Source organism: Streptomyces sp. NPDC037273, assembly GCF_055603625.1.
In genome coordinates this window covers 55,478-282,111 of sequence record NZ_JBVJVO010000002.1, presented here as the reverse complement: position 1 = coordinate 282,111, position 226,634 = coordinate 55,478, and the positions used below count along the sequence as shown (strand labels likewise).

At 72.0% G+C, this 226,634-nt stretch carries 199 protein-coding genes, 1 tRNA gene, 3 pseudogenes and 2 riboswitches (1 of these 205 cut by a window edge); of the genes and pseudogenes, 96 read left to right on the top strand and 107 right to left on the bottom strand.

What is annotated here, in order from left to right; translation table 11 throughout:
• From mraY to ACZ7G1_RS06410, 11 genes are all read left to right on the top strand, one after another.
• Positions 1-948 carry the 3' portion of a phospho-N-acetylmuramoyl-pentapeptide-transferase gene (gene mraY, locus ACZ7G1_RS06460; protein ID WP_470874509.1) on the top strand. Its footprint begins 123 nt before the window's first position, so only the last 948 of its 1,071 coding nucleotides appear in the window; the start codon falls outside the window, past its left edge; it ends in the stop codon at positions 946-948.
• Positions 930-2,369 carry a UDP-N-acetylmuramoyl-L-alanine--D-glutamate ligase gene (gene murD, locus ACZ7G1_RS06455; protein WP_470874511.1) on the top strand — a complete coding sequence of 480 codons (1,440 nt, stop codon included), beginning with the start codon at positions 930-932 and terminating at the stop codon, positions 2,367-2,369. Before mraY ends, murD begins: the two co-directional genes overlap by 19 nt.
• A 55-nt stretch (positions 2,370-2,424) precedes the next feature.
• A complete protein-coding gene (gene ftsW / locus ACZ7G1_RS06450; RefSeq protein ID WP_470874512.1) occupies positions 2,425-3,765 on the top strand; it encodes a putative lipid II flippase FtsW in 1,341 nt (446 codons plus the stop codon).
• A 6-nt stretch (positions 3,766-3,771) separates the two neighbouring features.
• Positions 3,772-4,866, top strand: a complete 1,095-nt coding sequence (gene murG, locus ACZ7G1_RS06445; RefSeq protein ID WP_470874514.1) for an undecaprenyldiphospho-muramoylpentapeptide beta-N-acetylglucosaminyltransferase — start codon at positions 3,772-3,774, stop codon at positions 4,864-4,866.
• Positions 4,867-4,893: 27 nt separating this feature from the next.
• Positions 4,894-5,697, top strand: a complete 804-nt coding sequence (locus ACZ7G1_RS06440; RefSeq protein WP_470874515.1) for a cell division protein FtsQ/DivIB — start codon at positions 4,894-4,896, stop codon at positions 5,695-5,697.
• A gap of 277 nt (positions 5,698-5,974) precedes the next feature.
• Positions 5,975-7,189: a cell division protein FtsZ gene (gene ftsZ / locus ACZ7G1_RS06435; protein ID WP_470874517.1), complete on the top strand. Its 1,215-nt coding sequence runs from the start codon at positions 5,975-5,977 to the stop codon at positions 7,187-7,189.
• A complete protein-coding gene (pgeF, locus tag ACZ7G1_RS06430; protein WP_470874518.1) occupies positions 7,186-7,920 on the top strand; it encodes a peptidoglycan editing factor PgeF in 735 nt (244 codons plus the stop codon). Before ftsZ ends, pgeF begins: the two co-directional genes overlap by 4 nt.
• Entirely contained in the window at positions 7,920-8,639 is a 720-nt protein-coding gene (locus tag ACZ7G1_RS06425) for a YggS family pyridoxal phosphate-dependent enzyme (RefSeq protein ID WP_470874520.1), read from the top strand. Before pgeF ends, ACZ7G1_RS06425 begins: the two co-directional genes overlap by 1 nt.
• 122 nt (positions 8,640-8,761) lie before the next feature.
• Positions 8,762-9,382, top strand: a complete 621-nt coding sequence (locus ACZ7G1_RS06420) for a cell division protein SepF (RefSeq protein ID WP_017238791.1) — start codon at positions 8,762-8,764, stop codon at positions 9,380-9,382.
• Positions 9,383-9,462: 80 nt separating this feature from the next.
• On the top strand, positions 9,463-9,753 hold the full coding sequence (locus ACZ7G1_RS06415) for a YggT family protein (RefSeq protein ID WP_017238790.1): 291 nt from the start codon (positions 9,463-9,465) through the stop codon (positions 9,751-9,753).
• 55 nt (positions 9,754-9,808) lie between these two features.
• Entirely contained in the window at positions 9,809-10,909 is a 1,101-nt protein-coding gene (locus tag ACZ7G1_RS06410; RefSeq protein WP_470874522.1) for a DivIVA domain-containing protein, read from the top strand.
• Positions 10,910-11,081: 172 nt separating this feature from the next.
• On the opposite strand, the gene ileS is transcribed toward ACZ7G1_RS06410, so the two are convergent.
• On the bottom strand, positions 11,082-14,219 hold the full coding sequence (gene ileS, locus ACZ7G1_RS06405) for an isoleucine--tRNA ligase (protein WP_470874524.1): 3,138 nt from the start codon (positions 14,217-14,219) through the stop codon (positions 11,082-11,084).
• A gap of 540 nt (positions 14,220-14,759) precedes the next feature.
• On the opposite strand from ileS, the gene ACZ7G1_RS06400 reads away from it, so the two are divergent.
• From ACZ7G1_RS06400 to ACZ7G1_RS06375, 6 genes are all read left to right on the top strand, one after another.
• Complete coding sequence (locus tag ACZ7G1_RS06400; protein ID WP_470874526.1) at positions 14,760-15,563, top strand: TraR/DksA family transcriptional regulator; 804 nt, start codon at positions 14,760-14,762, stop codon at positions 15,561-15,563.
• A gap of 80 nt (positions 15,564-15,643) precedes the next feature.
• Positions 15,644-16,264 carry a signal peptidase II gene (lspA, locus tag ACZ7G1_RS06395; protein WP_470874528.1) on the top strand — a complete coding sequence of 207 codons (621 nt, stop codon included), beginning with the start codon at positions 15,644-15,646 and terminating at the stop codon, positions 16,262-16,264.
• A gap of 52 nt (positions 16,265-16,316) precedes the next feature.
• Positions 16,317-17,258 (top strand): RluA family pseudouridine synthase, encoded by a 942-nt coding sequence (locus ACZ7G1_RS06390; protein ID WP_470874530.1) that lies wholly within the window; start codon positions 16,317-16,319, stop codon positions 17,256-17,258.
• Positions 17,255-17,722, top strand: a complete 468-nt coding sequence (locus ACZ7G1_RS06385) for a GNAT family N-acetyltransferase (protein WP_470874532.1) — start codon at positions 17,255-17,257, stop codon at positions 17,720-17,722. The genes ACZ7G1_RS06390 and ACZ7G1_RS06385 overlap by 4 nt, the downstream gene beginning before the upstream one ends.
• A gap of 113 nt (positions 17,723-17,835) precedes the next feature.
• Positions 17,836-19,422 carry a Na+/H+ antiporter gene (locus tag ACZ7G1_RS06380; RefSeq protein ID WP_470874533.1) on the top strand — a complete coding sequence of 529 codons (1,587 nt, stop codon included), beginning with the start codon at positions 17,836-17,838 and terminating at the stop codon, positions 19,420-19,422.
• Between the two features lie 36 nt (positions 19,423-19,458).
• Positions 19,459-20,028: a dienelactone hydrolase family protein gene (locus ACZ7G1_RS06375; protein ID WP_470874535.1), complete on the top strand. Its 570-nt coding sequence runs from the start codon at positions 19,459-19,461 to the stop codon at positions 20,026-20,028.
• A gap of 70 nt (positions 20,029-20,098) precedes the next feature.
• Here ACZ7G1_RS06375 and ACZ7G1_RS06370 read toward each other — a convergent pair whose 3' ends face one another.
• The 5 genes from ACZ7G1_RS06370 to ACZ7G1_RS06350 all read right to left on the bottom strand — a co-directional run bounded on the left by ACZ7G1_RS06370 (position 20,099) and on the right by ACZ7G1_RS06350 (position 26,172).
• Entirely contained in the window at positions 20,099-21,058 is a 960-nt protein-coding gene (locus ACZ7G1_RS06370; RefSeq protein ID WP_470874912.1) for a zinc metalloprotease, read from the bottom strand.
• A gap of 339 nt (positions 21,059-21,397) precedes the next feature.
• Positions 21,398-23,047: an alkaline phosphatase D family protein gene (locus tag ACZ7G1_RS06365; RefSeq protein ID WP_470874537.1), complete on the bottom strand. Its 1,650-nt coding sequence runs from the start codon at positions 23,045-23,047 to the stop codon at positions 21,398-21,400.
• Positions 23,048-23,183: 136 nt separating this feature from the next.
• Positions 23,184-23,999 carry a DsbA family protein gene (locus ACZ7G1_RS06360; RefSeq protein WP_470874539.1) on the bottom strand — a complete coding sequence of 272 codons (816 nt, stop codon included), beginning with the start codon at positions 23,997-23,999 and terminating at the stop codon, positions 23,184-23,186.
• A gap of 50 nt (positions 24,000-24,049) precedes the next feature.
• Positions 24,050-24,736: a hypothetical protein gene (locus tag ACZ7G1_RS06355; protein ID WP_470874540.1), complete on the bottom strand. Its 687-nt coding sequence runs from the start codon at positions 24,734-24,736 to the stop codon at positions 24,050-24,052.
• A gap of 110 nt (positions 24,737-24,846) precedes the next feature.
• A complete protein-coding gene (locus ACZ7G1_RS06350) occupies positions 24,847-26,172 on the bottom strand; it encodes a DUF2252 domain-containing protein (protein WP_470874541.1) in 1,326 nt (441 codons plus the stop codon).
• Between the two features lie 170 nt (positions 26,173-26,342).
• On the opposite strand from ACZ7G1_RS06350, the gene dnaE reads away from it, so the two are divergent.
• On the top strand, positions 26,343-29,882 hold the full coding sequence (gene dnaE / locus ACZ7G1_RS06345) for a DNA polymerase III subunit alpha (RefSeq protein WP_470874543.1): 3,540 nt from the start codon (positions 26,343-26,345) through the stop codon (positions 29,880-29,882).
• A gap of 72 nt (positions 29,883-29,954) precedes the next feature.
• Here the strand turns inward: dnaE and ACZ7G1_RS06340 are convergent, their stop codons facing one another.
• Positions 29,955-30,125 carry a hypothetical protein gene (locus ACZ7G1_RS06340; protein WP_470874545.1) on the bottom strand — a complete coding sequence of 57 codons (171 nt, stop codon included), beginning with the start codon at positions 30,123-30,125 and terminating at the stop codon, positions 29,955-29,957.
• Positions 30,126-30,342: 217 nt separating this feature from the next.
• Between ACZ7G1_RS06340 and ACZ7G1_RS06335 the strand changes: the two genes are divergently transcribed.
• The 4 genes from ACZ7G1_RS06335 to ACZ7G1_RS06320 all read left to right on the top strand — a co-directional run bounded on the left by ACZ7G1_RS06335 (position 30,343) and on the right by ACZ7G1_RS06320 (position 34,339).
• Positions 30,343-31,779, top strand: a complete 1,437-nt coding sequence (locus ACZ7G1_RS06335) for an NYN domain-containing protein (RefSeq protein ID WP_470874547.1) — start codon at positions 30,343-30,345, stop codon at positions 31,777-31,779.
• A 20-nt stretch (positions 31,780-31,799) separates the two neighbouring features.
• A complete protein-coding gene (locus tag ACZ7G1_RS06330; RefSeq protein ID WP_470874914.1) occupies positions 31,800-32,771 on the top strand; it encodes an ABC transporter ATP-binding protein in 972 nt (323 codons plus the stop codon).
• A 67-nt stretch (positions 32,772-32,838) separates the two neighbouring features.
• On the top strand, positions 32,839-33,666 hold the full coding sequence (locus ACZ7G1_RS06325; RefSeq protein ID WP_470874549.1) for an ABC transporter permease: 828 nt from the start codon (positions 32,839-32,841) through the stop codon (positions 33,664-33,666).
• 34 nt (positions 33,667-33,700) lie between these two features.
• A complete protein-coding gene (locus tag ACZ7G1_RS06320; RefSeq protein WP_470874551.1) occupies positions 33,701-34,339 on the top strand; it encodes a DUF2567 domain-containing protein in 639 nt (212 codons plus the stop codon).
• A 63-nt stretch (positions 34,340-34,402) separates the two neighbouring features.
• Here the strand turns inward: ACZ7G1_RS06320 and ybaK are convergent, their stop codons facing one another.
• The 4 genes from ybaK to ACZ7G1_RS06300 all read right to left on the bottom strand — a co-directional run bounded on the left by ybaK (position 34,403) and on the right by ACZ7G1_RS06300 (position 38,431).
• Entirely contained in the window at positions 34,403-34,900 is a 498-nt protein-coding gene (ybaK, locus tag ACZ7G1_RS06315) for a Cys-tRNA(Pro) deacylase (protein WP_470874552.1), read from the bottom strand.
• Between the two features lie 39 nt (positions 34,901-34,939).
• Complete coding sequence (locus ACZ7G1_RS06310) at positions 34,940-35,677, bottom strand: LON peptidase substrate-binding domain-containing protein (protein WP_470874553.1); 738 nt, start codon at positions 35,675-35,677, stop codon at positions 34,940-34,942.
• Between the two features lie 11 nt (positions 35,678-35,688).
• Positions 35,689-36,729: a hypothetical protein gene (locus tag ACZ7G1_RS06305; protein ID WP_470874554.1), complete on the bottom strand. Its 1,041-nt coding sequence runs from the start codon at positions 36,727-36,729 to the stop codon at positions 35,689-35,691.
• Between the two features lie 85 nt (positions 36,730-36,814).
• Positions 36,815-38,431, bottom strand: a complete 1,617-nt coding sequence (locus ACZ7G1_RS06300; RefSeq protein WP_470874556.1) for an oxidoreductase — start codon at positions 38,429-38,431, stop codon at positions 36,815-36,817.
• Between the two features lie 225 nt (positions 38,432-38,656).
• On the opposite strand from ACZ7G1_RS06300, the gene hisD reads away from it, so the two are divergent.
• The 10 genes from hisD (at position 38,657) to ACZ7G1_RS06250 (ending at position 46,346) form a co-directional block, all read left to right on the top strand.
• On the top strand, positions 38,657-40,000 hold the full coding sequence (gene hisD / locus ACZ7G1_RS06295; RefSeq protein ID WP_470874558.1) for a histidinol dehydrogenase: 1,344 nt from the start codon (positions 38,657-38,659) through the stop codon (positions 39,998-40,000).
• Positions 39,997-41,118 (top strand): histidinol-phosphate transaminase, encoded by a 1,122-nt coding sequence (locus tag ACZ7G1_RS06290; protein WP_470874560.1) that lies wholly within the window; start codon positions 39,997-39,999, stop codon positions 41,116-41,118. Before hisD ends, ACZ7G1_RS06290 begins: the two co-directional genes overlap by 4 nt.
• Entirely contained in the window at positions 41,115-41,708 is a 594-nt protein-coding gene (gene hisB / locus ACZ7G1_RS06285; protein WP_017238764.1) for an imidazoleglycerol-phosphate dehydratase HisB, read from the top strand. The genes ACZ7G1_RS06290 and hisB overlap by 4 nt, the downstream gene beginning before the upstream one ends.
• Positions 41,709-41,710: 2 nt before the next feature.
• Complete coding sequence (locus ACZ7G1_RS06280; protein ID WP_470874562.1) at positions 41,711-41,875, top strand: hypothetical protein; 165 nt, start codon at positions 41,711-41,713, stop codon at positions 41,873-41,875.
• Positions 41,872-42,519, top strand: a complete 648-nt coding sequence (hisH, locus tag ACZ7G1_RS06275; RefSeq protein WP_470874564.1) for an imidazole glycerol phosphate synthase subunit HisH — start codon at positions 41,872-41,874, stop codon at positions 42,517-42,519. The genes ACZ7G1_RS06280 and hisH overlap by 4 nt, the downstream gene beginning before the upstream one ends.
• On the top strand, positions 42,516-43,244 hold the full coding sequence (gene priA / locus ACZ7G1_RS06270; RefSeq protein ID WP_470874566.1) for a bifunctional 1-(5-phosphoribosyl)-5-((5-phosphoribosylamino)methylideneamino)imidazole-4-carboxamide isomerase/phosphoribosylanthranilate isomerase PriA: 729 nt from the start codon (positions 42,516-42,518) through the stop codon (positions 43,242-43,244). The genes hisH and priA overlap by 4 nt, the downstream gene beginning before the upstream one ends.
• Positions 43,241-43,642, top strand: a complete 402-nt coding sequence (locus ACZ7G1_RS06265; protein ID WP_470874568.1) for a RidA family protein — start codon at positions 43,241-43,243, stop codon at positions 43,640-43,642. Before priA ends, ACZ7G1_RS06265 begins: the two co-directional genes overlap by 4 nt.
• Positions 43,639-44,394: an imidazole glycerol phosphate synthase subunit HisF gene (gene hisF / locus ACZ7G1_RS06260; protein WP_470874569.1), complete on the top strand. Its 756-nt coding sequence runs from the start codon at positions 43,639-43,641 to the stop codon at positions 44,392-44,394. The genes ACZ7G1_RS06265 and hisF overlap by 4 nt, the downstream gene beginning before the upstream one ends.
• A gap of 129 nt (positions 44,395-44,523) precedes the next feature.
• Positions 44,524-45,117 (top strand): ArsR/SmtB family transcription factor, encoded by a 594-nt coding sequence (locus tag ACZ7G1_RS06255; RefSeq protein WP_470874571.1) that lies wholly within the window; start codon positions 44,524-44,526, stop codon positions 45,115-45,117.
• Complete coding sequence (locus tag ACZ7G1_RS06250; protein ID WP_470874572.1) at positions 45,114-46,346, top strand: MFS transporter; 1,233 nt, start codon at positions 45,114-45,116, stop codon at positions 46,344-46,346. Before ACZ7G1_RS06255 ends, ACZ7G1_RS06250 begins: the two co-directional genes overlap by 4 nt.
• A 6-nt stretch (positions 46,347-46,352) precedes the next feature.
• Here the strand turns inward: ACZ7G1_RS06250 and ACZ7G1_RS06245 are convergent, their stop codons facing one another.
• Complete coding sequence (locus tag ACZ7G1_RS06245; RefSeq protein ID WP_470874574.1) at positions 46,353-46,988, bottom strand: TIGR03085 family metal-binding protein; 636 nt, start codon at positions 46,986-46,988, stop codon at positions 46,353-46,355.
• Positions 46,989-47,072: 84 nt separating this feature from the next.
• On the opposite strand from ACZ7G1_RS06245, the gene hisI reads away from it, so the two are divergent.
• From hisI to trpM, 7 genes are all read left to right on the top strand, one after another.
• Positions 47,073-47,441, top strand: coding sequence for a phosphoribosyl-AMP cyclohydrolase (hisI, locus tag ACZ7G1_RS06240; RefSeq protein WP_351180773.1), 369 nt, complete (start codon positions 47,073-47,075; stop codon positions 47,439-47,441).
• 11 nt (positions 47,442-47,452) lie between these two features.
• Positions 47,453-48,943 carry an anthranilate synthase component I gene (locus tag ACZ7G1_RS06235; protein ID WP_470874575.1) on the top strand — a complete coding sequence of 497 codons (1,491 nt, stop codon included), beginning with the start codon at positions 47,453-47,455 and terminating at the stop codon, positions 48,941-48,943.
• A gap of 14 nt (positions 48,944-48,957) precedes the next feature.
• Complete coding sequence (locus ACZ7G1_RS06230) at positions 48,958-49,605, top strand: TIGR02234 family membrane protein (protein ID WP_470874576.1); 648 nt, start codon at positions 48,958-48,960, stop codon at positions 49,603-49,605.
• Positions 49,606-49,741: 136 nt separating this feature from the next.
• On the top strand, positions 49,742-49,996 hold the full coding sequence (locus ACZ7G1_RS06225) for an HGxxPAAW family protein (RefSeq protein ID WP_470874577.1): 255 nt from the start codon (positions 49,742-49,744) through the stop codon (positions 49,994-49,996).
• A gap of 77 nt (positions 49,997-50,073) precedes the next feature.
• Positions 50,074-50,592 carry a DUF2752 domain-containing protein gene (locus tag ACZ7G1_RS06220; RefSeq protein WP_470874578.1) on the top strand — a complete coding sequence of 173 codons (519 nt, stop codon included), beginning with the start codon at positions 50,074-50,076 and terminating at the stop codon, positions 50,590-50,592.
• A 148-nt stretch (positions 50,593-50,740) separates the two neighbouring features.
• Positions 50,741-51,550 (top strand): indole-3-glycerol phosphate synthase TrpC, encoded by an 810-nt coding sequence (trpC, locus tag ACZ7G1_RS06215; RefSeq protein WP_470874580.1) that lies wholly within the window; start codon positions 50,741-50,743, stop codon positions 51,548-51,550.
• A 64-nt stretch (positions 51,551-51,614) separates the two neighbouring features.
• Complete coding sequence (gene trpM, locus ACZ7G1_RS06210; protein ID WP_470874916.1) at positions 51,615-51,839, top strand: tryptophan biosynthesis modulator TrpM; 225 nt, start codon at positions 51,615-51,617, stop codon at positions 51,837-51,839.
• Here trpM and ACZ7G1_RS06205 read toward each other — a convergent pair.
• Entirely contained in the window at positions 51,836-52,000 is a 165-nt protein-coding gene (locus tag ACZ7G1_RS06205; RefSeq protein WP_470874581.1) for a hypothetical protein, read from the bottom strand. The genes trpM and ACZ7G1_RS06205 overlap by 4 nt on opposite strands.
• On the opposite strand from ACZ7G1_RS06205, the gene trpB reads away from it, so the two are divergent.
• From trpB to lgt, 4 genes are all read left to right on the top strand, one after another.
• Positions 51,981-53,219 carry a tryptophan synthase subunit beta gene (gene trpB, locus ACZ7G1_RS06200; RefSeq protein ID WP_470874583.1) on the top strand — a complete coding sequence of 413 codons (1,239 nt, stop codon included), beginning with the start codon at positions 51,981-51,983 and terminating at the stop codon, positions 53,217-53,219. The two genes, ACZ7G1_RS06205 and trpB, sit on opposite strands and share 20 nt — an antisense overlap.
• Positions 53,216-54,040 carry a tryptophan synthase subunit alpha gene (gene trpA, locus ACZ7G1_RS06195; RefSeq protein ID WP_470874584.1) on the top strand — a complete coding sequence of 275 codons (825 nt, stop codon included), beginning with the start codon at positions 53,216-53,218 and terminating at the stop codon, positions 54,038-54,040. The genes trpB and trpA overlap by 4 nt, the downstream gene beginning before the upstream one ends.
• A gap of 64 nt (positions 54,041-54,104) precedes the next feature.
• Positions 54,105-54,935: a DsbA family protein gene (locus ACZ7G1_RS06190; RefSeq protein ID WP_470874586.1), complete on the top strand. Its 831-nt coding sequence runs from the start codon at positions 54,105-54,107 to the stop codon at positions 54,933-54,935.
• 64 nt (positions 54,936-54,999) lie between these two features.
• Positions 55,000-55,989 (top strand): prolipoprotein diacylglyceryl transferase, encoded by a 990-nt coding sequence (gene lgt / locus ACZ7G1_RS06185; RefSeq protein WP_470874588.1) that lies wholly within the window; start codon positions 55,000-55,002, stop codon positions 55,987-55,989.
• A 66-nt stretch (positions 55,990-56,055) separates the two neighbouring features.
• Here lgt and ACZ7G1_RS06180 read toward each other — a convergent pair whose 3' ends face one another.
• Genes ACZ7G1_RS06180 through ACZ7G1_RS06150 form a run of 7 tightly spaced genes read right to left on the bottom strand, consistent with a single transcriptional unit; the run spans position 56,056 to position 63,863 of the window.
• Positions 56,056-56,907 (bottom strand): HpcH/HpaI aldolase/citrate lyase family protein, encoded by an 852-nt coding sequence (locus ACZ7G1_RS06180; RefSeq protein ID WP_470874589.1) that lies wholly within the window; start codon positions 56,905-56,907, stop codon positions 56,056-56,058.
• Positions 56,904-58,127, bottom strand: coding sequence for a CaiB/BaiF CoA transferase family protein (locus ACZ7G1_RS06175; RefSeq protein ID WP_470874591.1), 1,224 nt, complete (start codon positions 58,125-58,127; stop codon positions 56,904-56,906). Before ACZ7G1_RS06175 ends, ACZ7G1_RS06180 begins: the two co-directional genes overlap by 4 nt.
• Entirely contained in the window at positions 58,124-59,044 is a 921-nt protein-coding gene (gene rbsK / locus ACZ7G1_RS06170; RefSeq protein WP_470874592.1) for a ribokinase, read from the bottom strand. The genes ACZ7G1_RS06175 and rbsK overlap by 4 nt, the downstream gene beginning before the upstream one ends.
• Positions 59,041-60,426, bottom strand: a complete 1,386-nt coding sequence (locus ACZ7G1_RS06165) for an ADP-ribosylglycohydrolase family protein (RefSeq protein ID WP_470874594.1) — start codon at positions 60,424-60,426, stop codon at positions 59,041-59,043. Before ACZ7G1_RS06165 ends, rbsK begins: the two co-directional genes overlap by 4 nt.
• Positions 60,423-61,634 carry an ADP-ribosylglycohydrolase family protein gene (locus tag ACZ7G1_RS06160; protein WP_470874596.1) on the bottom strand — a complete coding sequence of 404 codons (1,212 nt, stop codon included), beginning with the start codon at positions 61,632-61,634 and terminating at the stop codon, positions 60,423-60,425. The genes ACZ7G1_RS06165 and ACZ7G1_RS06160 overlap by 4 nt, the downstream gene beginning before the upstream one ends.
• On the bottom strand, positions 61,555-62,871 hold the full coding sequence (locus tag ACZ7G1_RS06155) for an ADP-ribosylglycohydrolase family protein (protein WP_470874598.1): 1,317 nt from the start codon (positions 62,869-62,871) through the stop codon (positions 61,555-61,557). The genes ACZ7G1_RS06160 and ACZ7G1_RS06155 overlap by 80 nt, the downstream gene beginning before the upstream one ends.
• On the bottom strand, positions 62,868-63,863 hold the full coding sequence (locus ACZ7G1_RS06150; protein WP_470874600.1) for an ADP-ribosylglycohydrolase family protein: 996 nt from the start codon (positions 63,861-63,863) through the stop codon (positions 62,868-62,870). The genes ACZ7G1_RS06155 and ACZ7G1_RS06150 overlap by 4 nt, the downstream gene beginning before the upstream one ends.
• Positions 63,864-64,115: 252 nt before the next feature.
• Between ACZ7G1_RS06150 and ACZ7G1_RS06145 the strand changes: the two genes are divergently transcribed.
• From ACZ7G1_RS06145 to ACZ7G1_RS06135, 3 genes are all read left to right on the top strand, one after another.
• The gene (locus tag ACZ7G1_RS06145; protein ID WP_470874602.1) at positions 64,116-64,844 is read left to right on the top strand and encodes a VIT1/CCC1 transporter family protein; all 729 of its coding nucleotides are present in this window, start codon (positions 64,116-64,118) and stop codon (positions 64,842-64,844) included.
• A 683-nt stretch (positions 64,845-65,527) separates the two neighbouring features.
• Positions 65,528-70,096 carry a glutamate synthase large subunit gene (gene gltB, locus ACZ7G1_RS06140; protein WP_470874604.1) on the top strand — a complete coding sequence of 1,523 codons (4,569 nt, stop codon included), beginning with the start codon at positions 65,528-65,530 and terminating at the stop codon, positions 70,094-70,096.
• The gene (locus ACZ7G1_RS06135) at positions 70,089-71,549 is read left to right on the top strand and encodes a glutamate synthase subunit beta (protein ID WP_470874605.1); all 1,461 of its coding nucleotides are present in this window, start codon (positions 70,089-70,091) and stop codon (positions 71,547-71,549) included. Before gltB ends, ACZ7G1_RS06135 begins: the two co-directional genes overlap by 8 nt.
• 121 nt (positions 71,550-71,670) lie before the next feature.
• Here the strand turns inward: ACZ7G1_RS06135 and ACZ7G1_RS06130 are convergent, their stop codons facing one another.
• From ACZ7G1_RS06130 to ACZ7G1_RS06120, 3 genes are all read right to left on the bottom strand, one after another.
• Positions 71,671-72,123 carry a hypothetical protein gene (locus ACZ7G1_RS06130; RefSeq protein WP_470874606.1) on the bottom strand — a complete coding sequence of 151 codons (453 nt, stop codon included), beginning with the start codon at positions 72,121-72,123 and terminating at the stop codon, positions 71,671-71,673.
• A 319-nt stretch (positions 72,124-72,442) separates the two neighbouring features.
• Positions 72,443-77,620, bottom strand: coding sequence for an HD domain-containing protein (locus ACZ7G1_RS06125; protein ID WP_470874607.1), 5,178 nt, complete (start codon positions 77,618-77,620; stop codon positions 72,443-72,445).
• A gap of 96 nt (positions 77,621-77,716) precedes the next feature.
• Positions 77,717-78,844 (bottom strand): LLM class flavin-dependent oxidoreductase, encoded by a 1,128-nt coding sequence (locus ACZ7G1_RS06120; RefSeq protein ID WP_470874609.1) that lies wholly within the window; start codon positions 78,842-78,844, stop codon positions 77,717-77,719.
• A 96-nt stretch (positions 78,845-78,940) separates the two neighbouring features.
• Here ACZ7G1_RS06120 and ACZ7G1_RS06115 point away from each other — a divergent pair, with 96 nt between their 5' ends.
• A complete protein-coding gene (locus ACZ7G1_RS06115) occupies positions 78,941-79,525 on the top strand; it encodes a PadR family transcriptional regulator (protein ID WP_470874611.1) in 585 nt (194 codons plus the stop codon).
• Positions 79,516-80,235, top strand: coding sequence for a vWA domain-containing protein (locus ACZ7G1_RS06110; protein ID WP_470874612.1), 720 nt, complete (start codon positions 79,516-79,518; stop codon positions 80,233-80,235). Before ACZ7G1_RS06115 ends, ACZ7G1_RS06110 begins: the two co-directional genes overlap by 10 nt.
• A gap of 19 nt (positions 80,236-80,254) precedes the next feature.
• Here the strand turns inward: ACZ7G1_RS06110 and ACZ7G1_RS06105 are convergent, their stop codons facing one another.
• A complete protein-coding gene (locus ACZ7G1_RS06105) occupies positions 80,255-81,157 on the bottom strand; it encodes an aldo/keto reductase (RefSeq protein ID WP_470874613.1) in 903 nt (300 codons plus the stop codon).
• 70 nt (positions 81,158-81,227) lie between these two features.
• On the opposite strand from ACZ7G1_RS06105, the gene ACZ7G1_RS06100 reads away from it, so the two are divergent.
• The 5 genes from ACZ7G1_RS06100 to ACZ7G1_RS06080 all read left to right on the top strand — a co-directional run bounded on the left by ACZ7G1_RS06100 (position 81,228) and on the right by ACZ7G1_RS06080 (position 85,359).
• Positions 81,228-81,593 carry a MerR family transcriptional regulator gene (locus tag ACZ7G1_RS06100; RefSeq protein WP_470874615.1) on the top strand — a complete coding sequence of 122 codons (366 nt, stop codon included), beginning with the start codon at positions 81,228-81,230 and terminating at the stop codon, positions 81,591-81,593.
• A 64-nt stretch (positions 81,594-81,657) separates the two neighbouring features.
• A complete protein-coding gene (locus ACZ7G1_RS06095; protein WP_470874616.1) occupies positions 81,658-82,038 on the top strand; it encodes a VOC family protein in 381 nt (126 codons plus the stop codon).
• Between the two features lie 135 nt (positions 82,039-82,173).
• The gene (locus ACZ7G1_RS06090) at positions 82,174-82,683 is read left to right on the top strand and encodes a pyridoxamine 5'-phosphate oxidase family protein (protein ID WP_470874618.1); all 510 of its coding nucleotides are present in this window, start codon (positions 82,174-82,176) and stop codon (positions 82,681-82,683) included.
• 55 nt (positions 82,684-82,738) lie between these two features.
• Positions 82,739-83,362 carry a TetR/AcrR family transcriptional regulator gene (locus ACZ7G1_RS06085; RefSeq protein ID WP_470874620.1) on the top strand — a complete coding sequence of 208 codons (624 nt, stop codon included), beginning with the start codon at positions 82,739-82,741 and terminating at the stop codon, positions 83,360-83,362.
• Between the two features lie 263 nt (positions 83,363-83,625).
• Complete coding sequence (locus ACZ7G1_RS06080; RefSeq protein ID WP_470874621.1) at positions 83,626-85,359, top strand: DEAD/DEAH box helicase; 1,734 nt, start codon at positions 83,626-83,628, stop codon at positions 85,357-85,359.
• On the opposite strand, the gene ACZ7G1_RS06075 is transcribed toward ACZ7G1_RS06080, so the two are convergent.
• Together ACZ7G1_RS06075 and ACZ7G1_RS06070 are read right to left on the bottom strand one after the other, a co-directional pair.
• Positions 85,284-86,198 carry a tyrosine-protein phosphatase gene (locus ACZ7G1_RS06075; protein WP_470874622.1) on the bottom strand — a complete coding sequence of 305 codons (915 nt, stop codon included), beginning with the start codon at positions 86,196-86,198 and terminating at the stop codon, positions 85,284-85,286. The two genes, ACZ7G1_RS06080 and ACZ7G1_RS06075, sit on opposite strands and share 76 nt — an antisense overlap.
• Before the next feature lie 126 nt (positions 86,199-86,324).
• A complete protein-coding gene (locus tag ACZ7G1_RS06070) occupies positions 86,325-86,819 on the bottom strand; it encodes a MarR family winged helix-turn-helix transcriptional regulator (RefSeq protein WP_470874623.1) in 495 nt (164 codons plus the stop codon).
• A 116-nt stretch (positions 86,820-86,935) separates the two neighbouring features.
• Between ACZ7G1_RS06070 and ACZ7G1_RS06065 the strand changes: the two genes are divergently transcribed.
• Positions 86,936-88,333 (top strand): MFS transporter, encoded by a 1,398-nt coding sequence (locus tag ACZ7G1_RS06065; RefSeq protein WP_470874625.1) that lies wholly within the window; start codon positions 86,936-86,938, stop codon positions 88,331-88,333.
• 58 nt (positions 88,334-88,391) lie between these two features.
• Here ACZ7G1_RS06065 and ACZ7G1_RS06060 read toward each other — a convergent pair whose 3' ends face one another.
• The 3 genes from ACZ7G1_RS06060 to ACZ7G1_RS06050 all read right to left on the bottom strand — a co-directional run bounded on the left by ACZ7G1_RS06060 (position 88,392) and on the right by ACZ7G1_RS06050 (position 91,486).
• Positions 88,392-88,952, bottom strand: a complete 561-nt coding sequence (locus tag ACZ7G1_RS06060) for a nitroreductase family protein (RefSeq protein WP_470874627.1) — start codon at positions 88,950-88,952, stop codon at positions 88,392-88,394.
• A 61-nt stretch (positions 88,953-89,013) separates the two neighbouring features.
• Complete coding sequence (locus tag ACZ7G1_RS06055) at positions 89,014-90,525, bottom strand: ankyrin repeat domain-containing protein (RefSeq protein ID WP_470874629.1); 1,512 nt, start codon at positions 90,523-90,525, stop codon at positions 89,014-89,016.
• A gap of 73 nt (positions 90,526-90,598) precedes the next feature.
• Positions 90,599-91,486 (bottom strand): hypothetical protein, encoded by an 888-nt coding sequence (locus tag ACZ7G1_RS06050; RefSeq protein ID WP_470874630.1) that lies wholly within the window; start codon positions 91,484-91,486, stop codon positions 90,599-90,601.
• 165 nt (positions 91,487-91,651) lie between these two features.
• Here ACZ7G1_RS06050 and ACZ7G1_RS06045 point away from each other — a divergent pair, with 165 nt between their 5' ends.
• On the top strand, positions 91,652-92,437 hold the full coding sequence (locus ACZ7G1_RS06045; RefSeq protein ID WP_470874631.1) for a S1 family peptidase: 786 nt from the start codon (positions 91,652-91,654) through the stop codon (positions 92,435-92,437).
• Between the two features lie 71 nt (positions 92,438-92,508).
• Here ACZ7G1_RS06045 and ACZ7G1_RS06040 read toward each other — a convergent pair whose 3' ends face one another.
• Positions 92,509-94,263, bottom strand: coding sequence for a glycoside hydrolase family 35 protein (locus ACZ7G1_RS06040; RefSeq protein WP_470874632.1), 1,755 nt, complete (start codon positions 94,261-94,263; stop codon positions 92,509-92,511).
• Positions 94,264-94,347: 84 nt separating this feature from the next.
• Between ACZ7G1_RS06040 and ACZ7G1_RS06035 the strand changes: the two genes are divergently transcribed.
• The 6 genes from ACZ7G1_RS06035 to ACZ7G1_RS06010 all read left to right on the top strand — a co-directional run bounded on the left by ACZ7G1_RS06035 (position 94,348) and on the right by ACZ7G1_RS06010 (position 102,014).
• Complete coding sequence (locus ACZ7G1_RS06035; RefSeq protein ID WP_470874634.1) at positions 94,348-95,235, top strand: helix-turn-helix transcriptional regulator; 888 nt, start codon at positions 94,348-94,350, stop codon at positions 95,233-95,235.
• Positions 95,236-95,246: 11 nt separating this feature from the next.
• Positions 95,247-95,561 carry a chorismate mutase gene (locus tag ACZ7G1_RS06030; protein WP_470874635.1) on the top strand — a complete coding sequence of 105 codons (315 nt, stop codon included), beginning with the start codon at positions 95,247-95,249 and terminating at the stop codon, positions 95,559-95,561.
• Entirely contained in the window at positions 95,561-96,547 is a 987-nt protein-coding gene (locus tag ACZ7G1_RS06025) for an asparaginase (RefSeq protein ID WP_470874637.1), read from the top strand. Before ACZ7G1_RS06030 ends, ACZ7G1_RS06025 begins: the two co-directional genes overlap by 1 nt.
• 84 nt (positions 96,548-96,631) lie before the next feature.
• Positions 96,632-99,118 carry an aminopeptidase N gene (pepN, locus tag ACZ7G1_RS06020; RefSeq protein WP_470874639.1) on the top strand — a complete coding sequence of 829 codons (2,487 nt, stop codon included), beginning with the start codon at positions 96,632-96,634 and terminating at the stop codon, positions 99,116-99,118.
• Between the two features lie 101 nt (positions 99,119-99,219).
• Positions 99,220-100,602 carry a pyridoxal phosphate-dependent decarboxylase family protein gene (locus ACZ7G1_RS06015; RefSeq protein ID WP_470874640.1) on the top strand — a complete coding sequence of 461 codons (1,383 nt, stop codon included), beginning with the start codon at positions 99,220-99,222 and terminating at the stop codon, positions 100,600-100,602.
• A complete protein-coding gene (locus tag ACZ7G1_RS06010; protein WP_470874642.1) occupies positions 100,599-102,014 on the top strand; it encodes a lysine N(6)-hydroxylase/L-ornithine N(5)-oxygenase family protein in 1,416 nt (471 codons plus the stop codon). Before ACZ7G1_RS06015 ends, ACZ7G1_RS06010 begins: the two co-directional genes overlap by 4 nt.
• Before the next feature lie 3 nt (positions 102,015-102,017).
• Here ACZ7G1_RS06010 and ACZ7G1_RS06005 read toward each other — a convergent pair whose 3' ends face one another.
• Positions 102,018-103,817 carry a 5'-nucleotidase C-terminal domain-containing protein gene (locus tag ACZ7G1_RS06005; protein ID WP_470874644.1) on the bottom strand — a complete coding sequence of 600 codons (1,800 nt, stop codon included), beginning with the start codon at positions 103,815-103,817 and terminating at the stop codon, positions 102,018-102,020.
• Between the two features lie 114 nt (positions 103,818-103,931).
• On the opposite strand from ACZ7G1_RS06005, the gene ACZ7G1_RS06000 reads away from it, so the two are divergent.
• Together ACZ7G1_RS06000 and pyk are read left to right on the top strand one after the other, a co-directional pair.
• On the top strand, positions 103,932-104,615 hold the full coding sequence (locus ACZ7G1_RS06000) for an SIMPL domain-containing protein (protein WP_470874645.1): 684 nt from the start codon (positions 103,932-103,934) through the stop codon (positions 104,613-104,615).
• A 146-nt stretch (positions 104,616-104,761) separates the two neighbouring features.
• On the top strand, positions 104,762-106,189 hold the full coding sequence (pyk, locus tag ACZ7G1_RS05995) for a pyruvate kinase (RefSeq protein WP_470874647.1): 1,428 nt from the start codon (positions 104,762-104,764) through the stop codon (positions 106,187-106,189).
• Positions 106,190-106,255: 66 nt separating this feature from the next.
• On the opposite strand, the gene ACZ7G1_RS05990 is transcribed toward pyk, so the two are convergent.
• Positions 106,256-106,328, bottom strand: a tRNA-Leu gene (locus tag ACZ7G1_RS05990).
• A gap of 115 nt (positions 106,329-106,443) precedes the next feature.
• Here ACZ7G1_RS05990 and ACZ7G1_RS05985 point away from each other — a divergent pair.
• Positions 106,444-107,100, top strand: a complete 657-nt coding sequence (locus ACZ7G1_RS05985) for an ANTAR domain-containing response regulator (protein WP_470874649.1) — start codon at positions 106,444-106,446, stop codon at positions 107,098-107,100.
• A 76-nt stretch (positions 107,101-107,176) separates the two neighbouring features.
• Here the strand turns inward: ACZ7G1_RS05985 and ACZ7G1_RS05980 are convergent, their stop codons facing one another.
• The 11 genes from ACZ7G1_RS05980 to ACZ7G1_RS05930 form a co-directional block, all read right to left on the bottom strand.
• The gene (locus ACZ7G1_RS05980; protein WP_470874651.1) at positions 107,177-107,893 is read right to left on the bottom strand and encodes an ABC transporter ATP-binding protein; all 717 of its coding nucleotides are present in this window, start codon (positions 107,891-107,893) and stop codon (positions 107,177-107,179) included.
• Positions 107,890-108,891, bottom strand: coding sequence for an ABC transporter ATP-binding protein (locus tag ACZ7G1_RS05975; RefSeq protein ID WP_470874653.1), 1,002 nt, complete (start codon positions 108,889-108,891; stop codon positions 107,890-107,892). Before ACZ7G1_RS05975 ends, ACZ7G1_RS05980 begins: the two co-directional genes overlap by 4 nt.
• A gap of 5 nt (positions 108,892-108,896) precedes the next feature.
• Positions 108,897-110,747 (bottom strand): branched-chain amino acid ABC transporter permease, encoded by a 1,851-nt coding sequence (locus tag ACZ7G1_RS05970; RefSeq protein ID WP_470874918.1) that lies wholly within the window; start codon positions 110,745-110,747, stop codon positions 108,897-108,899.
• Between the two features lie 5 nt (positions 110,748-110,752).
• Entirely contained in the window at positions 110,753-111,685 is a 933-nt protein-coding gene (locus ACZ7G1_RS05965) for a branched-chain amino acid ABC transporter permease (RefSeq protein WP_470874655.1), read from the bottom strand.
• Positions 111,686-111,798: 113 nt separating this feature from the next.
• Positions 111,799-113,034, bottom strand: coding sequence for a branched-chain amino acid ABC transporter substrate-binding protein (locus ACZ7G1_RS05960; protein ID WP_470874657.1), 1,236 nt, complete (start codon positions 113,032-113,034; stop codon positions 111,799-111,801).
• A gap of 470 nt (positions 113,035-113,504) precedes the next feature.
• Entirely contained in the window at positions 113,505-113,930 is a 426-nt protein-coding gene (locus ACZ7G1_RS05955) for a hypothetical protein (protein WP_470874659.1), read from the bottom strand.
• The gene (locus ACZ7G1_RS05950) at positions 113,927-114,490 is read right to left on the bottom strand and encodes a hypothetical protein (protein ID WP_470874660.1); all 564 of its coding nucleotides are present in this window, start codon (positions 114,488-114,490) and stop codon (positions 113,927-113,929) included. Before ACZ7G1_RS05950 ends, ACZ7G1_RS05955 begins: the two co-directional genes overlap by 4 nt.
• Positions 114,491-114,834: 344 nt before the next feature.
• The gene (gene fxsA, locus ACZ7G1_RS05945; RefSeq protein WP_470879326.1) at positions 114,835-115,428 is read right to left on the bottom strand and encodes an FxsA family membrane protein; all 594 of its coding nucleotides are present in this window, start codon (positions 115,426-115,428) and stop codon (positions 114,835-114,837) included.
• A gap of 61 nt (positions 115,429-115,489) precedes the next feature.
• The gene (locus ACZ7G1_RS05940; protein ID WP_470879324.1) at positions 115,490-116,266 is read right to left on the bottom strand and encodes a polyprenol monophosphomannose synthase; all 777 of its coding nucleotides are present in this window, start codon (positions 116,264-116,266) and stop codon (positions 115,490-115,492) included.
• A gap of 437 nt (positions 116,267-116,703) precedes the next feature.
• The gene (locus tag ACZ7G1_RS05935; protein WP_470879322.1) at positions 116,704-118,347 is read right to left on the bottom strand and encodes an amidohydrolase; all 1,644 of its coding nucleotides are present in this window, start codon (positions 118,345-118,347) and stop codon (positions 116,704-116,706) included.
• A 111-nt stretch (positions 118,348-118,458) separates the two neighbouring features.
• A complete protein-coding gene (locus ACZ7G1_RS05930) occupies positions 118,459-118,899 on the bottom strand; it encodes an Lrp/AsnC family transcriptional regulator (RefSeq protein ID WP_017242178.1) in 441 nt (146 codons plus the stop codon).
• 225 nt (positions 118,900-119,124) lie between these two features.
• On the opposite strand from ACZ7G1_RS05930, the gene ACZ7G1_RS05925 reads away from it, so the two are divergent.
• Positions 119,125-119,493 (top strand): hypothetical protein, encoded by a 369-nt coding sequence (locus tag ACZ7G1_RS05925; RefSeq protein ID WP_470879320.1) that lies wholly within the window; start codon positions 119,125-119,127, stop codon positions 119,491-119,493.
• A 67-nt stretch (positions 119,494-119,560) separates the two neighbouring features.
• Here ACZ7G1_RS05925 and ACZ7G1_RS05920 read toward each other — a convergent pair whose 3' ends face one another.
• Both ACZ7G1_RS05920 and ACZ7G1_RS05915 read right to left on the bottom strand, forming a co-directional pair.
• The gene (locus ACZ7G1_RS05920; protein ID WP_470879318.1) at positions 119,561-120,649 is read right to left on the bottom strand and encodes a phosphotransferase family protein; all 1,089 of its coding nucleotides are present in this window, start codon (positions 120,647-120,649) and stop codon (positions 119,561-119,563) included.
• A 10-nt stretch (positions 120,650-120,659) separates the two neighbouring features.
• On the bottom strand, positions 120,660-121,796 hold the full coding sequence (locus ACZ7G1_RS05915) for an Rv3169 family protein (protein WP_470879316.1): 1,137 nt from the start codon (positions 121,794-121,796) through the stop codon (positions 120,660-120,662).
• Between the two features lie 158 nt (positions 121,797-121,954).
• Between ACZ7G1_RS05915 and ACZ7G1_RS05910 the strand changes: the two genes are divergently transcribed.
• Positions 121,955-122,353: a hypothetical protein gene (locus ACZ7G1_RS05910; protein WP_470879314.1), complete on the top strand. Its 399-nt coding sequence runs from the start codon at positions 121,955-121,957 to the stop codon at positions 122,351-122,353.
• Here ACZ7G1_RS05910 and ACZ7G1_RS05905 read toward each other — a convergent pair.
• From ACZ7G1_RS05905 to ACZ7G1_RS05895, 3 genes are all read right to left on the bottom strand, one after another.
• Positions 122,316-123,464 (bottom strand): acyl-CoA dehydrogenase family protein, encoded by a 1,149-nt coding sequence (locus ACZ7G1_RS05905; RefSeq protein WP_470879312.1) that lies wholly within the window; start codon positions 123,462-123,464, stop codon positions 122,316-122,318. The genes ACZ7G1_RS05910 and ACZ7G1_RS05905 overlap by 38 nt on opposite strands.
• A 92-nt stretch (positions 123,465-123,556) precedes the next feature.
• Positions 123,557-123,706 carry an SCO1431 family membrane protein gene (locus tag ACZ7G1_RS05900; protein ID WP_470879311.1) on the bottom strand — a complete coding sequence of 50 codons (150 nt, stop codon included), beginning with the start codon at positions 123,704-123,706 and terminating at the stop codon, positions 123,557-123,559.
• Between the two features lie 438 nt (positions 123,707-124,144).
• Positions 124,145-132,907, bottom strand: a complete 8,763-nt coding sequence (locus ACZ7G1_RS05895; RefSeq protein WP_470879309.1) for a SpvB/TcaC N-terminal domain-containing protein — start codon at positions 132,905-132,907, stop codon at positions 124,145-124,147.
• Between the two features lie 373 nt (positions 132,908-133,280).
• Here ACZ7G1_RS05895 and ACZ7G1_RS05890 point away from each other — a divergent pair, with 373 nt between their 5' ends.
• Positions 133,281-133,724, top strand: coding sequence for a DUF6228 family protein (locus tag ACZ7G1_RS05890; RefSeq protein ID WP_470879307.1), 444 nt, complete (start codon positions 133,281-133,283; stop codon positions 133,722-133,724).
• Between the two features lie 3 nt (positions 133,725-133,727).
• Here the strand turns inward: ACZ7G1_RS05890 and ACZ7G1_RS05885 are convergent, their stop codons facing one another.
• Positions 133,728-135,122, bottom strand: a complete 1,395-nt coding sequence (locus tag ACZ7G1_RS05885; protein ID WP_470879305.1) for a peptidase C39 family protein — start codon at positions 135,120-135,122, stop codon at positions 133,728-133,730.
• A gap of 288 nt (positions 135,123-135,410) precedes the next feature.
• On the opposite strand from ACZ7G1_RS05885, the gene ACZ7G1_RS05880 reads away from it, so the two are divergent.
• Both ACZ7G1_RS05880 and ACZ7G1_RS05875 read left to right on the top strand, forming a co-directional pair.
• Positions 135,411-136,040 (top strand): uridine kinase family protein, encoded by a 630-nt coding sequence (locus tag ACZ7G1_RS05880; RefSeq protein ID WP_470879303.1) that lies wholly within the window; start codon positions 135,411-135,413, stop codon positions 136,038-136,040.
• 331 nt (positions 136,041-136,371) lie between these two features.
• Positions 136,372-138,285 carry an AAA family ATPase gene (locus ACZ7G1_RS05875; RefSeq protein ID WP_470879336.1) on the top strand — a complete coding sequence of 638 codons (1,914 nt, stop codon included), beginning with the start codon at positions 136,372-136,374 and terminating at the stop codon, positions 138,283-138,285.
• A gap of 32 nt (positions 138,286-138,317) precedes the next feature.
• Here ACZ7G1_RS05875 and ACZ7G1_RS05870 read toward each other — a convergent pair whose 3' ends face one another.
• From ACZ7G1_RS05870 to ribD, 10 genes are all read right to left on the bottom strand, one after another.
• Complete coding sequence (locus tag ACZ7G1_RS05870) at positions 138,318-139,358, bottom strand: hemolysin family protein (RefSeq protein WP_470879301.1); 1,041 nt, start codon at positions 139,356-139,358, stop codon at positions 138,318-138,320.
• Positions 139,355-140,731, bottom strand: a complete 1,377-nt coding sequence (locus ACZ7G1_RS05865; RefSeq protein WP_470879299.1) for a hemolysin family protein — start codon at positions 140,729-140,731, stop codon at positions 139,355-139,357. The genes ACZ7G1_RS05870 and ACZ7G1_RS05865 overlap by 4 nt, the downstream gene beginning before the upstream one ends.
• Before the next feature lie 241 nt (positions 140,732-140,972).
• Positions 140,973-141,425, bottom strand: coding sequence for a PH domain-containing protein (locus ACZ7G1_RS05860; RefSeq protein WP_470879297.1), 453 nt, complete (start codon positions 141,423-141,425; stop codon positions 140,973-140,975).
• Between the two features lie 41 nt (positions 141,426-141,466).
• Positions 141,467-142,315 carry an ATP phosphoribosyltransferase gene (gene hisG, locus ACZ7G1_RS05855; protein ID WP_024760817.1) on the bottom strand — a complete coding sequence of 283 codons (849 nt, stop codon included), beginning with the start codon at positions 142,313-142,315 and terminating at the stop codon, positions 141,467-141,469.
• A gap of 51 nt (positions 142,316-142,366) precedes the next feature.
• Positions 142,367-142,648, bottom strand: a complete 282-nt coding sequence (locus tag ACZ7G1_RS05850; RefSeq protein WP_470879295.1) for a phosphoribosyl-ATP diphosphatase — start codon at positions 142,646-142,648, stop codon at positions 142,367-142,369.
• Between the two features lie 35 nt (positions 142,649-142,683).
• Positions 142,684-143,169 (bottom strand): 6,7-dimethyl-8-ribityllumazine synthase, encoded by a 486-nt coding sequence (ribH, locus tag ACZ7G1_RS05845; RefSeq protein WP_024760819.1) that lies wholly within the window; start codon positions 143,167-143,169, stop codon positions 142,684-142,686.
• A 29-nt stretch (positions 143,170-143,198) separates the two neighbouring features.
• Positions 143,199-144,473, bottom strand: coding sequence for a bifunctional 3,4-dihydroxy-2-butanone-4-phosphate synthase/GTP cyclohydrolase II (locus ACZ7G1_RS05840; protein WP_470879294.1), 1,275 nt, complete (start codon positions 144,471-144,473; stop codon positions 143,199-143,201).
• Entirely contained in the window at positions 144,470-145,108 is a 639-nt protein-coding gene (locus ACZ7G1_RS05835; protein WP_470879293.1) for a nicotinamide mononucleotide transporter family protein, read from the bottom strand. The genes ACZ7G1_RS05840 and ACZ7G1_RS05835 overlap by 4 nt, the downstream gene beginning before the upstream one ends.
• Entirely contained in the window at positions 145,105-145,713 is a 609-nt protein-coding gene (locus ACZ7G1_RS05830; protein WP_470879292.1) for a riboflavin synthase, read from the bottom strand. The genes ACZ7G1_RS05835 and ACZ7G1_RS05830 overlap by 4 nt, the downstream gene beginning before the upstream one ends.
• Positions 145,714-145,715: 2 nt before the next feature.
• Positions 145,716-146,789: a bifunctional diaminohydroxyphosphoribosylaminopyrimidine deaminase/5-amino-6-(5-phosphoribosylamino)uracil reductase RibD gene (gene ribD / locus ACZ7G1_RS05825; RefSeq protein WP_470879291.1), complete on the bottom strand. Its 1,074-nt coding sequence runs from the start codon at positions 146,787-146,789 to the stop codon at positions 145,716-145,718.
• Between the two features lie 176 nt (positions 146,790-146,965).
• Positions 146,966-147,095, bottom strand: a riboswitch (FMN riboswitch).
• Positions 147,096-147,337: 242 nt separating this feature from the next.
• Between ribD and ACZ7G1_RS05820 the strand changes: the two genes are divergently transcribed.
• Positions 147,338-149,707 (top strand): chitinase C-terminal domain-containing protein, encoded by a 2,370-nt coding sequence (locus ACZ7G1_RS05820; RefSeq protein ID WP_470879290.1) that lies wholly within the window; start codon positions 147,338-147,340, stop codon positions 149,705-149,707.
• 114 nt (positions 149,708-149,821) lie between these two features.
• On the opposite strand, the gene ACZ7G1_RS05815 is transcribed toward ACZ7G1_RS05820, so the two are convergent.
• Complete coding sequence (locus ACZ7G1_RS05815) at positions 149,822-150,949, bottom strand: ROK family transcriptional regulator (RefSeq protein WP_470879289.1); 1,128 nt, start codon at positions 150,947-150,949, stop codon at positions 149,822-149,824.
• 143 nt (positions 150,950-151,092) lie between these two features.
• Here ACZ7G1_RS05815 and ACZ7G1_RS05810 point away from each other — a divergent pair, with 143 nt between their 5' ends.
• The 3 genes from ACZ7G1_RS05810 to ACZ7G1_RS05800 all read left to right on the top strand — a co-directional run bounded on the left by ACZ7G1_RS05810 (position 151,093) and on the right by ACZ7G1_RS05800 (position 154,598).
• Positions 151,093-152,289, top strand: coding sequence for an MFS transporter (locus ACZ7G1_RS05810; RefSeq protein ID WP_470879287.1), 1,197 nt, complete (start codon positions 151,093-151,095; stop codon positions 152,287-152,289).
• A gap of 124 nt (positions 152,290-152,413) precedes the next feature.
• The gene (locus tag ACZ7G1_RS05805; protein WP_470879285.1) at positions 152,414-153,808 is read left to right on the top strand and encodes a uracil-xanthine permease family protein; all 1,395 of its coding nucleotides are present in this window, start codon (positions 152,414-152,416) and stop codon (positions 153,806-153,808) included.
• 73 nt (positions 153,809-153,881) lie between these two features.
• A complete protein-coding gene (locus ACZ7G1_RS05800) occupies positions 153,882-154,598 on the top strand; it encodes a DUF5995 family protein (protein WP_470879283.1) in 717 nt (238 codons plus the stop codon).
• A gap of 22 nt (positions 154,599-154,620) precedes the next feature.
• Here ACZ7G1_RS05800 and ACZ7G1_RS05795 read toward each other — a convergent pair whose 3' ends face one another.
• Both ACZ7G1_RS05795 and ACZ7G1_RS05790 read right to left on the bottom strand, forming a co-directional pair.
• On the bottom strand, positions 154,621-156,318 hold the full coding sequence (locus ACZ7G1_RS05795; RefSeq protein ID WP_470879281.1) for a flavin monoamine oxidase family protein: 1,698 nt from the start codon (positions 156,316-156,318) through the stop codon (positions 154,621-154,623).
• Between the two features lie 61 nt (positions 156,319-156,379).
• Positions 156,380-157,186 (bottom strand): carbon-nitrogen hydrolase family protein, encoded by an 807-nt coding sequence (locus ACZ7G1_RS05790; RefSeq protein WP_470879279.1) that lies wholly within the window; start codon positions 157,184-157,186, stop codon positions 156,380-156,382.
• Between the two features lie 276 nt (positions 157,187-157,462).
• Between ACZ7G1_RS05790 and ACZ7G1_RS05785 the strand changes: the two genes are divergently transcribed.
• Positions 157,463-158,032: a Repetin gene (locus ACZ7G1_RS05785; RefSeq protein WP_470879277.1), complete on the top strand. Its 570-nt coding sequence runs from the start codon at positions 157,463-157,465 to the stop codon at positions 158,030-158,032.
• A gap of 4 nt (positions 158,033-158,036) precedes the next feature.
• On the opposite strand, the gene ACZ7G1_RS05780 is transcribed toward ACZ7G1_RS05785, so the two are convergent.
• Together ACZ7G1_RS05780 and ACZ7G1_RS05775 are read right to left on the bottom strand one after the other, a co-directional pair.
• A complete protein-coding gene (locus ACZ7G1_RS05780) occupies positions 158,037-158,492 on the bottom strand; it encodes an Lrp/AsnC family transcriptional regulator (RefSeq protein ID WP_015032260.1) in 456 nt (151 codons plus the stop codon).
• Between the two features lie 10 nt (positions 158,493-158,502).
• Positions 158,503-159,984 (bottom strand): amino acid permease, encoded by a 1,482-nt coding sequence (locus ACZ7G1_RS05775; protein ID WP_470879275.1) that lies wholly within the window; start codon positions 159,982-159,984, stop codon positions 158,503-158,505.
• Positions 159,985-160,362: 378 nt separating this feature from the next.
• Between ACZ7G1_RS05775 and ACZ7G1_RS05770 the strand changes: the two genes are divergently transcribed.
• On the top strand, positions 160,363-161,406 hold the full coding sequence (locus ACZ7G1_RS05770) for a GDSL-type esterase/lipase family protein (protein ID WP_470879273.1): 1,044 nt from the start codon (positions 160,363-160,365) through the stop codon (positions 161,404-161,406).
• A 5-nt stretch (positions 161,407-161,411) separates the two neighbouring features.
• On the opposite strand, the gene ACZ7G1_RS05765 is transcribed toward ACZ7G1_RS05770, so the two are convergent.
• From ACZ7G1_RS05765 to fmt, 7 genes are all read right to left on the bottom strand, one after another.
• Complete coding sequence (locus tag ACZ7G1_RS05765; RefSeq protein WP_470879272.1) at positions 161,412-162,854, bottom strand: GuaB1 family IMP dehydrogenase-related protein; 1,443 nt, start codon at positions 162,852-162,854, stop codon at positions 161,412-161,414.
• Positions 162,855-162,959: 105 nt separating this feature from the next.
• On the bottom strand, positions 162,960-163,292 hold the full coding sequence (locus ACZ7G1_RS05760; RefSeq protein WP_470879270.1) for a barstar family protein: 333 nt from the start codon (positions 163,290-163,292) through the stop codon (positions 162,960-162,962).
• Positions 163,282-163,725 carry a guanyl-specific ribonuclease gene (locus ACZ7G1_RS05755; RefSeq protein ID WP_470879268.1) on the bottom strand — a complete coding sequence of 148 codons (444 nt, stop codon included), beginning with the start codon at positions 163,723-163,725 and terminating at the stop codon, positions 163,282-163,284. Before ACZ7G1_RS05755 ends, ACZ7G1_RS05760 begins: the two co-directional genes overlap by 11 nt.
• A gap of 72 nt (positions 163,726-163,797) precedes the next feature.
• Entirely contained in the window at positions 163,798-164,814 is a 1,017-nt protein-coding gene (locus tag ACZ7G1_RS05750) for a sugar-binding transcriptional regulator (RefSeq protein WP_470879334.1), read from the bottom strand.
• Positions 164,815-164,981: 167 nt separating this feature from the next.
• A complete protein-coding gene (rpe, locus tag ACZ7G1_RS05745) occupies positions 164,982-165,665 on the bottom strand; it encodes a ribulose-phosphate 3-epimerase (RefSeq protein WP_033203260.1) in 684 nt (227 codons plus the stop codon).
• A gap of 119 nt (positions 165,666-165,784) precedes the next feature.
• Positions 165,785-167,197, bottom strand: a complete 1,413-nt coding sequence (locus tag ACZ7G1_RS05740) for an RsmB/NOP family class I SAM-dependent RNA methyltransferase (RefSeq protein ID WP_470879266.1) — start codon at positions 167,195-167,197, stop codon at positions 165,785-165,787.
• Positions 167,198-167,320: 123 nt separating this feature from the next.
• Complete coding sequence (gene fmt / locus ACZ7G1_RS05735) at positions 167,321-168,253, bottom strand: methionyl-tRNA formyltransferase (protein WP_470879264.1); 933 nt, start codon at positions 168,251-168,253, stop codon at positions 167,321-167,323.
• A gap of 230 nt (positions 168,254-168,483) precedes the next feature.
• Between fmt and ACZ7G1_RS05730 the strand changes: the two genes are divergently transcribed.
• Positions 168,484-169,002 carry a hypothetical protein gene (locus ACZ7G1_RS05730; RefSeq protein ID WP_470879262.1) on the top strand — a complete coding sequence of 173 codons (519 nt, stop codon included), beginning with the start codon at positions 168,484-168,486 and terminating at the stop codon, positions 169,000-169,002.
• 184 nt (positions 169,003-169,186) lie between these two features.
• Here the strand turns inward: ACZ7G1_RS05730 and ACZ7G1_RS05725 are convergent, their stop codons facing one another.
• From ACZ7G1_RS05725 to pyrR, 14 genes are all read right to left on the bottom strand, one after another.
• Positions 169,187-171,316 (bottom strand): primosomal protein N', encoded by a 2,130-nt coding sequence (locus ACZ7G1_RS05725; RefSeq protein ID WP_470879261.1) that lies wholly within the window; start codon positions 171,314-171,316, stop codon positions 169,187-169,189.
• Between the two features lie 94 nt (positions 171,317-171,410).
• The gene (gene metK / locus ACZ7G1_RS05720) at positions 171,411-172,619 is read right to left on the bottom strand and encodes a methionine adenosyltransferase (protein ID WP_470879259.1); all 1,209 of its coding nucleotides are present in this window, start codon (positions 172,617-172,619) and stop codon (positions 171,411-171,413) included.
• A 312-nt stretch (positions 172,620-172,931) separates the two neighbouring features.
• Positions 172,932-174,143: a bifunctional phosphopantothenoylcysteine decarboxylase/phosphopantothenate--cysteine ligase CoaBC gene (gene coaBC, locus ACZ7G1_RS05715; RefSeq protein WP_470879257.1), complete on the bottom strand. Its 1,212-nt coding sequence runs from the start codon at positions 174,141-174,143 to the stop codon at positions 172,932-172,934.
• 105 nt (positions 174,144-174,248) lie between these two features.
• Entirely contained in the window at positions 174,249-174,521 is a 273-nt protein-coding gene (gene rpoZ, locus ACZ7G1_RS05710) for a DNA-directed RNA polymerase subunit omega (RefSeq protein ID WP_017242218.1), read from the bottom strand.
• 28 nt (positions 174,522-174,549) lie between these two features.
• Entirely contained in the window at positions 174,550-175,113 is a 564-nt protein-coding gene (gene gmk, locus ACZ7G1_RS05705) for a guanylate kinase (RefSeq protein ID WP_470879255.1), read from the bottom strand.
• 49 nt (positions 175,114-175,162) lie between these two features.
• Positions 175,163-175,486, bottom strand: coding sequence for an integration host factor (locus ACZ7G1_RS05700; RefSeq protein WP_017242220.1), 324 nt, complete (start codon positions 175,484-175,486; stop codon positions 175,163-175,165).
• A 352-nt stretch (positions 175,487-175,838) separates the two neighbouring features.
• Complete coding sequence (pyrF, locus tag ACZ7G1_RS05695) at positions 175,839-176,675, bottom strand: orotidine-5'-phosphate decarboxylase (RefSeq protein WP_470879253.1); 837 nt, start codon at positions 176,673-176,675, stop codon at positions 175,839-175,841.
• Entirely contained in the window at positions 176,672-177,781 is a 1,110-nt protein-coding gene (locus ACZ7G1_RS05690; protein WP_470879251.1) for a quinone-dependent dihydroorotate dehydrogenase, read from the bottom strand. The genes pyrF and ACZ7G1_RS05690 overlap by 4 nt, the downstream gene beginning before the upstream one ends.
• A gap of 77 nt (positions 177,782-177,858) precedes the next feature.
• Positions 177,859-181,167, bottom strand: coding sequence for a carbamoyl-phosphate synthase large subunit (carB, locus tag ACZ7G1_RS05685; RefSeq protein ID WP_470879249.1), 3,309 nt, complete (start codon positions 181,165-181,167; stop codon positions 177,859-177,861).
• Complete coding sequence (gene carA, locus ACZ7G1_RS05680) at positions 181,160-182,302, bottom strand: glutamine-hydrolyzing carbamoyl-phosphate synthase small subunit (protein WP_470879247.1); 1,143 nt, start codon at positions 182,300-182,302, stop codon at positions 181,160-181,162. The genes carB and carA overlap by 8 nt, the downstream gene beginning before the upstream one ends.
• Positions 182,299-182,877 (bottom strand): PH-like domain-containing protein, encoded by a 579-nt coding sequence (locus tag ACZ7G1_RS05675; RefSeq protein WP_470879246.1) that lies wholly within the window; start codon positions 182,875-182,877, stop codon positions 182,299-182,301. The genes carA and ACZ7G1_RS05675 overlap by 4 nt, the downstream gene beginning before the upstream one ends.
• The gene (locus ACZ7G1_RS05670; RefSeq protein WP_470879245.1) at positions 182,874-184,160 is read right to left on the bottom strand and encodes a dihydroorotase; all 1,287 of its coding nucleotides are present in this window, start codon (positions 184,158-184,160) and stop codon (positions 182,874-182,876) included. Before ACZ7G1_RS05670 ends, ACZ7G1_RS05675 begins: the two co-directional genes overlap by 4 nt.
• A 2-nt stretch (positions 184,161-184,162) precedes the next feature.
• Complete coding sequence (locus ACZ7G1_RS05665) at positions 184,163-185,143, bottom strand: aspartate carbamoyltransferase catalytic subunit (protein ID WP_470879243.1); 981 nt, start codon at positions 185,141-185,143, stop codon at positions 184,163-184,165.
• Positions 185,144-185,229: 86 nt separating this feature from the next.
• Positions 185,230-185,796: a bifunctional pyr operon transcriptional regulator/uracil phosphoribosyltransferase PyrR gene (gene pyrR / locus ACZ7G1_RS05660; protein ID WP_470879241.1), complete on the bottom strand. Its 567-nt coding sequence runs from the start codon at positions 185,794-185,796 to the stop codon at positions 185,230-185,232.
• A 245-nt stretch (positions 185,797-186,041) separates the two neighbouring features.
• Here pyrR and bldD point away from each other — a divergent pair, with 245 nt between their 5' ends.
• Complete coding sequence (gene bldD / locus ACZ7G1_RS05655) at positions 186,042-186,542, top strand: transcriptional regulator BldD (RefSeq protein WP_017242229.1); 501 nt, start codon at positions 186,042-186,044, stop codon at positions 186,540-186,542.
• A 272-nt stretch (positions 186,543-186,814) separates the two neighbouring features.
• On the opposite strand, the gene ACZ7G1_RS05650 is transcribed toward bldD, so the two are convergent.
• Entirely contained in the window at positions 186,815-187,588 is a 774-nt protein-coding gene (locus tag ACZ7G1_RS05650) for an isocitrate lyase/PEP mutase family protein (RefSeq protein ID WP_470879951.1), read from the bottom strand.
• 53 nt (positions 187,589-187,641) lie between these two features.
• The gene (locus ACZ7G1_RS05645; RefSeq protein WP_470879916.1) at positions 187,642-188,184 is read right to left on the bottom strand and encodes a carboxymuconolactone decarboxylase family protein; all 543 of its coding nucleotides are present in this window, start codon (positions 188,182-188,184) and stop codon (positions 187,642-187,644) included.
• A 47-nt stretch (positions 188,185-188,231) separates the two neighbouring features.
• On the opposite strand from ACZ7G1_RS05645, the gene pdxR reads away from it, so the two are divergent.
• Positions 188,232-189,749 carry a MocR-like pyridoxine biosynthesis transcription factor PdxR gene (gene pdxR, locus ACZ7G1_RS05640; RefSeq protein WP_470879918.1) on the top strand — a complete coding sequence of 506 codons (1,518 nt, stop codon included), beginning with the start codon at positions 188,232-188,234 and terminating at the stop codon, positions 189,747-189,749.
• A 408-nt stretch (positions 189,750-190,157) separates the two neighbouring features.
• Here pdxR and ACZ7G1_RS05635 read toward each other — a convergent pair.
• Positions 190,158-190,979, bottom strand: a pseudogene (locus tag ACZ7G1_RS05635) (hypothetical protein); the annotation flags it as partial.
• Between the two features lie 115 nt (positions 190,980-191,094).
• On the opposite strand from ACZ7G1_RS05635, the gene ACZ7G1_RS05630 reads away from it, so the two are divergent.
• Both ACZ7G1_RS05630 and ACZ7G1_RS05625 read left to right on the top strand, forming a co-directional pair.
• Positions 191,095-191,394: a hypothetical protein gene (locus ACZ7G1_RS05630; protein ID WP_470879920.1), complete on the top strand. Its 300-nt coding sequence runs from the start codon at positions 191,095-191,097 to the stop codon at positions 191,392-191,394.
• Between the two features lie 18 nt (positions 191,395-191,412).
• Entirely contained in the window at positions 191,413-192,597 is a 1,185-nt protein-coding gene (locus ACZ7G1_RS05625) for a glutathionylspermidine synthase family protein (RefSeq protein ID WP_470879922.1), read from the top strand.
• Positions 192,598-192,600: 3 nt separating this feature from the next.
• On the opposite strand, the gene ACZ7G1_RS05620 is transcribed toward ACZ7G1_RS05625, so the two are convergent.
• Positions 192,601-193,296, bottom strand: coding sequence for a polysaccharide deacetylase family protein (locus tag ACZ7G1_RS05620; RefSeq protein ID WP_470879924.1), 696 nt, complete (start codon positions 193,294-193,296; stop codon positions 192,601-192,603).
• 124 nt (positions 193,297-193,420) lie between these two features.
• Positions 193,421-194,626, bottom strand: a complete 1,206-nt coding sequence (rocD, locus tag ACZ7G1_RS05615; RefSeq protein ID WP_470879926.1) for an ornithine--oxo-acid transaminase — start codon at positions 194,624-194,626, stop codon at positions 193,421-193,423.
• Between the two features lie 108 nt (positions 194,627-194,734).
• Positions 194,735-194,825, top strand: a riboswitch (ZMP/ZTP riboswitch).
• A 63-nt stretch (positions 194,826-194,888) separates the two neighbouring features.
• On the opposite strand from rocD, the gene ACZ7G1_RS05610 reads away from it, so the two are divergent.
• A complete protein-coding gene (locus ACZ7G1_RS05610; RefSeq protein ID WP_470879928.1) occupies positions 194,889-196,157 on the top strand; it encodes a serine hydroxymethyltransferase in 1,269 nt (422 codons plus the stop codon).
• Between the two features lie 22 nt (positions 196,158-196,179).
• Here the strand turns inward: ACZ7G1_RS05610 and ACZ7G1_RS05605 are convergent, their stop codons facing one another.
• Positions 196,180-196,974, bottom strand: a complete 795-nt coding sequence (locus ACZ7G1_RS05605) for a hypothetical protein (RefSeq protein ID WP_470879930.1) — start codon at positions 196,972-196,974, stop codon at positions 196,180-196,182.
• On the bottom strand, positions 196,967-197,563 hold the full coding sequence (locus ACZ7G1_RS05600; RefSeq protein ID WP_470879932.1) for an RNA polymerase sigma factor: 597 nt from the start codon (positions 197,561-197,563) through the stop codon (positions 196,967-196,969). Before ACZ7G1_RS05600 ends, ACZ7G1_RS05605 begins: the two co-directional genes overlap by 8 nt.
• A gap of 56 nt (positions 197,564-197,619) precedes the next feature.
• Here ACZ7G1_RS05600 and trpS point away from each other — a divergent pair, with 56 nt between their 5' ends.
• Both trpS and ACZ7G1_RS05590 read left to right on the top strand, forming a co-directional pair.
• Positions 197,620-198,633, top strand: a complete 1,014-nt coding sequence (gene trpS, locus ACZ7G1_RS05595; protein ID WP_470879933.1) for a tryptophan--tRNA ligase — start codon at positions 197,620-197,622, stop codon at positions 198,631-198,633.
• Between the two features lie 91 nt (positions 198,634-198,724).
• Complete coding sequence (locus tag ACZ7G1_RS05590; protein WP_470879935.1) at positions 198,725-199,321, top strand: 2'-5' RNA ligase family protein; 597 nt, start codon at positions 198,725-198,727, stop codon at positions 199,319-199,321.
• Between the two features lie 147 nt (positions 199,322-199,468).
• Here ACZ7G1_RS05590 and ACZ7G1_RS05585 read toward each other — a convergent pair whose 3' ends face one another.
• Entirely contained in the window at positions 199,469-200,224 is a 756-nt protein-coding gene (locus ACZ7G1_RS05585; protein WP_470879937.1) for a decaprenylphospho-beta-D-erythro-pentofuranosid-2-ulose 2-reductase, read from the bottom strand.
• A gap of 217 nt (positions 200,225-200,441) precedes the next feature.
• Between ACZ7G1_RS05585 and ACZ7G1_RS05580 the strand changes: the two genes are divergently transcribed.
• A complete protein-coding gene (locus tag ACZ7G1_RS05580; protein ID WP_470879953.1) occupies positions 200,442-201,404 on the top strand; it encodes a YihY/virulence factor BrkB family protein in 963 nt (320 codons plus the stop codon).
• On the opposite strand, the pseudogene ACZ7G1_RS05575 reads toward ACZ7G1_RS05580, so the two are convergent.
• Positions 201,295-202,584, bottom strand: a pseudogene (locus tag ACZ7G1_RS05575) (D-alanyl-D-alanine carboxypeptidase family protein); the annotation flags it as partial. The gene ACZ7G1_RS05580 and the pseudogene ACZ7G1_RS05575 overlap by 110 nt on opposite strands.
• 109 nt (positions 202,585-202,693) lie before the next feature.
• On the opposite strand from ACZ7G1_RS05575, the gene ACZ7G1_RS05570 reads away from it, so the two are divergent.
• The 3 genes from ACZ7G1_RS05570 to ACZ7G1_RS05560 all read left to right on the top strand — a co-directional run bounded on the left by ACZ7G1_RS05570 (position 202,694) and on the right by ACZ7G1_RS05560 (position 205,988).
• Positions 202,694-202,948 carry an SCO4848 family membrane protein gene (locus ACZ7G1_RS05570; protein ID WP_470879939.1) on the top strand — a complete coding sequence of 85 codons (255 nt, stop codon included), beginning with the start codon at positions 202,694-202,696 and terminating at the stop codon, positions 202,946-202,948.
• A gap of 24 nt (positions 202,949-202,972) precedes the next feature.
• A complete protein-coding gene (locus tag ACZ7G1_RS05565) occupies positions 202,973-204,238 on the top strand; it encodes a metallophosphoesterase (RefSeq protein ID WP_470879941.1) in 1,266 nt (421 codons plus the stop codon).
• A gap of 196 nt (positions 204,239-204,434) precedes the next feature.
• Positions 204,435-205,988, top strand: coding sequence for an ABC transporter substrate-binding protein (locus ACZ7G1_RS05560; RefSeq protein WP_470879943.1), 1,554 nt, complete (start codon positions 204,435-204,437; stop codon positions 205,986-205,988).
• 12 nt (positions 205,989-206,000) lie between these two features.
• Here ACZ7G1_RS05560 and ACZ7G1_RS05555 read toward each other — a convergent pair whose 3' ends face one another.
• The 3 genes from ACZ7G1_RS05555 to ACZ7G1_RS05545 all read right to left on the bottom strand — a co-directional run bounded on the left by ACZ7G1_RS05555 (position 206,001) and on the right by ACZ7G1_RS05545 (position 207,694).
• Positions 206,001-206,762 (bottom strand): TetR/AcrR family transcriptional regulator, encoded by a 762-nt coding sequence (locus ACZ7G1_RS05555; protein ID WP_470879945.1) that lies wholly within the window; start codon positions 206,760-206,762, stop codon positions 206,001-206,003.
• A gap of 10 nt (positions 206,763-206,772) precedes the next feature.
• Complete coding sequence (locus ACZ7G1_RS05550) at positions 206,773-207,165, bottom strand: thiol-disulfide oxidoreductase DCC family protein (protein WP_470879947.1); 393 nt, start codon at positions 207,163-207,165, stop codon at positions 206,773-206,775.
• A 94-nt stretch (positions 207,166-207,259) separates the two neighbouring features.
• Positions 207,260-207,694 (bottom strand): hypothetical protein, encoded by a 435-nt coding sequence (locus ACZ7G1_RS05545; protein WP_470877716.1) that lies wholly within the window; start codon positions 207,692-207,694, stop codon positions 207,260-207,262.
• A 138-nt stretch (positions 207,695-207,832) separates the two neighbouring features.
• On the opposite strand from ACZ7G1_RS05545, the gene ACZ7G1_RS05540 reads away from it, so the two are divergent.
• Complete coding sequence (locus ACZ7G1_RS05540; RefSeq protein WP_470877717.1) at positions 207,833-208,609, top strand: alpha/beta fold hydrolase; 777 nt, start codon at positions 207,833-207,835, stop codon at positions 208,607-208,609.
• Positions 208,610-208,646: 37 nt separating this feature from the next.
• Here the strand turns inward: ACZ7G1_RS05540 and ACZ7G1_RS05535 are convergent, their stop codons facing one another.
• Both ACZ7G1_RS05535 and ACZ7G1_RS05530 read right to left on the bottom strand, forming a co-directional pair.
• The gene (locus ACZ7G1_RS05535) at positions 208,647-210,119 is read right to left on the bottom strand and encodes a DUF4132 domain-containing protein (protein ID WP_470877718.1); all 1,473 of its coding nucleotides are present in this window, start codon (positions 210,117-210,119) and stop codon (positions 208,647-208,649) included.
• 67 nt (positions 210,120-210,186) lie between these two features.
• On the bottom strand, positions 210,187-211,410 hold the full coding sequence (locus tag ACZ7G1_RS05530) for an MFS transporter (RefSeq protein WP_470877719.1): 1,224 nt from the start codon (positions 211,408-211,410) through the stop codon (positions 210,187-210,189).
• 86 nt (positions 211,411-211,496) lie between these two features.
• On the opposite strand from ACZ7G1_RS05530, the gene ACZ7G1_RS05525 reads away from it, so the two are divergent.
• On the top strand, positions 211,497-212,045 hold the full coding sequence (locus ACZ7G1_RS05525) for a MarR family winged helix-turn-helix transcriptional regulator (protein ID WP_470877720.1): 549 nt from the start codon (positions 211,497-211,499) through the stop codon (positions 212,043-212,045).
• 7 nt (positions 212,046-212,052) lie between these two features.
• Here the strand turns inward: ACZ7G1_RS05525 and ACZ7G1_RS05520 are convergent, their stop codons facing one another.
• From ACZ7G1_RS05520 to ACZ7G1_RS05495, 6 genes are all read right to left on the bottom strand, one after another.
• On the bottom strand, positions 212,053-212,625 hold the full coding sequence (locus tag ACZ7G1_RS05520; RefSeq protein WP_470877721.1) for a hypothetical protein: 573 nt from the start codon (positions 212,623-212,625) through the stop codon (positions 212,053-212,055).
• A gap of 82 nt (positions 212,626-212,707) precedes the next feature.
• Complete coding sequence (locus ACZ7G1_RS05515) at positions 212,708-213,466, bottom strand: succinate dehydrogenase iron-sulfur subunit (RefSeq protein ID WP_030318427.1); 759 nt, start codon at positions 213,464-213,466, stop codon at positions 212,708-212,710.
• A complete protein-coding gene (gene sdhA, locus ACZ7G1_RS05510) occupies positions 213,466-215,220 on the bottom strand; it encodes a succinate dehydrogenase flavoprotein subunit (protein ID WP_470877722.1) in 1,755 nt (584 codons plus the stop codon). The genes ACZ7G1_RS05515 and sdhA overlap by 1 nt, the downstream gene beginning before the upstream one ends.
• A gap of 25 nt (positions 215,221-215,245) precedes the next feature.
• A complete protein-coding gene (locus tag ACZ7G1_RS05505; protein WP_470877723.1) occupies positions 215,246-215,722 on the bottom strand; it encodes a succinate dehydrogenase hydrophobic membrane anchor subunit in 477 nt (158 codons plus the stop codon).
• A gap of 8 nt (positions 215,723-215,730) precedes the next feature.
• On the bottom strand, positions 215,731-216,111 hold the full coding sequence (gene sdhC, locus ACZ7G1_RS05500; RefSeq protein ID WP_015035721.1) for a succinate dehydrogenase, cytochrome b556 subunit: 381 nt from the start codon (positions 216,109-216,111) through the stop codon (positions 215,731-215,733).
• Between the two features lie 192 nt (positions 216,112-216,303).
• Positions 216,304-216,921: a 2-oxo-4-hydroxy-4-carboxy-5-ureidoimidazoline decarboxylase gene (locus tag ACZ7G1_RS05495; RefSeq protein WP_470877724.1), complete on the bottom strand. Its 618-nt coding sequence runs from the start codon at positions 216,919-216,921 to the stop codon at positions 216,304-216,306.
• Positions 216,922-217,117: 196 nt separating this feature from the next.
• Between ACZ7G1_RS05495 and ACZ7G1_RS05490 the strand changes: the two genes are divergently transcribed.
• The 3 genes and pseudogenes from ACZ7G1_RS05490 (at position 217,118) to ACZ7G1_RS05480 (ending at position 220,100) form a co-directional block, all read left to right on the top strand.
• Positions 217,118-218,740 (top strand): beta-N-acetylhexosaminidase, encoded by a 1,623-nt coding sequence (locus tag ACZ7G1_RS05490; protein WP_470877725.1) that lies wholly within the window; start codon positions 217,118-217,120, stop codon positions 218,738-218,740.
• A gap of 88 nt (positions 218,741-218,828) precedes the next feature.
• Positions 218,829-219,473: pseudogene (locus tag ACZ7G1_RS05485) on the top strand (DUF4328 domain-containing protein).
• A gap of 66 nt (positions 219,474-219,539) precedes the next feature.
• Positions 219,540-220,100, top strand: coding sequence for a hypothetical protein (locus ACZ7G1_RS05480; RefSeq protein ID WP_470877726.1), 561 nt, complete (start codon positions 219,540-219,542; stop codon positions 220,098-220,100).
• 3 nt (positions 220,101-220,103) lie between these two features.
• Here the strand turns inward: ACZ7G1_RS05480 and ACZ7G1_RS05475 are convergent, their stop codons facing one another.
• On the bottom strand, positions 220,104-220,853 hold the full coding sequence (locus ACZ7G1_RS05475; RefSeq protein WP_470877727.1) for a Clp protease N-terminal domain-containing protein: 750 nt from the start codon (positions 220,851-220,853) through the stop codon (positions 220,104-220,106).
• A gap of 399 nt (positions 220,854-221,252) precedes the next feature.
• Here ACZ7G1_RS05475 and ACZ7G1_RS05470 point away from each other — a divergent pair, with 399 nt between their 5' ends.
• Entirely contained in the window at positions 221,253-221,942 is a 690-nt protein-coding gene (locus ACZ7G1_RS05470; RefSeq protein WP_470877728.1) for an RNA polymerase sigma factor, read from the top strand.
• Positions 221,942-223,078, top strand: coding sequence for a hypothetical protein (locus ACZ7G1_RS05465; protein WP_470877729.1), 1,137 nt, complete (start codon positions 221,942-221,944; stop codon positions 223,076-223,078). The genes ACZ7G1_RS05470 and ACZ7G1_RS05465 overlap by 1 nt, the downstream gene beginning before the upstream one ends.
• Positions 223,079-223,242: 164 nt before the next feature.
• Here ACZ7G1_RS05465 and ACZ7G1_RS05460 read toward each other — a convergent pair whose 3' ends face one another.
• Positions 223,243-224,082, bottom strand: coding sequence for a L,D-transpeptidase family protein (locus ACZ7G1_RS05460; RefSeq protein ID WP_470877730.1), 840 nt, complete (start codon positions 224,080-224,082; stop codon positions 223,243-223,245).
• Positions 224,083-224,262: 180 nt separating this feature from the next.
• Here ACZ7G1_RS05460 and ACZ7G1_RS05455 point away from each other — a divergent pair, with 180 nt between their 5' ends.
• The gene (locus tag ACZ7G1_RS05455) at positions 224,263-225,843 is read left to right on the top strand and encodes an acyl-CoA mutase large subunit family protein (protein WP_470877731.1); all 1,581 of its coding nucleotides are present in this window, start codon (positions 224,263-224,265) and stop codon (positions 225,841-225,843) included.
• Positions 225,844-225,933: 90 nt separating this feature from the next.
• Positions 225,934-226,590, top strand: a complete 657-nt coding sequence (gene leuE, locus ACZ7G1_RS05450) for a leucine efflux protein LeuE (protein ID WP_470877732.1) — start codon at positions 225,934-225,936, stop codon at positions 226,588-226,590.
• Positions 226,591-226,634 lie beyond the last annotated feature (44 nt).

Here is a 226,634-nt window from a genome sequence, read left to right as displayed (position 1 = left end):
GGCCACGCCGGGAAGAAGGGCACGCCCACCATGGGCGGCATCTCCTTCATCCTGGCGACGCTCATCGCGTACGCGCTGGCCAAGGTCATCACCGGCGAGGACCCGACGTACTCGGGCGTCCTGGTGCTGTTCCTCATGGCAGGCATGGGCCTGGTCGGCTTCCTCGACGACTACATCAAGATCGTCAAGCAGCGTTCGCTCGGCCTGCGGGCCAAGGCGAAGATGGCCGGCCAGCTGATCGTCGGCATCGCCTTCGCGGTGCTCTCGCTCCAGTTCGCGGACCAGCGCGGGAACACCCCGGCCTCCACGAAGCTCTCCTTCATCACGGACTTCGGCTGGTACATCGGCCCGGTGCTCTTCGTGGTCTGGGCGCTCTTCATGATCCTGGCCATGTCCAACGGCGTGAACCTGACGGACGGTCTGGACGGTCTGGCCACCGGCGCCTCGGTGATGGTCTTCGGCGCGTACACCTTCATCGGGCTCTGGCAGTTCCAGGAGTCCTGTGCCAACGCGGTGACGCTGACCAACCCCAACGCCTGCTTCGAGGTGCGCGACCCGCTCGACCTCGCGGTCGTCGCCTCCGCCCTCATGGGCGCCTGCTTCGGCTTCCTGTGGTGGAACACCTCGCCCGCCAAGATCTTCATGGGCGACACCGGCTCGCTGGCCCTCGGCGGCGCGCTCGCCGGTCTCGCCATCTGCTCCCGTACGGAGCTTCTGCTCGCGCTGCTCGGCGGCCTGTTCGTCCTGATCACGATGTCCGTGGTCATCCAGGTCGGCTCGTTCAAGATGACCGGCAAGCGCGTCTTCCGGATGGCCCCCCTCCAGCACCACTTCGAACTCAAGGGGTGGTCCGAGGTCCTGGTCGTCGTCCGGTTCTGGATCATCCAGGGCATGTGCGTGATCGTGGGCCTGGGCCTCTTCTACGCGGGATGGGCAGCGGAAAAGTGACGGAACAGCTCGACTGGAACGGCAAGAAGGTCACCGTCGCGGGCCTCGGGATCTCCGGCATCCCGGCCGCCCGTGTCCTGCGCGGCCTCGGGGCGGTCGTCACCGTCGTCAACGACGGCGACGACGAGCGCTCCCGGGCCCAGGCGGCCGAGCTGGAGGCGGAGGGCATCACCGTCCGCCTCGGCGACGGGGCGACCCTGCCGGCCGGCACCGAGCTGATCGTCACCACCCCCGGCTGGAAGCCCGACAAGCCGCTCTTCACGGCCGCCGCCGAGGCGGGCGTGGAGGTCTGGGGCGACGTCGAGCTGGCCTGGCGGCTCAGGGGGCCCGACGCGGCCCCCTGGCTCGCGGTCACCGGCACCAACGGCAAGACCACGACGGTCCGGATGCTCGCCTCGATCCTGGAGGCGGCCGGACTGAAGACCGCCGCCGTCGGCAACATCGGGGTCTCGCTCCTCGACGCCGTCCTCGGCGAGGAGACGTACGACGTGCTCGCCGTCGAGCTCTCCAGCTACCAGCTCCACTGGTCGCCCTCGCTGCGCGTCCACTCGGCCGCCGTGCTCAACCTGGCGCCCGACCACCTCGACTGGCACGGCTCCATGGAGGCGTACGCCGCCGACAAGGGCCGCGTCTACGAGGGCAACCAGGTCGCCTGCGTGTACAACGTGGCCGACCAGGTCACCGAGGACCTGGTCCGCGAGGCCGACGTCGAGGAGGGCTGCCGGGCCATCGGCTTCACCCTCGGCACCCCCGGCCCGTCCCAACTGGGCGTCGTCGAGGGCCTCCTCGTGGACCGCGCCTTCGTCGAGAACCGGCAGAAGAACGCCCAGGAACTCGCCGAGGTCGCCGACGTCCAGCCGCCGGCCCCGCACAACATCGCCAACGCGCTCGCCGCCGCGGCCCTCGCCCGCGCCTTCGGCGTCGACGCCAAGGCCGTACGGGACGGGCTCAAGGCCTTCCGGCCCGACCCGCACCGCATCGAACTGGTCGAGGAGGTCCAGGGAGTCGCGTACGTCGACGACTCCAAGGCCACCAACACCCATGCCGCGGAAGCCTCGTTGGCGGCCTACGACCCGATCGTCTGGATCGCCGGCGGCCTCGCCAAGGGCGCGACCTTCGACGAGCTCGTCCAGCGGTCGGCGAAGCGCTTGCGCGGTGCCGTCCTGATCGGCGCCGACCGCGCGCTGATCCGTGAAGCCCTGGCGCGACACGCCCCGGAGGTCCCGGTCGTGGACCTCGACCGGACCGACACTGGGGCGATGTCCGAGGCGGTCCGCGAGGCGGCCCGGCTCGCCCGCCCGGGTGACACGGTCCTCCTCGCCCCGGCCTGTGCCTCGATGGACATGTTCACCAACTACAACAAGCGGGGCGAGGCCTTCGCGGACGCCGTCCGCGCCCTCGCCGCCACCGGGGACGCCTGACCTGACCAGTGGGAGGGTCCGGCCGGACCGGGCACGACTGGAGGGGGCAGCGACCATGCCGAGCAAGATCGCCGGGACACGCCGGCCGTCCGCCGTACGCGGCGGGGGGCGGGCGCCGGCGACCCCGCGGCGACCCGGCGGCGGAGGCGTACGACGGCTCTACCGGCGGGCGCAGAAAGCCTGGGACCGGCCGCTCACGGCGTACTACGTGATCATCGGCGCGGCGCTGCTCATCACCCTGCTCGGCCTCGTGATGGTCTACTCCGCCTCGATGATCACGGCGCTCCGCTACGAACTGGTGCCCTCCTACTTCTTCCGGAAGCAGTTCATCGCCGCGCTCCTCGGCACCGGGCTGCTGCTCGCCGCCTCCCGGATGCCGGTCAAGCTGCACCGGGCGCTCGCCTACCCGATCCTGGTCGGCGCGGTCTTCCTGATGGTCCTCGTGCAGATCCCCGGGATAGGGCACGCGGTCAACGGCAACCAGAACTGGATCTCGCTCGGCGGCCCCTTCCAGCTCCAGCCCAGCGAGTTCGGCAAGCTGGCGCTGATCCTCTGGGGCGCCGACCTGCTCGCCCGCAAGCACGACATGCGGCTGCTGACCCAGTGGAAGCACATGCTGGTGCCGCTCGTCCCGGGCGCCTTCATGCTGCTCGGGCTGATCATGCTCGGCGGCGACATGGGCACCTCGATCATCCTGGCCGCGATCCTCTTCGGACTGCTGTGGACGGCCGGCGCGCCCACCCGCCTCTTCGTCGGGGTGCTCACGGTGGCCGGCGCGATCGGCGTGCTCCTGATCAAGACCTCCTCGAACCGGATGAAGCGCTTCGACTGCATCGGAGCGACCGACCCCGGTGGCGAGGGAGCCCCCTGCCTCCAGGCCGCGCACGGAATCTATGCTCTGGCCTCGGGCGGCTGGTTCGGATCCGGGCTCGGTGCGAGTGTGGAGAAATGGGGCCAACTGCCAGAGGCGCACACCGACTTCATCTTCGCGGTCACCGGTGAGGAACTGGGCCTCGCGGGGACGCTGTCGGTACTCGCCCTGTTCGCGGCTCTAGGCTATGCGGGTATCCGCGTGGCCGGAGGCACGGAGGACCCCTTCGTGAGGTTCGCCGCGGGAGGCGTGACCACCTGGATCACGGCGCAGGCCGTGATCAACATCGGTGCGGTGCTCGGTCTGCTGCCGATCGCCGGTGTCCCGCTCCCGTTGTTCTCCTACGGAGGGTCGGCCCTGCTGCCGACCATGTTCGCCGTCGGGCTCCTGATCGCCTTCGCGCGACAGGAACCCGCCGCGAAAGCGGCCCTGGCCATGCGCCGCCCCGGCTGGGGCAAGCGGGCCGGGGTGAGATGGAAGTCGATGCGACGGCGCGTCAAGAAGCGCCCGTCCGGAGAGCGGTGAATTTCGGTGCATGTCGTACTCGCCGGTGGGGGGACCGCCGGCCACATCGAGCCCGCGCTCGCCCTCGCGGACGCCCTGCGCAGGCAGGACCCCAGCGTGGGGATCACGGCGCTCGGCACGGAGAAGGGTCTGGAGACCCGGCTCGTGCCCGAGCGGGGCTACGAGTTGGCGCTCATTCCCGCCGTGCCGCTGCCGCGTAAGCCCACGCCCGAGCTGATCACCGTCCCCGGGCGGCTGCGCGGCACGATCAAGGCCGCCGAGCAGGTCCTGGAGCGCACCAAGGCGGACTGCGTGGTCGGCTTCGGCGGCTACGTGGCGCTGCCCGGCTACCTCGCGGCCAAGCGGCTCGGGGTGCCGATCGTGGTCCACGAGGCCAACGCCCGGCCGGGCCTGGCCAACAAGATCGGTTCGCGGTACGCGGCCGGGGTCGCCGTCGCCACCCCGGACAGCAAGCTCCGCAACGCCCGTTACATCGGCATCCCGCTGCGGTACAGCATCGCGACCCTCGACCGGGCGCGGGTGCGTCCGGAGGCGCGCGCCGCCTTCGGGCTCGACCCCAACCTGCCGACGCTCCTCGTCTCCGGCGGCTCGCAGGGCGCCCGGCGGCTCAACGAGGTCGTCCAGCAGATCGCCCCGGTGCTCCAGCGCTCCGGCATCCAGATCCTGCACGCGGTCGGCCCGAAGAACGAACTGCCGCGCGTCGACAACATGCCCGGTATGCCGCCCTACGTGCCGGTACCGTACGTGGACCGGATGGATCTCGCGTACGCCGCGGCGGACATGATGCTCTGCCGCGCGGGCGCGATGACCGTCGCCGAGCTCTCCGCCGTCGGGCTGCCCGCCGCCTACGTCCCGCTGCCGATCGGCAACGGCGAACAGCGGCTCAACGCCCAGCCGGTGGTCAAGGCGGGCGGCGGACTCCTCGTCGACGACGCGGAGCTGACGCCGCAGTGGGTGCAGGGCAACGTCCTGCCCGTACTGGCCGATCCGCACCGGTTGTACGAGATGTCCCGCGCCGCCGCCGAGTTCGGCCGCCGGGACGCCGACGACCTGCTCGTCGGCATGGTGTACGAGGCGATCGCCGCCCGCCGACAGGCGTAGCGCGGCGGCGAGAGGCGGGAGTGCCAGGTGGCAGCCGGACCGACGACCGCGGAGAAGAGCGGTACGAGCAAGTCGAAGGGGCCGTCGGAGCGGTCGTCCGGCACGGGCACCCGGAACCGTCGGTTCCGGATGCCCGCCCCGCGGCTGCTGCTCATCGCCTTCGCCGTACTCGCCCTCGTGGCCGGCGGGATCTGGGCGCTCTACGGATCCAGCTGGTTCCGTGTGGAACGTGTGAAGACTTCCGGCACCGGGGTCCTGACCACCCGTGAGGTCGAGGCGGCCGCCGCCGTCCCGCTCGGAGCCCCGCTCGTCACCGTCGACACCGAGGCCATCGAGGCCCGGCTCAGGGCCGCCTTCCCGCGGATCGAGTCGATCGAGGTCGTACGGTCCTGGCCGCACGGAATCGGGCTGAAAGTGACGGAACGACAGCCCGTCCTGCTCGTCGAAAAGGGCGGAAAGTTCACCGAAGTGGACGGAACGGGGCTGCGGTTCGCCACCGTCGACACCGCGCCCCGAGGTGTCCCCCGGCTGGTCCTCGACACCGCCGCCTCCCCGAGCCTGCGCCGCTTCGGCGCGGACCGGCTGCTCCGCGAGGCGGTGCGCGTCCGGAGTGAACTCCCGCCCGAAATCGTCCGGGACACTCGTGTCGTGCGCGTCACTTCGTACGATTCCGTCACGCTGGAGCTGACGAAGGGGCGCACGGTCTTCTGGGGCAGCGCCGAGCACGGCCCGGTGAAGGCGAGGGTGCTGACCGCCCTCGTGAAGGCGGCGCCCAAAGCGGGGCACTTCGACGTAAGTGCCCCCACGGCGCCCGCCACGTCGGGGAGTTGACGGGTATCACCGCTGGCCAGCACCCTGGTTGGCCAGCGCTACGGGTGATCACATAGGGTGAAAAGAAAAACGGGAGGTTCGGCGTGTTCGTTGAACGTGCGCCACTTGTCGACTTAGTGTCCTGTTCGGAAGAGTCCAGCGAACAGAGACACTGGTAACCCTAAACTTCAACGTTAGGGTTTGGGTCGGCGTTTCGGACCGTCCCAATCGGCATCCGTCGGAGCGGCGCGAGCAACGCGCGGCGACGACACGTAACTCGAGGCGAGAGGCCTTCGACGTGGCAGCACCGCAGAACTACCTCGCAGTCATCAAGGTCATCGGTGTCGGCGGCGGTGGTGTCAATGCCATCAACCGAATGATCGAGGTGGGCCTCAAGGGCGTCGAGTTCATCGCGATCAACACCGACGCGCAAGCGCTGTTGATGAGCGACGCCGACGTCAAGCTCGACGTCGGCCGCGAACTCACCCGCGGCCTGGGCGCCGGGGCCAACCCGGCCGTCGGTCGCAAGGCGGCAGAGGACCACCGTGAGGAGATCGAGGAGGTCCTCAAGGGGGCCGACATGGTCTTCGTCACCGCCGGCGAAGGCGGCGGCACCGGCACCGGCGGCGCGCCCGTCGTCGCCAACATCGCGCGCTCGCTCGGCGCCCTGACGATCGGTGTGGTCACCCGGCCGTTCACCTTCGAGGGCCGCCGTCGCGCCAACCAGGCGGAGGACGGCATCGCCGAGCTCCGCGAAGAGGTCGACACCCTCATCGTCATCCCGAACGACCGACTGCTCTCGATCTCGGACCGTCAGGTCTCCGTGCTCGACGCGTTCAAGTCGGCCGACCAGGTGCTGCTGAGCGGTGTCCAGGGCATCACCGACCTCATCACCACCCCCGGCCTCATCAACCTCGACTTCGCCGACGTCAAGTCGGTCATGTCCGAGGCCGGTTCGGCCCTGATGGGCATCGGCTCCGCCCGCGGCGACGACCGCGCGGTGGCGGCGGCCGAGATGGCGATCTCCTCGCCGCTCCTCGAGGCCTCCATCGACGGCGCCCGTGGCGTGCTGCTCTCCATCTCCGGCGGCAGCGACCTCGGTCTCTTCGAGATCAACGAGGCCGCGCAGCTGGTCAGCGAGGCGGCGCACCCCGAGGCCAACATCATCTTCGGTGCCGTCATCGACGACGCCCTGGGCGACGAGGTCCGCGTCACCGTCATCGCCGCCGGCTTCGACGGCGGCCAGCCGCCGGCCCGCCGGGACAACATCATCGGCTCGGTCTCGGCCAAGCGCGAGGAGCCGGCTCCGGCCCCCCGTCACATCGAGACCTCCCGCCCGCTCGGTGGCATCGGCACAGTGGCTCCCCGCGAGGAGCCGGCCGCCGCCCCGGTCGAGCCGGCCCCGGTCGTCAACGAGGTCCCGCTGACGCCCGCTCAGCCGGTCGTCCCCCCGGCCCGTCCGTACGCGGACAGCCAGGCCGAGGAGCTGGACGTCCCGGATTTCCTGAAGTGATAGGACATCGCTCCGACGCGAACGGCGCGCACTTCGCCTTCACCGACCGGTGGGGCGGGGTGAGCGCCGTTCCGTACGAGGAGCTCAACCTCGGCGGAGCGGTGGGGGACGACCCCGAAGCGGTACGGACCAACCGGGCGCTGGCCGCCGGCGCCCTCGGGCTCGACCCGGCCCGGGTGGTCTGGATGAACCAGGTGCACGGCGCGGACGTCGCCGAGGTCGAAGGACCGTGGGGCGACGCGGCGGTCCCGTCGGTGGACGCGCTCGTCACCTCCACCCCCGGCCTCGCCCTCGCGGTCCTCACCGCGGACTGCGTGCCCGTCCTCCTCGCCGACCCGGTCGCCGGAGTGGCGGCCGCCGCCCACGCGGGGCGTCCCGGGATGGTGGCGGGAGTCGTCCCGGCCACCGTCGCGGCCATGATCGAACGCGGCGCCGACCCGGCCCGTATCGTCGCCCGCACCGGCCCCGCCGTCTGCGGGCGCTGCTACGAGGTGCCGGAGGCCATGCGGGCCGAGGTCGCCGAGACCGAACCCGCGGCCTGGGCCGAGACGAGCTGGGGAACCCCGGCCGTCGACGTCGCCGCGGGCGTCCACGCCCAGCTCGAACGCCTCGGCGTCACCGACCGGCTGGCCGACGCGGTCTGCACCCGGGAATCCGGTGACCACTACTCGTACCGCCGCGACCGCACCACGGGGCGACTCGCGGGATATGTCTGGTTGGGAAAGAACTGATGACGGACCGCACGTCGGAACTCGCCGAGAACCTGGCCCGGGTGGAGGCGCGCATCGCCGCCGCCTGCGCCGCCGCCGGGCGCGCGCGCGAGGAGGTGACCCTCGTCGTGGTCACCAAGACCTATCCCGCGAGCGATGTGAGGATCCTCCACGGACTCGGCGTGCGGAACGTCGCCGAGAACCGGGACCAGGACGCCGCCCCCAAGGCGGCCGCCTGTGCCGACCTCGACCTGACCTGGCACTTCGTGGGCCAGTTGCAGACGAACAAGGTCAGATCCGTGGTGGGTTATGCCGATGTGGTGCAGTCCGTCGACCGGTTGAAGCTCGTTTCCGCCCTCTCCGCGGCCGCGGAGAAGGAGGGACGCGAACTCGGCTGTCTGCTCCAGGTCGCCCTCGACGCCGAGTCGGGCGAGCGGGGCGACCGCGGTGGCGTCGCACCGGACGGCATCGGGGAACTGGCGGCCGCGGTGGACGCGGCTCCGGGGCTGCGGCTCGACGGACTGATGACCGTCGCACCGCTCTCCGGCCCGTACGCGGGCAGGCAACGCGCCGCGTTCGACCGCCTCATGGATTTGTCGACTGCCCTGCGCGCGACCCGTCCGGCTGCGAACATGGTGTCCGCAGGGATGAGTGCGGACCTCGAGGAGGCCGTCGCGGCCGGGGCGACACACGTACGCGTCGGTACGGCGGTACTCGGCGTCCGCCCGAAGCTCGGGTAACGTCGCGAAGCAAGTCGGACCACAGCAGAAAATATGGTCATTCCGCAGAACGGCGGGGTGTCCCGTGGATCGCCGGCACTTGGTGACAAGGCCGATCCACCACAGAGCGGAGGACTCAGAGAATGGCCGGCGCGATGCGCAAGATGGCGGTCTACCTCGGCCTCGTGGAGGACGATGGGTACGACGGCCGGGGCTTCGACCCCGACGACGACTTCGAACCCGAGCTGGAGCCGGAGCCCGAGCGCGACCGGCGTCACACCCCTCCGCGTCAGGTGGAGCGCGAGGAGCCGGTGCGTGTGGTGGCACCCCCCGCGCAGCGGGAACCGGTCGCCCATTCCGTCCCGGTACTCGCCGAAAGTGGACGTCCGGCCCGAATTGCCCCCGTGGCATCCATCACACCCGAACGTCCGAGCCTGGAGAAGAACGCACCGGTGATCATGCCCAAGGTCGTGTCCGAGCGGGAGCCCTACCGCATCACCACGCTGCACCCGCGGACGTACAACGAGGCCCGTACCATCGGGGAACACTTCCGTGAGGGCACCCCGGTGATCATGAACCTCACCGAGATGGACGACACCGACGCGAAGCGACTTGTCGACTTTGCCGCCGGACTCGTCTTCGGGCTCCATGGCAGCATTGAGCGCGTGACGCAGAAGGTGTTCCTGTTGTCGCCTGCTAACGTCGATGTCACGGCGGAGGACAAGGCCCGGATCGCAGAGGGCGGATTCTTCAACCAGAGCTGAGAACAACAGAACCGGACGGACCGGTCGCGACGCGGCCGGCCAAGCGAGAGCACGCAAGCCAGGGGAGAGGGAAACGCGGGATGGGCGTCGCACTACAGGTGGTCTACATCGTGCTGATGTGCTTCCTCGTCCTCCTGATCGTCCGGCTGGTCATGGACTACGTCTTCCAGTTCGCCCGTTCATGGCAACCCGGTAAGGCGATGGTGGTCGTTCTCGAGGCCACCTACACTGTCACCGATCCACCGCTCAAGCTTCTGCGGCGACTCATCCCGCCGCTGCGTCTCGGGGGCGTGGCACTCGACCTGTCCTTCTTCGTTCTGATGATCATCGTCTACATCCTGATCTCCATCGTGAGCAGCTTCGCGAGGTGAGTGTGGACGATACGGTCTTGCCGACTGCCGACGACTACGTAGAGGTGAAGAAGAGATGCCGCTGACCCCCGAGGACGTGCGGAACAAGCAGTTCACGACCGTCCGCCTTCGAGAAGGCTATGACGAGGACGAGGTCGATGCCTTCCTCGACGAGGTCGAAGCCGAACTGACCCGCCTGCTCCGCGAGAACGAGGACCTGCGCGCCAAGCTGGCCGCCGCGACGCGTGCCGCCGCGCAGAACCAGCAGCAGGGCATGCGCAAGCCCCCGGAGCCGCAGGATCGTCCCGGCGCGCCCGTGCCCGCGGCCATATCCGGACCGCCGGTCCAGCAGCAGCCGCCCCAGATGGGCCCGCCGCAGCTGCCCTCCGGTGCCCCGGCGCTCCCCGCCGGCCCCATGCAGGGCGGCCCGATGCAGGGCGGACCCATGCAGGGCGGCCCGATGGGCCCCGGCCCGATGCAGGGCGGCCCCATGGGTCCCGGCCCGATGCAGGGCGGCCCGATGGGTCACCCGCAGCAGCAGATGCAGCCGCAGATGCAGCAGCAGCCGCAGCAGGGCCCCGGTGGCGACAGCGCCGCGCGTGTCCTCTCGCTGGCCCAGCAGACCGCCGACCAGGCGATCGCCGAGGCCCGCTCCGAGGCCAACAAGATCGTCGGCGAGGCGCGCTCGCGCGCCGAGGGCCTGGAGCGGGACGCCCGCGCCAAGGCCGACGCCCTCGAGCGGGACGCGCAGGAGAAGCACCGCGTGGCCATGGGCTCCCTGGAGTCCGCGCGCGCCACGCTGGAGCGCAAGGTCGAGGACCTGCGCGGCTTCGAGCGCGAGTACCGCACGCGCCTGAAGTCCTACCTGGAGTCGCAGCTGCGCCAGCTGGAGACCCAGGCGGACGACTCGCTCGCCCCGCCGCGGACCCCGGCGACGGCCTCCCTGCCGCCGGCCCCGTCCATGGCCTCGGCCGGTGCCGGTGCCCCGTCCTACGGTGGCAACGGCGGGATGGGCGGTGCTCCCTCCATGGGCGGCGCTCCCTCCTACGGCGGCCAGCAGCAGATGTCCCCGGCCATGACCCAGCCGATGGCTCCGGTCCGGCCGCAGGCTCCGCAGCCGATGCAGCAGGCGCCGGCGCCGATGCGCGGCTTCCTCATCGACGAGGACGACAACTGACGGCGCGAGGCCGCGCGATGAGCGCGTAGCCGTCGGCAGGCTGCAAGGGCCGGGTCCCGGGTTTCCCCCGGGGCCCGGCCCTTCGCCGTACCCCGTGACGTGGGCTCCGGTTCCCCCCGGTACGCCGAAGGGCCCGGCCTCAGGAGAGGTCGGGCCCTTCGGGCTGTGCGGGTCAGGCCTTGCGGAGGCGGAAGGCGAGGGCGAGCGAGTCGTCCTCGAAGGGGGCGCCGTACGCGTCGTCGGCCTCGCCCTGGGCGAGGTCCGTCGCGAGCACCTCGTCCGCGATGAGCTCCGCGTGGGCCGTGAGGGCCTCGACGGTCTCGGCGGAGGCCGAGGTCCAGCGCAGGGCGATCCGGTCCGCGACGTCCAGGCCGCTGTTCTTGCGGGCCTCCTGGATCAGCCGGATGGCGTCGCGGGCGAGACCCGCCTTGCGCAGCTCCGGGGTGATCTCCAGGTCGAGGGCGACCGTCGCGCCCGCGTCGGAGGCGACCGACCAGCCCTCGCGCGGGGTCTCGGTGATGATGATCTCCTCGGGGGTGACGGTGATGTCCTCGCCGTTCACCGAGAGGGTCGCCTCACCGGAGCGGAGGGCGAGGGACAGCGCCGCCGCGTCCGCCGCGGCGACCGCCTTCGCCACGTCCTGGACGCCCTTGCCGAACCGCTTGCCGAGGGCACGGAAGTTCGCCTTCGCGGTGGTGTCGACCAGGGAGCCGCCGACCTCGGAGAGGGAGGCGAGCGAGGAGACGTTCAGCTCCTCCGTGATCTGGGCCTGGAGCGCCGGCGACAGGGCGGAGAAGCCCGTCGCCGCCACCAGCGCGCGGGAGAGCGGCTGGCGGGTCTTGACGCCCGACTCGGCGCGCGTCGCCCGGCCGAGCTCGACCAGCCGGCGGACCAGGAGCATCTGCTCGGAGAGGGTCGGGTCGATCAGGGAGGCGTCGGCCTCCGGCCAGGTGGCCAGGTGGACGGACTCGGGCGCGTCGGCCGTCACCGGGACCACCAGGTCCTGCCAGACCCGCTCCGTGATGAAGGGGGTCAGCGGGGCCATCAGGCGGGTGACCGTCTCGATCACGTCGTGGAGGGTGCGGAGCGCGGCCGCGTCGCCCTGCCAGAAGCGGCGGCGGGACCGGCGCACGTACCAGTTCGAGAGGTCGTCGACGAAGGCGGAGAGGAGCTTGCCGGTCCGCTGGGTGTCGTACGACTCCATCGCCTCGGTGGCCTCGGCGACCAGGGTGTGGAGCTCGGAGAGGAGCCACTTGTCGAGGACGGAGCGGTCGGCCGGGGCCGGGTCCGCCGCGCTCGGCGCCCAGCCGGACGTGCGGGCGTACAGCGCCTGGAAGGCGACCGTGTTCCAGTAGGTCAGGAGGGTCTTGCGGACGACTTCCTGGATGGTGCCGTGGCCCACCCGGCGGGCCGCCCACGGGGAGCCGCCGGCCGCCATGAACCAGCGGACCGCGTCGGCGCCGTGCTGGTCCATCAGCGGGATGGGCTGGAGGATGTTGCCCAGGTGCTTGGACATCTTGCGGCCGTCCTCGGCGAGGATGTGGCCGAGGCAGACCACGTTCTCGTACGAGGACTTGTCGAAGACCAGGGTGCCGACCGCCATCAGCGTGTAGAACCAGCCGCGGGTCTGGTCGATGGCCTCGGAGATGAACTGCGCCGGGTAGCGGCTCTCGAACAGCTCCTTGTTCTGGTACGGGTAGCCGTACTGCGCGAACGGCATGGAGCCCGAGTCGTACCAGGCGTCGATGACCTCGGGCACGCGCGTGGCCGTCTTCGAGCAGCTCGGGCACGGGAAGGTGACCGCGTCGATGTACGGACGGTGCGGGTCGAGCTCGGACTGGTCGGTGCCGGTCAGCTCGGACAGCTCCGCGCGCGAACCGACGCAGGTCAGGTGGTCGTCCTCGCAGCGCCAGATCGGCAGCGGGGTGCCCCAGTAGCGGTTGCGGGAGAGGGCCCAGTCGACGTTGTTGGTCAGCCAGTCGCCGAAGCGGCCGTGCTTGACGGAGTCCGGGAACCAGTTGGTCTTCTCGTTCTCCTGGAGCATGCGCTCCTTGACCGCGGTCGTACGGATGTACCAGGACGGCTGCGCGTAGTAGAGCAGGGCCGTGTGGCAGCGCCAGCAGTGCGGGTAGCTGTGCTCGTACGCGATGTGGCGGAAGAGCAGGCCGCGGGCGTCCAGGTCGGCGGTGAGGGCCTCGTCGGCCTTCTTGAAGAAGACGCCGCCGACCAGCGGGACGTCCTCCTCGAAGGTGCCGTCGGGGCGGACCGGGTTCACCACCGGCAGGCCGTACGCCTTGCAGACCTTGAGGTCGTCCTCACCGAAGGCGGGGGACTGGTGGACCAGACCCGTGCCGTCCTCGGTCGTCACGTACTCGGCGTTGACGACGTAGTGGGCCGGCTCGGGGAACTCGATCAGCTCGAAGGGGCGCTGGTAGGTCCAGCGCTCCATCTCCGCGCCCGTGAAGGACTCGCCCGTGGTGACCCAGCCCTCGCCGAGGGCCTTCTCCAGGAGCGGCTCGGCGACGACGACGCGCTCGTCGCCGTCGGTCGCGACCACGTAGGTGACCTCGGGGTGGGCGGCGACGGCCGTGTTGGACACCAGGGTCCACGGGGTCGTCGTCCAGACCAGGAGCGCCGCCTTGCCGGCCAGCGGGCCGGAGGTGAGCGGGAAGCGGACGTAGACCGAGGGGTCGACGACCGTCTCGTAGCCCTGGGCCAGCTCGTGGTCGGAGAGGCCGGTGCCGCAGCGCGGGCACCAGGGGGCGACCCGGTGGTCCTGGACCAGGAGGTCCTTGTCGAAGATCTGCTTGAGCGACCACCAGACCGACTCGATGTACGAGGGGTCCATGGTCCGGTACGCGTCGTCCAGGTCGACCCAGTAGCCCATCCGGGTCGTGAGCTCGGCGAAGGCGTCGGTGTGGCGGGTCACCGACTCGCGGCACTTGTCGTTGAACTCGGCGATGCCGTACGCCTCGATGTCCTTCTTGCCGGAGAAGCCGAGCTCCTTCTCGACGGCGAGCTCGACCGGGAGGCCGTGGCAGTCCCAGCCGGCCTTGCGGGCCACGTGGTAGCCGCGCATGGTGCGGAAGCGGGGGAAGACGTCCTTGAAGACGCGGGCCTCGATGTGGTGCGCGCCGGGCATGCCGTTCGCGGTGGGCGGGCCCTCGTAGAACACCCACTCGGGGCGTCCCTCGGACTGCTCCAGGGTCTTCGCGAAGACCTTGTTGTCCTGCCAGAAGTCGAGCACGGCGTGCTCGAGGGCGGGCAGGTCGACCTGGGCGGGCACCTGACGGTACTGCGGCGGTGTCATCGAGTTCCTCCGGCGGAAAGTCGTCGTTCCGTCGGAGGGACGAGAGCCCGGCTCCCGCGGTACCACCCTCCTTGGCCCCGGGCGCGCACGCCCTGAGCCCCCTCATTGGGGCGCGACGCCGGTTCTAGTCACCGCGGTCTCCCGCGGCTTTCTTCCGACGGCTCCGGGGTGATGCTTCACATCGGGCTCGCCCCCGGGCTCTCACCGTCCCCGGGTCGCTCATGGCTGCTTGCGACGCTACTCGTCCCCATCCAAGCCTTTCGCTCCGCCCAGTGTACGGGCCCCGGGGGAGGGCGGCAGACCGGTTTTCGCGTGACCCGAATGGCCACACGGGGCGGGCCGGAGTTCGGGTGCCGCCATGTGGGGGAGGCCCGGGACGGATAACCCGGCGGGGAGCTGGGCACAACGGAGGCAGGCCCGCCCCGCGGGGAGCGGGGGCGGGTGGGAACGGCGGCGTGCCCCGTTGCCGCGGGCCTTGGGCCGATTTATCGTCCCAGCACGATTCGCGAGCAAGATCACAAAATGTGAAGGGGCCGCGACATGGTGGCGAAGAAGACCGCCGCGAAGAGGGCCTCGACCGCCGGTTCCACCGGTACGGCCGAGGCCGCCAAGGACGTGACCGGCAAGAAGTCGACGGTCGCGACGAAGACGGCCGCCGCGAAGACGGTCGCCAAGAAGGCGGTCACCAGGAAGCCGGTCACGAAGAAGGCGGTCGCGAAGAAGACGGCCGTCGACGGGACGGCCGCGGCGGCCCCCGAGACCGCGGCCCCGGCCGACGCGGCCCCCGCCGGGAAGACGCAGGCCGGGAAGACCGTGGCGAAGAAGGCGGCGGCCAGGAAGGCGCCCGCCGCGAAGAAGCAGACAGGAGCCAGGACGGTGGCAGCGAAGAAGACCGCGGGTGGCGTCACGACGGCCGAGGACGAGGCCGCGGTGCCCCAGGCCCGTACCGGCGCGCTCGCGGTGCGTCCCGGCGAGGACCCCTGGACGCCGGAGGAGGTCGAAGAGGCCCGCAGCTCGCTCCAGGCGGAGGTGCTGCGGCTGCGCAGCGAGCTCGTGCACTCCCAGGAGGAGCTCACCGGCCTCATGCGCGACTCGGGCGACGGCGCCGGGGACGACCAGGCCGACACCGGCACCAAGAACATCACCCGGGAGCACGAGCTGGCCCTGGCGGCGAACGCCCGGGAGATGCTGGAGCAGACCGAGCACGCCCTGGAGCGGCTCGACGCGGGCACGTACGGCCTCTGCGAGGTGTGCGGGAAGCCCATCGGCAAGGCGCGGATGCAGGCCTTCCCGCGGGCCACGCTCTGCGTCGAGGACAAGCAGCGGCAGGAGCGGCGTGGCTGACGATCTCGGCTGACGGTCTCGTACGCCTGTGCCGTACCCTCGGTGCACGGTCAGGCATCGAGGTCGAGGGACTCACTCACGTGGCAGAGGCGGAGCGCATCATCGGTACGCCGGATTCAGCAGGGGCCGACGAGACGGCCGCCTCCGACGAGACGGCCGCTCCCGGCGGGACGGCGGCCGCCGACGGGACGGCCGCCCCCGAGGAGCGCCCGCGGGGCAGGCGCCGGATCGTCGCGCTGTTCGTGGTGGCCGTGCTGGCCTACCTCCTGGACCTCGGCAGCAAGATGCTGGTGGTCGCCAAGCTGGAGGGCCACGAGCCGATCGACCTCATCGGGGACCTGCTGCGGCTCGACGCCATCCGGAACCCGGGTGCCGCGTTCGGCATGGGCGAGGCCTTCACGATCATCTTCACCTGCATCGCGGCCGCGGTGATCGTCGTGATCATCCGGCTGGCGCGCAAGCTCTACAGCCTGCCCTGGGCGATCGCCCTCGGCCTGCTGCTAGGCGGTGCGCTCGGCAACCTCACGGACCGGATCTTCCGCTCGCCGGGCGTCTTCGAGGGCGCGGTCGTCGACTTCATCGCCCCCGCGCACTTCGCCGTCTTCAACCTCGCCGACTCGGCGATCGTCTGCGGCGGCATCCTGATCGTCCTGCTGTCCTTCCGGGGTCTGGACCCCGACGGGACCGTCCACAAGGACTGAGCCTGTCCACTGCGGAAGACAGAGTGTCTTCCGCACAAGGCATACTCGACGGGTGAGTACGAGTCCCGAGATCCGCACGCTGCCCGTTCCCGATGGCCTGGAGGGCGAGCGCGTCGACGCCGCCATCGCCCGTATGTTCGGGTTCTCCCGTACGAAGGCGGCCGAGCTGGCCGCCGCAGGGAAGGTCCAGGTCGACGGATCCGTCGTCGGCAAGTCCGAGCGGGTCAGCGGTGGCGCGTGGCTCGAGGTCGAGATGCCGGGCGCGGCCGCGCCCGTGCAGATCGTCGCCGAGCCCGTCGAGGGCATGGAGATCGTCCACGACGACGACGACATCGTCGTGATCATGAAGCCGGTCGGCGTCGCCGCGCACCCCAGCCCCGGCTGGACCGGCACCACGGTCATCGGCGGCCTCGCCGCCGCGGGCTACCGCATCTCCACCTCCGGCGCCGCCGAGCGCCAGGGCATCGTGCACCGCCTCGACGTCGGCACCTCCGGCCTCATGGTGGTCGCCAAGTCGGAGTACGCGTACACCTCGCTCAAGCGCCAGTTCAAGGAGCGCGTGGTCGACAAGCGCTACAACGCGCTGGTCCAGGGCCACCCCGACCCGATGAGCGGCACCATCGACGCCCCCATCGGCCGGCACCCGAACCACGACTACAAGTGGGCCGTCACCGCCGAGGGCAAGCCCTCCGTCACGCACTACGACCTCATCGAGGCGTACCGGTCGGCCTCGCTGCTCGACATCAAGCTGGAGACGGGCCGCACCCACCAGATCCGGGTGCACATGTCCGCCCACCGCCACCCCTGCGTCGGCGACCTCACCTACGGCGCCGACCCGACGCTCGCCAAGCGCCTCGGCCTGACCCGGCAGTGGCTGCACGCCGTCCGGCTCGGCTTCGAGCACCCGGGCGACGGCTCGTGGGTCGAGTTCTCCAGCACGTACCCCGAGGACCTCCAGCGGGCCCTCGACCGGATCGCGGCGGAGAGCCAGTGACGGCCGCCTACGCCGTCCGCGAGGCGACGGAGCCGGCCGACCGGGACGCGTGCTTCGCGGTCCGCCGCGAGGTGTTCGTCGAGGAGCAGGGCGTACCGCAGGAGATCGAGTACGACACGTACGACGCGACCTCGGTGCACGTCCTCGCCGTGCGCGCGGACGGTCTGCCGCTCGGCACCGGGCGGCTGCTCCACGGGGCCGACGCGCTCGGCAAGACGGGCGGCGACGCCTCGGTGGGTTCGCTCGGGCGGCTCGCGGTCGCCAAGGCGGCCCGCGGTCTCGGGGTCGGCGCGGCGCTCGTGACGGCCATCGAGGACGCCGCCCGCGCGCGCGGCCTCGCCGCCGTCGACCTGCACGCGCAGACCCACGCGCTCGGCTTCTACGAGCGCCTCGGCTACCAGGTGTACGGCCCCGAGTTCCCGGACGCGGGCATCCCGCACCGGGCGATGCGCAAGGCGCTCTAGGGCCTGTCCCAGCCGACGACCCCCTGCGGCACCCCCCCTGCGGCATCCGGCGCAATCGGAGGTACGCAGGGGGCAATCGCCACCCAAACGGACATACGTGGCAGGGTGGGGCCGTGGATCAATTGGCCCTGCTGTTCTTGCTGCTGCTCGGCGCCCTGCTGACCGTGCCCCTCGGAGACCGGCTCGGGCTGCCCGCGCCGGTCCTGATGACGCTCGTCGGGATCGTGCTGGCCTTCCTGCCCTTCGTGCCGAACGTCGAGATCCCGCCGGAGTTCATCCTCCCGCTGGTGCTGCCGCCGCTCCTGTACGCCTCCGTGCAGCGGACCTCCTGGCGGCAGTTCGCGGCCAACAAGCGGCCCATCTTCCTGCTCGCGGTCGCCCTGGTCTTCGTCACCACGGCGGCCGTCGGCGCGGTCGCGCACGCGCTCGTGCCCGGCCTGCCGCTGGCCGCCGCGATCGCGCTCGGCGCCCTCGTCGCCCCGCCCGACCCGGTCGCCGCGACCGCCGTGGCCGGCTCGCTCGGGCTGCCGCGCCGGCTGGTGTCGATCCTGGAGGGCGAGGGGCTCTTCAACGACGTCACCGCGATCGTGCTCTACCACGTGGCCATCGCCGCCGCCGTCAGCGGCTCCTTCTCCTGGCCCGCCGCGCTCGGCGAGTTCGTGCTGTCCGCCGTGGTCGCCGTGGGGGTGGGCCTGGCGCTCGGCTGGCTCTGCAACAAGCTGATCGGCCTCCTCGGCGACGTCACGCTGCAGACCGGCCTCACCCTCCTCGTCCCCTTCGTGAGCTACGTGCTCGCCGAGGAGCTCAAGGGCTCGGGCGTGCTCGCCGTCCTGGTCACCGCGCTCTTCCTGGCCGAGCACGCGGTCGACGCCGACGACGTCATGGGCCGGCTCGCCGGGCAGACCTTCTGGCAGATCGTCGACACCCTCGTCACCGGCATCGCCTTCGGGCTCATCGGCCTCGAACTCATCCATGTCTTCGGCGTGGCCGAGGGCCGCGGCTGGGAGATGCTCGGCTGGGGCGCGGCCGTGGTCGGCGTGGTCGTCGGGGTCCGGCTCCTGTGGCTGCTGCCCGCCACCTGGCTCGCGAAGCGGCTGCACACGCTCAGGGACGTCGACGAGGAGATCCCGATGAGCTGGCGGGAGACCGTCGTCATGTGGTGGGCGGGGATGCGCGGGGTGGCCTCGGTGGCCCTGGCCCTCGCCATCCCGCTCACCACCGACGACGGCGCGCCCTTCCCCGGCCGCGACGAGATCGTCTTCATCGCCTTCTGCGTGATCATCGCCACCCTCGTCTTCCAGGGCCTGACCCTGCCCGCGCTGGTCAAGCGGCTCGGCGTACGGGCCGACACGGACGCCGAGCGCGCCCTCGAACGCGACCTCGCGATCCGCGCCGCGAAGGCCGCCAAGCGCAGGCTCAAGGAGATCGAGGAGGTCGAGGAGCTGCCCGAGGAGGTCCAGGAGCGGCTGCTGCGCGGTGCGTACGACATCGGCGCCCGGATCAGTCCCGACATGGTCGACGAGGAGCGGCGGGCGGCTTACGCGGCGCGGGTGGACCGGCTCAAGGCGGTGCAGCGGATCCAGCGGGAGCTGATGTCGGCCGCCCGGCACGAGGTCCTCGCGGCGCGCAGCGAACCGGGCGCCGATCCCGAGGTGGTGGACCGGGTGCTGCGCCAGCTCGACGTGCGCAGCATGCGCTGAGGGGTGGCCCGGCGGCCGGGTGGCAGGATGGGACGCATGGACATCATGCTCTTCCACTCGGCCTACGGGCTGACCCCTTCCGTCGAGGCGGCCGCCGAGCGGCTCCGGGCCGCCGGCCACCAGGTGTGGACGCCGGACCTCTACGGCGGGAAGACGGTCGGCACCGTCGAGGAGGGCGTGGCGCTGCGGGACGAGATCGGCAAGGACGAGCTGCTGAAGCGGGCGGTCCTGGCCGCCGCTCCCTACTCCGAGCGGGGCCTGGTCTACATGGGTCTCTCCCTCGGGGCCTCGATCGCCCAGACGCTGGCGCTCGGCGACGAGAAGGCGCGCGGGCTGCTGCTGTTCCACGGCACCTCGGACCTCGCCGAGTCCGCGTCGGTGGACGAGCTGCCCGTGCAGCTGCACGTGGCCGAGCCCGACCCGTTCGAGACGGACGACTGGCTGTCCTCCTGGTACCTCCAGATGCGCAAGGCCGGGGCGGACGTGGAGATCTACCGCTACCGGGGCGCCGGGCACATCTACACGGACCCGGAGCTGCCCGACTGGGACGAGGAGGCGGCCGAGCGCACCTGGTCGGTGGCGCTGGCCTTCCTGGACAGCCTGTAGGACGGTACGGAAAAGGGGTGCGGCCCCCGGGGGATTCCCCGGGGGCCGCACTCGTGTCGCGGACGGGCCGTCAGGCGCGGTACGCGGTCCAGTAGTCGTTCATCCGGGTCACCTGACCGGCGGTGAACTGGTACATGCACGCGTCGTACGTGTAGTCCATGAAGTTGTGGATCGGGTCCACACCCGCCTTCGAGGTGCAGGTGTCACGGCCGGTCGGGCACTCGTAGGCCGCGCTCTTCTCGGCCGGGGTGTCGGCGACGCCGTCGCCCGAGCCCGTGCAGCCGCCCTGGAAGGTGTGGTAGAGGCCCATCCAGTGGCCGACCTCGTGGGTCGCGGTGTCACCCTCGTTGTAGTTGGCCGCCGAGCCGCCCGGGAGGGAGGCGTCGAGGACGACGACACCGTCCATGGACGGGTTCGAGGCGTACGAGGACGGGAAGGTCGCCCAGCCGAGCAGGCCGCCGCCGAGGTTGGCGGTGTAGAAGTTCAGCGCGCCGGCGCCGCCCTTGCGGAGGGTCTGCTTCATCTGCTTCTCGGCGGTGGAGCCGGAGGACAGGTTGTACCAGGTGGCGTTGTCCGTGTAGTCGGTTCCGGCCAGCGTGAACTGGAAGTTGGAGTTCACGTTGCCCGTCCCCTGGCCGGCGTAGGCCGCGTTGAGGACGTTCATCTGGTTGTTGATCTGGGTGGCGGAGAGCTTGCCCGTCGTGCCCGAGTGGATGACGTGGAAGTAGACGGGGATGTTCACCACGGCGGCGGCAGCGGCGGTGCCGGTGAGGCGCTGCTCGGCGCGGGCGGAGGCGAGCTTCTTCTTGAAGTCGTCGTCCATGGTCTTGGCCTGGGCGGCGGAGACCTCGTTGGGCTCGGCCTTGTGGGTGTCCGCGCCGCGCGCCTTGCGGGCGCCGGAGAGGGCGGTGGTGCCGTCCGTGGCGCACTCCTCGTGGCCGGCGCCGGCCAGGGTGGCGGCGCCGGTGGCGACCGGAGCGGACAGCGGGGCCAGGGCCAGGGTTCCGGCCATGACGGCGGTGCCGAGCATCCGGCGCGTCATACGCGGGGATATGCGGACAAGAGCACGCACGGTGACTCCTCGTGGGGGGTGGTGGGGGAGGAACTTCCTCGCCACGCCGGGGAGATTACGCGTCCATGTCAGCCATCGAAGAGGAGTGATCAAGCCCAATCATTCGTGGGGCAATTCGGGTCATCGGGAAGAAAAACTTGCGTCACTTCCAGGGTTTGAGACACGCACGTAACGAACGAAGTGACAGAGGCGGGTGGTGTGTCCGGATTCGAACTCCGGAACCCACCACCCGCCGTAGCGATGTGATCTCCCGTTAATACGAGCGATCATGGCTGAAAATCGCCCTTGAGATGAGGCCTAGCGCACCGGCTGGTACACCCGCTCGACACGCTGCGTTCCGCTCAGCGTCCGGTACGAGCGCGCCCAGGACGTCGTCGCGGCCGGATCCGTCTTGTCGGAGACCGTGTAGTAGTCCATCTGCGAGCGCTCGGCGGTCACGTCGAGCACCCCGTAGCCGTGGTGGTCCATGTCCACCCACTTCACATGGCGGTTGGCGGCCTTCACCGCGCCCGCGGCCACCACCGAGAGCGTCCCCGGGGCCACGTGCAGGAGGTCGTCCAGGTTGTCCGAGGTGACCGAGGTGACCACGAACTCGGTCGCCGCCGAGGCCGACAGCGGGTACGTCGCCGCCTTCACCGGCACGTCGTTGGCCCACGCCATGTGGATGTCGCCGGTCAGGAAGACGGTGTTCCTGATCGCCCGCGTGGTCAGGTGGGCGAGCAGCTCCTTGCGGTCGTCCGTGTAGCCGTCCCACTGGTCGACGTTGACCGCGAGCCCCTCCTTCGGGAGGCCCATCAACTCGGCCAGCGGCTCCAGGAGGTACGCCGGCAGGGAGCCGAAGGCGACCGGCGAGATCATCACCGAGGTGCCGACCAGCTGCCAGGTCGCGTCCGAGCCCGCGAGGCCGGCCTTCAGCCAGTCCAGCTGGGCGCGGCCGGTGATGCTCCGCTCCGGGTCGTCGACCGCGCCGCTGCCCGTCTTCGCCGGCGCGGAGCGGAAGGACCGCAGGTCCAGCAGGTGCAGATCGGCCAGCTTGCCGAAGCGCAGCCGGCGGAAGACGGTGCCCTCGGTGGAGGTGCGGACCGGCATCCACTCGAAGTACGCCTGCTTGGCGGCGGCCACCCGGGCCGCCCAGTCGCCCTCGGTGCCGGGCGTGTGGTTCTCGGCCCCGCCCGCCCAGGCGTCGTTGGCGAACTCGTGGTCGTCCCAGATCGCGACCACCGGGTGGGCCGCGTGCAGCGCCTGGAGGTCCGGGTCCGTCTTGTACTTCCCGTGCCGGGTCCGGTAGTCGGCGAGCGAGACGATCTCGTGGCGCGGCTCGTGCTGCCGGACGACGTACTTCGCCTCGGGGTAGGCGCCGCTCGCGTACTCGTAGACGTAGTCGCCGAGATGGAGGATCGCGTCCAGGTCGGCGCGGCCGGCGAGGTGGCGGTACGCGGAGAAGTGGCCGGCCTCCCAGTTGGCGCAGGACACCACGCCGAAGCGGACGCCGGGCGTGGCGGCGTCGGCGGCCGGGGCCGTACGGGTGCGGGCGGCGGGGGAGACGGCGGCGCCCGCGGTGAAGCGGAACCAGTAGGAGGTGGCGGGGCGCAGACCGCGGACGTCCGCCTTGACCGTGTGGTCGGAGGAGGCGCTCGCGGTGCTCGTACCGGAGGCGACGACCCGGGCGAAGCCGCGGTCCTCGGCGAGTTCCCAGCCGACGTGGACGTCCGGGCCGAGGCCCGAGCCGGGCACGGCATCGGGGGTGGGGGTGACGCGGGTCCAGAGCAGGACGCCGTCGGGCAGCGGATCGCCGGAGGCGACGCCGTGGAGGAAGACGGGGGCCTCGGAGTCCGCGAGGGCGGGGGAGGCGGCGCCGAGCAGGGCGGGTGCCGCGACGGCGGTGACGGCCGCGGCCTTGACGACCGTACGGCGTGTGGGGGCAGGTGATATGAAACGACTGGTCACGGCCAGTCAGATTACTGACGAGTACGGCTCTTGGGCAGGGGAAAGCCGGAAGTTAGCCGATTCGTCGCCCTGAGGACGCCGGAGCCCCCGGCCGGTGGTGCGAGGCCGGGGGCTCGGGCGAGAGCGGAGGGGGGCGTCAGGCCTTGAGGGCCGCCGCGATCGCGGTGTCGAACTCGGCCGGCGTCATGGGCACGTTCTTGGTGCCCGCCACCGTCACCGGCTTGCCGTCCATCTTCAGGGTCGGCGTGCCCTGCACCCCGCTCGCGTCGAAGGCCGCGGACATCTTCATCGCCCAGGCGTCGAAGGTGCCGTCCTCCACGTGCTTCTTGAACGCGGCGTTGCCCTTGAGCGCCGGCACCGAGTCCGCCACCTTCAGGAGGTAGTCGTCCTTGGCGAACTTGTCGTCGTTCTCCTCCGGGTGGAAGTCCTCCGAGTAGAGCGCGGCCTTGTACGTGAGGAAGGCCTCGGGGCTGACGTCCAGGGCCGCGCCGAGCGCCGAGAGGGCGTTCTTCGAGCCCTCGCCCGGAGCGCCGTTGTCGATGAAGGTGGCGCCGATGTACTTGATCTTGTACTTGCCGGCCTCGACGTCCTTCTCGACCGTGGCGCCCACGGACTGCTCGAAGGTCGCGCACACCGGGCAGCGCGAGTCCTCGTACACCTCCAGGGTCTTCTTCGCGGACGGCTTGCCGATGACGACCGTCGTGCCGTTCGCGCCCGAGGTGTTCTTGGGGGCCGTGACCGTCTTCGCGTCGGCGGCGGCCTCCCACTGCGAGGGCTTGTTGGACTGCACCACCGCGTAGCCGATGCCGCCGGCCGCGGCGAGGACGGCCACCGCCGAGACGCCGACGACCAGCTGCCGGCGGGCGCGGTCCTTCTTCGCCTGACGCTCGCGCTCGACGCGCAGCCGCTCGCGGGCCGCGGCCTTGTTGGACTGGCTGTTGCGTGCACTCATGATCGTGATCTCCGTGGAAGAGGGAAGGCAGGGGGAAGCGCGGGACTCGCTCAGACGAGAACGAGACCCGGGCGCGGCGGCCCCCGCCGCCCCACGGAGTGCACGAGGAGCCGCTGCCGGGAAGACCGCGGCCGGCCGGCGGGCCGCCCGGCGCGCCGGGGCGCCTGACCGGCCGAACGGAAGAAGGCCGCCACCAGGAGCAGCGGACGGAACGCGAAGGCCGCCACCGCACCGGCCAGCCGGGCGAGCGCCCGCTCCCCGCCGCGCAGCCAGCACGCCGCCGAGAACCCGACGCCCACATGGGCCAGGAGCAGCAGCCACGGCAGCGCCGGGTCGGGGGAGGAGAGCAGCGCGGCCGCGCCGCCGCCCTCGGGGTTCACCACGCCGGGCAGCGGGGTCCCCACGGCGCCGCCGCAGAAGACCTCCACCCCGACCGCGCGCAGCGAACCGGCGACCGGGCCGCCGGCGGGGCCGTAACAGACCGCCTGACCGCTGGTGAAGAGCGTGTCCGCCGCCAGTTCCAGCGGGACGAGGAGCCCGGCGATGGGCCCGAGGCCGCGCTCGCGGCCGGCCAGCGCGTACGCCACGGCGAAGACCGCGACCGCCACCGGGACGACCGTCCCCAGCGGCAGCGGGACGCCCGAGAGCAGCACGTGGGACGCCACGGACAGCGTCACGACCAGTGCCGTGAAGAACGCCGCCCGCAGCGTCCTCAGCTGCGTCCCTGCCATGTCCATCGCCGGAAAGTGTGTCACGCGGGGCCGTAAGGGGTCCCTAAGGAGAAGCTGTGGACCGCTCGCGACGGCCCCAGCAGCCCCAGCGGCCCCACCGGCCCCGCCGTGACCCCTCAGAGGCCCGGGATCCGGCCGTTGCGGAAGAGGTCCACGAAGATCTGGTGGTCGGCCCGCGCCCGCGCCCCGTAGGTGTGCGCGAAGTCCACCAGGAGGCCGGCGAAGCCCTCCTCGTCGGCCGCGATCGCCGCGTCGATGGCCCGCTCCGTCGAGAACGGCACGAGCGACTGACCGCTCGACTCGTCCGCCGCCGCGTGCATCGTCGCCGTCGCCCGGCCCAGGTCGGCCACGGTGGCCGCGATCTCGTCCAGGTCGTCGATGTCCGACCAGTCCAGGTCCACCGCGTACGGCGAGACCTCGGCGACCAGCTGCCCGGCCCCGTCCAGCTCCGTCCAGCCCAGCCACGGGTCCGCGTGCGCCTGGAGCGCCCGCTGCGAGATCACCGTGCGGTGCCCCTCGTGCCGGAAGTACTCCCGCACCGCCGGGTCCGTGACGTGCCGGGAGACCGCCGGGGTCTGGGCCTGCTTGAGGTAGATCACGACGTCGTTCTCCAGGGCGTCGCTGTGCCCCTCCAGGAGGATGTTGTACGAGGGGAGGCCGGCCGAGCCGATGCCTATCCCGCGCCGCCCGACCACGTCCTTGACCCGGTACGAGTCCGGGCGGACCAGGCTGGACTCCGGCAGCGTCTCCAGATAGCCGTCGAAGGCGGCGAGCACCTTGTACCGGGTGGCCGCGTCCAGCTCGATCGCCCCGCCGCCGGCCGCGAAACGGCGCTCGAAGTCCCGGATCTCCGTCATCGAGTCCAGCAGACCGAAACGGGTCTGCGCGCGGGCGTCGCGCAGGGCGCCCAGCAGTGCTCCGTCGGCCGTCTCAAGCGTGAAGCCGGGGACCTCGTCTCCCTTCGCGCCGGTCGCGAGCGCGTGGATGCGCTCCCGGTAGGCGGCGGCGTAGATCCGGACCAGGTCGGTGATCTGGTCGTCGCCGAGCGCCTTGGTGTAGCCGATGAGGGCGAGGGAGGCGGCGAGGCGCTTCAGGTCCCAGGTGAAGGGGCCGACGTAGGCCTCGTCGAAGTCGTTGACGTTGAAGATCAGCCGGCCGTTGGCGTCCATGTACGTGCCGAAGTTCTCCGCGTGCAGATCGCCGTGGATCCAGACCCGGCCGGTGCGCTCGTCCAGGTACGGGCCGCCGCGGGCCTCCCGCTCCAGGTCGCTGTAGAACAGGCAGGCCGTGCCCCGGTAGAAGGCGAAGGCGGAGCCGGCCATCTTCCGGAACTTCACGCGGAAAGCCGCCGGGTCGGCGGCGAGGAGCTCGCCGAAGGCGGTGTCGAAGACGGCGAGGATGTGCTCACCGCGCTCCGCGACGGTGGGCTGGGGGACCGACATTCGAGGTGCCTCCTGGTACCGGACGTGCTGCGAGACTGGTCATGACATATGGGGACAGGTGTTCCCGGTCACCCAACGCTCGACGGTACCGGCGAGTGCCCGCGGTCTGTCAGTCGGCCGACGTAGACTTCCACGCTGTCCCCCCAGGAATTCAGCCGGAGGCCTCCCCCGTGACCAAGCCGCCCTTCACGCACCTCCACGTCCACACCCAGTACTCGCTGCTGGACGGTGCCGCGCGGCTGAAGGACATGTTCAACGCGTGCAACGAGATGGGCATGACCCATATCGCGATGTCCGACCACGGCAACCTGCACGGCGCGTACGACTTCTTCCACACCGCGAAGAAGGCCGGGGTGACGCCGATCATCGGCATCGAGGCGTACGTGGCCCCCGAGTCCCGCCGCAACAAGCGCAAGATCCAGTGGGGCCAGCCGCACCAGAAGCGGGACGACGTCTCCGGTTCCGGTGGTTACACCCACAAGACGATCTGGGCGGCGAACAAGACCGGCCTGCACAACCTCTTCAAGCTCTCCTCCGACGCCTACGCCGAGGGCTGGCTGCAGAAGTGGCCCCGGATGGACAAGGAGACGATCTCCCAGTGGTCGGAGGGGCTCATCGCCTCCACCGGCTGCCCCTCCGGAGAGCTCCAGACGCGCCTGCGCCTCGGCCAGTTCGACGAGGCCCTGAAGGCCGCGTCCGAATACCAGGACATCTTCGGCAAGGACCGCTACTTCCTGGAGCTGATGGACCACGGCATCGAGATCGAGCGCCGGGTCCGCGACGGGCTCCTGGAGATCGGCAAGAAGCTCGGCATCCCGCCGCTGGTCACCAACGACTCGCACTACACGTACGCGCACGAGGCCGGCGCGCACGACGCCCTGCTCTGCATCCAGACCGGCAAGAACCTCTCCGACCCGGACCGCTTCCGGTTCGACGGCACCGGCTACTACCTGAAGTCCACCGACGAGATGTACGCGGTGGACTCCTCGGACGCCTGGCAGGAGGGCTGCCGCAACACGCTGCTCGTCGCCGAGCAGATCGACACCACCGGCATGTTCGAGCCGCGTGACCTCATGCCGAAGTTCGACATCCCCGAGGGCTACACCGACACGACCTGGTTCCGCGAGGAGACCATGCGGGGCATGCACCGCCGGTTCCCGAACGGCATCCCCGAGGACCGCCTCAAGCAGGTCGAGTACGAGATGGACACCATCATCTCGATGGGCTTCCCCGGCTACTTCCTCGTCGTCGCCGACTTCATCATGTGGGCGAAGAAGCAGGGCATCGCCGTGGGCCCCGGCCGAGGCTCCGCGGCCGGCTCGATCGTCGCGTACGCCATGGGCATCACCGACCTCGACCCCATCCCGCACGGTCTGATCTTCGAGCGCTTCCTCAACCCCGAGCGCATCTCGATGCCCGACGTCGACATCGACTTCGACGAACGCCGGCGCGTCGAGGTGATCCGGTACGTCACCGAGAAGTACGGCTCCGACAAGGTCGCCATGATCGGCACGTACGGCAAGATCAAGGCGAAGAACGCCATCAAGGACTCCGCGCGCGTCCTCGGCTACCCCTACGCCATGGGCGACCGCCTCACCAAGGCCATGCCCGCCGACGTCCTCGGCAAGGGCATCGACCTCAACGGCATCACCGACCCCTCGCACCCGCGCTACAGCGAGGCCGGCGAGATCCGGGCGATGTACGAGAACGAGCCGGACGTCAAGAAGGTCATCGACACCGCCCGCGGCGTCGAGGGCCTGGTCCGGCAGATGGGCGTGCACGCGGCCGGCGTGATCATGTCCAGCGAGCCGATCGTCGAACACGCCCCGATCTGGGTGCGGCACACCGACGGCGTGACCATCACGCAGTGGGACTACCCCCAGTGCGAGTCGCTCGGCCTGATCAAGATGGACTTCCTGGGCCTCAGGAACCTCACGATCATGGACGACGCCGTCAAGATGGTGAAGGCCAACAAGGGCATCGAGCTCGACCTGCTGGCCCTGCCGCTGGACGACCCCAAGACGTACGAACTGCTCTGCCGCGGTGACACCCTCGGCGTCTTCCAGTTCGACGGCGGCCCCATGCGGTCGCTCCTGCGGCTGATGAAGCCCGACAACTTCGAAGACATCTCCGCCGTGTCCGCCCTGTACCGGCCGGGCCCGATGGGCATGAACTCGCACACGAACTACGCCCTGCGTAAGAACAAGCAGCAGGAGATCACCCCGATCCACCCCGAGCTGGAGAAGCCGCTCGAAGAGGTGCTCGCGGTCACCTACGGCCTGATCGTGTACCAGGAGCAGGTGCAGAAGGCCGCCCAGATCATCGCCGGGTACTCGCTCGGCGAGGCCGACATCCTGCGCCGCGTGATGGGCAAGAAGAAGCCCGAGGAGCTGGCGAAGAACTTCGTCATCTTCCAGGAGGGCGCGAAGAAGAACGGCTACAGCGACGAAGCCATCCAGGCGCTCTGGGACGTCCTGGTCCCCTTCGCCGGCTACGCCTTCAACAAGGCGCACTCCGCCGCGTACGGCCTGGTCTCCTACTGGACCGCCTACCTCAAGGCGAACTACCCGGCCGAGTACATGGCCGGTCTGCTCACCTCGGTCAAGGACGACAAGGACAAGTCCGCCGTCTACCTCAACGAGTGCCGCCGCATGGGCATCAAGGTGCTCCCGCCGAACGTGAACGAGTCCGAGTCGAACTTCGCCGCCCAGGGCGACGACGTGATCCTCTTCGGCCTCTCCGCCGTCCGCAACGTCGGCACCAACGTCGTCGAGTCGATCATCAAGACGCGCAAGGCGAAGGGGAAGTACTCCACCTTCCCCGACTTCCTCGACAAGGTCGAGGCCGTCGTCTGCAACAAGCGGACCATCGAATCGCTGATCAAGGCCGGCGCCTTCGACGAGATGGGCCACACCCGCAAGGGCATGGTCGCCCACCACGAGCCGATGATCGACAACGTGGTCGCGGTCAAGCGCAAGGAGGCCGAGGGACAGTTCGACCTCTTCGGCGGCATGGGCGACGAGACGACCGACGAGCCCGGCTTCGGCCTGGACGTCGAGTTCTCCGACGTCGAGTGGGAGAAGTCCTACCTGCTCGCCCAGGAGCGCGAGATGCTCGGCCTGTACGTCTCCGACCACCCGCTCTTCGGCATCGAGCACGTCCTGTCCGACAAGACGGACGCGGCGATCGCCCAGCTCACCGGCGGCGAGCACAGCGACGGCGCGGTCGTCACCATCGGCGGCATCATCTCGGGCCTCCAGCGCAAGATGACCAAGCAGGGCAACGCCTGGGCGATCGCCACCGTCGAGGACCTCGCCGGCTCCATCGAGTGCATGTTCTTCCCGGCCACCTACCAGCTGGTCTCCACCCAGCTCGTCGAGGACACCGTCGTCTTCGTCAAGGGACGCCTCGACAAGCGCGAGGACGTGCCCCGGCTCGTCGCCATGGAGCTGATGGTCCCCGACCTGTCGAACGCCGGGACCAACGCGCCGGTGATCCTCACCATCCCGACGGTCAAGGTGACCCCGCCGATGGTCAGCAGGCTCGGCGAGATCCTCAAGCACCACAAGGGCAACACCGAGGTGCGGATCAAGCTCCAGGGCCCCCGGACCACCACCGTGCTCCGGCTCGACCGGCACCGGGTGACGGCCGACCCGGCGCTCTTCGGCGACCTCAAGGTGCTGCTCGGCCCGTCCTGCCTGGCCGGCTGACCTCCGAGCCTTCCCGCACGCGCAAGGGGCGCGCCCGTCTTCACGGGCGCGCCCCTTTGCCGTCTGCGGGCGTCAGTTGTGGCCGAAGCGCTTCTGACGGCCCTTGCGTGCCATGTCACCCGGAGTGACCTGGGTGGCACGCTGCTCGGCCTGGGATTCGAGCGCGGACTGCTGTGCCTGCTGGGCGCCGCGCTCGGCAGGGGACTGCTTCTGACCGCGGTTCTGGTTGCGGTTCTTGGCCATGGGGATGCCTCCTCAAAGGGACCTAGGGGCCAGGGCCGCTGTCAGACTCACATACGGTACGCAGCGCCGCATTTTGGATCATTACGGAGCGTAGGGGGCGAGCTGACGTGATATTCGCCACGCCGATGATCCAGTTCCGGACGTCAAGCCCCCCACGGTCGGGCAGACTCGAAGGAAACCCGAAGCACCCTTTCGACTCCGAGGCTCCCGAAAGAGGGTGGAACACGTGGACCGCTGCGTCGTCCTGGTGGACGCCGGCTACCTCCTGGGCGCCGCCGCCAGTCTTCTCGCCGGGGAACCGGCCCGCTCCAGGATCACCGTCGACCACGCAGCGCTGATCCGGCAGCTGCGGGAGCGCGCCGAGACCGAGACCGCCCTGCCCCTGCTGCGGATCTACTGGTTCGACGGCGCCCCCGACCGGGTACCCCAGCCCGAGCACCGCAGACTCCGCGTGATGCCCCGGGTCACCGTCCGGCTCGGCGCCCTGACCAGGAGCGAGGGACGCTGGGCGCAGAAGGGCGTCGACGCGGCCATGCACACCGAGCTCACCGAGCTCGCCAGGAACCGGGCCTGCTCCGACATCGTGCTCGTCACCGGCGACGGCGACCTGCTGCCCGGCCTCATGTCGGCCAAGGAGCACGGCGTCGCCGTCCACCTCTGGGCCGTCCAGGCGGCCGACGGGGACTACAACCAGTCCGAGGACCTCGTCGCCGAGGCCGACGAACGCCGGGTCCTCGACCGCGCCTGGATCACCCGCGCCGTCCGCGCCAAGGACCTCAGCGGCCTCTGCGCGCCCCCGCCCGCCCCGCGCCCCGAGATCGCGGCCATCCTCTCCGCGCCGCTGCCCGAAGCCGCCCTCGCCGCCTCCGCCGAACGGGCGGCGGAGGCGGCGGCCGCGCGCAACGGCGCCCCCGCCCCGGTCGGCGGGCCGGGCGTGACCGCCGACCGCGCCGGCGGCGGGCACGTCCACGACGACGAGCGCGTCCACGCCAACGGCCACCCGGGCGGCAACGGCCACCTCCACGGCAACGGCCACCTCCGCGAGGACCTGCGGGAGGACGGCCATCTGCGGGGCGGCGGTCACCTCAACGGCACCGGACTCCCCGCCCCGGCCCCCGGCAAGGGCGTGCCCACCCCCAAGGACCTGGCCGGACTGCGCGGCCCCGCCGCCCCCGTGGGACCCGGCCCCTCCACCGCCGTGCCGCAGGGCGCGAGCGCGCTCCGCTGGTCCTCCGACCGCGGCTGGATCGAGCGCCCCGCGCCCTCCCTCGGCGAGCCGGCCGAGACCGCCTCCCTGCCCACCCTCGCCGCGCTCACCAGCGCCGAGCAGCGCTGGGCCGACCGCGAGGAGGACATCACCACCGTCGGCGGCGACCCCTTCGAAGTCGGACAGGTCTTCGCCCGCCGGTGGATGGAGCGGCTTCCCGAGCAGAGCCACGTACAGAAACTGTCCACCCTCTACCCCCGCATCCCGCACCGCATCGACGGCGAACTCCTCCGCTACGCCGCCCGATTCGGACTTCTCGCCCACAAGGACGACCAGATCGACGAGCACGACCGGTACGCGATCCGGGCCGGCTTCTGGCGCGAGATCGACGTCCGGGCCGCCGCCGAACACGCCCCCGCGCCCGGAGCGGGCCCGGCGACCCCGTAGGCTCTTCCCCCGTGAGTACGGTGTGCGTGGTGCGGGATCTGGTCAAGACGTACCCCGCCACGCGCGGCAGGCGCGGTGCGCCCGCGACACCCGAGGTGCGGGCCACCGACGGAGTCAGCCTCGACGTGCGCGGCGGCGAGATCTTCGGGCTGCTCGGACCCAACGGGGCCGGCAAGTCCACCCTCGTCCGCCAGCTCACCGGGCTCATGCGCCCCGACTCCGGCACCGTCGAGCTCCTCGGCCACGACCTCGTCCGCCACCCCGAGCGGGCGGCCAGGCTCCTCGCCTACCTCGGCCAGGAGTCCACCGCCCTCGACGAGCTGACCGTCGCCCTCGCCGCCGAGACCACCGGACGCCTCCGCGGCCTCACCGCCCACGACGCCCGCGCCGAGCGCGACGCCGTCCTGGAGGAACTGGGCCTCACCGCGCTCGCCTCCCGCCCCCTCAAGAAGCTCTCCGGCGGACAGCGGCGGCTCGCCTGCGTCGCCGCCGCCCTCGTCGGCGGGCGGACCGTCCTCGTCCTCGACGAACCCACCACCGGCATGGACCCCGTCGCCCGGCGGGCCGTCTGGTCGGCCGTCGACCGGCGCCGCGCCGAGCACGGCACCACCGTGCTGCTCGTCACCCACAACGTCATCGAGGCCGAGACCGTCCTCGACCGGGTCGCCGTCCTCGACCACGGCCGGGTCATCGCCTGCGACACCCCCACCGGACTCAAGGAACGCGTCGCCGGAGAGGTCCGCGTCGAGCTCGTCTGGCGGGACACCGCCCCGCTCCACCTGCCCGAGGTCGCCGCCCTCCGGGAGAACGCCCAGGAGACCGGACGACGCTGGCACCTCCGGCTCGCCCCCGACGCCGCCCGCGCCGCCGTCGCCACCGTCACCGGCGGCGCCGCCTTCGCCGCGCTCGACGACTTCACCCTGGCCACGCCCAGCCTGGAGGACGTGTACCTCGCGCTGGGCGGGGCGACCGAGGGACTGGTGAAGGCGTGACCCGACGCGCCACCCGCGCCCCGCGCGGCCCCCACGCACCGCACGTCACCGTCAGGAGCTGCCCGCAGTGAGCACCGTGCCCGCGGAGGTCCTGCCGACCGCCGCGCCGACCACCCGGTCCCGCGGCGACGAGGACGGCGCCGCGCCCCTCGCCCCGCGCGCCAAGCTGCTGCCCGCCCTGGCCGCCGTCTACGGCGCCCAGCTCTCCCGGGCCCGGGTCGCCCGCATCCCGCTGCTCTTCGTGGCCACCTTCCAGTCCATCGGGATCATGATCCTGATGCGCGGGGTCGTCGACGGCGGCAGCGAGGCACGCGCCGTCGTGGCCGGCTCCACCGTCCTGGTCGTCGCCTTCGTCGCGCTCAACCTGCTCGCCCAGTACTTCGGGCAGCTGCGGGCCGGCGGCGGCCTCGACCACTACGCCACCCTGCCCGTGCCGCCCGCCGCCGTCGTGCTCGGCGCGGCCGGCGCGTACGCCTCCTTCACCGTGCCAGGGACGGTCTTCACCGCCGTCGCCGGCTCCGTGCTCTTCGGCCTCCCGCTCGGCCACCTGTGGATCCTCGCCGCCGTCGTCCCGCTCTCCGGCGCCGCGCTCGCCGGACTCGGCGCCGCCCTCGGACTCCTCGCGCCCCGGCCCGAGCTGGCCACCCTCCTCGGCCAGCTCGGCATGTCGGCGGCGCTGCTCCTCGGCGTGCTCCCGGCCGAGCGGCTGCCCGGACCCATCGGGTGGGCCCGGGACCTGCTGCCGTCGACGTACGGAGTGGAGGCCCTGGCCCGCACCTTCGACACCCACCCGGACTGGGCGGCCGTCGCCCTCGACCTCGCCGTCTGCGGGGCGGTCGGCGTCCTCTCCCTGGCACTCGCCACCTGGGCGTACCGGCGGGCCGCCGTCCGCTGAGGCGGGCCACAGGGACACCTGGCACGATGGCGGGGTGACCGCACCCCTGACTCCGCCTCACCAGCCGCCGCACGACCCCGACTGGCCCCCGCCGCCCCCGCCGCACGCGGGACACGACGGCGACCCGATCACGGGCGCCGAAGTGGTGCAGGGCGCCGTGGTCGCCCTCGTCTCGGCGGTCGCCGGCGCGGTGCTCGGAGTGCTGTGGCTGACCCTGGCCCCGCGCGTCCAGCTCATCTCGGACGGCAAGGGCGTCTACCTCCGCGACTCCGAGGGGGAGGCCGCGATCGGCGCGGACGGCACCTTCGTGCTCCTCGCGCTGGCCTTCGGCGCGGTCGCCGCGCTCGTCGTCTTCCTGCTGCGCCGCAAGGGCGGGGTGCCGCTGGTCCTCGGCCTGGCGCTCGGCGGCGTCCTCGGCTCGCTGCTCGCCTGGGGCCTCGGCAGCTACCTCGGCCCCACCGACGACGTCGTCGGCCACGCGAAGGCGGTCGGCCCCAACGTCACCTTCGAGGCGCCGCTCGAACTCAACATGGCCGCCGCGGCGATGCTGGCCTGGCCGCTCGCCGCGATGATCGTCCACCTCGCCCTCACCGCCGCCTTCGGCCCCCGCGACCCGGAACCGCAGCCGTGGGACCAGCCGAAGCCGTACGTCCAGGGCCCGGGCACGAGCTGACACACCGGGGCCGCGCACCGGCCGCGCGGGCTCCGCGGGCCTCTCCTCAGGCCGCGCCGACCGTCAGGCACGGCCGATCGGGGCGAGGACGGCGGAGGTGAGGGCCGCCAGGTCCGCGGGGGCGAGCTCTACCTCAAGGCCGCGGCGGCCCGCCGAGATGCAGACCGTCTCGTGGTCGGAGGCCGAGGAGTCGAGGACGGTACGCAGCCGCTTCCGCTGGCCCAGCGGGGAGATCCCGCCCCGGACGTACCCCGTCGTGCGCTCCGCCGCCGCGGGGTCGGCCATCGCCGCGCGCTTGCCGCCGACCGCCGAGGCCAGCGCCTTCAGGTCCAGCTGCCCGGCGACCGGGACGACCGCCACGGTCAGCTCGCCGTCGACGTCCGCCACCAGCGTCTTGAAGACCCGGTCGGGGGAGACCCCGAGCGCCTCCGCCGCCTCCTCGCCGTACGAGGGGGAGGCCGGGTCGTGCTCGTACGCGTGCAGGGTGAACGGGGTCCCGGCCGCCGTCAGGGCCACCGTCGCCGGGGTGCCCCCGCTGTTCTTCTTCGCCTTCTTCGCCACGCGCTCTTCCTCGGCTCGGTCCGTCCCGCTGGGGCCGGCTCAGTTCGGGTACGTCGGGCCCTGCGTCAGGTCCACCGCGGGCAGCGACGGCAGATGGCGCAGCACCGCGGTCTCCGCGCGCAGCAGCGACAGCTCCTCGCGCAGCCGCGTCGCCGTGTCGGGGGCCTGGAGCAGCCGCTGCTTCGACGGGATGTCCAGCACCGCCGTCGCCGCGACCAGATACGACACCACCGACGGGTCGTCGGGCAGCTCACTGGTCGTCAGCGAACGCTCCCGCGCCCCGGCGAGCCGCTTCTGATAGCTGCGGAAGGCCCGCAGCACGCCCTCCGCGAGCGTGCCGGCCTCCTCGCCGCGCTCCTCGGGGATCTCCTCGACCTCGCCGACCAGGAACGGGCCGCTCGCGTCGACCGAGAGCAGCTTCACCCGGGTCGTACCGGTGGCCATCACCTCGAAGCTGCCGTTGCCGCGCTCCCGGATCGAGGCCGCGTCGGCGACGCAGCCGACCCGGTGGAAGGCCTGGATGGGATCGGAGCCGAAGCCCGCCGCCGGGCCCTTCTCCGGCAGCGCCGTCTGGTCCGGCATGCCCGGGGCGGTCGGCGCGACCTCGCGGCCGTCGCGGATCGCGACGACGGCGAAGCGGCGCGGCTCCGTGTCCCCGATCGTGAGCAGCTCGCGCATCATGGCGCGATAACGCTCCTCGAAGACGTTCAGCGGCAGCACGAGGCCCGGGAACAGCACCGTGTTGAGCGGGAACAGGGGCAGGCGAGCGGTGGTCACAGCGGCAAAGCCTAATGGCCGCCGGGCCCGCCCCGTCCGGCCCGTCCGCCTCCGGCTCCCCACAGGGGTGTCCGGCGGGCCACCTCGGCCCTGGCGCGGTCCCGCGCGGCCAGGAATCCGAGGAGGGGGTCCTCCCGCGCACCGCTCCGAGCGACCCCCCAGGGGAACGAGGTCGCGTACGGCCCGATCCGGCCGAACTCCTCCAGGGCCTCCTCCCACCGCGCCCGCTCGACCAGCACGTACGCGAGCAGATTGCGGACTTCGGCCGGCCACGGGTCGCCCGCGGCGAAGGCGGCCGACAGGGCCAGGGCGCGGTCCACCGCCCGGTCGGTCCGCGCCTCGGGCACGGACCGGTCCGCGACCGGCTCCACCCGCAGCCGGTCGTAGGCCGCGCGGACCGGCAGCGCCCGCACCAGGGAACCTTCGGCGGCGTCGTCCGCGGCCTGCTCGGCGAAGTCGAAGGCGGCACGGTGCGAGCCGTACCACTGCGCGGAGAGGTACTTGAGCGCCGCGACGTGGCAGCCGTAGTGGTGGGGCGCGCGGCGGACGGCCTGCGCCCAGTGCGACTCGAAGACGGTGTGCCCGGCGTGTGCTCCGCGCGCGTGGTCCAGGGCGAGGCGCCACGGCACGGGGTCGCGCGGCGCCTGCTCGGCGACAGCGGCGATCAACGGGCCGAGCTCGCGCAGCCGCTCGGCCCGCGCCGGTGAGTCCCAGGCCCTGCGGACGGCGAGCTGCGCCGTGACGAGCAGGGCGTCGGGGTCCCCGGGCGCGGCGGCGAGCCAGTGCGTCAGCCACTCGTCCCTGCGGTAGGCGAAGGTGGCGAGCCGGGTGACGTACCGGTCGCGGTCCTCCCACTCGCCGGCGTCCCGGGTGGTGGCGAGCAGTTTCGCCGCGGGTTCCGGATCGGCGAGGGCGGCGGCGACCAGGGCGGGCGCGAGCCGCTCGTCCGGGGTGTCGAGCAGCACGTCGTCGCCCGGCACGAAACCCGCGGCGAGCCGCGGCGCGTGCCGGGCCGAGCGGACGGCGCCGACCAGGGCGCGGAGCAAGGACATCGTGCGACGTATTTTCCCACCGCGCCACGATCCCGCGCGCCGCTCTGCCCAGCCCTTTCACCCTCATTCCACCGGGCCCACACCGTCAGCCGCGGCTCAGCAGCCGGGTGGCGCCGGCCGCCACCGTGGTCGCGAGGATCCAGCCGAGGAGGATGAGCACGGCCGCCGCCCACTGCCAGAGGCCCTCAAGGCGCCAGTAGCCGTCCTGGCCGAGATTGATCACCGGGAGCAGGAGGTCGAGGGCGTACAGCGGACCGTTCCACTCGGGCGCCTCGTCGCCCTTCAGGGCTATCGGGCGGTAGTGGGAGAAGGCCACCGTGCCCGCCGCCCAGAGCACCGCCATCCACAGCGCCGCCCGGCCGGGGCGGTAGCCGTACGCCACCGTCCAGTCCTGGAGGTACCCCCAGAGCTTGCCGGCCAGCGGGAGCGTCTCCCGTCTGCGCCGCTGCTTGGCGAGCAGCACCTCGCGGGCGTCGGCGTCCTCCCCGCTGTTGCGCAGGACCGTGGCGAGCCGCTCGTACGGCTCGGGGGCGTACTCCGGGGTCGCCGCCGCCACCCACTCCAGGCGGCGGGCCAGCGGGAACGGGCCGTACGGCACGAGGTTCTCGTAGGCGAAGCCGCCCATGGCGAGTCCGCCGGGGCCCGGCCAGCTGGTCGAGAGGTCGATCAGGGTGACGACCTTGGCGCCGTTCAGGACGACCCGGCCCTCCTCGGGACGCTCGCCGTTGAACCGCAGCTCCGGGGTGACGATCCGGCGCAGCGACACCTCCTCCCGGCGCGCGCCGCTCAGCAGGAACCGGGCGTGGTGCAGATCCACCGCGTCACCGAAGCGGCCGTCGTCGAGCCGCACCCCGCCGTGGCACTCCACCGGCTTGCGACGGGCGCCCTGGCCGGGCGTCAGACCGTACGGCGGGGTGGCCGTGGGGCTGCCGTAGGAGTAGTTCCTCGCGTCGTCGTACACCCACGCCGTGTTCAGATAGAGCGAGCGCTCGACCGTCAGCTGCGGGGCGTTCAGCGCGCGGCGGCCCTGCGCGCCGCGCAGCACGCTGCCCCGCAGGCTGAGCGAGACCCCGACCTTCGCCCCGCGCAGGCTCAGCTCGCCGTGCGTCTCGATCAGCTCGGCCTGGAGGTCCTGGGCCACCACCATCCCGTCCGCGGTGATCGCCCGGCCCCGCCGGTCGGGCCACACCTGTATCTGGTTGACCAGCAGGTCCGTGCCGATCTGCGCGTCCGTGAGCCGGATGCCGTGCCGGACCCGGCAGCGCGGCAGATGCAGATCCCCCTCGGTGTGCAGCCGGGCCGCCTCCAGGCGCGGCAGCGCGCACTCCACCATCCGCAGCGTCCCGAAGCGCGCCTCCGGCAGCACCACCTCGCCGTCGAACCGGCAGCCGTGCAGCTCCACGTACGGCCCTATCGTCCCGCCGGCCAGGTTGAGCACACCGGTGATCCGCACCCCGCGCAGCTTCAGCGCCGCCACCCGCCCGGAGCGGGCCGGCGGACCGGCGAGCAGCAGCAGCGCCACCACGTCGGCGCGGACGCTCCGCTCCTCGCCCCACTCCCACTCCCGCTCCCGGAACGGGTCGTCCCGCTCCGCGATCCCCTCCCTGAGATCGCACGTCGCCCCAATGCGGAACGCCCGCCACACGGCCCGCTCCGGGCTCGTGAGGCCGTCCGGCACCCCGTCCTCGTGCGGCTCGGTCACTGCCGCCCCCTCGCTTTCCACGATCCGCTCCCACGACTCCGCCGATTCCGCACAGCGGGATTCGTGGATTCGTACAGCCGTTCTTCCCGCTGTGTGACGGGCTGAACGCTAACGGTCAGGTGTGGCGACAAGACGCCACTGTGGCGGGTATCGGTCAGTGATTGGCATGTATCAGCTGTTGATACGGACGACCGTCGTCGATGGGCCGTCTGCGAGAATTGACCCGTGATCTCTCGAATCGATCTGCGCGGTGAGAACCTCCCCGAGGGTTCCGCCCTGCGCGACCTGCTGCCCCGTGCCGAGTTCGACGTGGAAGCCGCCCTGGAGAAGGTGCGGCCGATCTGCGAGGACGTCCGGCATCATGGCGCGGCAGCGGTGATCGACTACGGGGAGAAATTCGACGGCGTCCGCGTCCCGAGCCTGCGCGTCCCCGCCGAGGCGATCACCCGGGCCCTCGACGAGCTCGACCCGGCCGTCCGCGCCGCCCTCGAGGAGTCCATCCGGCGCGCCCGCCTCGTCCACCGCGAGCAGCGCCGCACCACCCACACCACCCAGGTCGTCCCCGGCGGCACGGTCACCGAGAAGTGGATCCCCGTCGAGCGCGTCGGTCTGTACGTGCCGGGCGGCCGCTCCGTCTACCCGTCCTCCGTCGTGATGAACGTCGTCCCGGCCCAGGAGGCCGGCGTCGGGGGCGTGGCCGTCGCCTCGCCCCCGCAGAAGGACTTCGGGGGCCTGCCGCACCCGACGATCCTCGCCGCCTGCGCCCTCCTCGGCGTCGACGAGGTCTACGCCGCCGGCGGCGCCCAGGCCATCGCCATGTTCGCCTACGGCACTGAAGGCACCGCCGACGAGCCCGGCTGCGCCCCCGTCAACCTGGTCACCGGCCCCGGCAACATCTACGTGGCCGCCGCCAAGCGCCTCCTCAAGGGCCGCATCGGCATCGACGCCGAGGCCGGCCCGACGGAGATCGCGATCCTCGCGGACTCCACGGCCGACCCGGTGCACGTCGCCGCCGACCTCATCAGCCAGGCCGAGCACGACCCGATGGCCGCCTCCGTCCTCGTCACCGACTCGGACGAGCTGGCCGCCGCCACCGAGGCCGAGCTGAAGACCCAGGTCGCCGCCTCCAAGCACGTCGACGACCGGATCGTCCCGGCCCTCGCGGGCCGCCAGTCCGCGATCGTCCTCGTCAACGACCTCGCCGACGGTCTCAAGGTCGTCGACGCGTACGGCGCCGAGCACCTGGAGATCCAGACCGCCGACGCCGCCGCCGTCGCCGACCGGGTCCGCAACGCGGGCGCGATCTTCGTCGGCCCCTGGGCGCCGGTCTCCCTCGGCGACTACTGCGCCGGCTCCAACCACGTCCTGCCCACCGGCGGCTGCGCCTGCCACTCCTCGGGTCTCTCCGTGCAGTCCTTCCTGCGCGGCGTGCACATCGTGGACTACACGCGCGACGCGCTCGCCGACGTCGCCCACCACGTGGTGACCCTCGCCGAGGCCGAGGACCTCCCGGCTCACGGCGCCGCGATCAAGGCCAGGTTCGGATGGAAGGTTCCCGAGAACAAGTGACCTCGTACGACACCGTCCGCATCGACGATCTCCCCGTCCGGGACGAGCTGCGCGGCAAGTCCCCCTACGGCGCGCCCCAGCTCGACGTCCCCGTCCAGCTGAACACCAACGAGAACCCGTACCCGCTGCCCGAGCCCCTGGTGGCCCGGATCGCGGAGCGGGTCGCCGAGGCCGCCCGCGGCCTCAACCGCTACCCCGACCGGGACGCGGTGGAGCTGCGCACCGAGCTCGCCCGCTACCTCAGCAGGACCGGGAAGCACCCGGTCGCCGTGGAGAACGTGTGGGCCGCCAACGGCTCCAACGAGGTCCTCCAGCAGCTGCTCCAGACCTTCGGCGGCCCGGGCCGCACCGCGATCGGCTTCGAGCCCTCGTACTCGATGCACGCCCTGATCGCCCGCGGCACCGGCACCGGCTGGATCTCCGGCCCGCGCAACGACGACTTCACCATCGACGTGGCGGCGGCCGAGAAGGCGATCGCCGAGCACCGGCCCGACGTCGTCTTCATCACCTCGCCCAACAACCCCACCGGCACCGCGGTCGACGCCGCCACCGTCCTCGCCCTGTACGAGGCGGCCCAGGCGGCCAAGCCCTCGATGGTCGTGGTGGACGAGGCGTACGTGGAGTTCAGCCACCGGGACTCGCTGCTGCCGCTCCTGGAGGGCCGCCCCCACCTGGTGGTCTCCCGGACCATGTCCAAGGCGTTCGGCGCCGCCGGGCTGCGCCTCGGCTACCTCGCCGCGCACCCGGCCGTGGTCGACGCCGTCCAGCTGGTCCGCCTCCCGTACCACCTCTCGGCCGTCACCCAGGCCACCGCGCTCGCCGCCCTCGAGCACACCGACACCCTCCTCGGGTACGTCGAGCAGCTCAAGGCCGAGCGCGACCGGCTGGTCGCCGAGCTGCGGGCGATCGGCTACGAGGTCACCGACTCCGACGCCAACTTCGTGCAGTTCGGCAAGTTCGCCGACACGCACGCGGCCTGGCAGTCGATCCTCGACCGGGGCGTCCTGGTCCGGGACAACGGCGTACCGGGATGGCTGCGGGTCACCGCCGGCACCCCCGAAGAGAACGACGCGTTCCTCGACGCGGTCCGTGAATTGATGAAGGAGCAGGAACGATGAGCCGCGTAGGCCGCGTTGAGCGCACCACCAAGGAGACCTCCGTCGTCGTCGAGATCGACCTCGACGGCACCGGAAAGGTCGACGTGTCGACCGGGGTCGGCTTCTACGACCACATGCTCGACCAGCTCGGCCGGCACGGTCTGTTCGACCTGACCGTCAAGACCGACGGCGACCTGCACATCGACTCGCACCACACCATCGAGGACACCGCCCTCGCCCTCGGCGCCGCCTTCAAGCAGGCCCTCGGCGACAAGGTCGGCATCTACCGCTTCGGCAACTGCACCGTCCCGCTGGACGAGTCGCTCGCCCAGGTGACCGTCGACCTCTCCGGCCGCCCGTACCTCGTGCACACCGAGCCCGAGAACATGGCGCCGATGATCGGCTCCTACGACACGACGATGACCCGGCACATCTTCGAGTCCTTCGTCGCCCAGGCGCAGATCGCGCTGCACATCCACGTGCCCTACGGCCGCAACGCCCACCACATCGTGGAGTGCCAGTTCAAGGCCCTGGCCCGCGCGCTCCGCTACGCCGCCGAGCGCGACCCGCGCGCCGCCGGAATCCTCCCCTCCACGAAGGGCGCGCTCTAGTCGTGAACGGCCTCTCCACCATCCTGATCGTCGTCGGGCTCTTCCTGCTCGGCGGCATCTACTCCTTCGTCAAGCAGCAGATGCCGAAGGGCCTGATCGTGCTCGTCTCCATCGGCGCCGCGATGTGCCTCGCCGCCGGTGTGCTGCGACTGGACGTGTGGGCATGACCGCGGCCTCCCCGAAGAAGGTCGTCGTCTTCGACTACGGCTTCGGCAACGTCCGCTCGGCCGAGCGCGCGCTCGCCCGGGTCGGCGCGGACGTCGAGATCACCCGCGACTACGACAAGGCGATGAACGCCGACGGACTCCTCGTCCCCGGCGTCGGCGCCTTCTCCGCCTGCATGAAGGGCCTCAAGGAGGCCCGCGGCGAGTGGATCATCGGCCGCCGCCTCGCCGGCGGCCGCCCCGTCATGGGCATCTGCGTCGGCATGCAGATCCTCTTCGCCCAGGGCATCGAGCACGGCGTGGAGAGCGAGGGCCTCGACGAGTGGCCCGGTACGGTCGAGCCGTTGAACGCCCCCGTCGTGCCCCACATGGGCTGGAACACGGTCGACGCCCCCGCCGGCACCGAGCTGTTCGCCGGCCTCGACGCCGACACCCGGTACTACTTCGTGCACTCCTACGCGGTGCGCGAGTGGACCCTGGAGGTCGGCAACAAGAACATCCGCGCCCCCAAGGTCAGCTGGGCCACCCACGGCGAGCCCTTCGTCGCGGCGGTGGAGAACGGCGCCCTGTGGGCGACCCAGTTCCACCCCGAGAAGTCCGGCGACGCCGGAGCCCAGCTCCTCACCAACTGGATCGGAACCCTGTGAGCACTCTCGAACTCCTCCCCGCCGTCGACGTCCGCGACGGCCAGGCCGTCCGGCTCGTCCACGGCGAGTCCGGCAGCGAGACCTCCTACGGCTCTCCGCTGGAGGCCGCCCTGGCCTGGCAGCGGGCCGGCGCCGAGTGGCTCCACCTGGTCGACCTGGACGCCGCCTTCGGCACCGGCGACAACCGTGACCTGGTCCGCCAGGTCACCGAGGCCATGGACATCAAGGTCGAGCTGTCCGGCGGCATCCGCGACGACGCCTCGCTCGCCGCGGCCCTCGCCACCGGCTGCACCCGCGTCAACCTCGGCACCGCCGCCCTGGAGACCCCCGAGTGGGTCGCCAAGGTCATCGCCGAGTTCGGCGACAAGATCGCCGTCGGCCTCGACGTGCGCGGCACCACGCTGCGCGGCCGCGGCTGGACCCGCGACGGCGGCGACCTGTACGAGACGCTGGCCCGCCTCGACTCCGAGGGCTGCGCGCGGTACGTCGTCACCGACATCGCCAAGGACGGCACGCTCCAGGGCCCCAACCTGGAGCTCCTGAAGAACGTCTGCGCGGCCACCGACAAGCCCGTCGTCGCCTCCGGCGGCGTGTCCTCCCTGGACGACCTGCGGGCCCTGTCCGGCCTCGTGCCGCTCGGCGTCGAGGGCGCGATCATCGGCAAGGCGCTGTACGCCAAGGCCTTCACCCTCGAAGAGGCGATCGCGGCGGTGGCTGCCGTATGACCGATTCCCTGCGCAAGGTCGTCACGGGCGCTCCCTGGGAGGAGCAGTTCGGCTACTCCCGCGCGGTGGAGCTCCCGAACGGCACGGTCCTCGTCTCCGGCTGTACGTCGGTGGTGGACGGCCAGATCGCCGACGGCGGCCCGTACGACCAGGCCGTCAACTCCTTCAACGTCGCCTTCGGCGCGCTGAAGCAGCTGGGCCTGGGCGCCGAGCACGTCGTCCGTACCCGCATGTACATCACGCACGCGCGGGACGTGGACGAGGTCGGCCGCGCCCACAAGGAGCTGTTCGACGCGGTCCGCCCGGCCGCCTCGATGATCATCGTCTCCGGCTTCGTCGACCCGCGTCTGGTCGTCGAGGTCGAGGTCGAGGCGTACCGGGGCGGTGATTCCGCATGACTCTCGCCGTACGGGTGATCCCCTGCCTGGACGTGGACAACGGCCGGGTCGTCAAGGGCGTCAACTTCCAGAACCTGCGGGACGCGGGCGATCCCGTCGAGATGGCCAAGCTGTACGACGCCGAGGGCGCCGACGAGCTGACCTTCCTCGACATCACCGCCTCCTCGGGCAACCGGGAGACCACCTACGACGTGGTGCGCCGCACCGCCGAGCAGGTCTTCATCCCGCTCACGGTCGGCGGCGGCGTCCGCGCGGCCGGGGACGTCGACAAGCTGCTGCGGGCCGGCGCCGACAAGGTGGGCGTCAACACCGCGGCCATCGAGCGGCCCGAGCTGATCCAGGAGATCGCGGAGCGCTTCGGCCGTCAGGTGCTCGTCCTGTCCGTGGACGCGCGCCGCACCGAGTCCGGCTCCTTCGAGGTGACGACGCACGGCGGACGCCGGGGCACCGGCATCGACGCCGTCGAGTGGGCGCACCGCGCGGCCGAGCTGGGCGCGGGGGAGATCCTGCTCAACTCGATGGACGCGGACGGCACCAAGGACGGCTACGACACCGAGATGATCGCGGCGGTGCGCAAGCACGTCACGGTGCCGGTGATCGCCTCCGGCGGCGCCGGCAAGCTCGCCGACTTCGCGCCGGCCGTCGCGGCGGGTGCGGACGCGGTGCTCGCCGCCTCCGTCTTCCACTTCGGTGATCTGCGGATCAGTGAGGTCAAGCAGGCGCTGAGGGAGTCGGGCCACCCGGTCCGCTGATCCGTCGTTCCGCTTGCGGGCGGTCTTCAGGAAGGGCCCCTTCGGGGGCCCTTCTTCTTCGCCCAACGCGCAGGATTATTTGCGCAGTATTCATTGCGCAAGTTTTCTTTCGCATCTACCGTCTGTGGCATGACCTCGTCGGAGAACCGCCGCATCACCGATCTCGGAACCCTCAAAGCCATCTCGCACCCGCTGCGGATGCGCCTCTACCGGGCCCTCTTCGTGGCCCGTACCGCCACCGCGTCCCAGCTCGCCGAGCAGGTCGACGAGGCCGTCTCGCTGGTCAGCTACCACCTGCGCAAGCTGGCCGAGCACGGGCTCATCGAGGAGGCGGACGCCCAGTCGGCGGACGGCCGCGAGCGCTGGTGGCAGCCGAGTTCGTACGGGGTGAGCATCCACGACGAGGACGTCAAGGACACCCCGGAGCTGGCCGCCGCGAGCGACGCCCTCGGCCGCACCCTCAACGAGCAGCGCACCGAGCTCCACCGCCGCTTCCTCGACGAGCGCCTGACCTGGTCCGACGAGTGGCGCTCCGCCGCGGTCAGCTCCGAATGGCTGCCGCGCCTCACCGCCCCCGAACTCGCCGCCCTCGGCAAGGAGCTCGACGCGCTGCTCCAGAAGTACGACCGGCGGGCCCGCGCCGCCGAGGCCGCCGGCGACACCGAGGGCCGCGAGAACGTGGCCGTCCACCTCCACGGCTTCCCGTACCGGGGGACCGCGTGACCACGACCGTCGCGGCTCCCTCGACACCCGCCCACAAGAGCCCCCAGGTCCTGCGCTGGCTCGGCGCCTACACGGCCTCCACCCTCGGCGACAGCGTCTACCACCTCGCCCTCTCCTGGACCGCCGTCAGCAGCGGCACCCCCGCCCAGGCCGGACTCGTCATGGCCGTCTCCGCCGTGCCCCGCGCCCTGCTCCTGCTCGTCGGGGGAGCGGTCGCCGACCGCCTCGGCCCCCGCCGGGTCGTCATCGCCTCCGACACCGTCCGCGCCCTGGTCGTCCTCGGCCTCGCCGCGACGCTGTTCGTCGCCACGCCCGGCCTGTGGGCGCTCGCCGCCGTCGCCCTCGTCTTCGGCGTCGTCGACGCCCTCTTCCTGCCCGCCGTCGGCGCCCTGCCGCCCCGCGTCGCCGACCACGACCAGCTCGCCCGCGTCCAGGGCATGCGCGGCCTCGCCTACCGCCTCGGCGCCGTCCTCGGCGCCCCGCTCGGCGGCCTCGCCGTCGCCCTCGGCGGCACCGCCACCGCCTTCGGCATCGCCGGAATCCTCTTCGCCCTGTCCCTGCCCCTGCTCGGCGCCCTCAGGCTCCGCCCGCTGCCGCAGGACGACCAGGCGTCCGAGGGCACCGCCCTGCGCGACCTCGCCGCCGGCCTGCGCTACCTCCGCGGCCACCGGACGCTCGGCCCGCTGATGGTCGTCGTCCTCCTCGCCGACCTCGGCTTCGCCGGCCCCCTCAACGTCGGCCTCGCGGTCCTGGCCGACCAGCGCGGCTGGGGCGCCGCCGGCATCGGCTGGGTCCTCGCCGGCTTCGGCGTCGGCGCCGGCGGCGCCTCCCTGCTGCTGACCGTCAAGGGCCACATCCCCCGGGCCGGCGCCGTCATGGGCTGGACGATGGTCATCGGAGCCGTATCCATCGGCGCCCTCGCGTACGTCCCCCAGCAGGCCCTCGCCGCCCTCGTCGCGGTCTCCATCGGCCTGCTCGCCGGACTCTCCGGAGCCCTGTGCAACGCCCTCGTGCAGACCGAGTGCGACCCCGCCTACCTCGGCCGGGTGAGCGCCGTCTCCAGCCTCGGCAGCCTCGGCATCGCCCCGCTGAGCTTCCCGGTCACCGGCGCGGCCGTCGGCCTCTGGGGCCCCGGCCCGGTCTTCGTGGTCAGCGCGGCGGTCTGCGCCCTCTCCGGCGCGTACGCCCTCGTGGTCCCGGCCCTCCGCCGCGCCGAACTGCCCGCCTAGGGGCCCTCAGATCCCCAGCTGCTTCGTCTCCCGCAGCCGCTCGATCGCGTCCGGCTCCCCGTCCAGCGCCACCTTCGCCGAGTCCTGGCGGCCGTACAGGTACATCAGCAGCTCGCCCGGCTCCCCGGAGGCCGTCACCACCGGGGTGCCGCGGTGGGCCACCGCCGTCTGGCCGTTCGGGCGGCGCAGGACCAGGCCCACCGGGGCCTTGCGGCCCATCAGCCGGGCCGTCTTCTCCAGGCGCGACCAGAGCGCGTCCGCGAAGACCGGGTCGAGCTCGCGCGACGACCAGTCCGGCTGGGCCCGCCGCACGTCCTCCGCGTGGACGTAGAACTCGACGACGTTCGCCCCCTCGTCCACCTGCTTGATGGTGAACGGCGAGAACTTCGGCGGGCCCGTACGGATGAGCTGGATCAGCTCCTCGTACGGCTTCTCGGCGAACTCCGCCGTCACCCGGTCCATCCGCTCCTTCAGCGCGGGGACCAGGGCGCCCGCCGCCGCGTCCGGCCGCCGCTCCCGCACCACCACATGGGCGGCCAGGTCCCGGGTCCGCCACCCCTCGCAGAGCGTCGGCGCGTCCGGGCCCGCCGCCTCCAACAGATCGGCGAGCAGGAGACGTTCACGTTTCGCATGGGTCGACATGCCCGCCAGCGTACGACCGGCCCCACCGGTCCGCCCAGTGGACGCCCCGCCGGACACCGTCCCGGATCGCGGCACAATGGCGCCATGACCAGCACGCCCCGGACCCCCAGCGACCTCGACCCGGCCATCGCCGCACGCCTCAAGCGCAGCGCCGACGGGCTCGTCCCCGCCATCGCCCAGCAGTACGACACCGGCGAGGTGCTGATGCTCGGCTGGATGGACGACGAGGCCCTCCACCGCACCCTCACCACCGGCCGCTGCACCTACTGGTCCCGCAGCCGGAACGAGTACTGGGTCAAGGGCGACACCTCCGGGCACGTGCAGCACGTCAAGTCCGTCGCCCTCGACTGCGACGCCGACACCCTCCTCGTCAAGGTCGACCAGGTCGGCGCCGCCTGCCACACCGGCGCCCGCACCTGCTTCGACGCCGACGTGCTCCCCGTATCCCAGTAAGGTCTGGCGCCATGGATCTCGAGACCTTCCGCAAGCTGGCGGCCGACCGCCGCGTCATCCCCGTCAGCCGCAGGCTCCTCGCGGACGGCGACACCCCGGTCGGGCTCTACCGCAAGCTCGCCGCCGAACGCCCCGGCACCTTCCTCCTCGAATCCGCGGAGAACGGCCGCAGCTGGTCCCGCTACTCCTTCATCGGCGTCCGCAGCGACGCCACCCTGACGGTGAGGGACGGCGAGGCCCACTGGCTCGGCACCCCGCCCGTCGGCGTCCCCGTCGACGGCGACCCGCTGGCCGCCCTGCGCGCCACCGTCGAAACCCTCCACACCCCCCGCGACCTGGCGGGCGGGATGCCGCCCTTCACCGGCGGCATGGTCGGCTACCTCGGCTACGACATCGTCCGGCGCCTGGAGAAGATCGGCGACTCCACCCGCGACGACCTGGAGCTCCCCGAGCTCACCATGCTCCTCACCAGCGACCTCGCGGTCCTCGACCACTGGGACGGCACGGTCCTGCTGATCGCCAACGCGATCAACCACAACGACCTGGAGACCGGCGTCGACGAGGCCCACGCGCACGCCGTCGCCCGCCTCGACGCCATGGAGGCCGACCTGGCCCGCCCGGTCGCCACCGTCCCCGCCGCCCTCCCCGCCTCCGAGCTGCCGGAGTTCTCGGCCCTGTGGGGCGGCCCCGCCTACCAGGACGCCGTCGAGGACATCAAGGAGCGCATCCGCGCCGGCGAGGCCTTCCAGGTCGTCCCCTCGCAGCGCTTCGAGACCTCCTGCACCGCCTCCGCCCTCGACGTCTACCGGGTCCTGCGGGCCACCAACCCGTCCCCGTACATGTACCTCTTCCGCTTCGAGAACGGCTTCGACGTCGTCGGCTCCAGCCCCGAGGCCCTCGTCAAGGTCGAGGACGGACAGGCGATGGTCCACCCCATCGCCGGCACCCGGCACCGCGGCGCCACCCCGCAGGAGGACCACGACCTCGCCGAGGAACTCCTCGCCGACCCCAAGGAACGCGCCGAGCACCTCATGCTCGTCGACCTCGGCCGCAACGACCTCGGACGCGTCTGCGCACCCGGCTCGGTGGAGGTCGTCGACTTCATGTCGATCGAGCGCTACTCGCACGTCATGCACATCGTCTCCACCGTGACCGGCAAGGTCGCCGAAGGCCGTACCGCCTTCGACGTCCTCACCGCCTGCTTCCCCGCCGGCACCCTCTCCGGCGCCCCCAAGCCCCGGGCCATGCAGATCATCGAGGAGCTCGAACCCTCCCGGCGCGGCCTCTACGGCGGGTGTGTCGGTTATCTCGATTTCGCCGGCGACGCGGACACCGCCATCGCCATCCGTACCGCCCTGCTCCGCGACGGAACGGCATACGTGCAGGCCGGAGCCGGTGTCGTCGCCGACTCCGACCCCGTCGCCGAGGACAACGAGTGCCGCAACAAGGCCGCGGCCGTCCTCCGCGCCGTCCACACCGCCAACCGGATGAACGACAACTGAGGACGTAGGGGATAGTGGGGTACGTGAGTGCCGTACCCGTACCCCAGCCCCGGGCCGCCCGCGTGGCCGTCCCCACCGGCGGCCGCCGCAGCCTGGCCGCGGCCCTCCTCCTCGGCGCCCTCGGCGCCACCGTCGTCCTGCTCTCCGCCGGCCAGATCTGGGCCGAGGGCACCGCGTCCGTCGGCGGCGGCAGCGTCCCCGTCGAAGCCGACGGCGGCGCCGTCACCGGCGTGCCGACCGCCCTCGCGATCGTCGGCCTCGCCGCCCTCTTCGCCGTCTTCGCCGTCCGCCGCACCGGCCGCACCCTCGTCGCCGCGCTCCTCGCGCTCAGCGGCGCCGGTGCCGCGCTCGCCGCGGTCCTCGGCGCCTCCGACAGCGCCGCCCTCGACGCCGAGGCCGCCCGCATCAGCGGCGACACCGCGGCCGCCGTGGCCGGCCTCAGCCACACCGTCTGGCCGTACGTGACCGCCGCCGGAGCCGTCCTCATCCTGCTCGCCGGCCTCTTCGCCCTCCGCTTCGGCAAGAGCTGGCCCGCGATGGGAGGCCGCTACGAGCGCTCCGGCACCCCGCGCGCCCGCAGGACGGCCACCACCGACCCCGACCGGCCCGAGGACCTGTGGAAGGCCCTCGACCGCGGCGAGGACCCCACGCACGGCGGCTGACCGGAGGACCGGCCGCGACGCGTGATCGTCCCGGCACCCCCGATTCATCCTCGCGCGCCCGCGTGCGGGACAATGAGCGCCGAGTGTCCGCGCACGCGAGACCTCACCATCGAGCAACTGCAACGAGGAGCAACTCATGGCGGGCAGCGCCCACGGACACACCCCGGCCGCCTGGACCGGTGTCATCATCTCCTTCATCGGCTTCTGCATCGCCGGCGTCTTCATGGTGGCCGCCAACCTGCCCGGCTTCTGGGCCGGCGTGGGCGTCATCGTCCTCGGCGGCATCATCGGCGGCGCGATGAAGGTCGCCGGCCTCGGCATGCCGAAGGAGTCGGCGGCCGTCATCGCCGCTCGCGAGGCCGCCACCGCGACGGCGAAGGCCCGCGCCTGACGCGGTACGACGCATCCGAGGGCGCAGTCCGGCCGTGCCGGGCTGCGCCCTCGCGCGTCACGGGCGAGAATCACCGGGTGGACACGCACCCGACGGCCGAAGCCGCGCCCGACGCTTCTCCCACCCGCCCGGGTGAATCCACCCCACCGGGACCCGCGGCGTGGCCGGCGGGACCGGTCCCCGCGCCGCCGCCGGCGCGGCCGCTCGCACGACGGCTCGCCGCACCGCTCGGCACGCTCCTCGGGGTGGGCGCCGCCTTCGCGTACGTCGGGGCCGTCGACCCCAACGAACCCGGCCACTACCCGGTCTGCCCGCTGCTCCGGTTCACCGGCCTGTACTGCCCCGGCTGCGGCGGACTGCGCAGCGCGCACGCTTTCGTCACCGGCGACCTGCCGGCCGCGCTCGGCGCCAACGCCCTGGCCGTCGCCGGCTACGGGATCTTCGCCGTCGTGATGGCCGTCTGGCTGGTTCGCGCCATCCGCGGGGTGCCGATGCGCCTCGCGATCCCCCCGGTCTTGTGGTGGGGGATCGGGGCCGTCCTCGCCCTCTTCACCCTGGTCCGGAACCTTCCCTTCGGCTCCGCGCTGGCCCCCTGAGGCCGTTCACCTGCCCCCGGGGACCCCGGCGGCAGTCCCAGCAGGTGGGACACCCCTCCGGCCGATGCGAGTCCGGAGCCGTCCTGCGGATAGGATCGAAGTGGCTGAACCTGTTTCCTCATCACCGTCCCGGAAGGGGGCCCCTCGCGTGAGTGTGCTCGACGAGATCATCGAAGGCGTACGCGCCGACCTCGCAGAGCGACAGGCGCGGGTCACCCTCGACGAGCTCAAGGAGCGCGCCGCCAAGGCGCCGCAGGCCAAGGACGGCGTCGCCGCACTGCGCGGGGACGGCGTCAAGGTGATCTGCGAGGTCAAGCGCTCCAGCCCGTCCAAGGGCGCACTCGCCGCGATCGCCGACCCGGCCGGTCTCGCCGCGGACTACGAGGCGGGCGGCGCCGCCGTCATCTCCGTCCTCACCGAGCAGCGCCGCTTCGGCGGCTCGCTCGCCGACCTGGAGGCCGTCCGCGCCCGGGTCGACATCCCGGTCCTGCGCAAGGACTTCATCGTCACCGCGTACCAGCTCTGGGAAGCGCGGGCGTACGGAGCCGACCTCGCGCTCCTCATCGTCGCGGCCCTGGAGCAGGAGGCGCTGGTCTCCCTCATCGAGCGGGCCGAGTCCATCGGGCTCACCCCGCTGGTCGAGGTCCACGACGAGGAGGAGGTCGAGCGCGCCGTCGAGGCGGGCGCCCGGATCATCGGCGTCAACGCGCGCAACCTCAAGACCCTCAAGGTCGACCGCGGCACGTTCGAGCGCGTCGCCCCCGAGATCCCGGCGCACATCGTCAAGGTCGCCGAGTCCGGTGTCCGCGGCCCGCACGACCTCATCGCGTACGCCAACGCCGGCGCCGACGCGGTCCTGGTCGGCGAGTCCCTCGTCACCGGCCGCGACCCGAAGGCCGCCGTCGCCGACCTCGTCGCCGCCGGTGCCCACCCCGCCCTGCGGCACGGCCGGAGCTGACCCCGCCGTGACCCCCGTCCGCGCCACGCCGACCGCCCTGGGCACCGCCCCGGGCGGCCCGGTCGTGCCCGCGGACGCCTCGGGCCGCCGCGGCCGGCTCCGTACCGCCGCCGCGCCCGTCTCCAAGCACGCCCCGCTGGCCAGGGGCTGCCGACCGCGCGGTTGCCGCGCGCCCGCCCGCCGTGTCCACGGCCGCCGGGTCCGCTACGTCATCGGCTCCGAGCCGGGCCAGGTCAACGGCATGCGATGGCGCCCGCGCCTCGCGCGCACCTCCCCCCTCTCCGCCTAGCCGCCACCCGTGGAAGCCCAGGCCCGGCAGAGGGCGCCGTTCGTCGTGCCCACGACGGAGCGGGCGGTGAGGTCGTTGCGCAGGACGTGACCATCGACCACACGTGACGGGGCGGGAGCCGCCCCGTGGAGGAGCATCCGCATGTCGAGCGAGTTCTTCATTCCGGACCTGGAGGGCCAGGTCCCGTCCGCCGAGGGGTACTTCGGCGAGTACGGCGGCAAGTTCATCCCGGAGGCGCTGGTCGCCGCCGTGGACGAGGTGGCCGTCGAGTACGAGAAGGCCAAGGCCGATCCCGAGTTCGCGCGCGAGCTCAACGACCTGATGGTGAACTACACGGGCCGGCCGAGCGCCCTGACCGAGGTGCCGCGGTTCGCCGAGCACGCCGGCGGCGCCCGGATCTTCCTGAAGCGCGAGGACCTGAACCACACCGGTTCGCACAAGATCAACAACGTGCTCGGTCAGGCACTGCTGACCAAGCGCATGGGCAAGACGCGGGTCATCGCCGAGACCGGCGCCGGCCAGCACGGCGTGGCCACGGCCACCGCCTGCGCCCTGTTCGGCCTCGACTGCACCATCTACATGGGCGAGGTCGACACCCAGCGCCAGGCCCTGAACGTGGCCCGGATGCGGATGCTCGGCGCCGAGGTCGTCGCCGTGAAGTCCGGCAGCCGCACCCTCAAGGACGCCATCAACGAGGCCTTCCGCGACTGGGTCGCCAACGTCGACCGGACGCACTACCTGTTCGGCACGGTCGCGGGCCCGCACCCCTTCCCCGCCATGGTCCGCGACTTCCACCGGGTCATCGGCGTCGAGGCCCGCCGCCAGATCCTGGAGCGCGCCGGCCGCCTCCCCGACGCGGCGATCGCCTGCGTCGGCGGCGGCTCCAACGCCATCGGCCTCTTCCACGCCTTCGTCCCCGACGCCGACGTGCGCCTGATCGGCTGCGAGCCGGCCGGCCACGGCGTCGAGACCGGCGAGCACGCGGCCACCCTCACCGCCGGCGAGCCCGGCATCCTGCACGGCTCGCGCTCGTACGTCCTCCAGGACGAGGAGGGCCAGATCACCGAGCCGTACTCGATCTCGGCCGGACTCGACTACCCGGGCATCGGCCCCGAGCACGCCTACCTCAAGGACAGCGGGCGCGGCGAGTACCGGGCCGTCACCGACGACGCGGCCATGCAGGCACTGCGGCTGCTCTCCCGCACCGAGGGCATCATCCCGGCCATCGAATCGGCGCACGCGCTCGCGGGGGCCCTGGAGGTCGGCAAGGAGCTCGGCAAGGACGCCCTGCTCCTGGTGAACCTCTCGGGGCGCGGCGACAAGGACATGGACACGGCCGCCCGCTACTTCGGGCTGTACGACGGGGAGGGCTCGAAGTGACGACCGGGAACATCCAGCTGCTGAGCGACACCCTCGCCAAGGCGAAGGCCGAGGACCGTGCCGCGCTGATCGCCTACCTGCCGGCCGGGTTCCCGACCGTCGACGGCGGCATCGCGGCGATCAAGGCCGCCTTCGACGGCGGCGCCGACGTCGTCGAGGTCGGCCTTCCGCACAGCGACCCGGTCCTCGACGGACCGGTCATCCAGACCGCCGACGACATCGCCCTGCGCGGCGGCGTCAAGATCGCCGACGTCATGCGGACGGTCCGCGAGGCCCACGAGGCCACCGGGAAGCCGGTCCTCGTCATGACGTACTGGAACCCGATCGACCGCTACGGCATCGAGCGCTTCACCGAGGAGCTCGCCGCGGCCGGCGGCGCGGGCTGCATCCTGCCCGACCTGCCGGTCCAGGAGTCCGCGGTCTGGCGCGAGCACGCCGACAAGCGCGGTCTCGCCACCGTGTTCGTCGTCGCGCCCAGCAGCAAGGACGAGCGCCTCGCCACCATCACCGCGGCCGGCTCCGGCTTCGTCTACGCCGCCTCGCTCATGGGGGTCACCGGCACCCGCGAGTCGGTCGGCGAGCAGGCCGCCGACCTGGTCCGCCGCACCCGCGCCGCGTCCGCCGCGCTCCCCGTCTGCGTCGGCCTCGGCGTCTCCAACGCCGTCCAGGCCAAGGAGGTCGCCGGCTTCGCCGACGGCGTCATCGTCGGCTCCGCCTTCGTGCAGCGCCTCCTCGACGCCGAAGGCGACGAGGCCGCCGGGCTCGCCGCCGTGCGGGAACTGGCGGCCGAACTCGCGGAGGGCGTCCGCCGCGTTTCGTAGCCCATTCGGGTGGAACTGGGACCGGGGAGGCGCGGATGTGCCTCCCCGGTTCGTTGCCAGGGGCGTGAGCGAGAAGAACAGCGGTGACGGTAACCGGAGCGCGCGGGAGCGCCTCCAGCAGCAGCGTGAGCGCGAGAAGGCCCGCGAGAAGCAGCGGCGCGTCCTGATCGTGTCGGCGGCGGTGGTCGGGGTCCTCGGCCTCGCCGCGGTCGTCGGGGTGATCGCCGCGGGCGGCGACAAGGACGGCGGATCCGACAAGGCCGGCCCGGTGGTCGCGCCGACCGGATCGATCGAGGGCGACAAGCCCGCCATCCCCACCGGCAAGACGGACGCCCCCTCCACGCTCGCGATCTGGGAGGACTTCCGCTGCCCGGCGTGCGCCCAGTTCGAGACCGTCATGCGGGACACCATCCACGAGCTGGAGGCCTCCGGCGCCCTCAAGGCCGAGTACCACCTGGCCACCCTCATCGACGGGAACATGGGCGGCAGCGGCTCGCTGCGCGCGGCGAACGCGGCCGGCTGCGCCCAGGACGCGGGCAAGTTCACCGCCTACCACGACACGCTCTACTCCAACCAGCCGCCGGAGACGGACGACGCCTTCGGGAAGAACGACAAGCTGATCGAGCTGGCCGCGAAGGTCCCGGGGCTCGACACGCCCGCCTTCCGCAGCTGTGTGAACGACGGCACGCACGACGGCTGGGTCAAGAAGTCGAACGAGGCCTTCCAGAACGGCGGCTTCCGCGGCACCCCCTCCGTCCTCCTCAACGGCGAATCGATCTTCCCGACCAAGGGGAACGAGCAGATCTCCCCGGAGAACCTGAAGAAGTGGGTGGCCGAGGCCAACAAGGGCAAGAAGGCCGGCACGGCCTCTCCCGCGGCCTCCCCGGCGGGTTAGTTACCCATACGTTGCCGGGTGGGCTGCCGTCCCGCCCACCCGGCAAGGTAGCGTCGGTCCTGCCATGGACCTTGCCTACATTCCCAGCCCGTCGACCGGCGTGATCCACCTCGGACCGATCCCGCTGCGCGGCTATGCCTTCTGCATCATTCTCGGTGTCTTCGTCGCCGTCTGGTACGGCAACAAGCGCTGGATCGCCCGGGGCGGCACCGCCGGCACCGTGGCCGACATCGCCGTCTGGGCGGTGCCCTTCGGCCTCGTCGGCGGACGCCTCTACCACGTTGTCACCGACTACCAGCTGTACTTCAGCGAGGGTGAGAACTGGGTCGACGCCTTCAAGATCTGGGAGGGCGGCCTCGGCATCTGGGGCGCGATCGCCCTCGGCGCCGTCGGCGCGTGGATCGGCTGCCGCCGCCGGGGCATCCCGCTCCCGGCCTACGCCGACGCCATCGCCCCCGGCATCGCCTTCGCCCAGGCCATCGGCCGCTGGGGCAACTGGTTCAACCAGGAGCTCTACGGCAAGCCGACCGACCTCCCCTGGGCCCTGAAGATCACCGAGGGCGTGAACCGGGACGCCGGGCTCTACCACCCGACCTTCCTGTACGAGTCGCTGTGGTGCGTCGGCGTCGGCTTCCTCGTCATCTGGGCCGACCGCCGCTTCAAGCTCGGCCACGGACGCGCCTTCGCCGTCTACGTCGCCGCGTACTGCGCCGGCCGGGTCTGGACCGAGTACCTGCGCGTCGACGAGGCGCACCACATCCTCGGCCTGCGCCTGAACGTGTGGACGGCGATCATCGTCTTCCTGCTCGCCGTGGTCTACATCGTGCTCTCGTCGCGACTGCGGCCGGGCCGCGAGGAGATCGTGGAGCCGAGGGCTGCGGAGAAGGACGAGAAGTCCACGGAGACCGAGAACTCCACGGAGACCGCGGAGTCCGCTGAGTCCGCCGAGTCCGCGACGGACGGGGAGCCCGAGGACGCCACGCCCGAATCCGACGCCGGTACGAACGAGGAGGCCGGGGCCGGGAACGGCGCCGGGTCGGCCGCCAAGGGCTGAGCCTTTCCGCCTACGGGAGGGCCGCGGGGACCGAGAGGTCCCGGCGGCCCTCCTTCGCGTTCCGGGTCAGGCCGTGCGGGACGCGAGGGCGAGGACCCGGTGGGCGCCCGCCACGACCGCCGCGTCGACGAAGCGGCCGTCCGGGAGGGCCAGCGCGCCCCGCTCGGCCGAGGCCGCCGCGACGACCTCCCGCGCCGCGTCGACCTCCTCCGGGGTGGGCAGATAGGCCCGCTCGATGACCGGGAGCTGGCGGGGATGGATCGCGGCCCGGCCGAGGAAGCCCATCGCCCGGCCCCGGGCGCAGCCGGCGGCCAGGGCGTCCAGATCGCCGATGTCGGGATGGACCGACTGCGCCGGGGGCGGCAGGGCGGCCGCGCGGGCCGCGACCACCACCCGGCTGCGCGGCCAGTCGAGCCCGGCGTCCTCCCGTACCCCCAGGTCGGCGCGGAGGTCGGCCTCGCCGATGGCGATGCCGCGCACGTCCGGGTGGGCGGTGGCGATGGCGTACGCGTGCTCCAGGGCGAGGGCGCTCTCCAGGAGCGGGTAGAGCGGGACGCCGGGGGCGAGTCCGGCGATCCGGTGGATGTCAGTGGCGTGTGTCACCTTGGGTACCCGGAGACCGGAGAGGCCGGGGAGGGGGGCCAGGGTGGGGATGTCGAGCGGGGAGTGGACGCGGACGTGCACCGGTACGGGGTGGGCGTCGGCGAGCAGATCGGCCGTGGCGTCGAGGGCGTACGCCTTGCGGTGCGGGGAGACCGCGTCCTCCAGGTCGACGATGACGACATCCGCGCCGGAGGTCAGCGCCTTGGCGACCACCTCGGGCCGGTCGCCGGGGGCGTACAGCCACGTCAGGGGTGTGCGGACCCGGTGCGGACCGGCGGCCTCGGTCATGCTCGCGCCGCCGGCACGGCCGCTCATACCGCTCCCCGTTCGCGGAGGCCGTCGATCTCGGCGGGGGTGAGGCCGAGTTCGGTGAGGACGGCGGTGGTGTCGGCGCCGTGGGGGCGGCCGGGCCAGCGGATGGCCCCGGGGGTCTCGGAGAGCCGGAAGAGGACGTTCTGCATCTTGATCGGGCCGAGTTCGGGGTCCGCCACCTCGGTGACCGTGCCGAGGGCCTGGAACTGCGGATCGTCCATGACGTCCCGGACGTCGTAGACGGGGGCGATGGCCGCCTCCGCCTTCTCGAACGCCGCCATCGCCTCGTCGCGGGTGTGGCGGGCGATCCAGGAGCCGACGGCCTCGTCCAGGACGTCCGCGTGCGCGGCCCGGCCCGTGCCGTCGGCGAACCACGGCTCGTCGATCAGCTCCGGGCGGCCGACCAGGCGCAGCACGCGCTCGGCGATCGACTGGGCGGAGGTGGAGACGGCGACCCAGGAACCGTCGGCGGTCCGGTACGTGTTGCGCGGGGCGTTGTTGCGGGAGCGGTTGCCGGTGCGGGGCTGGACGTAACCGAGCTGGTCGTACCAGAGGGGGTGGGGTCCGATGACGGAGAGCATCGGTTCGATGATCGCCATGTCGACGACCTGGCCGCGGCCGGTCGTGGTCCTGGCGGTGAGCGCGGTCATCACCGCGTACGCGGTGGCGAGGGCCGCGATCGAGTCGGCCAGGCCGAAGGGGGGCAGGGTGGGCGGGCCGTCCGGTTCGCCGGTGATGGCGGCGAAGCCGCTCATCGCCTCGGCGAGGGTGCCGAAGCCGGGGCGGTGGGCGTACGGGCCGAACTGGCCGAAGCCGGTGACCCGGGCGAGCACGAGACGCGGGTTGACGGTGGAGAGCTCCTCCCAGCCGAGACCCCAGCGTTCCAGGGTGCCGGGGCGGAAGTTCTCCACGATCACGTCCGCGTCGGCGGCGAGCGCGAGCAGGGTGTCGCGGCCGCCCGGCGAGGACAGGTCCAGGGTGATCGCCCGCTTGTTGCGGCCCAGGACCTTCCACCAGAGACCGACGCCGTCCTTGGCGGGGCCGTGGCCACGGGACGGGTCGGGCTTGCGGGGATGCTCGACCTTCACCACGTCGGCGCCGAAGTCGCCCAGCATCATGGCGGCGAGCGGTCCCGCGAAGAGGGTGGCGAGGTCCAGGACGCGGAGCCCCTGGAGCGGGGGAGCGGCGGCCGTGGGAGCGGTGGACGGTGCGGGGGTGGTCATACGGCGTCGGCCTCCAGGGTGTGGGGGGAGAGGAAGGCCGCCTCGATGTCGACGCGGTACGGCATTGAGGTCGACGCGCCCTCGCGCTGGACGGAGAGCGCGGCGGCGGTCTGCGCCCAGGCGAGCGCCTCCGGGGCGGGCCGGCCCTCGCCGAGGGCGACCGCGAGGGCGCCGACGAAGGTGTCGCCGGCCCCCGTGGTGTCCACGGCCCGGACCCGTGGGGCGGTGACGGTCACCGGCTCCGCGTCGCGGGCCGCGTACAGGCCACCGGCCGCGCCCAGGGTGATCACCACCTCGGGGACGAACCGCAGCAGGGCCTGGGCGGCGGCGCGCGGGTCGGTGAGCCCGGTGAGGGCGGCGGCCTCGTGCTCGTTCGGCACCAACAGGTCGGTGGCGGAGAGGAGTTCCGGCGGCAGCGGCTGGGCCGGGGCGGGGGTGAGGATCGTGCGGACGCCGAGCCGGCGGGCGGCGACGGCACCCTCGACGACGACGGGAAGGGGAAGTTCGAGCTGGAGCAGGAGCGTGTCGGCGGTGCCGATGAGGGCCTCGTCGCCGTGGGTGAGGGAGGTGACGGTGCCGTTGGCGCCGGGGACTACGACGATCGCGTTGCCGCCCTCGTCGTCGACGACGATGTGGGCCGTGCCGGACGGGCCCTCGACGGTGCGCAGGAGATCGGTGTCCACCGAGCAGTGTTCGAGCGTGGCGCGGAGCCGTACTCCGAAGTCGTCCGCGCCGACCGCGCCGATCATCGCGACCTCGGCGCCCGCGCGCGCGGCGGCGACGGCCTGGTTGGCGCCCTTGCCGCCGGGGATCGTGCGGAAGGAGCGGCCGGTGACCGTCTCGCCGAGGGCGGGGGCCTTCGGCACATAGGCCACGAGGTCCATGTTCGTGCTGCCGAGCACGACGATGCTGGTCATGGGCGTACTGCCTCCGTGTGTGTCAGTTCGGCCAGCGTGTCGAAGCCGATGCCGTCGAAGGACGGGACCGAGGTCGCGAGCCGGTTCTTGAGCGGGGCGGTCCAGCGTTCGGGCAGCCGGTCGGGACGGCCGGCGAGCAGCCCGGCCACCGAACCGGCGGTCGCCCCGTTGGAGTCGGTGTCCCAGCCGCCCGACACCGCCGCGCAGACCGAGCGGGAGAAGTCGCCGTCGGCGTGGGTGAGGGCGGCGGCGAGCAGGGCGGCGTTCGGGACGGCATGTACCCAGTGGTACCCGCCGAGTTCGGCGTGCAGCCGGTCCACGACGGTGTCGAAGTCGGGGGTGGTCCTGGCGTGTCCGATGCCCCGGCGGACGGCCTCGGCCAGGCGCGAGCGGGGCGGGACGACGCCGAGCCCCGAGGCCAGCGCCTGATGGACGTCGGCGGTGCCGGTCGCCGCCGTGGCGATCGTGGCGGCGACGAACATCGCGCCGTAGACGCCGTTCGCGGTGTGCGTCAGCGCCGCGTCCCGGTAGGCCTGCGCGGCCGCCGCCACCGGGTCGCCCGGGTGGGTCCAGCCGTGGACGTCCGCCCGGATCTGGGCGCCGATCCACTCCCGGAAGGGGTTGCGGCGTACGGCGGTCAGCGGGGGTTCGACCCCGTCCAGGAGGTTGCGGTAGGCGACCCGCTCGGCCGTGAAGGTGCGGCCCGCGGGGAGTTCGTCGAGCCAGAGCCGGGCGACGTCGGCGGTGCTGAAGCCGCGGCCGTACCGCTGGAGCAGCAGCAGATTGAGCAGGGGGTAGTTGAGGTCGTCGTCCTCGGGCATCCCGTCGATGTTCTCGGCGAGCGAGGTGGCGGCGGACCGCCGGTTCCACGGGTGCGCGGCGAGCAGCTCCGGCGGGACGCCGCGGGCGGTGAACCAGGTGGTGAGGGGCCAGTTGCCGGTGGCGCGGGCGAGGGCGCGGAGGGCGGGGAGGGGGAGCTTCTCGACGGGTTTGCCGAGCAGACACCCGGCCGCCCTGCCCAGCCAGGCGGCGTGGAGGCGGTCGCGGAGGGCGGGGTCGTGGCCGAGGCGGGCGGGGCGTGCGGGCGCGGGTCCCGGGGCGGGTCCGGGGGTGGTGGCGGCCTGGATGGCGGGGAGGTCGGCCGGTTCGTGGCGGGCGAGCGGGGAGGGGAGGGAGGCCAGGGTGTCCAGGAGGAGTTCGGCCAGCGGGCGGAGGTCCGGGCGGGGGGTGTCGGAGGCGCCGGCCGAGGCGGGGGGCGGGGGGCCGCCCGCGGCGGTCCAGCGGGCGGCGAGGACGTCGGCGTCGCGGCCGTCCTCGGTCGCCTGGCGGAGTTCGTGGCCCACCAGGTCCTCCGGCTGGACCCAGGTCAGGCGCAGGGTCACCGGTCCGTGCCCGTCAGCGTCGCGAAGGCGGATTCGTGGGCGCGGCGGAGGGCGGTGTCCCGGGCGAAGATCTCGTGGGCCACGGCGGTCAGCGCTCGCGCCGGGGCGTGCAGGTCCAGGCGGCTCGCCTCCGCCACCTGCTTCGCCCAGGCGGCGGGGACGGCGGACTCGCCGTGGAGGGCGCCCACGATCGCCCCGGCCATCGTGGCGGTCGAGTCGCAGTCGCGGCCGTAGTTGACCGCGCCGAGGACCGTACGGCGGAAGTCGCCCGCGCCGACGAGCAGCATGCCCAGGGCGATCGGGAGTTCCTCGATGGCGTGCAGACGGGACGGGCGGCGGGCACCCAAGGAGGGGGCGCGGTAGTCGGGGCCGACCGAGTCGAAGGGTTCCACCGCCCTGCGCAGGGGGCCGAGAGCGGACTCGAAGTCCGTGTGTCCCGAGGCGACTTCGGCGACCGCCTCGATCGCCGCGCGGGTGCCGTCCTTCGCCAGGGACAGCGCCGTGCCGACCACCGAGGCCGGGGTGGCGCCCGGCACGCACGCCGCCGCGACCGCCGCCGCGAAGACGCCCGCCGCCTCCCGGCCGTACGAGGACTGGTGCGCGCCCGTGAGGTCGACGGCCTCGGCGTAGGCGGCCTCGGGGTGGGCGGCGTTGACCAGGCCGACCGGCGCCATGTACATCGCCGCGCCGCAGTTGACGATGTTGCCGGTGCCCGCCTCGCGCGGGTCCACATGGCCGTAGTGGAGCCGGGTGACGATCCACTTCTCGGCCAGGAAGATCCGCTGGAGGGGGAGGGCCTCCGCCTCCAGCTCCGGGATCCAGACGGGGGAGCCGGTCAGTTCGGGGACGAGGTGGTCCGCGACCGCGTACGCGTCGAGGTGGCCGCGGACCTTCTCGTACACCCTGATCAGGGCGTGGGTCATCAAGGTGTCGTCGGTGACGTGCCCGTCGCCCTTGTGGTACGGGGCGATGGGGCGGGCGGTGCGCCAGTCGCCGCCGTTCCAGGGGCCGACGATCCCGGTGACGCGGCCGCCGTGGCGTTCCAGGATCTGTTCGGGGGTGTAGCCCTCGACGGGGCCGCCGAGCGCGTCGCCGACGGCGGCCCCGAGGAGGCTTCCGGTGATCCGGTCATCCAGTGCGGGGACGTTCTGTGGGGGTCCGTCCTGTGGGGGTGTGTCTTGTGTGGGTGTGTGCTGCGTGGGGGTCATGCCGGAATTGTCCACCTGGGGTGGCCGGTTCCGTGGCTCCGAGCAGCCCGGCGAGTTCCACCAGATCCGTCCCCGCGAGCCGGGGCAGCGCGCAGCCCGCGAGTGTCCGGCAGGCGTCCCGCCAGCTCGGCGGGACCGAACGGCCGCCGCCCAGCGCGCCGGTGAGCGCGCCCGCGAGCGCCGGCGCGCTGTCGGCCACCCGGGACAGACAGGCCGCCGCCGGTACCGCCGCCGTCATCTCGCCCCGGGCGGCGGTCGCGAGGGCGAGCGCCACCGGGACGGTCTCGGCGGCGGCGATCCCGTAGCTGTACACGTGGTCCACGATCTGGTGCTCCAGGAGCGGGACCAGCTCGAACGCCGACCCCGCGGTCTCGGCCAGCTTCAGCGCGTGCCGGGCGTTGCGGCCGATCTCGGTGACCGGCGGGAGTTCGGCGAGCGCCGCCCCGACCGCCTCGTCGACCGTCGCCCCGCCGAGTGCCGCCGCGACCGCCGCCGCCGTCGCGCGGGCGCCGTGCACGCCGTCGCCGTCCTGCGTGTACCGCGCGTCGAACTCGGCGAGTTCGGCGGCCGCGCGCGGGTCGCCCGGGTGGACGACCGCGAGGACCGCCGCGCGGACGCAGGCGGCGTCGTCGAAGAAGTGCGGGTTGTCATGGCCCGTCGCGGGCGGGCGCAGGCCCGTCGCGAGGTTGCCGAGGCCCGCGCGGACCGAGATCCGGGCCCGCAGCGGCAGCACGGCCGACTCGACCTCCGGCGCGCGCTCGGCCGCCGCGGCGACCTGGCCCGCGAGGGCGTTCCACGCCAGGTCCACGGCGGCGCGCAGCCGGCGCTCGGCGGGCAGGCCCGCGAACACCGGGCCCCCGGCGGCGAGGACCGCCTCGGCGGTGAACACCGCCCACTCCGCGTCGTCGGAGGGACCGAGCCGGAGCGGCTCCGGCGGCTGGTTCAGCGCGATGGGTACGGGGAGGGTCGTCGTCGCGTTCTGCTCCGCGAAGGTGTCCAGCTCGCGGGTCAGCCGGCGCGTCCACTCCGGCATCCGCGCGGCACGGTGCCGCGCGGCGGGCCATCCGGCGGCGTCGCCCGCGGCGAGGCCGAGGAGAAGGCCCTCGACCGCGTCGCGCGGCGCCCTGGCGGGGGCCTCGGGGTGGCGGGTGTCGTGGGGGGCTCCCCATGAACCGGTGCCGTGGACCTGGGGAGTGTGGTCCCTCGGGGTGTCGGGGGTGGTGAGGTGGGTGCTCATTCGGGGGCCTCGGGGGTGAGGAGGTCGGCGATGTCGAGGACGTGGTAGCCGCGCATGGAGGGGAGGCAGCTGCCGGTGACCGGGGCGATGGCGGAGGCCCAGTCGGCGGGGATGGCGGAGAGGCCGCCGGCGGCACCGGCGAGGGCGCCGGCCACCGCGGCGGTGGTGTCGGCGTCGCGGCCCATGTTGACGGCGGTGAGGACGGCGGTGCGGAAGTCGCCGCGCGCGGCGGCGAAGGCGCCGAAGGCGAGGCCGACGGCCTCGGGGGCGAGGTCGGTCCACGGGTAGCCGCCGATGACGACGGCGGAGCGGACCTGGCGTTCGCGGGTCAGGGGATCGGGCTGGACGCGCTGCGCGGCGACGACCGCGCGGCGCAGGGAGCGGGCGGTCCAGGAGTCCATGGGGACGACCGAGAGGGCCGCCGCGATGACCGAGGTGACGGTCGCGCCGGTCATCGCTGCGGCGACACCCGCCGCGACCGCCTGGCCGCCGTAGATGCCCTCGCCGTCGTGGCTGACGCTGCCGTCGATGGCGACGAGGCGGGCGGCCTCCGCGGGGCGGCCGGCGGCGAAGACGCCGAAGGGCGCGGCGCGCATGGCGAGTCCGTCGCTCCAGGCGTGGCGGTGCTGGGCGGAGATGGGGGCGGCGAGGCCGCGCCGGAGGTTCTCCAGGGTGCCGCGCTCGGAGAAGCCCGCGCCGCGGAAGGGGCCTTCGTCGAGGTCGGCGATCCAGTGGTGCCAGGCCCGTTCCACGTGGTGGACGGTGAGGGCCGAGCCGTGCCGGGCGAGCAGGAGCGCGGAGAAGATCGCGTACTCGGTGTCGTCGGTGCCGGCCGGGCTGTCCGTGACGAAGCCCTCGATACGGCCCCAGCGGCGGCGGATCTCGGAGGGCCGCATGTTCTCGGCGGGCGCGCCGAGCGCGTCGCCGACGGCGAGGCCGAGGAGCGCCCCTCTCGCCCGTTCACGCGTGTCGCGTGCCGTGGTGGTCACCATCTCGCGGCCCCTTCCTCGGGTGGGGCGCACCGGTGGCGCCCCGATGCTGGATCTGTGCCACCGCGGGCCGCGAACTCGCCGAAGAAACGTCTCTGTCACCCGGCTGACACCTCGCCAGATGTGGGTGCCCTCAGTGAGGCGGGCCTTAGTAAGTACGGCCTGCCTTGCTGGCGGACCCCTTACATCGCGCGTATTTTCGAGGGTGTTGGGGGCGGCGGGTGCATCCCGGCCCGCCGGAACGAGGGGAGAGCCATGTCCATCATCGAAGCTCAGGCGCCGCTGCACGAGGCCCACCGCGACAACCACACCCACCGTGACGTGAACGGCGGTTGGCTGCGGCCGGCGGTGTTCGGCGCGATGGACGGCCTCGTCTCCAACCTCGCCCTGATGACCGGTGTCGCGGGTGGCTCGGTCTCCTCGCAGACCCTCGTCATCACCGGCCTCGCCGGACTCGCGGCCGGCGCCTTCTCGATGGCCGCCGGCGAGTACACCTCCGTGGCCTCGCAGCGCGAGCTCGTCCAGGCCGAACTGGACGTCGAGCGCCGCCAGTTGCGCAAGCACCCGATCGACGAGATGGAGGAGCTCGCCGCGCTCTACGTCTCCCGCGGCGTCGAGCCCGCGCTCGCCCGCGAGGTCGCGATGCAGCTGTCGAAGGACCCCGAGCAGGCGCTGGAGATCCACGCCCGCGAGGAGCTCGGCATCGACCCGGACGACCTGCCGTCGCCGATGGTCGCCGCCGTCTCGTCCTTCGGCTCCTTCGCGCTCGGCGCGCTGCTCCCCGTCCTGCCGTACCTGCTCGGCGCGACCGCCCTGTGGCCGGCCGTCCTGCTCGCGCTCGTCGGCCTCTTCGCCTGCGGCGCCCTCGTCGCCCGGGTGACCGCCCGCGGCTGGCTCTTCAGCGGCATGCGCCAGCTCGTCCTGGGCGGCGCCGCCGCGGCCGTCACCTACGGCCTCGGCATGCTCTTCGGGGCGGCGCTCTAGCCCTGGCGGGGCAGCGCACTGGCCCTGGCGGGGCGGCGCTCTGGCCCTGGCGGGGTGCGCTCCAGCCCCTCGCGGGGCGGCGCACTGGCCCTTGGCGGGCTGCGCTCCAGCCCCTCGCGGGGCGGCGCGCCCGGGCCCCGTCCCCGTACCCCCGCGCCCGGTACGGAATCCGCATGGAACGGATTTCGTACCGCCATAGAAGACCGAGAGGCCCCTGAAGGGGGCCTTTCGGGCTTTTCGGGGGGACTTTCCGGGACGTAGGGCCCGTTTCGGCTGTGACGTATCTCCCTGGTCCGAACCTTCCCGGCGATGAGACACTATGCGGGACGCCACATATGTAGCCGGTTACCCGGCGGTTTCGAACCCGTGACCAACGGGAATGAGGCATGAGCGTCATTGGGCAATGGAGCCCAGTCGAGCGGGCAATGAGGCCCGCCGAGCGACGGACCGCCGGAGCCCCGGAGATCCTCCGACTCCTTCGAACCGTCCCCCGCGGAACAGCTTCTGTTTCCGCACCCCACAGGTGAACCCACACCACCGCTCCGTATCGGTGTTGTCCGCATGCTGGAATGAGCTATCCACTTCGCGAGAAGCCAGCCATCATGTAACCTGCACGAAATTTCGCGGAGGGCCAACGTCGTCCCTCGGCATCTGCATATGCCACGACGACGACGGGAGAGCCGATGCGTTCCGACGCCTGGTCGCCCATGGACGGTCGCCCCGCTCCGCAGGGGATGTACGACCCCCGTAACGAACACGACGCCTGTGGTGTCGGGTTCGTGGCCACCCTCACCGGTGTAGCCAGCCACGCGCTGGTCGAGCAGGCGCTGACCGTTCTGCGCAACCTCGAGCACCGCGGCGCCACCGGCTCCGAGCCCGACTCCGGTGACGGCGCCGGCATCCTGTTCCAGGTCCCGGACGCCTTCCTCCGCGAGGTCGCCGGCTTCGAGCTCCCCGAGTCCGGCGCGTACGCCGTCGGCATCGCCTTCCTCCCCGAGGACGGCACCGACGAGACCGCCGCGAAGATCGAGACGATCGCCGCCGAAGAGGGCCTCACCGTCCTCGGCTGGCGCGAGGTCCCCGTCGCCCCCGAGCTGCTCGGCGCCTCCGCCCGCGCCACCATGCCGGTCTTCCGCCAGCTGTTCGTGAAGGACGCCGACGGCGCGGCCACCGGCATCGCGCTGGACCGCAAGGCCTTCGTGCTGCGCAAGCGCGCCGAGCGCGAGGCCGCGACGTACTTCCCGTCGCTCTCCGCCCGCACCATCGTCTACAAGGGCATGCTGACCACCGGCCAGCTGGAGCCCTTCTTCCCGGACCTGTCGGACCGCCGTTGCGCCACCGCCGTGGCCCTGGTCCACTCCCGGTTCTCCACCAACACCTTCCCGAGCTGGCCGCTGGCCCACCCGTACCGCTTCGTCGCCCACAACGGTGAGATCAACACCGTCAAGGGCAACCGGAACTGGATGACGGCCCGCGAGGCCCAGCTCGAGTCCACCGTCTTCGGCGAGGGCTCGCTGGAGCGGATCTTCCCGATCTGCACCCCGGACGCCTCCGACTCGGCCTCCTTCGACGAGGTCCTGGAGCTCCTCCACCTCGGCGGCCGCTCGCTGCCGCACGCGGTCCTGATGATGGTCCCGGAGGCGTGGGAGAACCACGAGACCATGGACCCGGCCCGCCGCGCCTTCTACCAGTTCCACTCCACGATGATGGAGCCCTGGGACGGCCCGGCCTGCGTCACCTTCACCGACGGCGTCCAGGTCGGCGCGGTCCTCGACCGCAACGGTCTGCGCCCCGGCCGCTACTGGGTCACCGACGAGGGCCTCGTCGTCCTCTCCTCCGAGGTCGGCGTCCTCGACATCGACCCCGCCAAGGTCGTCCGCAAGGGCCGCCTCCAGCCCGGCAAGATGTTCCTCGTCGACACCGCCGAGCACCGCATCGTCGAGGACGACGAGATCAAGGCCGGCCTCGCCGCCGAGCACCCCTACGCGGAGTGGCTGGAGACCGGCGAGATCGAGCTCTCCGACCTCCCCGAGCGCGAGCACATCGTGCACACCCACGCCTCGGTCACCCGCCGCCAGCAGACCTTCGGCTACACCGAGGAAGAGCTCCGCGTCATCCTCGCGCCGATGGCCCGCACCGGCGGCGAGCCGCTCGGCTCCATGGGCACGGACTCGCCGATCGCGGCCCTGTCCGCCCGCCCGCGGCTGCTCTTCGACTACTTCACGCAGCTCTTCGCGCAGGTCACCAACCCGCCGCTGGACGCCATCCGCGAAGAGCTGGTGACCTCGCTGCGCTCCTCGCTCGGCCCCGGCAGCAACCTGCTGGAGCCCACCTCCTCGTCCTGTCGCAGCGTCACCCTGCCCTTCCCGGTGATCGACAACGACGAGCTGGCCAAGCTCATCCACATCAACGCCGACGGCGACATGCCCGGCATGAAGGCCGCGACGCTCTCCGGCCTCTACCGGGTCTCCGGCGGCGGCGAGGCCCTCGCCGCCCGCATCGAGGCCATCTGCGCCGAGGCCGACACCGCCATCGAGGGCGGCGCCCGCCTCATCGTGCTCTCCGACCGGCACTCCGACGCCGAGCACGCGCCGATCCCCTCGCTGCTGCTCACCGCGGCCGTCCACCACCACCTCATCCGCACCAAGCAGCGCACCAAGGTGGGTCTGCTCGTCGAGGCCGGTGACGTCCGCGAGGTCCACCACGTCGCCCTGCTCATCGGCTACGGCGCCGCGGCGGTCAACCCCTACCTCGCCATGGAGTCCGTCGAGGACCTGGTCCGCGCCGGCACCTTCATCGAGGACATGGAGCCCGAGCAGGCCATCCGGAACCTGATCTACGCGCTCGGCAAGGGCGTCCTCAAGGTCATGTCCAAGATGGGCATCTCCACCGTCGCCTCCTACCGCGGCGCCCAGGTCTTCGAGGCCGTCGGCCTCGACGAGACCTTCGTCGCCACGTACTTCAACGGCACGGCCACCAAGATCGGCGGCGCCGGACTCGACGTCGTCGCCAAGGAGGTCGCCGCCCGCCACGCCAAGGCGTACCCCGTCTCCGGCGTCCCCTCGGCGCACCGCGCTCTGGAGATCGGCGGCGAGTACCAGTGGCGCCGCGAGGGCGAGCCGCACCTGTTCGACCCGGAGACCGTCTTCCGCCTGCAGCACGCCACGCGCACCAAGCGGTACGACATCTTCAAGAAGTACACGGACCGCATCAACGAGCAGTCCGAGCGCCTCATGACGCTCCGCGGACTCTTCGGCTTCGCCACCGAGGACCGCACCCCGATCTCCATCGACGAGGTCGAGCCGGTCTCCGAGATCGTCAAGCGCTTCTCCACCGGCGCCATGTCGTACGGCTCCATCTCCCGCGAGGCCCACGAGACCCTCGCGATCGCCATGAACCAGCTGGGCGCCAAGTCCAACACCGGTGAGGGTGGCGAGGACCCGGACCGCCTGTACGACCCGGCCCGCCGCTCGGCGATCAAGCAGGTCGCCTCCGGCCGCTTCGGCGTCACCAGCGAGTACCTGGTCAACGCCGACGACATCCAGATCAAGATGGCCCAGGGCGCCAAGCCCGGCGAGGGCGGCCAGCTGCCCGGCCACAAGGTCTACCCGTGGGTCGCCAAGACGCGTCACTCGACGCCCGGCGTCGGCCTCATCTCGCCGCCGCCGCACCACGACATCTACTCCATCGAGGACCTGGCGCAGCTGATCCACGACCTCAAGAACGCCAACCCGGTCGCCCGCATCCACGTGAAGCTGGTCTCCGAGGTCGGCGTCGGCACGGTCGCCGCCGGTGTCTCCAAGGCCCACGCGGACGTCGTCCTCATCTCCGGCCACGACGGCGGTACGGGTGCCTCCCCGCTGACCTCCCTGAAGCACGCGGGCGGCCCCTGGGAGCTCGGCCTCGCCGAGACCCAGCAGACCCTGCTGCTCAACGGCCTGCGCGACCGGATCGTCGTCCAGACCGACGGCCAGCTCAAGACCGGCCGCGACGTCGTCATCGCCGCGCTGCTCGGCGCCGAGGAGTTCGGTTTCGCGACCGCGCCGCTCGTCGTCTCCGGCTGCGTCATGATGCGCGTCTGCCACCTGGACACCTGCCCGGTGGGCATCGCCACCCAGAACCCGGTCCTGCGCGACCGCTTCTCCGGCAAGCCCGAGTTCGTCGTCAACTTCTTCGAGTTCATCGCCGAAGAGGTCCGCGAGCTCCTCGCCGAGCTGGGCTTCCGCACCCTGGAAGAGGCCGTCGGTCACGCCGAGCTCCTCGACACCAGCCGCGCGGTCACGCACTGGAAGGCGCAGGGCCTCGACCTGGAGCCGCTCTTCCACGTGCCCGAGCTCGCCGAGGGCGAGGTCCGCCACGCCCGGATCGAGCAGGACCACGGCCTGGAGAAGGCCCTCGACAACGAGCTGATCCAGCTCGCCGCCGAGGCCCTGAACGCCGCCTCCGCCGAGGAGGCCCAGCCGGTCCGCGCCCAGGTCGCGATCCGCAACATCAACCGCACGGTCGGCACCATGCTCGGCCACCAGGTGACGAAGAAGTTCGGCGGCGCCGGCCTCCCGGCCGACACCATCGACATCACCTTCACCGGTTCCGCGGGCCAGTCCTTCGGCGCCTTCCTGCCGGCCGGTGTCACCCTCCGCCTGGAGGGCGACGCCAACGACTACGTCGGCAAGGGCCTCTCCGGCGGCCGCGTCATCGTCCGCCCGGACCGCGGCGCCGACCACCTGGCCGAGTACTCCACCATCGCGGGCAACACGATCGGCTACGGCGCCACCGGCGGCGAGCTGTTCCTGCGGGGCCGCACCGGCGAGCGCTTCTGCGTCCGCAACTCCGGCGCCCTGGTCGTCTCGGAGGGCGTGGGCGACCACGGCTGCGAGTACATGACCGGCGGTACGGCGGTCGTCCTCGGCGAGACCGGACGCAACTTCGCGGCCGGCATGTCGGGCGGTGTCGCCTACGTGATCGACCTCGACCGGGACAACGTCAACTCCGGCAACCTGGAGGCGATCGAGGCCCTGTCGGACACCGACAAGGCGTGGCTGCACGAGGTCGTGCGCCGCCACTTCGAGGAGACCGGCTCCACGGTCGCCGAGAAGCTCCTCGCCGACTGGGACGCCGCCGCGGCCCGGTTCAGCAAGATCATCCCCACCACGTACAAGGCCGTGCTCGCCGCCAAGGACGCCGCTGAGCTCGCCGGTCTCTCCGAGACCGAGACCACCGAGAAGATGATGGAGGCTGCGTCCCATGGCTGACCCCAAGGGCTTCCTGACCACCGGGCGTGAAGTCGCCCAGACCCGACCGGTGAGCGAGCGCGTCCGGGACTGGAACGAGGTCTACGTCCCCGGCTCCCTGCTGCCGATCATCAGCAAGCAGGCCGGCCGCTGCATGGACTGCGGCATCCCGTTCTGCCACAACGGCTGTCCGCTCGGGAACCTCATCCCCGAGTGGAACGACTACGCCTACCGCGAGGACTGGGCGGCGGCGTCGGAGCGGCTGCACGCCACCAACAACTTCCCGGAGTTCACCGGCCGCCTGTGCCCGGCTCCGTGCGAGTCCGCGTGCGTGCTCGGCATCAACCAGCCGGCCGTCACCATCAAGAACGTCGAAGTCTCCATCATCGACAAGGCCTGGGACACCAACGACGTCAAGCCGCAGGCGCCCGACCGCCTCTCCGGCAAGACCGTCGCCGTCATCGGCTCCGGCCCGGCCGGTCTCGCCGCCGCCCAGCAGCTGACCCGGGCCGGCCACACCGTCGCCGTCTACGAGCGCGCGGACCGCATCGGAGGTCTCCTCCGGTACGGCATCCCCGAGTTCAAGATGGAGAAGCGGCACATCAACCGCCGCATCGAGCAGATGCGCGCGGAGGGCACCAAGTTCCGCACCGGCGTCGAGATCGGCCGCGACATGCCGGCGACGGCGCTCCGCAACCGGTACGACGCGGTCGTCATCGCCGCCGGCGCCACCACCGCCCGCGACCTGCCCGTCCCGGGCCGGGAGCTGAACGGCATCCACCAGGCGATGGAGTACCTGCCGCTGGCCAACAAGGTCGTCGAGGGCGACTTCGTGGCCCCGCCGATCACCGCCGAGGGCAAGCACGTCGTCGTCATCGGCGGCGGCGACACCGGCGCCGACTGCGTCGGCACCGCCCACCGGCAGGGCGCGGCCTCCGTCACCCAGCTGGAGATCATGCCCAAGCCGGGCGAGGACCGGAACGCCAACCAGCCCTGGCCGACCTTCCCCATGCTCTACAAGGTCACCTCCGCGCACGAGGAGGGCGGCGAGCGGGTCTACTCCGTCTCCACCACCCACTTCGAGGGCGACGAGGACGGCAACGTCCAGTTCCTCCACCTCATCGAGGTCGAGTTCGTCGACGGCAAGCTGACCCAGAAGCCGGGCACGGAGCGCAGGATCCCCGCCCAGCTGGTCACCCTCGCGATGGGCTTCACCGGCACGGACGTCGAGAACGGCCTCGTCTCCCAGTTTGGTCTGGACCTCGACGAGCGGGGTAACATCGCCCGTGACGCGGACTTCGCCACCAACGTCGATGGCGTCTACGTCGCCGGCGACGCCGGCCGCGGCCAGTCCCTCATCGTCTGGGCCATCGCCGAGGGCCGCTCCGCCGCCCGTGGCGTGGACCGCTACCTGACCGGAGCCAGCTCCCTGCCGGCCCCGATCCGCCCGACGGACCGCTCCCTGCTGGTCTGATCGACCCCGAGAACGTCCCGTACAACGACGTACGGAACTGAGCGCGGCGCCCCCCGAATGTCCCCGACCGGACGACTGGAGGGGCGCCGATGCGCGTCCGGGACGCGTTCCCGGCGCCTCCTCAGCCGCTCCCCGGCCAGATCCACGTCACCAGCGACGCCGCGCACACCGCCAGGACTCCGACCAGGCCCATCCACCGCGCCCAGCCGGTCATCCGGCGCACGGACTCGGCGCGGCGGCGCTCGTACCGCAGCAGGTCCTCGGCCCCCGACCGCAGTGTTCGGCCCGGGGGCTCGTGCACTGCCGAGACCATCAGCCACGAGGCCAGCACCAGCACCAGGAAGGCCCCGGCGAGCAGGCCGACGACCCACCAGCGCGGGCCGGTCGTCATCTTGCTCAGGTTCTCCTGGCCCTTCAGGACGAACACCACCGTGAGCAGCCCGGTCAGTGTGGTCAGGAAGTTCCGGTAGCCCTCCGCCTGCGCGAGCGCCGCCCTCAGCTGTTCCTCCGGCTTCGCCATCGCCAGGACACGCTCGTCGGCCTCCCGCAGCTCCGCGGGCGTGAACTCGTTCACCGCGCGTTCCCCCGCGGCGGCGGCGCGATCCAGAACGACGCCCCGCACCCCCGCTCGACCCCCGCCGGCCGGTCCACATGCCACGTCGTACACGCGCACCGCGCGTACCTCGGCACCCCGTCGTCCCCCGAAGGGCCCCGCGACGACCCCGGCCCCTTCGTCACGTACTGCACGTCCTCCCACACCCGTGTCGTCACACACCTGCACTCCGGGCACTCACCCGAGGCCTCCACCCGCCCCCCGCCCCTCGACTCCCACAGAAACGTGGTGACGGGCGAGGTCAACGGCCGGTCCGTGACGCGGTAAGGAACGGTCGAACTCATGGGTGTGTGCCTCCAGTGCTGGTGTGAACCACGAGCTTGAACAGTCGTTCGTACCGGCGAAGCCGGTCCACGACCTCCTCCTCGGACAGGTCCGTCTCCTCGGAGCAGAGCCGTACGTGATCGGCGGCCACGTCCCCCTCGACCGCCGGCGCCCTCCCCGTCAGCCGCGCCGTCAGCACGATCACGTCCCGCCAGTCGGGCACGATCTCGCGCTCGTCCCCGACCGGTTCCTCGACGGTCACCTCCAGCCCGAGGCAACGGAAGGGCGCGTACCGCTCGTACGCCTTCCCGAGCGTCCAGCCGAAGCGGCCGGCCACGAGGACGAGTTCGAGGGGGCCGAGAGTGCCGGGGCCGAGGAGGCCGGGGTCGAAGGCGGCCAGGTCGAACTCGTCCGGGGCGAAATGCTCCAAGACCTCGGCGTCGGGGCCGGCGAAGGAGCCGGGGAGGGCGGGGCCGCCAGCGGCGAGGAAGGTCTGGGCGAGGCGGACGGTATCGCCGAGGCTCTGGGACGAGGCTACGGACTGGAGCAGGAGTTGCCCGCGGCTTAGGGCGGAGTGGAAGGCCATCCGTTGGGCGAACCCGTCTTCCCTCTGCTCGAACCACGTGGTGATCGCATAGTGGGGAGCGGCGGATGCGACTGGCCAGGGAAGGTCGGCGATCTTCAGGGGGAAGGGCAGAGGAAGGGCCCTTAGTCTCTCGATCTGGGCACCGAGCGTGCCCTTCTCCCGGGCGGCGAGAAGGGTCAACGGCGCTAGGCCCAAGCCCTGCGCATCGAGATCCCAGCGGCCTCTGTCGTACATCGAGTAAGGATGGACCACCTGCAAGAACCGGTCCAGGTAGGGGTCCAGGTCGGTGATCTGCCCCAGGCTCGCTTCGACGAGGGCGAGGCAGCCGGGTGCGAGTACACCGCAGGCGTCCAGGTGCCGCAGATCCTGACGCAAAGAGGTGAGCCCGGTGTCGACGGGGGCGCTACGCAGGGCGGCAGCGACGCGCCAGGGGCCGCACGCGCCCTGCGCCTCGGCCTTCCAGGGAAGGAGATAGCCGACCCAGTGAGGGACGATCCAGTCGGCGGCGGCATCGGGAACGGGCGCCGCCGAAACCTCTGTGGCGGCGGTGAGGCTATTGACCTGTTCCACCACGCGCCCCACCGGGACCCGCATGCGAAGGGATCGATTGAGCACATCGAGCAAGCTGAGATCGCTGTTGACCCAGGGGCGCTCCCCGTCCACGTCCTGCGAGAGGAGACGCCGCTCGTCACCGGTCAGGGCTCGATGTCCGAGCGTAGTGTCGGACACGCCAGGGCCTAGGCGGAACCCCAGCTGCTCCAGTTCCTTGATTCGCTCGACGAGCTCTTCGCGCTGCTCGATCGCCGGAGCGCGCACCAGAAGGTCGACAGGGTGGGCCGTACCCTCTTGCCAGATCCGGGAATCCCTCTCCGTGATCACGCTGACCGGAGCTGCCAACGCGCTCGTTTCCGTTTCGAGCACGGCGTGTCCGGAGAGCTCGGGAACGTCCTCCCAGCCTGCAACGACCACACTGCTCACAAGGTCTCGTGCTGCGGCGAGGGTCTCGTCCAGCGTGATCTCGTGAGCCGCGGAAACAGGCAGGAGCGCCGCGAGGCGGGCAGGGTCTGGGCTCTCCTCCCCCGGAATGGGCAGCCGCGCATCCTTCTCCGCGGAATAGAGGCCTGCCATGACCAGGGTCGGGACCGTGTTTCCGAGCGCCCGGATGTCGGCGGTCTCGGGCACCTTGATACCGGCGATGGCGTAGCGCCGCTGGGCACGTACGGCCAGCGACAGGGGTTGACGGGTGAGAGCAGCTGCCCACAGGGGTGTCTCCCAGGAACCGTCGGGCACTGCGCGCTCGAAGAGCAGCGCGTCCAGGCCGCGAGGCATGGGATACCCATGAGGCATGAAGTGTTCATGTTCTTCGCGGAAGACACCCAGCAGAGAGTGCCGCCACCGCTCGAACAGCTGGCCTTCCCGTCGCCGGTCGTTGTCGAAGGTGTACTCGTAGCGGTTCAGTTTGATGGATCTTCCGTCGAAGGGCAGGCATCCCACGACACGCAGGTGAAGGGGAGAAGCGTCCAGGCTGCGCTCGGAGTGGGTGGCGTGCAGTACGCCCACGGCGTCCTTGTCGAGCGAGTCGAAGACTTCTACCGCCAGTTGCGGCTCTGTGAGGGTGAGTTCCCACAGCCAGCGCAGCGACACTTCGTCGAACGACCGGACTGCCTCCGGCACGGCTGCGAGGAGGCGCCTCTCCACTCCCTCCTCGTCGTAGCTGATCAGTCCGTTCCGGTCCACCGTCGGGACCGGCTGGTCGTGCTCGCGCAGGTTGAAGACGTAGCCGTCGACCTCCGGCGCGTTCCTGATCACCACGCCGTCCAGGAGCAGCTGGCCCTTCCCCTGGACGAGCCAGGCGTCCGCTCCCGCCCTGGCCGGCCTGGTCGACCAGTCCTCTGAAGGCTGGAGTTCGCCCGGATTCCACTCCGCCGAGCGGATCCGGTGGCCGTTCCGGTCCAGCTCCTCTGCCGTGACGCGGTGGTCACTCACCCAGAGCAGTTTCCGGAGGGTCTCCACCAGTGAAGGTGAGGGCTCGCCGTCCGCGCTCAGGTAGAGGCGGACCACCGTTCCTCCACGCTCTGGGGCGTCTGTGGTCTCCACGATCTCCAGGAGGCCTGAGCCGGACTGGATGGTTGCCTGCAGTGGGGCTTCCGTACGGGAGAGGTTGCCGTGGAGGTCGGTGGTGGCGGTGGTGACCACTACTTCCTCCGCCAGCATGAAGTAGCTGAACACCCCGATGCCGAAGCGACTGTTGAACGGGACCGGTTCGATACCCGCCCGGCGCCAGTTCCGGCGCTCCTGGACGAAGTCGGGGTCCTGCTCGTACCGTTTGCCCGCGCGCGCGAACATCGAGGTGAGTTTTCTGCGGCTCATGCCGGTGCCCGTGTCGCGGCACTCGATGTACGGGCGGTCCTCCTCGTCGTACCCCTGGACGAAGGAGATCTCCGGCTCAATGTCCTTCGTCCCGCATTTGCGCAAGCTCCGCCCGTACTTGGTGCGCAGCTGCCGGTACCGGCAGGCGTCCAGGGCGTTCTGGTAGAGCTCGCGGACGGCGAGCATCTTGTCGCCGTAGAGCTGGGTGCCCATGAGGAGGGGGCGGATCTCGTCCTCGGCGAGGCGGAAGCGCTCCAGGGGCTTGGTGTACTGCTGTTCCAGGGGCTCCAGGAACTCTGTCGTCACCTTCCGAGGGATGCCGCGCAGCAGGGCGGGGGCGGTCCTCCGATTCTCCTTCCAGCCCCTGTGGAGTGCCCGGACCGATACGTCGGCGGCCGCGGCCAGCTCCTCCACGGCCGCGTGCAGTGCGGGGTGCGGGCAGAGGAAGTTGACCGCGAGGTCGTATCCGTTGTCACCGCCCGTCCGGATGTCCTCCTCGGGGGACTCCAGGCGGTACTCGGCGAGGGCCGCGGTGACGTCCGAGGGGACCAGTCGGCGGTGGGCGCCCAGGTGGTCGACAAGCACGCTCGACATGCGCCGGGGGTCCGCGGCGAGGAGTGAGGCCAGCCAGACGAGATACGCGAGGTCGGGGGCGCGCCACTGGTTGCCGGGCACGGCGGGGTGCTCGTTCCAGCGGAGTTCGCCGCTGTCGTTGATGCGCGGGCTGCTGCCGGGCGCGACCGTGACGTGGGCCAGGACTTGGCGGAGCTGGCGGTCGATCAGGGTGCGGTTCTTCGGGGAGGTCTCACCGGAGGACGCGGCGCTCCCGGCCGTGACCACCATGGAGAGCAGATGGTCGACCGACGCGTAGTCGCCCGTCCGGTCCCACAGGCGGTCCCAATCGGCGATGAATCGGTGTCGCAGCCAGTGGTCGGCCGCCGTGGCGGGTCCAGTGAGGTGGCGCTGACGCAGGGTCTCGGCCGCCAGGCTGACCTGAGAATGAGCCCGGGACACGTCCCGTGCGGCGTCGCACACCAGGTGATCGTGCGGGGTGACGGCTTCCCGACCCCGGCCGTCCTCGCGCCGGTCGATCCGGTCCGGCCGGAGCGCCGCCAGCTCGCTCAGAGCGATGGCGACGACGCCCTCGTGCAGCAGCGGCGCGGCGAGCAGGGCCGCAGTCTCGGCGGGAGAGAGACGCTCACGGCCGGTGAGGCGGGCGGCCTCGATGAGCCGGCCGAGGCGGTCGACGACCCGGATCGGGTAGTCGGGATCGCTCCAGGGGGTGGCGAGGGCCGAGTCCGTGCCCAGGCGGCTCTTCGCGACCTCGCGTGCTAGATCGGCGAGCTTGTCCTTGACCCGCTCGTGCGCGTCCGCGTGCGAGGTGTGCTGCCAGAGCACGGAGTCGGCGACCGCCTCGGACCAGCGCTGGGTCTCCTGGGATCCTCGGCAGAGGACCAGCCGTTCGGCGAGGCCCTGTACGCACTGGAAGTCGACTCTCGGAGAGGGGCCCGAGAGCTGGGCGGTCAGTCGCTCGATCCGGGCCTCGACGAAGGCGTGGACGTCCTTCAAGGTCTTCGGAGGACTGTTGCGGGACAGGGCCTCGGAGAGCGCGATGCCGAAGTAGCTGCCCTTCTCGGGGTCGGCGTAGGCGGGTTGCCCGGGTCCGGCCGCCAACAGCCAGGCTACGTCGCGGTAGGCGGAGTTCACCAGGCGTGTCTCGTCCGCATCCGCGGCGGACGGGGGCTGGTCGGTGCGGCAGGTGTCGAGGCAGACGACGACGGTGACGCCCTCGGGTATCGCGCCGAGGAGGACGTCGGGGGCGGTTTCGAGGATGGTCTGCGCGATCAGGGAGCCGTCGGCCCGGGGGCGGGCGTCCGAGGTGAGGAGGTACTCGCGCTCGCCGACGGTGACGCCGTGGGCGGAGACGTACAGGAAGGCGGTGTCCCCCGCGGTGCAGGAGAGGAGGAACTCCTCCACGGCGCTGACGATCGAGCCGACGCCGGTGTCCTGCCGTGTCCCGTCCGGGTGGCCCGGGTGGAGGGCGGCGACGGTGTAGCCGGATTCGGCGAGGGCGGTGCCGACGAGTTCGACGTCCCGGTCGACGAAGCCGAGCGGGGGGAAGCGCCGGGCGAGCTCCTCGTCGCGTTCCAGGAAGCCGGTCCGGCCCACTCCGATGAGCAGGGCCCGCCGCCGGCCGCCGGCCTGTTCCCCGTCCGTGTCCGCCGGCGTGTCCGTCATCGCGCTCACCCGTACCCCCGACTCCCCTGTGCGGCGCCCCTGGACGTCCATGATTCCAGAACTGACGACAGCTCAGGGGTGGTTGGGGTCGGTCGGTCAGCCGGCGGATGCCGGTGCGCGGAAGCGGGGGATGACCTTGGTGCCCCACTGGCGGATGGTCTCCAGGCAGACGTCCTGGGGGACGGTGCCCATCTGGATGAGGCACATGACCTCGTCGACGCCGATCTCGCGGAGCCGTTCGACGTAGGCGATCGCGGTGTCGGCGTCGCCGTAGGCGTGGTCCGTGTTGTACGTGCCGGTGTCGACCGGGCGGGCGGGGATGTCGGCCTCGTGGAGGCGGGCGATCAGGGCGTCCCGTTCGCGGGAGAGCGCGCCCGCGTGGTCCTCGTCCTCGGCGTATCCGGTGGGGGCGGGGGAGCCGCCGTACCAGTGGGCGATCGACTCGGCGAAGAAGCGCTGGCCCCGGGTGCCGAGCCGGAGGGCGCGGTCGGCGTCGTCGAGGACGATGGTCGGGCAGAGGGCGGAGAAGTGGTCGTTGACCTCGGTGGAGACGAACCGGGAGCCGTCGCGTGCGGCGATGGCCTCGTCGTACAGGGCGCGCATGGCGCGGACGTCGTCGGCGCCCGCGAAGCCCATCACCAGGGCCCCGATGCCGAGTTCGGCGGCCTGCCGGAGCGAGGCGTGCTGTGAGCAGGCCATGAAGAGGGGCGGGTGCGGGCGCTGGACGGGGCGGGGCAGGACGGTGCCGGGGCCGATGTCGAGGGTGCCGTGCCAGGCGAACTCCGGCTCGCGCCAGGCGGCGGCGAGGATCCGCAGGGCCTCCTCGGTCTGCGGGCGGGTGTCCTCGGGGCGGACGCCGAACATCCGCATCTCCTGGCGGGTGGCGCCCCGGCCGGCGCCGATGTCGACGCGGCCGCCGGAGAGCACGTCGAGCATCGCGGCCCGTTCGGCGACGCGGACGGGGTGCTGGTAGCCGAAGGGCATGGTGACCACGCCGTGGCCGACGCGGAGGGTGCGGGTGCGGGCGGCGACCCAGGTCAGGAAGATCTCCGAGGCGCTCATGTGGGCGTACTGGGTGAGGGAGTGGTGCTCGACCGCCCAGATCCGGTCGAAGCCCATCTCCTCGGCGAGGACGGCCTGTTCGACGCAGTCGTGGAGGACGCGGTGTTCGCGTTCGGGGGTCGGGTCGGCGAGCTGTGCTTCGAAGATCATGGAGAACTTCACGGGACGCTCCTCCCGGGGAGAACGGCTGCTATGCCTAATCGAAATACTTCTAGCAGGCATAGGTGGCAGGGGGAAGAGAGCCGTAGACTCCGGAGCGTGGATGACGAGACCGTGCCCGACCTTCCCGCGACCGGCTGGGCGGTGCTCGGACTGCTCTCCCACGAACGGGAGTTGTCCGGATACGACGTCAAGAAGTGGTCCGACCGGTCCCTCGGCCTCTTCTACTGGAGCCCGTCCTTCAGCCAGATCTACAGCGAGCTGAAGCGCCTGGAGACCAGGGGGTACGCGAGCTCGCGGCTCGTCGCCCCCGAGACCGGCACCCGCGACAAGCGCGTCTACCGGATCACCGGCGAGGGCCTCGCCGCCGTCCGGACCTGGGCCCGCACGGCCCCCCTCGACCCGCCGGTCCTCAAGCACGGGCCCATGCTCCGGCTCTGGGTCGGCCACCTGGTCGAACCCGCCCGGATGCGGGAGATCCTGACGGCGCACCGGGAGTACGCCGAGACCATGCGGCTGCGGGCCGAGGCGGACGTCGCCGACGCGGGGGCCGACGAGGCCTGGGCGTACCCCCGGCTCACCCTCGTGTGGGCCGAGCGGTACTACACGGCCGAACGCGACCTGGCCGACGCCATGCTCGCGGACATCGGGAAACTCGAGAGGGAAGGCGGGACATGGCACTGAGTCTGCGGAAGGTCGAGGAGACCGCACCCGCGCTCGTCAGTCTCTACAAGTCGGCGGGGGCCTCGCTCCAGCGGCACGGGATCAGCGGGCAGCGCGTCGCCGTCTACCTGGTGGTCGACTACTCGGGGTCGATGAAGCCCTACTACAACAACGGCAGCGTGCAGGCCCTCGCGGACCGGGTCCTCGGGCTCTCCGCGCACTTCGACGACGACGGCCGGGTGCCGGTCGTCTTCTTCTCCACCGACATCGACGCCGAGACGGACATCCGGCTCGACGACCACGCGGGCCGCGTCGACCGGATCGTCGCCGGCCTCGGCCACATGGGCAAGACGAGCTACCACCTCGCCATGGACGCCGTCATCGACCACTACCTGGACAGCGGCTCCACCGCCCCCGCGCTCGTCGTCTTCCAGACCGACGGCGGACCGATCAACAAGCTCGCGGCCGAGCGGTACGTGTGCAAGGCGGCCAGGCTGCCGATCTTCTGGCAGTTCATCGGCTTCGGCGACCCCACGAGCCGCCAGTTCGAGTTCCTGCGCAAGCTGGACGAGCTGGCCGTGCCGGCCAAGCGGCCCGTCGACAACGCCGGCTTCTTCCACGCCGGCCAGGACCCGAGCCGCGTCCCCGACGCGGAGCTGTACGACCGGATCGTCGCCGACTTCCCCGCCTGGCTCGCCGCGGCCCGGGCCCAGGGCATCGTCCGGTCCTGAGGCCTCGTCTGCCCGATGCTCACGCGCCGGCCCCCACCTCCTTGTCGAGGCGCGCGAACTGCTCGTCGGTGAGGGTGACGTCGAGCGCGCCCAGGTTCTCCAGGAGGTGCGCGGCCGAGGACGTGCCGGGGATCGGGAGGATGTGCGGGGCCCGGCGGAGCAGCCAGGCGAGGGCCGTCTGGGACGGCGTCGCGCCGACCTCGGCGGCGACCCGGGCGACCGGCCCGTCCGGGCCCGCGTGCCCGCCCATCGCGACCGGGAAGAAGGGCACGAAGGCGATCCCGCGTCCCGCGGTGTGCTCGACGACGGCCTCGTGGTCGCGGGTCGCCAGGTTGTACAGGTTCTGGACGGCCGCGATCGGCGCGACCGCCTCCGCCTCCTCCAGCTGCGCGACCGACACCTCCGAGAGGCCGATGTGCCGGACCTTGCCCTCGTCCTGGAGCCGCTTCAGGGCGCCGACCTGCTCGGCGACCGGGAAGTTCTCGTCGAGGCGGTGCAGATAGAGCAGGTCGATGCGCTCGGTACGGAGCCGGCGCAGGCTCAGTTCGGCCTGCTGGCGCAGATAGGCGGGGTGGCCGAGCGGGACCCACTCGGTGGGGGAGGGCCGGAGCACGCCCACCTTGGTGGCCACCGCGACCTCCTCGCCGTACGGGTGGAGGGCCTCGGCGAGGAGCTCCTCACCGGCCCCGAGGGCGTACGAGTCGGCCGTGTCGAAGAGCGTGACGCCCGCCTCGGCGGCCGTCCGCAGCAGGGCCAGCGCCGCCGCCCGGTCGGCCGGGGCCGTCCAGATGCGGGCCTCGGGGCCCTTCGGGTCGCCGGGGGCGTCGGCGAGCCGCATCGTGCCGTACCCGACGCGCCGGACCGGAAGGTCGCCGCCGAGCTGGAATATCGTCTGGTCGGATGAGTTCGTCTTGTTCGTCATGCCCCGAACCGTAGGAGCTCACATCGGTGTGAGGTTCAAGCGCACGAGGGCGAATGTGAGGGGGGTCACAGTGAAGATCGGTGAACTGGCACAGGAGACCGGCGTGAACGTCCGGCTGCTCCGCTACTACGAGGAGCAGGGCCTCCTCGACTCCGAGCGCACCCCCGGCGGGCAGCGGGTGTACGGCCCCGACGCCCCCGCCGTCGTCCGCCGCATCCGCGCCCTGCTCGGCGCCGGCCTGTCGACCCGGGTCATCTCCGAGGTCCTCGACTGCGTCTGCGGCAGCGAGGCGGAGATCGAACCCTGCCTCAGCCCGATGCTCGTCGCCCAGCTCGACGCCATCGACGAGAGGATCCAGGACCTCCAGGGCACCCGCTCCTCCCTCGCCGCGCTCGTCGCCGTGACCGAGGGCAGGCAACTGGCCGCCGCCGACTGACGCTTGCCGCCGGCGGCCCGGAAACCAGTGGCCGGCCGGTGCGGCCCCGCGAGAGCATCGGCCCATGACTTCTCTCGTACGGCACGTGACCATCGACTGCGCCGACCCGCACGCCCTGGCGACCTTCTGGGCCGACGTGGTCGGTTCGAAGGTCTCCGAGGACGACGAACCGGGGGACGACGAGGTGCTCGTCCCGTCGCCGGGCGCGGGCCTCCTCTTCATCCGGGTGCCCGAGCCCAAGGCGGTGAAGAACCGCGTCCACCTCGACATCGAGCCGCAGGACCGCACCCGCGACGAGGAGGTCGACCGGCTGACCGCCCTCGGCGCGACCCTCGTCGACGACCACAGGAACGCGGACGGCACCGGTTGGGCGACCATGGCCGACCCCGAGGGCAACGAGTTCTGCGTCGAGCGCAGCCGGGGCGAGCGCGCCGCGACCTCCTGACGCGACCGGCCGCGATCCCGTGACGGAACCGGCCGCGACCCGCACGCGACCGGCCGCGGGTCCTCCGGGGTAATGCCGCGGGTCCTCCGGGTAATCCAGACAGAAGGTGTCGGGTATCCGGTGTTTCCTGGAGTCATGGGAGACACCGGAACCACCTGGTCGGCCTTCGAGGCCGCGGAACCCGAGTTCGCCGCGACCGTGCGGGAGCGCTTCGGGCAGTACACGCACCACGCCCTCGCCACCGTACGGAAGGACGGTGCGCCCCGGCTCAGCGGCATCGAGGCGGACTTCCGCTTCGGAGAGCTGTGGCTCGGCATGATGCCGAACTCCCGCAAGGCCCTCGACCTGCGCCGCGACCCCCGTTTCGCGCTCCTCGCCAACCCGGGCCCCGGAACCGACATGGGCGGCGGGGACGTGCGCGTCTCAGGGCGCGCGGTCGAGGTCACCGACGCGGAGACCGTCGGGCGGTACGCGGCCGAGGCGGGCGCGCCCCAGCCCTTCCACCTCTTCCGGGTGGAACCGACCGAGGTCGTGCGGACCTGGGTGGACGGCGAGGAGATCGTCTTCCGCACCTGGACCCCGGGCCGTCCGACCCGGACGATCCGGCGCGGCAACGACGACGCCCCGCCGCGCGAGGACGTCTGAGGCGCGACCTGACGGTCTGCTCCGCGGCGGGCGCGCGGAGGACCAGAATGGGCACGTGCCGAACACTGCAAGCAAGAAGAAGAGTCAGGTGAGCGGCGGGCCCGAGCGGCGCCGTGAACTCCTGGAGACGGCGGCCGAGGTGTTCGCCGCCCAGGGGTACAACGCGACCACCGTCCGCAAGATCGCGGACGCCGCCGGGATGCTCGCCGGCAGCCTCTACTACCACTTCGACTCCAAGGAGTCGATGCTCGACGAGATCCTCTCCAGCTTCCTGAACGAGCTGTGGGAGGGGTACGACGCCGTCCTCGACGCCGGTCTCGGACCCCGCGAGACCATCGAGGCCCTGGTCACCGAGTCCTTCCGGGAGATCGACCGGCACCGCGCCGCCGTCGCCATCTACCAGAAGGAGTCGGCCCACCTCACCGACCTGCCCCGCTTCCACTACCTGGCCGACTCGCAGCGCAGGTTCGAGAAGGCCTGGCTCGGCACGCTGGAGCGGGGGGTCGCGGCCGGCACCTTCCGCGCCGACCTGGACATCCGCCTCACCTACCGGTTCGTCCGCGACACCGTCTGGGTGGCCGCGTCCTGGTACCGGCCGGGCGGCCGGCACCGGCCCGAGGAGATCGCCCGCCAGTACCTGTCGATGGTCCTCGACGGGATCGCCGTACGGGACGCGTAGGCGTACGGCGGGGGGCGGCGGGCTGTGAGCTCGCACACGTCGCACCGCCCTGGCCGGGTCTGATCCGTCCGGGCATCGGCCGGGCGGGGCGGGAAGGTCCTGAGGCGCACTATTGTTCCGGTAGAGACGTCCGGGGCTCGTTTCGAGTGCCCCGGGAGAAACAGCCGGGGCCCGTATCGCGTGTTCCGGGTAGAGCAGCCGGGGCCCGCACCGCGCAGGTGCGGGCCCCGGCTGTGCCGCGAGCACCGGCCAGGAAGGCACGCATGACCCGCTCCGAACGCCCCAGGCGCAGCCCCCGCAGTACCCAGGCGAAGTCCACCGCTCAGCCGAAGGGCGCCCGCGGCGGGCGCCGCCCCGCGGCGCCCCCGCCGCCGAGCGAGTTCACGCCGCCGGAGACGGTGACGCCCGCGCTGCCCGCGGTGGCCTCCTTCGCCGACCTCGACATGCCCGAGGGCCTGCTGCGGATCCTCGGCGAGCAGGGCGTCACGGAGCCGTTCCCGATCCAGGCGGCGACGCTGCCGAACTCCCTCGCCGGACGCGACGTCCTCGGCCGGGGCCGTACCGGTTCCGGCAAGACCCTCGCCTTCGGGCTCGCGCTCCTCGCCCGTACGGCGGGCCGCCGCGCCGAGCCGACCGCGCCCCTCGCGCTGGTCCTGGTGCCCACCCGCGAGCTCGCCCAGCAGGTGACCGACGCCCTCACCCCGTACGCCGGGGCGCTGCGGCTGCGGCTCACCACCGTCGTCGGCGGCATGTCGATCTCCCGGCAGTCCTCCTCGCTGCGGCGCGGCGCCGAGGTCCTCATCGCCACCCCGGGCCGGCTCCACGACCTGATCGAGCGGGGCGACTGCCGGCTCGACCAGGTCGCGATCACCGTCCTCGACGAGGCCGACCAGATGGCCGACATGGGCTTCCTGCCCCAGGTCACCAAGCTCCTGAAGCAGGTCGAGCCGGGCGGCCAGCGGCTGCTCTTCTCGGCCACGCTCGACAAGAACATCGACAAGCTCGTCAAGATGTTCCTGGACGACCCGGTCGTGCACTCCGTCGACCCGTCGGCCGGCGCGGTCACCACCATGGAGCACCACGTGCTCTACGTGGCCGACGAGACCGACAAGAAGGCCGTCACGCTGCGGATCGCGGCCCGCGACGGCCGGACGATCCTCTTCATGGACACCAAGCGGTCGGTGGACCGGCTGGTCAAGCGGCTCCTCGCCAACGGCGTCCGCGCCTCCGGCCTGCACGGCGGCCGTTCGCAGCCGCAGCGCAACCGGACCCTGGACCAGTTCAAGACCGGCCAGGTCACCACGCTCGTCGCGACGAACGTGGCGGCGCGCGGCATCCACGTCGACGACCTCGACATGGTCGTGAACGTCGACCCGCCGATCGACCACAAGGACTATCTGCACCGCGGCGGCCGCACCGCCCGCGCCGGCGAGTCCGGCAGCGTCTTCACGCTGGTCCTGCCCGAGCAGAAGCGTGACATGGGCCGGCTGATGTCGAACGCGGGCATCAGCCCCCGCACGGCGCAGATCAAGTCCAGCGACGAGCAGCTGGCCGAGCTCACCGGCGCCCGCGAGCCCTCGGGCGTCCCGGTCGTCATCGAGGTCCCGCAGCCGACCCCGCCGCGCAACCCGGCCGGTTCCGGCGGCGGCCGTCGCCGTCGCGGCGGCTCGGGCGGCTCGGGCACGGGCGCGGCCCGCTCCGGCGGTACGGGCACGGGTTCCGGCCGCTCGGGCGGTACGGGCGCGGCGGCGAGCCGTCCCGCCGGTTCCGGTACGGCCTCGGGCCGTGGCTCCGGTGCGACGGGCGGCTCCGGCCGCGGCGGTTCCGGCGCGGGCCGTACGGCCTCCGGCGCGGGCCGCGGCACCGGCTCCGGCCGTGGGTCCGGCACGGGAGCCGGCGCGGGCGCGGGCCGTGGCGGGCGTCAGGCGTCGAGCACCAGCCGTTCGCGGAGCGCGAGCAGCTCGCGCGGGTCCAGGCCGAGGCCGACCGACACGTAACGGAAGAGGCTCCCGTAGGAGGTGCGGACCTGGGCGAGCGTGGCGTCCAGGTACTCCGCCCGCACCTCCTGGAGCGGCACGATCAGCTCCGGGTTCTGCATGAGCCCGCCCTGCTTGAGCCCCTCGCGCACCCGCGCGTCGTACGCGGCGCGGAAGGTGTTGGAGGCCAGGTAGTCCGCGCGGGCGGAGCTCTCGGGCACCCCGAGCAGGGTCAGCAGCAGCCAGCTCGCCCAGCCGGTGCGGTCCTTGCCCGAGGTGCAGTGCACGAGCACCGGGCCCCGGCGGGGATCGGCGAAGTCCCGGAGGGTGGCCGCGAAGGCCGCCCGGTTCCCCGCGTCGGTGACGAAGGTCCGGTAGACCTCGGCCATGAAGGCGGCGGCCCGCCCGCCGCCCAGCATCTCCTCCTGCTTCACCGGGTCGCGCGAGCCGATCGCGGCGAGCAGCCGCCCGAACAGGCCGTTGTCGGTGACGGGCCGCGCGACCGGGACCGGGCCGGCCGGCAGCCGGTCGGCGCCGTCGTACCCCACCTCCAGCGGGATCCGCACGTCGATCACCGCCCCGAGCCCGAGCCCGCCGAGCGTGGCGAGGTCCGCGTCGGTGAGCTTGCCGAGATGGTCGCCGCGGTAGGCGAGCCCGTGCCGTACCCGGGCCCCGTCGTAGGTCAGGTATCCGCCGAGGTCACGGACGTTCACCGCGCCCTGGAGCGGGATCTGCCGGATGGCGTTCGCGGACCACGGGTGGGGGCCGGGCCGGGTCCTGGCGGAGGCCCGCGCGGGCACTCCCGCGAGCAGGGCGGCGGCGCCGGTGGTGGTGAGCAGCGCGCGTCGGGACAGAGGCATGGCTGTGCTCCCTTACGGACTGGAGGGACATGCGTCGACCTAACGTTTGTTAGGCCGTTGTCCGGGGGGAAGGTAGCAGCCGACGCGCCCGGATGGGAGGGTCGCGCGCCCGTGGGTGGCTGCCGCCTAGCTCCGGTCCGGCGCCCCGTCCGTCAGCCGCCTGGTCGCGGCGCGCTGGCGCGCGGTCGCCCCGGTCAGGAAGCGGGTGACGGTGACGAGCTCCTCGGTGGTGAACTCGCCGTAGAGCTCGTGGACTTCGCGGGCCCAGTCGTCGAAGAGGGGGGCGAGCTCGGCCAGTTTCTCGGGGCGGGGCTCGACGAGCACCCGGCGCTTGTCCGTGGGGTGCTTCACGCGGCGGACGAAGCCCTTGCGTTCGAGGCGGTCGACGAGGCCGGTGACGGAGGCGGGGGCGAGGCCGGAGTGCTCGGCCAGCTCCTTCGCGGTGAGGGGTCCGTGGCGTTGGAGCAGGTCGAGCGTCTTGGTCTCGGTGGCGCCCAGGTCCTGCTGGGCGGCGATCGCCGAGTGGAAGGCGACGGAGGCGGCGCTGGAGTCCCGGCCGGCGGCGGTGAGGGCGGCGACGACCTCGGCGCGGCGCTCGGTGTCCTTCTCGCTCGTGGGCATGGGGGGAGCCTAGCAAAATTCATTTCGTTCGACCGAACGAAAGACTTGCGATCAAGGGCGCGCTCGTGCCAGTTTTTATTTCGTTCGCCCGAACGAAATAAAAGGAGGGGCTCGCGATGTCCGCGACAGCCACGGCCGGCACCACCACCGGCGACCCGTACCCCGTCCACCCGCGCCGCTGGGCCGCCGCCGTCGTCATGATGGTCGCCGCCCTGATGGACCTGGTCGACGTCACCATCGTCAACGTCGCACTGCCCTCCCTCGGCCAGGGGCTCGGCGCCTCCGAGAGCGCCCTCCAGTGGACCGTCTCCGCCTACCTCCTCGGCTTCGCCGCGACCCTCGTCGTCGCGGGGCGGCTCGGCGACCGCTACGGCCGCAAGGCGCTCTTCCTCGCCGGCACCGCCGGCTTCGGCCTCGCCAGCCTCGCCTGCGGACTCGCGCAGAGCCCCGGCCAGCTGATCGCCGCCCGCGCCGTGCAGGGCGTCACCGCCGCCGTCCTGATGCCCCAGGTGCTCGGCTCCTTCCAGAGCCTCTTCCGGGGCAAGGACCGCGGCAAGGTCTTCGGGATGTACGGGGCCGTGGCCGGCTTCGCCTCCGCGATCGGACTGCTCCTCGGCGGCGTCCTCACCGACGCCGACCTGTTCGGGCTCGGCTGGCGCAGCGTCTTCCTCGTCAACGTGCCGGTCTCCCTCCTCACCCTGGCCGCCGCCGTCGCCCTCGTCCCCGACACCCGCGAGGAGACCGCCACCCGGCCCCCGCTGCCCGGCAGCCTCGTCCTCGCCGCCGGACTCGTCGCCGTCGTCCTGCCCCTCGTCCAGGGCCGCGCCTGGGGCTGGCCGCTCTGGGGCTGGGCCCTCCTCGCCGCCGGAGCGGCCGCGGTGACCGCCGTCGCCGTACGCGGCTCCGTACTGCCCCGGCGGATCCTCACGGTCCCCGCCTTCTCGTACGGCCTCGCCGTCCAGCTCCTCTTCGCCTTCGGCATGCAGGGCTTCTTCCTGGTCCTCGCGATCTGGCTCCAGGGCGGCCAGGGCTACACGCCGACCCAGGCCGGCGTCCTCATGGCCGCGTTCTCCCTCGGCGGCTTCCTCACCGCCCCCGCCGCCGATCCCCTCGCCGTCAGGCTCGGCCGGTACGTCCCCGCCACCGGCGCCCTCCTCATGGCGGCCGGCTACGGCTGGGTCTGGTACGCCATGGAGGCCGCCGCCCCCGTCCACACCGGCGCCTGGCCGCTCGCCCCCGGCCTCGCCGTCGCGGGCGCCGGACTCGGCCTCCTCGTCGTCCCCCTCGTCGGCATCGTCCTCTCCGCCGCCCCCGCCGAACTCGCCGGCGGCGCCTCGGGCGTCTTCACCACGGCCCAGCAGTTCGGCGGCGCCCTCGGCGCCGCCGCCATCGGCACCGCCTGGTTCGCCGACCTCTCCCTCAAGGCCGCCATGCCCTGGGTCCTCGCCGCCTACGCCCTCTGCGCCCTCCTCAGCCTGCGCCTTCCCCGCACGGCGCTCACCGAGCAGGAGTGACGCGGCGGGCGGGCGGGCGGGTACGGGCCCGGCCTCGGCGCCGGGCCCGTACCCGCGGCTACGCCGAGGGCGACCACGGCGCGGACAGCAGTTCCGCGACGCTGCGCCGCTCACGGCTCGCGGGCGGCTCCCCGGCCGCCCGCCCCAGCGCGATCATCGACACGATCGCCCACCCCGGGTTCGGGTCCAGCTCCTTGGTGAGGCCCTCCATGTCGAAGGCCCTGAACTGGTGCGCGGCCAGCCCCAGCGCCTGCGCCTGCACCGTCATGTGGGCTATCGCCTGACCGAGGTCGTAGTCCGCGAACTCCGAGTACTGCAGATCCGTGTCGTCTACATGCCGGCGCGCCAGCGTCACGACGAGCAGCCCCGCGTCCCTGGCCCACCGCGCCGAACTGGGCGCCAGATACGGCACCAACCGCTCGTGCTCCGGCTCACCCGGCCGCCCCGGGAAGAACCCCCACGGCTGGGAGTTCCCCGCCGACGGCGCCCACCGCGCCGCTTCGAGCAGCAGCCCGAGGGAGCGGTCGTCGACGGCGGCCGACGGATCGAACCGGTACGGGCTGAAACGCTCCGCGAGGAGGGGGTGGAGGCCGCCGGCCTGTTCCGGATCATGTCGCATGTTCCGCTCCAACCGGCCGCCGAACAGGCCTATTCCGGTCGTGGGACACCCCCGTGCCCGGTCACCCCCGCCGAGGCGTCGTCCACTCCAGCCGGGTCCTGACCCGCTGATCGTGTACGTACTCCAGGGCCGCGAGCGCGGTCTCCCGCGCCGCCCCGTCGGCGGCACCGTCCGACAGGATCGACGACAGGGCGTCCACCGCCCTCGGGTCCTGGCGGATCGCGAGACCCCGCGCCGCCTCCGCCGCCGCCTCCGGATCGTCGTCACCCAGCCGCTCCGCCAGCCCCTCCCGTACCAGCGGGGTGTCGTCGGGCAGTTCGGCGAGCGCCAGCGTCGCCCAGTCCCGTACCCGCGCGTCGCCGTCCCGGCTCAGCGCCAGCAGCACACCGAGCGCCTCCCCGTGCCCGGCCGGCACGATCCCGGCGAGCGCCGCCGCCACCGCCCGCCGTACCGCCGCCGCCGGATGCCCGGCCGCCGCGAGCAGTTCCGGCACGGCCGCCGGATCCGCGCACGCGCCCAGCGCCACGACCGCCGACAAGAGCGGCTCACGCGCCGGGCCGGCCACGGCCTCCGCCGCGGGCAGCTCACGCGCCCAGCCGCGCACCGCCTCCGCCACCAGCCGCCGCAGCACCGGCACCGCGCTCGGACCGAACCCCGGCAGCGCCCCCAGCACCCGCGCCCCGAACGCCCGGCGCAGCGGGTCCCGATAGGCACACCAGCCGGCCGCCGCCACGAACGTCTCCTCGTCGGCGCGGCCCGCCAGCTCCGCCACCGCCGCCGTCCAGTCGTCCAGCTCCGGATCCCCGCAGCGCAACGCCCGCGCCGCCAGCTCCTCGTGCGGCGTCCGCAGCCCCAGCGCCGCCTCGATCAGCGTCGCGATCGCCGCGTGCCCGGTGTGCCGGTCGTCCCCCCGCCCCGGCGCCCCGTCCTCCCGCAGCAGCTCCACGCAGACCGTCACGCCGCCGTCCTCCCGCACCCGCCGGACGACCGCCTCGTACGTCTCCCCGCCCTCGTTCCCCGCGACCAGCCCCCTCCGCAGCTCGGCCGCCATGTCCACCCCGATCCACCGCCGCGCCTCCCGCAACGCGGCCTCCAGCGACCCCGCCCCGTGATCGAGCAGCGCCCGCACGCACCCCGTCGACCCCCGGCGCGCCGCCGCCACCAGCGGCACCAGCCCGTCCGGGCCCACCCGGTCCGGATCCGCCCCGTGCTCAAGCAGCACCCGCGCCGTGTCCGCGTGCCCGAGCCGCAGCGCCCACGCCAGGGCCGTGAATCCGTACGACTCCTCCTGATCGGGTTCGGCCCCGGCCGCGAGCAGCGCCCGCACCACCTCGGTGTGTCCCCCGCACGCGGCCCCGCACAGCGGCAGGTCATCGCCGTCCTCGCCGCTGCGCCGCCCCGGATCGGCCCCGGCGGCGAGCAACAGCCGTACTGCCGCGGGCTCGTCGTCGAGCGCCGCCCGGTAGAGCGCCGTCTCCCCGTCCTCCCTGCCCTCGGGATCCGCCCCCGCCCGCAGGGCCCGCACGACCCCGTCCTCGTCCCCACTCAGAATGGCCTCGAACAACGCGCTCATGCCCCGACCCTGACCCGCCGCCGACCCCCGGCGCAAATCGTTTCGGTCACTCCCGGGGGCGCCCCCCGAAGCGTCACGTCACGCAGTCGAGCACGGTGCGGCACACCCCGCAGCGGGCTCGCAGGGTCCGGGCGGCCGGGAGGCGCAGGCGCTGGGCGCAGACCGGGCAGGGGAAGGAGACGGTGGTGGCGGGGGCGGTGCGGCCTTCGAAGGAGTAGGGGGCGTCGGGGGAGGCGTGGCCGCGGCGGCGGTCCCAGTCGTAGCGGCGGCGGTCGAGCCGGCGGGCGGCGGCGAGCGGGGGCGGGGCGAGGTCGCGGCGGGCCTCGGCCCGGCCGCGTGTCCACGCCTCGTACGCCACCGCGCTGGTGAACCAGGGGGAGGGGTCCTCGGCGAAGACCTCGGCGCGTTTGGCGAGGACGTAGCCGAACTCCTCGGGGGTCAGGTAGCCGAGCTTCTGGCTCTCCACGCCGTCGCGGCGGTAGGCGTCGAGGAGGAGCCAGCCGGCGCCGAGGTAGGTGGCGGCGACGTCGGTGAGGACCTCGTTGTCGGCGGTGCCGGGGAAGCCGAGGCCGAGGCGGTGCAGGAGGACGTGGGTGATCTCGTGGGCGAGGGCCGCGCCGATGTCCCTGCGGCGGGTCCGGAAGCGGTCGTTGAGCTCCACGAAGTACTCGGGTCCCGCGGTGAGCTCGACGGTCGCCGCGTGTTCCATGGGCCGGAAGCTCACCACCATGCGCGCCTCGGGCAGCCGCAGATGGCGGACGAGGGCGTGGGCCACCCGCTGGGCGCCGAGGTGCAGGTCCTCGTCGTCGCCGAAGGCGACGGCGGCGGCGGGCACGCTCGCCGGATAGCGGTGTACGCCATCGGGGGAGAGGCGCCGGTAGAGCGCGGTGAGCGAGGCGCGGACGGTGGCGCGGTGCGGGAAGCCGTGGGTGACACGGTCGGCCTCGTGACGGTTCGGCATACCGGATTCCCCCTTCCTTCCACTGTACGTTCCCCCTACGGGCACTGGCCGAAAAGGCTTCCTTGTGGCGGGAGTTGGGCGCTGTCCATAATCCGGACATGCCTTGACGGGCGCATGTCACCACGCGTCCGTCGAGGGCAACCCCCCACGAGAGAAGGCAGGCACATGAAGCAGAACCGCGTGGTTCGCACGCTCCAGAAGCTGGCCGCGGCCGGCGCCGTCGTCCTGGCGGCCGTCAGCCTCCAGCCCACCACCACCGCCTCCGCGGCACCCGCCCCCGTCGTCGGCGGCGTCCGCGCCGCCCAGGGCGAGTTCCCCTGGATGGTCAGGCTCTCCATGGGCTGTGGCGGCTCCCTGATCACGCCCCAGGTCGTCCTCACCGCCGCGCACTGTGTGAGCGGCTCCGGCAACAACACCTCCATCACCGCCACCGCCGGGGTCGTCGACCTGCAGTCGAGCAGCGCCATCAAGGTCAAGTCCACCAAGGTCTACCAGGCGCCCGGCTACAACGGCACCGGCAAGGACTGGGCCCTCATCAAGCTCGCCTCGCCGATCACCTCGCTGCCCAACCTGAAGATCGCCGAGACGACCGCGTACAACAGCGGCACCTTCACCGTGGCCGGCTGGGGCGCCACCCGCGAGGGCGGCAGCCAGCAGCGCTACCTGCGCAAGGCGACCGTCCCGTTCGTCTCGGACGCCGACTGCCAGGCCGCCTACGGCGGCTCCCTCGTCCCCGGCGAGGAGATCTGCGCCGGCTACAACGAGGGCGGTGTCGACACCTGCCAGGGTGACTCCGGCGGCCCCATGTTCCGCAAGGACAACGCCGGTGCCTGGATCCAGGTCGGCATCGTGAGCTGGGGCGAGGGCTGCGCGCGGGCCGGCTACCCCGGCGTCTACACGGAGGTCTCGACCTTCGCCGCCGCGATCAAGTCGGCCGCGGCCACGCTGTAGCCCGAGAAGGGAGGGCCCCGGGGCGGCGACGCGCCCCGGGGCCCTCCCCTTGTCCCGGCACGGCGCGGGGATCAGGAAGGTCCGGGAAGCATCAGGACGGCTCCCGACGCCGACTCGGTCTCCAGGACCCACACCTCGTTCGCTCCCTCCCGCAGCACCGGCCCCGGTACGAACAACGCGTCCTGCGGGCCGACGGACCAGTAGCGGCCCAGGCAGAAGCCGTTCACCCAGACGAAGCCGCGGGTCGCACCCGGCAGCCTGAGCTCGGCGTCGCCCGCGCCCGTGACGGTGAGCGTCGTGCGGTAGAGGCCGGGGGCCGGGGCGGCGGGAAGCTCCCCGAACGGCACCTTGCCGACCGCGTCCGGCTCGAACGCGTCGAGCCGCAGGGCCCGGGCCCGTACACCGTGCAGGTACTGGCGCTCGTGACGGATGCCGCCCGTGATGCCCTTCGGCTCGGCCAGGCGCGGGCCGTAGTTGACCCGGCCGAGGGACTCCACCCACAGGTCGACGAGCGCGGGGCCCGCGACCGGCTCCGGAAGGACGGCGTCCTCGGCGTCGAGGACCCCGGCCGGGACGCCGTCGACATACGCCACGGCACGGTCCCGCAGCCCCGTCACACCCAGCGGGTACGGCTGCCGGGGCCCCGGCACGGACACCCGGTAGCGGACCAGGCCGCGGTCGACGCCGAGCTCCTCGAAGGTCGGCGGCACCGGCGTCACCGACTCCGGGCCGCCGAGCACGTCGAGGACGGCGTCCAGCGGAGCCCACTCCTCCAAGCGGCCGTGCGCGGGGGCGGCGAGCCGGGCCGGGGGCTCGGGAAGCTCGGGCAGCGGGCCCGGCGCGTACGCCGCGAGGACCTCGCGGAAGCGCCAGTACTTCTCCGTGGGCCGCCCCGCCTCGTCGACCGGGGCGTCGTAGTCGTACGAGGTCACCGTCGGGCGCAGCGGCCCGTCGTGCAGCTCGCCCGCACGGTTCGCGCCCGCCCAGCCGGCGAAGTTCGAACCGCCGTGCGCCATGTAGAGGTTGACGGAGGCCCCGCACTCCAGGATCTCCCGCAGCGAGGCCGCCGCGTCGGCCGCGTCCCGCACCGTGTGCTCCGTGCCCCAGTGGTCGAACCAGCCGCACCAGAACTCCATGCACATCAAAGGCCCCGACGGCTGGTGGCGCCGCAGCGCCGCGAAGCCCTCCCGCGCCCCCGAACCGAAGTTCGCCGTCGCGAGCACGCCCGGCACCGAGCCGCCCGTCAGCATGTGGTCCTCGGGCCCGTCCGAGGTGAAGAGCGGCACGCTGACCCCGCACTCCCGCAGCAGCCCCGCCAGCCACTCCAGATAGCCCCGGTCGCTGCCGTAACTGCCGTACTCGTTCTCCACCTGGACCAGGATCACCGGCCCGCCCCGGTCGACCTGCCGCTCCACCACCTGGGGGAGCAGCCGCCGGAACCAGTCCTCGACGGGCGCCAGGAACTCCGGGTCGAGGGTCCGCACCCGCCGCCCGAGCGGCCCGGTCAGCCAGTGCGGCAGCCCGCCGTTCTCCCACTCGGCGCAGATGTACGGCCCCGGGCGCACGATCGCCCGCATCCCGGCCCGCCCCACCGCGTCCAGGAACCGGCCGAGCGCGGCGACGTCCCCGTACCGGCCGGGCTCCGGCGCGTACAGGTTCCAGGGGACGTACGTCTCCACACAGTCGAGGCCCAGCGCGCGCAGCATGCCGAGCCGGTGCTCCCAGTGCCCCTCGTGCACCCGGAAGTAGTGCAGCGCCCCCGAGAGCAGCCGCACCGGCCGGCCATCGAGCAGAAAGTCCTCGTCACCCACAGCGAACGTGCTCATGGCCTCACCCTCACCCCCTGGCGGCGAGCCGGTCCATGGACAAAGATCGTCGAAGTTTGGACGTTAGAAGGGTCGGACCGCGCGATGTACCACACCTGGATGCGCTATTTCACGCCCGGACCCGTCCACCACCGGCTCGGCCTCGTCTGCCTCGGCGTCGGACTCCAGCACGGCACCCTGCCCACCGTCGGCCCCCGCACCCTCGACCACCACGTCGCCGTCGTGATCTCCGCCGGCAGCGGCTGGTACCGGGGCGCCGACGGCCGCCGCACCACCGTCACCGCCCCCGCCCTCCTCTGGCTCACCCCCGGCACCCCCCACCACTACGGCGCCGACGCCGGCACCGGCTGGGACGAGGCCTTCGTCGACTTCTCGGGCCCGGCCACCGCCACCTACACCGAGCTCGGCTACATCGAACCCGACCGGCCCGTCGTCCCCCTCTCCGACGCCGCCCCCGCCCGCGCCGCCATCGGCCGGATCGCCCGCGCGGCCCGCCCCGGAAACCCGCTCCTGGAGGTCGAGACCGGCGCCGCCGTCCACGAACTCCTCGTCGCCCTGCGCCGGGCCCGCGCCGACACCAACGCCGACGGCGACCCCGTCCTCTCCGCCCTCGCCCGCGACGCCTTCCAGCCGCTCTCCGTCGCCGACCACGCCGCCCGGCACGGCATGACCCCCGCCGAACTGCGCACCGCCGTCCGCCGCGCCGCCGGCTGCAGCCCCAAGGACTACCTGCTCACCGTCCGCCTCGGCCGCGCCAAGGAACTCCTCGCCGCCACCGAGCTGCCCGTCGCCGCCGTCGCCCGGCGCGTCGGCTACGACGACCCCGCCTATTTCTCCCGGCTCTTCACCCGCCGGGTCGGCACCGCGCCCATCCGCTTCCGGGAGCAGCAGGGACGTTCCGTGCACGGCGGCTGGAGCGACCGCGTTCCGGATCCCGAACACCCGCCCACGATCCCGCCGAGATCCGTCTAAGCTCGCAGATCATGAGCGACACCAGCGAGATCGACCCGGGCGTCATCGCCGAGCTGACCCGGCTGCGCGAAAGCATCGACAACATCGACGCGGCGGTCGTGCACATGCTCGCCGAGCGCTTCAAGTGCACCCAGCAGGTCGGCGTCCTCAAGGCCGAGCACCAGCTGCCGCCCGCCGACCCCGCCCGCGAGGCCCGCCAGATCGCCCGGCTGCGGGAACTCGCCGAGAGCGCCAGACTGGACCCGGCCTTCGCGGAGAAACTCCTCAACTTCATCATCGCCGAGGTCATCCGCCACCACGAGACGATTGCGGACGGAGCACGCTGATGGCCCGCGTCACGGTCTTCACCCTCGGAGGGACCATCTCCGCGCGCGGCGGTGACGCGGCCCGCATGACCGGCGTGGAGGTCCTCGCCGGACTCGGGGCGCCCGAGGACGTCGTCCTCCACGACTTCCGCCGCGTCCCCAGCTCCTCCCTCACCCACGAGGACCTCGCCGCGCTCGCCGACGAGGTGCGCAAGACCGTCGCCGACGGCTCCGGCGTCGTCGTCGTCCAGGGCACCGACACCCTGGAGGAGACCGCCTTCCTCCTCGACCTGCTCTGCACCACCGAACAGCCCATCGCCGTCACCGGCGCCATGCGCCGCCCCGACCTGCCCGGCGCCGACGGCCCCGCCAACCTCGCCGCCGCGCTCGCCGTCGCCGCCGACCCCGCCTGCCGGAACCTCGGCGTCCTCGTCGTCCTCGGCGACGAGATCCACGCCGCCCGCCTCGCCCGCAAGACCCACACCACCTCGATCACCACCTTCGGCTCGCCCGGCGCCGGACCCCTCGGCACCGTCGTCGAGGGCGAACCCCGCATCCTGCTCCGCCCCGCCGTCACCACCGCGCCCTGCCGGATGAGCTTCGACCCCGCGGTACGCGTGGCCCTCGTGACGCTCTCCCAGGGCGACCGCGGCGAACTCCTCGACGCCGTCGACCACCGCTTCCAGGGCCTCGTCGTCGCCGCCTTCGGCGCCGGCCACGCCCCCGGCTGGCTCGTCGACCCGCTCGCCGAACTCGCCCGCCGCATCCCGGTCGTCCTCGCCTCCCGCACAGGCGGCGGCACGACCCTCGCGCACACCTACCGCGGCCCCGGCTCCGAGTACGACCTGCTGCACCACGGACTCATCCCGGCCGGCCCCCTCGACCCGGCCAAGGCCCGCATCCTGCTCCACACCCTGATCTCCAGCGGCGCCGCGGGCCCCACCGGCTACGACCGCCCGCGCATCACCGCCGCCTTCGCCCACCTCGACGGCTCCGGGCTCGCCTGACGCCGGTCAGGGCCCGACCGGAAAGACCGGCACAAACCGCACCACCCCTGCCCCGGGCGCGGGGCATCGGGCAGCATAGGGCCCATGTCCGTACTGACGCGCGACGAAGCGCAGACCCGTGCCCAGCTCCTCGACGTCCACCACTACCGGGTGGACCTCGACCTCACCACCGGCGACGAGACCTTCGGGTCACGCAGCCTCATCCGCTTCACGGCCCGCGCCGCGGGGGACACCTTCGTCGAGCTCAAGCCCGAGACCCTGCACTCCGCCCTCCTCGACGACGAGCCGCTCGACATCGGCACGCTCGACGGCAACCGGCTCCCGCTGAGCCTCACCGAGGGCGAGCACACCCTCCTCGTCACCACCACCATGCGGTACTCCCGCACCGGCGAGGGCATGCACCGCTTCAAGGACCCGACGGACGGCGAGTCGTACGTCTACACCCAGCTGTTCATGGAGGACGTCCAGCGCGTCTTCGCCGCCTTCGACCAGCCCGACCTCAAGGCCGTCTTCGAGCTGGGCGTCACCGCCCCCGAGGGCTGGACCGTCCTCTCCAACGGCATCACCGAGCAGCAGGCCGACGGCCGCTGGCAGGCCGCCCCCACCCCGCTGCTCTCCACCTACTTCGTCTGCGTCGCCGCCGGACCCTGGCACAGCATCCGCACCGAGCACGCCGGCCTGCCCTTCGGCATCCACTGCCGCCGCTCCCTCGCCGCCCACCTCGACGCCGACGCCGACGAGATCCTCGCCGTCACCAAGGCCTGCTACGACCGCTACCACGAGAAGTTCGAAGAGCCCTACCCGTTCGACTCGTACGACCAGGCCTTCGTCCCCGAGTTCAACGCCGGCGCCATGGAGAACCCCGGACTCGTCACCTTCCGCGACGAGTTCGTCTTCCGCTCCGCCGTCACCGTCACCGAGCGCCAGACCCGCGCCATGGTCATCGCCCACGAGATGGCCCACATGTGGTTCGGCGACCTCGTCACCCTCCGCTGGTGGGACGACATCTGGCTGAACGAGTCCTTCGCCGAGTACATGGGCTTCCAGACCGTCAACGAGGCCTGCTCCGACCTCTTCCCCGACACCTGGGTCGACTTCGGCGTCGCCCGCAAGGCCTGGGGGTACGAGGCCGACCAGCGGCCCTCCACCCACCCCGTCGCCCCCGACCCGGAAGCCGTCCCCGACACCGCCTCCGCGCTCCTCAACTTCGACGGCATCTCCTACGCCAAGGGCGCCTCCGCGCTCCGCCAGCTCGTCACCTGGCTCGGCGAGAAGGACTTCCTCGCCGGCATCAACATCCACTTCAAGCGCCACAAGTTCGGCAACGCCACCCTCGCCGACTTCATCGACAACCTCGCCGCCGCCACCGACCGCGACGTCCACGCCTGGGCCGAGCAGTGGCTGCGCACCACCGGCGTCGACATCCTCACCCCCCGCCTCGACGGCGAGGGCAACAGCTGGCGGCTCACCGTCGACCGCGACGGCAGCCGCCCCCACCGGATCGCCGTCGGCGTCTACGACCTCGACGCCCAGGACGCACCCGTCCTCCGCGAACGCCGCGAGATCGACGTCCCGCAGTCCGCCCCGCTCGACCTCGGCGGCCCGCGCCCCGCCCTCGTCGTCCTCAACGAAGGCGACCTCAGCTACGCCAAGGTCCGCTTCGACGAGCCGTCCAAGGCCACCCTCCTGCGCTCGCTCTCCGCCCTCCCCGACCCGGTCACCCGCGCCGTCGCCTGGAACAGCCTCCGCGACATGGTCCGCGACGGCGAGCTCGCCCCCGCCGCCTACCTCGACGCCGCCCTCGCCCACCTCCCGCACGAGACCGAACTCGCCCTCGTCCAGGGCGTCCTCGGCTTCGCCCGCACCCAGATCGCCGACCGTTACGTCTCCGAGGGCGAGCGCCCCGCCGCCCTCGCGAAGATCGGCGAGCTCGCCCGCGCCCTGCTGCGCCGCACCGAGGACGGCGAGGACCCCGGCCTGCGCCTCACCGCCGTCCGCGCCTGCATCGACAGCGCCACCACCCCCGACAAGATCGCCTCCTGGCTCGACGAAGGGACCGTCCACGGCGGACCCGAGCTCGACCCCGAGCTCCGCTGGCGCATCCTCGCCCGGCTCGCCGTCCTCGGCGCCACCGACGAGACCGTCATCGCCGCCGAACTGGAGCGCGACCCCAGCGCCACCGGCGAGGAAGGCGCCGCGCGCTGCCGTGCCTCCCTGCCCACGGCCGAGGCGAAGGCGGCCGCCTGGTCGGCCCTCTTCGACACCGACGACCTCTCCAACTACCTGTTCACCGCCACGGCCCTCGGCTTCTGGCAGCCCGAACAGGCCGAGCTCGTCCGCGACTACGTCCCGCGCTTCTACGCCGACGCCGCCGCCCTCGGCGCCCGCCGCGGCCCCGCCATGGCCGAGGCCGCCGGCCGCTACGCCTTCCCCTCCTACGCCGTCGACCCCTCTTCCCTCGCCCTCGGCGAGTCCCACCTCACCGACGAGGCGGTGATCCCCGCCCTCCACCGCAAGCTCGTCGACCAGCTCGACGACCTCAAGCGCGCCCTGCGCGTCCGCGACGCCTGACGGAGCGACGGCGCCCTGAACACCAGGGCGCCGTCCCCCGTTCGGGTCACAATCGCCGACTCCCCGGACGGCCCCCGCCAGCGCCCGGCACGCTGTCGTCCATGCGTGCCGCACTGCCACCCCTCGCCGCCGATCCGACCGCCCTGAGCCGCCTGCTGGGCACGGCTCTGGACGCGCTGCGGGAGGGGGCGCAGGCGAGGGGCGGGCCGTTGCCCGCGGGCGGCCCTGAGGAGGTCGCCCGGAGGGTGGCGGCCCTCGGGGGCGTACTGCCGGAGCGGGGGACGGGGCCGCAGGAGGCGCTGAGGGCGGTCGTGCGGGTGGTCGCGGAGGGCGCGGCCGACCCCGCGCATCCGCTGTGCGCCGCGCATCTGCACACCCCGCCCCTCGCGCTCGCCGTCGCCGCCGACCTCGCGGCCTCCGCGCTCAATCCGTCGATGGACTCGTGGGACCAGGCGCCCGCGGCCTCCGCCCTCGAAGCCGAGGTCACGGCGGCGCTCGCCGCGGAGGTCTTTCCCGGCGCACCGGCCCCCGACGCGCTCGTCACCACCGGCGGGACGGAGTCCAACCAGCTCGCGCTGCTCCTCGCCAGGGAGCGGCACGGGCCGTCGCTGCGTACCGTCGTCGGGGCGAACGCGCACCACTCGTTCCACCGCGCCGCCTGGCTCCTCGGACTCCCCGAACCGGTCACCGTGCCGGCCCCGAACGGCACCATGGACCCGGCCGCCCTCGCCGAGGCCCTGGCCCGCACCGAGGGGCCCGCCCTGGTGGCGGCCACCGCCGGCACCACCGACGAGGGGCTGATCGACCCGCTGCCCGCGCTCGCGGACGTGTGCGCGGCGCACGGCGCCGAGTTCCACGTCGACGCGGCGTACGGGGGGCCACTGCTGTTCAGCCGGACGCACCGGCATCTCCTTGACGGCCTGGACCGGGCCCGTACCGTCACCGTCGACCTGCACAAGCTCGGCTGGCAGCCGGCCGCCGCGGGGCTCATCGCCGTACGGGAGGCGGGGGACCTGACGGTGCTGGGGCACACGGCGGACTATCTCAACGCCGACGACGACACCGAGGCGGGCCTGCCCGACCTGCTCGGGCGCTCCCTGCGCACGACCCGGCGCCCCGACGTCCTGAAGACCGCGGTCACGCTCCGGGCGCTCGGCCGCGAAGGACTCGGCGGGCTGGTCGACGCGTGCATGCAGCGCGCCCAGGACCTCGCGGACCTGGTGGAGAAGGGCCCGGGCCTCGAACTGCGCGCCCGCCCCACCCTCACCACGGTCCTCTTCCGGCCGACGACGGCACCCGCCGGCGCCGGTGACGAGGCCGTCGCCGGGATCCGCCGCGCCCTGCTCGCCGGAGGTCACGCCGTGCTCGGCCGGGCCGCGGCGGACGGACGGCTCTGGCTGAAGGCCACTCTGCTCAACCCCCACGCCACAACCGGCGACCTGGCACAGCTCATCACCCTCGTGGAAGGCAGCGCGCACCGATGACCGGCAGCACCCCTCAGCAGGACCTCGATCAGCCCCACGACCTGGTGGGCGTCGGCATCGGCCCGTTCAACCTGTCGCTCGCCGCGCTCGCGCACGGGGTGCCGGGCGGGCTCGCGGCCACGTTCTACGAGCAGAAGCCGGCGTTCCAGTGGCATCCGGGGCTGCTCATCGAGGGGGCGACCCTCCAGGTCCCGTTCCTCGCGGACCTGGTGACGCTCGCGGACCCGGCGAGCCCCTGGACGTTCCTGAACTACCTGAAGAGCCGGGAGCGGCTCTTCCCGTTCTACTTCGCGGAGAAGTTCCACATCCAGCGGGCCGAGTACGACGCGTACTGCCGCTGGGTCAGCGAGCGGCTTCCCGGGCTGCACTTCGGCCATCAGGTCGACTCGGTGCGCTGGAACCCGGAGCGCCGGCTGTTCGAGGTGGACTTCACGCAGATCGACCCGGAGGGCGAGGCGGAGGCGCTGGGGCGCGCGTACACGCGGAACGTGGTCCTGGGGGTCGGCACCGAACCGTACGTCCCCGAGCCGCTCAAGCCGCTCGCCGACGCCCCCGGCGTACCCGTCTTCCACTCCGCGGACTACCTGGCCCACCGGGAGACGCTGCTCGCCGCCGGGCACGTCACCGTCATCGGCTCCGGCCAGTCGGGGGCCGAGGTCTTCCTCGACCTGCTCCGCTCCCGGCCCGCCGGAGCGGAGCGGATCCACTGGCTGGCGCGGACCGAGGCGTTCGCGCCGATGGAGTACTCGAAGCTCGGCCTCGAACACTTCACCCCCGACTACACCCGCTACTTCCACGCCCTGCCCGAGCCGGTGCGCGGCGAGCTCGTGCCCCGGCAGTGGCAGCTGCACAAGGGGATCGACGCGGAGACGATCGCGGCCATCCACGACGAGCTGTACCGCCGGACCCTGCACGGGGGGTGGCCGGACGCCGTCCTGACGCCCGGGGTCCGGGTCCGTACGGCGGGGAGGGTCGCGACCACGCAGGTGGAACTGCATCTGGAGCACCTGCAGCAGGGCACGCGCTCCCGGCTCACCACGGACGCGGTCGTGCTCGCCACGGGGTACCGGGAGCGGCCGGTGGACCGGATGCTGGCCGGACTCGACCCGTATCTGCGCCATGACTCGGCCGGCCGGGCGCGGGTCGACGAGCGGTACCGGCTGGTGCTCGACCCGTCGGTGACCGGCTCGGTCTTCGTGCAGAACGCGGAGAAGCACACGCACGGCGTCGGCGCCCCGGACCTGGGCCTGGCGGCCTGGCGGAGCGCGACGATCCTGAACGCGGTGAGCGGCAAGGAGCCGTACCCGCTGCCGCGCCGCACCGCGTTCACCAGCTTCGGCCTGGAGACGCGAGAGGCGCCGGTCATTCCGGCCCAGGACCGGAAGCTGACGCCTCTCGCTCGGAACGTGTGAGTCCTAGAAGACCGGCACGCCGTCCCGGGTCAGCTTCCAGTCCACCGACGCGAAGGTGCCCGGGTCGACGGTCCCCTTGGCCTTGACCCACTGGATGATGGTGTTGCGGATCTCGTCCGAGTTGGCCCACAGCTGCTGGGCGCCCGCGACGTGCGGGAACGCGCCGCCGCCGCTGGCCCGGTAGTTGTTGACCGCGAGGACGAACCGGGCGGCCGGGTCGAGCGGCTTGCCCTCGAAGGACAGGTTCACGATCCGGGAGCCGGCCGGCTTGGCGATGTCGATCTCGTAGCTCAGACCCGAGACGGCGTCGTAGTTGTAGTCCGGCGTGCCGCCCGCGTTGGTCAGCGCGGCGGTGTCCACCGGCGCGCCCGCCGCGGTCTGGACGTAGTACTTCGCCGAGTACTCCAGGTAGTCCTTCAGCTGGGCGCCCGTCAGGAGACGCGCCTCCAGGGTGTTCTCGAAGGGGTAGAGCCCGGCGGCGTCCTTGATGCTGATCTGTCCGGCCGGGATCCGGGCCGTGCGGGAGAAGCAGGAGGCCTGCGAGAGGACGGGGAGGTCCGCGTACGCGCCGCCGGCGAGGGCCGCCTTCACGGTGTCGGCCTGGACGACGTTGATCAGGTCGATGATCGGCTCGTCCTTCCACGGCGCGTCGGCCGTGGTCATCGCCGCGGTGGAGGTGCCGATGACCTGGTTGACGTACGCGACGACCTTCTTGTGCTCGTCCGTGAGCAGCCCGGTGATCTCCGGGTCCTCGGCGACCGTGTTGGAGTTGAGGACCTTCGCGCCGACCTTCTCGACGGTCCAGCGGCCCTTCTCCCACACCAGGTCGAAGTCGAAGAGGGTGAGGCGCTGGCCCCACTTCAGCGGCTCGGAGAGCACGACCTCCTTGCCGGTCTCCTTGTTGGTGATCCGGTACTCGGGGATCTCGGTGTGCGCGTGGCCGACGAGGATCGCGTCGATGCCCGGGACCTGCTCGGCGACGAGGCCGGCCGCGTTCTCGATGTACGGGAGCTGGTCACCGTACGAGGAGGTGCCGCTGGAGCCGGAGTGCGCCGAGACGACGACCACGTCGGCGCCCATCGAGCGCAGCTTCGGCACCCACTTCGCGGCCTGCTCCTCAAGGCCGGGGAAGACCATCTTGCCGGTGACGTTCGCCTTGTCCCAGATGGCGATGCCCGGGTTGGTCAGGCCGAGCACGGCGACCTTGACGTCCTTGCCGTGCGGGGTGCGCAGCCGGTGCATGCTGTACGGGGCGAAGGCCGGGCGCAGGGTCTTGGCGTCGAGCGCGTTGGCGCCGAGCAGCGGGAAGTCGCACTGCTCCTCGAACTTGCGCAGCACCGGGATGCCGTAGTTGAACTCGTGGTTGCCGAGCGCGGCGGCGTCGTAGCCGATGGCGTTCATGGCCTGGGCCATGGGGTGGACCGGGCCGCCGGTCTTGGTGATCGGGTCGACCTTGGCGTAGTAGTACGACAGCTGGGTGCCCTGGATGGTGTCACCGGCGTCGATGAGCAGGGTGTTGCAGTGGCCCTTGGCGGCGCGGATCTGCTCGACGAGGGTGGAGATCTTGGCGAGGCCGACGTCGTTGTGCGCCTTGTCGTCGAACTCCTTGTCCGTGAAGTAGTCCCAGTTGAAGACGTTGCCGTGCAGGTCGGTGGTGCCCATCACGGTGAAGGAGTACCGCTTCTGCGGACGCGGCCGGCCGGCCTCGTGGGCCTGCGCGGGGGCGGCGACCCCGGCGGTGAGAGCGACTCCGGCTCCTACGGCGGCGGAGCTCTCCAGGAAGGTCCGGCGGTTCAGCGGCATGTGTGTTTCTCCCCTAGTCACGGCGCTGCCTTGGTGCACAACGCGCGTAGATTCTGGCTCAGACCGCACCGCCGCAACAGACCTTTCGGGTTACGGAGTGGGAAAGTGTTCGACATGACACAGCCGAACCCGACCCCCGACGCGCCTCAGGTGACGGTGCGTGGCGAGGGGCGCCTCGAAGTCGAGCCGGAGTTCGCCCGGATCTGGGTGACCGTCACCGCGCGCGGTACGGACCGAGCGGAGACGCTGGCCGACCTCACCCGTCGCAACACGCGGGTGCTCGACCTGGTCAAGGCGCTCGGCGACGCGGTCGAGAAGCTGGAGACGGGAAGCTTCTCGCTCTCGCCCGAGCTGACCCGGAAGGGGCGCGGCGAGCGGGTGCACGCCTATACCGGCCGGGTGCGGGTGGCGGTCGAGCTGACCGACTTCACCGCGCTCGGCGAGCTGGTGACACGGCTCGCCGACCTGGAGATGACGAGTGTCGACGGCCCGTGGTGGGAGCTGCGGCCGGCGTCCCCGGCGTACGCGGAGGCGCGTCGGCTCGCGGTCCGGGAGGCGGTGGAGCGGGCGCGCGCCTACGCGGAGGCGCTCGGCACCTCCCTCTCCTCACTCCTCGAACTGTCGGACGCGGGTCTCGCCCAGCCGCCGATGGCGCGGCGCGGCGGCTTCGGCGCGAGGGCGGTGGCCTTCTCGGCGGAAGCGGCGGCCGAGGCACCGCCGCTGGACCTCGAACCGCAGCGCCAGGCGGTCACGGCGGAGGTCGTCGCGCGCTTCACGATGCTGCCGCCCGCACTCTGAGACGAACGCCTTCCGGGCGCGGAAAACGCTCATCGGAGCGGCTCGGTGCACAGATTCAAGTCTTGTCAACAACCTTTCACGGAAAGGTTGTTGAGTAGTCATGCCACACCAATTTCCTACTGGTGGGTAAGCCCTAGGCTCGCCTCATGCGCCGAGCGAAAATCGTTTGTACCCTTGGGCCCGCCACCGAAACATACGACCAGATCAAGGCGTTGGTCGAGGCCGGAATGGACGTGGCCCGCTTCAACCTCAGCCACGGCGGTTACGCCGAGCACGAGGAGCGCTACCAGCGCGTCCGCAAAGCCGCCGACGAGACCGGCCGCAGTGTCGGCGTCCTCGCCGACCTTCAAGGCCCGAAGATCCGTCTCGGCCGCTTCCGCGAGGGTCCCGTACTCCTTGAACGCGGCGACGAGTTCACCATCTCCGTCGAGCCGATGGAGGGCGACCGCCACTGCTGCGGGACGACCTACTCCGGCCTCGCCGCGGACGTCACCGCCGGCGAGCGCATCCTCGTCGACGACGGCCGCGTCACCCTGGAGGTCACCTCCGTCGAGGGACCCCGGGTGAAGACCCTGGTCATCGAGGGCGGCATGGTCTCCGACCACAAGGGCCTCAACCTGCCGGGCGTCGCCGTCTCCGTCCCCGCGCTCTCCGAGAAGGACGTCGAGGACCTCCGCTGGGCGCTGCGCACCGGCGCCGACGTCATCGCCCTCTCCTTCGTCCGCAGCGCCCGGGACATCGAGGACGTCCACCGGATCATGGACCAGGAGGGCCGCCGGCTCCCCGTCATCGCCAAGATCGAGAAGCCGCAGGCCGTCGAGAACATCGAGGAGATCGTCGCGGCCTTCGACGGCATCATGGTCGCCCGCGGCGACCTGGGCGTCGAAATGCCCCTGGAGCAGGTGCCGATCGTCCAGAAGCGCGCGGTCAAGCTGGCCAAGCGCAACGCCAAGCCGGTCATCGTCGCCACCCAGATGCTCGACTCGATGATCGACAGCTCCCGGCCCACCCGCGCCGAGGCGAGCGACGTGGCCAACGCCGTCATCGACGGCACGGACGCCGTCATGCTCTCCGGCGAGACCAGCGTCGGGCGCTACCCGATCGAGACCGTCCGCACCATGAGCCGGATCGTGGAGGCCGCGGAGGAGGACGTCCTCGCCAAGGGCCTGCCGCCGCTCACCGAGCGGAACAAGCCCCGGACCCAGGGCGGTGCCGTCGCCCGCGCCGCCGCCGAGATGGGCGACTTCCTGGGGGCCAAGTTCCTCGTCGCCTTCACGCAGTCCGGCGACACCGTCAAGCGGCTCTCCCGCTACCGCTCGCCGATCCCGCTGCTCGCCTTCACCCCGGACCCGGCGACCCGCTCCCAGCTGAACCTCACCTGGGGCGTCGAGACGTTCCTCGGCCCGCACGTGGACTCCACCGACGCGATGGTGGCGCAGGTCGACGAGGAGCTGCTGCGGATCGGGCGCTGCCGGAAGGGCGACATCGTGGTCATCACGGCGGGCTCCCCGCCGGGTGTCGCAGGATCGACGAATCTCGTCCGGGTCCATCACATCGGAGACCCGCTGACCTAGGCCGCGGCTAGGCCGTCCGGCCGAGCGCGCACCCTTTCGTCTCAAACCTTGGAATGAAAGGTAAAGTGCCCCGGGTGGGATTCGAACCCACGCTGTATGGTGTTTGAGACCACTGCCTCTTCCGCTGGGCTACCGGGGCATCCTTCGAAACGAAGGTCGGTGATCACCCGCCGTGTCCCTACCTTACAGGAGGTAGGTAGGCTCATGGGGAGCTGTATCCGCCTCGGAACGAGGCCATCGAACGAGGAGCCCGCGTGACCGCCCCCGAGTCGCCCCAGCCCGCCGACGACGCCGAGGCGTCGCACGTCCCGCCGCTGACGACCCGCGTCGTCATCGCCGAGGACGAGGCCCTCATCCGCCTCGACCTCAAAGAGATGCTGGAGGAAGAGGGCTACACGGTCGTCGGCGAGGCCGGGGACGGCCAGAAGGCCGTCGAGCTCGCCCGCGAGCACCGCCCCGACCTCGTCATCCTCGACGTCAAGATGCCCGTCCTCGACGGCATCTCGGCCGCCGAGAAGATCGCCGGCGAGTCCATCGCCCCGGTCCTCATGCTCACCGCCTTCTCCCAGCGGGAGCTCGTCGAGCGCGCCCGCGACGCCGGCGCCATGGCGTACCTGGTGAAGCCGTTCAGCAAGAGCGACGTGGTGCCGGCCATCGAGATGGCCGTCTCCCGCTTCGCCGAGCTGCGCGCCCTGGAGAAGGAGGTCGCCGACCTCTCCCAGCGCCTGGAGACCCGCAAGCTGGTCGACCGCGCCAAGTCCGTGCTGCAGACCCAGTACGGCCTGACCGAGCCGGCCGCCTTCCGCTGGATCCAGAAGACCTCGATGGACCGCCGCATGTCGATGCAGCAGGTCGCCGAGGCCGTCATCGAGGACGCCGAGGAGAAGAAGGCGGCCCGGGAACAGCAGTAGGAGTCGCGGTACGGAAGAAGGCCCGCCCCACAGCACTGTGGGGCGGGCCTTCCGTCATGAGCGGACTGCTCGGTGATCAGTCCTCGCCGAGGTACGTCTTGCGCACCTCGTCGTCGACCAGCAGGTCCTGACCGGTGCCGGACAGCTTCACCGTGCCGACCTCCATCACGTACCCGTAGTCCGCGAGGGAGAGCGCGGCCTGCGCGTTCTGCTCGATGAGCAGGATCGTCATGCCCTCGGACTTCAGCGCCGCGATGGTCTCCATGATCTTCTGCATCATGATCGGGGAGAGACCCATCGAAGGCTCGTCCAGCATCAGCAGCTTGGGCTGGGACATCAGCGCCCTGCCCATCGCCAGCATCTGCTGCTCACCGCCGGACAGGGTGCCCGCGGCCTGCTTGCGACGCTCGCCCAGGATCGGGAAGAGGTCGTAGGCCTTCTGGATGTCCCGCTCGATGCCCGCCTTGTCGCTGCGGAGGAAGGCGCCGAGCTGGAGGTTCTCCTCGATGGAGAGCCGCGGGAAGATGTGCCGGCCCTCGGGGGAGTGGGCCAGACCGAGCGACACGACCTTGTGGGCCGGGATGTTGTTGAGCACCTGGCCGTCGAACCTGATGGTGCCGCCGGTCGGCTTGAGCAGCCCGGACAGGGTCCGCAGGGTCGTGGTCTTGCCGGCGCCGTTGGTGCCGATCAGGGCGACGACCTGGCCCGCCTCGACGGAGAAGGAGATGCCCTTGACGGCCTCGATCTTGCCGTAGGCGACCCTGAGGTCCTCGACCTCCAGAAGCGCGGTCACTTGGAGTCTCCTTCGGTGGTGCTGTCCGCGTCGGCGGCCGGAGCCTCGTCCGCGGGGGTGTCGTCGGCCTCGGGAGCCTCGTCGCCGGCCTCGGCGGCGGACTCCTCCGCCGTCGCGGTCGCCTCGGCCGCGGCCTCCGCCGCTTCCTCGGCGGCCTCGACCTCGGCGGCCTCCTCCGCGCCCGGCGCACCCTCGTACGGGGTGCCCAGGTACGCGGCGACGACGCGCTCGTCGCCCTGCACGACCTCGGACGTGCCCTCGACCAGCTTCTCGCCCTGGACGAGGACGGCGACCCGGTCACAGAGCTTGAAGATGAACTTCATGTCGTGCTCGATGACCAGGACGGCGATGCCGCGGTCGCGGATCGCGAAGACCAGCTCCTCGGTGGTGCGGGTCTCGGCCTGGTTCATGCCGGCCGTCGGCTCGTCGAGCAGCAGCAGACCGGGGTCGCTGGCGAGCGCGCGGGCGATCTCCAGCTTGCGCTGCTCGCCGTACGGCAGGTTGCGCGCCAGGTGCTCCGCCTTCTTGCCCAGACCCACGAACTCCAGGAGCTCCATGGCCCGTTCGCGGGACGCGGCCTCCGCCTTCTTGAAGCCCGGACCGCGCAGCAGCGCGGACCACAGGCCCTCCTTGGTCCGGGTGTGACGCCCGACGAGGACGTTCTCCAGGACCGTCATGTTGGAGAAGAGGCGGATGTTCTGGAAGGTACGCGCGATACCGGCCTGGGTGACCAGGTGCGGCTTCGGCGGCAGGACCGTCCCCTTGTAGCTGACCTGTCCCTCGGTGGGGACGTACAGACCGGTCAGGCAGTTGAAGAAGGTCGTCTTGCCGGCGCCGTTCGGGCCGATCAGACCGACGATCTCGCCCTCGCGGACGGTCAGGTCCACCCCGCGCACGGCGGTCAGACCGCCGAAGCGCATGGTGACGCCGCTCGCTTCCAGGACCGGAGAGGCCGTGGCCGTGCCGCCGCCGGCGGTTTCCGTGGTGGTGGTCGTCATGGCTTTCACGCCCCTGCCTTCGCCGTACCGACGGCCGCGTCCGTGTCCTCGTCCTCGGACTGGCGCTGTTCCGGTACGTCGACCTGGTCGTTCTCGTGGAATTCCAGCTGCGCCCGCTTGTTGGCGATCAGGCCCTCGGGGCGGAAGCGCATCAGCAGGATCAGCGCGAGGCCGAAGCCGAGCAGCTGGAAGTCCTGCATGAACTGCAGCTTGGCCGGGATCAGGAAGAGCAGTGCGGAGCCGACGATCGGGCCGCTGATCGTGCCCATGCCGCCGAGGATGACGGCCGCGAGCAGGAAGGCGGAGTTCGGCGGGACCGGGCCGGCGAACACGTAGTTCTCCGGGACCACCGTCGTGTTGACGTGCGCCTGCACCGTGCCCGCGAGGCCCGCGAGGGACGCGCCGAGGGCGAAGGCGATGAGCTTGACCCGGAAGCCGTTGATGCCCATGGCGGTGGCGGCGGTCTCGTCCTCGCGGATCGCGACCCAGGCACGGCCGATGCGGCTGTTGCTGGCGCGGGCGAAGACCAGCACCACCAGCGCCATGATCAGGATCATGAGCAGGTAGTAGTTGGCGTACGCGCCGAGCTCGACACCGAGGACGGTGTGCGGCTTGCCGAAGTTGTACCCGAAGAACTCGAGGTGCGGGATGTTCGGGATGCCGTTCGGGCCGTTGGTGATCTTCGGGCCCGAGGTGCCGTCGAGGTTGCCCATCGCGATGCGGAAGATCTCACCGAAGCCGAGCGTCACGATGGCGAGGTAGTCGCCGCGCAGTCGCAGGGTCGGGGCGCCGATCACGACACCGAAGACCAGCGAGGCCGCCATGCCGGTCAGCGCCGCCGCCCAGAAGGGGAACTGCACGCCGAAGGCGGAGGACGTGGCACCGGAGACCAGGGCCGCGGTGTACGCGCCGACGCCGAGGAAGGCGACGTAACCGAGGTCGAGCAGACCCGCCAGGCCGACGACGATGTTCAGGCCGAGCGCCACCGTCGCGAAGATCAGGATGTTGACCGCGATCAGCGTGTACGTGTCGCCGCTCTGCTGGATGAACGGGAACGCGATCGCCGCCACCAGCGACGCCGTCACCGCCACCTGCCGGTTCCGCGCCGTGATCGCCGACAGTCGCTGCGTCAGCCCCGACTTGATCAGCGCCACCGCCGCGAAGGCCACCAGGATCAGGTACGCGATGAAGAGCTGCGGCTCCGAGTCGTCCGTGTCGATCCCGAACGTCACCACGAACAGCCCGACCCCGAACACCGCCACGATGATCAGGATCTCCGCCCACGAGGGGAGGGCCTTGGCGGGGGCGGGCTTGCGCTCGGCGCGTCCGAGCCGGATGTGCCGGTAGAGGGCGTAGACCACGATGCCGACGAGGATGGCGATGAACCAGTTCCAGCGCGGCAGCTCTTCCGGCTTCTTGCGGTCGAGCGGCAGGCCGAGCGCGCCGACGAAGGCGATGATCACGCCTGCGGCGGCCACGAAGGCGCCCGGCTCCCAGTGGACGAGACCACCCAGTTCGAACGCGATGGCGCTGAGCGTGTACAGGGTCGTGGCGAGCGAGGCCAGGGCCGCCAGGAAGGTGGCGTTGTTGCCGCCCGCCGGGTTGAGCCAGCCCAGGCCACGGACGCCGTAACCGGCGAGGGCGAACAGGAGGGTGAGCGCTCCGCCGACGATGGTCAGCATCTGGAGCTCGGCCGGGTAGCCGTTGACCGTGAGGTTGCCCGGGAACTCGGTGGTCCAGGTCCAGGCGAGGAAGGCGGAGGCGATGGTGAGGAGGGCGCCGGCGATCGTGATCGCGCGAGCGGCGGCCTGCGGCATCGGGATGACCGCGGTGGTTTCGGTGGAGGAGATCGTCATGGTGCTCACGCCCTGTCCGCGACGCGCTCGCCGAGCAGGCCCTGGGGCCGCACGAGGAGGACGAGGATGAGGAGGACGAAGGCCCACACGTTGGACCAGGCACCGCCGCCGAGCTGCTGCATGCCGGGGATGTCCTCGATGTAGGCGATGGACAGGGACTCGGCGAGGCCGAGGACCACGCCGCCGACCATGGCGCCGTAGATGTTGCCGATGCCGCCGAGGACGGCCGCGGTGAAGGCCTTGAGGCCGAGGACGAAGCCCATCTCGAAGCCGATCTGGCCGCGCTCCAGGCCGTAGGCGACGGCGGCGACGGCGGCGAACGCGGCACCGATGGCGAAGGCCATCACGATGATGCGGTCCGTGTTGATGCCCATCAGCTTCGCGGTGTCCGGGTCCTGCGCGGTGGCCTGCATGGCGCGGCCGCTGCGGCTCTTGGAGACGAACAGGCCGAGGGCCAGCATGCAGAGCGGGGCGAGGACCAGGATGAAGAGGTCGGCGCGCTGGATCTGCAGGTTCTCGGTGATCTTGAAGGCCTCACCGGTGAACTCGGGGAAGCTGCGCTTGTCCTTGGCGTTCGGGTAGAAGCCCCAGACGAGCTGCTGCAGGGCGATCGACAGGCCGATGGCCGTGATCAGCGGAGCGAGCTTGGGGGCCGTGCGCAGTGGTCTGTACGCGAACCGTTCGGCTGCGGTTGCGACGGCCACGGAGGCTATCGCGCCACCGATGATCATGAGCGGAATCGCCACCCAGAGAGGCGTCCCGCCGGGGAGCGCCAGGTAGGTGGTGAGGGCGCCGAAGCCGCCGATCATGAAGATCTCGCCGTGGGCGAAGTTGATGAGCTGGACGATGCCGTAAACCATGGTGTAGCCGATGGCGACGAGGCCGTAGAGGGCTCCCATGGACAGGCCGTTGACCAGCTGTTGCGGCAGTTCGTTCACCGCAGGCCTCCGATGAGCTTGTCGGATAAGACTCCGCGCGAGGGCGCTGTTTGCGCCCTCGCGCGGGTTGGTTCAGGTGGTGCGGGTTCCCGGAGGGTTACCGGGAGGTGTGGCTACTGGTTGAAGGTGTCGCTCTTGACGTCGACCCACTTGCCGCCCTCGACCTTGTAGACCGTGAGCTGCTTGTTGGTGGTGTCGCCGAACTCGTCGAAGGAGACCTTGCCGGTCACACCGTCGAAGGAGACCTTGCCCAGGGCCTCGGTGACCTTGGCGCGGGCGTCGGACGGCAGCTTGCCGTTGTTGGCGGCGACGACGGCCTTGACGGCCTGGATGATCGCCCAGCCGGCGTCGTAGGAGTAGCCGCCGTAGGCCGCGTACGGGTCCTTGTAGCCGCCCGCGTTGTAGTCCGCGATGAACTTCTTGGCGGTGTCGAGCTTCTCGACCGGGTAACCGATCGAGGTGGCCAGGTCACCGTCGTTGGCCTCGGCGGAGGCGCTGATGAAGGCCGGGTCGTAGATGCCGTCGCCGCCCATGACGGGGATCTTGGCGCCGGTCTTCTTGATCTGGTCGGAGAGCAGACCGCCCTCGGGGTACTGACCACCGAAGTAGACGGAGTCGGCGCCGGAGGCCTTGACCTTGTCGGCGGTGGAGGAGAAGTCGGTCTCCTTCACGGTGACGTGGTCGGTGTCGACGACCTGGCCGCCGAGACGCTTGAACTCGTCGGAGAAGATCGCGGCGAGGCCCGCACCGTAGGTCTGCTTGTCGTCGACGACGAAGACCTTCTTCTTGCCGGCGTCCTTGAAGAGGTACTGGGCGGCGAACTTGCCCTGGACCACGTCGGTGGCGGCGGTGCGGAAGTAGGTCGGGAAGGGACGCTTGAACTCGCCCTTGCCCCAGTTGTCGCCCTGGCTCAGCGCCGGGTTCGTGTTGGCCGGGGAGACCTGCGCCAGGTTGGCGGCGGCGAAGACGCCCTGCATCTGCTGGGAGACGCCGGAGTTCAGCGGGCCGACGACGCCGAGGACGTCCTTGTTGCCGACGAGCTTGGTGGCGTTGGCCTGGCCCGAGGCGGGGACGGCCTGGTCGTCGAGACCCTCGATCTTGAAGGTGACGCCGGGGACTTCCTTGTTCTTGTTGGCGGTCTTGACCGCCAGGTCCACGGAGTTCTTGATGCCCTGGCCGAGCGCGGAGAGGGAGCCGGTCAGCGGTGCGTCGACGCCGATGACGACGGTCACGCCGCCGTCCGCGTTGTTGTCGCTGCCGCCCTTGTCGTCACGCGAACCGCATGCGGTGAGAGTGAGCGCTCCCGTGGTGAGCACGCTGGTGAGGATGAGCAGTGAACGGTGTCGCACGAAGAATCCTTTCCCTGGCGCGGCCCCCTCAAGCTGAGGCGGTGCCGTGAAGCTGTGTAGCTAGAGGTGCCGTTTTCGATGCCGGGCCGTACGGGGTGAAGCAGGGCCGTGCAGTGAAAGCGCCCGGCGGCGCGGTGACTGGCCGTGACTCTAGGCGCAGGTGGGAACCGTCGGGGAGCGCCGAGGTCAGGATGTGACTGTCTTGTTATGCCGACGGGGGGAGACGGTGTGCGCCGCACGGGCAAATACGGGCACACCGGTCTGTAGGGCGGTGTTCACATAGTGAGAATCCCCAGTTCCGCTAAGGGGCTTGAGCGGATCACGGTCCTGACGGCGGTCTTGTGAGGGTCTCCGGATATCGGACAAGGCCTCTGAGGTGAGCGGACGGAGATCACCTTCCGGTCGAGGCCGTCTCCGGGCCCCGAACATTGCGGGAATGTTACGCAGGGTGACATTCGACCTGGCCGATATCAGCCGCCCGGAGAGGCCGGAGGGGTCGTCCACTCCTCCGGCGGACGCCAGTTCTCCGAGCTTCCGGTGGCCCCCTTCGCCGCCTCGCAGCGCCGCCGCGACTCCCGCTCGGCGAACGCCTCCGCAGCCTCGCGGCCGGCCCTCCGCTCCTCGCTCCTGGCCGCCGCGAGGACCTCGTCGTGGATCTCGTACTGCTCGTTGGAAAGCCCCTTCTGCTCCCAGTCGAGCCCGGCCCACATGCTGCCCCTGAGGGCCTCCTTCACCCAGTAGCCCACCAGGCTCGCGCAGATGTCCGCGGGGGTGCTCGCCCGGGGCGCGGGCGCCGGTTCCGGCGCCCGGTCGCCGCCCACGGCCAGCGCCAGGGCGCACCCGGCCAGGACCGTGGCGAGCGCGGCCCCGAGCGGCCCAAGTCGCCCGGGCTTCACCGGAGTCGGGGGCGTGCCGTCAGGAGGCCCCGCGCACCTCGGGTGACCAGGCGGTATGTGACGCCCGTGACGGAGGGGGAGGTGTCGGGCGCCGCCGCGCGGGCTCCCCTGCGCGGTCTCCCGCCCGGCACCCTCGGGCCGGGCCCGTCCGAATCGCCGTAGCGGGTACGGCTGTTGCTCGGGGGTGCCGTCGTGGCGAGGGGGATCCGGACGTCGTTGACGGGGTCGTACGCCGACGGTGTCATCCCTCGGGCCGCACCGCCCGGACAGGTCCCGCGGCCCGGCCTCCGCTCGGTCCCGCGGGCGCCGTGACCGGTGAAGGGGGAGCGGCGGACGCGCGGATTCCGCAGCTCCGTGGCGGCCGGGGAGCCGGCCTCCGGGAGCGTCGCCGCGGTGATCGACGGCCGGTCGTCCGTGATCTTTCGGGACGGTTCGATCACCGGGTCGACAGGGGTGCCGGCGGTCGGTCGGAGGGGGGTGGGGTGGCTGATCACGATGCCGTCGACGGCCACGCTCCGTGCAACGTTGGCCATCGCGGGGGTGGGGCGGGCGGCGGTCACGAGAACCCCTCGGTGTGTGAACGGATCGGATGATCGGCTGTTCGCCTGTGGGGGAGCCTCGCCAGTGAAGCGGCTGGGCCCGTGAGCGACAAGAGGGCGGAGGGGGGGGGGGGGGGGGGGGGGGGCACACCCCCCCCCCCCCCCCCCCCCCCCCCCCCCCCCCCCCCCCACCCCCCCCCCCCCCCCCCCCCCCTCCCCCCCCCCCCCCCCCCCCCCCACCCCCCCCCCCCCCCCCCCACCCCCCCCCCCCCCCCCCCCCCCCCCCCCCCCCGCGGCGTTCGGCGTATTCGGCCGCCGCCCCCGTACGCGGGTGCGCGTACGGGGGCAGTGGCCGGATCAGGACGTCAGGGCATCAGGGGCGGGCGGGGCTCGTCGGTCCGGCGGGGGCCCTGGGGCGCGTCCTCGCGGATGACCTCACCCTGCACGACCTTCCCGTCCGGCCGGTGGATGCGGGCCTGCTGGAAGGCGTCCTGGAGGCTGCCGGGAGGCGCGGCGCTCATCCGGCGCTCGACGGCCTTCTCGGCGGTGCGGCCGAGGAGGGAGCGGACCTGCGGGATCAGCAGCAGCAGACCGGCCGCGTCCGAGATCAGGCCGGGGATCATCAGGAGCAGGCCGCCCAGCATCAGGAAGCCGTTGCGGTCCTCCGCCGCGGCCTTGTCGGGCGACGGGGGCGTCGCCCCGGTCGCGGCCGCGGCCTGGGCCTGCTGGAAGGTCGAGGTGAGGTTGCGGAAGGCACGCCGGCCCGCCCGCTTCATGACGGCGGCACCGAGGACGGCGCCGCCGACGAGCAGGGCGAGGACGGTCAGCCCGCCCGCCGCGCTCGCCACCACCGTGAGCAGCCAGATCTCCAGGACCAGCCAGGCGGCGACGCCGAGCGGAAGGAACGTACGCGCGCGTGAGCGCTTGGGGGCGAGGGGAGGCGGTGCGCCGGTCGTCATGGTCCCCAGTGTGCCTGGCGGCCCGCCGGAACGTCGTAAAGGACGGATCAGTACCCGGGGGTCAGGAGGAGGTGCGGCCGAGCCGCCGGCCGACCTTCTCCGCGCGCGCGGTCAGGCCCCAGCCCGTGACGCGCCACAGCGCCTCGACGACGATGTTGCGGCTCATCTTGGAGTCGCCGACCTCGCGCTCCACGAAGGTGATCGGGACCTCGACGACGTGGAAGCCGGCGGCCACCGCGCGTCGGGCCAGGTCGACCTGGAAGCAGTAGCCGGCCGAGGCCACGTCGTCCAGGCCGAGGCCTTCCAGGGTCTCCTTGCGGAAGGCCCGGTAGCCGCCGGTGACGTCCCGGATCGGCACGTCGAGCATCAGGCGCGAGTAGAGACTGCCGCCGCGGGAGATGAACTCGCGGGACTTCGGCCAGTTCACGATCCGGCCGCCGGGCACCCAGCGGGAGCCGAGGACCAGGTCGGCGCCCTTGAGCGCGGTGAGCAGCCGCGGCAGCTCCTCCGGCTGGTGGGAGCCGTCGGCGTCCATCTCGACGAGGACTCCGTAGCCCCGCTCGATGCCCCAGCGGAAGCCGGCGAGGTAGGCGGCGCCGAGCCCTTCCTTGCCCTTGCGGTGCAGGACGTGGACCCGGTCGTCATCGGCCGCGATCTCGTCCGCGAACTTTCCGGTGCCGTCGGGGCTGTTGTCGTCGGCGACGAGGACGTGCGCCTCGGGGACGGCGGCCCGCACCCTGGCGACGATCGGCTTGATGTTCTCCGCCTCGTTGTAGGTCGGGATGATCACCAATGCCTTGCCGAGCGGGCCGTAACGCCTCTGGCCACCGTCGTTCACTACTGCCCCTTCGGATACCAACGCAGAACCCCCACCATAGCGAGGTCCTCGGAGTGCTCCGCCGCGGCGGCCGGTACGGGAAAGGGAGGCGTGCGGTGCGGGGCCGGTCGTCCTTCGGGCCGACCTGGGACCCGCTGGCTGCGGGTCGACCGAGAGCCGTTGTCTACTGAACGTCCGGGCCCCACCCGGGTCGCACCTTCCGCCGGAGAAACCTTCCCTCGCGGCCGAGGCGCGGGCGGCGTTCGGCGACTGCGAGGGTGGTTTCGACCGGTCGGACGTCCTGTGGTGGACCCGCAGAACCTACCCGCCGCCGACGGTCGACTGTCAACACCCGCTTGACCTGCGGAGACTTCCCGAAAGGCCAGGCCAGAGGGGAAGATCCGCAGGTCGGGGACAAGCGTGCGGGGCGGGCGCCGAGGGTCTGAAATGTCCCCACATCACTCGTTCGGCCGTACGAACACCGTCTGTCCGTACACCACCGTGCGCAGGCACACGGGCAGTTCGGCACCCGGTGACAGATCGGGCAGACCGGGCGTACCGGAACGCGGGTCGGTGGACCAGCGGGCGACCCGGTCGTCGGGCGCCTGGACGAGCAGCTCCCCGGTGCGCCAGATCGCGTAGTCGGCGGGGGCGCCGGGGACGAGCGTCCCCGCGTCGTCCCGGCCGACGGCCCGCCAGCCGCCCCTGGTGTGGGCGGTGAAGGCGGCCCGGACGGAGATCCGGTGCTCGGGGGTGTGGTGGAAGGCGGCGGCCCGGACCGTGCCCCAGGGGTCGAGCGGGGTGACCGGGCTGTCGGAGCCGAAGGCCAGCGGCACGCCGGCCCGCAGCAGCGCCGCGTACGGGTTGAGGGTGCGGGCGCGCTCGACGCCGAGCCGGTCGGCGTACATGCCGTGCTCGCCGCCCCAGAGCGCGTCGAAGGCGGGCTGGACGGAGGCCGTGAGGCCGAGCTCCGCGAAGGCGGCGATCGTCTCGGGGGTGAGCATCTCGACGTGCTCGACGCGGTGCCTGGCGGCCCTGATCCGGGCCAGGCCCAGCTTCTCGGCGGCGGCCCGCACGCCCTCGACGACCGAGGTCACGGCGGCGTCCCCGATGGCATGGAAGCCGGCCTGGAGCCCCGCCTCGGTGCAGGCCACCACATGGCGGGCCACGGTGGCCGCGTCCAGGTGGGCGGCGCCCGTGTGGCCGGGGTCCGTGTGGTCGGCGTACGGCTCGTGGAGGCAGGCGGTGTGCGAGCCCAGGGAGCCGTCGGCGAACAGGTCGCCCGCCGCGCCGAGGGCGCCGAGGGCACGCGCGCGCTCGACGTCGAGATCGGCCCAGTAGCCGACGACCCGGGGCCCCGCCTCTTCGCGGGCCAGGTCCAGGAGGCCGGTGAAATCGTCCTCGGAGGAGATCCGCGGGCCGCCGCACTCGTGCAGGGTGCCGATGCCGAGGGAGGCGGCCCGCTGCCGGGCCGCGCGCTGCGCCTCGGCGCGCTGGAGGGGGGAGACGGCGCCGAAGGCGGCGGCCCGCACGGCGTGGTGCGCGTCGCCGGTGAGCGGCCGCTGCCCGTCGTGGAAGCCGTCCAGGTCGCGGACGCCGGGGACGAGGTCGAGGAGGGCGGTGGTGACCACGGCCGAGTGGACGTCGATCCGGGTGAGGTAGAGCGGCCGGCCGCCGGTGAGCTCGTCGAGCTCGGTACGGGTGAGCGGCCGGCGCTCGGGCCAGCGCGAGGCGTCCCAGCCGTGGCCGATGAGGATGCGGTCCTGCGGCCGGGCGGCCGCGTGGGCGCGGATCAGCTCCGCCGCCTCGGTGAGCGAGGCGGCGGAGGAAAGGTCGAGCCCGGTGAGGGCGAAGCCGGTGGCGGTGGTGTGCACGTGCGCGTCGACGAACGCCGGGGTGACGAGCGCGCCCTCCAGGTCGACCACCTCGTCCACGCCGGAGGCGAAGGCGTCGGCCGCGCCCTCCGAGCCCACCCAGGCGACGTGCCCGCGCTCCACCACCATGGCGGTGGCGAAGGGGTCGGCGGGGCTGTGGACTTCTCCACCGCGCAGCAGCACGGTGCGGTGGTCGAGGGGAGACACCGAAGGCATGGACTCACTCATGCGACCAGGCTAGGACCTGGCCGGACCCGGTTTGTCCGGCAGGTCCCCCTGGCGGGGCCGCACAAGGGCCGCACAGGGGCCGCCACGGCCTGTACAGGGTCGTACAGCCGGTCAGATGCGCGGCGGCCTGGCTTCGTACGGGGTGGAGAGGACGACGGTCGTACGGCTGGAGACGCCGGCCTGGGAGCGGATGCGGCTCAGCAGGTGCTCCAGCTCCAGGGGCGTGGCGACCCGGACCTTGAGGATGTAGTTCTCGTCACCGGCGACGCTGTGGCAGGCCTCGATCTCCGGGATGTCGGCGAGCCGGTCGGGGGTGTCGTCGGGGGCGCTGGGGTCGAAGGGTTTGACCGAGATGAAGGCGGTGAGGGGAAGACCCACGGCCTCCGGGTCGACGACGGCGGCATAGCCGCGGATGACACCCCGCTGCTCCAGGCGCCGGACGCGCTGATGCACCGCCGACGTGGACAGGCCAGTGGCCTTGCCCAGGTCGGTGTAGCTCATGCGCCCGTCCTTGACGAGCAACTCGACGATCTGACGATCCAGCTCCTCCATGCCGTGACCCTATGACCCCGGCGCGAGCGGGGCACAGCCGGGGGCGACCCGTATGCGGCGCTTTGGGCGGTCACGGGGCACCTGCGACGGGCATGTGACGAACGCCACATGTCCGCGCCCTGCCTGAGGTATCGCCTCACGGTTATGCGGAGTTCCGTATGGGAAGTGCTTGCTGTGGTCGCGGCCGTACGAATCCGGCCGACCCACCCGAGGGGGAGATTCTCCATGCAGGAGCCTGTTGATTCCGTCGACACGTCCGACGAGCTCGACGCGTACGACACCTTTGAGATGTTCCGGGTCGTATGCCCGGAGTGCGAGCAGCCCATCGCGCTGCTCGCGGACGAGGACGTGCTGCCGGAGCACGCGCTCTGCCCCACGCCGTGGAACCCCTTCGTCCTGACGGTCTGCCCCGGCACCGGCATCCAGGCCTCCGCCGCGCGCCCCGCCGACGACACCCTGGAGGTCCAGGAGCAGGACACCGCCCTGCTCCTGACGCTCCCCCAGGGCCTCGACTGGCGCACCCAGCCCTTCTCGCACGTCGGCGGCCCGGGCTCCCGCCCGATCCGCGTCGCGCAGCTGCGGCGCGCGGCCTGAGGTCGGCCCCCGGCGCGGCCGGGGGCCTGTCCGGCGGATCAGGCCCTCCCAGGCCCTGGGGCGTCGGCTACCAGTAGCTTCCCCGCACCATCGCCGCCAGTGTGGCGTGGTGCAGGATCAGGCTGTCCGGGTCGGCCGGGACCTCGACCTCGCCGAAGTGCGCCTGCCGGTACGCGATCCTCAGCATCACGATCGCGTGCCGCAGTGCCGCGTAGAGCGTGTGGAACTCCATGTCCCTCGGGGTGTGCCCGGTCAGTTCCGCGTACCGCCGCTCGATCGCGTCGCGCCGCAGGAAGCCGGGCAGGCCGGGCTGGCCGAAGCTCACCGTCAGGTCCTGGAAGAAGCGGTGCAGATAGACCGCCCAGCCCAGGTCGACCTCGCGCGGGACGCAGGACGCCATCTCCCAGTCGAGCACGGCTGCGGGCGTGAACCCGTCGTAGACGATGTTCCCGATCCGGGCGTCGCCCCAGCCGAGCACCGCCTCGCCCTCGTCCGCGGGCCAGTGCGCGTCGAGCCAGTCGAAGGCCGACTCGATGAGCGGCGACGGGGCGAGCCCCTTCACCACCCAGGCATAGTAGGCGCGTTGGGCGTCGACGTGACGGCGCAGCGGGCTCCCCGCACCCTCCGCGAGGAGGAACTCGGCCTCCTTCACCGGGAACTGGTCGTGCAGCCGCGCCAGCACGGACACCGATTCCGCTTCCAGCAGCGCCCGTTCGTCGTCGCTCGCGGAGTGCAGCCAGTTCCCCTCGTACGTGTAAGGCATGACGTCCGGCGGCACCCGGCCCTCCGCGCGGGCCATCACGAAGAAGGGCGCGCCGAGCGGTTCCGGATCCTCCTCCAGCCACAGGACGCGCGGCACGGGGACGTCCGTGTGCTCCCCGACCAGGCGCATGACGCGGTGCTGGCGCGCCATGTCGTAGACGGGGAAGACGGTGTACGCGGCGGGGTCGGCGGCCAGCCGCAGCGCGCAGGCGCGCACGGGCGCGTCCGGATGGTCGAGGTCGAAGAGGAGCGTCTCGCTTGACATGCCGTTCGACCCGGGGACGGCCAGGCCGGAGACGGTGGCCCCGGGCAGGTGCCCGTCGAGCCAGGCGGTGAGCCGCCGGCCGAGCTCCTCGGGGTCACGGGTCGTCGTGCGGGGGCGGGGTGTGGTCATCTCCGGCTCCTCAGCTGGCGGTTGACGTATGGTCGGCGAAACCGCTGGGGTCGTGGCGGCCGAAGGAGCCGTGCTCGAAGATGCCGTACCCGGTGTGGCCGTCGAGCGTGAAGCGGGCCGCGTGGTCGGTCACGCCGTAGGCGGCCATCGGGTGCGCGGCGGGGTCCGCGAGGTCGTAGACGCGTCGGTCGGTCCAGCCCCTGCCCTGCCAGCTACCGTGCTGCCAGTCGGCCGCGGGCGGATATCCGGCGCCGACGGCGAGCGGCGACGAGGCGAGGATCTCCACCCCGATCTCCAGGGGCTTCCCCGCCGGGTCCGTGACATGGACGACCGCCCGCTCCGGGTGGCGCGTGCCGGAGCGGTACGTGATCTCCGTGCGCGGCCAGCCGAGCTGGGTGTCCCGCTGCCCGTTCCGTACCAGCAGGGCCTCGTTGAGGGTGCGGTAGCCGTCGGCGTCCTCCTGCGCGATCACCATGAGGAACCGGTCGTCGAACCGCATCGGGATCCACAGCCAGTGGAACCCCTCCGGCCGGAACTCCGCCGCCCGTCCCGGCTCCTCACCGGGGATGGGCCGCACCCCCCAACTCCGGTCCCGCGTCCCGGTCCACTCCCCCGCCGTGACCTCGAACTCCTCGCCGCCCGCCCTGATCGTGCCGGTGCAGTGCCCCGCCTGGACGAAACGGCGGCCCTCCAGCGTCAGCCGGCCGCCGTGCCGCTGGGTGTGATGGGGCTCCCACACGGCGGGGAAGTCGCCGGTCCAGGTCAGCTCGAACGACAGTCCCTCGGGGTCGTCGGGATCCGCCTCGCACCGCAGGGACAACCTCTTGAGCGGTTCGTCCACGGTGATGGTCAGCGGCCCGACGGCCAGGTTCATCCGGTCGTCGCCCAGGGCGTCCGAGGCCCGGACGGCGTGCAGCCGGTCCCCCGTCCGCAGCGTGGCGTACGCGTCCACCACCCCGGTGTTGGGATACACCCCCAGCCCCGCGATGAGCAGCGCGCGGCCCTCGTGGTCGAACACATGGAAGATGCACCGGTCATAGGCGTTCCGATCGCCGCTGACGTGGTGCTTCATCGAGAGCGGTGCCTGGTGCACGGGGTACTCGTCGAGGGCGACGGGTCGGTCGTCGGCGTGCCGCTGCACGGACATGGCTGACCTCCTGGTCTGCTGGCGCGCTGCCACGAAGAAGATCTGACGGTACGTCAGCTACGCGAGCAGGGGCCAGAGTCGTGCACCGGGTACCGAGCGAACTCCCGCTCGAATCCCTCCGCCGGTGACCCCCGCCGCCGCAACGCGTTGGTCCGGGCATGACCACGCTGTACACCACACCCAGCGGTTACGGTCGGCACCGGCAGACCGAACCGCGCGCTGAAGAATCGGTTCCTCACCTGGCGCCGGCGACGACCGCGACAGCATCCGCGACCTCGATGGCGCCCGCCGCCACGACAGCCCCGCCCCTCGCACCCCCACCCGCCCCCGTAACACCCCCCATCCCCACCCCCACCCAGACCTACGTCTCCACCCCCACCCCCGTCCCCGCCGACCCGCCCATCTACCAGGACGTCCTCTCGCTCTGGGCCAGCCACGGCCGCACCCTCCCCGGCCACCGCGACCAGGAGTGGATCCGGCTCGCCGCCGGGCCCGTCTGGGCGGACCGGACCGTGCGGGTCAGCGGGACTCTGGTCCGACCAGGTGACGGGCGATGACCACCCGCTGGATCTGATTGGTCCCCTCCACGATCTGCAGCATCTTCGCCTCGCGCAGATAGCGCTCCACCGGGAAATCCGCCGTATAGCCGTACCCGCCGAGCACCTGCACCGCGTCCGTCGTGACCTTCATGACCGCGTCCGTGCAGAACAGCTTCGCCATCGCCGCGTGCCGCCCGAACTCCCGCCCCTCGTCCTTGCGCCGCGCCGCCTCCCGATACAGCGCCCGCCCCGCCTCCACCAGCGTCGCCATGTCCGCGAGCAGGAACCTCAGCCCCTGGAAATCGGCGATCGGCCGCCCGAACTGCCGGCGCTCCCGCGCATACGCCACGGCCTCGTCGAGCGCCGCCCTCGCGAGCCCCACCGCACACGCGGCGATCCCCAGCCGCCCCGCGTCCAGCGCCGCGAGCGCGATCGCGAACCCCTGCCCCTCCGCTCCGAGACGCCGCGCGTCGGGAACCCGTACACCGTCGAAGTGCAACTGCGCCGTCGGCGAACCCTTCATCCCCATCTTCCGCTCCGGCGGAGCGGCAGTCAGCCCCCGGGCGTCACCAGGCACCAGAAACGCGGTGATGCCCCGCGCACCCGGCCCGCCGGTCCGCGCCATGACCGTGCAGAAGTCCGCGATACCCCCGTGCGTGATCCACGCCTTCGTCCCGTCGATGACCCACTCGTCCCCCTCCCGGACCGCCCTCGTCGTCAACGCGGCGGCATCCGACCCGGCCGACGGCTCGGACAGGCAGTACGCCCCCAGCAGCCCTCCACCCAGCATCGCCGGCAGATGCGCGCCCCTCTGCTCCTCGGTCCCGAACATGGCCAAGGCATGACAGGACAGCGTGTGCACGCTCACCCCGAGCCCCACGGTCAGCCGCGCCGCCGCCAGCTCCTCCAGCACCTGGAGATACACCTCGTACGGCTGCCCTCCCCCGCCGTACTCCGGCCCGTACGGCAGCCCCAGCAACCCCGACCGGGACAACAGCCGAAACACCTCCCGAGGAAACCGCCCCTCCGCCTCCCCCTCCGCCGCCCCCGGCGCGATCTCCCTCCGCGCGATCTCCCCCACCAACGCGAGCAGCTCCCGCGCCTCGTCACTCCCACGACGCTCGGCCACGACAGAACGCTCCTCCCTCACGGCGCGATGCCGGATTCGCAGGGAGTATGCCCCTTTGCTACCAACGCATCACGGAGCGGAGCGCCCTTCGGTCACATCAGCCCAGCCCTGGTGACGAACACCGCCAACACCACCACCAGCGTCCACCCGAGCACCTGCTCCAGAACCTTCGGCCCCTCCCCATCCCGGGGTCCGCCCGTGCGGGCGCGGGTCAGCATGCGTGCGTAGGTCATCGCGGTCATGGCCCCCACACTGCGCCACGACCCCACCCCGTGGGTAGAGACGTCGGTCACCACCCACGTGGGCCCCCCGACCGCCGGACGGCGGCCGGGGGCCCAGAAGCCTTGCGCCGCACGGCCGGGGGGACCCTGACCGTAGAGACAGCAGGGTCCTCCTGTGCCGAGCACCACGTTCCTTACGGCTCTCCCGTCCCCCCGGCGATGCGTCGAGCGGCATCATCCGCCACTTCGCTCCACACTGTCAGGCCCTCAGATTCGAATGCCTCCGAGAGAGCCTTTCGCACTTCATTCAGCGGCTGACCCGTGTGGGTTCGACGCACATCCGCAATTGCCCTCTGGAACTTCTCCAGGTGCTCTTGAACGCGCGGCATGTCTTTGTCGTATTCGGCAGGATCGGCCATCCTTAAACCACCACCCATCACCTTGAAAACCCTACAGGGGTCAAAAATCCCTGCGGTAGATCTGCTGCAAGTGCTGCATGGCCTCTGGTCCGAATATGTGCTCGACCCTCCCGCTCACCTCGTCAGTGATGCGAGTGGTTATGTGCCCCTCCGCCAGCAGGCCTTCGTAGGTGCACTTGCACATGTTGAAAATCAGGATGGACGGGCGATCGCCAGGAGCCGCGCGGCTTCCACCAAAGGTCGCCGCAGCACTGAGGGTGTCCGAGTCGCCAGGGCTCACTTGGTAGGTGAACAGATTCCCCGGCTGCCCCACGGACCCGCCGGCGGAATTCTCCCGAGCCGCCGTGCCGCTCAACCCATTGGCCTCGATGTTGTTTGCATGAGTTGTGCTCGTCCCATGGACGAAGTCCATCGACTCACTGCAGTTGTGCACCAGGACCGATGTGGCCCCCGCCAGCACGTAGTACGTGTGCAGATCATCGACCGTGAGGTTGTGGACCCTCTGGTGCTGGGTCCACGCCCGTACCGCGCTCACCTGCGCGTAAGTGCCGTTGCCGGTCTGCAGGAGTGTTCCGGGGAGGATTTCCTTGGCGTAGAGCCATTTGCCGAGGGTGGGGGCCCAGAAGGGGTGGTTGTCGGTGGCGGTGACCTTGCCGGTGGGGGCGGTGGGGGTGGTGATGGTGATTTCGACGAGGTTTTTGGTGCCTTCGCCGGTGATGAGGGCGGTGACGGTGCGGGGGGCGGTTTCGCCGGTGGTGGGGTCGGTGGCGGTGACTTTGTCGCCGGGGCGTACGTCCGCGATGGGCTTGGGGGTGCCGTCGGCCATGAGGACGGGGGTGGTCGGGGTGAAGCTGTTGCCGGTGCCGGCGCCGCAGCCGCCGGTGGCTTTGGCGGGAGGGGGGCTGTCGGCGGGTTTGGGGGCGGGGGGGCTGTCCGCGGCCTTGGGGACGGGGGCGGTGTCGGCGGCTTTGGCGGCTGCGGCGGCGTCGCCGGCGTTGTTGGCGGTCTTGGCGGCCTGGGCGGCGTCGATCGCTTTGTTGCCGTATTTGGCGACGTTGGCGGCGTAGCCGGCGCCGGGGATGGCGGAGGCGGCGGAGAGGCCGGCGTTGACGTAGTCGCCTTCGGCGGCGTACCAGCCGGCGTTGGCGAGGTCGCCGACTTCGCCGACGACGGGGACCATGCCGACGACGTCGAGGGTGGTGTGGCCGATGGTCTTCCAGGAGGGCATCTTGGGCCACTTGCCGGTCGGGTCCATGAGTTTGACCGGGTTGTTGTGGCTGTAGGTGTAGGCGGCGAGGTTGCGGGGCTCGCTGATGCCGCCGGCCATGCCGCCGTCGAGGTAGTCGGGCAGGGCGGGGTCGGTGCTGGCCCAGAGCTGGGTGCGTGGGTTGTAGTAGCGGGCGCCGTAGTAGTAGAGGCCGGTCTCGGCGTCGAGTTCCTTGCCGGTGAACTGGTAGGGCGTGTCGGCCTGTCCGGTGCGTTCCTCCACCCAGGTCTCCCCGTACGGGAAGTACTCGAGGTGTTCGGTGACCTTGCCCTGCTTGTCGGTGACGTAGCCGGAGGAGCCGATGTGGTCGGCGTGGAAGAACTGCTGGGCGTCCTCGGGGCCGGTCGTGGCGACGGTCTTGGTGGTGACGCGGCTGTCGCCGACGAAGACGTGCTTGTAGCCGGTGGTGTCGCGTTCGCTGTAGTAGCGGTTCGGGTAGAGCGAGAGCCCGTCGTCGCTGCGCTTGACGACCCGGTCGCCCTTGTCGTCGTAGACGTAGGAGACGGTGGCGCCGGCGCAGCCGCTCGGGTCCTGGGTGAGGGTGCCGGTCGCGGTGTCCTGGTTGCAGACGAGGCGGTTCTCCTCGTCCCAGACGTACTGCCGGCGCTTGCCGGCGGCGGCCGTGTTGACGGTGCCGGTCAGGTTGCCGTTGGCGTCGTAGGCGTGAGTGACGGGGCCGACCTTGGTCGGGGCGTGCGGACGGGTGCCGTCGTACGCGTACGCGTACGTGTAGGTGGTGCGGTCCTGGACGTCGTTCGGGTTGGACGGGTCGTCGACGGGTTCGATCGGTCCGGCCGTGCCGCTTCCGACGGGGAAGGCGGGGGTGCCGCCGGTGATCTGGTGGGTCTGCGACTTGCTGGTGGTGTTGTGGATCGAGTCGTAGCCCAGGCTCAGGGTGTACGTGTTGACCGCGTTGTTCTTGTCCGTGTAGCGGCCGGACGCCGAGGTGAGCCGGTACTGGTCGTCGTATCCGTAGGTCTGGCTGCTCGGACCGCCGATGTCGCCGCCCTGGGGCGCGTCGTTGGTGAGCGAGGTGATGTTGCCGATCTTGTCGTACGCGTAGCCCAGGTTCTGGAACGCGGTTCCGCCGGGGGCCACGGACTTCAGTGCTCCGAGGCGGCGGTCCTCGGCGTCGTAGGTGTAGGTGGTGCGGACCCCGTTGCCGGTCTGCTGGAGGATCTTCTGCCCGAACTTGTCGTAGTCGACCCGGTCCAGGTACGTGTAGTCGGTGCCGTTCTTGGATCCGGTGGCCCGGCCGACCTGGCCGCCCGAGTCGTAGTCGTAGGTCAGGACCTCGCCGTCGGGATAGGTCATCTGCAGGACGCGGTTGAAGGCGTCGTAGCGCCAGGCGGTGGTGTAGGTGCGCGGGGCGTCGCGGAGCGCGGTGATGGTGCGGGTCTCCTTGATCACCTCGCCGAGTGCGCCGTAGGCGCGCTGCACGGTGCCCGCCGCGTCGTGGACGCGGGTGACGCGCGAGGCGGCGTTGTCCGGCGCGCCGGGGGCTCCGTACTCGTAGGAGACGTCGTTCTCCGGGAAGGTCGGGTAGCGGATGGCCTTCAGTCGCGAGTACTCGTAGTCGTACTCGACGGCCTTCTCCGCCGCCCGCAGGTTCGCGGTGGTCTTCGACGTGACGTTTCCGGCGAGGTCGTAGCGGGTCTCGGAGCGGCCGGCGTCCGGGCTGTCGAAGGAGACGCGGCGTCCCAGTGCGTCGTAGCCGGCGCGTGTGACGTTGTTCTTGTCGTCGGTGACGGTGGTGACCTGGCCCATGGGGTCGTACCCGTAGCCGGTCCAGATCGCCGTGGCGCCGTCGAACTCCTTCACCGCGGTCGTGGCGCCCCGGATGTCGGTGTATGTGCGGCGTTCCTTGCCGTTGCCGTCGGTGACGGTCCGCTCGAAGCGGGTCGTGCCCGCCCGGTCCTGGCCGAAGCCGTACGCGGTGCTGGTGGTGACTCCGTCCGGTTGGACGGTCCTGACCGAGCGGTCCAGAGCGTCGAAGGTCTCCTTCGTGGGTGCCACGGAGTCGAAGGAGGCGTTGAACGTGGTGTTCGCGGCTCCCTTGGCCTCGGTCACCGGGTAGTACTTCTCCACGGCGCGGCCGAGGTGGTCGAACTTCAGCCGGCCGGAGACCGTCATCACCTGGGTGGGCGTGGCCCCGGGCGAGGCGGAGACGGAGGCGTCCTTCTTGGTCTGGAGGACACGCTTGAGGCCGTCGCCGAAGGTGACGGTGTCGATGGTGTCGTCGCGGACGCCCGAGGCGGCGCGGTCGAGGTGCTTGGTCGTGGCGTACGGGACGGCGGCCTCGGGGTGGTAGCCGAAGGTGATGGTGGCCTGGTCGCCGTCCTTCTCGTACGGCCCGGTCACCTTCTCGAGCCGGCCGACGCTGTCGTAGGACATCAGGACCGGCTGGCCGTTGTGGTCGGTGTTCCGCTCGGGCTGGCCGTACTTGAGGTTGTACGCCGTGGACGAGCGGTAGCCGAAGCTGTCCTCGATGGACTCGATGTGGACGCCGACGGTGGTGTCGTAGCCGTACTCCAGCTTGTAGCGCTGGCCCTTCGCGTTGGCCGGACCGGTCACCGATCTCAGGTTCCCGTCCGGGTGGTACGCCAGGTCGGAGACGGCCGCGGTGTCGTCGTCGAGGTACTCGCGCACCTGGCTCACGGCGCCGGTCGCGCAGTCGACGGCGGCTTCGCGGTGGCGCAGGAGCGTGCCCGTGGCCGCGGCCTTCTGGCGTATCGCGTCGGCGACGCCGACCAGGTGCCGGTCGCGGCACCGGGTGTCGGAGCCGGTGTACGCGTAGAGGGTCTCCACGTCGTCCGCGGTGCCCTCGTCACCCGTGTCGAGGGTGCGGGTGACGTTGCCGTACGCGTCGTAGGAGAGGTCGGTGACCGTGGACTTCACCGCGGCGGCAGCGCCCTCGTAGTGCCTGGCCTCGACGCGGGTGAGCTGGGGGAAGACGGTGGCGGTACGGCTCCGGGGGTCGGCGTCCTCGTTCGTGGAGGTGTCGAGCAGCCGGTAGGTGTTGAGCGTCTCGCGGTACGGGTGACCCGCGCCGTCCTCGGTCAGCGTGCGGGTGAGCAGGCCGCGGCCCACGTATCCGTCGGTGCGGAACTCGTCGGTCACCGTGCGGCGGACGGCATCGCCCGCACCGGGGTCGCGGTCCTCGGTCACGACCCGGCCGAAGCCGAGGAACTCGCGCTCGAGCCGGTCGTAACGGCCCTGCTCGTAGCGGAAGGTGGTCAGCCCCGTGTCGGCGCCGTCCCCCGCGACCCCGTCGAAGACCTGGGTCCGGGACAGCACCCAGCGGCTCTCCGGCATCGCGGCGGTGTTGCCCGTCCGGGTGTAGTCCAGGTCGATCCGGGCACCCATCGGCCGGCTGACGGAGCGCAGCAGGTTGGTGCGACCGGTCTTGTTGACCGCGACGACGAGTTCGTCGTCGCGGGTGGACTTGACGTGGTCGGCGCGGCCGTCGCCGTCGACGTCGCGCAGGATGGTCTCGGCCCGGCTGATGCCGGTGGTCGCGTTGGCGCCGGGGTTGAAGACGAAGACGCCGACGGGGGTGGGCAGGCCGACGGTGAAGTAGACGCCCGCGCCGAGGCTGGCGTTCTTGTCGACGGCGATCTGGGGGAAGCTGCCCCGGAATGGGGTGGGCGCGGTGAAGCCGGTGCCGGTGTTGACCGCGACCTTGATCGGGTTGGCCCCGTCGGTGAACACCCGGTCGGTGAGGCCGTCGCCGTTGACGTCCGTCATGCTCGCGCTGGTGTACGAGGTCCCCAGCTCGGCGGACAGGCCGCCCGCGAAGCCGTAACGGTCGACGTTGAACCCGAGGTTGACGCCGACGTTGCGGGTGGACGCGTCGTTGATCGGTCCGGCCGACCAGGGTTCGCGGGCGGCGAAGGAGTAGCCGAGGTTCAGCTGGGCGTCGCCGTTGGAGAACACCTTGTCCGGCAGACCGTCCCCGTTGATGTCGAGGAGGTCGACGCGGACGTCGGACTCGCCGCCACCGAGGCTGCCGCCGATGCCGAGCGACGGCTGGACCGCGCCGGTGGTGGCGGTGTTGGCGCTGGTGCCCGCGTCGGGCGCGGCCATGCCCCGGGCGCTGGCGACGGTGGCGGACTCGCTGCCCGCGGAGTACGACACGTTGCCGGAGACGTTGTCCGCCTCGCGGACGTTGCCGCCGAGGGTGCCGCGCGTGGCGCCGAGCGCGCCGTTCATGTCGGAGAACTGGATCTCCTTGGCGCCCACGACGTCGGGGTAGCCGTCGCCGTTGAGGTCGAGGTAGTCGACCGAACCCGCGGTGATCCCGCCGACCACGGTGCCGCCGAACGGGCCCGCCGCGAGGGTGGCCGACACCTGGCCGGTGACACCGCGGCGCATCACCGTCCGGTCGCCCGCCACGTCGGCGTCGGTGACGATGTCGATGGTGTCCGCGCCGAGGCGGGAACTGGTCGCCATCGCCGAGGTGATCCAGGAGGACTCGTCCTGGGCGGCCCAGCCTCCCTTGGCGGGGACGGGGGCGAACACCGCGAGTCGCGGCATGGTGAGCCGGGGGTTCGCGGTGAAGGGAGCGACGTCCGCTTCCTTGGGCTCCTTGGGGAGCGCGTCCTTGAAGCTCTGGTCCAGCGTGAGTTCGGCCTGCTTGAGCGGTTGGGTGGCGCGGTCGCGGTTGCCCTGGTAGCCGATCACGCCCCAGCCGCGGTAGGGCTGGGCGAAGGCGCCCTGCCCGACGGAACCGTGCATGGCGCTGGGGGCCGGGGTGAAGGCCGGCCAGCTCGACGTCACGTCGTAGGTGACCGAGGCGGACTGCTCGACGAGCAGGCCGAGCAGGCCGGTCTCCGCGGTGGAGTAGTCGATGTAGAGCTCGTCGCCGGCGGTGACCGGCACGGTCAGGTCCAGGTTCGGCCCGCCGAAGGGCGAGGTGTCCTTGGCTTGGAAGATCCGCTTGCCGAGCAACTGCCCGCCGCGCTTCTTGACCGTGAGCGCGATCTTGGCGTCACCGAGGAGGTTGAAGTTGAAGGAGACCTTCGGCCGTACCTTCAACTGGCCGGTCTTGGTGGCCTTGTAGACCTGCTGCGGCGCGCTGAGGGTGTCCGCCGGGAACATGGTCATGTCGTACGGCGGGTTGATCACCAGGGTGGGATCGCCCTTGGCGTCGACGACCGACTCGACCCCCTGCGCGGCCGTGTAGTGCGCCTTCGGCGTCCAGCTGACCGCGGAGGCGTCGATCGGCGAGTCGGTCTTCAGCTTCCACGACATCTTCTCGAACGTGCTGACCGGGATGCTCAGGTCGATCGCGGTGGTGCCGGTCGACCCGGCGGGCAGGACCTTGCGGTACACCTCCGAGGGGGTGTGGACGCCGTTGCCCTTCTCGATCACGACGGTCACGTCGTCCGAGGTCGCCTTGGACTTGACCACGTCACCGGTCAGCCGCAGCGTGCCGTTCACCGGCACGGTCACCAGGGACGGCCGGCCGCCGTAGGTGAAGTCGGCCGACGCGCGGAACACGGTGTTCGCCAGCCCGTTCGCGTCCGTGCCGGCCGGCAGGTCGGTGTACGTGATCTCCGGGTCCCACGCCACGGTGTCGTACTTGCCGTCCAGGATGGACTGGGTGCGGAAGTAGAGCGCGTCGCCCTTCTTCACGGGGATCGACGCCACGTTGCCCGGGGTGAACGCGGTGTGGTCGTCGGGTCCGATCCGCTGCGCCCAGAGTTCGGCGTCCTTGTGCTGGATGGTGACCCGCACGCCGTCGGCCTTGGTGTAGGCCGCCCGCTCCGGCGAGGGGTCCTGGGCCAGCTGGACGCGGCCGTCCACGCGGACTTTGCCGTCGAAGGGCGCGACCCAGCGGCGCACGGTGTCCAGGAGCGGCGAGTTGTCGACCTGCTGGTTGAACTGGGCGGTCTGATCGCCGACGATCTGGCCGGTCACCGTGCCGCCGCCGACCGGCACCGGGGTGCGGGTGGAGTCGGCGCTGTAGGCGGGATGCCCGTTCGCGTCCAGGTAGCCGAACAGCACGCCGCCGTTGTTCACCAGGTCGGCTATGCCGTCACCGTTGACGTCGCTGAAGAAGCGGTCCGAGGTGGTCGTGGTGCCGACGAAGTCCAGCTGGGCCGAGGTGGTGAGGACGTACGACTCGACGCCGATGGTCCCGGACAGCGTGCGCTCGGTCGAGATGCCGGGGAGGTTGGTGAGCTTGACCGGCGTGTCGCCGAACTTCGGCTGACCGCCCGGTGCGGCCAGGTTCGGCCGGTAGTACACGTCCTTGTTCTTGCGGAACACCTTGTCCGGCAGGTTGTCGCCGTTCACGTCGGCCAGCGCCGAAAGGCCGTCGGACTGGCCGGCGTTGAACCCGACCTTCAGCCCGACGGAACCCTCCTTGGTCATCAGGCCCTGCACGTTGTAGCCCGCGAACAGGTGCGCGCCGAAGCCGACCGACGTGTTCGCCGAGATCGCGCTGGCCTCGCCCTCCCGTATGTTCACGCCGAGGTCGTCGTCCGGCACCGACCAGCCCGCCGCGTCGGCGAAGGCGTTGTAGTTGCCCGACGGGTCGCGCACGTCGTCGAAGTAGTCGAAGGTGTGGGTGTTGAACAGCTGGTTGGTCTCGCTGAACTGCGACACCGAGGTCAGCAGCGTCTTGGCGAACGCGCCGGTCCGGTAGTTCAGCTCGTAGGCGCGGATCAGCCGGTCGTCCAGCTTGACCTCGACGCGGCGCAGCAGGTCGGCGGTGACCTTCTTGAACCCGTACCTGGCGTCGACCCGCACGTCCGCCCGGCGCGGCTCGCCGCGCTCGCGGTCCCGGATGAACGTCACCGAGTACCTGCCGTCGGTGTCGCCGCGGCCGGTGTACGTGATCTTCTGCGGGTACAGCTCGCTGCCCGGCACCTTGGAGCCCGTCGTGCCGCCGTCGGCCACCTTGGCGTACCGGTAGCGCATGACGTTGTCGTTGCCGTCGCGGATCTCCCGCGCCGCCCAGGTGGCGACCCGACCGCCGCCGTCGGCCAGCGTGCTCTCGGCCGTACCGCCGAAGACCGTCCGCACGCCCTGCTTGTCGGTGACCTCCCACCAGTAGTTCGCCGGACTGTCGCCGTGGCGCACGATCCGGTCGAACTGCCCCTCCACCCGCGAGTGGAACACCTTCTCCGCGGTCCGCGCCTGCGGCGCGCTCCGGTGCGCCACCGGTGTCAGCTGCTCGCCGTTGAGCAGGTACGTCTCCGTCTCAAGGCCCGCGTCGTACCGCGGCACCCCCCACCGCGTGTCGACCGTCACCATCGGCGTCGTGATGTCCCACCCGACCCCGGCCCACCCGTTCGCCCCCGACGAGTTGTACGCGAGCGCCAGCGTCGGCTCCAGCCCCCCGCGCCCCTTCGGCACCTCCAACGGGTACGACAGCCTCGCGTCCCCGTTGTTGTTCGCCGACGGCACCCCGACCAGGTTCACTCCCGACCCCGGGTCCGCCGCCTTGATGTCCTTGATCTGGTTCGGATTGAACGACGTCCCCTCCGGCCCCTCCGGCCCCTGCACCGCCGCCCCCGCGTCCGGCACCCCCGAAGCCGCCCCCCGCCACCCCCCAGGCGACGCCACCCCCGACACCATGAGCACCACCGCCAAAGCGACGCTCGCCCCCACCCGCCCCCGAACCACCCTCTGCACCTTCATCCCCAAGCCCCCCACCCACCGGCCATCCCCAGAGCACGAGCCACCCACCGACCCCACCCCCCTGCGCTACCGAACGGTAGTTCAACCCCCACGCCACGCGAACCGCCTTTCCGGACAACATCCGCCCCTGAAGTCACAATCAGAGAACGGCATTTCGGCCCCCTCGAACCGCCGCCACGAACCCGCCCAAGCCCTGCCACACGGCGCCGACGCCCCATCGGCATGACGATCAAGGCCCCGCTGGCCTAACGTTCCGCACATGTCATCCCCAGCCGACGACCCCGACGACCAGCCCACCGTGACGATCCGCTGCCAGGACAACGCAGCCGTGGGCGTGACCTTCCGCGACCGTTTCAGCTTCGACCGCGACTCCGTCCACTACGCCGTCGAAGCCTGGGCCCCCGGCCTCACCGCCCGGGTGAACGAGGTCGTCGCCTGGACCTGGGACAGCGACCTCAGCACGTTCCTGGAGGAACTGGCCGCCGACTACCGGGGCTGGGAAGGCGAGCGCACCTGGCACACCGACGACCGCGACCTCGCCGTCTCCGCCGTCTTCCGCTCCGGCGGCCACATCGGCCTGACCTGGACGATTCGCCCGTGGCGGGGCACGGCGGGCGACTGGAGCACCTCGGTCACCACCTGGGTGGAGGCCGGTGAGCAGATGTCCGCCCTGACATCCGACGTCCGGCACTTCCTGTCCTAGGGGTCAGAGGAGGCCCAGGGCGCGGAGGGTGTGGTGCTGGGTGGGGGTGGGTTCGGTGGGCCAGAAGAGGTAGCAGACACCGCCCGTACCGCCCCTGACCTTGCCGTTCGCGTCGTACCTCTTCGTCCGCAGCCAGATGTTCTCCCATTCGCGGCGGGGGTAGACGCGGCGGACGGCGTTGTTGGTGGGGGAGGCGGGGTCGTTGGCGATGATGTCGCCGGTGGGGGTGAAGCCGATGACGGTCATGAGGTGGCCGGAGGTGCCGTAGCCGGCGCCGGTGAGTTCTTCTTTGCGGAAGGACTGGGAGGTTATGGCGGGGATGCCGGCGCGGATGAGGGATTCGAGTTCGGTGAGGGAGTGGAGGCGGGTGACGAGGGCGTTGATGCCGGGGTAGGTGGCGGCGTAGGCGGCGTTGAAGGGCCAGTTGCCGCAGCCTTGGTATTGGTGGTCGTAGGTGAAACGGGCGGCGTGGCAGACCTGGGGGTCGGCGAAGGCGGGGTCGACCCAGGCGAGTTGGTCGGCGGTGGGGCGGCGGTCCCAGTACTCGACGATCATCTGGGAGGAGGTGGGGCTGCACCAGGCCTCGCCGCCGTTGTCGTACTCCGGGTACTGGCCGACGTGGGTGTTCTGCGAGTAGCGCGGGACGATCAGTTCACGGGAGAGGCCGGGGGTGGAGGCCGGGACGGTGAAGCGGTCGGGGACGTCCGAGGCCATGGCGCCGAGGCGCCACACCGTCGGGGTGAGGCCGCTGCCGGGGGTGCGGTAGAGCGTGAGGCGGAGGCGGTAGGACAGGAGGCGGAGGCCGCTCGCGGCGTCGTCGATGGCGAACGTGTCGGTCCAGACCGTGCTCTTGCCGTCGGTCTGGTCGTCGACGGAGGTGCGCCGGATGTCCTCGTCGCCTGAGGCCCAGCGCCCCATGACGTACCAGGGGGTCGCGGTCCCGTCGGAGTACGCGCCCGAGAGTTCGACCTGGAGCCAGGTGCCGGACGGGGTGTGGGCGTTCCAGGAGGCGATGGCCTCGGTGGCGGGGACGGTGGAGGTGTGGACCGGGGAGGTCCAGCTCGCGTACTCCCAGGTGGCGGTCCGTCCGGTGTGCGGGTCGGTGTGGTCGACGCGTCCCGCGGGGGTGGCGATGACCAGGCCGGGGCGGCGGCCGCTGACCGCCTTCGTGCCGGCCGCGGAGCCGCATCGCCAGTCCGTGTAGGTGGACCAGAAGCGGTTGTCGACGAGCCCGGCCGCCGGGGCGTGGCCTCGGTCGTCGGCCTGGTCGGAGGTGTCGGGGCAGTCGGCCGTGGAGCAGTCGGGGGCGGCGGCGGCCGGGGCGGCGGTCGCGGCCGTTCCCGCGGCTGCCGCGAGCGCGGCGGCGAGGACGGTTCTGCGCGGGGTGGAACTGGTCATGGGCGGTGACCCCCAGTCGACGAGAACGGTGGGCTTGCGGACCGGTGCGCGGGCGGGGCGTGGCAGAAGTGCGGGGCGGGCGGGGCCTGGCGGGGAGCACGCACGCGCATGGGTCCCAGCAGTCGTACGGCCCCTGCCGCCGCCGACCCACTATCGCCGCCGGCACCCGGCCTTCGCCAGCACTTCGGCACGCGTCGGCGGAGCAATATTGGTCTCGACCTGTGGCGGTGGCGGGGCGGTGGCACGGCGCTGACCTGGGGCGGTGTGGGGCTCGCCTAGGCTGGGGGCATGGATGACCTGGACCGCGCCGCGCGGGCGCTGCTTCGGCTTGAGCCTTCTTGCGGTCCGGTGCGGCTGGTGGGGGTGGACGGGCACGCGGGGTCGGGGAAGTCGACATTGGCGGCTCGGCTGTCGGTGGCGCTGGGGGGTGCGCCGGTGCTGCATCTGGACGACCTGGCCACGCACGAGGAGTTGTTCGAGTGGACCGGGCGGCTGCGGGAGCAGGTGATCGAGCCGTTCTCGCGGGGTGAGACCGCCGTGTACCGGCCGTACGACTGGCGGCTGAGGTGCTTCGGGGCGGGAAGGGAGCTGCCGGCGGCGCCGGTGGTGCTGGTGGAGGGGGTGGGTGCGGGGCGGCGGGCGGTACGGCCGTTCCTGGCGTGGCTGTTGTGGATGGAGCGGGGGGCGGAGGAGTCGTGGGCGCGGGGGCGGCGCAGGGACGGGGAGGAGCAGTCCGCGTTCTGGGACGGCTGGACCGTGGCGGAGACTCGCCACTTCGCCGAGGACCCTTCGCGGGCCGCCGCCGACACGTTGGTACGTGAGTGCGGGGAGGGGTACGACTGGCTTCCAGGGCCCGGTGTGACAGCGGGCGCGGACCAGATCATCACGCACCGTGACGGCTTCATGTCCGTGAACTGAGCGGCCGGAAGTCCACTTCCGCAAGTGCCTCAACTCCGCTTGACCCAAGGGGCGTACTGGTCTTACGTTCTGAATGTGCGGCTTTTCGGAGCCGCCGCGGACACGAAGCCCCCGGTTGTTCCCCCGTGATCGGGGGCTTCGTTCTGCCCTTCGAGGCCCCTTCGAGGGCCTTTCAAGGCCTCTTCGAGGGCCCTTGGCGACCCCTGATGCTCACCCAGGGTCACCGCTTCCGGATCATGCGCTTCTCCTTAAGCACACACCCCCTGCGCAGGTACGATGCCCGCAGGTGCGGTCAAATCCCGTCCATGCGATGACGGTTGTGGGGGACCCGATGGACATCGGCACGCAGGGCTCGCAGGCCCCGGCCGAGCTCGCCTGGCTGCGCGGAGTCGACGCCTACACGATGGGCGCCTACCCGCAGGCGGAGGACGAGTTCCGGACGGCGGTACGGATCGATCCCGGGATGGCGGACGCCTGGCTCGGGCTGCACGCGCTCAGGGTCGACACCACGACCGCGCTGCTGCGCATGTACCGGAACCGCGAGCGCTTCGGCGAGCAGCGGTCGCGGTACCGGCGCACCCTGAACTCCTGGTACTGGCTCGGCTGGTGGGTGCAGCCGGTCCTGGAGAGCCCGCGCGACCTGCTGCTCGCGCACGCCTCCCACTGGCTCGACGGGCGGCACGTGCCGGAGCTCGACCGGGCCCTTGCGGGGCTCCCGCCGGTCGACACCGACCCCCAGGTCCGCTTTCTGCACGCCTGCCGGGCCTATCTGGTCAAGGACTGGGACCAGCTCGTCCGGCACACCGAGACCCTCGTGGACGACCCGCTGCTCGGCATCGAGGCCGGGCTCTTCGGCGGGATGGCCCGGGTGCGCCTGGAGATGTACAGCCAGGCCGAACCGCTGCTCTCCGCCTCGCTGATGCGCTGCCGCAGCGAGCAGCCGCAGCGCAAGGAGCTGCGGTACTGGCTCGCCAGGGCCCACGAGGGCACCGGTCGCAGCGCCGCCGCCCTGCCGCTCTACCGGGCCGTGCACCGGATCGACCCGGCGTTCATGGACACGGCGGCGCGTCTCGCGGCGATCGCCGAGTACGACGGCTTCGAGGGCTACGACGGCGTGGACGACCCGGCCGGGCTCGCGACGGTCGCGCTCGGCACCTTCGGCGGGGGCCTCGGGCAGGACGCCGGCGAGACCGTGCCGGGCGCGGAGCCGGATGCCGGCGGTCTCGGCGACGGCCTGCGACTCGCCCCCGAGCCCGTACCGCCCGTGCCGGTCACCCCGCCGGAGACCGTACGGCAGAAGGCTCCGGTCCCCCACCAGCCGGTGCCGCCGCGTTTCCCGGCCGGGCCGACCGATCCGGTGCTGCTCGCCGAGGCTCTCGCCGAGCTGGAGGGCATGGTCGGCCTCGAACCGGTGAAGCGCCAGGTCAAGGCGTTGTCGGCGCAGCTGGAGATGGCGCGGCTGCGCGCCGGGCAGGGGCTTCCGGTCCAGCCGCCGAAACGGCACTTCGTGTTCTCAGGCCCCTCCGGCACCGGCAAGACCACCGTCGCCCGGATCCTGGGCCGGGTCTTCTACGCGCTCGGGCTGCTCGGCGGCGACCATCTCGTGGAGGCGCAGCGGGCCGATCTGGTCGGCGAGTTCCTCGGGCAGACGGCGGTCAAGGCCAACGAGCTGATCGACTCGGCCGTCGGCGGGGTCCTCTTCGTGGACGAGGCCTACGCGCTCTCGAACACCGGCTACAGCAAGGGCGACGCCTACGGCGACGAGGCCCTCCAGGTCCTCCTGAAACGGGCCGAGGACAACCGCGACCACCTCGTGGTGATCCTGGCCGGCTACCCCGAGGGCATGGACCGGCTGCTCAACACCAACCCGGGGCTCTCCTCCCGTTTCACCACCCGGGTCGACTTCCCCTCGTACCGGCCCCTGGAGCTCACCGCCATCGGCGAGGTGCTCGCGGCGGCCGACGGCGACGGCTGGGACGAGGAGGCCCTGGACGAGCTGCGCTCCATCAGCGGGCACGTGGTCGAGCAGGGCTGGATCGACGAACTGGGCAACGGCCGCTTCCTCCGCACCCTGTACGAGAAGTCCTGCGCCTACCGCGACCTGCGGCTCTCCGGCTACCCGGGCACCCTGACCCGGGAGGACCTCGCCACCCTCAGGCTGCCCGACCTCATGCAGGCGTACGGCGAGGTCCTGTCGGGCCGCGGTCCGACGGACCGCGGCCCTCAGCAGGAGCCGGGCTACTAGGGCCTGTCCGACCCTGATCCGCCGGACACCCCCTAGACCCGCGCCTCCTGGACGCGGTGGGCGGGGTCGCGGACCTCGCCCACCAGCATCTCCAGGACGTCCTCGAGGGCGACGAGGCCGAGGACGCGGCCCGAGCCGTCCGCGACCTGCGCCAGATGGGTCGCGGCGCGGCGCATCACGGTGAGGGCGTCGTCGAGCGGGAGCTCGGCGCGGAGGGTGGCCATCGGCCGCCAGAGCCGCTGCGGCACCGCCCGCTCCCGCTCCTCCAGGTCGAGGACGTCCTTGACGTGCACGAAGCCCATGAAGGTGTGGTGGGCGTCGGCGCGGACCGGGAAGCGGGAGTACCCGGTCCTTACGGTCAGCTCCTCGATCTCGCGCGGGGTGACGGACGGGGGGACCGTCACGAGGGACGCGGGCGCGATGAGGACGTCCGTCACGGGGCGGCTGCCCAGTTCCAGGGCGTCTTCGAGGCGTTCCTGCTCGACCGGGTCGAGCAGTCCGGCCTGTCCGGCGTCCTCGACGAGCCGGCCGAGCTGGGCGCTGGTGAAGACCGCCTCCACCTCGTCCTTCGGCTCGACCTTGAAGGCCCGCAGGACCAGCCGGGCGCAGGCGCCGAGCGCGGCCGTCACCGGCCGGCAGAGCCGGGCGAAGCCGACCAGGCCGGGCGCGAGCCAGAGCGCGGTCCGCTCGGGCGCGGCCATGGCCAGGTTCTTCGGCACCATCTCGCCGATGACGAGGTGGAGGAAGACGACGGCGGCGAGCGCGATGACGTAGCCGAGCGGATGGATCAGCGCCTCCGGCACCCCGACCGTGTGGAAGACGGGTTCGAGGAGGTGGGCGACGGTCGGCTCGGCGACCGCGCCGAGGGTCAGCGAGCAGACGGTGATGCCGAACTGGGCGGCCGCCATCATCTGCGGCAGGTTCTCCAGACCGTGCAGGACCTGCTTGGCCCGCGCCCCGCCGAGCGGCTCGATCTGGCTGCGCCGGACGGAGACGAGCGCGAACTCGGCTCCGACGAAGAAGCCGTTGGCGAGGACCAGGAGGACGGCGAAGAGCAGTTGCAGGGTGCTCATCGGGCGCCTCCGGTGACCAGCGGGGCGGTGGCGGAGGCCCCGGTGGGGTCCGCGTCCTGGTCGGGTTCGGTCCGGACGATCCGGACGCGCTCGGCCCGGTAGCGGTCGACCTGGCGGACCGAGAACCGCCAGCCGGGGAGTTCGGCCCGGTCCCCCGGCGCGGGGATCCGCCCGAGGAGGTCGGCGACGAGGCCGGCGACCGTCTCGTATGGCCCGTCGGGCACGTCGAGGCCTATCCGGCGCAGGGTGTGGACCCGGCAGGAGCCGTCGGCCTCCCAGGCGGCGCGGCCGTCCTCGGCGGGGGCGGCGGCCAGTTCGGGGCGTCCGTCGGCGAGGGTGTCGTGCTCGTCGCGGACCTCGCCGACGAGCTCCTCGACGATGTCCTCGAGGGTGACGACACCGGCCGTGCCGCCGTACTCGTCGACGACCACCGCGATCGGCTGTTCGCGCCGCAGCCGCTCCAGGAGCGGCTGTGCGGGGAGCGTCCCGGGGACCAGGAGCGGCGGGACCGCGATCCGGCCGACGGGGGTGCGCAGCCGGGCGTGCGGGGCGACGGCGAGCGCGTCCTTGAGGTGGACCATGCCGACGATCTCGTCGATGCGGTCGCGGTAGACCGGGAAGCGCGAGAGGCCGGTGGCCCGGGTGAGGTTGAGGACGTCGGCCGCGGTGGCGTCCCACTGGAGGGCGCTCACCTTCACGCGCGGGGTCATGACCTGCTCGGCGGTGAGTCCGCCGAGGGACAGGGTCCGTACGAAGAGTTCGGCGGTGTCCTGTTCGAGCGTGCCGGCCAGGGCGGAGTGCTGGGCGAGCGAGACGAGCTCGCCGGGGGTCCGCACGGAGTCGAGCTCCTCGGTGGGCTCGACGCCCAGGAGCCGGACGAGCCGGTTGGCGACGCGGTTGAGCAGGGCGATCACCGGCCGGAAGAGGGCGGAGAAGCGGCGCTGCGGGGTGGCCACGAAGCGGGCGACCTGGAGCGGCCGGGAGACCGCCCAGTTCTTCGGTACGAGCTCGCCGACCACCATCTGGACGGCGGAGGCGAGCAGCATGCCGATCACCACCGCGATTCCGGAGACGGCCCCTTCGGGCAGTCCGGTGGCGGTGAGCGGGCCGTGCAGCAGTCCGGCGAGCGCGGGCTCGGCGAGCATGCCGACGACGAGCGAGGTGATCGTGATGCCGAGCTGGGTGCCGGAGAGCTGGAAGGAGAGCTCGCGCAGCGCGGTGACGACGGTGCGGGCCCGCCGGTCGCCGGCGGCCGCGGCCCGTTCGGCCTCGGCCCGCTCGACGGTCACGAGGCCGAACTCGGCGGCCACGAAGAAGCCGTTGGCGAGGATCAGGAGGAAGGCCGCGAAGAGCAGCAGAAGGGAGATGATCATGCCGCCGCCTCCTGGGAGGGGGCGGCGCAGGTACTACCGGACGATCCGTCCATTGCTGGAGGGAGTCACTCCTCGGGTCGAAGGGTGGTCTCGCGGGCCGCGGCAGCGGCCCTGCACACGCGAGACGGTGGTGCCGCTCGGCACCACCGTCTCCAGAGTAGTCACGTGCATGCCCCGAAGGGCAGGGGGTCAGCCCCGGATGGGGGACGGATCGGGGTGGCCCCCGGTCGTTCCCCTGGTCTCAGCGGGTTTCCGCGACCGTGCCGTGGCTTTCGGCCAGGGCCCGCAGGGCCCGCGCGTCCCGGATCGCCGCTTCCCTGGCGATGCCGGGCTGGATGCCGAGCGCGGGCAGGCTGGTGCCGTCGCTGAGGTCGAGGAAGACCCAGGCGTCACCGGGGCGGAGGTTGACCTTGAGGATCTCCGCCCAGGCGAGCCGCCGGGTCCTGGTGATGTTGACGACCGTGACGCCGTCCTGGTCGGCGACGACCTTGGGGCGGCTCAGCAGGATGAGCACCCCGAAGAGGAGCGCGGCCGTGAAGACGAAGCTGACCCGCTCCCCCGGCCCCAGCCGCTCCAGGAGCAGCGCGACGGCGGTGATGACGGTGAACATCGCGGTGCCCACGGTCAGCAGGACCGCCCGGGTGCGGCCGGGCCGGAAGGTGACCGGCAGGGCGGGCATCGTTGACTGGGACATCGGGGGTTCCTCGGTGCCTGGTGCTCGTACGGGCCGGGCCGTCAGAGGCGGCAGGCGTGGATGGCGGTGGTGAGGATGGCGCGCGCGCCGATCTCGTACAGGTCGTCCATGATCCGCTGCGCCTCCTTGGCGGGGACCATCGCGCGGACGGCGACCCAGCCCTCGTTGTGCAGCGGGGAGACGGTCGGCGACTCGAGGCCCGGGGTGAGGGCAACGGCCTGTTCCAGGTGCTCGGCGCGGCAGTCGTAGTCCATCATCACGTACGAGCGGGCGACCAGGACGCCCTGGAGGCGGCGCAGGAACTGCTGGACCTGCGGGTGGTCGTCGGAGGCGCCGTGGCGGCGGACGACGACGGCCTCGGAGGTGAGGATCGGCTCGCCGATGACCTCGAGGCCGGCGTTGCGCAGGCTGGTGCCGGTCTCGACGACGTCCGCGATGACCTGGGCGACGCCCAGCTGGATCGCGGTCTCGACGGCGCCGTCGAGGTGGACGACGGAGGCGTCGATGCCCTGGTCGGCGAGGTGCTTGGCGACGATGCCCTCGTAGGAGGTGGCGATCGTCATGCCGCCGAAGTCCTCGGGGCCGTTCGCCGTGCCGGGGCGGGTGGCGTAGCGGAAGGTGGAGCGGCCGAAGTTCAGCGCGAGGATCTCCTCGGCGCTGGCGCCGGAGTCCAGGAGCAGGTCACGGCCGGTGATGCCGATGTCGAGCTTGCCGGACGCGACGTAGATCGCGATGTCCTTGGGCCGCAGGTAGAAGAACTCGACCTCGTTATCGGGGTCGATGACCACCAGTTCCTTGGACTCTTTGCGCTGGCGGTAGCCGGCCTCATGGAGCATGGCCGACGCAGGTCCGGAGAGGGAACCCTTGTTGGGGACGGCGATGCGCAGCATGAGGTCAGCTTCCTTTGCCTGGGAACTTCGGAACGGGTGGGACGGGTGTGCTCAGAGGTGGGCGTAGACGTCGTCGAGCGAGATCCCGCGGGCGACCATCATCACCTGGACGTGGTAGAGCAGCTGCGAGATCTCCTCGGCGGCCGCTTCCTTGCCCTCGTACTCGGCGGCCATCCAGACCTCGGCGGCCTCCTCGACGACCTTCTTGCCGATGGCATGGACGCCCTTGTCCACCAGTTCCGCGGTGCGGGAGGTGGCCGGGTCGCCGGTCTCTGCCTTGAGCTTGAGCTCGGAGAAGAGCTCTTCGAAAGTCTTGCGGGTTCCGTTCGCCATGATGGTCCTAAGAGTACGGGGTTGGGGTCGCGTACCTAGCGCCAGGGTTCGCTGACCGTGCGCAGCGTGGTGGCGGTGGCGACGGCGGCGGTGACCGCTTCGTGGCCCTTGTCCTCGGAGGATCCTTCGAGGCCGGCCCGGTCGAGGGCCTGCTCTTCGTTGTCGACGGTGAGGACACCGAACCCGACGGGTACGCCGGTGTCGATCGAGACCTGGGTGAGGCCGTGGGTGACGCCCTGGCACACGTACTCGAAGTGCGGCGTTCCGCCGCGGATCACGACGCCGAGCGCCACGATGGCATCGTAGCCGCGCCCGGCGAGCACCTTCGCCACGACCGGGAGCTCGAAGCTGCCGGGGACGCGCAGCAGCGTCGGTTCGTCGATGCCGAGCTCGCTCAGGGCGCGCAGGGCGCCGTCGACGAGGCCGTCCATGATCTTCTCGTGCCACTGCGCCGCGATGACCGCGACCCGGAGGTCGCCGCAGTTCTTCACGCTGAGGACGGGTGCGCCCTTGCCGCTCATGATTCTCCTAGCCGGTCGTACGTTCGTGGTTACTGGTTGCCGCAGGTGGAGGCCGGGGAGCCGTCCAGCCAGGGCAGGTCGTGGCCCATCCGGTCCCGCTTGGTGCGCAGGTAGCCGAGGTTGTGCTCGCCGGCCGTGACCGGCATGGGCTCGCGGCCCTCGACCGTGAGGCCGTGCCGGGTGAGGGCCTCGACCTTGTCGGGGTTGTTGGTCATCAGCCGCAGGCCGCGGACGCCGAGGTCGGCGAGGATCTGGGCGCCGGCCGCGTAGTCGCGGGCGTCGGCGGGCAGTCCGAGCTCCAGGTTGGCGTCGAGGGTGTCGCGCCCGCGCTCCTGGAGTTCGTACGCGCGGAGCTTGGAGAGCAGGCCGATGCCGCGGCCCTCGTGGCCCCGCAGGTAGACGACGACGCCGCGGCCCGCCTCGGTGATGCGGTCCATGGAGGTGTGCAGCTGGGGGCCGCAGTCGCAGCGCTGCGACTGGAAGATGTCGCCGGTCAGGCACTCGGAGTGGACCCGGACGAGGACGTCCTGGCCGTCGCCGATCTCGCCGTGGACGAGGGCGACGTGCTCGACGCCGTCGACGGTGGAGCGGTAGCCGTAGGCGGTGAAGTCGCCGTGCGCGGTGGGGAGGCGGACCTCGGCCTCGCGGCGGACGGTCGGCTCCGCGGAGCGCCGGTAGGCGATCAGGTCCTCGATGGAGATGATCGTGAGGCCGTGCTTGCGGGCGAAGGGGACGAGCTCGGGCAGCCGCAGCATGACGCCGTCCTCGCCGGCGATCTCGACGATCGCGCCGGCCGGGCGGAGGCCCGCGAGGCGGGCGAGGTCGACGGCGGCCTCGGTGTGGCCGTTGCGGACGAGGACGCCGCCGGGCTTGGCGCGGAGCGGGAAGATGTGGCCCGGGCGGACGAAGTCGGAGGGCTCGTGGCTGCCGGAGGCCAGCATCCGCAGGGTGGTGGCGCGGTCGGCGGCGGAGATGCCGGTGGTGACGCCGTGCGCGGGGCTCGCGTCGACGGAGACGGTGAAGGCGGTCCGCATCGACTCGGTGTTGTGCTCGACCATCTGCGGGAGCTGGAGGCGCTGGAGCTCCTCGTCCTCCATGGGGGCGCAGATCAGGCCGCGGCATTCGCTCATCATGAAGGCGACGATCTCGGGGGTCGCCTTCTCGGCGGCGATGACGAGGTCGCCCTCGTTCTCGCGGTCCTCGTCGTCGACGACGACGACGGGGCGGCCGGCGGCGATGTCGCGGATGGCCTGCTCGACGGGGTCGAGGGCGAGGTCGCCGTCCCAGAGGTCTTGGGTGCTCATGCGTGGGCTCCTTCCAGGACGGTGGTGGCGCGGGAGCGCAGCCACCAGTCGCGCATGCCCCACAGGACGAGGGCGCCGTAGATGACGTAGACGAAGCCGGAGAAGGCGTAGCCGTTGGCGAAGTTCAGCGGGACGCCGACGAGGTCGACGAGCAGCCAGGCGAACCAGAACTCGACCATGCCGCGGGACTGGGCGTACATGGCGACGACGGTGCCGACGAAGATGTACGCGTCGGGCCAGGGGTCCCAGGACAGCGTCGGGAAGGCGGTGAAGAGCAGCGCGACGGCGACGGTGCCGAGGGCGGCGGCGCCGACGAGGAGCCCGCGTTCGCGCCAGGTGGCGAAGCGGACGGCGATGGAGCCGTCCTGGGCGTTGCGGCGGCCGCGGTTCCACTGGGCCCAGCCCCAGGCGGCGACGAGCATGACGACGACCTGCTTGCCGGCGCTGCCGGCGAGGTGGCCGGCGGCGAAGGCGATGAAGAGGATGACGCCGGAGAGGAACTGGGCGGGCCAGGTCCAGATGGAGCGGCGCCAGCCGAGCGCGAGGGCTATGAGGCCGATCGTGTTGCCGATCATGTCGGACCAGAGGATGTGCTGGCCGAAGACGGTGAACGCCTCGGAGTTGAGCCAGTTCACTTCTCGTTCTCCTTGGCGTCGGTGCCGAGCAGCCGCTCGACGTACTTGGCGATGACGTCCACTTCGAGGTTGACCGGGTCGCCGGACTGCTTGATGCCGAGCGTGGTCAGGTCGAGGGTGGTGGGGATGAGGCTGATGGTGAACCAGTCGTCGGCGACCTCGACGACGGTGAGGCTGACGCCGTCGACCGTGATCGAGCCCTTCTCGACGACGTACCGGGAGAGGTGGGCGGGGAGGCCGACCTTGACGAGTTCCCAGTGCTCGGACGGGGTCCGCTCCAGGATCGTGCCGGTGCCGTCGACGTGGCCCTGGACGATGTGACCGCCGAGGCGGCCGCCGACGGCCATGGGGCGCTCCAGGTTGACCCGGGAGCCGATGGCGAGGGCGCCGAGGCTGGACCGCTTGAGGGTCTCGGCCATGACGTCGGCGGTGAACTCGCCGTCGCCGAACTCGACGACCGTGAGACAGACACCGTTGACGGCGATGGAGTCGCCGTGCTGGGCGCCTTCCGTGACCAGGGGGCCGCGGAGCCGGAAGCGGGAGGCGTCCTCCAGCTGCTCGACGGCGACGACCTCGCCCAGTTCTTCGACGATTCCGGTGAACACGGTCAGGCTCCCTTGAAGGTGGCGGTGATACGGAGGTCGGGGCCGATGCGGACGGTCTCGGTGATGTCGAGCCGCAACGCTTCGGTGATGGTGCCGATTCCCGCGTCGGCGAGCGCCTGCGGGCCGGCGCCGAGGAGGACGGGGGCGAGGTAGCCGACGACCTGGTCGACGGCGCCCGCGGCGACGAAGGCGCCCGCGAGGGTGGGGCCGCCTTCGAGGAGGACGGAGCGGACGCCGCGCTCGTACAGGGCGTCCAGGAGGGCGGGGACTTCGATGCCGCGCTCGGCCCTGGGGAGGCGTACGACCTCGGTGAGCGGGGTCTCGGCGTCCTCGGCGATGGCGATCAGGGTGGGGGCGGCGTCGTCGAGGACCCGGGCGCCGGGCTTCACTGCGGTCGCCTCGGTGTCGACGACGACCCTCAGCGGCTGTACGGCTCCGTCGATGCCGCGTACGGCCAGATGGGGGTCGTCGGCGCGGGCGGTGCCGGAGCCGGCGACGACGGCGTCGGCCTCGGCGCGCAGCCGGTGGACGTCGGCGCGGGACTCGGCGGAGGTGATCCAGCGGGAGGTGCCGTCGGCGGCGGCGATGCGGCCGTCGAGGGTGGCGGCGTACTTCCAGCGGACGAAGGGGCGGCCGCGGCGTACGGAGGTGAGCCAGGCGATGTTGCCGGCTTCGGCCTCGTCTTCGAGGAGGCCCTGGCCGACCTCGACGCCGGCGGCGCGGAGGGTGTCGGCACCGCCGGTGGCCTGCGGGTTCGGGTCGCCGACCGCGTACACGACCCGGCTGATCCCGGCCTCGATGAGGGCCTGGGCGCAGGGGCCGGTGCGGCCGGTGTGGTTGCAGGGTTCGAGGGTGACGTAGGCGGTGCCGCCGCGGGCGAGGACGCCGGCCTCGCGCAGGGCGTGGACCTCGGCGTGCGGGCCGCCGGCGCGCTGGTGCCAGCCTTCGCCGACCTGGTGGCCGGAGGCGTCGGTGATGACGCAGCCGACGACGGGGTTGGGGCTGGTCGCGCCGAGACCGCGTGCGGCGAGCTCGACGGCGCGTCGCATGGCGGTGGTGTCGGCCTGCTGGGCCACCGGGTCCTCCTGCCTCTTCGGGCACGGACTCCGGGGCTGTCGATGACGACAGAGAGCGGGTGGGACGCCTCGCGCAGGGTGCGCCGGAAGGCCGCGTCCGCACGGGTACGCCGGATCTCTCGCGAGACGGCGACCAGCGGACGTACGGCCGGCGCACCCCTGAGAGGGGTCACCCGCCGCGCACTGCCTCCCATCCGGACTTTCACCGTCGGTCCAGGAATCTCACCTGGTCAACCGGCCGCTGGCTGCGGACGGGTCGCGGACTATACCGCCGGTTCGGAATTACACCGACCCCGGAGTGCGCTGCTGCTGATACAGGGCCAGTGTGCCACGGACGCCGCGAGGCGATGTGGTCGAGTCCCTGTGGGCTGGCTCACAGACTGGCAGAGAAGTCTTCGATGGTCCAGACCTATTGACGCACTGGTCTAGTCCTCTTAATCTCCGAGTCACCTCAGAGGTAACGGTCCGCCGGCGTGCGCACTCCACGGGCCCAACACGACCCACCCCCTTGTTCGTTGTGTTCTCCACCTCCCCAGGAGGAACCGATCGTGTTGTCCCCCACCACGAAGAGAGCCTCGCTGCTCGCTTCCGGAGCGGCCGTCGCCGGACTGCTGCTCAGCTCGCTCGCGGGCGGCGTCTCGTACGCGGCCGACAACGAGTCCTGTCGCCCCGACGGGCTCTACAAGACGCCGGGCGTCGACGTCCCCTACTGCTCGGTCTACGACACCGAGGGCCGCGAGAAGATGGGCGCCGACCACCAGCGTCGCGTCATCGGCTACTTCACCGGCTGGCGGACCGGCAAGAACGGCCAGCCCGCCTACCTGGCCAAGGACATCCCGTGGGAGAAGGTCACCCACATCAACTACGCCTTCGGCCACATCGGCGGCGACAACAAACTGTCCGTCGGCACCGACGGCCCGGACAACGCCGCCACCGGGATGACCTGGCCCGGTGTCGCGGGCGCCGAGATGGACCCGGCGTACTCGTACAAGGGCCACTTCAACCTGCTCAACAAGTTCAAGAAGCAGCACCCGAGCGTCAAGACGCTGATCTCGGTCGGCGGCTGGGCGGAGACCGGCGGTTACTTCGCGGACAACGGCGACCGGGTCAACTCCGGTGGCTTCTACTCGATGGCCACCAACGCCGACGGTTCGGTCAACCAGGCCGGGATCGACACCTTCGCCACCTCGGCCGTCGACTTCATCCGGAAGTACGGGTTCAACGGCGTCGACATCGACTACGAGTACCCGACGACCATGAAGGACGCCGGAAACCCGCTCGACTGGCAGCTCTCCAACGCCCGCCGCGCCGGACTCGTCCAGGGCTACGCGGCCCTCATGAAGTCCCTGCGCGAGAAGCTGGACACGGCCGGCGCCACCGACGGCAAGCACTACATGCTGACCGTCGCCGCCCCCTCCTCCGGCTACCTGCTGCGCGGCATGGAGACGTTCCAGATGCAGAAGTACCTGGACTACGTCAACATCATGTCCTACGACCTGCACGGCGCCTGGAACGAGTACGTCGGCCCCAACGCCTCGCTCTTCGACGACGGCAAGGACGGCGAGCTCGCCGCCGCCAACGTCTACGGCTCCTCGCAGTACGGCAACATCGGTTACCTCAACACCGACTGGGCGTACCACTACTTCCGCGGCTCCATGCCGGCCGGCCGCATCAACATCGGCCTGCCGTACTACACCCGCGGCCACAAGAACGTGCAGGGCGGCACCGACGGCCTGTGGGGCAAGGCCACCGCGACCACCTGCCCGGCCGGCGCGGGCCTGACCAAGTGCGGTGACGGCGCCAGCGGCATCGACAACCTCTGGCACGACAAGGACACCAACGGCGTCGAGTCGCCCGCGGGCTCCAACCCGATGTGGCACGCCAAGAACCTCGAGAAGGGGATCGTCGGCGACTACGTCACCCAGTACGGCTTCCCGGCGAACACCACCCTGACCGGCACCTACGCCCGCAAGTACGACTCGACCCTGGTCGCGCCGTGGCTGTGGAACGCGCAGAAGAAGGTCTTCCTCTCCACCGAGGACGAGCAGTCCGTGGCCGCGAAGGCCGACTACGTGGTCGACCGCGGCATCGGCGGCACCATGGTCTGGGAGATGGCCGGCGACTACGCCTGGAACGCCGCCAAGGGCCAGTACGAGATGGGCTCCACGCTCACCTCGCTGATGTACGACAAGTTCAAGGCGGCCACCCCGTACGGCGCGAAGAAGTCCAACAAGGCGCTGCCGACCCAGGCCGTGAAGATCGACACCCAGTTCACCGAGTTCAAGCTGGGCGACTCGAACTACCCGATCACGCCGAAGATCAAGATCACCAACAACACCGCGGCGACCCTGCCCGGCGGCACCGAGTTCCAGTTCGACTACGGCACCTCCGCCCCGTCGAACGCCTCCGACCAGTCCGGCTTCGGCACCAAGGTGATCAGCAGCGACCACACGGGCTCGAACGTGGGCGGCCTGAAGGGCGACTTCCACCGCGTCTCCCTGAAGCTCCCGGCCTGGCAGTCGCTGGCCCCGGGCGCGACGGTCGACCTGGCGTTCAACTACTACCTGCCGGTGTCCACCCCCTCCAACTGGACGGTGAACATCAACGGCACGACGTACGCCCTCGCCGGTGACCTGGCGCGCGGCACGACGGTCGTGGAGCCCGGCTCCACCACGCCGCCGACGACCCCGCCCACCACCCCGCCGACGACTCCCCCGACGACGCCTCCGACCACCCCGCCGACGACGCCGCCCACCACGGGCTGCACCACCCCGGCATACGTGGCCGGCACCATCTACAACGCCGGCAACGAGGTCTCCCACAAGGGCCACAAGTGGAAGGCCCAGTGGTGGACCCAGAACGAGGAGCCGGGCACGACCGGCCAGTGGGGCGTCTGGAAGGACCTCGGCACCTGCTGACCCCCACCTCCTGAGATCCCCGGCGGCGGACGCTCACGGCCCTTGCCCGCCGCCGGCCCCCTCCGCGCCGCGCCCCCCTGTCCGGGGCGCGGCGCGGACGCGTTCCCCGGACCTTTACGGGAACAGCTGGTCCTGGGCCGCGTCGCGGGCCTGGAGGAGGGCGCCGCGCAGGACGGCGGAGTCGCCGAGGGTGGTGGCGCGGACCTCCGTGCGGAGGGGGGAGAGGGCCGCGAGGGCGGACTCGACGCGGTCGGCGAGGGCGGGGCCGCCGTGGTGCCCGGTCTCACCGGCGAGGACCAGGCAGCCGGGGTCCAGGACGGAGACGACGGCGGCGGCGCCGATCGCGAGGCGCTGGGCGAGGGCGTCGAGGAAGGGGCCGTGGCCGGAGGTGAGGGCGGTGGCCGGGTCGAGGCCGTGGGCGGCGGCGAGGGAGGCGATGGCCGCGGCGGAGGCGAGCTCGTGGAAGCCGCCGTCGCAGCCGGTGGCCGAGGGAAGGCCCGAGGTGCCGGGGACCGGCAGGAAGCCGATCTCTCCGGCGCCGCCCGAGGCGCCCCGGCGGAGGCGGCCGCCGAGGACGAGGGCGGCGCCGACGCCCTGGCCGAGCCAGAGGAGGACGAAGTCCTCGCGGTCGCGGGCGGCGCCTTCGCGGAGTTCGGCGACGGCCGCGAGGTTGGTCTCGTTCTCGACCAGGACGTGGGCGGGGAGCCGTTCCTGGAGGACGGCGACGAGACGGCGGTGCCAGGCGGGCAGGCCCGAGGAGTCGCGGAGTTCGCCGGTGGCGGGGTCGATGAGGCCGGGAGCGCCGACGGCGACGCTGTGCAGCCGGTCGGCTCCGGCGGCGCCGGCGGTCCGCTCCAGGAGGGCGACGGCCTTGTCGACGGCGGGTCCCGTGCCGCCGGCGTCGTCGCCGACCGGGACGGAGGCCTCGGCAAGGGTGGTGCCGACGAGGTCGGCGACGGTGACGGAGACCGAGCTCATCCGCACGTCGAGGGCGGCGAGGTGGGCGCGGTCGGCGACGATCCCGTACAGCTTGGCGTTGGGGCCCCGGCGCTCGGCCCCGGACTCGCCGACGACGTGGACGAGGCCGGAGTCCTGGAGCCGCTCGACGAGGTCGGCGACGGTCGGCCGGGAGAGGCCGGTGAGCGTCTTCAGCTGAGTGGCCGTCAACGGACCTTCGTCCTGGAGCAGTCGCAGGGCGGACCGGTCGTTGATGGCCCGTGCGGTGCTCGGGGATGCGGCCATGCGGCGATCCTCTCAGACTCGTGTACGGGCTCCGCGCCGGAACCCCGCCCGGACCGTCGCGGCCCGGGCTCTCTCCCGCCCACTATTTATCAGGCAGGGTTCCTGATAGTTTACGCGACACACGACGACACGGGGAGGGACCCATGGCGGCAGAGACCGTCACCAGCACCGAACGCCTGCGGCGGGCGCGCTTCGCCGTCGCCGCCGTCTTCTGCGTCCACGGCTCCGTCACCGGCAGCTTCGCCACCCGGATCCCCTGGATCCAGGAGCACGCCGGGGTGAGCGCCGGCCAGCTCGGGCTCGCGCTGGCCTTCCCGGCGCTCGGCGCCTCCCTCGCGATGCCGCTCGCGGGCGCCGTCTCCCACCGCTTCGGCGCCCGGCGGGCACTGCGGGGCCTGCTCAGCCTCTGGACCCTGGCGCTCATCCTGCCCTCGCTCGCCCCGAACATCTGGGGGCTGTGCGGCGTGCTCTTCGTCTACGGGGCGACGGCCGGCATGTCCGACGTGGCGATGAACGCGCTCGGCGTCGAGACCGAGAACCGGCTCGGCAAGTCCATCATGTCGAGCCTGCACGGCATGTGGAGCGTCGGCGCCCTGCTGGGCTCCGCCGCCGGCACCGTCGCCGCCCACCTCGGCGGCGACGCCCGCCTCCACCACCTGATCGCCGCCCTGGTCCTCACCGCGCTCGGCCTGGTCTTCTGCCAGGGCGTCCTGGACGTGCACAGCACCCCGGACGAGGAGCCGCCGCCGCGCTTCTCGCTGCCGCCGAAGTCCGCGCTGATCATCGGCGCCATCGGCTTCTGCGGAGTCTTCGCGGAGGGCGCCAGCCTGGACTGGTCGGCGGTCTACCTGCGCGACGAGCTGGGCAGCTCGGCCGGGCTCGCGGCCGCCTCCACCACCGCCTTCGCCCTGACGATGGCCGTGGCGCGGCTGGCCGGCGACCGGGTCGTGGACCGCTTCGGCGCGGTCCGTACCGTACGGGTCGGGGGCGCGGTCGCCACCCTCGGCGGCGTCATGGTGGTCCTGGCCCCGCACGCCGCCGTCGCGATGGCCGGATTCGGTCTCATCGGACTCGGGATCGCGGTCGTCGTCCCGCTCGCCTTCGCCGCGGCCGGGCGCAGCGGTCCGAACCCCAGCCAGGCCATCGCGGGCGTCGCCACCATCACGTACACCTCGGGGCTCATCGCCCCCTCCGCGATCGGCGGCATCGCCGACGCGACCTCCCTGGTCTTCTCCTTCGGCCTGGTCACCCTGCTCGCCTTCGGCCTCGTGCTCGGCGCGGGCGTCCTGCGGACCGGCACCCGCGAGAAGGCGCCCGCGGCGCCCGCCCCCGTCGGCTAGGGGGTCCCGTACGACCGCGTCCCGGCGGCGGTCGAACGGCTCCGGCCTGCGGCGGCGCATAGCATGTGGCTGATCTTTTGCGGTCGTGACACGGCCGCCGGAACCGGAGAACGGGAGCGACCTCATGAACCTCGGCGTGCGCTGGACCTTGCACGGCGACGGGAGAACACCCGCTCCCGGAGCCGTCGTCCGGCCGGACGAAAGGCTCTCCTGGCCCCGTACGGTCGGACTCGGCGCCCAGCACGTCGTGGCCATGTTCGGGGCGTCCTTCGTCGCCCCGGTCCTCATGGGTCTGGACCCGAACCTGGCGATCATGATGTCCGGTGTCGCCACCGCGATCTTCCTCCTGGCGACCCGCGGCACGGTCCCGTCCTACCTGGGCTGCTCGCTCTCCTTCGTCGGCGTCGCCGCCGCGATCCGGGCCTCCGGCGGCACCAGCGCCACCGTGACCGGGGCGGTCCTGGTCGTCGGCGCGGTGCTGTTCCTGGCGGGTCTCGCGGTACGGAAGTTCGGCGCGCGGATCATCCACGCGGCGATGCCGCCGATCGTGACCGGCGCCGTCGTGATGCTGATCGGCTTCAACCTGGCGCCGGTGACGGCCGCCACGTACTGGCCGCAGGACCAGTGGACGGCTCTCCTCGTGATGCTGTTCACCGGTCTGGCCGTGGTCTGTCTGCGCGGCTTCTGGTCGCGGATCGCGATCTTCCTCGGCCTGGTCTTCGGCTACGGCCTCTCGTGGATCCTCGACCTGGTCTTCGGCAAGATCCACTCGATGTCGCCGAGCGGCCAGGTCACCGACCACTGGCGGCTCGACCTCTCCGGTGTCGGCAAGGCCGACTGGATCGGTCTGCCGTCCTTCCACGGACCGAGCTTCGAGTGGTCCGCCATCCTGGTCGCCCTGCCGGTGGTCATCGCCCTGATCGCCGAGAACGCCGGACACGTCAAGGCCGTCGGCGAGATGACCGGCGACAACCTGGACGACAAGCTGGGCACCGCGATCGCCGCCGACGGCGCCGCCTCGATGCTGTCCACCGCCGTGGGCGGCCCGCCGAACACCACGTACTCCGAGAACATCGGCGTCATGGCCGCCACCCGGGTCTACTCGACCGCCGCCTACTGGGCCGCGGCCGGCTTCGCGCTGCTCTTCGGCCTCTGCCCGAAGTTCGGCGCGGTGGTCGCCGCGATCCCCGGCGGCGTCCTCGGCGGCATCACCGTGATCCTCTACGGCATGATCGGCCTGCTCGGCGCCCAGATCTGGATCAACGCCAAGGTCGACCTGCGCAACCCGCTCAACCTGGTCCCGGCCGCCGCCGGCATCATCATCGGCGTCGGCGGCGTGAAGCTGACCTTCACCGACACCTTCGAGCTGGGCGGCATCGCGCTCGGCACGATCGTCGTCATCACCGGCTACCACGTGCTGCGGGCCTTCGCCCCCGCCCACCTCAAGGAGCAGGAGCCGCTGCTCGACTCCGGCACCAGCTCGTACGAGAAGAGCGCGGACGGCGCGTCGAAGAACTGAGTGATTCGCCCGTTCTGGGTAAGCCGGGCCCGGGAGGTTCCCTCCCGGGCCCGCTGCCTGGGAGCCTGCCCCCATGGCGCAGACCCAGCAGATCGGACAGCGGACCGAGCGGATCGGGCCCTTCCTCGCGGTCGACCCCGTGGTGGACCGGATGCGGTCCCTCCGCTCGGCCTGGCATCCGGCCGACGGCGTCGCCGTCTTCAACCGGGTCTATCTGACCGTCACCGAGGAGATCGGCCACGCCATCGAGGCCGGCACCTTCGCCGACCGGCGGGCCGCCGCCACCCTCGACGTACGGTTCGCGGAGCGGTACCTCGCGGCGGTCGACGCGGTCGCCACCGGCTGTCCCGCCCCCGCCTGCTGGCGGCCCCTCTTCCACTACCGGCGGCATCCCGGCGTACGGCCGCTGCAGTTCGCGCTGGCCGGGATCAACGCGCACATCGGGCACGACCTGGCACTCGCCGTCGTCGACGCCTGCCGCATCCTGGAGTGCGCGCCCGCCGACCTGGAGGACGAGTTCGACCGGGTCGGCGACATCCTGGTCCTCCTGGAGGAGCGCATCAGGGAGGAACTGATGCCGGGCCCGGACCTCCTGGAGATCGCGGACCCGCTGACGCATCTGCTCGGCTGCTGGAGCCTGGACCGGGCCCGGGACGGGGCCTGGCTCGCCGCCCGCTCGCTGTGGCAGCTGCGCGGGCTGCCGGAGCTCGCGGCCGAGTTCACGGAGCGGCTCGACCGGTCGGTGGGCCTGGTGGGGCGGATGCTGCTCACGCCGCTCACCAGGCCCTGAACCGTACGGCTCCGGACCGGGATCAGTCCTCCGGCAGTTCGACCGGGGCGATCTCGTCGTACACGTCGCCCGGACCGGGGTTGGTGCCGTCGGTGGCGCCGCCGAAGTGGTGCATCACGCCCCAGACCGCGTTGAGCGCCGTCTGCACCGCGCCCTCGGCCCAGCCGGCCGTCCAGGAGATGTCGTCACCGGCGAGGAAGATGCCCCGCTTGTCCTCGGGCAGCCGGTCCTGCATGAAGTGCGTGAACAGACGGCGCTGGTAGCGGTAGTGGCCCGGCAGGTTGGCCTTGAAGGCGCCCATGAAGTAGGGCTCGTTCTCCCAGGAGACCGTCACCGGGTTGCCGATGATGTGCTTCCGGATGTCGACCTTCGGGTAGATCTCGCCGAGCGACTTCAGCATGACCTCCATCCGCTCGTTCGCGGAGAGCGGCAGCCACTTCAGGCTGTCGTCGCACCACGTGTACGAGAGGCAGATGGTGGCCGGCTTGTTCGGGCCGTCGTCGAGCAGGTAGGTGCCGCGGGTCATCCGGTCGGTCAGCGTCATCGACATGACGTCCCGGCCGGTCTCCTCGTCCTTGTCCAGCCAGAACGGCCGGTCGACGGGGACGAAGAGCTTCGAGGACTCCATGTAGTGGGTGCGCTCGATCGCCGTCCAGTGGTCGATCGGGAACAGCGCGTCGTCGCAGGCGATCTTGGAGAGCAGCATCCAGGACTGGGCGGTGAAGATCGCCGCCTGGTAGGTGCGGATGTCGCCGGAGGCGTCGGTGACGGTGATGCGGTTGCCGGCGGTCCGGTTCAGCCGGGTGACGGCCGGCTTCGGGGTGCCCTCGTGCAGGGAGCTGAGCGAGGTGCCCTGCGCCCAGTGGACGATCTTCTCCGGCTCGCGCTCCCACAGGCGCAGCGGCAGCTGCTGCGAGCCGCCGACGATGCCGCGGTGGTGGTCGTCGGCCTCGGTGTAGACGACGCGGAGGATCTCCAGGATGGAGTTCGGGAAGTCGGTGTCCCAGCCGCCGGTGCCGAAGCCGACCTGGCCGAAGATCTCGCGGTGCCGGAAGGACTTGAAGGACTCGGACTCGCAGAGGTAGCCGTAGAAGGTCTGGTTGTCGAGCTTCTCGACGAGCTTGGCCCAGATCTCGCGGATGCGCGGGACGTCGCGCTCGCGCATGGCCTGGTTCATGTCGGAGAAGTCGGCGCCCTCCTCCAGGCAGGCGTTCCACGCGTTCATCACGTCGCGGTAGACCTGCGGCAGGTCGTCGACGGTGGTGGCGTAGTGCGACTCGCCCTTGAGGTCGACGACGGTCGACGGGGTCGACTCGGCGAGCGGGTTCGGGAAGGGCGTGGTCTCCAGGCCGACCAGGTCGATGTAGTACTGGAGCGCGGTCGAGGAGGGCGGGAAGCGCATGGCGCCCATCTCGGCGGTCAGGCCCTCGGTGCCGGTGCCCTCGAAGCCCACCGTGCGCAGGCGTCCGCCGATCTGGTCGGCCTCGTAGACGACGGGCTTGAGGCCCATCTTCATCAGCTCGTACGCGGCGATGATGCCGGAGAGCCCGCCGCCGATGACGGCGACCTCGGTGCCGTGCGCGGTGGCCGGTATCTGGCCGAGCCCGGCCGGGTGGGCCAGGAAATCGTCGTAGGCGTACGGGAAGTCCGGACCGAACATGGTGATCGGCGGCTGGCCGTCGCTGTGGGGGACGGCGGTCGTGGGCACCGTGGACGTCATGGGGTACGGACTCCTTGCACGGAAAAAGGTGAGGCGGGTCGGGAAGGCTGGGGGGGGCGGCTCAGACGAGCGGGCCGTAGAGGCCGGGGCGCCGGTCGCGGAGGTAGGGGTTCTCCGCGCGGGAGGCCGCCAGGAGCTCGGGGTCGGCGTCGCCGATGACCAGCTCCTCGGCGCGCCCGGCGCGGGCGCGGGCGGTGCCGTCGGGGCCGGCGAGCGCGGAGAGGCCGACGAACTCGAAGTCTCCCTCGGAGCCCGCGCGGTTGGCGTACGCGATGTACAGCTGGTTCTCGAAGGCGCGCACCGGCACCACGGAGAGCGGCACGACCTCGGCGGGGTGCATCAGCGCGGTCGGCACGAGGAGGAGGTCCGTGCCGGCCAGCGCGTGCGCCCGTACGTTCTCCGGGAACTCGACGTCGTAGCAGATCATCAGGCCGACGGTGAGTCCGCCGAGCTCGGTCTGGACGACGGCCTCGTCACCGGGGGTGAACCAGGTCGCCTCGAAGCCCCCGAAGAGGTGGGTCTTGCGGTAGTTCAGGAGCGGGACCCCGTCGGCGCCGACGAGCCGCGCCGAGTTGTAGAGGACCCCGTGCCGCTCGGTGTCGCGCTCCGGGTAGCCGTAGCCGACGGCGAGCCCGTGGCGGACGGCGATGGCGGCGACGGCGCGGGCGGAGGGCCCGTCGGCCGGCTCGGCCAGGCGCGCCAGATCGGCTCCGATGGCGTAGCCGGTGAGGAAGAGCTCGGGGGCGAGCAGCAGGCCCGCTCCGGCGGCGGCGGCGCGCGCCGCGGCCTCGTCGAGGATCTTGAGATTGGCGGCCACGTCACCGAGCTCACCGGAGCTCTGGAGCAGGGCGGTGCGCAGCGCGGGCATGGGCGATCCTCGGGGGGTCTGAGTACAAGGGGAAGACGTCAAAAACGGTACGGTTTCGCGCTCCGTCGGGACAAGGCGGGAGCGTTGCGGACCGACCGTCGAACCGTTGCGCGATGGGCGAGCATCGCGGCGATTCGTTGCGTACGGCTCCGCCCGGGGTCGTACGGCTCCCCCGCCGCGCGGCGGAGGCGAGGACCGTCCCACGGCCCGACGCCCGGCGGCGGGCGAGCAGGAAGAGTGGTGGTCGTCCGGTTGACCTGCCGAAAGGACCGCATCATGAACCGCCGTACGAAGATCGTCGCCGTCGCCTTCGCCGTACTGCTCACCGTCGGGGCCGGCGGCGTCGCCGCCGCGTCGGCCGACGAGGCCGCCGCCCCGGCGGCCTCGTCGGCGGCGGTCTCGGAGGCCGCCGCCCTGACCGGCACCGCCAAGCTCTACCGGCCGGCCGGGGACGACATCACCTTCTCCTTCGACGCACACCTGGCCGAGCGGGACCGGCAGGATCCGATGAAGGCCACCGGCACCTTCCGCTTCAGCCACTACAAGGGCGACTGGGGCGGCTACGCCAAGGTCGAGGTGGACTGCCTCACCACCGGCGGCAAGGTCGCCGTCGTCTCCGGTGTCGTCGTCGAGACCGACGTGAAGGAGTTCAGGAAGGCGCGGGTCGGGGTGACGGTCCACGACGTGGAGGGCGGCCCCGACCGGCTCGGCTACACCTGGATGACGGCCGACCCGAAGAAGGACAAGGTGCAGCCGTGCCTCAGCGGCGCCCCCTTCGAGAAGGTGAAGGAGGGCACCGGGGACTTCCGGGTCACCCCGTGGGAGTTCGTCTACCCGACGGAGTAGACCCTCAGGCGGGCGAGCCGGAGGAGAAGCGCCGCAGCAGCGGCGAGAGGACCAGGACGGACTTGGTGCGCTCCACGAACGGCTCGCCCGCGATGCGCTCCAGGACCCGCTCGAAGTGCCGCATGTCCGAGGCGAAGACCTGGACGACGGCGTCCGCGTCACCGGTGACGGTCGACGCGGACACCACCTCGGGGTACCGCTCCAGACCTCGCCGGATGTCGTCCGGCGAGGTGTTGTGGCGGCAGTAGATCTCGACGAACCCCTCCGTCTCCCAGCCGAGCGCCGCCGGGTCCACCCGTACGGTGAAGCCGGTGATGGCACCCTCGGCCCGGAGCCGGTCCACGCGCCGTTTCACGGCGGGGGCGGAGAGTCCGACGAGCGAGCCGATGTCGGCGTAGCTGCGGCGGGCGTCTTCCGCGAGGGCGTGGACGATGCGTTCGTCGAGGTCGTTGAGTCGCACTACGGGTGGATCACTTCTCTGCTGATGCTGCTGACGCTGCGGTGGCCAGTCGGGAGCGGCGCATGCCGTACAGGAAGTAGAACACGAGCCCGGCGGCCATCCAGCAACCGAAGACCACCCAGGTGACGGCGTCGAGGCTGAACATGTTGTACGCGCAGAAGAGGAAGCCGAGGACGGGGAAGACCGGTCCGAGCGCGACCTTGAAGCTGCGGGGCATGTCGGGACGGCTGTAGCGCAGCACGATGACCGCGATGTTGACCAGGCCGAAGGCGAACAGGGTGCCGATGCTGGTGGCGTCGACGAGCTTGCCCAGCGGGATGACCGAGGCGAGGGCGCCGCAGAACAGGGAGACGAGCACCGTGTTGACGCGCGGGGTGCCGGTCTTGGCGCTGACCTTGCCGAAGGCCTTCGGCACCAGGCCGTCGCGGGACATCGCGAAGAGGACGCGGGTCTGGCCGTAGAGCACGGTGAGGACGACGCTGGCGATGGAGATGACGGCGCCGGCGGCGAGCAGGGTGCCCCAGAAGGTCTTGCCGGTGACGTCGTTCATGATCGCCGCGAGGGTGGCCTCGGAGCCGTCGAAGGCCTTCCAGTGCCAGGCACCGACGGCGACGGCCGCGACGAGGACGTAGAGCACGGTGACGATCAGCAGCGAGAGCATGATCGCCCGCGGCAGGTCGCGCTTGGGGTTCTTGGCCTCCTCGCCGGCCGTGGAGGCGGCGTCGAAGCCGATGTACGAGAAGAACAGGCTGGCACTCGCGGCGCCGACGCCCGCCACGCCGAGCGGCATGAAGTCCTCGTAGTTGCCGGACTTGAAGCCCATGAAGCCGATGGCGCAGAAGAGGGCGAGCGCGGCGATCTTCACGATGACCATGACCGTGTTGACCACGGCGGACTCACGGGCGCCACCGAGCAGGAAGACCATCGCGAGCAGGACGACGATCAGGCCGGGCAGGTTGATGATGCCGCCCTCGCCCGGGGCGGAGGAGAGCGCGTCGGGGATGGTGACGCCGATGGTGCCGTCGAGCAGCTCGTTGAGGTATTCGCCCCAGCCGACCGCCACGGCGGCGACGGAGACGCCGTACTCCAGGACCAGACACCAGCCGCAGACCCAGGCGACGAGTTCGCCCATCGTTGCGTACGCGTACGAGTACGAGGAGCCGGCCACCGGTATGGTGCCGGCCAGCTCGGCGTACGAGAGCGCGGAGAAGAGCGCCGTGAGACCGGCGATGACGAAGGCGATCGTCACGGCGGGGCCGGCCTTGGGCACCGCGTCGCCGAGGACGACGAAGATGCCGGTGCCGAGCGTCGCACCGATGCTGATCATGGTCAGCTGCCACATGGACAGCGAGCGGCGGAGGCTGCCGCCCTCACCCTGTCCACCCTCCGCGACCAGCGCTTCGACCGGCTTGCGCCGGAGAAGTGCGCCGAGAGCGGAGGTCTTCTGGGTGGTCGGGTCGACGACCGGTGGGGCTGCGCCTTGATCCAGCACTGCGGAGGCTCCTTATCGCTGCCTGTGGGTACGGAGGCGACCGCGGCGGTACGGGGGCATGCCGGAACAGGCCCACGGGGGAAGGGGAACCGCCGAGCAGGCGGTCGCCGCCACTCCTGGTACGGGGCATGAGCCTAAGGGTCAGAGCTTCGCACTCGTAATGCATCGTTGTTGCGCACTGGCGGATGATCATTGCGCGCTCGCGAAGCAGACGGGGAAACATTGCGCTCCCCCGCATGAATCGACACATCAGGGGTGAACCGGCCTGTGTAAGCCTCTGGACTCCTCGCGCCCGATGACCGACCCTGCGAGCTCCTGACGACGACGTCCGACGACCGCTCCGGCGGCCGTCCCGGCGACCCACGATCGGAGGCCCCGGTGGGCTGGCTCGACCCGGCACCGTTCCTGCGCGGCACCGCCTGGCTGGACGGTCCGCGGCCCGTGCGCGCGGACCCGGACGACCTCGAACGGCTGCCGTGGGACATCACCGCGCGGGCCGCGCTGCCGATCGGCGTACGGATCGAGTTCACGGCCTCTCCCGGCACGCGCGCGGTGGAGCTGCGCTACCGGGCGGAGGTCCCGCGGCGCGACGACCCGCTCGCCGCCCTGCGGCACTGCTTCGCGCTCTGGCAGGGCACCCGGCTCGTCGGCGAGACCTGCGTCGCCCCGGCCGCCGAGGGCACCGTCACGCTCCGGCTGCCCGCGGGCGGTGGTGACTTCGCCGTCCATCCGCCGGAGAGCCAGGCTCCGGTGCCGCTCGCGCTGCGGGCCGTCGGCGGCGCCGTCTCCCCCGCCCCCGCCAGGCCCCGCTGGCTCGTGCACGGCGACTCGATCACCGAGGGATGGTGGTCCACCCGCCCCGCGCACTCCTGGCCCGCCACCACCGGCCGGCTGCTCGGCCTCGACCCGGTCAACCTGGGTTACGCCGGCGGCGCGCGCGGCGAACTCCCCCTGGCCGAACACCTGGCCCGGCTCCCGGGTGACCTCGTCACCCTCGCCTTCGGCACGAACTGCTGGTCCCGGGTCCCGGCCACCGCCGACTGGCTGTACGCGACCGTGCGGGCCTTCGTCGGCCTGGTCCGCCGGGGCCACCCGGACACGCCGCTGCTGATCGTCTCGCCCGTGCTGCGCCCCGAAGCCGAGCACACCCGCAACGCCCTGGGAGCCACGCTCACGGAGCTGCGCAGGGCGATGGAGCGCGCGGGCCGCGACCTGGCGGCGGAGGGCGACAGGCGGCTCCTGGTCCTGCCGGGGCGCCCGCTCCTCGGCCCGGAGCACCTGGCGGACGGCCTGCACCCGAACGACGGGGGCCACGCCCGGATCGCCCGGGCGGTGGCGGCGGCACTGCGCCCGTACGTACCGGCCCCCGGGAACGCCGCAGGCCCCCGGGAGGAAAGCTCCCGGGGGCCCGCGGACGGATAGGGCTACTAGCTCCAGCTGGCGTGGAGGGGCTTGCCCTCGGCGTAGCCGGCCGCGGACTGGATGCCGATCACGGCCTTGTCCTCGAACTCGGCGAGCGAGCCGGCACCGGCGTAGGTGCAGGAGGACCGGACGCCCGCGATGATCGAGTCGATCAGGTCCTCGACGCCCGGACGCTGCGGGTCGAGGAACATGCGCGAGGTGGAGATGCCCTCCTCGAACAGCGCCTTGCGGGCGCGGTCGTAGGCGGACTCGTCGCTCGTGCGGTTCTTGACCGCGCGGGCGGAGGCCATGCCGAAGGACTCCTTGTAGGCGCGGCCCTGGGCGTCCGTCTGGAGGTCGCCGGGGGACTCGTACGTCCCGGCGAACCAGGAGCCGATCATGACGTTGGACGCGCCGGCGGCGAGCGCCATGGCGACGTCACGCGGGTGACGGACACCGCCGTCGGCCCAGACGTGCTTGCCGTACTTCTTCGCCTCGGCGGCGCACTCCAGGACGGCCGAGAACTGCGGGCGGCCGACGCCGGTCATCATGCGGGTGGTGCACATGGCGCCGGGGCCCACACCGACCTTGATGATGTCCGCGCCCGCCTCGATGAGGTCCTTGACGCCCTCGGCGGCGACGATGTTGCCCGCGACGATCGGGACGTGCGGGTCGAGCGCCCGGACGGTCCTGATCGCGGAGATCATCGACTCCTGGTGGCCGTGCGCGGTGTCGATGACGAGGGTGTCCACGCCCGCGTCGAGCAGCTGCTTGGCCTTGCCCGCCACGTCGCCGTTGATACCGACGGCGGCGGCGATGCGCAGCTTGCCGGCCTTGTCGACGGCGGGGCTGTAGAGGGTCGCGCGCAGGGCGCCCTTGCGGGTGAGGATGCCGACGAGCTTGCCGTCCGCGTCCACGGCCGGGGCGTACCGGCGGTTGGCGGCGTCGAGGGTGTTGAAGGCCTCGCGCGGGTCGATGTCGGCGTCCAGGAGCAGCAGGTCCTTGGACATGACCTCGGAGAGCTGGGTGAAGCGGTCCACGCCGGACAGGTCGGCGTCGGTGACGACACCCACCGGGCGGCGGTGCTCGTCGACGACGACACCGGCGTCGTGGGCGCGCTTGGGCAGCAGCGACAGCGCGTCGGCGACGGTCTGGTGCGGCTCCAGGACGATCGGGGTGTCGAGCACGTGGTGGCGGCTCTTGACCCAGGTGATGACGTCGGTGACGACCTCGATCGGAATGTCCTGGGGGATGACGACGAGGCCACCGCGGCGGGCGACGGTCTCGGCCATCCGGCGGCCGGCGATGGCGGTCATGTTGGCGACGACCAGCGGGATCGTCGTACCGGTTCCGTCCGGCGAGGAGAGGTCCACCGCCTGGCGGGAACCGACGGCCGAGCGGCTCGGCACCATGAAGACATCGTCGTACGTCAGGTCGTAGGGCGGCTTGACGTCATTGAGGAAACGCACGTGCTGACATCCCAGTCGTTCGGATCGGCCCCTAGGCATTTCAGCCAGGGGAAAAAGCACGTAGTTCATTGTCCCACGGCTCTACGCATACCAGTCCAGGGCGAATCATCCGAGGCTGGCGGCAGGTGGTTCGTGCGATCCTCCGAAGGCGTCCCCCAGGGCGAGGAGGACGGTGAGGCGGGTGGGGCGCTCGTCGACCGCCGCGGCGAAGACGTCCTGGGCGGTCCGCCATTCGCGCGGGCTCTCGCCGGCGTACCTCTGCCAGCCGGTGACGACGAGGGTGACCGGCTCGGGCAGGTCACCGAGGGAGTCGGCCAGGGCGTCCCAGTTCCGCCCGAACCAGTCGGGCAGACCGAGCGCGGTGGCGCAGCGGTCCATGAGCTCGGCCTTGTCCGTGACCCCGGTCAGGTCGAGGACGACGGGGTCGTCAAGCCTCATCCGTGACCACCTCCCGGAACGTCTCGTAGTGGTCGTCGGTGTAGTACTTCTCGCCCTGTTTCCCGGTGACGATCCGGCGCGCTCCACGGCCGCTCACCCCCGGGGTCCGCACGGTGTACTCGTGGTAGTAGCCGCGGTCCTCGCGCGGCAGGATGCCCTCGAAGTTCCCGAAGACGGTGCCGTCCTTGGTGTACGGGAAGGGGCCGCCCTGCGCGATGAGGTCGAGGGTCTTCCGCGCCTCCGCCGGCAGGTCCTGGACCCGTAGGGTCGGCAGGCCGGAGCTCCCGGTGGGCGCGGCGGCGGCACTCGCCGTGGCGGTGCGGGTCGGCCCGGACGCGGCGCCGCCGCTCTCCGAGGAGCACCCGCCCAGGAAGGACGCCAGGAGGACGGCGAGGACGAGCGCGAGGAGCACGCGTGGGGGCCGGAGCAACATGTCCCGAACATACCGTTACGGGATAGCTCCGGCCCCTTGGTTCACCCGGTCGCGGACCGGGCCGCGTCGGCGTCAGCCGCCGTCGGGGTCCTTGCGGTCGAGCGCCGGGTGCGTGCCGGGGCTGGACTCGGTGAGCAGGTAGTCGGCCGCGGCGCGGTCCGTGACGAGGCTGGTGACGAGCCCGGAGCGGAGCACCGCGCCGATCGCCGCCGCCTTGCGCTGGCCGCCCGCGATGGCGACGACCTCGGGGATGCGGCGCAGCCGGTCCGCCTCGACGGTGATGCAGCGCTCGCCCAGGTCCCGGCCGACCCGGCGGCCCTCGGCGTCGAAGAGGTGGGCCGACATCTCGGCGGCGACGCCCAGCGAGGCGTAGTGGGCGCGCTCGGCGTCCGAGAGCATGTCGTGGACGGTCGAGATGCCCGGCTCCCAGGAGCCGATGGAGACGCAGGCGACGGTCACCTTGTCGAAGTACTCGAAGGCCCGCGCGATGCCGGTCTGGCTGCGCAGCGCCGCGGCGGTCGCCGGGTCGGGGAGCAGCATGGGCGCGTAGATGGGGTGGGCCTCGCCGCCGGAGACCTGCGCGGCGCGCCGTACGGCCTCCACCGAGCCGCGCTCGGCGGTTCCGGCGTCGTACACGCCGGTGAGCTGGACGACGGTGCAGGGCGGCAGGCGGTCGAGGGCGGCCGCCATGTGGATGGTGGAGCGGCCCCAGGCCAGGCCGAGGACGTCGCCCTCGGTGACCAGCTCGCCGAGGAGGTCGGCCGCGACCTCGCCGAGGTTCTCGGGGTCGGGCGACTCGTCGTCGCCCTCCGCCGGGGACTCGACGACGACGGCGTGGCGGAGCCCGTAGCGGGCGCGGAGCGCGTCGGAGCGCTCGGCGTCCAGCTCGGCCGGTACGCGGATCTCGATCCGTACGAGGTCGCGCTCCAGGGCGGTCTCCAGCACCCGGGCCACCTTGAAGCGGCTCACGCCGAACTCCTCGGCGATCTGGATCTTGGACTTGCCCTCGAGGTAGAAGCGGCGGGCCATGGCCGCCGCCTGCACCAGCTCCGCGGGGCCCATCCGCAGGGCTGACCGTCCCGCCGACATTCCCGCCACCGCGATCTCCTCACTGCTGTTCACGTACCGCTGTTCACGTACGGAAGTCACGTTCCGATGTGGTTCACACTCTGGACTCGCCGTTCATCCTGTCAGATCCGGCGTGCCTTGATCAGTCCTGTCGGCGGCCCGACGGACCGCGTTCATCCGCCGGAGGCTCAGTGGCCACATGCCCACGGGGCGGAGGCCGTGGCGGCCTCGGCGCGGGCCCGCAGCGAGGCGACGGCGGCGGCCGGGTCGGCCGCGCCGTACACCGCGGAGCCCGCGACGAAGACGTCGGCGCCCGCCTCGGCGCACCGCTCGATGGTGGATTCGGCGACCCCGCCGTCGACCTGGAGCCACAGCTCCAGGCCGTGCTTGGAGATCAGTTCCCGGGTACGGCGGATCTTGGGCAGCATGATGTCGAGGAACGCCTGGCCGCCGAAGCCGGGCTCGACGGTCATGATCAGCAGCATGTCGAGCTCGGGGAGCAGGTCCTCGTAGGGCTCGATGGGCGTGGCCGGCTTGAGCGCCATGGAGGCGCGCGCGCCCTTGGCCCGGATCTCCCGCGCGAGGCGCACCGGCGCCGCGGCCGCCTCGACGTGGAAGGTCACCGAGCCGGCGCCGGCCTCCACGTACTGCGGGGCCCAGCGGTCCGGGTCCTCGATCATCAGGTGGCAGTCGAGCGGGGTGTCCGTCGCCCGGGCCAGCGACTCGACGATCGGCACGCCGAGCGTCAGGTTGGGCACGAAGTGGTTGTCCATCACGTCGACGTGCAGCCAGTCGGCACCTCCGACGGCCTTCGCCTCATCGGCGAGCCGGGCGAAGTCCGCGGACAGGATGCTGGGGTTGATCTGCGCCATGTGCCAAGCCTCCCACGTTCTTGGGTACTTCTTTGCCGCTGAGCCGTTTCGAATCCGGTCCAGACCAATTTCGGTACGAAACGACGAGGCGTGACCCGGGACGGACCGGGAGATAGCGGTCAGGCGGTGCGCCTCAGCAGCGCCAGGTACATCGCGTCCGTACCGTGCAGATGCGGCCACAGCTGGACGTCCGGGCCCTCACCGAGCGCGGGCACTCCGGGCAGCAGCGGCCGGGCGTCGATCAGCTCGGCGCCGCCCACCTTCTTCAGGACGTCGTCGACGACCACCCGGGTCTCCGCCAGGTGCGGCGAGCAGGTCGCGTACCCGACCACGCCGCCGACGCGCACCGCGCTCAGCGCCTCGGTCAGCAGCGCCCGCTGGAGCGGCGCGAAGCCGTCCAGGTCCTCGGGGCGGCGCCGCCAGCGGGCCTCCGGGCGGCGGCGCAGCGCGCCGAGACCGGAGCAGGGCACGTCCATCAGGACCCGGTCGAAGGTGCCGGGGCGCCACGGCGGCCGGGTGCCGTCCGCCGCGATCACCTGGTACGGCCCCGGGTTGCCGGCGAGGGCGCGCTCGACGAGCCGGGCGCGGTGCGGCTGCTTCTCGGAGGCGAGCAGCGCGGCGCCGCGCTCGGAGGCCAGCGCGGCGAGCAGGGCGGCCTTGCCGCCGGGGCCCGCGCAGCCGTCGAGCCAGCGGGCGTCGGAGCCCTCGAGGGGCGCGTTGGCCAGGGCGATGGCGACGAGCTGGCTGCCCTCGTCCTGGACGCCGGCCCGGCCCTCCTTCACCGCCTCGATGGCACCGGGCTCGCCGCCCTCGGACATCCGCAGCGCGTACGGGGACCAGCGGCCCGGCAGCGTCTCGGTGGCCGCCGCGAGCTCCTCGGTCGTGGCGCGGCCCGGCCGGGCGACCAGGGTGACCTCGGGGCGCTCGTTGTCCGCCTCCAGGAGGTCCTCGATGCCGGCGCGGCCGCCGCCGAGCGAGTCCCAGAGCGCCGAGACGACCCAGCGCGGGTGCGAGTGGACGACGGCGAGGTGGTCCTCGGGGTCCTGGTCGTACGGCGGGGCGACCTGCGCCACCCAGGCGTCGAGGTCCTGCTGCGAGATCTTGCGCAGCACGGCGTTCACGAACTTGGCCCGGCCGTCGCCCAGCACCACCCGGGCCAGCTCGACGCTGGCGGAGACGGCGGCGTGGGTGGGGATCCGGGTGCCGAGCAGCTGGTGCGCGCCGAGCGCCAGCACGTCGAGGACGGGCGGGTCGACCTCGCGCAGCGGGCGGTCGATACAGGCCGAGATGATCGCGTCGTACGTGCCCTGGCGCCGCAGCGTCCCGTAGACCAGCTCGGTGGCCAGCGCCGCGTCACGCCCGTCGAACTCGCCCTTCTCGCGGGCCTTCCTGAGCAGCGGCGGCAGCACCAGGTTCGCGTAGGCGTCGCGCTCGTCCACCGCCCTCAGCGCTTCGAAGGCCAGCATCCTGACCGGGTCCTTCTGGGGCCTCCGGTAGGGCTTGTGGGGACGGCGACGTGCCTGCTCGCTCAAAGGTGCTCCGCGTGACGAAATGACGAGGTCGAACGTGTCGGCCGCCGAAGAGGTGGTCGACCCCACCAAGCCTACGTCCGCCGGGCCCGGGCCCGCGCCCGAGGGCGTGGACCCGGGGACGCGCTACGCCCCGAGGCGCTCGCCCGCGGCGATCCGGACGCCACGGGCCCAGTCCGCGGCCTTCATCGGCTTCTTGCCCTGCGGCTGGACCCAGAGCAGCTCGACGGCGTACGAGCCGGTGCCGGCGTACACGTTGTTCTTGCCGACCGAGAGCTCGCCGGGGGTCAGGTCGGTGCGGTCGGGAAGCGGGGCGACCTGGATCAGCTTGAGGCGCTCGCCGCGGAAGACCGTCCAGGCGCCGGGCGCCGGGGTGCAGCCGCGCACCACGCGGTCCACCCGCAGAGCGGGGGCGCCGAAGTCGACGTGCGCGTCCTCGACCTGGATCTTGGGGGCGAGGGTGACGCCCTCGACGGGCTGCGGGACGGCGTGGAGGCTGCCGTCCTCGATGCCGTCCATGGTCGCGGCGAGCAGTCCCGCGCCCGCGAAGGCGAGCCGGGTCAGCAGGTCACCGCTGGTGTCGGTCGGACGGACGTCCTCGGTGACGACCCCGTAGACCGGGCCCGAGTCGAGGCCCTCCTCGATGAGGAAGGTGGACGCGCCGGTCACCTGGTCGCCGGCCATCAGGGAGTGCTGCACGGGGGCCGCGCCGCGCCACGCGGGCAGCAGCGAGAAGTGCAGGTTCACCCAGCCGCGGGCCGGGATGTCGAGGGCGACCTTGGGGAGCAGCGCGCCGTAGGCGACGACCGGGCAGCAGTCCGGCGCGATCTCCCGCAGCCGGGCGAGGAAGTCCTCGTCGCGCGGCCTGGCCGGCTTCAGGACCTCGATCCCGGCTTCCTCCGCCCGCTGGGCCACCGGGCTCGCGACCAGCCGCCGGCCGCGCCCCGCCGGGGCGTCCGGGCGGGTGACCACGGCCGCGACCTCGTGCCGGCCGGAGGCGATCAGGGCGTCCAGGGCGGGTACGGCGACCTCGGGGGTGCCTGCGAAGACGAGCTTCATGGGTGGCGACTGCCTGTCTGTCCGGGGGCGTTGCGAGCGACGCACCAGTCTACGGGCGAGTCCCCGAGGGGGCGTACGGAAGGACGAGCGCCCCCGTGCATATGCGTGTACGCCCCCGCAGCGTGACCCAACTCCCGGTGGCGCGTTGGTCAAGAGAGATTGACCGAATCGGGTCGTCGTTCCCCCCTTGCGACCCGCCCCTTACACACGCCGGTTCGAGAGGCTTTCACATGGCCGACCACGCAACCCACGACGCCCAAGCCCGGGCGAGTCTGCACCTGTTGGTGAGGGACATCGAGCGGGTCCGGCGGCAGGTGGACGCACTGCGCACGCTCACGGCCCAGCTGGGCAATGTCTACCGCCCTCGCCGCTCCGGCCCGTCGACGGGCTTCGTCGTCTACGGCCGCGCCCCCGCCCCGACCGTACGGCTCGCCCAGGAGCTGCGGGACAGCGTCGAGACCCTGGTGACCGCCGCGGTCGACTTCGACCGCTCGCTGGGCTTCTCGTGGGACGCGGTCGGTTCCGCCCTCGGAGTCACCAAGCAGGCCGTCCACCGCCGCTACGGCGCCCGGCGCGCGCCCCAGCAGAGCGTCGCCGTGGACCAGGACCACACGGTGGAGCCGGGCGTGACCCGCACGCTCCCCGCGGTGCCCGCCGCCCGTTCGATGCCCCCGCAGCCCACCTCGGGCAGCGCCTCCCTCCGCGAGGACCCGCGCCCGCCCGCCTTCCCCGGCCCGCGCAACGGCTGACCCGCCGGACCCCGACGGCCGCCCGTCCCCCTCAGGGAGCGGGCGGCCGTCGTATGCGGTCTCCGATCGCGGGCGGCTGCCCCGTGCGCGCTCCGGTCACAGGCGGCCGTCCCGTGCGCGCTCCGGTCACGGGCGGCCGCCCCGTGCGGGCTCACGCGCGGGCGGCCGCGCTGTGCCGCGGCGCTCAGCCGATGTCCGGCGGGTCGACGCGGATGCGGACGGGCTCCCCGCCGCCGCGCGCCATGCGGGCGGCCCGCGCCTGCTTCAGGGCGGTCGCGAGGGCCGCGCCGCTGCCCGGCGGGACCCGGACCAGGGCCCGGTCCCACTGCTCGCCCGGCGGCGGGTCGCCCGGCCTGCGGGGCCCGCCGGGCCGGACGACGGGCAGCGGCACCGGGCCGAGGATCTCCGCGTCGAAGGGCAGCGCGACCGCCGCCAGGAAGCCCTCGACGGCCTCCGGCGGGCCCGTCACCGCGGCCATCCGGGAGACCGGCGGGAAACCCAGCTCGGCCCGCTCGGCCAGCTCCCGCTGGGCGTGCCCGACCGGGTCCCAGCGGACCAGCGCCTGGACCGGCCGGAGCGTCGGTTCGGCGACCACCACCACCGTGCCGCCCTCGGCCTGGCCCCGCACCAGCGAGGCCGCGTCGATCCAGCGGCGCAGCGCCTCCTCGCCGGCCCGCAGGTCGGGCCTGCCGAGCATCGCCCAGCCGTCGAGGAGCAGCGCCGCCGCGTAGCCGCCCTCGGCGACGGGTTCGGCGCCGGGTGTGCAGACGACGAGGGCGGGGCGGCCCGGCACGCTGTCGAGGACGTGGTCGCGTCCGGAGGTGCGTACCGGAACCGCGGGGAAGGCCCGGCCCAGCTCCTCCGCCGTCCGCCGGGCGCCGACGATCTGGGCGCGCAGCCGGTTCGAGCCGCACTCCACACAGTGCCAGTCGGGCGCGCCCTTGCCGCACCAGCCGCACCGCAGCTCCTGCTGCTCCGGCGCTTCGAGGGGCCCGGCGCAGTGGCGGCAGCGGGCGGGTGTCCGGCACCGCTCGCAGGCCAGCTTCGGCACGTATCCGCGCCGGGGCACCTGGACGAGCACCGGGCCGGTCTTGAGCCCTTCCCGTACGGTCTGCCAGGCGAGCGAGGGCAGCCGGGCGGCGCGCGCGGCCTCGTCGCGGGCGAGCTCGCCGTCGCCCACGGTCCGGATCAGCGGGGCGGCCTTGCGGACCTGCTCGCGTCCGGCGGTCAGCGCCTTGGCCCAGCCGGACTCGACGAGCTGGGCGGCCTCGACGGTGCAGCTGGTGCCGCCGAGCAGGAAGGCGCACCGGTCGTGGCCGGCGCGCAGGATCAGCACGTCGCGGGCGTGCGGCTGCGGGGCGTGCGGCTCGCTGTGGCTGCCGTCGCCGTCGTCCCAGATGACGACGAGCCCGAGGTCCCGCACGGGGGCGAACATGGCGGCCCGGGTGCCGACGACCGCCCGCACCGACCCGCGTCGCACCGCGAGCCACTGCCCGTACCGCTTCTCCGGCCCGGCCTCGGCGGTCAGCAGCGCGTGCCGCCCCTCCCCCAGGACCTCCCGCAGGGCCGCGTCGGCCCGCGCGGCCGCCCGCCCGTCCGGGACGACGACGAGGGCGCCGCGGCCCGAGGCGAGGGTCGCGGCGACGGCGCGGGCGATCTCCTCGGCCCAGTGCGGCCCCGGGAGCGCGTTCCACACGGCCCTGGGTGCCCCGCCGCGGGCCAGCGAGTCCAGGAACGCCGGTCCCCGCTCGTACCGCGTCCAGCTCCCCGGCTCGGGTGCCTTCGGCGGCGGCAGCGGCGCGGGCGAGGGCCTGCGCTCGGCGGTGGCGTTGCGCGGCGGAACCGCCAGCTGGAGCACGTCGGCGAGGCTTCCCGCGTACCGGTCGGCGACCGCCCGCGCGAGCCCGAGCAGCTCGGGGCCGAGCACCGGCTCCGGCGACACGACGTCGGCGAGCGCGGCCAGCGGCCCCGAGTAGTCCGACTCGGCGCGCCGCTCGACCAGGAACCCGTCGATCAGCCGCCCGCCCTCGCGCCGCCCGCCCCGCACCTGGTGCGCGCCGGCGCCGAAGCGCACCCGCACCCGGACCCCGGGCCGGGCGGCCTCGTCGAGCTCCTCGGGCACCGCGTAGTCGAAGAACTGGTCGAGGTGGAGCGCCCCCTTGTTCACCACGACCCGGGCGACCGGCAGCCGTTTGGCCAGCGCGGCCCCGCGCCAGGTCCGCGGCTTCGCCCGCGGCACCTTCGCCGTCCGCACGGTCTCCCGAATGAGCGCGAGCTGCTCGGGTTCGTCGGACTTCTCGTTCTCGCTGCTCACAGCCCCATACCTACCAGACGCCACCGACAGCCGGGCATGACCGAGGCCCGGCACCCCTTCGCGGGGGTGCCGGGCCTCGGTCTCGTGCGGGCGATTACAGGCCGGCGGCCTTCTTCAGGGCGTCCACGCGGTCCGTGCGCTCCCAGGTGAAGTCCGGCAGCTCGCGGCCGAAGTGGCCGTAGGCGGCGGTCTGGGAGTAGATCGGGCGGAGCAGGTCGAGGTCGCGGATGATCGCGGCCGGGCGGAGGTCGAAGACCTCGGCGATGGCGTTCTCGATCTTCTCGTTCTCGATGGTGTTGGTGCCGAAGGTCTCGACGAAGAGACCGACGGGCTCGGCCTTGCCGATCGCGTACGCGACCTGGACCTCGCAGCGCGAGGCGAGGCCGGCGGCGACCACGTTCTTGGCGACCCAGCGCATGGCGTAGGCGGCCGAGCGGTCGACCTTGGACGGGTCCTTGCCGGAGAAGGCGCCGCCACCGTGACGGGCCATGCCGCCGTAGGTGTCGATGATGATCTTGCGGCCGGTGAGGCCGGCGTCGCCCATCGGGCCGCCGATCTCGAAGCGGCCGGTCGGGTTCACCAGGAGGCGGTAGCCGTCGGTGTCGAGCTTGATGCCGTCCTCGACGAGCTGCTTGAGCACGTGCTCGACGACGAACTCGCGGATGTCGGGCGCGAGCAGCGACTCGAGGTCGATGTCGGAGGCGTGCTGCGAGGAGACGACGACCGTGTCGAGACGGACGGCCTTGTCGCCGTCGTACTCGATGGTGACCTGGGTCTTGCCGTCGGGGCGCAGGTACGGGATGGTCCCGTTCTTGCGGACCTCGGTGAGGCGGCGGGAGAGCCGGTGCGCGATGTGGATCGGCAGCGGCATCAGCTCGGGGGTCTCGTCCGAGGCGTAGCCGAACATCAGGCCCTGGTCGCCGGCGCCCTGCTTGTCGAGCTCGTCCTCGTCGCCCTCGACCCGCTTCTCGTACGCGGTGTCGACACCCTGGGCGATGTCCGGGGACTGGGATCCGATGGACACCGACACGCCACAGGAGGCGCCGTCGAAGCCCTTCTTCGAGGAGTCGTAACCGATCTCGAGGATCTTGTTCCGGACGAGGGTCGGGATGTCCGCCCACGCCTTGGTGGTCACCTCACCGGCGACGTGCACGAGGCCGGTGGTGATCAGCGTCTCGACGGCGACGCGAGAGGTGGGGTCCTCCCGCAGCAGTGCGTCGAGGATGGTGTCGCTGATCTGGTCAGCGATCTTGTCGGGGTGACCCTCGGTGACGGACTCCGAGGTGAACAGACGACGGGACACAACGCTCCCTGGTGTTGCAGCGGCTGCTGGCTATACGTGACGCGGACCGGCAGGGGGCTGCGCCCCGCGACGTTCCACGAACAGTCTATCGGTCGTGGTCGCGCTATGGACCAGGTGTCTCGACAGACGAATGGTCCAGGCGGCGCGGAACCGCCCTCCGGCGGGTGAAGATCACCCGTTCGGTGGGACCTACGTCACTCGGGACGGGGCGTTTCCCGCCTCCGGTGTGTCACCCCGCAGACCGCCGGCGGGGGGGGCGGAGCCCGTCAGGTCCCTCACCCCGCAGACCGCCGCCGGCGGGGGCGGAGCCCGTCAGGTCGCGGACCGCAGCCGCGGCAGCACGAGGTCCCAGACGGTCTCTGCCAGCGCTTCCTTCGGCCCGTACGGCACGGGGGTCTCGGCGCCGTCCGAGGCCAGGACGACGGCCTCGTTCTCCTCGGAGCCGAAGGTCTTGCGCTCCCCCACCTCGTTGACGACGAGCAGGTCGCAGCCCTTGCGGCGGAGCTTCTCGCGGCCGTTGGCGAGGACGTCGTCGGTCTCGGCGGCGAAGCCCACGACGACCTGGCCGGGCAGGACGCGGTCGGCGGACAGCTCGGCGAGGATGTCCGGATTGCGGACCAGCTCGACGGTGGGGGCGCCGCCGTCGTCCTTCTTCTTGATCTTCCCGGCGGCGTAGACGGCCGGGCGGAAGTCGGCGACGGCCGCGGCCATCACCACGGCGTCGGCGTCGGCGGCGGCCTTGAGCACGGCCTCGCGGAGCTGGAGCGCGGTGCCGACGTGGACCACGTCGACGCCGGCCGGGTCGGGGATGCCGGTGTTGGCCTCGACCAGGGTCACCCGGGCGCCGCGGGCGGCGGCGGCCTTCGCCAGCGCGTAGCCCTGCTTGCCGGAGGAGCGGTTGCCCAGGTAGCGCACGGGGTCGAGGGGCTCGCGGGTGCCGCCCGCGCTGACCACCACGTGACGGCCGGCGAGGTCGGCGGCGATGCCGTGCCGGTTCAGGACCCGCCGGCAGACCTCGAAGATCTCGGCGGCCTCGGGGAGCCGGCCCTTGCCGGTGTCGACGCCGGTGAGGCGGCCGACCGCGGGCTCGATGACGATGGCGCCGCGGCGGCGGAGGGTGGCCACGTTCTCCTGGGTGGCCGGGTGCTCCCACATCTCGGTGTGCATGGCGGGGGCGAAGACGACCGGACAGCGCGCGGTGAGCAGCGTGTTGGTGAGGAGGTCGTCGGCGAGGCCGTGGGCGGCCTTGGCGAGCATGTCGGCGGTGGCGGGCGCCACGACGACGAGGTCGGCGCCCTGGCCGATCCGCACGTGGGGCACCTCGTGGACGGACTCCCACACCTCGGTGGAGACGGGGTGGCCGGAGAGCGCGGACCAGGTGGCGGCGCCGACGAAGTTCAGGGCCGAGTCGGTGGGCACGACGCGGACGTCGTGGCCCGACTCGGTGAGCCGGCGCAGCAGCTCGCACGCCTTGTAGGCTGCGATTCCGCCGCTGACCCCCAGAACGACCTTCGGCTTGGTCACCACTGCCACTCCCCGCACTCGGATGCGTACGACTCCATGAGACACCACAGGCCCGGCGGATGTTCCGCCGGGCCTGAGGTGACAAGCGTTACAAGCGATACGTGCTTACTGCGCCGGGCCCTCGATGGCCTCGGACGTCAGCAGACCCGCGTTGATCTCCCGCAGGGCGATCGAGAGCGGCTTCTCGTGGACGTGGGTGTCGACGAGCGGACCCACGTACTCCAGCAGGCCCTCGCCGAGCTGGGAGTAGTACGCGTTGATCTGACGCGCGCGCTTGGCAGCGTAGATCACGAGGCTGTACTTCGAGTCCGTGGCCTCGAGCAGCTCGTCGATCGGCGGGTTGATGATGCCCTCGGGCGCGGTCATGGAAGAGGACACGCTCTACCTTCCGAAGATGGAAAAAAGATCAGACAACGTGCATCAACGTTAGCAGCTCGCGCGCGACGTCCTCGACGGAGGTGTTGACGAGCGTGGTGTCGAACTCGGACTCGGCCGCCAGCTCGACCTTCGCGGCCGCCAGGCGGCGCTCGATGACCTCGGCCGACTCGGTCCCGCGGCCGGTGAGCCGGCGGACCAGCTCGTCCCAGCTCGGCGGGGCCAGGAAGACCAGCTGGGACTCGCTCATGGAGTCCTTCACCTGGCGGGCCCCCTGGAGGTCGATCTCCAGGAGAACGGGCTCGCCGGAGTCGAGCCGCTCGAGGACGGCGCCGCGCGGGGTGCCGTAGCGGTTCCCCGCGAACTCGGCCCATTCGAGGAGCTCACCGTTGGCGATCAGCTTGTCGAACTCGTCGTCCGTCACGAAGAAGTAGTGGACGCCGTGCTTCTCGCCGGGGCGGGGCTTCCGTGTCGTCGCCGACACCGAGAGCCAGACCTCGGGGTGGACCTTGCGCATATGTGCGACGACCGTGCTCTTGCCGACCCCTGAGGGGCCGGAGAGCACGGTCAGCCGCGGACGTACCTCTGCTGCCATGCAGCGATTATTCCAGCTTTACCGGTGTGCCCGGGACGCGTGTCCCGGATCAGGCGCCGGTGCTGCCGAACTCGCGCTCCAGGGAGGCGATCTGGTTCGAGCCGAGACCACGGACGCGGCGGCTCTCGGAGATGCCGAGGCGCTCCATGATCTGCTTGGCGCGGACCTTGCCCACGCCCGGCAGGGACTCGAGGAGGGCGGAGACCTTCATCTTGCCGATGACGTCGTTCTCCTGACCGGTCTTGATGACCTCGTGGAGGGAGGCGCCGGAGTGCTTGAGTCGATTCTTGATCTCGGCCCGCTCCCGGCGAGCCGCGGCGGCCTTCTCGAGCGCGGCTGCGCGCTGTTCAGGGGTAAGGGGCGGAAGAGCCACGCCTACGTCACCTCGGATGTCGATCTGTCGGATACGGACCAGTGAGGAACCAGCGCCCCACACCAGTGGAGCAACGCCCAACGGAGTGGTCGCTGAACGCCTGCTCTGCCCCGGAGACTAGCGGCCGAGGCCGCTCCCGTCAGCGAGAACAGCGGAAAAGTCCTGGTCAGCATCGACTGACCGGGACTTTTCCGGCATAACGACCCGGTTTTGAGCCAAGATTTCGTCAAGTAGTGAGACGGCCCGGCGAGACGGGTCGTCCCACCGGGCCGTAACGGCTCCCACCTGCGGCTTGTCCGGGCACCCCGGATCGGATCGCCGACGGAGCCGGTAAGCGCTCTCGCGCGGACCGCTACGCGCCGACGGCCGCCCGCACCTCGTCCGCGTACCGGTGAGCCGAGTCCCGCAGAGCGGCCGCGTCCGGTCCGTGCTTCAGGACGCCGCGGCTGACGTTCGGGACGACGTTGCGGACCGCGGAGCCGAAGACGGCGGGGAGGTCTGCGGGGGTCGCGCCCTGGGCGCCGATGCCGGGGGCGAGTAGCGGCCCGTTGATGTCCAGGTCGAAGGAGGACAGGTCGCCGAGGGTGGCGCCGACGACCGCGCCGAAGGAGCCCATCGGGGTCTCCCCCGCGTTCTCCGCCGCCAGGTGGGCCAGCATGGTCGCGCCGATGGTCCGGCCGTCCTCGCGGACCGCCCGCTGGACCTCCGCGCCCTCCGGGTTGGAGGTGAGGGCGAGCACGAAGAGGCCGGCGCCGGACTCGCGGGCCAGGTCGACGGCCGGCTTCAGGGAGCCGTAGCCGAGGTACGGGGAGACCGTGAGCGCGTCGGAGAAGAGCGGCGAGTCCTTGCGCAGGAAGGCCTCGGCGTACGCGGCCATGGTCGAGCCGATGTCGCCGCGCTTGGCGTCCATGACGACCAGGCCGCCGGCCGCGCGCAGGTCGGTGACGGCCCGCTCCAGGACGGCGACACCGCGCGAGCCGAAGCGCTCGAAGAAGGCGGCCTGCGGCTTGAAGACGGCCACCGTGTCGGCGAGCGCCTCGACGACGGTGAAGGTGAAGCGCTCCAGGCCGGCGATGTCGTCGCTCAGGCCCCAGGAGTCGAGCAGGGCGGCGTGCGGGTCGATGCCGACGCAGAGGGGGCCGCGCTCGTCCATGGCGGTGCGCAGGCGGGATCCGAAGGTGAGACTCACTTGGCGGCCTTTCGGTTGTCGGCGCCGATGGCCTCGGCGAGGGTGGCGTACGGGGAGGCCTTCAGGCGCGCGGCGAGGCCCTTGTGGATCGCGCGGGCGTAGAACGGGCCCTCGTAGATGAAGGCGCTGTAGCCCTGGACGAGGGTGGCGCCGGCCAGGATGCGCTGCCAGGCGTCCTCGGCGTTCTCGATGCCGCCGACGCCCACCAGGACCAGACGGTCGCCCACGCGCGCGTGGAGGCGGCGCAGGACGGCGAGGGAGCGCTCCTTGACGGGTGCGCCGGAGAGGCCGCCGGTCTCCTTGATCAGGGCCGGGTCGGACTTCAGGCCGAGGCCCTCGCGCGCGATGGTGGTGTTGGTGGCGATGATGCCGTCGAGGCCGAGTTCCAGGGCCAGGTCGGCGACCGCGTCGACGTCCTCGTCGGCCAGGTCGGGGGCGATCTTGACGAGGAGCGGGACCCGGCGGCCGGTGACCGCGCGGTCGGCGGCCTCCCGTACGGCCGTGAGCAGCGGGCGGAGCGACTCGGTGGCCTGCAGGTTGCGGAGGCCGGGGGTGTTCGGCGAGGAGACGTTGACGACGAGGTAGTCGGCGTGGGCGGCGAGGCGTTCGGTCGACTTCACGTAGTCGGCGGCGGCCTCTTCCTCCGGGACCACCTTGGTCTTGCCGATGTTGACGCCGACGACGGTCTTGAAGACCGGGTTGCGGGCGGCCAGGCGGGCGGCGACGGCGGCGGAGCCCTCGTTGTTGAAGCCCATGCGGTTGATCAGGGCGCGGTCCGGGACCAGCCGGAAGAGGCGCTTCTTGGGGTTGCCGGGCTGGGCCTCGCCGGTGACCGTGCCGATCTCGATGTGGTCGAAGCCGAGCATCGACATGCCGTCGATGGCGACGGCGTTCTTGTCGAAGCCGGCGGCCAGGCCGAACGGGCCGTGCATCCGCAGGCCGAGGGCCTCGGTGCGCAGCTCCTCGTACCGTGGCGCGAGGACGGCGGCGACGAAGGTGCGCAGGACGGGGACGCGGGCCGCGAGCCGGATCCAGCGGAAGGCCAGGTAGTGGGCCTCCTCCGGGTCCATCCGCTTGAAGACGAGGTTGAAGAAGAACTTGTACATGGGTGGCTCCAGGTCATCCAGGTCATGAAGAGGGGGACACCGCGGTGTTTCCGGTGTCCCCCTCTTCGTACGGGCTGCTAGTCGCGGGCCGCGATCAGATGCTCCGCGTGTTCCTGGAGCGATCGGACGCCGACGTCGCCCCGGTTGAGCGCGTCGATGCCCTGGACGGCGGCGGCGAGCGCCTGGACCGTGGTGAGGCAGGGGACGCTGCGCGCCACCGCGGCCGTACGGATCTCGTAGCCGTCGAGGCGGCCGCCGGTGCCGTACGGGGTGTTGACGATCAGGTCGACCTGGCCGTCGTGGATCAGCTGGACGATCGTCTTCTCGCCGTTGGGGCCTTCGCCCTCGCTGAGCTTGCGCACGATCGTGGCGTTGATGCCGTTGCGCTTGAGGACCTCGGCGGTGCCGGAGGTGGCGAGCAGCTCGAAGCCGTGGGCGACGAGCTCGCGGGCCGGGAAGATCATCGAGCGCTTGTCGCGGTTGGCGACGGAGATGAACGCGCGGCCCTTGGTGGGCAGCGGGCCGTAGGCGCCGGCCTGCGACTTGGCGTAGGCCGTGCCGAAGACCGCGTCGATGCCCATGACCTCGCCGGTGGAGCGCATCTCCGGGCCGAGGACCGTGTCGACGCCGCGCCCGTGGATGTCGCGGAAGCGGCTCCACGGCATCACGGCCTCCTTGACGGAGATCGGCGCGTCGATCGGCAGGGTGCCGCCGTCGCCGTTCTTCGGCAGCAGGCCCTCGGCGCGCAGCTCGGCGATGGTGGCGCCGAGCGAGATGCGGGCGGCGGCCTTCGCGAGCGGTACGGCGGTCGCCTTCGAGGTGAAGGGGACGGTCCGGGAGGCGCGGGGGTTCGCCTCGAGGACGTACAGGATGTCGCCGGCCATGGCGAACTGGATGTTGATCAGTCCGCGGACGCCGACGCCCTTGGCGATGGCCTCGGTGGAGGCGCGCAGGCGCTTGATGTCGAAGCCGCCGAGGGTGATCGGGGGCAGCGCGCAGGCCGAGTCGCCGGAGTGGATGCCGGCTTCCTCGATGTGCTCCATGACGCCGCCGAGGTAGAGCTCCTCGCCGTCGTAGAGCGCGTCGACGTCGATCTCGATGGCGTCGTCGAGGAAGCGGTCGACCAGGACCGGCCGGGTGGGGCTGATCTCGGTGGACTCGGCGATGTACGACTCCAGGCGGGCCTCGTCGTACACGATCTCCATGCCGCGGCCGCCGAGCACGTACGACGGGCGTACGAGGACGGGGTAGCCGATCTCGTCGGCGATGGCCTTGGCGCCGGCGAAGGTGGTCGCGGTGCCGTGCTTGGGAGCGGGCAGGCCGGCCTCGGCGAGGACCTGGCCGAAGGCGCCGCGGTCCTCGGCGGCGTGGATGGCCTCCGGGGAGGTGCCGACGACCGGCACGCCGTTGTCCTTGAGCGCCTGCGACAGACCCAGCGGGGTCTGGCCGCCGAGCTGGACGACGACACCGGCGACGGGGCCGGCCAGCGTCTCGGCGTGGACGATCTCGAGGACGTCCTCGAGCGTCAGCGGCTCGAAGTACAGGCGGTCGGAGGTGTCGTAGTCCGTCGAGACGGTCTCCGGGTTGCAGTTGACCATCACGGTCTCGTAGCCGGCGTCGCTGAGCGCGAAGGAGGCGTGGACGCAGGAGTAGTCGAACTCGATGCCCTGGCCGATGCGGTTCGGGCCGGAGCCCAGGATGATCACGGCGGGCTTCTCGCGCGGCGCGACCTCGGTCTCCTCGTCGTACGAGGAGTAGAAGTACGGCGTCTTGGCGGCGAACTCGGCGGCGCAGGTGTCGACCGTCTTGTAGACCGGGCGGACGCCGAGGGCGTGCCGGACCTCGCGGACGACGTCCTCGCGCAGGCCGCGGATCTCGGCGATCTGGGCGTCGGAGAAGCCGTGGCGCTTGGCCTCGGCGAGGAGCTCGGGCTCCAGCTTCTCGGCGGCGGCCAGCTCGTCGGCGATCTCCTTGATCAGGAAGAGCTGGTCGACGAACCACGGGTCGATCTTCGTGGCGTCGAAGACCTCCTGCGGGGTGGCGCCGGCGCGGATGGCCTGCATGACGGTGTTGATGCGGCCGTCGGTCGGACGGACGGCCTCCTCCAGGAGGAGAGCCTTGTCGCCGGGCTCGCCGACGAAGGTGAACTGCGAGCCCTTCTTCTCCAGGGAGCGCAGCGCCTTCTGCAGCGCCTCGGTGAAGTTGCGGCCGATGGCCATGGCCTCGCCGACGGACTTCATCGTGGTGGTGAGGGTGGAGTCGGCCTGCGGGAACTTCTCGAAGGCGAAGCGCGGGGCCTTGACGACGACGTAGTCGAGCGTGGGCTCGAAGGACGCCGGGGTCTTCTCCGTGATGTCGTTCGGGATCTCGTCCAGCGTGTAGCCGACGGCGAGCCGGGCCGCGATCTTGGCGATCGGGAAGCCGGTCGCCTTGGAGGCGAGCGCCGAGGAGCGGGAGACGCGCGGGTTCATCTCGATGACGATGATCCGGCCGTCGACCGGGTCGATCGCGAACTGGATGTTGCAGCCGCCGGTGTCGACGCCGACCTCGCGGATGATCGCGATGCCGATGTCGCGCAGGCGCTGGTACTCGCGGTCGGTGAGCGTCATCGCCGGGGCGACGGTGATCGAGTCACCGGTGTGGACGCCCATCGGGTCGAAGTTCTCGATGGAGCAGACGACCACGACGTTGTCGGCCTTGTCGCGCATCAGCTCCAGCTCGTACTCCTTCCAGCCGAGGATGGACTCCTCCAGGAGCACCTCGGTGGTCGGGGAGAGCGTGAGGCCCTGGCCGGCGATGCGGCGCAGCTCGTCCTCGTCGTGGGCGAAGCCGGAGCCGGCGCCGCCCATGGTGAAGGAGGGGCGGACGACGACGGGGTAGCCGCCGAGCGTCTCGACGCCCTTGAGGACGTCGTCCATGGAGTGGCAGATGACCGAGCGGGCGGACTCGCCGTAGCCGATCTTGGCCTTGACGGCCTCGACGACGCCCTTGAAGAGGTCGCGGTCCTCGCCCTTGTTGATGGCCTCGACGTTGGCGCCGATGAGCTCGACGCCGTACTTCTCCAGGACGCCCTGCTCGTGCATGGAGATCGCGGTGTTGAGCGCGGTCTGGCCGCCGAGGGTGGGCAGGAGGGCGTCGGGGCGCTCCTTGGCGATGATCTTCTCGACGAACTCGGGGGTGATCGGCTCGACGTAGGTGGCGTCGGCGATCTCCGGGTCGGTCATGATCGTGGCCGGGTTGGAGTTGACCAGGATCACCCGCAGGCCCTCGGCCTTGAGGATGCGGCACGCCTGGGTGCCGGAGTAGTCGAACTCGGCGGCCTGGCCGATGACGATCGGGCCGGAGCCGATGACCAGGACGGACTGGATATCGGTGCGCTTAGGCACGCTCGGCCTCCATCAGGGATACGAAGCGGTCGAAGAGGTACGCGGCGTCGTGCGGGCCCGCGGCCGCCTCGGGGTGGTACTGGACGGAGAAGGCGGGCTGGTCGAGCAGCCGGAGGCCTTCGACGACGTCGTCGTTCAGGCAGACGTGGGAGACCTCGGCCCGCCCGAAGGGGGTCTCGGAGACCTTGTCGAGCGGCGCGTCGACGGCGAAGCCGTGGTTGTGCGCGGTGACCTCGACCTTGCCGGTGGTGCGGTCCTGGACCGGCTGGTTGATGCCGCGGTGGCCGTACTTCAGCTTGTACGTGCCGAAGCCGAGGGCGCGGCCGAGGATCTGGTTGCCGAAGCAGATGCCGAACAGCGGGGTCTTGCGGCGCAGGACCTCCTGCATGACCTCGACGGGGCCGTCGGCCGTGGCCGGGTCGCCGGGGCCGTTGGAGAAGAAGACGCCGTCCGGGTTCACCGCGTAGATGTCCTCGGCGGTGGCGGTGGCGGGCAGCACGTGGACCTCGATGCCGCGCTCGGCCATCCGGTGCGGGGTCATGCCCTTGATGCCGAGGTCGACGGCGGCGACGGTGAACTTCTTCGTGCCGATCGCGGGGACGACGTACGTCTCCTTGGTGGCGACCTCGGCGGAGAGGTTCGCGCCCTTCATCTGCGGCTGCTCCTGGACCTTCGTCAGGAGGGCCGCGTCGTCGGCGAGCTGTCCGCCGGAGAAGATGCCGACGCGCATGGCGCCGCGCTCGCGGAGGTGGCGGGTGAGGGCGCGGGTGTCGATGCCGGAGATGCCGACGACGCCCTGGCGCTCCAGCTCCTCGTCCAGCGAGCGCTGCGCGCGCCAGTTGGAGGAGACGCGGGCGGGGTCGCGGACGACGTAGCCGGAGACCCAGATGCGGCCGGACTCGGGGTCCTCGTCGTTGACGCCGGTGTTGCCGACGTGCGGGGCGGTCATGACGACGACCTGGCGGTGGTACGACGGGTCGGTGAGGGTCTCCTGGTAGCCGGTCATGCCGGTGGAGAACACGGCCTCGCCGAAGGTCTCCCCCACGGCCCCGTAGGCGCGGCCGCGGAAGATGCGGCCGTCCTCCAGGACGAGTACGGCGGGAGTCTTGGCGGCTCCCCTTGTGGAGGTCGTCATCGTGCGATGCCTTCCGTCGTGGTGGTGTGGTTCATGGAGTTGATGGCCTCGACCCAGGCGGTGTGCTCGGCCGCCCGGTCGGAGCGGAAGCCCGAGTCGAGCAGCTTGTCGCCGTGCGCCCAGGTGACGATCAGCAGACCGCCCTCGGCGAGGACCTTGCCGGCGATGCCCTTGTCGAGGCGGGCCTCGCGCAGTGCGCCGGCCGGGATGAGGAAGTCGTTCGCCCCGGGGCGTACGACCGAGATCCCGGCGTCGGTGAGCGTGAGCTCGACGCGGCTGCGGGTGCCGAGGCCGTGGGCGACGATCCGGTCGAGCCACTGACCGGCCGTGGTGGAGCCGTGGTAGCGCCCGCTGAGAGTCAGTGTCGCCTCACCGGGGTGCTCCGGCACGGCGGCGAGCTCGGGCAGGTCGGACTGGAGGCTGCCGCGCCACTTCCATCCCTGGCGCATCAGCCAGTAGACGAAGGCGACGAAGAGCAGCAGTCCCGCGACCCAGCCGATCCGGCCGGCCCAGTCGGTGACCTCCGCCGATTTCTGGTCCGCCGCCTGTGCGGCGATGGTGATGAGTGGTGTCACGCCAGCTTCCCGTCCACGACCGTTGCCCGGCCCCGCAGGAAGGTGTGGGTGACGCGTCCCGGCAGCTCGCGACCCTCGTAGGGGGTGTTGCGGCTGCGGGAGGCGAAGTCCGCGGGGTCCACGACACCACGGTATGCCGGATCGACCAGCGTCAGGTTCGCGGGCTCACCAGCCGAGACGGGTCGTCCGTGGCCGGTGGCCCGTCCGATGCGGGCGGGGGCGGAGGACATCCGGTCGGCGACGCCCGCCCAGTCGAGGAGGCCGGTCTCGACCATGGTCTGCTGGACGACGGAGAGCGCGGTCTCCAGGCCGACCATGCCCATGGCGGCGGCGGCCCACTCGCAGTCCTTGTCCTCGTGCGGGTGCGGGGCGTGGTCGGTGGCGACGATGTCGATCGTGCCGTCGGCCAGGGCCTCGCGGAGCGCCAGGACGTCCTTCTCGGTGCGCAGCGGCGGGTTGACCTTGTAGACCGGGTTGTACGAGCGGACCATCTCGTCGGTGAGGAGGAGGTGGTGCGGGGTGACCTCGGCGGTGACGTCGATGCCGCGGGACTTGGCCCAGCGGACGATCTCGACGGAGCCGGCGGTGGAGAGGTGGCAGATGTGGACGCGGGAGCCGACGTGCTCGGCGAGGAGGACGTCGCGGGCGATGATCGACTCCTCGGCGACGGCCGGCCAGCCGCCGAGTCCGAGCTCGGCGGAGACGATGCCCTCGTTCATCTGGGCGCCCTCGGTGAGGCGGGGCTCCTGGGCGTGCTGGGCGACGACGCCGTCGAAGGCCTTCACGTACTCCAGGGCGCGGCGCATGATCACGGCGTCGTCGACGCACTTGCCGTCGTCGGAGAAGACGGTGACGCCGGCGGCGGAGTCGTGCATGGCGCCGAGCTCGGCGAGCTTCTTGCCCTCCAGGCCGACGGTGACGGCGCCGATGGGCTGCACGTCGCAGTAGCCGGACTCCTTGCCGAGCCGGTAGACCTGCTCGACGACACCGGCGGTGTCGGCGACCGGGTGGGTGTTGGCCATGGCGAAGACGGCGGTGTAGCCGCCGGAGGCGGCGGCGCGGGTGCCGGTGAGGACGGTCTCGGAGTCCTCGCGGCCGGGCTCGCGCAGGTGGGTGTGGAGGTCGACGAGGCCGGGCAGCAGGATCTGGCCCTCGGCCTCGACGACGCTCGCGCCCTCGGCCGACAGGCCCGTTCCGACCTGGGCGATGGTCTCGCCGTCGATCAGGACGTCCTGGGCCTCGCCGCCGAGGACCTTCGCACCGCGGATAAGGATCTTGCTCATGGTTACTTCGTCTCCTCGGTACGGGTGTGGCTGACGGCGGACTCGTTGCCGCCCAGAAGCAGGTAGAGGACCGCCATGCGGACGGAGACGCCGTTGGCGACCTGCTCGACGACCGTGCAGCGGTCGGAGTCGGCCACCTCGGCGGTGATCTCCATGCCGCGGACCATGGGGCCGGGGTGCATGACGATGGCGTGTTCGGGCATCTTCGCCATCCGGTCGCCGTCGAGCCCGTACCGGCGCGAGTACTCGCGCTCGGTGGGGAAGAAGGCGGCGTTCATCCGCTCGCGCTGCACACGCAGCATCATCACCGCGTCGGACTTCGGCAGCACCCTGTCGAGGTCGTACGAGATCTCGCAGGGCCAGGTCTCGACGCCGACGGGGACCAGGGTCGGCGGGGCCACCAGGGTGACCTCGGCGCCGAGGGTGTGCAGCAGGTCGACGTTGGAGCGGGCGACGCGGCTGTGCAGGACGTCGCCGACGATCGTGATGCGCTTGCCGGCCAGGTCCTGGCCGAGGCCCTCGTCGCGGCCGACCAGGCGGCGGCGCATGGTGAAGGCGTCCAGGAGGGCCTGGGTGGGGTGCTGGTGGGTGCCGTCGCCGGCGTTGATGACGGGGGCGTCGATCCAGCCGGAGGTGGCCAGGCGGTACGGGGCACCGGAGGCGCCGTGCCGGATGACGACCGCGTCGACGCCCATGGCCTCCAGGGTCTGCGCGGTGTCCTTGAGGGACTCGCCCTTGGAGACGCTGGAGCCCTTGGCCGCGAAGTTGATGACGTCCGCGGAGAGGCGCTTCTCGGCGGCCTCGAAGGAGATCCGGGTGCGGGTGGAGTCCTCGAAGAAGAGGTTGCAGATGGTCCGGCCGCGCAGGGTCGGCAGCTTCTTGATGGGCCGGTCGGCCACCCGGGCCATCTCCTCGGCGGTGTCGAGGATCTGGACGGCGTCGTCGCGGGTGAGGTCGGCGGCCGAGATGAGGTGACGCATCATCGGGGTGTCTCTCCGTGGTGGGGAGGTGTGCGGACATGCGGGGGCGCAGGGGGGTGCCCTGGGCCCCGCGGGGGAAGCCGGTCCGGCTAGGCGGCGGGCCTGGAGCCGAGCAGCACGGTGTCGCGACCGTCCTCCTCGGCGAGCTGGACCTTGACCGTCTCCCGCAGCGACGTGGGGAGGTTCTTGCCGACGTAGTCGGCGCGGATCGGAAGTTCGCGGTGGCCGCGGTCGACGAGGACCGCGAGCTGGACGGCGCGCGGGCGGCCGATGTCGCCGAGGGCGTCGAGGGCGGCGCGGATGGTGCGGCCGGAGAAGAGGACGTCGTCGACGAGGACGACGAGGCGGCCGTCGACGCCGTCACCGGGGATCTCGGTACGGCCGATGGCCCGGGCGGGCTTCAGCCGGAGGTCGTCCCGGTACATGGTGATGTCGAGCGAACCGACCGGGACCTTGGTGCCGGTGATCGATTCGAGCTTCTCGGCGAGCCGGCGGGCGAGGAAGACGCCGCGGGTGGGGATGCCGAGGAGGACCACGTCGTCGGCGCCCTTGGCGCGCTCGACGATCTCGTGGGCGATGCGGGTGAGGACCCGCGCGATGTCGGGGGCCTCGAGGACGGGCCGGGCGTCATCGCTGTACTGCTGCTGGGTGTCCATGAAAAACGGACCTCCTTCTCCGCCTCACGGGACGGTTCTTAAAGGACGTCGGAATTGCGCCGTTCACTTTACCAGGGCTGGACGGCCGCGACGCGCGCACCCCGGTCGCCGCTCCGCGCGCGGTCCCCCGGGAGGGGGCGGTACGGACCATTCGGCTTGACGGGAAAGAGTAACGCTGCGTAACCTCACAGTGAGTTACCAGCCGCGCGGCGCAGCCGCATGTCGTCACAGCGTCCGGGAGCGTTATGTCCAGCGAATACGCAAAGCAGCTCGGGGCCAAACTCCGTGCCATCCGCACCCAGCAGGGTCTGTCGCTCCACGGGGTGGAGGAGAAGTCCCAGGGCCGCTGGAAGGCCGTCGTGGTCGGCTCGTACGAGCGTGGTGACCGCGCGGTGACCGTGCAGCGTCTTGCCGAGCTGGCCGACTTCTACGGGGTGCCGGTGCAGGAGCTCCTGCCGGGCACGACCCCGGGTGGCGCCGCCGAGCCGCCGCCGAAGCTGGTTCTGGACCTGGAGCGCCTGGCGCACGTCCCCCAGGAGAAGGCCGGCCCGCTCCAGCGCTACGCGGCGACGATCCAGTCGCAGCGCGGCGACTACAACGGCAAGGTGCTGTCGATCCGCCAGGACGACCTGCGCACGCTCGCCGTCATCTACGACCAGTCCCCCTCGGTCCTCACCGAGCAGCTGATCAGCTGGGGCGTCCTGGACGCGGACGCGCGCCGCGCGGTCGCCCACGAGGACAACTGACCTCTCACGAGGCCACAGCAGAAACGTACCGCCGGGGCCGGGGGGGGGGGGGGGGGGGGAGGGGGGGGGGGGGGGGGGGCGGGGGGGGGGGGGGGGGGGGGGGGGGGGGGGGGGGGGGGAGGGGGGGGGGGGGGGGGGGGGGGGGGGGGGGGGTGGGGTGGCTTCTCTCTTCTTTTTTCTGTCTTTTTTTTTGGGGGTGTGGGGGGGGGGGGGGGGGGGGGGGGGGGGGGGAGACACCCCCCCCCCCCCCCCCCCTCTTCCGCCCCCGCGCCCTACAGTCCGTCCCCGGCGCGCAGCCTCGTCGCGAGCGCCGACACGTCGTCGAGCGCGCGCAGCAGCAGTCCGTCCCCGAAGGTCACCCGCGTGGCGCCGGCGCGCCCGAGCTCGGCGAAGGACGGTCCGCCGGGAACGGCGAGGACGTTGAGCGGGAGGGAGCCGAGCGCGGCCCGGAGGGCGGGCAGATCGGCGAGGGGCGCCGCGATCGGATAGACGCAGTCCGCACCCGCGGCGGCGTACAGCCGGGCGCGGTCGACGGCGGCCGCGGCCGGTTCGGGGACGCGGCGGATGTAGACGTCCACGCGGGCATTGACGAAGAGCGACGGGTCCGCCGCCCGTACCTCCGCGAGGAACTCCGCCTGCGCCTCGGGGTCCTTGAGTACGCGCCCGGGCCCGCTGTCCTCCAGGTTGACGCCGACCGCCCCGGATTCCCGTACGCGCTCCACGAGTTCGGCCGCCGGAAGTCCGTAACCGCCCTCCAGGTCGGCCGTCACGGGGACCGACACCGACCGGACGATCCGGGCCACGGCCGCGAACATCTCCTCCGCGGGCGTGGCACCGTCCTCGTAACCGAGCGACGCGGCGATCCCGGCGCTCGGAGTGGCGAGCGCGGGGAAGCCGGCCGCCTCGAAGGCCCGCGCGGTGGCCACGTCCCAGGGACCGGGCAGGACGAGCGGGTCGCCGGCTGCGCGGCCGTGATGCAGGGCGCGGAGGGCAGAGCCGGCCGCGGGGCGGGTCGCGGCCCCGTCGCTCCCGGCCACAGGGAGCATCGCGGCCCCGCCGGAGCCGGTCACGGGGAGGTCAGGGGCGTCGGAGGTGCCGGTCATGCGGAGCGGGGGGTGTAGTGGCCGGGGACCATGCGGGTGGTGACGCCGATGCGGTTCCAGGCGTTGATCGTGATGACCGCGGCGATGACCCGGGCGAGTTCGGTCTCGGAGAAGTGCGCGGCGGCGTGGGCGTACACGTCGTCGGGGACGAAGCCGTCGGTGAGGACGGTGACGGCCTCGGTGAGGGCGATCGCGGCGAGTTCGCGTTCCGTGTAGAAGTGGCGGGATTCCTCCCAGGCGGAGAGCTGGACGATCCGCTCGACGGTCTCGCCCTCGGCGAGCGCGTCCTTGGTGTGCATGTCCAGGCAGAAGGCGCAGTGGTTGATCTGCGAGGCCCGGATCTTGATCAGGTGGTACAGGGTCGGGTCGACGTCCTTCGCGGCGGCCGCCTCGACGCGGAGCATGGCCCGGTAGAACTCGGGGTGGAGTTCGGCCAGGGCGAGCCGGGGGGTGTGCTCGTGGGCGTACTCCCCGGAGTTCCCGTGAGCGGCGGCGGTGGTCTCGGCGGCGGGCGCGGTGCGCGGGGTCGTGGTCGTCATACCGATCACCGTACGAGCCCTGTGGCGCACGAGTATGGTCCATTTACATGGCGAACGAGTGGGCCACTTTCGGGGCCGATCTGCACCTGGACCTGCGCGGCCCCCGGCTGCGCGCCGGACTCATGGAAGCCCTGCGGGAAGCCGTGCGCAGCGGACGCCTGGAGGCGGGCACCCGACTGCCCTCCTCCCGGTCCCTCGCCGCCGACCTCGGCATGGCCCGCAACACCGTCGCCGACGCCTACGCGGAGCTGGTCGCCGAGGGCTGGCTCACGGCCCGCCAGGGCTCCGGCACCCACGTCGCCCGCCGAGCCGCCCTGCGCAAGCCCGCGACCCCCGGCGCCCGCCAACCGTCCCGCACCGCCGGGACCCCCGGCGCGACCCCCGGCGCCCGCCCGGCGACCCGTACCACCCGGCCCCCCGACCCCGGCCGTACTCCCTCCGCACCGGCGGCCACGCGGCGACCCGGGGTCCCCGCCCACAACCTCAAGCCCGGCACCCCCGACCTCGCCTCCTTTCCGCGCGCCGAGTGGCTGAAGGCGTACCGGTGGGCGCTCACGGCGGCACCCAACGAGGCCTTCGGGTACGGCGATCCGCGCGGCCGGATCGAACTGCGCACCGCGCTGGCCGAGTACCTCTCGCGGGCACGGGGTGTGCACGCGCGGCCCGAACGGATCATGATCTGTTCGGGGTTCGTGCACGGGCTGATGATGATGGGCGAGGTGCTGCGGCGCCGGGGCGTGCGGGCCGTCGCGGTCGAGTCGTACGGCCTTGACGTCCATACGGGGCTGCTCGAACGGGCCGGTCTGGGGACGCCGCCGCTGCCGTACGACGAACGGGGGACGTGCGTCGAGGAGTTGGCGGGGGAGGGGCCGGCGGGGGCCGGTGCCGGTGCCGTGCTGATGACCGCTGCCCACCAGTTCCCGCTGGGCGGTGCGCTGCCGCCGGACCGGCGGGCGGCGGTGGTGGACTGGGCGCGGGCGTCGGGCGGCTTCGTCCTGGAGGACGACTACGACGGCGAGTTCCGGTACGACAGGCAACCCGTGGGCGCGCTCCAGGGACTTGAGCCGGAGCGCGTGGTGTACCTGGGCACCGCGAGCAAATCGCTGGCCCCGGGGCTGCGCCTGGCGTGGATGGTGGTGCCGGAGGAGCTGATGGGGGAGGTGGTGGCGGCGAAGGGGGCCGCGGACTGGGCGTCGAGCGCCCCCGACCAACTGGCCTTCGCCGAGTTCCTCTCCTCGGGGGCGTACGACCGGCACGTACGCGCCAGCCGCCTCCGCTACCGGCGCCGCCGCGACCAACTGGTGGCCGCGGTGGCCACCCACTCCCCCGCGACCCGCGTCAGCGGCATCGCCGCCGGCCTCCACGCGGTCCTCACCCTCCCACCCGGCACCGAACAAGACGCCCTCCGCGCCGCCGCCTGGCACGGCCTCGCCCTCCAAGGCCTCAACGAATTCCGCCGCCCCACCATCCCCCCCACCCTCGACGGCCTCGTCGTCGGCTACGCCACACCCCCCGACAGCGCCTGGCAGAACGCCCTCCAGACCCTCTGCCGCGTCCTCCCCTGAGCGGGGGCGCGAGAAGGCCCCGCCGGGCCAGTCGATCCCGCGCCCGGTGCGCCGCTTGAGGCTGCGCCTCAGCCGGCGCCCGGCCCTGAGCCTGAGGCGGCGTCCGGGCCCGTGTCCGGGCCTGCGTCTGCGCCCGGCCCCGCACCCGAGGCAGCGCCCGGCCCCGCACCCGGGCGCCGTCCTGGGCGCGGCGCCCGGCCCTGAGCCTCAGGCGGCGTCCGGGCCCGTGTCGGGGTCTGCGCCTGGCCCCGCGCCCGGGGCCGCGCCTGGTCCCGCGCCCGGGGCCGCGCCTGGTCCCGCGCCCGGGGCCGCGCCTGGTCCCGCGCCCGGCCCCGCACCGGGCCCCGCACCCGGCGCCGCGCCCGGCCCCGCAGCCGACCCCGCCCCCGGCGACGCCCTAGTCCCCGCCCCCGTGTCCGTGTCTGCCGCTGGGGGTTCGCCGAAGCGGGCGAGGGTGAGGGAGCCGGCTACGGCTACGGCGAAGCCGGTGAGGGCTAGCCAGGAGAGGCCGTCGCGGGTGCGGTCGCCGAGCCAGACGACGCCGACGATGGCGGGGCCGATGGTTTCGCCGAGGACGGCGCCGGCGGTGGCGGTGGTGACGGAGCCGCGTTGGAGGGCGGAGGTGAGGAGGAGGAAGGCGGAGGCGCCGCCGACGAGGAGGGCGTACCAGACGGGGTCGGTGAGGTCGAGGCCGTCGATGAGGCGGACGGCGACCTCGACGACGCCGAAGCCGAAGCCGGCGCCGAGGCCGAGGAGGAGGGCGCGGGAGCGCTGGGGGAGGCGGCCGGCGAGGAAGCCGAGGAGGAGGACGCCGAAGGAGACCGCGAGGAGGGCCCAGCGGAGGGCGTCGGAGCCGTTGCGGTGGCCTTCCTTGCCGGAGGCGAGGGCCAGCATGGCGAGCCCCGCGCAGACGACGGCGACGGCGAGCCACTCGACGCGCTTGAGCCGGACGCGGAGCACCCGGGAGGCGATGACGGCGGTGACGGCGAGGCTGGCGGCGAGGGCCGCGCCGACGACGTAGATGGGCAGGGTCCGCAGCGCGACGATCTGGAGGACGAAGCCGAGGGCGTCCATGCCGAGGCCGGCGATATAGCGCCACTGGCGCAGGGCCCGCCACATGAGTGCGACGTCGACGCCGCCGCCCGTTCCCGGTTCGGCGGCCCGCGCCGCGACCGCCTGGAACACCGAGGCCGCGCCGAAGCACACGGACGAGGCAAGCGCACAAATCATCCCGAGAAGCACGAAACGACTCTAGGTGCTGCGGCCGGAAATCACCGGCCTACACTGTGCGGTCGCGAAGGCCGCGACCGTGACGGCCGCGACCGCGAAGGGGAGGGCGACGGAGATGCGCAGGCTCAGGTCGAGCACGGTGGTGCTCGGTGGGATGGGTGTGCTCGCGGCGACGATCACCGCGTGCGGTGCGGATCCGGACCGGCGGTGCGTGGACCCGCTGACCCGCGAGGAGCTGCCGAGCTACCGGTGCGAGAGCGGCGGCGGAAGCGACGACGACAACGGCAGCGGCACGCATCGGGGCTCGTACTACTACGGCGGCTCCGTCCGCGACAAGAAGGTCAGCGGCGGCAGCTTCGACAAGACCGCCGTCGACACCGGCGGCTTCGGCTGCTCCGGTACCGGCGGCGGCTGAGGCGGGCGGCGCGACACCATGGAACGGCACACCGTCGAACCCCGCCCGGACTGGCAGCGGACGGTCGAGGAGCAGGGGCTCGTCTACCCGCTGACCCGCTACCCGGACGGCTCGCTGCGCCCGTACTGGGACGAGAGCGCGTACTACTCGTTCACGCTGCCCGAGGTCGAGGCGCTGGAGGAGGTCGTCGAGGAGCTGCACGGGATGTGTCTCGCGGCGGCGGCGCACATCGTCGAGCGGGACCGGTTCGCCGAGCTCGGGATCACCGACCCGAAGCTGGCGGGCCTGGTCGCCGAGTCGTGGCACCGGCGTGCGGAACTCCCTTCCCTCTACGGCCGGTTCGACCTGCGCTACGACGGTACGGGTCCGGCGAAGATGCTGGAGTACAACGCCGACACGCCCACCTCGCTGGTGGAGGCGGCGAGTCCGCAGTGGTTCTGGATGGAGGAACGGTTCCCCGGAGCCGACCAGTGGAACTCGCTCCACGAGCGGCTCGTCGAGGCCTGGAAGCGGCAGGCGCACCTGCTGCCGCCGGGCCCGCTGCACTTCGCCCATTCGGACGGCGACGAGCTCGGCGAGGACCTGATGACGGTGGCGTACCTGCGGGAGACCGCGCAGCAGGCCGGTCTGGAGACCGAGGCGCTGTCCGTCGAACGGATCGGCTGGGACCGGCTCTCGGGCCGCTTCGTCGACGACCGGCTCCGCTTCATCCGCAGCTGCTTCAAGCTCTACCCGTGGGAGTGGCTGACCACCGACCGCTTCGGCCGGCACGTCCTCGACACCCTCGACAACGGCGGCGGCACCGGCACCACCTGCTGGATCGAACCCGCCTGGAAGATGCTGCTCTCCAACAAGGCGCTGCTGGCGATCCTGTGGGAGCTGTACCCCGGCCACCCCAATCTGCTGCCCGCCTATCTCGACGGGCCGCGCGAACTCGCCGCGACCACCGGCTGGGTCGCCAAGCCGCTGCTCGGCCGCGAGGGCGCTGGCGTCACCCTGCACGAGGCCGGCACGGAGCCGTTCGCGCGGGACGGGGAGGCCTGCTGCTACCAGGCGCTGGCCCCGCTGCCCGACTTCGACGGCAACCGGGTGGTGCTCGGCGCGTGGGTCGTCGAGGACGAGGCGGCGGGGCTCGGGATACGGGAGTCGGCGGGGCTCGTCACCGACGAGTACGCCCGCTTCCTCCCGCACGTCATCCTGTAGCGGCTACTCGGGGACGTACTCGCGGAGCGGCGCGGGCTTCAGGCCGGCCGCCTCGGCGAGGTCGAGGGCCCGCTTGAGGTCCTGCGTCACCGTCTCGTTGAAGTGCAGCAGGATGATGTCGCCGGCCTTGAGCCGCGGGGCCTGCGGGGTCCACTGGCCCCAGGTGGTCAGGTCGTAGGTCCAGGTGACCAGGGCCTTCGCCCCGCACTGGCGTGCGGTGGTCCGGGTCGTGCCGTCGTAGGTGCCGTACGGCGGGCGGAGCAGCCGCGGGCCGTCGCCGAACTGCGCGAGGTGCTGGTCGCGGGCGCCGCACACCTCCGCCTTCTGGCCGGCCGCGTCGAGCGTGGTGAGGTCGGGGTGGTTGACGGTGTGGTTCTCGACGCGGGAGCGGCCCTGGTTCAGCAGGTTGTGGAAGTAGCCGGAGTCGTACGAGTACGCGCCCGGGAGCAGGAACAGCGAGGCGGGGACCCGGCGGTCGAGCAGCAGCTGCGCCGCCGCGGGGTCGTGGTTCCAGCCGTCGTCGATGGTGATGAAGACGACCGGGTCGGTGGTCTCGATGTGGGAGACCACCGGGACGGGCTCGGGCCAGGCCGCCCCGGTGGCGGCGTGCGCGGGTCCCGTGACCGCGCCGAGGAGCGCGAGCGGGACGAGGGCGGCGAGCGCGGCACGCACGGCGTGACGCAGACGGAGTCTCGGCATGGCCGCATCATTGGCCTAGACCAACTGCCGTGTCAATGGTCCGAGTTGCCCCACCACGCCGTTGCCCCACCGCGCCCCACCGCGCCCCGCCACGCACCACCGCACCCGACCGCACCGCCGCCCGTCACTCCGACAGGACGGCCCTCAACTGCTCCAGACCCCAGTCGAGGTCCTCCTTCGAGATGACCAGCGGCGGGGCGATCCGGATGGTCGAACCGTGGGTGTCCTTCACGAGCACGCCGCGCTCCATCAGCCGCTCGGAGATCTCGCGGCCCGTGCCGCGGGACGGCACGATGTCGACACCGGCCCACAGGCCGCGCCCGCGCACCGCCTCCACCGCGCCGCCGCCGACGAGCAGCCCCAGCTCGGCGTGCAGATGCTCGCCCAGCTCCGCCGCCCGCTCCTGGTACTCGCCGGTCCGCAGCATCGCGATCACCTCCAGGGCGACCGCGCAGGCCAGCGGGTTGCCGCCGAAGGTCGAGCCGTGCTCGCCTGGCCGGAACACCCCGAGGACCTCGCGGTCGGCGACGACCGCCGACACCGGCACCACGCCACCGCCCAGCGCCTTCCCCAGGACGTACACATCGGGCACCACGCCCTCGTGCTCACAGGCGAACGTCCGGCCCGTGCGGCCCAGGCCCGACTGGATCTCGTCCGCCACGAACAGCACGTTCCGCCGGCGCGTCAGCTCCCGCACCCCGGCCAGATAGCCGGCCGGCGGGACCAGGACGCCCGCCTCGCCCTGGATCGGTTCGAGCAGCACCGCCACCGTGTTCTCGGTGACGGCCGCCTCCATCGCCGTCAGGTCCCCGTACGGGACGATCTCGAAGCCCGGCGTGTACGGCCCGAAGTGGTCGCGCGCCTCGTGGTCCGTGGAGAAGCTGACGATCGTCGTCGTCCGGCCGTGGAAGTTGTTCGCCGCGACCACGATCTTCGCGTGCCCGTCCGGCACGCCCTTCACCTCGTACCCCCACTTCCGGGCGGTCTTCACCGCCGTCTCGACGGCCTCCGCCCCCGTGTTCATCGGGAGCACCGCCTCCTTGCCGCACAGGTCCGCGAGCTGCGCGCAGAACTCGGCGAAACGGTCGTGGTGGAACGCCCGGGACGTCAGCGTCACCCGCTCCAGCTGCGCCTTCGCGGCGTCGATCAGGCGCCGGTTGCCGTGCCCGAAGTTGAGCGCCGAGTAGCCGGCGAGCATGTCGAGGTAGCGGCGGCCCTCGACGTCGGTCATCCAGGCCCCGTCCGCCGAGGCGACGACGACCGGAAGGGGGTGGTAGTTGTGCGCGCTGTGCGCGTCCGCGGCAGCGATCGCGTCTTCTGTTCTCGACACGGGATCTCCGTTCGTCCTGCGGCTCGGGGGGTGCGTGTGGCCCCCTTCCTATCGTCGCTCGGATGCCGGACGGGGAAACCTCGGCGACGGCGCGCCAGCTACCCTGGAGACACGCGCGGCGACTGGCGTACGGGGAAGCGACCCCGGGGGAGCCGCGCGCGCTCCACCACACGAGGTGCCGCTCGCCTGGGCATCACGGGCCCTGGTCCCGTGCGCACCTCAGCCCCGGGACCGTTCCTGCCGAACGCCCGGAGGACACGACATGACCACCCCGCAGCAGCACCCCGCGCTCACCGCCGCCGACCCCGAACTCGCCGCCCTCGTCGGCGCCGAGGAACGGCTCCAGGGCGAGACCCTGCGCCTCATCCCCAGCGAGAACTACGTCTCCGCCGCCGTGCTCGAAGCCTCCGGCACCGTCCTCCAGAACAAGTACAGCGAGGGCTACCCCGGCCGCCGCTACTACGAGGGCCAGCAGAACATCGACCAGGTCGAGACCCTCGCCATCGAGCGCGCCAAGGCCCTCTTCGGCGTCGACCACGCCAACGTCCAGCCCTACTCGGGCTCCCCGGCCAACCTCGCCGTCTACCTCGCCTTCGCCCAGCCCGGCGACACCGTCATGGGCATGGCCCTGCCGATGGGCGGCCACCTCACCCACGGCTGGGGCGTCTCCGCCACCGGCACCTGGTTCCGCGGCGTCCAGTACGGCGTCCGCCACGACACCGGGCTCGTCGACTTCGACGAGGTCCGCGAACTGGCCCTCAAGGAACGCCCCAAGGTCATCTTCTGCGGCGGCACCGCACTGCCCCGCACCATCGACTTCGCCGCCTTCGGCGAGATCGCCCGCGAGGCCGGCGCCGTCCTGGTCGCCGACATCGCCCACATCGCCGGCCTCGTCGCGGGTGGCGCGCACCCGTCCCCGGTCGGGCACGTGGACGTCATCTCCACCACCACCCACAAGACCCTCCGCGGCCCGCGCGGCGCCATGCTGATGTCCACCGAGGAGCACGCCAAGGCCCTCGACAAGGCCGTCTTCCCCGGCCTCCAGGGCGGCCCGCACAACCAGACCACCGCCGCCATCGCCGTCGCCCTGCGCGAGGCCTCCCAGCCCTCCTTCCGCGACTACGCCCACGCCGTCGTCGCCAACGCCAAGGCCCTCGCCGAGGCGCTCCTCGCCCGCGGCTTCGACCTGGTCTCCGGCGGCACCGACAACCACCTGATCCTGATCGACCTGACCCCCAAGCAGGTCCCCGGCAAGATCGCCGCGAAGGCCCTCGACCGGGCGGGCATCGTCGTCAACTACAACACCGTCCCCTACGACACCCGGAAGCCCTTCGACCCCTCCGGCATCCGCATCGGCACCCCCTCCCTCACCTCCCGCGGCCTCCGCACCGAGCACATGGCCCAGGTCGCCGAGTGGATCGACCGCGCCGTCGCCGCCGCCGGCACCGGCGACGAGGACGCCCTCCACACCATCCGCGCCGAGGTCTCCGACCTCCTGTCCGCCTTCCCGGCCCCCGGCCTCCCGTCCTGACGCGCGGCCCCCGCGGAGGCGGTCAGCCGATCGACTCCGCCGTGCGGCGGGCCCGCTCGCGGTCCGGTATGCCTTCCAGGCGGAAGGTGAGCGTGCCCGAGTTCCTGGTCCAGAGGAGCGTGGGGCCCGCCGTGCGGACCTGGTGGGTCCAGACCGTGCCCGAGGCGTCGGTGAGGGGGAAGGTCAGCAGGTGCGGGGTGGCGAACCAGTAGGCCTGGGCGCCGTCCGGGAGGTCGACCCACTGCGGCTGGGTGGTGACCTCCTTCGCGAAGCCGAGGTCCAGCCGGGCCGGGAACTCGTCGAGCCGGACCGTCCGCTCCCCCTCGCGCCAGCACAGGCTGATCACCGCCCGGCCGCTCTCGGCCGACCCGGTCACCACGACGGCGTCGGGCTCGCCGAGGGCGCCGGGTATCACCGGCTCGAAGCCGGCCAGGCGCGCGGCCTCCGCCGGTGACACCGAGCCGGGGCAGCCCGGCACCGCCCCCGCGGACGGGACGCGCTCCCCGCCGGGGTCGTACCGCACGGCGACCCCGCCGAAGCCGAACCACTCCGCGACCGCCGCCCGGACCGGAGGCGTCAGGACGAGCACGATCAGCACACCGGTCAGCGCCGCCACCAGCGCGCGCCACCGCTCGCGCGCCCACCCGCGCACCGATGCCCACCAGACCACCCGGACCGGTGGCGGCACGGGCGTGGGCACCCGCTCGGCGAGGAGCTGGGCGAGCACCCGCTCGGCCATCGTCTCGCCGTCCACGTCCGGCACCCGCAGCCGCCGTCCCAGCTCCCTCAGCTCGTCCGGCAGATCCTCGTCAGCCACGCTCCCCACCTCCTTCCCGGCCTTCCGTCAGCTCCCGTCCCAGCTTCTTCAGCGCCCGGCTCAGCCGGGACTTCACCGTCCCCCGCGGCCAGCCGAGGGCCAGCGCCGTCTCCGTCTCGTCCAGCTCCAGGAGATACCGGTGGATCACCACCTGCCGGTGGTCGTCGGCGAGCCCGTCCAGCGCCTCCCAGAGCCGCCGGCTCCGCTCCCGCTCCTCGGCCGCGACCGCCGGGTCCGCCGACTCCGGTATCAGCGGCTCGGCCCCCAGCAGATCCGCCTCGCGGTCGTGGACGGCACGCTGCCGGCCCGCCGACCGCACTGTGTTCCTGGTCTCATTGGCGACGATCCGCAGCAGCCACGGCCGGAACGCCGAGCCCTCCCGGAACCGCCCGAGCGACCGGTACGCCTTGAAGAACGCCTGCTGCACCACGTCCTCGGCCTCCGGACCCGCGCCGCACGCCACAGCGGCCCTCAGCGCCACCGCCGTGTGCGCGCGGACCAGCTCCGCGTACGCCTCCGGCTCTCCGGCGCGCACCCGGGCGATCACCACGGCCTCGTCGTCGACCAGGCCCCCCTCCCGCGTCCTCACACTCTTGATACACCGGTCGACGGGGATCGGTTCCCACACCTGAGAGAATGATGTGCATGGCCTCTGACAGTCCCCGCGTGCTCTCCGGAATCCAGCCCACCGCAGGCTCGTTCCACCTCGGCAACTACCTCGGCGCCGTCCGCCAGTGGGTCGCTCTCCAGGAGACCCACGACGCCTTCTACATGGTCGTCGACCTGCACGCCATCACGGTCCCGCAGGACCCCGCCGAGCTGCGCGCCAACACCCGGCTCGCCGCCGCCCAGCTGCTCGCGGCCGGTCTCGACCCGGAGCGCTGCACCCTCTTCGTCCAGAGCCACGTGCCCGAGCACGCGCAGCTCGGCTGGGTCATGAACTGCCTCACCGGCTTCGGCGAGGCCTCCCGCATGACCCAGTTCAAGGACAAGTCCGCCAAGCAGGGCGCCGACCGCGCCACCGTCGGCCTCTTCACGTACCCGATCCTCCAGGTCGCGGACATCCTGCTCTACCAGGCCAACGAGGTCCCGGTCGGCGAGGACCAGCGCCAGCACATCGAGCTGACCCGCGACCTCGCGGAGCGCTTCAACGGCCGCTTCGGCGAGACGTTCACGATCCCCAAGCCGTACATCCTCAAGGAGACGGCGAAGATCTTCGACCTCCAGGACCCGACGATCAAGATGAGCAAGTCGGCGTCCTCGCCGAAGGGCCTGATCAACCTCCTGGACGACCCGAAGGCCACCGCGAAGAAGGTCAAGAGCGCGGTCACCGACACCGACACGGTGATCCGCTTCGACCCGGAGAACAAGGCCGGCGTCTCCAACCTGCTCACCATCATGTCCACGCTCACCGCCACCTCCGTCGAGGACCTGGAGAAGAGCTACGAGGGCAAGATGTACGGCGCGCTGAAGACGGATCTGGCCGAGGTCATGGTGGACTTCGTCACGCCGTTCCGGACCCGCACCCAGGAATACCTGGACGACCCGGAGACGCTGGACTCGATCCTGGCCAAGGGAGCGGAGAAGGCGCGGGCCGTGGCGGCGGAGACGCTGGCGCAGGCCTACGACCGGCTGGGCTTCCTGCCCGCCAAGCACTGAGTCCAAGGACCCTGGCCACAAGGGTGGTGCAGGCCGCACACTGGCGGCTGCACCACCACACACCTTTCGACCGACGACGGAGGAGAACGACGTGGGGACCGTAACGCTCGGCGTTTCGATCGCGGTCCCGGAGCCCTACGGCAGCCTGCTCCAGGAGCGGCGCGCCGGCTTCGGGGACCCTGCCGCGTACGGCATCCCCACGCACATCACCCTCGTCCCGCCGACCGAGGTCGACGAAGAGCGCCTGCCGGCCATCGAGGCGCACCTGGCCGGTGTCGCCGCCGAGCACCAGCCGTTCCCGGTGCGCCTCGAAGGCACCGGCACCTTCCGCCCGCTCTCGCCGGTCGTCTTCGTCAAGGTCGAGGAGGGCGAGCCCCACTGCCACCGCCTCCAGCACGCGATCCGCGACGAGGCCGGGCCGCTGGTGCGCGAGCTCCAGTTCCCGTACCACCCGCACGTCACCGTGGCGCACGGCATCTCCGAGGAGGGGATGGACCGGGCGTTCGAGGAACTCGCCGGCTACGAGGCCGCCTGGACCTGCCGCTCCTTCGCCCTCTACGAGCAGGGCCCGGACGGCGTCTGGCGCAAGCTGTACGACTACCAGTTCGGCAGCGGCCGCCCCATCCCGGCCGTCCCCGCCCAGGGCGGCCGCCCGGTCGACGCCCCGACCGCCACGCCCACGGGCTGACCCGCCCCGCCCGGCGATCCCCCGCCCGGGCCGTCACCCGCACCCGTACAGCGACCGTCACGCCCCGCGCCGACCGTCACGCCCCGCGCGCCGACCGTCACGCCCCCGCGGCCACCGACCCCCGCGCCCACCGCGACCCCCGCGCCCTCACACCGCCAGGCGGCGGAGCAGCGGCCTCGGGGCATGGCGTACGGCCGTCATGACCACGCGGAGCGCGCCGGGGGCCCAGATCGTCTCCGAGCGGCGGCGCAGGCCCAGTTCGATGGCGCCGGCGACGGCGTCGGGGGTGGTCGCGAGCGGGGCGGGGGTGCGGCCGGCGGTCATCCGGGAGCGGACGAAGCCGGGGCGTACGACCATGACACGCGCGCCCGTGCCGTGCAGCGCGTCCCCGAGGCCCTGGGCGAAGACGTCGAGACCGGCCTTCGAGGAGCCGTAGATGAAGTCGGTGCGGCGGGCCCGCTCGCCCGCGACCGAGGAGAGCACGACGAGCGTGCCGTGCCCCTGCGCCTGGAGGGCGCCCGCGCACACCAGGCCCGAGGAGACGGCGCCCGTGTAGTTGGTCTGGGCGACCCGGACGGCGGCCACCGGGTCGGACTCGTCGCGCGCCTGGTCGCCGAGGACGCCGAAGGCGAGCAGCACCATGTCGACGGGGCCCTCGGCGAAGACCTTGCCGAGCCGTTCCTCGTGCGACTCGGTGTCGAGCGCGTCGAACGGCACCGTGTGCACCTCGGCCCCGAGCCGGCGCAGCGAGTCCGCCGCGGCCGCCAGGGCGGGGGAGGGGCGGCCGGCCAGCCAGACCGTCCGGGTGCGCCGCGCGATCATCCGGCGGGCGGTGGCGAGCCCGATCTCGGAGGTGCCGCCGAGGACGAGCAGGGACTGCGGGAGGCCGGAGGCGTCCTTCATGGTGGGTGCTCCTCAGAGGGCGGGACGGCGGGAAGGGTCCGGGCCGGGCACCGACCGGGGTCGATCACGACGGCCATGGGGGTGACCGTATAGGCGCCTCTGTCGCATTTGGCGGTATTGCTCCGGGATGTCGGTCGCGGTTCTGCGCGCCACGGCGGGGGATTCTCGTACACGGCTCAACTCACGGATCGAACCGACCAAGGGGCACACGTACGACATGGACTGGCTGACCAAGCTCCCCGTCATCGGCCCCGTGGTCACCCGCCTCATGCGGACCCACGCCTGGCGCTCGTACGAGACCCTCGACGAGGCGCACTGGAGCCGCCTCGCCGCCGCGATCACCTTCCTGTCCTTCCTCGCCCTCTTCCCGCTGATCACCGTCGCCGCCGCGATCGGCGCCGCGCTGCTCACCGACGACCAGCTCGACCGCATCGAGAAGAAGATCGGCGACCAGGTCCCCGGCATCTCCGACCAGCTCGACATCGGCGCACTGGTCGACAACGCCGGCACCGTCGGACTCGTCGCCGGCGCCGTGCTGCTCGTCACCGGCATCAGCTGGATCGGCTCCATGCGGGAGTGCCTGCGTGCGGTGTGGGGCCTCGACGACATCGAGGGCAACCCGATCCTGCTCAAGGGCAAGGACGGGCTCATCCTCATCGGCCTCGGCGGCGTCGCCCTCTGCTCGCTCGCCGCGTCCTGGCTCGGCTCCACCGCCGTCGGCTGGAGCGCCGACCGGATCGGCATCTCCGGCCAGGGCGCCGGCGGCTTCTTCCTCCAGGCCGCCGCCGTCCTCGTCGCCGTCGTCGCCGACTTCCTGATTCTGCTGTACGTCCTGACGCTGCTGCCCGGCGTCCACCCGCCCCGCCGCCGGCTCGTCGTCGCCGCGCTCATGGGCGCGGTCGGCTTCGAACTCCTCAAGCTCCTGCTCGGCGGCTACATGAAGGGCATCGCGGCGAAGTCGATGTACGGGGCCTTCGGCGTCCCCGTGGCCCTGCTCCTCTGGATCAACTTCACCGCGAAACTCCTGCTGTTCTGCGCCGCCTGGACGGCTACGGGTTCCCGCCGGAACCCGGATCCTTCGACTCCTCCCGAGGAGCGTCCGCCGGGTCCTGACCGGCAGGCCCGGCCTGACCCCGACGACGCAGCGTCCCCGACGCGGCCAGCGGCCAACGGCGGTTGACGAGGAACACCGCGCCCGCCAGGAGCACCAGCACCCCGCCCGCCACACCGAGCGCGATCCCGACCCCACCGGACTTCTCCGCGGCCGCCGTCTCCACCGGCGCGTTCTTGCCGGGCGCCGGGGCCGGCGCCGTACCGTCGTCCGGCGCCGCCGACTCCGTACGCGCCGACCGCGGCGGCACCAGCTCGCCCACCGGGGTCACCTTCCCCGACGCGGCGAAGCCCCAGTCGAGCAGCCGGGCCGTCTCCCGGTACACCGCGTGCTGTTCCTTCGAGGACGGGTTCATGACGGTGACGAGCAGCACCTTGCCGTTCCGCTCGGCGACACCCGTGAACGTCGCCCCCGCGTGCGTGGTGTTGCCGTTCTTCACCCCGGCGATCCCCGGGTACGGGGCGACCCCCAGGTCACCGGTGAGCAGCCGGTTCGTGTTCTGGATCTCGAACGTCTCGCGCTTCTTGCCCGGCTTCGCCTCCCCGGGGAACGCGGCGCGGGTCGTGGAGGCGTACTCGCGGAAATCCGCCTTCTGCATGCCGCTACGGGCGATCAGTGTCAGGTCGTACGCCGACGACACCTGGTTCGGGGCGTCGTACCCGTCCGGCGACACCACGTGCGTGTCGAGCGCCTGCAGCTCGGCCGCCCGGTCGTTCATGTCCGTCACGGTCTGCCGCAGACCGCTGTTCATGCTGGTCAGCACGTGTACGGCGTCATTGCCCGAGCGCAGGAAGACCCCGAGCCACAGGTCGTGCACGCTGTACGTCTGCTTCTCCTTGATCCCGACCAGGCTGGAGCCCTCTCCTATGCCCGCCAGGTCCTGGCTCGTCACCAGGTGGTTCTGCGTCCTCGGGAACTTCGGCAGCAGCGTGTCCGCGAACAGCATCTTCAGCGTCGAGGCCGGCGCCAGCGGCCAGTGCGCGTTGTGCGAGGCGAGCACCGCCCCCGTCTCCGCGTCCGCGACGATCCACGACCGCCCCGACAGCTCCTTCGGCAGCACCGGAGCCCCCGGCCCCAGCTTCACCTGCGTCCCCGGCAGCCCCAACAGCTGCCCACCCACCTTGGACATCGCCGCAGGCGGCTTGGGCTGCTTGTCCTTCTCATCCGCCCACGCGGGCGACCCGCCCATCACAACCGGCAACAACACGGCAGCAGCGACCGCACACGCGGTCTTCCTCGAAGCAGACACGGTCGAGAACGTACCTCCCCCCGCCCCCGATCCGAACCCCACCCGGCTCTTCCCCCCCTCCCCTCCACCCGGACGCGGGCCCGGAGCGGCGCACGGTGATACTGAGCCCATGAAGCTCAGCCGCCGCATCTCCTGGTTCCTGCTCGCCTTCGGCGTGTGGAGCTGGTTCATCTGGATCACCTTCGTCAAGAACCTCTGGAAGGACGGGAGCGGTCTCGCCTTCGACGACGCCGGCGACCCGACGGCCTACTTCTGGGTGCATCTGCTGCTCGCCGTCACGTCCTTTGTCCTGGGGACGGTGATCGGGGTGATCGGGTTGCGTGGTGTGCGGGCCGTGCGGCGCGACGGTGATCACAGCGCCTGAGTTCGGATAGAGGGGGTTCGGGCCGTGGTGGCGTTCGTGTTGGTGCTGGTCGTGGTGTTGGGGCTGCTGGGGCTGGTCCATTGGTATGTGTGGCGGCGGCTGGTGCGGGATGTCAGCGTGCCGGGGGGTGTGGGGCGCCGGGTGGGGACGGCGGTGCTGGTGGTTCTGCCGCTGTTGTCGGTCGGTGCGCTGGTGGCGGGGCGGGCGGGGGCGCCGTTCTGGCTGGAGCGGGTGGTGGCGTGGCCGGGGTTCCTGTGGCTGGCCGTGCTGCTGTACGTGGTGTTGGCGCTGGTCGTGGGGGAGGCCGTGCGGCCGCTGCTGCGGCGGTGGCTCGCGCGGCGGGCGGAGGCGGAGGCGATGGCGACGGCGAAGGTGACGGCGCTCGCGGAGCCCGAGGCCGAGGCCGAGGCCGAGGCCGTGCCCGTGCTGATGGCAGAGCCGGCCGTGTCGGAGCCCGGTGAGGTGTCGCGGCGGTTGTTCGTGTCGCGGGTGGTGGCGGGGTCGGCGGCGGCCGTGGCGGTGGGGACGGTGGGGTACGGGACGTACGGGGTGATGCGGGGGCCGAGGCTGAAGAGGGTCACGGTTCCGCTGGCGAAGGTGCCGAGGGCGGCGCATGGCTACCGGATCGCGGTCGTGTCCGACATTCATCTCGGGCCGATCCTGGGGCGGGCGCACACGCAGCGGATCGTGGACACGATCAACTCGGCGCAGCCGGATCTGATCGCTGTGGTCGGTGACCTCGTCGACGGGACGGTGGAGGACCTCGGCAGCGCGGCGGAGCCGCTGGCCCGGCTCAGGGCGCGGCACGGCTCGTTCTTCGTGACGGGGAACCACGAGTACTTCTCGGGGGCGGACGCGTGGGTCGACCATGTGCGGGAGCTCGGGCTGAGGCCGTTGCGGAACGAGCGGGTGGAGATCGCGGCGGGGTTCGACCTCGCGGGTGTCGACGATGTGGCGGGGGAGCGTGAGGGGCAGGGGCCCGATTTCGCGCGGGCGCTCGGGGACCGGGACCGGGCGCGGGCGGCCGTCCTCCTGGCGCACCAGCCGGTCGTCGTCCACGACGCGGTGCGGCACGGGGTGGACCTGCAGTTGTCCGGGCACACGCACGGCGGTCAGCTGTGGCCCGGCAACTTCCTCGCGGACCTGGCGAACCCGACGGTCGCGGGTCTTGAGCGGTACGGGGACACGCAGCTGTACGTGTCGCGGGGCGCGGGGGCGTGGGGGCCGCCGGTGAGGGTGGGGGCGCCGTCGGACATCACGATCGTCGAACTCGCCTCGAAACAGGCGTAATCGGGCCTCGTCACTCCGTGCTCCGAGGTCGATACGTGCTGCTCATCGACTTAAATTCTCATATCCCGGACATATACCTGTGGTGTGAAAGTTTTCTCTTCCACTTGTGAAATACGTGTGATGGGATGACGCCATCGCGGCGTGGATCGGGGGGTTCGTCGCTTCTGGGGTGGCACCAAATGAAGGAAGCACGGCAATGCGGTCGACGGTCCGTCTGCGGATCCTCATCACTTGTGGAGTACTGGTGGCCGCCGGAGTGGGGGGCTGGCAACTCCTGCCCTCCGACGACGGCAGGACCGATCCGATCAGCGTCGGCACGACCGACGAGGTGACTTCACTGGACCCGGCCGGCGCCTATGACGCCGGTTCCTGGGCCATGTACAGCAACGTCTTCCAGTCGCTGCTGACGTTCAAGCCGGGCTACAGCGCGCCGGTTCCGGACGCCGCCGAGAGCTGCAAGTTCGTGGGCACCAAGCTCACCACGTACCAGTGCACGCTCCGCGACGACCTCTCGTTCTCCAACGGCCGCAAGGTGACCGCCGAGGACGTCAAGTACTCCTTCGAGCGCATGCTGCGGATCAAGACGGACGTCGGCCCGCAGCCGCTGTTCCCGACGCTGAAGAACGTCTCGGCCGAGGGCCGTACCGTCACCTTCCACCTGAGCGGCCGGGACGCCACGTTCCCGCTGAAGGTGGCCACGGGCGCCGGTTCGATCGTCGACCGCGACAAGTACCCGGCCGACCGGCTGCGCACCGACCTCACGGTCGACGGCTCGGGGCCGTACGTGCTCAAGGAGTACAAGGAGGGCGAGTCCGCCCGTCTGGAGCCCAACCCGAAGTACCGGGGTGCGATCACCAAGGCCGGCGGCCCGGTCGTCGTGAAGTACTTCGGCCAGTCCGCCGAGCTCGCCGCCGCGTGGAAGGCGAAGCAGGTGCAGGTGACGCACCGGCAGCTTCCGCCGGAGTACCTGTCGACCCTGGAGACCGGCGACGGCACCCGGGTCACGGAGGCGGAGAGCGCCGAGATCCGCAACATCAACTTCAACGTGCGGCCCGGCTCGCCGATGGCGAACAAGGCCGTACGGCAGGCCATCGCGGCCGTCATCGACCGCCCGGCGATCACCACCGGCGCGTACAAGGGCACGGTCGAGCCGCTGTACTCCCTCATCCCGCAGGGCTTCGTCGGGCACAGCACCGCGTTCTTCGACGTCGACCCGGAGCCGAACGCCGCGAAGGCGAAGCGGATCCTGCGGGCCGCCGGCATCACGACGCCGGTGAAGTTCACGTACGGCTACCGCAAGGACGCCGTCTACGCCGCCGAGACCGCCGAGATCAAGCGGCAGCTGGAGGAGACCGGCCTCTTCGAGGTCGAGGTCGTCGAGGCCGACTGGAAGAGCTTCCAGAAGGGGTACGCGCGCGGCGCCTACGACGTCTACCCGGTCGGCTGGCTCCCCGACTTCCCGGACTCCGACAGCTTCACCGCGCCGCTCGTCGGCACGGAGAACACCCTGCACAACGGTTTCTCCAGCAAGCGGATCGACGCGCTGATCTCCGCGACCCAGCAGTACAGCGACCGCTCGCGCGCCACCGGGGACTTCCGGGAGATCCAGAACGTGGTCGCCTCCGACGTCCCGCTGGTCCCGCTGTGGCAGAAGAAGGACTACGTCCTCTCCACGGAGACCGTCGCCGGCTCCCAGTACCTCACGGACGGCACCGGCATCTGGCGCCTGTGGGAACTGGCCTGGATCTGATCCGGCCGGTCCCTACGCGGACGGCGGCTTCGGGTTGGCCCGCTTGGGCTTGCCCGAGGCCGCCATTCCGGCTGCCGTGGGCATGAAGTCGGAGAGGAGCTCGTGGGTCTCCTTGACCAGCGGGCGCAGGATGCGGAAGCGGGAGAGGGAGATCGCGCGGGCGGTGACCGGCGCGAGGCGCTCCACGAGACGCCGGCTGTTCGCGGCGCCCTCGGAGCGGTCGTAGACCCAGAACAGGACGAGGCCCATCTGCTGGAGCCACAGCAACTGGGGGAGGGCTTCCCTCAGTTCCGGGTCGACCTTCACGGACGCGCCGGAGATGACCCGCCTGTGGACCTCGATCGCGGCCTCGCGGGGGCCTTCCGACTCGGGGGAGAAGGGGCTGAGCGGGCTGTCGGGGTCGGCGGCGTTCTTGAAGAACTGGGACGCGAACTCGTGGTACGGCTCCGCGATGTCAAGCCAGCCGAGGTAGACACCGCGAATGCGGGCCGTGAGGTCCTTCTCGTCGCCGGTCAGGATGGGCTCGACGGCCGCCTGGTGCTCCTCGGCGATCCGGTCGTAGAAGCCCTGGACGAGGTGCTCCTTGGACGAGAAGTAGTAGTACGCGTTGCCGACGGAGACCCCGGCCTCCTGGGCGATGGCCCGCATGGTCGTCTTGTCGTAACCGCGCTCCTTGAACAGCCGGAGCGCGGTCTCGAGGATGAGCGTGCGGGTCTGCTCGCTCTTGGGGGCCTTCTTGTCCTCGGCCTTGGTCTCTTCGTTCACGTCCTTCACGGGGCCGAGCCTAGCCGGGCGGACCGGGTGACTCGCAGTGCCCGTCCGCGCAGGACGGCCCCTTGAGCGCGGCCCGCCACTTCGCGGCGGCGAGGACCGTGGCCCGGGCGAAGGGCTGCCCGGCGGGCGTCGCGAGCCAGTGGGCCATGGCCCGGTGCTCGGCGAGCGCCCAGAGGCAGACGATCCAGGCGGCGGTGTCGCCGTAGACCTGGCCCCGGTCGCCGACCACGGTGATCTCCCGCAGGGTGGCGGCGTGGTCGAGCTCCGGGAAGCGCCGCCGCGCCTCCTGCGATCCGGCGGGTACGAGGTCGAGCGGTACGAGCTGCCGCTGGCGCAGCAGCCAGTGCCTGAGGTGCACGCAGAGCGGGCAGTCGGCGTCGTAGAGCACGGTGAGGTGTCCCACGGGGGTGACGGGGCCGGTCGGGGCCGCCCCCGGCGCGGGGGCCGGGGCCGGGGTCGGAGCCGGGTTCTGCCCGGTCGGGGGCCGCACGGCGGTCTCAGGCCTGGGGGGCCGGCGGGGCCCAGGGGCCGGGCTTGGGGGCGGTGGTCCAGCCCTGGGGGCGGACGGGCGGCACCTGTTCGCGCTCCATGACACCGCGGCGGCGGATCTTGTTGAGCACGTAGACGTTGCCGAGGTGCATCACGCCGAGGACGAGGAGGACGACTCCGAGCTTGACGGAGAGGGCCTCGAAGAGGGCGCGGGCGTCGAGGACGGCGGCGTCCTGGCTCAGGTAGAGCGCGACGAAGCCGAAGTTGACGAGGTAGAAGCCGACCACGAGGAGGTGGTTGACGGCGTCCGCGAGCTTCTCGTTCCCGTGCAGGACGTCCGCGAGGAAGACCTTTCCGTTGCGGCTGAGCGTCCGGGCGACCCAGATCGTGAGGGCCACGCTGATCAGCAGGTAGGCGATGTACGCGACGACAGTGAGGTCCATGCCCCACCCTCCCTTGAACACGTTCAAAAGCTGACGGGCATGACTGTAGACCTATCTTTGAACGTGTTCAAGTAGAGGGCGGAACGCAGGTGGAATACCTGATGGCGGCCGGTCCCGGGGGCACGTAAGGTCACGTCAATGACGCTCTCTCATGATCTGGCCGGAACCGGCCCCTCGACCGTCGTCCTGCTGCACTCCGGGGTCTGTGACCGCCGCATGTGGGACGGACAGTTCTCCGCCCTCGCCGAGGCCGGACACCGGGTCGTCCGCTGCGACCTCCGCGGCTTCGGCGAAAGCCCGATGGACGCCGCGCACACCCACGCCGACGACGTACGGGACCTGCTCGACCACCTCGGCGCCGACAGCGCCGTCGTCGTCGCCTCCTCCTTCGGCGGCCGGGTCGCGCTGGAACTCGCCGTCCGTCACCCCGACCGCGTGACCGCCCTCGCCCTGCTCGCCTCCGGCATACCCGGCATGGAACCGAGCGCCGAACTCCGCGCCTGGGGCGCCCGCGAGGACGCGCTCATCGAGGCGGGCGACCTCGACGCGGCCACCGAGCTCAACGTCGACACCTGGCTCGGCCCCGAGGCCGACGAGGACGACCGTGCCTTCGTCCGCGCCGCGCAGCGGCACATCTTCGACGTCCAGCTCGCCGCCCCCGAGTCGAACCACCCCGTCAACCCCGGGGTCACCAAGGACGAGATCGCCGGCATCCAGGTGCCCGCCCTCGTGGCCGTCGGCGCCCACGACCTGCCCGACTTCCGGGCCGTCTCCGCCGAACTCGTAAGCCTCCTCCCCGCCGCCCGCCCCCTCCTGGAACTCGACTGGGCCGGCCACCTCCCCGCCATCGAACGCCCGGAGGAGACTGCCCGCCTCCTCACCGAGTTCCTGGCGGATCTGAAGGTCTCCGCCTAGCTCCCGGACCGGGCCGTCCGGCTCCCGGAGCGGCCCGTCAGGCCTCGCGGAAGACCTGGGGGAACGGCTGCGGGTCCTCCTGTTCTCTCCACTCGGCCCGCCACTCCGCGACCTCCTCGGCGTCCGCCCGCAGCGGATGCCACAGCCGCAGCCGTGCACCCGTGCCGACCAGGCGCGCGGTGCCGTCGACGCCCGCGAGGGCCCAGCCGCCCCCGGTCCGCTCGGGCAGCCCGGCGGTCCACCGCTCGCCGCCCGCGGAGCCGCCCGTGGAGCCGCCCGCCGAGCTGCCCGGGCCGCCGCCGGGCTCGTCGGAGTCCTCCGTGAGCTCCCACAGCAGCGCGCGGGCCAGGGTGCCGGTCACCGGATGGTCCACGTAGCACCGCTGCCAGTCGTCGGCCGGCCAGTGCGTCCCCGCCGTCAGGTGGGCCTCAAGGGCGGAGCGCTCGGCGGCGACGAGCGATTCGAGGGCCTTGGTGACCGCCTTGGCCACCGTGCGGTTGTGGACCGCCTCCGGCAGGCGGTCGAGCCACCGCATGGCCTCCTCGCCCCGCGTACCCCCGCATGCGCCGAGGACGGCGACGGCGGCCGTGGCCAGCGGCTGGTTGCGGCAGGTGCCGCCGGAGCCGCCGATGCCGGTGCCGGCGTGCAGCGCGACGGCGCCGACCGTGGGCACGACCCAGTCGGCGGTCACGTCGAGCGAGGCCCACAGCAATCCCCGTACCAGCGCGGTGTTGGTCTCGCCGGTGAGGCCCCGGACGGGGAGGTTCCAGGGGCCCAGATCGCTGATCCGGTGTTCGGGTTGGTCGGCGAGGCCCGCGAGGAGGAGCCGTATCACCTCCGGACCGTGGTCGGCCTGCGCGAGCAGGACGGACGCCGTCCGGCGCCAGGTCCGGGTCGCCCGGGGCCTGTCCAGGGTGAGGCAGTGGTCCAGGAAGGCGCTCACGCCCGGGCCGGTGAGCAGGTCGCCGTGGGCCGCGCGCATCGCGGGGCCGAAGTCGTCGAGCCCGTCGAGGAGATGGCGGGGGAGCGCCCCGGGGACGGCCGGGACCTCCCGGCGGAGCAGGGCGTCCATCCGGTCCCGCAGCGGGGCGCTCCCGGAGGCGTGTGGGGAGTCGGCCGCGCGGCGCAGGGCCCGGACTCTGGCCCGGTCGAAGTCTCCGGCCTGCTCGGCCGCCGACAGGGCGAGGGGGACCAAGGTGGAGAAGTTCTCCTGGAGTTCGTGCGGGGCGACCTGCGCGTCCTTGCCGACGAGCCGGGCGAGGAGCAGGTCCGACTCCTCGACGGTCCAGTCCAGTTGGCGGCCGGCCAGGTCGGCGAGGGCCGGCGCGACCCCGTGCCGGGTGCCGTGGCAGGCCCGCGACTGGAGCGCGAGCGCGCACGCGCGGAGCTCTTCCGTGTCCAGGGAGGCGAGCAACTCCCCGACCGCTCCCGGCCCTTCCGCGTGCTCGCGCGCCAGTGCCGCGTCCAGCCTGTCGCCCGGCCCCGGGTCCCCCACCATGCCGATCACCATGCGCACGACGGTAGTGGACCCCACCGACAGCGGCCGCCGGGCCGCCCTTCCCCAGCGGCACCCGCGCCTATCCGAACTTCCGCACTCCCGGCACCAGCGCCGTACCGAGGCAGCAGCCGCCGACCACCACCGCGGCGGCGAGGAGCGGGACTTCGGGGCCCCAGGCGGAGGCGGCGAGGGGGGCCAGGGCGTAGCCGAGGGGCATCGCGGCGAGCGAGAGGAGCCAGTCGTACGAGGTGACGCGGGCGAGCGCGTGGGCGGGGACGGCCTGCTGGACGGCGGTCTGCCAGACGGGGGAGAGGAAGCCGAGGCCGGCCTGCGCGAGCCCGTAGGCGGCGATGGTCAGGGGCGCGGGGGCCGCGACGGCGAGCAGGACCAGCGGCAGCGCGTACGTGGCGAGGCCGAGGTTCGCGGTGAGGACGGGGCGCCGGGGGCGTATCCGGTCGGCGAGCAGTGCGCCGAGGAGGAAGCCGACGGCGCCGACCTGGAGCATGACGACCCAGGTGGCGGCCCCGCCGAGCCGGTGCAGGGCGATGGCGGGTCCGAGGGTCATGAGGACGGCGGCGGCGCCGTTCCAGGCGCTGTGGCCGATCAGGCTCGTCCAGTACCAGTCGCGGGAGCGGACCTCCTGCCAGCCCTCGGCCAGGTCGGCGCGGAGCGAGCGGCGGGGGATTGTCACGCGTTCGACCCGTACGGCGGTGAGGAGCAGGGCGCTGACGGCGAAGGTGGCCGCGTCGAGGACGAACGCCCAGCCGGGGCCCACGGTCAGCACGAGGGCGCCGGCGAGGGCCGGGCCGCCCAGCCGGGTGGCGCTCTGGGCGACTCCCATGGCGGCGTTGGCGCGGTGCAGGGAGGCGGCCGGGACCGTTCCCTTGACGAGGGGTGATCCGGTCGGCATCGCGAAGGCCCCGGCGGCTCCGCCGATGGCCTCGGAGACGGCGAGGACGGCGAGGCTGGGGGAGCCGCCGAGCAGCTGGAGGCCGACGAGGAGCTGGGTGGCGCAGCGGACGAGGTCGGTGGTGAGCGCGACCGTGCGGGCGTCGAAGCGGTCGCCGACGACTCCGCCCACCGGCAGCAGGAGCAGTTTGGGGACCATCGCGCAGCCGAGCACGAGGGCGAGCGCGGTGGTCGAGCCGGTGGCTTCGAGGACCGCGAGGGCCAGGGCGGCGGGGATGGCGGCGTCGCCCAGGAGGGAGAGGGCGCGGCCGGTGAAGAGCAGGCGGAAGGGGCGGGTGCGCAGGGGGTGGGGGACGGGCGTGGGCGTGACGGTGTCCTCGGGGATCACGGGCATGCCACGCAGGGTATTTCGGCGCCGAATAATTCGTCAACGAAATACTTTCCCGTGAGGAGCGCCGCCTCCCGACGTACGATCACCCCATGGCGCATCCCGAGGAACCACGGGCCCCACGCGAACCCGCACCGCGTGACTGGACCGACGAGCACGTCGACCGCTGGCAGCCCGTCCTGCCCGGCCTCGACCCCGTCATCGAGGGCGCCGTCACCCGGATGAAGAAGCTCTCCGTCCACCTCCGCCGGGTCCGCGAACAGTCACTCGTCGACTTCGACCTGGAACGCCACGAGTTCGACACCCTCCACAAGCTCGCCGGGCGCGGCGGCAGCGCCGCCCCCTCCGAACTCGCCCAGGACCTCGACCTCGCCCCCGCCTCCGTCTCCGGCCGCCTCGACGTCCTGGAGAAGCGCGGCTTCGTCCGCCGCAGCCCCTCCACCACGGACCGCCGCCGCGTCGTCGTCGAACTCACGCCCTCCGGCCACGAGACCTGGCTCGGCGCCATGGACGTCCTCGGCCACGAGGAGTACCGCCTCCTCGGCGTCCTCTCCCCCGAGGAGCGCAGCCTGCTCAACGGCCTGCTGCGCCGGATCATGGTCGAGGCGGAGAGCGCGGAGGGCGCCCGCTGGCACCCCTGAGGCCGGGTCAGACGCTCAGCGAGCGCGCGTAGTTGAGCTGACCCATCACCCAGTGGATGGTGTCAGGACCGGTCGCCGGGATCATCGTCGCGTGGTGCCGGCCGCCGCTGGTCACCGTGACCTGGATGAAGCCCGTCGTCGTCTTCTCCTTCATCAGGAGGAACAGCAGCCCCAGCAGGCAGAAGATGAAGAAGACGATCGCGAGCACGATCGCCACGGTCGGCATCTTCTCCTCGGTCCGCGACATGTCCATCGCGTTCCAGACGGCGCCCTTCAGGGGCATCGGCCCGGCCGGCGTGATGATCTGGTCGCCGACCACGGTGATGTCACCGAGGCTCAGCAGCGGCGCCCCCGCGCCCATCGGCGCGGGCTGCGGCGGCAGCGGCACCCCGGCCGGCAGCGTCGGCTGGTACGGCGGCGGAGTCTGGTACGCCCCCGCTCCCGGCGTCGCGTCCTGCGGGTACCCGTACCCGGGCGTCCCGGCCTGCGGGTAGCCGTACGCGGGCCCCCCGGCCGTCCCGCCCTGCTGCCCGGGCCCCCACTTGTACTCACCGTCCGCGTAAGGGTTCGGCTCGCTCATCAGTCCCCGTCCTCCACAAAGAAAAAGCCCGCTCCTGCACGCCGCAGCGTACAGAAGCGGGCCGAATCACCGGACCCGGAGGTCAGAAGCGACGCGTGATGAGGGCGCGCTTGACTTCCTGGATCGCCTTCGTGACCTCGATGCCACGCGGGCAGGCGTCCGTGCAGTTGAAGGTCGTGCGGCAACGCCACACGCCGTCCTTGTCGTTCAGGATCTCCAGGCGCTGCTCGCCCGCCTCGTCACGCGAGTCGAAGATGAAGCGGTGCGCGTTGACGATCGCGGCCGGACCGAAGTACTGGCCGTCGTTCCAGAAGACCGGGCAGGACGACGTGCACGCGGCGCACAGGATGCACTTGGTGGTGTCGTCGAAGCGCTCGCGGTCCTCGGCGGACTGCAGGCGCTCGCGGGTCGGCTCGTTGCCCTTGGTGACCAGGAACGGCATGACGTCCCGGTACGCCTGGAAGAAGGGCTCCATGTCGACCACGAGGTCCTTGAGCACCGTCAGGCCCTTGATGGCCTCGACCGTGATCGGCTTCTCGGGGTTGATGTCCTTGATCAGCGTCTTGCAGGCGAGCCTGTTCTTGCCGTTGATCCGCATCGCGTCCGAGCCGCAGATGCCGTGCGCGCACGAGCGACGGAAGGTCAGCGTGCCGTCGACGTCCCACTTGATCTTGTGGAGGGCGTCGAGGACTCGCTCCTTCGGGTCGATCTCGATCTGGAAGTCCTCCCAGACCGACGCGTCCGACACCTCGGGGTTGAAGCGCCGGATGCGCATCGTGACCGTGATGTACGGGGAGGCGGCGGACTCCGCCTCGACCTTGTCCAGTACGGGGGTAGCCATCAGTACTTACGCTCCATCGGCTGGTAGCGGGTCTGGACGACCGGCTTGTAGTCGAGACGGACGGTCTCGGAGCCGTCCTCGCCGACCTCGCGGTACGCCATGGTGTGGCGCATGAAGTTGACGTCGTCGCGGTTCGGGTAGTCCTCGCGGTAGTGACCGCCGCGGGACTCCTTGCGCGCCAGGGCCGAGACGGCCATGACCTCGGCCAGTTCGAGCAGGTTGCCCAGCTCGATGGCCTCCAGGAGGTCGGTGTTGAAGCGCTTGCCCTTGTCCTGGATGGACACGTTCTCGTAGCGCTCGCGCAGCTCGGCGATCTTCTCGACGGCCGTCTTGATGGTCTGCTCCGTACGGAACACCATCACGTTGGCGTCCATCGTCTCCTGGAGCTCGCGGCGCAGGTCGGCGACCCGCTCGCTGCCCGTGGAGTTGCGCAGCTTCTCGATCTGCGCGACGACCATCGCCTCCGGGTTCTCCGGCAGCTCGACGAAGTCGTGCTTGGCGGAGTACTCGGCGGCGGCGATGCCGGAGCGCTTGCCGAAGACGTTGATGTCGAGCAGCGAGTTGGTGCCGAGACGGTTGGCGCCGTGCACGGAGACACAGGCGACCTCGCCGGCCGCGTACAGGCCCGGGACGACGGTGGTGTTGTCCGAGAGGACCTCACCCTCGACGTTGGTCGGGATGCCGCCCATGGCGTAGTGCGCGGTGGGCTGGATCGGGATCGGGTCCGTGTACGGCTCGATGCCGAGGTACGTACGGGCGAACTCGGTGATGTCCGGGAGCTTGGCGTCGAGCTGCTCCGGCGGGAGGTGCGTCAGGTCCAGGTAGACGTGGTCGCCCTCGGGACCGCAGCCGCGGCCCTCGCGGATCTCCGTGTAGATGGAGCGGGAGACGACGTCACGGGACGCGAGGTCCTTCATGACCGGCGCGTACTTCTCCATGAAGCGCTCGCCGTCCTTGTTGCGGAGGATGCCGCCCTCACCGCGGGCGCCCTCCGTCAGCAGGATGCCCATGCGCCAGATGCCCGTCGGGTGGAACTGGAAGAACTCCATGTCCTCCAGGGGCAGGCCGCGGCGGTAGCACGCGGCCTGGCCGTCACCGGTCAGGGTGTGGGCGTTGGAGGTCACCTTGAAGAACTTGCCGGTGCCGCCGGAGGCGTAGATGACGGCCTTGGCCTGGAAGATGTGGATCTCGCCGGTGGCCAGCTCGTAGGCGACGACGCCCGCGGAGTGCTTCACACCGTCGATCTCGGTGATCAGCTGGTCCAGGACGTAGAACTCGTTGAAGAACTCCACGCCCTCCTTGACGCAGTTCTGGTAGAGCGTCTGGAGGATCATGTGGCCGGTGCGGTCCGCGGCGTAGCAGGACCGGCGGACCGGGGCCTCGCCGTGGTTGCGGGAGTGACCGCCGAAGCGGCGCTGGTCGATCGTCCCGTTGGGCGTCCGGTTGAACGGCAGGCCCATCTTCTCCAGGTCGAGGACGGCGTCGATGGCCTCCTTCGCCAGGATCTCGGCGGCGTCCTGGTCGACCAGGTAGTCACCGCCCTTGACCGTGTCGAAGGTGTGCCACTCCCAGTTGTCCTCCTCCACGTTCGCCAGCGCGGCGGCCATGCCGCCCTGCGCGGCGCCCGTGTGGGAGCGGGTGGGGTAGAGCTTCGTCAGCACGGCGGTGCGGCTGCGCTTCGTCGACTCGATGGCCGCGCGCATGCCGGCGCCACCGGCGCCGACGATGACGGTGTCGTACTTGTGGATCTTCATGACGTGGATTACCTCAGCCCCGTGCCTAGCGGATGTTCGGGTCGAAGGTGAAGATCACCAGCGTGCCCAGAAGGATGGTGAACACCGTGGCGGTGTACAGCAGGCCCTTGAGCCACAGGCGCGTGTTGGCCCGCTCCGCGTAGTCGTTGATGACGGTACGGAGGCCGTTGGCGCCGTGCAGCATGGCGAGCCAGAGCATCAGCAGGTCCCAGACCTGCCAGAACGGGGACGCCCAGCGGCCGGCCACGAAGGCGAAGCCGATCTTGGAGACGCCGCCGTCCAGGAAGAGCTGGATCAGCAGGTGGCCGAGGACCAGGACGACGAGGACCACACCCGAGAGGCGCATGAAGAGCCACGCGGCCATCTCGAAGTTGCCGCGCGTGGCGCGCGGGGTCTTGCCGGTGCGCTTGCGCGGGGCCTCGATGTACGGCGCGGGGTTGTCCACGTCGTAGTGGCCGCCCTCGACGGGGCCGATCGCGGCGGAGGTCGTGTCAGCAGACATGAGTGGCGTCAGCTCCCGAACAGTTCACGTGCGGCGTGGCCGAGGACGGGGTACAGCGAGCCCGCCATCAGCACGACCCAGATGCCCACGACGGTCCAGAGCATCTGCTTCTGGTAGCGCGGGCCCTTGGACCAGAAGTCCACGGCGATGACCCGCAGGCCGTTCAGCGCGTGGAAGAGGATGGCGGCGACCAGGCCGTACTCCAGAAGAGCGACGATCGGCGTCTTGTAGGTCGCGACGACCTCGTCGTACGCCTCGGGGGAGACGCGGACGAGAGCGGTGTCCAGCACGTGTACGAACAGGAAGAAGAAGATGAGGACGCCGGTGACTCGATGAGCCACCCAGCTCCACATTCCTTCCCGGCCGCGGTACAGCGTTCCAGCCGGCACGGAAAAACCCTCCGGGAGCGGGGATCAGGGTCGGCCGGCTTCTCTGTCGGTCTGACCCGGCCGGGTACGGTCCACCGGCCCCGGTCATCGTAGCGACGACTTGTCGGTTCGCTCGCGCGGGGTCCATAGGTGTGATCAAACAGGCACGGACGGGCTATCGCACAGGGCGGAATCACCGCATTGCGGACGGAATCACGGCTCGGTGTGTCGCGGCGTGAGGCCCTCGGACAGCCGGAAGGCGAGCCGGGCCCGGGCGAGCCGGCGCAGTTCGTCGGCGGCGACCACCCGCTCCTCCTCCGGTTCGTTGCCGAGACGTGACCGGATGCCCGCCAGGACCTGGTCGAGCCGCTCCCCGGGACTCACTCCGTCGAGGCTGATCACGAACGCGTGCCCGAAGCTGCTCTCGTACGCGGCGTGGGCCGCCCGCAGTGCCGTCCGCGCGGCCGGTGGCGCCCCCGGGTGCGGCAGCGCCGAGGACTCGGCGGCCAGGGCGGTGTCGAGCTCGGCGCGCGAGAGGTCGTATCCGGCCTCGTCGGCGGCGGCGAGCAGGGCGTCCACCGTCGGGTAGGGGCGGTGGGCCGCCACCCGCTCCGCCCAGCGGCGGCTGTGGCAGCAGGACAGCAGCAGGGCCTCGGCCTCGGTGGGCGTGGCCGCGTTGAACGCGATGAGGCCGCCCGAGTGCCGGGAGTGGGTCTGCTGGGCGGGTATGGCAGGCGTGTCCGTGGAGCCCGGCTTCCGGCAGGGGGCGTGGGTGTCGCTGGTCAGCGTGGGCTCCGGTACTCCGGGACGGGCGGGGTGGGCGTGACGCAACGTTATCGACGGGACGGGGGAAGTGTCCGACGGATGCGCGAATTTCACCCGGAAGGGAGAGTTTCGGAACATCTGATGGACGCACCCGTTCCGCCGCCCGGGGATTACGCCCGCGCGCCGTCCCCCGAACGGCCGGAACCCGTCCGTGTCGCGTCCTCCGATTGGCCGGACCGGCTTCCGTACGGGAGGATTCCGAATGATGCGGTACTCCCTCCGGGGCCCCCGCCGGGGCCCCGCACTGATGGCGACCGCGGTGGCACTGGCCACCGTGGCGGCCTGCTCGAACGGATCTCCGTCCGGGACGCCGTCGTCCTCCGGCGGTACGTCGGCGAGCGCCACGCCCACCAGCGCGCCCCCGCCCTCCCCGACGCCGACCCCCACGCCGACCCGGACCTACGCGCTGTCGACCGCGCCGCGGACCATCCCCTCCGTCCGCTCCCACGAGGCCGCCCGTGGCCCTGGCTGGAAGCCCTCGCCGACCGGCGGGGTCGTCATCGCGGCGGACAGCGCGGGCCTCGCCGACGAGGGGAAGCTGATCGCCGGGGAGCTCGGCCTGCCGTACCGGGGGGCCGCGGCCGCCGGTCCAGGGGACGTCGAGCTGGCCCTGGGCGGCGACGGCGCCCGCGAGTCGTACACCCTCACCGTCCAGGGCGGCCGGGTGCGGATCAGCGGCGCCGACGAGGCCGGGGTGTTCTACGGGACCCGCACGCTCAAGCAGTCCGTCAAGGCGACGGGCGCGATGCCCGAGGGGACGGTGACCGACCGGCCCGCGAAGCCGCAGCGCGGGCTGATGGTGGACATCGCCCGCAAGCACTTCACGGCCGCCTGGATCGAGGACCGGATCCGTGAGATGGGCGACCTGAAGCTCAACCAGCTCGGGCTGCACTTCTCCGACGACCAGGGCTTCCGGATCCAGTCCGACAGCCACCCGGAGATCGTCTCCGCCCAGCACCTCACCAAGGCAGAGGTGCGCCGGATCCTCGCGCTCGCGGCGAGCCGGCACATCACGGTGATCCCCGAGATCGACTCGCCGGGCCACCTCGGCGCCGTCATCGCCGCCCACCCGGACCTCCAGCTGGTCAGCGCGAGCGGCCGGACCCCGCGCGGGGCCGTGGACATCTCCGACCCCGACGCGGCCCGGATCGTCGACGACCTGCTGCGCGAGTACACGGCCCTGTTCCCGGGGGCGTACTGGCACCTCGGCGCCGACGAGTACGTCGCCCTCATGTCGAAGAACCCCGAGGCGTCCTACCCGCGGCTGGCCCGCGCCGCGACCGCGAAGTACGGCCCGTCGGCCCGCGTCCAGGACCTCGCCACGGGCTGGCTCAACGATCGCGCGGCCGTCGTCAGGCCCACCGGCAAGACCCTCAAGGCGTGGAACGACGGCTTCTTCACCGGCGGGGTGGTCGCCGCCGCGAAGGACATCGAGGTCGAGTACTGGACCGGCAAGGAGATCGGCGCCCGCCAGCCCGTCTCGTACCTGAGCGCCGGCCGCAAGCTGGTCAACCTCAACGACGCGTACCTCTACTACGTCCTCGGCCAGCCCAACCAGTTCACCTACCCCACCGGCCGCCGGATCTACGAGCAGTGGACCCCGCTCGTCGTGCGCGGCACCAGCCCCGTGCCCGCGCGGTACGACTCCCAGATCCTCGGCGCCCGTTTCGCCGTATGGTGCGACCTCTCGAAGGCCCAGACGCAGGCGCAGGTCGCCGACGGCATCCGGATGCCCCTCACCGCCCTCGCCCAGAAGGTCTGGAACCCGGCGAAACCGCCCCTGACCTGGGAACAGTTCAAGGCTCTCGCGGCCAAGACGAGCTGAGAACCGGCATGGACGCGGCCGGTCCGCATCACATACGTTCCCCCGGCGGCGGCCATTCGGCCCCGCGTGTTCCTGGGGGGAACCACACATGCTCACGCTCAAGAATCCGAACGGTCTCGGGCGCGCGGTCGTCGCGCTGCTCGCGGCCAACATCGTCTTCGACGTCCTGCTCGGTCTGGTCGACGCCAACAGCCTGCTGTCCGAGGCCGGCGAGGACTCCTACGCTCCCGACTCCTTCGGAGGGGTCGACCTGGTCGTCGCCTACGGCCTGGCGTTCATGCTGTTCCTGGCGACCGGGATCGTCTTCATCCTCTGGTTCCACCGGCTGCGGCGGAACGCCGAGATCTGGGCCGGCGACCTGCAGACCCGGACGCCGGGGTACGCCATCGGCTGCTGGTTCATCCCGATCGGCAACTTCTGGATCCCGCGGGCGATCGCGGTCTAGATCTGGCGGGCCAGCCGTACGCAGCCGTACGCGGCCGACGACAAGGGGGAGCTGCGGCTCCTCAACGGCTGGTGGGCGTTCTGGGTCGTCAGCTCGCTGGTGAACTGGATCTCCGGGCAGATGTACAAGACGTCGGAGGCTCCCGGGACCTGGACCATGGCGACCCAGTGGTCGCTCGCGGGCTACGTCCTCGACCTCGTCGCCGCGGTCCTCGCGATCCGGTTCGTCCGGCGTCTGACCTCTATGCAGCACGCCAAGGCCACTGGCATGATTCCGGCCGCGCAGTGACGAAAAGGCGCCACCCGGCGCAGTAGTGGAAGTACTGCGTCCGCATCGGGTGGCGAGGAGGCGTCCATGACGTCGGGGAACGGCCGGAGCCTGCTGGAACTGATCGACGGGGCCGACGAGCGAGGACTGGCCGCGGCCGGACTCGCCTGCCTCGACCGGTGTCTGCCGCTGCTCGCCCCCGACCGGGGCGACGCCCTGCGGCCGGTGTGGGCGGCCGTCGCCCGCGGTGACGGGGACGCCTGGGGCGAGGCCGTCGCCAAGGCCCGGGTGGAACTCGACGCCGAGGGCACGGAGGACGCCGGAGCCGTCCGCGGGATGCTCGACGGGGCCCCGGCCGCCTGGACGGCCGAGGCCCTGCGCGCCTGGGCCGGCGGATGTTCCGTCACCGCCCTCACCTTGCACGGCCGCTACGACTCCGCCGGGGTGCCGGACGGACTCGTCGAGCGCTGCCTGGCCGGCGACGCCGACGGCGCGGGCCCGCTGCTCGCCGGGGAGCTTCGCCGCCAGCAGGCCGTCCTCGAATCGGCCGCCCACGGCCCGACCGGACTGCGCCGGGCCCGCGAACTCTCCGTCGAGGGCGGCCGCGTGCTGCGCGCCGTCGTCTCCCGCCGGGCCCGCACGGCCTGAGGGCTACTCCGCCTCGGGCGTCTCCGGTGCCTTGATCGTGATCGAGGCGATCGTCTCCGCGATCTCGCGCTCGGCCGTGGCCTTGTCCAGGCCGAGCCCGTTGAGCACGCCCTCGCCGTCCTCGTGTTCGAGGAGGGCGAGCAGGATGTGCTCGGTGCCGACGTAGTTGTGGCCGAGGCGCAGGGCCTCGCGGAACGTCAGCTCCAGGACCTTCTTGGCCGCCGCGTCGTACGGGACGAGCGCGGGCGGCTCCTCGACGGCCGGTGGCAGCGTCGCCGCGACCGCCTCGCGGACCTGGTCGGGGGTCACGCCCCGGGAGGTGATCCACAGCGCCGCGAGGCCCTCGGGCTCGGCGAGCAGGCCGAGGGCGAGGTGCGCGGGCGCGGTCTCGCCGTTGCGGGCGGCGGTGGCCTCGTTCTGGGCGGCCATGACGACGTTCCGCGCGCGGGGGGTGAAGCGGCTGAACCCGGCGTTCGGGTCCATCTTCTCGGCGTCCGGTTCCTTGGGGACGAAGCGCTTCTGGGCCGCCTGGCGGGTGACGCCCATGCTGCGGCCGATGTCGGTCCAGGAGGCGCCGGAGCGCCGGGCCTGGTCCACGAAGTGGCCGATGAGGTGGTCGGCGACTTCGCCGAGGTGGTCCGCCGCGATGACGGCGCCGGAGAGCTGCTCCAGCGCGTCGGGGTGGACCTTCTTGATCGCTTCGATGAGCTCGTCGAGACGGACGGGGACGTTCAGGCCGACTGGATTCGTCATGAGGCAACCGTAGGTTGACACCCCTTCACTGTCAACGGTCGGTTGACAGTGAGAAGGGCGCGGTGCGCCCAGGGCTGTGGAGCGGGGTGAAGGAAGAGGGGAAAAGGGAGACGACCGGGGCCGCCACCCCCCACAGGAGAGGCCCCGGTCGTCATCCACGGAGCCGCAGCACGGCTCCGTACTCCATACAGCGCCACGGGTGCGGTTTCTGTCACACCGCACGTGCACCGGCACGTGCACCGCGGAACGGTCCTCGAAGGTTGCAAGTTGTACAAAGACCCCGACCCGCGTGGACGCGATGCCGCGACACGACGTAGCGTGCAGATGCGCGAGGCAGCGTGGCGGTCGTGACCAGCCGCGGCGCCGCGACCGACGCGACCGACGAACAGGGTTTGGGGAGTGCTGGGGGACGACGCGGAGCTGACGGCCGCGGTGCTCGCTGCGCAGGACGGGGACGAGAACGCGTTCCGGACTGTGTATCGCGCCGTGCATCCTCGGTTGCTCGGCTACATACGGACACTGGTCGGCGAGGCCGACGCCGAGGACGTCGCCTCGGAGTCGTGGCTCCAGATCTCGCGCGACCTCGACCGGTTCGACGGCGACGCCGACCGCTTCCGCGGCTGGGCCGCCCGGATCGCCCGCAACCGCGCCCTCGACCACATCCGGATGCGCGGCAGGCGCCCCGCGTCCGGTGGCGACGAGACCGAACTGACGGACAAGCCGGCCGACTCCGACACCGTGAGCGAAGCCCTGGAGTCCCTGGCCACCGGCCACACCATGCGACTGATCGCCCAGCTGCCCCAGGACCAGGCCGAGGCCGTCGTGCTGCGCGTCGTCGTCGGCCTCGACGCCAAGAGTGCCGCCGACACCCTGGGCAAACGCCCCGGCGCCGTCCGCACGGCCGCCCACCGCGGCCTCAAGAAACTCGCCGAACTCCTGGGGGTCGACGGCGAGACCGGCGGTACGGAAGGGGCGGGCGGGACCGTCGTCCCGCTGGACGGAGTGCCTCCGCAACGCGGCCGCGGCACGGGGTCCGTGGCCCCCCGCGGTGTGACGCAATCACGTCCGCGTACGCAGAAGGACATGTGATGGCCGACGAGCGGTACCAGTGGCTCGATCAGGAGGCCGCGGAGCGACTGCTCCGCGGCGAGCCGGTCGACGCCGCCGACGACCCTGCGCGCGGCCAGGCGGAACGTCTCTCCGAGGCGCTCGGCGCCCTGCGCCTCCCGTCCGTCGCCCCGGCCGCGGACGCCGAACTCCCCGGTGAGGCGGCGGCCCTCGCCGCCTTCCGCAAGGACACCGCGGCCCGCGCCGACGCCCGCCCCGGTACGGCCGGAGCGGTCGGCCGCGTCGACCTCGGCGCGGTGCGGCTCGCCCCCGTCACCGCCCCGGCGCGCCGCTGGGGACGCTCCCTGCGGTACGGGCTCGCCGCCGCGGTCGCCGCCGTCACGGTCGGCGGCGTCGCCGTCGCCGCCGGCACCGGCGTGCTGCCGCTGGTGGGCGGCCCCGCGCCCGCGAGCTCCGTCACGGCGGGCGAGTCCGCCGACCCGCTCGCCTCCAAGGAGCCCGGCATACGCCAGGACCCCCGCACGCCCCCGGAGGGACCGGGCGGCGGCACCCCCGGATCGACTCCCTCCGCCGACGACGCCGGTACGGCTCCGGCCACCCAGGACCCGGGCGGGCACGGCGCGTCCACTCCGGGGCCCGGACGTACCACCGTGGACACGGGTACGGGTGGCGAGGACGGCGAGGGCGGCAAGGACGACCCCGCCGGCGGCACCGACGGCACCACCCTCAAGGACAAGGTCCTCAAGTACTGCCGGGACTACCGGGCCGGGAAGCTCGACGCCGAGGGCCGCAAGCAGCTCAACCGCGGCCTCCGCTCCGGCGACACCCTCGGCCGCTACTGCGACCGGGTCCTCTCCGGCGACCCCGGCACCTCCGAGGGCACCGGCTCCCAGGACGACCCCAAGGACGAGTCCGGCGGCGGCACGGCCGGCGACGGCCGGGGCGGCACGTCCGAAGGCGACGGCGAGAAGAGCGGCAGCGCGGGGAACGCGGGGGCCGCCGCGGCCGGCACCGGCCGCGGTACCGGCGAACAGCACGGCGGCACCCGGCTCACGGCCGTCCTCTCCACCGCGCTCCCGGCCGGGATCACGGCCGAGGCGACCGCCGGGACGACCGCCGGAATCACCGCCCAGGCACGCGTTCCGCTGCCGGTGTAACACTTCTCGGCCCGTCGGCGCAGTATGGAATGTGCCGACTGGTCATCGGCCGCGCAGTGAGCCGGGGTTCCCCCCGTACCTACGGCTCCGCGCACCCGGCGCGGGTGGGACACGTTCCCCCGGTCCCACCCGCGCCCCTTCTCTCCCGCCGAGGCTCTCCGCCCTTACCAGTGGACGACGACCTTGTCGCCGACCTCCACCTGGTCGAAGAGGGCCGCGAGCTTGGCCCGGTCCCGGACGTTGACGCAGCCGTGCGAGGCGCCGTTGTAGCCGCGCGCCGCGAAGTCCGCCGAGAAGTGCACGGCCTGGCCGCGGCTGAAGAACATCGCGTACGGCATGGGCGTGTGGTACAGCGTCGACACCCAGTCCTTGGCCTTCCGGTCCACCTGGAAGAGGCCCTCGCGGGTCGGCGTGTTCTCCGAACCGAAGCGGACGTCCATGGAGGAGACGACCTTGCCGTCGATCATCCAGGCCAGCGTCCGGCTCTCCTTGCTGATGCACAGCACCCGGCCGGTCATGCACCGCGGGTCGGGCGTGTCCAGCTTGTTGGTGGTGGCGGGCTTCAGCTCGTCGGCGGTCGGCTTCCGGGACGCCGAGAGCAGCCGCTCCCAGGTCTTCGCGTCGACCGAGCCCGTCTCGGTCAGCCCCTGCCGGGCCTGGAACCTCTTCACCGAGGCGGCCGTCATCGTGCCGTAGAAGCCGGTCGGCGCCCGGTCGAAGAAGTCGAGCTGGCGCAGCCGCGCCTGGAGCTCGCGGACCTGCTCGTTCTCGTCGCCGTCGCCCATCAGGGGCTTGGCCGCGGGCGTGCCCGTCGGGGACGGCGGCTTGTCGTCCGTGCTCGGAGACGAGGACGGAGCCGTCGACGGCGCGGTGGAGGTCGCGGCGGGCGGCTTCGCCGGGGTCGCGGTGCCGGTGCCGGGACCGGCCGCGTCCGGCGTACAGCCCGCGGCGAGCGCGACCGCCGCCGCGGCGAGCGCCACCCTGCGCAGGACGGATCCGCGCATGGCGGTACCGCTCTTGGACGTTCTGCGTATGACGGACGTGGTCCGCTTCATCTTTGCCCCCCGGGAGAAGTCGTGTGTACGTAGGGATGCTTCCCACGCGTGTGCGGTTGCGTTCCCGGGCCATCGACCGCGCATCCTGGGAGAAAGATCCAGTGACACGACAACAGGGAGGCACAACGCATGGCGCGCGAGTCTGAGTCGGGGCTGCCGATCGAGCCGGTCTACGGACCGGACGCCCTGGAGGGGTGGGATCCCGCCGAGAGGCTGGGCGAGCCCGGCGCGTACCCCTTCACCCGTGGTGTGTACCCGTCGATGTACACCGGCCGGCCCTGGACCATGCGCCAGTACGCGGGCTTCGGCACCGCCGTCGAGTCCAACGCCCGCTACAAGCAGCTGATCGCCAACGGCACGATGGGCCTCTCCGTCGCCTTCGACCTGCCGACGCAGATGGGCCACGACTCGGACGCGGCGATCGCGCACGGCGAGGTCGGCAAGGTCGGCGTCGCCATCGACTCGATCGACGACATGCGGGTGCTGTTCGACGGCATCCCGCTGGACAAGGTCTCCACGTCCATGACGATCAACGCCCCCGCCTCCCTCCTGCTGCTGCTCTACCAGCTCGTCGGCGAGGAGCAGGGCGTCCCGGCCGACCGGCTGACCGGCACGATCCAGAACGACGTGCTGAAGGAGTACATCGCCCGCGGCACGTACATCTTCCCGCCGAAGCCCTCGCTGCGGCTGATCGCGGACATCTTCAAGTACTGCAAGGCCGAGATCCCGAAGTGGAACACCATCTCGATCTCCGGCTACCACATGGCCGAGGCCGGGGCCTCGCCCGCGCAGGAGATCGCCTTCACCCTCGCCGACGGCATCGAGTACGTCAGGACCGCCGTCGCCGCCGGCATGGACGTCGACGACTTCGCGCCCCGGCTGTCCTTCTTCTTCGTGGCCCGCACGACGATCCTGGAGGAGGTGGCCAAGTTCCGCGCCGCCCGTCGCATCTGGGCGCGGGTGATGAGGGAGGAGTTCGGCGCGCGGAACCCGAAGTCCCTCATGCTCCGCTTCCACACCCAGACCGCCGGCGTGCAGCTCACCGCCCAGCAGCCCGAGGTCAACCTCGTCCGGGTCGCCGTCCAGGGCCTCGCGGCCGTCCTCGGCGGCACCCAGTCGCTGCACACCAACTCCTTCGACGAGGCCATCGCCCTGCCGACGGACAAGTCCGCCCGCCTCGCCCTGCGCACCCAGCAGGTCCTCGCCTACGAGACGGACGTGACCGCCACCGTCGACCCGTTCGCCGGAAGCTACGTCGTCGAGAGGATGACCGACGACGTCGAGGCGGCCGCCCTGGAACTGATGGCCAGGGTCGAGGACCTGGGCGGCGCGGTCAGCGCGATCGAGCACGGCTTCCAGAAGAACGAGATCGAGCGCTCCGCCTACCGGATCGCCCAGGAGACCGACAGCGGCGAGCGGGTCGTCGTCGGCGTCAACCGCTACACGATCGACGTCGAGGAACCGTACGAGCCGCTGCGCGTCGACCCCGCCATCGAGGCCCAGCAGGCCGAACGGCTCGCCCGGCTGCGCGCCGACCGCGACCAGCGGGCCGTGGACGCGGCGCTCGCCGCACTGCGCGAGGCGGCCCAGGGGACCGAGAACGTCCTCTACCCGATGAAGGACGCCCTCAAGGCGCGCGCCACCGTCGGCGAGGTCTGCGACGCTCTGCGCGAGGTCTGGGGCACGTACGTCCCCACCGACGCGTTCTGAGCCGAGGCGTTCTGAGCTGAGGCGTTCCGACCCATTTCACCCGTTGAAACTCAAAGCGGGGTGTCATACCGGTGTGCGACACTCCGCTTCATGCTGGGTGTCACTGATCTCTCGACCTATCTCGCGGGCGTCGTCCTCATAATCCTGCTCCCGGGGCCGAACTCGCTGTACGTGCTGTCCGTCGCCGCCCGCAAGGGCACCCGGACCGGATACAAGGCCGCCGCCGGCGTGTTCACCGGCGACGCGATCCTGATGACGCTGGCCGCGCTCGGTGCCGCCTCGCTGCTCCAGACCACCCCGCTCCTCTTCATGATCGTGAAGTACGCGGGTGCCGGCTACCTGGCCTGGATGGCCTACGGGATGCTGCGCTCGGCCCTGTCGATGTGGCGCACCCGGCACGAGACCGTCGCCGAGTCCTCCGCCGAGGCGGACGCCGGACCGTCCGAGCACCCGTACCGCCGGGCGCTGATCATCAGCATCTTCAACCCGAAGGCGATCCTCTTCCTGATCTCCTTCTTCGTGCAGTTCGTGGACCCGTCCTACGCCTACCCGGCGCTCTCCTTCCTGGTCCTCGGCACGATCCTCCAGGTCGGCAGCTTCCTCTACCTGACCACCCTCATCTTCGGCGGCACCCGGCTCGCGGCCGCCTTCCGCCGCCGCAAGCGCCTCTCCGCCGGCGCGACCTCGGCGGCCGGCGCCCTCTTCCTCGGCTTCGCCGCGAAGCTCTCGCTCAGCAGCGCCGTCTGACGTTTGACCCTGACACCGTGTGAGGGCGTTCCGTAGGAGTCGTC

What these genes read in the sequence shown, in the direction of transcription:
- murD (WP_470874511.1), top strand. Translation starts at nt 930, where the DNA reads ATGGGCAGCGGAAAAGTGACGGAACAGCTCGACTGGAACGGCAAGAAG.
- ftsW (WP_470874512.1), top strand. Translation starts at nt 2,425, where the DNA reads ATGCCGAGCAAGATCGCCGGGACACGCCGGCCGTCCGCCGTACGCGGC.
- ACZ7G1_RS06425 (WP_470874520.1), top strand. Translation starts at nt 7,920, where the DNA reads ATGACGGACCGCACGTCGGAACTCGCCGAGAACCTGGCCCGGGTGGAG.
- ACZ7G1_RS06420 (WP_017238791.1), top strand. Translation starts at nt 8,762, where the DNA reads ATGGCCGGCGCGATGCGCAAGATGGCGGTCTACCTCGGCCTCGTGGAG.
- ACZ7G1_RS06415 (WP_017238790.1), top strand. Translation starts at nt 9,463, where the DNA reads ATGGGCGTCGCACTACAGGTGGTCTACATCGTGCTGATGTGCTTCCTC.
- ACZ7G1_RS06410 (WP_470874522.1), top strand. Translation starts at nt 9,809, where the DNA reads ATGCCGCTGACCCCCGAGGACGTGCGGAACAAGCAGTTCACGACCGTC.
- ileS (WP_470874524.1), bottom strand. Translation starts at nt 14,219, where the DNA reads ATGACACCGCCGCAGTACCGTCAGGTGCCCGCCCAGGTCGACCTGCCC.
- ACZ7G1_RS06400 (WP_470874526.1), top strand. Translation starts at nt 14,760, where the DNA reads ATGGTGGCGAAGAAGACCGCCGCGAAGAGGGCCTCGACCGCCGGTTCC.
- ACZ7G1_RS06375 (WP_470874535.1), top strand. Translation starts at nt 19,459, where the DNA reads ATGGACATCATGCTCTTCCACTCGGCCTACGGGCTGACCCCTTCCGTC.
- ACZ7G1_RS06370 (WP_470874912.1), bottom strand. Translation starts at nt 21,058, where the DNA reads ATGCTCGGCACCGCCGTCATGGCCGGAACCCTGGCCCTGGCCCCGCTG.
- ACZ7G1_RS06360 (WP_470874539.1), bottom strand. Translation starts at nt 23,999, where the DNA reads ATGAGTGCACGCAACAGCCAGTCCAACAAGGCCGCGGCCCGCGAGCGG.
- ACZ7G1_RS06355 (WP_470874540.1), bottom strand. Translation starts at nt 24,736, where the DNA reads ATGGACATGGCAGGGACGCAGCTGAGGACGCTGCGGGCGGCGTTCTTC.
- ACZ7G1_RS06350 (WP_470874541.1), bottom strand. Translation starts at nt 26,172, where the DNA reads ATGTCGGTCCCCCAGCCCACCGTCGCGGAGCGCGGTGAGCACATCCTC.
- ACZ7G1_RS06340 (WP_470874545.1), bottom strand. Translation starts at nt 30,125, where the DNA reads ATGGCCAAGAACCGCAACCAGAACCGCGGTCAGAAGCAGTCCCCTGCC.
- ACZ7G1_RS06305 (WP_470874554.1), bottom strand. Translation starts at nt 36,729, where the DNA reads ATGTCCTTGCTCCGCGCCCTGGTCGGCGCCGTCCGCTCGGCCCGGCAC.
- hisB (WP_017238764.1), top strand. Translation starts at nt 41,115, where the DNA reads ATGAGCCGCGTAGGCCGCGTTGAGCGCACCACCAAGGAGACCTCCGTC.
- hisH (WP_470874564.1), top strand. Translation starts at nt 41,872, where the DNA reads ATGACCGCGGCCTCCCCGAAGAAGGTCGTCGTCTTCGACTACGGCTTC.
- ACZ7G1_RS06265 (WP_470874568.1), top strand. Translation starts at nt 43,241, where the DNA reads ATGACCGATTCCCTGCGCAAGGTCGTCACGGGCGCTCCCTGGGAGGAG.
- hisF (WP_470874569.1), top strand. Translation starts at nt 43,639, where the DNA reads ATGACTCTCGCCGTACGGGTGATCCCCTGCCTGGACGTGGACAACGGC.
- ACZ7G1_RS06255 (WP_470874571.1), top strand. Translation starts at nt 44,524, where the DNA reads ATGACCTCGTCGGAGAACCGCCGCATCACCGATCTCGGAACCCTCAAA.
- ACZ7G1_RS06245 (WP_470874574.1), bottom strand. Translation starts at nt 46,988, where the DNA reads ATGTCGACCCATGCGAAACGTGAACGTCTCCTGCTCGCCGATCTGTTG.
- hisI (WP_351180773.1), top strand. Translation starts at nt 47,073, where the DNA reads ATGACCAGCACGCCCCGGACCCCCAGCGACCTCGACCCGGCCATCGCC.
- ACZ7G1_RS06235 (WP_470874575.1), top strand. Translation starts at nt 47,453, where the DNA reads ATGGATCTCGAGACCTTCCGCAAGCTGGCGGCCGACCGCCGCGTCATC.
- ACZ7G1_RS06225 (WP_470874577.1), top strand. Translation starts at nt 49,742, where the DNA reads ATGGCGGGCAGCGCCCACGGACACACCCCGGCCGCCTGGACCGGTGTC.
- trpB (WP_470874583.1), top strand. Translation starts at nt 51,981, where the DNA reads ATGTCGAGCGAGTTCTTCATTCCGGACCTGGAGGGCCAGGTCCCGTCC.
- ACZ7G1_RS06205 (WP_470874581.1), bottom strand. Translation starts at nt 52,000, where the DNA reads ATGAAGAACTCGCTCGACATGCGGATGCTCCTCCACGGGGCGGCTCCC.
- lgt (WP_470874588.1), top strand. Translation starts at nt 55,000, where the DNA reads ATGGACCTTGCCTACATTCCCAGCCCGTCGACCGGCGTGATCCACCTC.
- ACZ7G1_RS06180 (WP_470874589.1), bottom strand. Translation starts at nt 56,907, where the DNA reads ATGAGCGGCCGTGCCGGCGGCGCGAGCATGACCGAGGCCGCCGGTCCG.
- ACZ7G1_RS06175 (WP_470874591.1), bottom strand. Translation starts at nt 58,127, where the DNA reads ATGACCACCCCCGCACCGTCCACCGCTCCCACGGCCGCCGCTCCCCCG.
- rbsK (WP_470874592.1), bottom strand. Translation starts at nt 59,044, where the DNA reads ATGACCAGCATCGTCGTGCTCGGCAGCACGAACATGGACCTCGTGGCC.
- ACZ7G1_RS06160 (WP_470874596.1), bottom strand. Translation starts at nt 61,634, where the DNA reads ATGACCCCCACGCAGCACACACCCACACAAGACACACCCCCACAGGAC.
- ACZ7G1_RS06155 (WP_470874598.1), bottom strand. Translation starts at nt 62,871, where the DNA reads ATGAGCACCCACCTCACCACCCCCGACACCCCGAGGGACCACACTCCC.
- ACZ7G1_RS06150 (WP_470874600.1), bottom strand. Translation starts at nt 63,863, where the DNA reads ATGGTGACCACCACGGCACGCGACACGCGTGAACGGGCGAGAGGGGCG.
- ACZ7G1_RS06145 (WP_470874602.1), top strand. Translation starts at nt 64,116, where the DNA reads ATGTCCATCATCGAAGCTCAGGCGCCGCTGCACGAGGCCCACCGCGAC.
- gltB (WP_470874604.1), top strand. Translation starts at nt 65,528, where the DNA reads ATGCGTTCCGACGCCTGGTCGCCCATGGACGGTCGCCCCGCTCCGCAG.
- ACZ7G1_RS06135 (WP_470874605.1), top strand. Translation starts at nt 70,089, where the DNA reads ATGGCTGACCCCAAGGGCTTCCTGACCACCGGGCGTGAAGTCGCCCAG.
- ACZ7G1_RS06125 (WP_470874607.1), bottom strand. Translation starts at nt 77,620, where the DNA reads ATGACGGACACGCCGGCGGACACGGACGGGGAACAGGCCGGCGGCCGG.
- ACZ7G1_RS06110 (WP_470874612.1), top strand. Translation starts at nt 79,516, where the DNA reads ATGGCACTGAGTCTGCGGAAGGTCGAGGAGACCGCACCCGCGCTCGTC.
- ACZ7G1_RS06105 (WP_470874613.1), bottom strand. Translation starts at nt 81,157, where the DNA reads ATGACGAACAAGACGAACTCATCCGACCAGACGATATTCCAGCTCGGC.
- ACZ7G1_RS06095 (WP_470874616.1), top strand. Translation starts at nt 81,658, where the DNA reads ATGACTTCTCTCGTACGGCACGTGACCATCGACTGCGCCGACCCGCAC.
- ACZ7G1_RS06090 (WP_470874618.1), top strand. Translation starts at nt 82,174, where the DNA reads ATGGGAGACACCGGAACCACCTGGTCGGCCTTCGAGGCCGCGGAACCC.
- ACZ7G1_RS06080 (WP_470874621.1), top strand. Translation starts at nt 83,626, where the DNA reads ATGACCCGCTCCGAACGCCCCAGGCGCAGCCCCCGCAGTACCCAGGCG.
- ACZ7G1_RS06075 (WP_470874622.1), bottom strand. Translation starts at nt 86,198, where the DNA reads ATGCCTCTGTCCCGACGCGCGCTGCTCACCACCACCGGCGCCGCCGCC.
- ACZ7G1_RS06070 (WP_470874623.1), bottom strand. Translation starts at nt 86,819, where the DNA reads ATGCCCACGAGCGAGAAGGACACCGAGCGCCGCGCCGAGGTCGTCGCC.
- ACZ7G1_RS06065 (WP_470874625.1), top strand. Translation starts at nt 86,936, where the DNA reads ATGTCCGCGACAGCCACGGCCGGCACCACCACCGGCGACCCGTACCCC.
- ACZ7G1_RS06060 (WP_470874627.1), bottom strand. Translation starts at nt 88,952, where the DNA reads ATGCGACATGATCCGGAACAGGCCGGCGGCCTCCACCCCCTCCTCGCG.
- ACZ7G1_RS06055 (WP_470874629.1), bottom strand. Translation starts at nt 90,525, where the DNA reads ATGAGCGCGTTGTTCGAGGCCATTCTGAGTGGGGACGAGGACGGGGTC.
- ACZ7G1_RS06050 (WP_470874630.1), bottom strand. Translation starts at nt 91,486, where the DNA reads ATGCCGAACCGTCACGAGGCCGACCGTGTCACCCACGGCTTCCCGCAC.
- ACZ7G1_RS06045 (WP_470874631.1), top strand. Translation starts at nt 91,652, where the DNA reads ATGAAGCAGAACCGCGTGGTTCGCACGCTCCAGAAGCTGGCCGCGGCC.
- ACZ7G1_RS06040 (WP_470874632.1), bottom strand. Translation starts at nt 94,263, where the DNA reads ATGAGCACGTTCGCTGTGGGTGACGAGGACTTTCTGCTCGATGGCCGG.
- ACZ7G1_RS06035 (WP_470874634.1), top strand. Translation starts at nt 94,348, where the DNA reads ATGTACCACACCTGGATGCGCTATTTCACGCCCGGACCCGTCCACCAC.
- ACZ7G1_RS06030 (WP_470874635.1), top strand. Translation starts at nt 95,247, where the DNA reads ATGAGCGACACCAGCGAGATCGACCCGGGCGTCATCGCCGAGCTGACC.
- ACZ7G1_RS06025 (WP_470874637.1), top strand. Translation starts at nt 95,561, where the DNA reads ATGGCCCGCGTCACGGTCTTCACCCTCGGAGGGACCATCTCCGCGCGC.
- pepN (WP_470874639.1), top strand. Translation starts at nt 96,632, where the DNA reads ATGTCCGTACTGACGCGCGACGAAGCGCAGACCCGTGCCCAGCTCCTC.
- ACZ7G1_RS06015 (WP_470874640.1), top strand. Translation starts at nt 99,220, where the DNA reads ATGCGTGCCGCACTGCCACCCCTCGCCGCCGATCCGACCGCCCTGAGC.
- ACZ7G1_RS06010 (WP_470874642.1), top strand. Translation starts at nt 100,599, where the DNA reads ATGACCGGCAGCACCCCTCAGCAGGACCTCGATCAGCCCCACGACCTG.
- ACZ7G1_RS06005 (WP_470874644.1), bottom strand. Translation starts at nt 103,817, where the DNA reads ATGCCGCTGAACCGCCGGACCTTCCTGGAGAGCTCCGCCGCCGTAGGA.
- ACZ7G1_RS06000 (WP_470874645.1), top strand. Translation starts at nt 103,932, where the DNA reads ATGACACAGCCGAACCCGACCCCCGACGCGCCTCAGGTGACGGTGCGT.
- pyk (WP_470874647.1), top strand. Translation starts at nt 104,762, where the DNA reads ATGCGCCGAGCGAAAATCGTTTGTACCCTTGGGCCCGCCACCGAAACA.
- ACZ7G1_RS05975 (WP_470874653.1), bottom strand. Translation starts at nt 108,891, where the DNA reads ATGACGACCACCACCACGGAAACCGCCGGCGGCGGCACGGCCACGGCC.
- ACZ7G1_RS05970 (WP_470874918.1), bottom strand. Translation starts at nt 110,747, where the DNA reads ATGACGATCTCCTCCACCGAAACCACCGCGGTCATCCCGATGCCGCAG.
- fxsA (WP_470879326.1), bottom strand. Translation starts at nt 115,428, where the DNA reads ATGACGACCGGCGCACCGCCTCCCCTCGCCCCCAAGCGCTCACGCGCG.
- ACZ7G1_RS05935 (WP_470879322.1), bottom strand. Translation starts at nt 118,347, where the DNA reads ATGAGTGAGTCCATGCCTTCGGTGTCTCCCCTCGACCACCGCACCGTG.
- ACZ7G1_RS05930 (WP_017242178.1), bottom strand. Translation starts at nt 118,899, where the DNA reads ATGGAGGAGCTGGATCGTCAGATCGTCGAGTTGCTCGTCAAGGACGGG.
- ACZ7G1_RS05925 (WP_470879320.1), top strand. Translation starts at nt 119,125, where the DNA reads ATGCAGGAGCCTGTTGATTCCGTCGACACGTCCGACGAGCTCGACGCG.
- ACZ7G1_RS05920 (WP_470879318.1), bottom strand. Translation starts at nt 120,649, where the DNA reads ATGACCACACCCCGCCCCCGCACGACGACCCGTGACCCCGAGGAGCTC.
- ACZ7G1_RS05915 (WP_470879316.1), bottom strand. Translation starts at nt 121,796, where the DNA reads ATGTCCGTGCAGCGGCACGCCGACGACCGACCCGTCGCCCTCGACGAG.
- ACZ7G1_RS05910 (WP_470879314.1), top strand. Translation starts at nt 121,955, where the DNA reads ATGACCACGCTGTACACCACACCCAGCGGTTACGGTCGGCACCGGCAG.
- ACZ7G1_RS05900 (WP_470879311.1), bottom strand. Translation starts at nt 123,706, where the DNA reads ATGACCGCGATGACCTACGCACGCATGCTGACCCGCGCCCGCACGGGC.
- ACZ7G1_RS05890 (WP_470879307.1), top strand. Translation starts at nt 133,281, where the DNA reads ATGTCATCCCCAGCCGACGACCCCGACGACCAGCCCACCGTGACGATC.
- ACZ7G1_RS05885 (WP_470879305.1), bottom strand. Translation starts at nt 135,122, where the DNA reads ATGACCAGTTCCACCCCGCGCAGAACCGTCCTCGCCGCCGCGCTCGCG.
- ACZ7G1_RS05880 (WP_470879303.1), top strand. Translation starts at nt 135,411, where the DNA reads ATGGATGACCTGGACCGCGCCGCGCGGGCGCTGCTTCGGCTTGAGCCT.
- ACZ7G1_RS05875 (WP_470879336.1), top strand. Translation starts at nt 136,372, where the DNA reads ATGGACATCGGCACGCAGGGCTCGCAGGCCCCGGCCGAGCTCGCCTGG.
- ACZ7G1_RS05870 (WP_470879301.1), bottom strand. Translation starts at nt 139,358, where the DNA reads ATGAGCACCCTGCAACTGCTCTTCGCCGTCCTCCTGGTCCTCGCCAAC.
- ACZ7G1_RS05865 (WP_470879299.1), bottom strand. Translation starts at nt 140,731, where the DNA reads ATGATCATCTCCCTTCTGCTGCTCTTCGCGGCCTTCCTCCTGATCCTC.
- ACZ7G1_RS05860 (WP_470879297.1), bottom strand. Translation starts at nt 141,425, where the DNA reads ATGTCCCAGTCAACGATGCCCGCCCTGCCGGTCACCTTCCGGCCCGGC.
- hisG (WP_024760817.1), bottom strand. Translation starts at nt 142,315, where the DNA reads ATGCTGCGCATCGCCGTCCCCAACAAGGGTTCCCTCTCCGGACCTGCG.
- ACZ7G1_RS05850 (WP_470879295.1), bottom strand. Translation starts at nt 142,648, where the DNA reads ATGGCGAACGGAACCCGCAAGACTTTCGAAGAGCTCTTCTCCGAGCTC.
- ribH (WP_024760819.1), bottom strand. Translation starts at nt 143,169, where the DNA reads ATGAGCGGCAAGGGCGCACCCGTCCTCAGCGTGAAGAACTGCGGCGAC.
- ACZ7G1_RS05840 (WP_470879294.1), bottom strand. Translation starts at nt 144,473, where the DNA reads ATGAGCACCCAAGACCTCTGGGACGGCGACCTCGCCCTCGACCCCGTC.
- ACZ7G1_RS05815 (WP_470879289.1), bottom strand. Translation starts at nt 150,949, where the DNA reads ATGGCCGCATCCCCGAGCACCGCACGGGCCATCAACGACCGGTCCGCC.
- ACZ7G1_RS05810 (WP_470879287.1), top strand. Translation starts at nt 151,093, where the DNA reads ATGGCGGCAGAGACCGTCACCAGCACCGAACGCCTGCGGCGGGCGCGC.
- ACZ7G1_RS05805 (WP_470879285.1), top strand. Translation starts at nt 152,414, where the DNA reads ATGAACCTCGGCGTGCGCTGGACCTTGCACGGCGACGGGAGAACACCC.
- ACZ7G1_RS05800 (WP_470879283.1), top strand. Translation starts at nt 153,882, where the DNA reads ATGGCGCAGACCCAGCAGATCGGACAGCGGACCGAGCGGATCGGGCCC.
- ACZ7G1_RS05795 (WP_470879281.1), bottom strand. Translation starts at nt 156,318, where the DNA reads ATGACGTCCACGGTGCCCACGACCGCCGTCCCCCACAGCGACGGCCAG.
- ACZ7G1_RS05790 (WP_470879279.1), bottom strand. Translation starts at nt 157,186, where the DNA reads ATGCCCGCGCTGCGCACCGCCCTGCTCCAGAGCTCCGGTGAGCTCGGT.
- ACZ7G1_RS05785 (WP_470879277.1), top strand. Translation starts at nt 157,463, where the DNA reads ATGAACCGCCGTACGAAGATCGTCGCCGTCGCCTTCGCCGTACTGCTC.
- ACZ7G1_RS05760 (WP_470879270.1), bottom strand. Translation starts at nt 163,292, where the DNA reads ATGAGGCTTGACGACCCCGTCGTCCTCGACCTGACCGGGGTCACGGAC.
- ACZ7G1_RS05755 (WP_470879268.1), bottom strand. Translation starts at nt 163,725, where the DNA reads ATGTTGCTCCGGCCCCCACGCGTGCTCCTCGCGCTCGTCCTCGCCGTC.
- ACZ7G1_RS05750 (WP_470879334.1), bottom strand. Translation starts at nt 164,814, where the DNA reads ATGTCGGCGGGACGGTCAGCCCTGCGGATGGGCCCCGCGGAGCTGGTG.
- rpe (WP_033203260.1), bottom strand. Translation starts at nt 165,665, where the DNA reads ATGGCGCAGATCAACCCCAGCATCCTGTCCGCGGACTTCGCCCGGCTC.
- fmt (WP_470879264.1), bottom strand. Translation starts at nt 168,253, where the DNA reads ATGAAGCTCGTCTTCGCAGGCACCCCCGAGGTCGCCGTACCCGCCCTG.
- ACZ7G1_RS05730 (WP_470879262.1), top strand. Translation starts at nt 168,484, where the DNA reads ATGGCCGACCACGCAACCCACGACGCCCAAGCCCGGGCGAGTCTGCAC.
- gmk (WP_470879255.1), bottom strand. Translation starts at nt 175,113, where the DNA reads ATGGCAGCAGAGGTACGTCCGCGGCTGACCGTGCTCTCCGGCCCCTCA.
- ACZ7G1_RS05690 (WP_470879251.1), bottom strand. Translation starts at nt 177,781, where the DNA reads ATGTACAAGTTCTTCTTCAACCTCGTCTTCAAGCGGATGGACCCGGAG.
- carA (WP_470879247.1), bottom strand. Translation starts at nt 182,302, where the DNA reads ATGACGACCTCCACAAGGGGAGCCGCCAAGACTCCCGCCGTACTCGTC.
- ACZ7G1_RS05670 (WP_470879245.1), bottom strand. Translation starts at nt 184,160, where the DNA reads ATGAGCAAGATCCTTATCCGCGGTGCGAAGGTCCTCGGCGGCGAGGCC.
- ACZ7G1_RS05665 (WP_470879243.1), bottom strand. Translation starts at nt 185,143, where the DNA reads ATGATGCGTCACCTCATCTCGGCCGCCGACCTCACCCGCGACGACGCC.
- pyrR (WP_470879241.1), bottom strand. Translation starts at nt 185,796, where the DNA reads ATGGACACCCAGCAGCAGTACAGCGATGACGCCCGGCCCGTCCTCGAG.
- bldD (WP_017242229.1), top strand. Translation starts at nt 186,042, where the DNA reads ATGTCCAGCGAATACGCAAAGCAGCTCGGGGCCAAACTCCGTGCCATC.
- ACZ7G1_RS05650 (WP_470879951.1), bottom strand. Translation starts at nt 187,588, where the DNA reads ATGCTCCCTGTGGCCGGGAGCGACGGGGCCGCGACCCGCCCCGCGGCC.
- ACZ7G1_RS05645 (WP_470879916.1), bottom strand. Translation starts at nt 188,184, where the DNA reads ATGACGACCACGACCCCGCGCACCGCGCCCGCCGCCGAGACCACCGCC.
- pdxR (WP_470879918.1), top strand. Translation starts at nt 188,232, where the DNA reads ATGGCGAACGAGTGGGCCACTTTCGGGGCCGATCTGCACCTGGACCTG.
- ACZ7G1_RS05630 (WP_470879920.1), top strand. Translation starts at nt 191,095, where the DNA reads ATGCGCAGGCTCAGGTCGAGCACGGTGGTGCTCGGTGGGATGGGTGTG.
- ACZ7G1_RS05625 (WP_470879922.1), top strand. Translation starts at nt 191,413, where the DNA reads ATGGAACGGCACACCGTCGAACCCCGCCCGGACTGGCAGCGGACGGTC.
- ACZ7G1_RS05620 (WP_470879924.1), bottom strand. Translation starts at nt 193,296, where the DNA reads ATGCCGAGACTCCGTCTGCGTCACGCCGTGCGTGCCGCGCTCGCCGCC.
- ACZ7G1_RS05610 (WP_470879928.1), top strand. Translation starts at nt 194,889, where the DNA reads ATGACCACCCCGCAGCAGCACCCCGCGCTCACCGCCGCCGACCCCGAA.
- trpS (WP_470879933.1), top strand. Translation starts at nt 197,620, where the DNA reads ATGGCCTCTGACAGTCCCCGCGTGCTCTCCGGAATCCAGCCCACCGCA.
- ACZ7G1_RS05585 (WP_470879937.1), bottom strand. Translation starts at nt 200,224, where the DNA reads ATGAAGGACGCCTCCGGCCTCCCGCAGTCCCTGCTCGTCCTCGGCGGC.
- ACZ7G1_RS05580 (WP_470879953.1), top strand. Translation starts at nt 200,442, where the DNA reads ATGGACTGGCTGACCAAGCTCCCCGTCATCGGCCCCGTGGTCACCCGC.
- ACZ7G1_RS05570 (WP_470879939.1), top strand. Translation starts at nt 202,694, where the DNA reads ATGAAGCTCAGCCGCCGCATCTCCTGGTTCCTGCTCGCCTTCGGCGTG.
- ACZ7G1_RS05560 (WP_470879943.1), top strand. Translation starts at nt 204,435, where the DNA reads ATGCGGTCGACGGTCCGTCTGCGGATCCTCATCACTTGTGGAGTACTG.
- ACZ7G1_RS05545 (WP_470877716.1), bottom strand. Translation starts at nt 207,694, where the DNA reads ATGGACCTCACTGTCGTCGCGTACATCGCCTACCTGCTGATCAGCGTG.
- ACZ7G1_RS05540 (WP_470877717.1), top strand. Translation starts at nt 207,833, where the DNA reads ATGACGCTCTCTCATGATCTGGCCGGAACCGGCCCCTCGACCGTCGTC.
- ACZ7G1_RS05535 (WP_470877718.1), bottom strand. Translation starts at nt 210,119, where the DNA reads ATGGTGATCGGCATGGTGGGGGACCCGGGGCCGGGCGACAGGCTGGAC.
- ACZ7G1_RS05530 (WP_470877719.1), bottom strand. Translation starts at nt 211,410, where the DNA reads ATGCCCGTGATCCCCGAGGACACCGTCACGCCCACGCCCGTCCCCCAC.
- ACZ7G1_RS05525 (WP_470877720.1), top strand. Translation starts at nt 211,497, where the DNA reads ATGGCGCATCCCGAGGAACCACGGGCCCCACGCGAACCCGCACCGCGT.
- ACZ7G1_RS05520 (WP_470877721.1), bottom strand. Translation starts at nt 212,625, where the DNA reads ATGAGCGAGCCGAACCCTTACGCGGACGGTGAGTACAAGTGGGGGCCC.
- ACZ7G1_RS05515 (WP_030318427.1), bottom strand. Translation starts at nt 213,466, where the DNA reads ATGGCTACCCCCGTACTGGACAAGGTCGAGGCGGAGTCCGCCGCCTCC.
- sdhA (WP_470877722.1), bottom strand. Translation starts at nt 215,220, where the DNA reads ATGAAGATCCACAAGTACGACACCGTCATCGTCGGCGCCGGTGGCGCC.
- ACZ7G1_RS05505 (WP_470877723.1), bottom strand. Translation starts at nt 215,722, where the DNA reads ATGTCTGCTGACACGACCTCCGCCGCGATCGGCCCCGTCGAGGGCGGC.
- ACZ7G1_RS05490 (WP_470877725.1), top strand. Translation starts at nt 217,118, where the DNA reads ATGATGCGGTACTCCCTCCGGGGCCCCCGCCGGGGCCCCGCACTGATG.
- ACZ7G1_RS05480 (WP_470877726.1), top strand. Translation starts at nt 219,540, where the DNA reads ATGACGTCGGGGAACGGCCGGAGCCTGCTGGAACTGATCGACGGGGCC.
- ACZ7G1_RS05475 (WP_470877727.1), bottom strand. Translation starts at nt 220,853, where the DNA reads ATGACGAATCCAGTCGGCCTGAACGTCCCCGTCCGTCTCGACGAGCTC.
- ACZ7G1_RS05465 (WP_470877729.1), top strand. Translation starts at nt 221,942, where the DNA reads ATGGCCGACGAGCGGTACCAGTGGCTCGATCAGGAGGCCGCGGAGCGA.
- ACZ7G1_RS05460 (WP_470877730.1), bottom strand. Translation starts at nt 224,082, where the DNA reads ATGCGCGGATCCGTCCTGCGCAGGGTGGCGCTCGCCGCGGCGGCGGTC.
- ACZ7G1_RS05455 (WP_470877731.1), top strand. Translation starts at nt 224,263, where the DNA reads ATGGCGCGCGAGTCTGAGTCGGGGCTGCCGATCGAGCCGGTCTACGGA.
- leuE (WP_470877732.1), top strand. Translation starts at nt 225,934, where the DNA reads ATGCTGGGTGTCACTGATCTCTCGACCTATCTCGCGGGCGTCGTCCTC.